201 protein-coding genes, 3 tRNA genes and 3 pseudogenes (2 of these 207 running past the window's edge) are annotated in these 228,745 nt (G+C 70.8%); 90 read left to right on the forward strand and 117 right to left on the reverse strand.

Features of this window, described 5'->3' with window-relative positions; translation table 11 throughout:
- Positions 1–52 carry the end of a bifunctional glycosyltransferase/CDP-glycerol:glycerophosphate glycerophosphotransferase gene (locus OG892_RS12250; protein ID WP_073739078.1) on the forward strand. Its footprint begins 2,180 nt before the window's first position, so the window shows 52 of its 2,232 coding nt (coding positions 2,181–2,232); its start codon lies beyond the left edge, outside the window; the stop codon is at positions 50–52.
- 75 nt (positions 53–127) lie between these two features.
- Here OG892_RS12250 and obgE read toward each other — a convergent pair whose 3' ends face one another.
- The 9 genes from obgE to OG892_RS12295 form a co-directional block, all read right to left on the reverse strand.
- The gene (gene obgE / locus OG892_RS12255; protein ID WP_073739046.1) at positions 128–1,567 is read right to left on the reverse strand and encodes a GTPase ObgE; all 1,440 of its coding nucleotides are present in this window, start codon (positions 1,565–1,567) and stop codon (positions 128–130) included.
- Positions 1,568–1,705: 138 nt separating this feature from the next.
- Positions 1,706–1,963, reverse strand: coding sequence for a 50S ribosomal protein L27 (gene rpmA, locus OG892_RS12260; RefSeq protein WP_018103204.1), 258 nt, complete (start codon positions 1,961–1,963; stop codon positions 1,706–1,708).
- 14 nt (positions 1,964–1,977) lie between these two features.
- Positions 1,978–2,298, reverse strand: coding sequence for a 50S ribosomal protein L21 (gene rplU / locus OG892_RS12265; RefSeq protein ID WP_024494442.1), 321 nt, complete (start codon positions 2,296–2,298; stop codon positions 1,978–1,980).
- A gap of 196 nt (positions 2,299–2,494) precedes the next feature.
- Complete coding sequence (locus OG892_RS12270; RefSeq protein WP_073739045.1) at positions 2,495–3,556, reverse strand: iron-containing alcohol dehydrogenase family protein; 1,062 nt, start codon at positions 3,554–3,556, stop codon at positions 2,495–2,497.
- Positions 3,544–4,296: a sugar phosphate nucleotidyltransferase gene (locus tag OG892_RS12275; RefSeq protein ID WP_371629126.1), complete on the reverse strand. Its 753-nt coding sequence runs from the start codon at positions 4,294–4,296 to the stop codon at positions 3,544–3,546. Before OG892_RS12275 ends, OG892_RS12270 begins: the two co-directional genes overlap by 13 nt.
- A 99-nt stretch (positions 4,297–4,395) precedes the next feature.
- Positions 4,396–5,286 carry a UTP--glucose-1-phosphate uridylyltransferase GalU gene (gene galU / locus OG892_RS12280; RefSeq protein ID WP_371629127.1) on the reverse strand — a complete coding sequence of 297 codons (891 nt, stop codon included), beginning with the start codon at positions 5,284–5,286 and terminating at the stop codon, positions 4,396–4,398.
- A gap of 119 nt (positions 5,287–5,405) precedes the next feature.
- A complete protein-coding gene (locus tag OG892_RS12285; protein WP_371629128.1) occupies positions 5,406–9,533 on the reverse strand; it encodes an Rne/Rng family ribonuclease in 4,128 nt (1,375 codons plus the stop codon).
- A gap of 231 nt (positions 9,534–9,764) precedes the next feature.
- A complete protein-coding gene (locus OG892_RS12290) occupies positions 9,765–10,547 on the reverse strand; it encodes a TIGR03936 family radical SAM-associated protein (protein WP_371629129.1) in 783 nt (260 codons plus the stop codon).
- A 122-nt stretch (positions 10,548–10,669) separates the two neighbouring features.
- Positions 10,670–11,860, reverse strand: coding sequence for a hypothetical protein (locus OG892_RS12295; protein ID WP_371629130.1), 1,191 nt, complete (start codon positions 11,858–11,860; stop codon positions 10,670–10,672).
- A gap of 134 nt (positions 11,861–11,994) precedes the next feature.
- Here OG892_RS12295 and OG892_RS12300 point away from each other — a divergent pair, with 134 nt between their 5' ends.
- On the forward strand, positions 11,995–13,647 hold the full coding sequence (locus OG892_RS12300) for an IS1182 family transposase (protein WP_371629131.1): 1,653 nt from the start codon (positions 11,995–11,997) through the stop codon (positions 13,645–13,647).
- Positions 13,648–13,768: 121 nt separating this feature from the next.
- On the opposite strand, the gene OG892_RS12305 is transcribed toward OG892_RS12300, so the two are convergent.
- The 12 genes from OG892_RS12305 to OG892_RS12360 all read right to left on the reverse strand — a co-directional run bounded on the left by OG892_RS12305 (position 13,769) and on the right by OG892_RS12360 (position 30,147).
- A complete protein-coding gene (locus OG892_RS12305) occupies positions 13,769–14,404 on the reverse strand; it encodes a LysE family translocator (RefSeq protein ID WP_371629132.1) in 636 nt (211 codons plus the stop codon).
- A 127-nt stretch (positions 14,405–14,531) separates the two neighbouring features.
- Positions 14,532–16,460, reverse strand: coding sequence for a TIGR03960 family B12-binding radical SAM protein (locus OG892_RS12310; protein WP_073739038.1), 1,929 nt, complete (start codon positions 16,458–16,460; stop codon positions 14,532–14,534).
- A 50-nt stretch (positions 16,461–16,510) separates the two neighbouring features.
- Positions 16,511–18,046, reverse strand: a complete 1,536-nt coding sequence (locus tag OG892_RS12315) for a CHAD domain-containing protein (RefSeq protein WP_371629133.1) — start codon at positions 18,044–18,046, stop codon at positions 16,511–16,513.
- Positions 18,047–18,261: 215 nt separating this feature from the next.
- Positions 18,262–19,452 carry a rod shape-determining protein RodA gene (rodA, locus tag OG892_RS12320; protein WP_371629134.1) on the reverse strand — a complete coding sequence of 397 codons (1,191 nt, stop codon included), beginning with the start codon at positions 19,450–19,452 and terminating at the stop codon, positions 18,262–18,264.
- The gene (mrdA, locus tag OG892_RS12325) at positions 19,452–21,617 is read right to left on the reverse strand and encodes a penicillin-binding protein 2 (protein ID WP_371629135.1); all 2,166 of its coding nucleotides are present in this window, start codon (positions 21,615–21,617) and stop codon (positions 19,452–19,454) included. The genes rodA and mrdA overlap by 1 nt, the downstream gene beginning before the upstream one ends.
- A 61-nt stretch (positions 21,618–21,678) precedes the next feature.
- Positions 21,679–22,344: a rod shape-determining protein MreD gene (mreD, locus tag OG892_RS12330; protein ID WP_073739034.1), complete on the reverse strand. Its 666-nt coding sequence runs from the start codon at positions 22,342–22,344 to the stop codon at positions 21,679–21,681.
- Positions 22,345–22,355: 11 nt separating this feature from the next.
- Positions 22,356–23,408 carry a rod shape-determining protein MreC gene (gene mreC / locus OG892_RS12335; RefSeq protein ID WP_371629136.1) on the reverse strand — a complete coding sequence of 351 codons (1,053 nt, stop codon included), beginning with the start codon at positions 23,406–23,408 and terminating at the stop codon, positions 22,356–22,358.
- Between the two features lie 98 nt (positions 23,409–23,506).
- Entirely contained in the window at positions 23,507–24,526 is a 1,020-nt protein-coding gene (locus tag OG892_RS12340; protein ID WP_024492993.1) for a rod shape-determining protein, read from the reverse strand.
- A gap of 293 nt (positions 24,527–24,819) precedes the next feature.
- On the reverse strand, positions 24,820–25,233 hold the full coding sequence (gene ndk / locus OG892_RS12345; protein WP_024492992.1) for a nucleoside-diphosphate kinase: 414 nt from the start codon (positions 25,231–25,233) through the stop codon (positions 24,820–24,822).
- Between the two features lie 291 nt (positions 25,234–25,524).
- Complete coding sequence (locus OG892_RS12350; RefSeq protein WP_073739032.1) at positions 25,525–25,881, reverse strand: DUF4233 domain-containing protein; 357 nt, start codon at positions 25,879–25,881, stop codon at positions 25,525–25,527.
- Positions 25,882–25,886: 5 nt separating this feature from the next.
- Positions 25,887–27,410: a folylpolyglutamate synthase/dihydrofolate synthase family protein gene (locus OG892_RS12355; RefSeq protein WP_371629137.1), complete on the reverse strand. Its 1,524-nt coding sequence runs from the start codon at positions 27,408–27,410 to the stop codon at positions 25,887–25,889.
- 115 nt (positions 27,411–27,525) lie between these two features.
- The gene (locus OG892_RS12360) at positions 27,526–30,147 is read right to left on the reverse strand and encodes a valine--tRNA ligase (RefSeq protein ID WP_371629138.1); all 2,622 of its coding nucleotides are present in this window, start codon (positions 30,145–30,147) and stop codon (positions 27,526–27,528) included.
- 150 nt (positions 30,148–30,297) lie between these two features.
- Here OG892_RS12360 and OG892_RS12365 point away from each other — a divergent pair, with 150 nt between their 5' ends.
- Entirely contained in the window at positions 30,298–31,296 is a 999-nt protein-coding gene (locus OG892_RS12365) for a hypothetical protein (protein ID WP_328696906.1), read from the forward strand.
- Positions 31,297–31,371: 75 nt separating this feature from the next.
- Here the strand turns inward: OG892_RS12365 and clpX are convergent, their stop codons facing one another.
- From clpX to OG892_RS12390, 5 genes are all read right to left on the reverse strand, one after another.
- Positions 31,372–32,670: an ATP-dependent Clp protease ATP-binding subunit ClpX gene (gene clpX / locus OG892_RS12370; RefSeq protein WP_024492987.1), complete on the reverse strand. Its 1,299-nt coding sequence runs from the start codon at positions 32,668–32,670 to the stop codon at positions 31,372–31,374.
- Positions 32,671–32,827: 157 nt separating this feature from the next.
- Positions 32,828–33,511, reverse strand: coding sequence for an ATP-dependent Clp protease proteolytic subunit (locus OG892_RS12375; protein ID WP_024492986.1), 684 nt, complete (start codon positions 33,509–33,511; stop codon positions 32,828–32,830).
- Between the two features lie 75 nt (positions 33,512–33,586).
- A complete protein-coding gene (locus OG892_RS12380; RefSeq protein ID WP_199884549.1) occupies positions 33,587–34,192 on the reverse strand; it encodes an ATP-dependent Clp protease proteolytic subunit in 606 nt (201 codons plus the stop codon).
- A gap of 264 nt (positions 34,193–34,456) precedes the next feature.
- Positions 34,457–35,854, reverse strand: a complete 1,398-nt coding sequence (tig, locus tag OG892_RS12385; RefSeq protein WP_073739027.1) for a trigger factor — start codon at positions 35,852–35,854, stop codon at positions 34,457–34,459.
- Positions 35,855–36,004: 150 nt separating this feature from the next.
- Positions 36,005–36,081, reverse strand: a tRNA-Pro gene (locus OG892_RS12390).
- A gap of 164 nt (positions 36,082–36,245) precedes the next feature.
- Between OG892_RS12390 and OG892_RS12395 the strand changes: the two genes are divergently transcribed.
- Positions 36,246–36,319 (forward strand) — tRNA-Gly (locus OG892_RS12395).
- Positions 36,320–36,383: 64 nt separating this feature from the next.
- On the opposite strand, the gene OG892_RS12400 is transcribed toward OG892_RS12395, so the two are convergent.
- The 11 genes from OG892_RS12400 to OG892_RS12450 form a co-directional block, all read right to left on the reverse strand.
- On the reverse strand, positions 36,384–37,499 hold the full coding sequence (locus OG892_RS12400) for a tyrosine-type recombinase/integrase (RefSeq protein WP_371629139.1): 1,116 nt from the start codon (positions 37,497–37,499) through the stop codon (positions 36,384–36,386).
- Between the two features lie 29 nt (positions 37,500–37,528).
- Complete coding sequence (locus tag OG892_RS12405; RefSeq protein ID WP_371629140.1) at positions 37,529–37,741, reverse strand: excisionase family DNA-binding protein; 213 nt, start codon at positions 37,739–37,741, stop codon at positions 37,529–37,531.
- A gap of 2 nt (positions 37,742–37,743) precedes the next feature.
- Complete coding sequence (gene repSA, locus OG892_RS12410; RefSeq protein WP_371629141.1) at positions 37,744–39,147, reverse strand: replication initiator protein RepSA; 1,404 nt, start codon at positions 39,145–39,147, stop codon at positions 37,744–37,746.
- Positions 39,147–39,344, reverse strand: coding sequence for a hypothetical protein (locus OG892_RS12415; protein WP_371629142.1), 198 nt, complete (start codon positions 39,342–39,344; stop codon positions 39,147–39,149). Before OG892_RS12415 ends, repSA begins: the two co-directional genes overlap by 1 nt.
- Before the next feature lie 5 nt (positions 39,345–39,349).
- Complete coding sequence (locus tag OG892_RS12420; RefSeq protein ID WP_371629143.1) at positions 39,350–39,532, reverse strand: hypothetical protein; 183 nt, start codon at positions 39,530–39,532, stop codon at positions 39,350–39,352.
- Positions 39,533–39,620: 88 nt separating this feature from the next.
- Positions 39,621–39,902: a hypothetical protein gene (locus tag OG892_RS12425; protein ID WP_371629144.1), complete on the reverse strand. Its 282-nt coding sequence runs from the start codon at positions 39,900–39,902 to the stop codon at positions 39,621–39,623.
- A 14-nt stretch (positions 39,903–39,916) separates the two neighbouring features.
- Positions 39,917–40,105, reverse strand: a complete 189-nt coding sequence (locus OG892_RS12430) for a mobile element transfer protein (protein WP_371629145.1) — start codon at positions 40,103–40,105, stop codon at positions 39,917–39,919.
- Positions 40,106–40,124: 19 nt separating this feature from the next.
- Positions 40,125–40,787, reverse strand: a complete 663-nt coding sequence (locus OG892_RS12435) for a DUF2637 domain-containing protein (RefSeq protein ID WP_371629146.1) — start codon at positions 40,785–40,787, stop codon at positions 40,125–40,127.
- 73 nt (positions 40,788–40,860) lie between these two features.
- A complete protein-coding gene (locus tag OG892_RS12440) occupies positions 40,861–41,043 on the reverse strand; it encodes a hypothetical protein (protein WP_371629147.1) in 183 nt (60 codons plus the stop codon).
- A gap of 83 nt (positions 41,044–41,126) precedes the next feature.
- Positions 41,127–42,476 carry an FtsK/SpoIIIE domain-containing protein gene (locus tag OG892_RS12445; RefSeq protein WP_371629148.1) on the reverse strand — a complete coding sequence of 450 codons (1,350 nt, stop codon included), beginning with the start codon at positions 42,474–42,476 and terminating at the stop codon, positions 41,127–41,129.
- Between the two features lie 2 nt (positions 42,477–42,478).
- Positions 42,479–42,808: a hypothetical protein gene (locus OG892_RS12450; protein ID WP_328898328.1), complete on the reverse strand. Its 330-nt coding sequence runs from the start codon at positions 42,806–42,808 to the stop codon at positions 42,479–42,481.
- Positions 42,809–42,964: 156 nt separating this feature from the next.
- On the opposite strand from OG892_RS12450, the gene OG892_RS12455 reads away from it, so the two are divergent.
- The 6 genes from OG892_RS12455 (at position 42,965) to OG892_RS12480 (ending at position 46,713) form a co-directional block, all read left to right on the forward strand.
- Positions 42,965–43,738 carry a GntR family transcriptional regulator gene (locus OG892_RS12455; protein WP_371629149.1) on the forward strand — a complete coding sequence of 258 codons (774 nt, stop codon included), beginning with the start codon at positions 42,965–42,967 and terminating at the stop codon, positions 43,736–43,738.
- Positions 43,735–44,298, forward strand: coding sequence for a GNAT family N-acetyltransferase (locus tag OG892_RS12460; protein ID WP_371629150.1), 564 nt, complete (start codon positions 43,735–43,737; stop codon positions 44,296–44,298). Before OG892_RS12455 ends, OG892_RS12460 begins: the two co-directional genes overlap by 4 nt.
- Positions 44,299–44,850: 552 nt before the next feature.
- A complete protein-coding gene (locus OG892_RS12465; RefSeq protein WP_371629151.1) occupies positions 44,851–45,114 on the forward strand; it encodes a hypothetical protein in 264 nt (87 codons plus the stop codon).
- 254 nt (positions 45,115–45,368) lie between these two features.
- Positions 45,369–45,539: a hypothetical protein gene (locus OG892_RS12470; RefSeq protein ID WP_371629152.1), complete on the forward strand. Its 171-nt coding sequence runs from the start codon at positions 45,369–45,371 to the stop codon at positions 45,537–45,539.
- Positions 45,540–45,853: 314 nt separating this feature from the next.
- Positions 45,854–46,060, forward strand: coding sequence for a hypothetical protein (locus OG892_RS12475; protein WP_371629153.1), 207 nt, complete (start codon positions 45,854–45,856; stop codon positions 46,058–46,060).
- 500 nt (positions 46,061–46,560) lie between these two features.
- Positions 46,561–46,713 carry a hypothetical protein gene (locus OG892_RS12480; RefSeq protein WP_371629154.1) on the forward strand — a complete coding sequence of 51 codons (153 nt, stop codon included), beginning with the start codon at positions 46,561–46,563 and terminating at the stop codon, positions 46,711–46,713.
- A 294-nt stretch (positions 46,714–47,007) separates the two neighbouring features.
- Here the strand turns inward: OG892_RS12480 and OG892_RS12485 are convergent, their stop codons facing one another.
- Positions 47,008–47,202, reverse strand: a complete 195-nt coding sequence (locus OG892_RS12485) for a hypothetical protein (protein WP_073739026.1) — start codon at positions 47,200–47,202, stop codon at positions 47,008–47,010.
- A gap of 478 nt (positions 47,203–47,680) precedes the next feature.
- Between OG892_RS12485 and OG892_RS12490 the strand changes: the two genes are divergently transcribed.
- Positions 47,681–48,838, forward strand: a complete 1,158-nt coding sequence (locus OG892_RS12490; RefSeq protein ID WP_073739025.1) for an acyltransferase family protein — start codon at positions 47,681–47,683, stop codon at positions 48,836–48,838.
- 64 nt (positions 48,839–48,902) lie between these two features.
- Here the strand turns inward: OG892_RS12490 and OG892_RS12495 are convergent, their stop codons facing one another.
- The 3 genes from OG892_RS12495 to OG892_RS12505 are packed head-to-tail and all read right to left on the reverse strand — an operon-like array spanning position 48,903 to position 52,765.
- On the reverse strand, positions 48,903–49,388 hold the full coding sequence (locus tag OG892_RS12495) for an HD domain-containing protein (protein ID WP_371629155.1): 486 nt from the start codon (positions 49,386–49,388) through the stop codon (positions 48,903–48,905).
- Between the two features lie 9 nt (positions 49,389–49,397).
- Entirely contained in the window at positions 49,398–51,911 is a 2,514-nt protein-coding gene (locus OG892_RS12500) for an FtsX-like permease family protein (RefSeq protein ID WP_371629156.1), read from the reverse strand.
- On the reverse strand, positions 51,911–52,765 hold the full coding sequence (locus OG892_RS12505) for an ABC transporter ATP-binding protein (protein WP_079193672.1): 855 nt from the start codon (positions 52,763–52,765) through the stop codon (positions 51,911–51,913). The genes OG892_RS12500 and OG892_RS12505 overlap by 1 nt, the downstream gene beginning before the upstream one ends.
- A gap of 284 nt (positions 52,766–53,049) precedes the next feature.
- On the opposite strand from OG892_RS12505, the gene OG892_RS12510 reads away from it, so the two are divergent.
- Complete coding sequence (locus OG892_RS12510) at positions 53,050–54,213, forward strand: cation:proton antiporter (RefSeq protein ID WP_328867087.1); 1,164 nt, start codon at positions 53,050–53,052, stop codon at positions 54,211–54,213.
- A gap of 50 nt (positions 54,214–54,263) precedes the next feature.
- Here OG892_RS12510 and OG892_RS12515 read toward each other — a convergent pair whose 3' ends face one another.
- The gene (locus tag OG892_RS12515) at positions 54,264–55,409 is read right to left on the reverse strand and encodes a PP2C family protein-serine/threonine phosphatase (protein WP_073739020.1); all 1,146 of its coding nucleotides are present in this window, start codon (positions 55,407–55,409) and stop codon (positions 54,264–54,266) included.
- Between the two features lie 105 nt (positions 55,410–55,514).
- On the opposite strand from OG892_RS12515, the gene OG892_RS12520 reads away from it, so the two are divergent.
- Complete coding sequence (locus OG892_RS12520; RefSeq protein WP_371629157.1) at positions 55,515–56,747, forward strand: GNAT family N-acetyltransferase; 1,233 nt, start codon at positions 55,515–55,517, stop codon at positions 56,745–56,747.
- Between the two features lie 330 nt (positions 56,748–57,077).
- Here OG892_RS12520 and OG892_RS12525 read toward each other — a convergent pair whose 3' ends face one another.
- Positions 57,078–57,887: an Fpg/Nei family DNA glycosylase gene (locus OG892_RS12525; RefSeq protein WP_371629158.1), complete on the reverse strand. Its 810-nt coding sequence runs from the start codon at positions 57,885–57,887 to the stop codon at positions 57,078–57,080.
- An 87-nt stretch (positions 57,888–57,974) separates the two neighbouring features.
- A complete protein-coding gene (locus OG892_RS12530) occupies positions 57,975–58,463 on the reverse strand; it encodes a ribose-5-phosphate isomerase (RefSeq protein ID WP_371629159.1) in 489 nt (162 codons plus the stop codon).
- Between the two features lie 228 nt (positions 58,464–58,691).
- On the opposite strand from OG892_RS12530, the gene OG892_RS12535 reads away from it, so the two are divergent.
- Complete coding sequence (locus OG892_RS12535; protein WP_073739016.1) at positions 58,692–60,143, forward strand: amino acid permease; 1,452 nt, start codon at positions 58,692–58,694, stop codon at positions 60,141–60,143.
- Positions 60,144–60,246: 103 nt separating this feature from the next.
- Positions 60,247–61,545 carry an FAD-binding oxidoreductase gene (locus tag OG892_RS12540; protein ID WP_371629160.1) on the forward strand — a complete coding sequence of 433 codons (1,299 nt, stop codon included), beginning with the start codon at positions 60,247–60,249 and terminating at the stop codon, positions 61,543–61,545.
- On the opposite strand, the gene OG892_RS12545 is transcribed toward OG892_RS12540, so the two are convergent.
- On the reverse strand, positions 61,526–62,122 hold the full coding sequence (locus tag OG892_RS12545; protein WP_073739014.1) for a biotin transporter BioY: 597 nt from the start codon (positions 62,120–62,122) through the stop codon (positions 61,526–61,528). The two genes, OG892_RS12540 and OG892_RS12545, sit on opposite strands and share 20 nt — an antisense overlap.
- A gap of 401 nt (positions 62,123–62,523) precedes the next feature.
- Here OG892_RS12545 and OG892_RS12550 point away from each other — a divergent pair, with 401 nt between their 5' ends.
- Positions 62,524–63,957 carry an amino acid permease gene (locus tag OG892_RS12550; RefSeq protein WP_073739013.1) on the forward strand — a complete coding sequence of 478 codons (1,434 nt, stop codon included), beginning with the start codon at positions 62,524–62,526 and terminating at the stop codon, positions 63,955–63,957.
- A 229-nt stretch (positions 63,958–64,186) separates the two neighbouring features.
- On the forward strand, positions 64,187–64,828 hold the full coding sequence (locus tag OG892_RS12555) for a superoxide dismutase (RefSeq protein ID WP_363029641.1): 642 nt from the start codon (positions 64,187–64,189) through the stop codon (positions 64,826–64,828).
- Positions 64,829–64,970: 142 nt separating this feature from the next.
- Here the strand turns inward: OG892_RS12555 and OG892_RS12560 are convergent, their stop codons facing one another.
- Entirely contained in the window at positions 64,971–65,639 is a 669-nt protein-coding gene (locus OG892_RS12560; protein WP_328867082.1) for an O-methyltransferase, read from the reverse strand.
- Positions 65,640–65,742: 103 nt separating this feature from the next.
- Here OG892_RS12560 and OG892_RS12565 point away from each other — a divergent pair, with 103 nt between their 5' ends.
- The 3 genes from OG892_RS12565 to OG892_RS12575 all read left to right on the forward strand — a co-directional run bounded on the left by OG892_RS12565 (position 65,743) and on the right by OG892_RS12575 (position 68,254).
- Positions 65,743–66,582 carry an MOSC N-terminal beta barrel domain-containing protein gene (locus OG892_RS12565; RefSeq protein ID WP_328867081.1) on the forward strand — a complete coding sequence of 280 codons (840 nt, stop codon included), beginning with the start codon at positions 65,743–65,745 and terminating at the stop codon, positions 66,580–66,582.
- A 142-nt stretch (positions 66,583–66,724) separates the two neighbouring features.
- On the forward strand, positions 66,725–67,690 hold the full coding sequence (locus OG892_RS12570) for an aldo/keto reductase (RefSeq protein WP_328868468.1): 966 nt from the start codon (positions 66,725–66,727) through the stop codon (positions 67,688–67,690).
- A 51-nt stretch (positions 67,691–67,741) separates the two neighbouring features.
- Entirely contained in the window at positions 67,742–68,254 is a 513-nt protein-coding gene (locus tag OG892_RS12575; protein WP_073739009.1) for an NUDIX hydrolase, read from the forward strand.
- Between the two features lie 11 nt (positions 68,255–68,265).
- Here OG892_RS12575 and OG892_RS12580 read toward each other — a convergent pair whose 3' ends face one another.
- Together OG892_RS12580 and OG892_RS12585 are read right to left on the reverse strand one after the other, a co-directional pair.
- Entirely contained in the window at positions 68,266–69,729 is a 1,464-nt protein-coding gene (locus OG892_RS12580) for an aminotransferase class V-fold PLP-dependent enzyme (RefSeq protein ID WP_073739008.1), read from the reverse strand.
- A gap of 73 nt (positions 69,730–69,802) precedes the next feature.
- Positions 69,803–70,261: a GNAT family N-acetyltransferase gene (locus tag OG892_RS12585; RefSeq protein WP_328867079.1), complete on the reverse strand. Its 459-nt coding sequence runs from the start codon at positions 70,259–70,261 to the stop codon at positions 69,803–69,805.
- 80 nt (positions 70,262–70,341) lie between these two features.
- Here OG892_RS12585 and OG892_RS12590 point away from each other — a divergent pair, with 80 nt between their 5' ends.
- On the forward strand, positions 70,342–70,875 hold the full coding sequence (locus OG892_RS12590; RefSeq protein ID WP_371629161.1) for a DUF4240 domain-containing protein: 534 nt from the start codon (positions 70,342–70,344) through the stop codon (positions 70,873–70,875).
- A 48-nt stretch (positions 70,876–70,923) separates the two neighbouring features.
- Here the strand turns inward: OG892_RS12590 and OG892_RS12595 are convergent, their stop codons facing one another.
- On the reverse strand, positions 70,924–71,574 hold the full coding sequence (locus OG892_RS12595) for a DsbA family protein (protein ID WP_073739005.1): 651 nt from the start codon (positions 71,572–71,574) through the stop codon (positions 70,924–70,926).
- A gap of 134 nt (positions 71,575–71,708) precedes the next feature.
- Here OG892_RS12595 and pepN (OG892_RS12600) point away from each other — a divergent pair, with 134 nt between their 5' ends.
- The 4 genes from pepN (OG892_RS12600) to OG892_RS12615 all read left to right on the forward strand — a co-directional run bounded on the left by pepN (OG892_RS12600) (position 71,709) and on the right by OG892_RS12615 (position 80,295).
- Positions 71,709–74,306, forward strand: a complete 2,598-nt coding sequence (gene pepN, locus OG892_RS12600) for an aminopeptidase N (RefSeq protein WP_371629162.1) — start codon at positions 71,709–71,711, stop codon at positions 74,304–74,306.
- Positions 74,307–74,509: 203 nt separating this feature from the next.
- Entirely contained in the window at positions 74,510–75,577 is a 1,068-nt protein-coding gene (locus tag OG892_RS12605; RefSeq protein ID WP_371629163.1) for a hypothetical protein, read from the forward strand.
- Positions 75,578–75,765: 188 nt separating this feature from the next.
- The gene (locus tag OG892_RS12610) at positions 75,766–79,077 is read left to right on the forward strand and encodes a S8 family serine peptidase (RefSeq protein WP_371629164.1); all 3,312 of its coding nucleotides are present in this window, start codon (positions 75,766–75,768) and stop codon (positions 79,075–79,077) included.
- Positions 79,078–79,266: 189 nt separating this feature from the next.
- The gene (locus OG892_RS12615) at positions 79,267–80,295 is read left to right on the forward strand and encodes an aspartate-semialdehyde dehydrogenase (RefSeq protein WP_371629165.1); all 1,029 of its coding nucleotides are present in this window, start codon (positions 79,267–79,269) and stop codon (positions 80,293–80,295) included.
- Between the two features lie 55 nt (positions 80,296–80,350).
- Here OG892_RS12615 and OG892_RS12620 read toward each other — a convergent pair whose 3' ends face one another.
- Entirely contained in the window at positions 80,351–80,872 is a 522-nt protein-coding gene (locus OG892_RS12620; protein ID WP_371629166.1) for a DUF1203 domain-containing protein, read from the reverse strand.
- A 113-nt stretch (positions 80,873–80,985) separates the two neighbouring features.
- Between OG892_RS12620 and pepN (OG892_RS12625) the strand changes: the two genes are divergently transcribed.
- Positions 80,986–83,565, forward strand: coding sequence for an aminopeptidase N (pepN, locus tag OG892_RS12625; protein ID WP_328867075.1), 2,580 nt, complete (start codon positions 80,986–80,988; stop codon positions 83,563–83,565).
- Between the two features lie 81 nt (positions 83,566–83,646).
- Here pepN (OG892_RS12625) and alc read toward each other — a convergent pair whose 3' ends face one another.
- The 6 genes from alc to OG892_RS12655 all read right to left on the reverse strand — a co-directional run bounded on the left by alc (position 83,647) and on the right by OG892_RS12655 (position 89,718).
- Positions 83,647–84,792 carry an allantoicase gene (gene alc / locus OG892_RS12630; protein ID WP_328696897.1) on the reverse strand — a complete coding sequence of 382 codons (1,146 nt, stop codon included), beginning with the start codon at positions 84,790–84,792 and terminating at the stop codon, positions 83,647–83,649.
- Between the two features lie 64 nt (positions 84,793–84,856).
- A complete protein-coding gene (locus tag OG892_RS12635) occupies positions 84,857–85,777 on the reverse strand; it encodes a LysR substrate-binding domain-containing protein (RefSeq protein ID WP_371629167.1) in 921 nt (306 codons plus the stop codon).
- A complete protein-coding gene (locus tag OG892_RS12640) occupies positions 85,774–86,724 on the reverse strand; it encodes a DMT family transporter (RefSeq protein WP_371629168.1) in 951 nt (316 codons plus the stop codon). The genes OG892_RS12635 and OG892_RS12640 overlap by 4 nt, the downstream gene beginning before the upstream one ends.
- A gap of 205 nt (positions 86,725–86,929) precedes the next feature.
- On the reverse strand, positions 86,930–87,145 hold the full coding sequence (locus OG892_RS12645) for a hypothetical protein (RefSeq protein ID WP_073738998.1): 216 nt from the start codon (positions 87,143–87,145) through the stop codon (positions 86,930–86,932).
- Between the two features lie 38 nt (positions 87,146–87,183).
- Positions 87,184–89,445, reverse strand: coding sequence for a 4-alpha-glucanotransferase (gene malQ, locus OG892_RS12650; protein WP_371629169.1), 2,262 nt, complete (start codon positions 89,443–89,445; stop codon positions 87,184–87,186).
- Positions 89,446–89,718, reverse strand: coding sequence for a hypothetical protein (locus OG892_RS12655; RefSeq protein ID WP_024492264.1), 273 nt, complete (start codon positions 89,716–89,718; stop codon positions 89,446–89,448).
- A gap of 311 nt (positions 89,719–90,029) precedes the next feature.
- Between OG892_RS12655 and OG892_RS12660 the strand changes: the two genes are divergently transcribed.
- The 4 genes from OG892_RS12660 to OG892_RS12675 all read left to right on the forward strand — a co-directional run bounded on the left by OG892_RS12660 (position 90,030) and on the right by OG892_RS12675 (position 95,763).
- A complete protein-coding gene (locus OG892_RS12660; protein ID WP_371629170.1) occupies positions 90,030–93,029 on the forward strand; it encodes a beta-N-acetylglucosaminidase domain-containing protein in 3,000 nt (999 codons plus the stop codon).
- 109 nt (positions 93,030–93,138) lie between these two features.
- The gene (locus OG892_RS12665; protein WP_073738995.1) at positions 93,139–93,696 is read left to right on the forward strand and encodes a PadR family transcriptional regulator; all 558 of its coding nucleotides are present in this window, start codon (positions 93,139–93,141) and stop codon (positions 93,694–93,696) included.
- Positions 93,693–94,430, forward strand: coding sequence for an ABC transporter ATP-binding protein (locus tag OG892_RS12670; RefSeq protein ID WP_371629171.1), 738 nt, complete (start codon positions 93,693–93,695; stop codon positions 94,428–94,430). The genes OG892_RS12665 and OG892_RS12670 overlap by 4 nt, the downstream gene beginning before the upstream one ends.
- Positions 94,420–95,763, forward strand: coding sequence for an FtsX-like permease family protein (locus tag OG892_RS12675; RefSeq protein WP_371629172.1), 1,344 nt, complete (start codon positions 94,420–94,422; stop codon positions 95,761–95,763). The genes OG892_RS12670 and OG892_RS12675 overlap by 11 nt, the downstream gene beginning before the upstream one ends.
- Before the next feature lie 15 nt (positions 95,764–95,778).
- Here the strand turns inward: OG892_RS12675 and OG892_RS12680 are convergent, their stop codons facing one another.
- On the reverse strand, positions 95,779–96,315 hold the full coding sequence (locus OG892_RS12680) for an HNH endonuclease (protein WP_371629173.1): 537 nt from the start codon (positions 96,313–96,315) through the stop codon (positions 95,779–95,781).
- A 355-nt stretch (positions 96,316–96,670) separates the two neighbouring features.
- On the opposite strand from OG892_RS12680, the gene OG892_RS12685 reads away from it, so the two are divergent.
- The 19 genes from OG892_RS12685 to OG892_RS12775 all read left to right on the forward strand — a co-directional run bounded on the left by OG892_RS12685 (position 96,671) and on the right by OG892_RS12775 (position 125,006).
- A complete protein-coding gene (locus tag OG892_RS12685) occupies positions 96,671–97,738 on the forward strand; it encodes a mechanosensitive ion channel family protein (RefSeq protein WP_073738991.1) in 1,068 nt (355 codons plus the stop codon).
- Between the two features lie 288 nt (positions 97,739–98,026).
- A complete protein-coding gene (locus OG892_RS12690; protein WP_371629174.1) occupies positions 98,027–99,187 on the forward strand; it encodes an ROK family transcriptional regulator in 1,161 nt (386 codons plus the stop codon).
- A gap of 130 nt (positions 99,188–99,317) precedes the next feature.
- Positions 99,318–100,658: an ABC transporter substrate-binding protein gene (locus tag OG892_RS12695; RefSeq protein WP_073738989.1), complete on the forward strand. Its 1,341-nt coding sequence runs from the start codon at positions 99,318–99,320 to the stop codon at positions 100,656–100,658.
- Positions 100,659–100,669: 11 nt separating this feature from the next.
- Positions 100,670–101,668, forward strand: a complete 999-nt coding sequence (locus tag OG892_RS12700; RefSeq protein WP_073738988.1) for a carbohydrate ABC transporter permease — start codon at positions 100,670–100,672, stop codon at positions 101,666–101,668.
- A 1-nt stretch (position 101,669) separates the two neighbouring features.
- On the forward strand, positions 101,670–102,572 hold the full coding sequence (locus OG892_RS12705; RefSeq protein WP_073738987.1) for a carbohydrate ABC transporter permease: 903 nt from the start codon (positions 101,670–101,672) through the stop codon (positions 102,570–102,572).
- 5 nt (positions 102,573–102,577) lie between these two features.
- Positions 102,578–103,843, forward strand: a complete 1,266-nt coding sequence (locus OG892_RS12710) for a 6-phospho-beta-glucosidase (RefSeq protein ID WP_073738986.1) — start codon at positions 102,578–102,580, stop codon at positions 103,841–103,843.
- On the forward strand, positions 103,834–104,808 hold the full coding sequence (locus OG892_RS12715) for an N-acetylglucosamine kinase (protein ID WP_371629175.1): 975 nt from the start codon (positions 103,834–103,836) through the stop codon (positions 104,806–104,808). Before OG892_RS12710 ends, OG892_RS12715 begins: the two co-directional genes overlap by 10 nt.
- 356 nt (positions 104,809–105,164) lie before the next feature.
- Positions 105,165–106,580, forward strand: coding sequence for a hypothetical protein (locus OG892_RS12720; protein ID WP_371629176.1), 1,416 nt, complete (start codon positions 105,165–105,167; stop codon positions 106,578–106,580).
- 11 nt (positions 106,581–106,591) lie between these two features.
- The gene (locus OG892_RS12725) at positions 106,592–107,644 is read left to right on the forward strand and encodes a glutamate ABC transporter substrate-binding protein (RefSeq protein WP_371629177.1); all 1,053 of its coding nucleotides are present in this window, start codon (positions 106,592–106,594) and stop codon (positions 107,642–107,644) included.
- A gap of 66 nt (positions 107,645–107,710) precedes the next feature.
- Positions 107,711–109,042: a hypothetical protein gene (locus OG892_RS12730; RefSeq protein ID WP_073738983.1), complete on the forward strand. Its 1,332-nt coding sequence runs from the start codon at positions 107,711–107,713 to the stop codon at positions 109,040–109,042.
- A 109-nt stretch (positions 109,043–109,151) separates the two neighbouring features.
- Positions 109,152–111,917 carry a serine/threonine-protein kinase gene (locus tag OG892_RS12735; protein WP_073738982.1) on the forward strand — a complete coding sequence of 922 codons (2,766 nt, stop codon included), beginning with the start codon at positions 109,152–109,154 and terminating at the stop codon, positions 111,915–111,917.
- Positions 111,914–113,152: a PP2C family serine/threonine-protein phosphatase gene (locus OG892_RS12740; RefSeq protein ID WP_371629178.1), complete on the forward strand. Its 1,239-nt coding sequence runs from the start codon at positions 111,914–111,916 to the stop codon at positions 113,150–113,152. Before OG892_RS12735 ends, OG892_RS12740 begins: the two co-directional genes overlap by 4 nt.
- 89 nt (positions 113,153–113,241) lie before the next feature.
- Positions 113,242–114,600, forward strand: a complete 1,359-nt coding sequence (locus OG892_RS12745; protein ID WP_073738981.1) for a VWA domain-containing protein — start codon at positions 113,242–113,244, stop codon at positions 114,598–114,600.
- A gap of 108 nt (positions 114,601–114,708) precedes the next feature.
- Complete coding sequence (locus OG892_RS12750; RefSeq protein WP_371629179.1) at positions 114,709–116,097, forward strand: FHA domain-containing protein; 1,389 nt, start codon at positions 114,709–114,711, stop codon at positions 116,095–116,097.
- 110 nt (positions 116,098–116,207) lie between these two features.
- The gene (locus tag OG892_RS12755) at positions 116,208–116,612 is read left to right on the forward strand and encodes a globin (RefSeq protein ID WP_073738979.1); all 405 of its coding nucleotides are present in this window, start codon (positions 116,208–116,210) and stop codon (positions 116,610–116,612) included.
- A 169-nt stretch (positions 116,613–116,781) separates the two neighbouring features.
- Complete coding sequence (locus OG892_RS12760) at positions 116,782–120,093, forward strand: FtsX-like permease family protein (protein ID WP_371629180.1); 3,312 nt, start codon at positions 116,782–116,784, stop codon at positions 120,091–120,093.
- A 1-nt stretch (position 120,094) separates the two neighbouring features.
- A complete protein-coding gene (locus tag OG892_RS12765; protein ID WP_371629181.1) occupies positions 120,095–122,908 on the forward strand; it encodes an ABC transporter permease in 2,814 nt (937 codons plus the stop codon).
- The gene (locus tag OG892_RS12770) at positions 122,905–123,867 is read left to right on the forward strand and encodes an ABC transporter ATP-binding protein (RefSeq protein ID WP_073738976.1); all 963 of its coding nucleotides are present in this window, start codon (positions 122,905–122,907) and stop codon (positions 123,865–123,867) included. Before OG892_RS12765 ends, OG892_RS12770 begins: the two co-directional genes overlap by 4 nt.
- Positions 123,868–123,956: 89 nt before the next feature.
- Positions 123,957–125,006: a DUF2804 domain-containing protein gene (locus OG892_RS12775; RefSeq protein WP_371629182.1), complete on the forward strand. Its 1,050-nt coding sequence runs from the start codon at positions 123,957–123,959 to the stop codon at positions 125,004–125,006.
- A 40-nt stretch (positions 125,007–125,046) separates the two neighbouring features.
- Here OG892_RS12775 and OG892_RS12780 read toward each other — a convergent pair whose 3' ends face one another.
- The 7 genes and pseudogenes from OG892_RS12780 to OG892_RS12810 all read right to left on the reverse strand — a co-directional run bounded on the left by OG892_RS12780 (position 125,047) and on the right by OG892_RS12810 (position 134,230).
- Positions 125,047–125,733, reverse strand: a complete 687-nt coding sequence (locus OG892_RS12780; protein WP_371629183.1) for a hypothetical protein — start codon at positions 125,731–125,733, stop codon at positions 125,047–125,049.
- Positions 125,730–126,152 carry an acyl-CoA thioesterase gene (locus OG892_RS12785; protein ID WP_371629184.1) on the reverse strand — a complete coding sequence of 141 codons (423 nt, stop codon included), beginning with the start codon at positions 126,150–126,152 and terminating at the stop codon, positions 125,730–125,732. Before OG892_RS12785 ends, OG892_RS12780 begins: the two co-directional genes overlap by 4 nt.
- Before the next feature lie 5 nt (positions 126,153–126,157).
- Complete coding sequence (gene ettA / locus OG892_RS12790; RefSeq protein ID WP_073738973.1) at positions 126,158–127,822, reverse strand: energy-dependent translational throttle protein EttA; 1,665 nt, start codon at positions 127,820–127,822, stop codon at positions 126,158–126,160.
- Between the two features lie 221 nt (positions 127,823–128,043).
- The gene (locus tag OG892_RS12795; protein WP_073738972.1) at positions 128,044–129,408 is read right to left on the reverse strand and encodes an LAETG motif-containing sortase-dependent surface protein; all 1,365 of its coding nucleotides are present in this window, start codon (positions 129,406–129,408) and stop codon (positions 128,044–128,046) included.
- Positions 129,409–129,990: 582 nt separating this feature from the next.
- Positions 129,991–130,398: pseudogene (locus OG892_RS12800) on the reverse strand (single-stranded DNA-binding protein); the annotation flags it as partial.
- Positions 130,399–130,502: 104 nt separating this feature from the next.
- Positions 130,503–132,581 (reverse strand): GTPase, encoded by a 2,079-nt coding sequence (locus OG892_RS12805; protein WP_328867060.1) that lies wholly within the window; start codon positions 132,579–132,581, stop codon positions 130,503–130,505.
- On the reverse strand, positions 132,578–134,230 hold the full coding sequence (locus OG892_RS12810) for a dynamin family protein (protein WP_371631626.1): 1,653 nt from the start codon (positions 134,228–134,230) through the stop codon (positions 132,578–132,580). Before OG892_RS12810 ends, OG892_RS12805 begins: the two co-directional genes overlap by 4 nt.
- Before the next feature lie 316 nt (positions 134,231–134,546).
- Here OG892_RS12810 and OG892_RS12815 point away from each other — a divergent pair.
- Positions 134,547–134,619: transfer RNA gene (locus OG892_RS12815), tRNA-Arg, on the forward strand.
- Between the two features lie 199 nt (positions 134,620–134,818).
- Here the strand turns inward: OG892_RS12815 and OG892_RS12820 are convergent.
- From OG892_RS12820 to OG892_RS12900, 17 genes are all read right to left on the reverse strand, one after another.
- Positions 134,819–136,207 carry a tyrosine-type recombinase/integrase gene (locus OG892_RS12820; protein ID WP_371629185.1) on the reverse strand — a complete coding sequence of 463 codons (1,389 nt, stop codon included), beginning with the start codon at positions 136,205–136,207 and terminating at the stop codon, positions 134,819–134,821.
- On the reverse strand, positions 136,207–136,404 hold the full coding sequence (locus OG892_RS12825; RefSeq protein ID WP_371629186.1) for a helix-turn-helix transcriptional regulator: 198 nt from the start codon (positions 136,402–136,404) through the stop codon (positions 136,207–136,209). Before OG892_RS12825 ends, OG892_RS12820 begins: the two co-directional genes overlap by 1 nt.
- A gap of 163 nt (positions 136,405–136,567) precedes the next feature.
- Positions 136,568–137,815 (reverse strand): DUF3631 domain-containing protein, encoded by a 1,248-nt coding sequence (locus tag OG892_RS12830; RefSeq protein WP_371629187.1) that lies wholly within the window; start codon positions 137,813–137,815, stop codon positions 136,568–136,570.
- The gene (locus tag OG892_RS12835) at positions 137,812–138,165 is read right to left on the reverse strand and encodes a hypothetical protein (RefSeq protein WP_371629188.1); all 354 of its coding nucleotides are present in this window, start codon (positions 138,163–138,165) and stop codon (positions 137,812–137,814) included. The genes OG892_RS12830 and OG892_RS12835 overlap by 4 nt, the downstream gene beginning before the upstream one ends.
- A complete protein-coding gene (locus OG892_RS12840) occupies positions 138,162–139,067 on the reverse strand; it encodes a bifunctional DNA primase/polymerase (protein WP_371629189.1) in 906 nt (301 codons plus the stop codon). Before OG892_RS12840 ends, OG892_RS12835 begins: the two co-directional genes overlap by 4 nt.
- 78 nt (positions 139,068–139,145) lie before the next feature.
- On the reverse strand, positions 139,146–139,319 hold the full coding sequence (locus tag OG892_RS12845; protein WP_371629190.1) for a hypothetical protein: 174 nt from the start codon (positions 139,317–139,319) through the stop codon (positions 139,146–139,148).
- Positions 139,320–139,333: 14 nt separating this feature from the next.
- Positions 139,334–139,849, reverse strand: a complete 516-nt coding sequence (locus OG892_RS12850) for a hypothetical protein (protein ID WP_371629191.1) — start codon at positions 139,847–139,849, stop codon at positions 139,334–139,336.
- Positions 139,850–140,070: 221 nt separating this feature from the next.
- A complete protein-coding gene (locus tag OG892_RS12855) occupies positions 140,071–142,167 on the reverse strand; it encodes a hypothetical protein (protein ID WP_371629192.1) in 2,097 nt (698 codons plus the stop codon).
- 2 nt (positions 142,168–142,169) lie between these two features.
- The gene (locus OG892_RS12860; protein ID WP_371629193.1) at positions 142,170–143,732 is read right to left on the reverse strand and encodes a hypothetical protein; all 1,563 of its coding nucleotides are present in this window, start codon (positions 143,730–143,732) and stop codon (positions 142,170–142,172) included.
- A 105-nt stretch (positions 143,733–143,837) separates the two neighbouring features.
- The gene (locus tag OG892_RS12865) at positions 143,838–144,236 is read right to left on the reverse strand and encodes a DUF3307 domain-containing protein (protein WP_371629194.1); all 399 of its coding nucleotides are present in this window, start codon (positions 144,234–144,236) and stop codon (positions 143,838–143,840) included.
- A 14-nt stretch (positions 144,237–144,250) separates the two neighbouring features.
- Positions 144,251–144,730, reverse strand: coding sequence for an NUDIX domain-containing protein (locus OG892_RS12870; RefSeq protein ID WP_371631627.1), 480 nt, complete (start codon positions 144,728–144,730; stop codon positions 144,251–144,253).
- Positions 144,731–144,864: 134 nt separating this feature from the next.
- Positions 144,865–145,212 (reverse strand): RRQRL motif-containing zinc-binding protein, encoded by a 348-nt coding sequence (locus tag OG892_RS12875; RefSeq protein WP_371629195.1) that lies wholly within the window; start codon positions 145,210–145,212, stop codon positions 144,865–144,867.
- A complete protein-coding gene (locus OG892_RS12880) occupies positions 145,209–145,718 on the reverse strand; it encodes a hypothetical protein (RefSeq protein ID WP_371629196.1) in 510 nt (169 codons plus the stop codon). Before OG892_RS12880 ends, OG892_RS12875 begins: the two co-directional genes overlap by 4 nt.
- The gene (locus OG892_RS12885; RefSeq protein ID WP_371629197.1) at positions 145,715–146,722 is read right to left on the reverse strand and encodes a DUF2637 domain-containing protein; all 1,008 of its coding nucleotides are present in this window, start codon (positions 146,720–146,722) and stop codon (positions 145,715–145,717) included. The genes OG892_RS12880 and OG892_RS12885 overlap by 4 nt, the downstream gene beginning before the upstream one ends.
- The gene (locus tag OG892_RS12890; RefSeq protein WP_371629198.1) at positions 146,719–147,006 is read right to left on the reverse strand and encodes a DUF6303 family protein; all 288 of its coding nucleotides are present in this window, start codon (positions 147,004–147,006) and stop codon (positions 146,719–146,721) included. The genes OG892_RS12885 and OG892_RS12890 overlap by 4 nt, the downstream gene beginning before the upstream one ends.
- The gene (locus OG892_RS12895; protein ID WP_371629199.1) at positions 147,003–147,311 is read right to left on the reverse strand and encodes a hypothetical protein; all 309 of its coding nucleotides are present in this window, start codon (positions 147,309–147,311) and stop codon (positions 147,003–147,005) included. The genes OG892_RS12890 and OG892_RS12895 overlap by 4 nt, the downstream gene beginning before the upstream one ends.
- A gap of 83 nt (positions 147,312–147,394) precedes the next feature.
- Positions 147,395–147,847, reverse strand: coding sequence for a protein kilB (locus OG892_RS12900; RefSeq protein ID WP_371629200.1), 453 nt, complete (start codon positions 147,845–147,847; stop codon positions 147,395–147,397).
- A gap of 594 nt (positions 147,848–148,441) precedes the next feature.
- On the opposite strand from OG892_RS12900, the gene OG892_RS12905 reads away from it, so the two are divergent.
- Both OG892_RS12905 and OG892_RS12910 read left to right on the forward strand, forming a co-directional pair.
- Positions 148,442–149,212, forward strand: a complete 771-nt coding sequence (locus tag OG892_RS12905; protein WP_371629201.1) for a helix-turn-helix domain-containing protein — start codon at positions 148,442–148,444, stop codon at positions 149,210–149,212.
- Entirely contained in the window at positions 149,209–149,682 is a 474-nt protein-coding gene (locus OG892_RS12910) for an NUDIX hydrolase (RefSeq protein WP_371629202.1), read from the forward strand. Before OG892_RS12905 ends, OG892_RS12910 begins: the two co-directional genes overlap by 4 nt.
- On the opposite strand, the gene OG892_RS12915 is transcribed toward OG892_RS12910, so the two are convergent.
- Positions 149,670–150,239, reverse strand: a complete 570-nt coding sequence (locus OG892_RS12915) for an HD domain-containing protein (RefSeq protein WP_371629203.1) — start codon at positions 150,237–150,239, stop codon at positions 149,670–149,672. The two genes, OG892_RS12910 and OG892_RS12915, sit on opposite strands and share 13 nt — an antisense overlap.
- Positions 150,240–150,250: 11 nt before the next feature.
- Positions 150,251–150,697, reverse strand: a complete 447-nt coding sequence (locus OG892_RS12920; protein ID WP_371629204.1) for a GntR family transcriptional regulator — start codon at positions 150,695–150,697, stop codon at positions 150,251–150,253.
- A 385-nt stretch (positions 150,698–151,082) separates the two neighbouring features.
- Between OG892_RS12920 and OG892_RS12925 the strand changes: the two are divergent.
- The 12 genes and pseudogenes from OG892_RS12925 to OG892_RS12980 form a co-directional block, all read left to right on the forward strand.
- A pseudogene (locus OG892_RS12925) lies at positions 151,083–151,484 on the forward strand (HNH endonuclease); the annotation flags it as partial.
- Positions 151,485–152,042 carry a hypothetical protein gene (locus OG892_RS12930; RefSeq protein WP_371631765.1) on the forward strand — a complete coding sequence of 186 codons (558 nt, stop codon included), beginning with the start codon at positions 151,485–151,487 and terminating at the stop codon, positions 152,040–152,042.
- 104 nt (positions 152,043–152,146) lie between these two features.
- Entirely contained in the window at positions 152,147–153,085 is a 939-nt protein-coding gene (locus tag OG892_RS12935) for a Shedu anti-phage system protein SduA domain-containing protein (RefSeq protein ID WP_371629205.1), read from the forward strand.
- A 1,331-nt stretch (positions 153,086–154,416) separates the two neighbouring features.
- Entirely contained in the window at positions 154,417–154,872 is a 456-nt protein-coding gene (locus tag OG892_RS12940) for a MarR family winged helix-turn-helix transcriptional regulator (RefSeq protein WP_073738970.1), read from the forward strand.
- Positions 154,869–155,729, forward strand: coding sequence for an ABC transporter ATP-binding protein (locus tag OG892_RS12945; RefSeq protein WP_371629206.1), 861 nt, complete (start codon positions 154,869–154,871; stop codon positions 155,727–155,729). The genes OG892_RS12940 and OG892_RS12945 overlap by 4 nt, the downstream gene beginning before the upstream one ends.
- Positions 155,689–156,543: an ABC transporter permease gene (locus OG892_RS12950; protein ID WP_371629207.1), complete on the forward strand. Its 855-nt coding sequence runs from the start codon at positions 155,689–155,691 to the stop codon at positions 156,541–156,543. Before OG892_RS12945 ends, OG892_RS12950 begins: the two co-directional genes overlap by 41 nt.
- Before the next feature lie 404 nt (positions 156,544–156,947).
- Entirely contained in the window at positions 156,948–158,489 is a 1,542-nt protein-coding gene (locus tag OG892_RS12955; protein WP_371629208.1) for a sugar ABC transporter ATP-binding protein, read from the forward strand.
- Entirely contained in the window at positions 158,486–159,541 is a 1,056-nt protein-coding gene (locus OG892_RS12960) for an ABC transporter permease (RefSeq protein WP_073738966.1), read from the forward strand. The genes OG892_RS12955 and OG892_RS12960 overlap by 4 nt, the downstream gene beginning before the upstream one ends.
- Complete coding sequence (locus OG892_RS12965; protein WP_328867057.1) at positions 159,525–160,577, forward strand: ABC transporter permease; 1,053 nt, start codon at positions 159,525–159,527, stop codon at positions 160,575–160,577. Before OG892_RS12960 ends, OG892_RS12965 begins: the two co-directional genes overlap by 17 nt.
- A 40-nt stretch (positions 160,578–160,617) precedes the next feature.
- Positions 160,618–161,703: a rhamnose ABC transporter substrate-binding protein gene (rhaS, locus tag OG892_RS12970; protein WP_371629209.1), complete on the forward strand. Its 1,086-nt coding sequence runs from the start codon at positions 160,618–160,620 to the stop codon at positions 161,701–161,703.
- A gap of 38 nt (positions 161,704–161,741) precedes the next feature.
- Positions 161,742–162,056 carry an L-rhamnose mutarotase gene (locus OG892_RS12975; RefSeq protein WP_073738963.1) on the forward strand — a complete coding sequence of 105 codons (315 nt, stop codon included), beginning with the start codon at positions 161,742–161,744 and terminating at the stop codon, positions 162,054–162,056.
- A 225-nt stretch (positions 162,057–162,281) separates the two neighbouring features.
- Positions 162,282–163,427, forward strand: coding sequence for a hypothetical protein (locus tag OG892_RS12980; protein ID WP_073738962.1), 1,146 nt, complete (start codon positions 162,282–162,284; stop codon positions 163,425–163,427).
- Between the two features lie 189 nt (positions 163,428–163,616).
- Here the strand turns inward: OG892_RS12980 and OG892_RS12985 are convergent, their stop codons facing one another.
- Complete coding sequence (locus tag OG892_RS12985) at positions 163,617–164,411, reverse strand: SDR family oxidoreductase (protein ID WP_371629210.1); 795 nt, start codon at positions 164,409–164,411, stop codon at positions 163,617–163,619.
- 183 nt (positions 164,412–164,594) lie between these two features.
- Here OG892_RS12985 and OG892_RS12990 point away from each other — a divergent pair, with 183 nt between their 5' ends.
- Positions 164,595–165,473 carry a helix-turn-helix transcriptional regulator gene (locus OG892_RS12990; RefSeq protein ID WP_328867054.1) on the forward strand — a complete coding sequence of 293 codons (879 nt, stop codon included), beginning with the start codon at positions 164,595–164,597 and terminating at the stop codon, positions 165,471–165,473.
- Here the strand turns inward: OG892_RS12990 and OG892_RS12995 are convergent.
- From OG892_RS12995 to OG892_RS13020, 6 genes are all read right to left on the reverse strand, one after another.
- Complete coding sequence (locus OG892_RS12995) at positions 165,457–165,987, reverse strand: DUF1772 domain-containing protein (RefSeq protein WP_371629211.1); 531 nt, start codon at positions 165,985–165,987, stop codon at positions 165,457–165,459. The genes OG892_RS12990 and OG892_RS12995 overlap by 17 nt on opposite strands.
- A gap of 126 nt (positions 165,988–166,113) precedes the next feature.
- Entirely contained in the window at positions 166,114–167,724 is a 1,611-nt protein-coding gene (locus tag OG892_RS13000; protein WP_371629212.1) for a von Willebrand factor type A domain-containing protein, read from the reverse strand.
- A 136-nt stretch (positions 167,725–167,860) separates the two neighbouring features.
- The gene (locus OG892_RS13005) at positions 167,861–168,739 is read right to left on the reverse strand and encodes an ABC transporter permease (protein WP_073739623.1); all 879 of its coding nucleotides are present in this window, start codon (positions 168,737–168,739) and stop codon (positions 167,861–167,863) included.
- Complete coding sequence (locus OG892_RS13010; protein ID WP_371629213.1) at positions 168,736–171,396, reverse strand: alpha/beta fold hydrolase; 2,661 nt, start codon at positions 171,394–171,396, stop codon at positions 168,736–168,738. Before OG892_RS13010 ends, OG892_RS13005 begins: the two co-directional genes overlap by 4 nt.
- A gap of 64 nt (positions 171,397–171,460) precedes the next feature.
- A complete protein-coding gene (locus tag OG892_RS13015; protein WP_371629214.1) occupies positions 171,461–172,270 on the reverse strand; it encodes an alpha/beta fold hydrolase in 810 nt (269 codons plus the stop codon).
- Between the two features lie 48 nt (positions 172,271–172,318).
- Entirely contained in the window at positions 172,319–172,924 is a 606-nt protein-coding gene (locus tag OG892_RS13020; protein WP_371629215.1) for a DUF4291 domain-containing protein, read from the reverse strand.
- Positions 172,925–173,144: 220 nt separating this feature from the next.
- Here OG892_RS13020 and OG892_RS13025 point away from each other — a divergent pair, with 220 nt between their 5' ends.
- Positions 173,145–173,861 (forward strand): VC0807 family protein, encoded by a 717-nt coding sequence (locus OG892_RS13025; protein WP_371629216.1) that lies wholly within the window; start codon positions 173,145–173,147, stop codon positions 173,859–173,861.
- A gap of 83 nt (positions 173,862–173,944) precedes the next feature.
- Here OG892_RS13025 and mmsA read toward each other — a convergent pair whose 3' ends face one another.
- The 5 genes from mmsA to iolC are packed head-to-tail and all read right to left on the reverse strand — an operon-like array spanning position 173,945 to position 180,310.
- Positions 173,945–175,444: a CoA-acylating methylmalonate-semialdehyde dehydrogenase gene (mmsA, locus tag OG892_RS13030; RefSeq protein WP_371629217.1), complete on the reverse strand. Its 1,500-nt coding sequence runs from the start codon at positions 175,442–175,444 to the stop codon at positions 173,945–173,947.
- A 12-nt stretch (positions 175,445–175,456) separates the two neighbouring features.
- On the reverse strand, positions 175,457–177,340 hold the full coding sequence (gene iolD, locus OG892_RS13035; protein ID WP_371629218.1) for a 3D-(3,5/4)-trihydroxycyclohexane-1,2-dione acylhydrolase (decyclizing): 1,884 nt from the start codon (positions 177,338–177,340) through the stop codon (positions 175,457–175,459).
- Entirely contained in the window at positions 177,337–178,218 is an 882-nt protein-coding gene (iolB, locus tag OG892_RS13040) for a 5-deoxy-glucuronate isomerase (protein ID WP_073739609.1), read from the reverse strand. Before iolB ends, iolD begins: the two co-directional genes overlap by 4 nt.
- Positions 178,215–179,144, reverse strand: a complete 930-nt coding sequence (locus tag OG892_RS13045) for a deoxyribose-phosphate aldolase (RefSeq protein ID WP_371629219.1) — start codon at positions 179,142–179,144, stop codon at positions 178,215–178,217. The genes iolB and OG892_RS13045 overlap by 4 nt, the downstream gene beginning before the upstream one ends.
- The gene (iolC, locus tag OG892_RS13050; protein ID WP_371629220.1) at positions 179,141–180,310 is read right to left on the reverse strand and encodes a 5-dehydro-2-deoxygluconokinase; all 1,170 of its coding nucleotides are present in this window, start codon (positions 180,308–180,310) and stop codon (positions 179,141–179,143) included. Before iolC ends, OG892_RS13045 begins: the two co-directional genes overlap by 4 nt.
- A 147-nt stretch (positions 180,311–180,457) precedes the next feature.
- Here iolC and OG892_RS13055 point away from each other — a divergent pair, with 147 nt between their 5' ends.
- A complete protein-coding gene (locus tag OG892_RS13055) occupies positions 180,458–181,393 on the forward strand; it encodes a sugar phosphate isomerase/epimerase (protein WP_328867045.1) in 936 nt (311 codons plus the stop codon).
- A 56-nt stretch (positions 181,394–181,449) separates the two neighbouring features.
- Here the strand turns inward: OG892_RS13055 and OG892_RS13060 are convergent, their stop codons facing one another.
- Positions 181,450–182,256: a DUF3626 domain-containing protein gene (locus tag OG892_RS13060; RefSeq protein ID WP_328868466.1), complete on the reverse strand. Its 807-nt coding sequence runs from the start codon at positions 182,254–182,256 to the stop codon at positions 181,450–181,452.
- 155 nt (positions 182,257–182,411) lie between these two features.
- Positions 182,412–182,822, reverse strand: a complete 411-nt coding sequence (locus tag OG892_RS13065; protein ID WP_328867044.1) for a hypothetical protein — start codon at positions 182,820–182,822, stop codon at positions 182,412–182,414.
- 312 nt (positions 182,823–183,134) lie between these two features.
- Between OG892_RS13065 and OG892_RS13070 the strand changes: the two genes are divergently transcribed.
- On the forward strand, positions 183,135–183,332 hold the full coding sequence (locus OG892_RS13070; protein WP_073739601.1) for an AlpA family transcriptional regulator: 198 nt from the start codon (positions 183,135–183,137) through the stop codon (positions 183,330–183,332).
- Between the two features lie 51 nt (positions 183,333–183,383).
- Here the strand turns inward: OG892_RS13070 and OG892_RS13075 are convergent, their stop codons facing one another.
- Entirely contained in the window at positions 183,384–185,609 is a 2,226-nt protein-coding gene (locus OG892_RS13075) for an MMPL family transporter (RefSeq protein WP_328867043.1), read from the reverse strand.
- A 183-nt stretch (positions 185,610–185,792) separates the two neighbouring features.
- On the opposite strand from OG892_RS13075, the gene OG892_RS13080 reads away from it, so the two are divergent.
- From OG892_RS13080 to OG892_RS13090, 3 genes are all read left to right on the forward strand, one after another.
- A complete protein-coding gene (locus tag OG892_RS13080; RefSeq protein ID WP_371629221.1) occupies positions 185,793–186,416 on the forward strand; it encodes a TetR family transcriptional regulator in 624 nt (207 codons plus the stop codon).
- A 212-nt stretch (positions 186,417–186,628) separates the two neighbouring features.
- The gene (locus tag OG892_RS13085) at positions 186,629–186,949 is read left to right on the forward strand and encodes a heavy-metal-associated domain-containing protein (RefSeq protein ID WP_073739595.1); all 321 of its coding nucleotides are present in this window, start codon (positions 186,629–186,631) and stop codon (positions 186,947–186,949) included.
- A 112-nt stretch (positions 186,950–187,061) separates the two neighbouring features.
- A complete protein-coding gene (locus OG892_RS13090; protein ID WP_371629222.1) occupies positions 187,062–189,509 on the forward strand; it encodes a heavy metal translocating P-type ATPase in 2,448 nt (815 codons plus the stop codon).
- A 517-nt stretch (positions 189,510–190,026) separates the two neighbouring features.
- Here the strand turns inward: OG892_RS13090 and OG892_RS13095 are convergent.
- Together OG892_RS13095 and OG892_RS13100 are read right to left on the reverse strand one after the other, a co-directional pair.
- A complete protein-coding gene (locus tag OG892_RS13095; RefSeq protein ID WP_073739591.1) occupies positions 190,027–191,316 on the reverse strand; it encodes a citrate synthase in 1,290 nt (429 codons plus the stop codon).
- Between the two features lie 129 nt (positions 191,317–191,445).
- Positions 191,446–193,767, reverse strand: a complete 2,322-nt coding sequence (locus tag OG892_RS13100) for an ATP-dependent RecD-like DNA helicase (RefSeq protein WP_371631628.1) — start codon at positions 193,765–193,767, stop codon at positions 191,446–191,448.
- A gap of 151 nt (positions 193,768–193,918) precedes the next feature.
- On the opposite strand from OG892_RS13100, the gene OG892_RS13105 reads away from it, so the two are divergent.
- From OG892_RS13105 to OG892_RS13120, 4 genes are all read left to right on the forward strand, one after another.
- Positions 193,919–194,509 carry a hypothetical protein gene (locus tag OG892_RS13105; RefSeq protein WP_371629223.1) on the forward strand — a complete coding sequence of 197 codons (591 nt, stop codon included), beginning with the start codon at positions 193,919–193,921 and terminating at the stop codon, positions 194,507–194,509.
- Between the two features lie 22 nt (positions 194,510–194,531).
- A complete protein-coding gene (locus OG892_RS13110) occupies positions 194,532–194,831 on the forward strand; it encodes a hypothetical protein (protein WP_371629224.1) in 300 nt (99 codons plus the stop codon).
- Positions 194,828–195,298 (forward strand): hypothetical protein, encoded by a 471-nt coding sequence (locus tag OG892_RS13115; protein ID WP_371629225.1) that lies wholly within the window; start codon positions 194,828–194,830, stop codon positions 195,296–195,298. Before OG892_RS13110 ends, OG892_RS13115 begins: the two co-directional genes overlap by 4 nt.
- Before the next feature lie 116 nt (positions 195,299–195,414).
- A complete protein-coding gene (locus tag OG892_RS13120; protein WP_371629226.1) occupies positions 195,415–196,245 on the forward strand; it encodes a tetratricopeptide repeat protein in 831 nt (276 codons plus the stop codon).
- 63 nt (positions 196,246–196,308) lie between these two features.
- Here OG892_RS13120 and OG892_RS13125 read toward each other — a convergent pair whose 3' ends face one another.
- The gene (locus tag OG892_RS13125) at positions 196,309–196,959 is read right to left on the reverse strand and encodes an NAD(P)-dependent oxidoreductase (RefSeq protein WP_371629227.1); all 651 of its coding nucleotides are present in this window, start codon (positions 196,957–196,959) and stop codon (positions 196,309–196,311) included.
- A 101-nt stretch (positions 196,960–197,060) separates the two neighbouring features.
- On the opposite strand from OG892_RS13125, the gene OG892_RS13130 reads away from it, so the two are divergent.
- Positions 197,061–197,471, forward strand: a complete 411-nt coding sequence (locus OG892_RS13130) for a winged helix-turn-helix transcriptional regulator (protein WP_371629228.1) — start codon at positions 197,061–197,063, stop codon at positions 197,469–197,471.
- On the opposite strand, the gene OG892_RS13135 is transcribed toward OG892_RS13130, so the two are convergent.
- Positions 197,424–197,747: a hypothetical protein gene (locus tag OG892_RS13135; RefSeq protein ID WP_371629229.1), complete on the reverse strand. Its 324-nt coding sequence runs from the start codon at positions 197,745–197,747 to the stop codon at positions 197,424–197,426. The genes OG892_RS13130 and OG892_RS13135 overlap by 48 nt on opposite strands.
- Positions 197,748–197,892: 145 nt before the next feature.
- Between OG892_RS13135 and OG892_RS13140 the strand changes: the two genes are divergently transcribed.
- The 4 genes from OG892_RS13140 (at position 197,893) to OG892_RS13155 (ending at position 200,191) form a co-directional block, all read left to right on the forward strand.
- Entirely contained in the window at positions 197,893–198,717 is an 825-nt protein-coding gene (locus OG892_RS13140) for a Scr1 family TA system antitoxin-like transcriptional regulator (protein ID WP_371629230.1), read from the forward strand.
- Positions 198,704–198,928, forward strand: a complete 225-nt coding sequence (locus tag OG892_RS13145) for a DUF397 domain-containing protein (protein WP_328867033.1) — start codon at positions 198,704–198,706, stop codon at positions 198,926–198,928. The genes OG892_RS13140 and OG892_RS13145 overlap by 14 nt, the downstream gene beginning before the upstream one ends.
- Before the next feature lie 42 nt (positions 198,929–198,970).
- A complete protein-coding gene (locus OG892_RS13150) occupies positions 198,971–199,180 on the forward strand; it encodes a DUF397 domain-containing protein (RefSeq protein WP_371629231.1) in 210 nt (69 codons plus the stop codon).
- Between the two features lie 246 nt (positions 199,181–199,426).
- Positions 199,427–200,191 (forward strand): class I SAM-dependent methyltransferase, encoded by a 765-nt coding sequence (locus OG892_RS13155; protein WP_371629232.1) that lies wholly within the window; start codon positions 199,427–199,429, stop codon positions 200,189–200,191.
- Positions 200,192–200,211: 20 nt separating this feature from the next.
- Here the strand turns inward: OG892_RS13155 and OG892_RS13160 are convergent, their stop codons facing one another.
- On the reverse strand, positions 200,212–200,610 hold the full coding sequence (locus tag OG892_RS13160) for a VOC family protein (RefSeq protein ID WP_371629233.1): 399 nt from the start codon (positions 200,608–200,610) through the stop codon (positions 200,212–200,214).
- A gap of 391 nt (positions 200,611–201,001) precedes the next feature.
- On the opposite strand from OG892_RS13160, the gene OG892_RS13165 reads away from it, so the two are divergent.
- On the forward strand, positions 201,002–202,075 hold the full coding sequence (locus OG892_RS13165; RefSeq protein WP_371629234.1) for a MarR family transcriptional regulator: 1,074 nt from the start codon (positions 201,002–201,004) through the stop codon (positions 202,073–202,075).
- A gap of 234 nt (positions 202,076–202,309) precedes the next feature.
- Positions 202,310–203,485, forward strand: coding sequence for a glycosyltransferase (locus tag OG892_RS13170; protein ID WP_371629235.1), 1,176 nt, complete (start codon positions 202,310–202,312; stop codon positions 203,483–203,485).
- An 8-nt stretch (positions 203,486–203,493) separates the two neighbouring features.
- On the opposite strand, the gene OG892_RS13175 is transcribed toward OG892_RS13170, so the two are convergent.
- Entirely contained in the window at positions 203,494–203,751 is a 258-nt protein-coding gene (locus tag OG892_RS13175) for a hypothetical protein (RefSeq protein ID WP_371631629.1), read from the reverse strand.
- Between the two features lie 89 nt (positions 203,752–203,840).
- Here OG892_RS13175 and OG892_RS13180 point away from each other — a divergent pair, with 89 nt between their 5' ends.
- Positions 203,841–204,191 carry a hypothetical protein gene (locus OG892_RS13180; protein ID WP_371629236.1) on the forward strand — a complete coding sequence of 117 codons (351 nt, stop codon included), beginning with the start codon at positions 203,841–203,843 and terminating at the stop codon, positions 204,189–204,191.
- A gap of 9 nt (positions 204,192–204,200) precedes the next feature.
- On the opposite strand, the pseudogene OG892_RS13185 reads toward OG892_RS13180, so the two are convergent.
- The 5 genes and pseudogenes from OG892_RS13185 to OG892_RS13205 form a co-directional block, all read right to left on the reverse strand.
- Positions 204,201–205,045: pseudogene (locus OG892_RS13185) on the reverse strand (IS5 family transposase).
- 50 nt (positions 205,046–205,095) lie between these two features.
- Positions 205,096–205,779 (reverse strand): hypothetical protein, encoded by a 684-nt coding sequence (locus OG892_RS13190; protein WP_371629237.1) that lies wholly within the window; start codon positions 205,777–205,779, stop codon positions 205,096–205,098.
- A 241-nt stretch (positions 205,780–206,020) separates the two neighbouring features.
- The gene (locus OG892_RS13195) at positions 206,021–206,848 is read right to left on the reverse strand and encodes a sugar phosphate isomerase/epimerase family protein (RefSeq protein WP_371629238.1); all 828 of its coding nucleotides are present in this window, start codon (positions 206,846–206,848) and stop codon (positions 206,021–206,023) included.
- Positions 206,845–207,990, reverse strand: coding sequence for a dihydrodipicolinate synthase family protein (locus OG892_RS13200; protein WP_371629239.1), 1,146 nt, complete (start codon positions 207,988–207,990; stop codon positions 206,845–206,847). The genes OG892_RS13195 and OG892_RS13200 overlap by 4 nt, the downstream gene beginning before the upstream one ends.
- 119 nt (positions 207,991–208,109) lie before the next feature.
- Positions 208,110–209,261: a Gfo/Idh/MocA family protein gene (locus OG892_RS13205; RefSeq protein ID WP_371629240.1), complete on the reverse strand. Its 1,152-nt coding sequence runs from the start codon at positions 209,259–209,261 to the stop codon at positions 208,110–208,112.
- Between the two features lie 129 nt (positions 209,262–209,390).
- Between OG892_RS13205 and OG892_RS13210 the strand changes: the two genes are divergently transcribed.
- Positions 209,391–210,503, forward strand: a complete 1,113-nt coding sequence (locus OG892_RS13210) for a LacI family DNA-binding transcriptional regulator (RefSeq protein WP_371629241.1) — start codon at positions 209,391–209,393, stop codon at positions 210,501–210,503.
- A gap of 217 nt (positions 210,504–210,720) precedes the next feature.
- Positions 210,721–211,509 (forward strand): sugar phosphate isomerase/epimerase, encoded by a 789-nt coding sequence (locus OG892_RS13215; protein ID WP_073739641.1) that lies wholly within the window; start codon positions 210,721–210,723, stop codon positions 211,507–211,509.
- Between the two features lie 25 nt (positions 211,510–211,534).
- On the opposite strand, the gene OG892_RS13220 is transcribed toward OG892_RS13215, so the two are convergent.
- Positions 211,535–212,437 carry an EamA family transporter gene (locus OG892_RS13220; RefSeq protein ID WP_371629242.1) on the reverse strand — a complete coding sequence of 301 codons (903 nt, stop codon included), beginning with the start codon at positions 212,435–212,437 and terminating at the stop codon, positions 211,535–211,537.
- 116 nt (positions 212,438–212,553) lie between these two features.
- Between OG892_RS13220 and OG892_RS13225 the strand changes: the two genes are divergently transcribed.
- Positions 212,554–213,462 carry a LysR family transcriptional regulator gene (locus OG892_RS13225; protein ID WP_371629243.1) on the forward strand — a complete coding sequence of 303 codons (909 nt, stop codon included), beginning with the start codon at positions 212,554–212,556 and terminating at the stop codon, positions 213,460–213,462.
- Between the two features lie 150 nt (positions 213,463–213,612).
- On the forward strand, positions 213,613–215,463 hold the full coding sequence (locus tag OG892_RS13230) for a glycoside hydrolase family 3 protein (RefSeq protein ID WP_371629244.1): 1,851 nt from the start codon (positions 213,613–213,615) through the stop codon (positions 215,461–215,463).
- A 55-nt stretch (positions 215,464–215,518) separates the two neighbouring features.
- Here OG892_RS13230 and OG892_RS13235 read toward each other — a convergent pair whose 3' ends face one another.
- Positions 215,519–216,994 carry a S28 family serine protease gene (locus OG892_RS13235; protein ID WP_073739560.1) on the reverse strand — a complete coding sequence of 492 codons (1,476 nt, stop codon included), beginning with the start codon at positions 216,992–216,994 and terminating at the stop codon, positions 215,519–215,521.
- A gap of 99 nt (positions 216,995–217,093) precedes the next feature.
- Positions 217,094–217,522 carry a hypothetical protein gene (locus tag OG892_RS13240; protein ID WP_073739639.1) on the reverse strand — a complete coding sequence of 143 codons (429 nt, stop codon included), beginning with the start codon at positions 217,520–217,522 and terminating at the stop codon, positions 217,094–217,096.
- Between the two features lie 175 nt (positions 217,523–217,697).
- On the opposite strand from OG892_RS13240, the gene OG892_RS13245 reads away from it, so the two are divergent.
- Positions 217,698–218,195, forward strand: coding sequence for a hypothetical protein (locus OG892_RS13245; RefSeq protein WP_371629245.1), 498 nt, complete (start codon positions 217,698–217,700; stop codon positions 218,193–218,195).
- 30 nt (positions 218,196–218,225) lie between these two features.
- On the opposite strand, the gene OG892_RS13250 is transcribed toward OG892_RS13245, so the two are convergent.
- The gene (locus OG892_RS13250) at positions 218,226–221,966 is read right to left on the reverse strand and encodes an ABC transporter ATP-binding protein (protein ID WP_371629246.1); all 3,741 of its coding nucleotides are present in this window, start codon (positions 221,964–221,966) and stop codon (positions 218,226–218,228) included.
- Positions 221,967–222,072: 106 nt separating this feature from the next.
- Complete coding sequence (locus OG892_RS13255) at positions 222,073–223,530, reverse strand: MFS transporter (RefSeq protein ID WP_073739554.1); 1,458 nt, start codon at positions 223,528–223,530, stop codon at positions 222,073–222,075.
- Positions 223,531–223,709: 179 nt separating this feature from the next.
- Between OG892_RS13255 and OG892_RS13260 the strand changes: the two genes are divergently transcribed.
- Complete coding sequence (locus tag OG892_RS13260; protein WP_073739637.1) at positions 223,710–224,363, forward strand: TetR/AcrR family transcriptional regulator; 654 nt, start codon at positions 223,710–223,712, stop codon at positions 224,361–224,363.
- Positions 224,364–224,388: 25 nt separating this feature from the next.
- Here the strand turns inward: OG892_RS13260 and OG892_RS13265 are convergent, their stop codons facing one another.
- The 3 genes from OG892_RS13265 to speB form a co-directional block, all read right to left on the reverse strand.
- Positions 224,389–225,282 carry a serine hydrolase gene (locus OG892_RS13265; RefSeq protein WP_371629247.1) on the reverse strand — a complete coding sequence of 298 codons (894 nt, stop codon included), beginning with the start codon at positions 225,280–225,282 and terminating at the stop codon, positions 224,389–224,391.
- 116 nt (positions 225,283–225,398) lie between these two features.
- Positions 225,399–227,084, reverse strand: coding sequence for a thiamine pyrophosphate-binding protein (locus OG892_RS13270; protein ID WP_371629248.1), 1,686 nt, complete (start codon positions 227,082–227,084; stop codon positions 225,399–225,401).
- Positions 227,081–228,049, reverse strand: coding sequence for an agmatinase (gene speB, locus OG892_RS13275; protein WP_328867015.1), 969 nt, complete (start codon positions 228,047–228,049; stop codon positions 227,081–227,083). Before speB ends, OG892_RS13270 begins: the two co-directional genes overlap by 4 nt.
- Before the next feature lie 319 nt (positions 228,050–228,368).
- Between speB and OG892_RS13280 the strand changes: the two genes are divergently transcribed.
- Positions 228,369–228,745, forward strand: the 5' portion of a protein-coding gene (locus OG892_RS13280) for a TMEM175 family protein (RefSeq protein WP_371629249.1). Its footprint extends 286 nt past the window's final position; only the first 377 of its 663 coding nucleotides appear in the window; the start codon lies at positions 228,369–228,371; the stop codon falls past the right edge of the window.

Below are 228,745 nucleotides of genomic sequence, written 5' to 3' on the forward strand. Positions count from 1 at the left end.
CACCCCGGCGCCCTCCCCCGCCGAGGCCCTGGAGCAGGCCGGCCGGTCCTGACGGCCCCGGCCTCCCGGAAAGCACGCGGTCCCGGCTCCCCAAGGGGAACCGGGACCTGCGGAGGCTTCTCGTCGCTTACGCGAACGGGTCGAACTCCTGGTACTCCTTGCTGACGTCGTCGCGCTCGTCCTCGCGGTCGCGACGGCGCTGCGCGGCCGGACGCGGCTCCTCCAGGCGGTGGTCCTCGCCTCGGCGGCCGAGCATCTCGGCGCCGGCCGTCACGGTCGGCTCCCAGTCGAAGACGACGGCGTTGTCCTCGGCGCCGATGGCCACTCCGTCGCCCGCGCGGGCGCCGGCCTTGCGGAGCGCGTCCTCGACACCGAGCCGGTTCAGCCGGTCCGCGAGGTAGCCGACGGCCTCGTCGTTGTTGAAGTCGGTCTGGCGCACCCAGCGCTCCGGCTTCTCGCCGCGCACCCGGTAGATGCCGTCGTCCTCCAGCTTCACGGTGAAACCGGCGTCGTCCACGGCCTTGGGCCGGATGACGATGCGGGTCGCCTCCTCCACCGGCTTCGCGGCGCGCGCCTCGGCGATGACGCCGGCCAGCGCGAAGGAGAGCTCCTTGAGCCCGGTGCGGGCGACGGCGGACACCTCGAAGACGCGGTAGCCGCGGGCCTCCAGATCCGGGCGGATCATCTCCGCGAGGTCCTGGCCGTCCGGGATGTCGATCTTGTTGAGGACGACGATGCGGGGCCGGTCCTCCAGACCGCCGTACAGCTTCAGCTCCTCCTCGATCATGTCGAGGTCGGAGAGCGGGTCACGGTCGGACTCCAGCGTCGCCGTGTCCAGTACGTGCACGAGGACCGAGCAGCGCTCGACGTGGCGCAGGAACTCCAGGCCGAGGCCCTTGCCCTGGCTGGCTCCCGGGATCAGGCCGGGGACGTCCGCGATGGTGTAGACGGTGGAGCCCGCGGTGACGACGCCGAGGTTCGGGACCAGCGTCGTGAACGGGTAGTCGGCGATCTTCGGCTTGGCGGCCGACAGGACCGAGATCAGCGAGGACTTGCCCGCGCTCGGGTAGCCCACCAGGGCCACGTCGGCGACGGTCTTGAGCTCCAGGACGATGTCCCGGCTCTCGCCGGGCTCACCGAGCAGCGCGAAGCCGGGGGCCTTGCGCCGGGCGGAGGCCAGCGCGCCGTTGCCGAGGCCGCCTCGGCCGCCCTGGCCGGCGACGAACATGGTGCCCTGGCCGACCAGGTCCGCGAGGACGTTGCCGTCCGTGTCGAGCACGACGGTGCCGTCCGGCACGGGCAGGATCAGGTCCTGGCCCTCCTTGCCGGTGCGGTTGTCACCGGCACCGGGCTGGCCGTTGGTGGCCTTGCGGTGGGGGTGGTGGTGGTAGTCGAGCAGCGTGGTGACGGCCTGGTCGACGATCAGGGTCACATCGCCGCCGCGGCCGCCGTTGCCGCCGTCCGGGCCGCCGAGCGGCTTGAACTTCTCACGGTGAACGGAGGCGCAGCCGTGGCCCCCGTTACCCGCGGCGGCATGCAGCTCGACGCGGTCCACGAAGGTGGTCATGGTTGGAACCTCCAGTTACATACGTGCAGAAAAGTCTCGCTCGTGCCCTCTCAGGGGCAACACGCGAAAGGCGGACCCACTTCCCGAACAGGAAGTGAGGTCCGCCTCCACGTCAAACCGCTCGACGAGCGCCGAAAATCAGCCGGCGATCGGAACGATGTTCACGACCTTGCGGCCACGGTGCGTGCCGAACTCGACCGCACCGGCGGCGAGGGCGAACAGCGTGTCGTCGCCGCCACGGCCGACGCCCGTGCCCGGGTGGAAGTGGGTGCCGCGCTGGCGGACCAGGATCTCACCGGCGTTGACGGCCTGACCGCCGAAGCGCTTCACGCCGAGCCGCTGAGCATTGGAATCGCGCCCGTTCCGAGTGGACGATGCGCCCTTCTTATGTGCCATGTCTCCTCAGTCCCTTACTTCGCAGCCGCGGGGATACCGGTGACCTTGATCGCCGTGTACTGCTGGCGGTGACCCTGGCGACGGCGGTAGCCGGTCTTGTTCTTGTAGCGAAGGATGTCGATCTTCGCGCCCTTGTGGTGGTCCACGATCTCGGCCTGGACCTTGATGCCGTCAAGCACCCACGGGTCGCTGGTCACGGCGTCGCCGTCGACAACGAGCAGGGTAGAGAGCTCTACCGTGTCGCCAACACTGGCGGTGGGAATCTTGTCAACCTCAACGATGTCGCCGACAGCAACCTTGTGCTGGCGACCACCGCTGCGCACGATGGCGTACACGCGGATCTCACTCTCACTCGAAGCGGAAACCCCTGAAGCCAGCCGCTCACACGGGTCCGGGGACCCGAGACGATCCGGATTGGACGAGCGGCCTCTCCCGTACGAGCGGGAGGTCAGTGCTCAGAGGTGTGGCGAAACAAACGCCGACGGTCAAGATTACGGGGCCCGGGACACCCCGGTCAAACCGGGCCCCGTTTCAGGCCCCGGCCGCTGCGACGTAGCCGGCGTAGGCCTCCCTGATCCCGTCCGGGGACAGGTTCAGGTGTTCCAGGATCGTGTACCGGCCCGGCCTGGTCCGGGGCGCGAACTCGACCACGGAGACGAACTCGTCCACGCTGAACCCGATCTCCTGCGCGGTGACCGGCAGGCCGTGGCGCCGCAGCGTCGCGGCCATCCGCGCGGACTCCTGGTGGGCGCCGCGCAGATACATGGCGAAAGCCGCGCCCAGTCCGCACTGCTCCCCGTGACTGGCCGCCCGCCGGGGGAACAGCAGGTCGAAGGCGTGGTTGATCTCGTGGCAGGCACCGGAGGCGGGCCGGCTGTCGCCCGCCACCGACATCGAGATCCCTGTGAGCACCAGCCCCTCCGCCAGCACCTGGAGGAACCGGTCCTCGTCCAGGGACCCGGGGTGGCGCAGCACGGCCTCGCCGGCCTGCCGGGCCATCGCCGCGGCCAGTCCGTCGATGTCCTCGCCGTTGACCCGGTGTGCGAGCTCCCAGTCCGCCACGGCGGAGATGTTCGAGAGCGCGTCCCCGATCCCGGACCGCACGAAGCGGACCGGGGCCTCACGGATGATGTCGAGGTCGATGACGACGGCGATCGGATTCGGGACCCCGTAGGAGCCCCGGCCCGCGTCGTTGTCCAGCGTGGCCACCGGGGAGCACAGACCGTCGTGGGACAGGTTCGTCGCCACGGCGACCAGCGGCAGCCCGATGCGCGCCGCGGCGAACTTGGCACAGTCGATGATCTTGCCGCCGCCGAGGCCGACCACGGCGTCGTACCGACCTGACTTCATCTGCTCCGCCAGCTTGACGGCATCGTTCAGCGTGCCGCCGCCGACCTCGAACCAGGAGGCGCCGGGCAGGCTGGCCGACAGCCGCTCCCGCAGCGCCAGGCCGGAGCCCCCGCTGATCGCTATCGCCAGCTTCCCGGAACCCGAGATCCGCTGATCGGCCAGGACACCCGCCAGATCCGCCAGCGCGCCGGCCCGGATGTCGACGACGACCGGCGCGGGGATCAGCCGGGTCAGTACTGGCACGCGATGGTCCTGCCCTTGGCCAGGTCCTCGTGGTTGTCGATCTCCACCCACTTGATGTCGCCGATCGGCTCCACGTCGACCTTGAAGCCGCGGTTGACGAGCTCCTGGTAGCCGTCCTCGTAGTAGAGGTCCGGGTCCCGCTCGAAGGTGGTCTTCAGCACGTCGGCCAGCTCCGCGGCCGCCTCGCCCTCGATGAGGGTGACACCGATGTACTCGCCGGTGGCCTCGGCCGGGTCCATCAGCTTGGTGATCCGCTGGACGCCCTTGCCCTCCTCGACGACGACCTTCATCTCCTCGTCGGCGAGCTTCTTCACCGTGTCGAGGGCGAGGATGATCTTCTTGCCGTCGCCGCGGGCGGCCAGCAGCGTCTTCTCCACGGAGACGGGGTGCACGGTGTCGCCGTTGGCGAGGATCACGCCGTCCTTGAGGGCGTCACGGCCGCACCAGAGGGAGTAGGCGTTGTTCCACTCCTCGGCCTTGTCGTTGTCGATCAGCGTGAGGGTGACGCCGTACTTGGCCTCCAGGGCGGCCTTGCGCTCGTACAGGGCCTCCTTGCGGTAGCCCACGATGATCGCGACCTCGGTCAGACCGACCTCGGCGAAGTTGCCCAGGGTCAGGTCGACGACGGTCAGGCTCTCCTCGTTCCCCTCGGGGCCGACCGGCACCAGGGCCTTGGGCAGCGTGTCGGTGTAGGGGCGCAGACGACGGCCTGCGCCGGCCGCGAGAATCATGCCGATCATGGGGGTTCTCCTTGTTCCTTGGTGGGCCTTGGTGGGCCTTGGTGCGGGTGTCCCGGGTGATGGGTCCGGGTGCTGTACGGGAACGGCCCCGACAGCCTCTCAGAGCTCGGCCGCCACGTAACCACGCAGCCAGCTACGGAAGTCGGGGCCCAGGTCCTCGCGCTCGCAGGCGAGTCTGACGATGGCCCGCAGATAGTCGCCCCGGTCGCCGGTGTCGTAGCGGCGGCCGCGGAAGACGACGCCGTGGACGGGGCCGCCGAGCCGCTCGTCGACGGCCAGTTGCTGGAGCGCGTCCGTCAGCTGGATCTCGCCGCCCCGGCCCGGCTCCGTCTCGCGCAGCACGCCGAAGACCGCGGGGTCCAGGACGTAGCGTCCGATGACGGCGAGGTTGCTGGGCGCCTCGCCCGGGTCCGGCTTCTCGACCAGGCCGGTGACCCGGACCACGTCGTCCTGCGCGGTGGCCTCGACCGCGGCGCAGCCGTACAGGTGGATCTGCTCGGGCGCCACCTCCATCAGCGCGACGACGCTGCCGCCCTCGCGCTCCTGGATCTCGGTCATCCGCGCCAGCAGCGGGTCGCGCGGGTCGATCAGGTCGTCGCCCAGGAGCACCGCGAACGGCTCGTCGCCCACATGGGGCTCCGCGCACAGGACGGCGTGGCCGAGGCCGCGCGGGTCGCCCTGGCGGACGTAGTGCATGGTCGCCAGGTCGCTGGACTCCTGGACCCGGACCAGCCGCTCGTCGTCGCCCTTGCGGGTCAGCGCCGACTCCAGCTCGTAGTTCCGGTCGAAGTGGTCCTCCAGGGCGCGCTTGTTGCGCCCGGTGATCATCAGCACGTCGCTCAGTCCCGCGGCGGCGGCCTCCTCCACGACGTACTGGATCGCCGGCTTGTCGACCACCGGCAGCATCTCCTTGGGAGTCGCCTTCGTCGCCGGCAGGAACCGGGTACCGAGCCCGGCGGCCGGTATGACTGCCTTCTGGATCTTGCGCATGTACTCAGACTTCCGTGTCCACGGGGCGGTTGTGGTGCGCCGGGGGCGGCAGTACGCAGCCGGGCCGGTTCCTGTGGGGAACCGGTCCGGCTGCGTACGGGCACACGGTGCGAGGCCGGTCAGACCTCGTCCGCCGAAGCGGTGACGGAGGACGGCGCCTGCTGCTCCGCCGCCACCGTCTTCTTCGCTGCCGCCTTCTTGGCCGTCGTCTTCTTCGCGGCGGTCTTCTTGGCGGCCGTCTTCGTGGTGGTCGCCTTCTTCGTGGCCGCCTTCTTGGCCGTGGCCTTCTTGGCGGTCTTGCGGGCCGCCTTCTTGGCCGGTGCGGCGTCGGACTCGGCGTCGGCGTCGCCCGCGGGCGCCGCCTCGGCCTCGGGCTCGGCCTTGGGCTCGGCCTCGGTGGAGGCCGTCACCACGACGGTCGCGGCCTCTTCGGTGCCTGCCGGAGAGCCTGCGGGCGCGGTGGCCTTGCGGGTCGCCCGGCGACGGGCCCGCGGCGGTGCGGCCGGCTCCTCTGCCGGGACCTCCACGTGCGGAGCCTCGGCGACCGGGTCCTCCGCGGCGACCGGGTCGGCGTCGGAGACCGGCGCCTGGACGGCCGCGGCCGGCTCGGCCACCGGCTCCGCCGGAGCAGGCGAACCCGCCGGGGCGGTCGCCTTGCGGGTCGCACGACGGCGCGTGCGGCCCTGGGGCGCCTCGGCGGCCGGGGCCTCCTCGGCAACCGGCTCCGGGACGGCCTCTGGCTGCGGCTCGGGCGCCACGACGGGCTCCGGCTCCGCGACCGGCTCGGCCGCCTGAGCGGGCGCGGACGCCTGCTTCGGTGCACCGGCAGGGGCGGTCGCCTTGCGGGTCGCCCGGCGACGGCCACGGCCGCGCCCTGCTGCCGCCTCGGCCTCTGCCGGACTGCTGTACAGCTCCTCGTCCGCGACGAACTCCGGCTCGGGCAGCGCCAGCGGGGCGGCGACCTCGGCCGCCACCTCGGCCTCGGTCTCGGTCTCGTCGTCGTGATCCTGCTCGTGCTCGTGGCCGTGCTCGTGCTCGTGGTCCTGGCCGGAACCGCCCCGGCGCTTCTTGGACCGCTTGCCGTTGCCGCCGCCACCGCCCACCGAGGTGGGCTGCTCCATGTGCACGATCACGCCGCGCCCGTTGCAGTGGACGCAGGTCTCGGAGAAGGACTCCAGCAGACCCTGTCCGACCCGCTTACGGGTCATCTGGACCAGGCCCAGCGAGGTGACCTCCGCGACCTGGTGCTTCGTACGGTCGCGTCCCAGGCACTCCAGGAGGCGCCGCAGCACCAGGTCCCGGTTGGACTCCAGCACCATGTCGATGAAGTCGACGACGACGATGCCGCCGAGGTCGCGCAGCCGCAGCTGGCGCACGATCTCCTCGGCCGCCTCCAGGTTGTTCTTGGTGACGGTCTCCTCGAGGTTGCCGCCCTGACCGGTGAACTTGCCGGTGTTGACGTCGACGACGACCATCGCCTCGGTCTTGTCGATCACCAGCGAGCCACCGCTCGGCAGGTAGACCTTGCGGTCCAGCGCCTTCATGAGCTGCTCGTCGATCCGGTAGGTCGCGAAGATGTCGACCTCTGAGGTCCACCGCGACAGCCGGTCCGTCAGGTCGGGCGCCACGTGCGAGACGTAGCCGTGGATGGTGTCCCACGCCTCGTTGCCGCTGACGATGACCTTGGAGAAGTCCTCGTTGAAGATGTCGCGGACGACCCGGACGGTCATGTCCGGCTCGCCGTAGAGCAGCGTCGGCGCGTTGGAGCTGCCGCTGCTCTTCGACTTCTTCTGGATGTCCTCCCACTGTCCCTGGAGCCGCTCGACGTCGCGGCGCAGCTCGTCCTCGCTGGCGCCCTCCGCGGCGGTGCGGACGATGACGCCCGCGTCCTCGGGGACGATCTTCTTGAGGATGGTCTTGAGCCGGGCGCGCTCGGTGTCGGGCAGCTTGCGGCTGATCCCGGTCATCGAGCCCTCGGGCACGTAGACCAGGTAACGGCCGGGCAGCGAGACCTGGCTGGTGAGGCGGGCGCCCTTGTGGCCGATCGGGTCCTTCGTCACCTGGACGAGGACGGACTGGCCGGACTTGAGCGCGGTCTCGATGCGGCGCGGCCCGTGGGCCATGCCGAGCGCCTCGAAGTTGACCTCACCGGCGTACAGGACGGCGTTGCGGCCCTTGCCGATGTCGACGAAGGCGGCCTCCATGGACGGCAGGACGTTCTGGACCTTGCCCAGGTAGACGTTGCCGACGTAGCTGGTGGCCTGCTCCTTGTTGACGTAGTGCTCGACGAGCACGTTGTCCTCGAGGACGCCGATCTGGGTGCGCTCGCCGCTCTGGCGGACGACCATGACGCGCTCGACGGCCTCGCGGCGGGCCAGGAACTCGGCCTCCGTGATGATCGGGACCCGGCGGCGGCCCTGCTCGCGGCCCTCGCGGCGGCGCTGCTTCTTGGCCTCCATACGCGTCGAGCCCTTGATGGACTGGACCTCGTCGAAGCCGGTGCCGGGCTCGCGCTCGGCTTCCTTCTTACGGGGCTCGCGGACCTTGACGACCGTGCGCTCCGGGTCGTCCGTGCCGTTCTCGGCGTCGGACGAGGAGTCACCGCTGCGACGGCGACGGCGACGGCGGCGACGGCTGCTGCTCGAACCGGCGGCGCCGGAGTCGTTGTCGTCGTCGTGGTCGTGGTCGTCGTGGTCGCCCTCGTCCTCGGACTCGTGGGCGCGCTCCTGCTCGTCCTCCGAGCGGTCCGAACGGTGGTCCGAGGTGAAGGTGTCTTCGGTGGGCTGCTGCTGCTCCGTGCTCTCGTCCTCCGCGGACTCACCGCGACGGCGGCGACGGCCACCGCGACGGCGGCGGCGCGAGGGCCGGTCACCGTACTCGTCGGTGTCCTCGCCGTCGTGCTCCGCGTCGTGCTCGCCCGAAGGCTCGTCCTCCTGCGCGGCCTGCTCCTCCACCGGGGCGGCGGCCGGAGCGGGTGCGGCGGCGGGCTCGGCCTCCGCGGCCTCACCGCGACGGCGGCGACGGCGGCGCGAACCGCCCTGCGGGGCCTCCACGGGGGCGGCTGCCTCGGCGACCGGGGTCTGCTCCTCGGTCGTCCCGATCTCTTCCTCGGGCTCCTCTTCGTGCGTGCCGGTCCCAGCGGCGGCGGCCGCGGCAGCGGTCTCCGGGGTCTGGAACATCGGCTCGGAGAAGACCGGGGCCTGGAACACGGCGACGGCGGGGCGGGCGGCGCCGCGGCTCCTGCGCACGGGCTCCTCGACCTTGCCGGTGAACTCGGGGCGGCCCGCGGCGGCGGTGGCGCGGCGGCGCTGGCGGCCGCGCGGGGCGGCCTCCTCGACCTCCGCGGTCTCGGCTGCCAGCTCCTCGACGGCGGTCTCGGGCAGGCTCTCGCCGGTCTGGACCTCGGTGCGCTCCTCCGCGGCCTGCGGGGCACCGGCCGGGGAGGTGGCCTTGCGGACGGCACGGCGCCGGCCGCGCGGGGCCTCGGCCGGCTCGGCCGGTTCGGCAGCCGGGGCGGCCTCCTCCGGCTCGGCAGCGGCGACGGGCTCGGCGGTCTCGGTACGGGTGGCCTGCGGCGCACCGGCCGGGGCGGAGGCCCTGCGGCGGGCACGGCCGCGCGGCGCCTCCGCGACGGGCTCGGGGCTCGCCTCCGCGGCGGGCTCCTCGACGATCTCCACAGCCTCAGCAGCCTGCGGAGCACCCGCCGGGGCGGTGGCCTTACGGGACGCACGACGACGCGCACGCGGCGCCTCGACCGGCTCAGCCGCGACGGGCTCTGCGGCCACGGCGGCGGGCTCCTCGACGATCTCCACAGCCTCAGCGGCCTGCGGAGCACCCGCCGGAGCGGTCGCCTTACGGGACGCACGACGACGCGCACGCGGCGCCTCGACCGGCTCGGCCGGCTCAGCCGCGACCGGCTCAGCGGCCACAGCGGGCTCCTCGACGATCTCCACAGCCTCAGCGGCCTGCGGAGCACCCGCCGGAGCGGTCGCCTTGCGGACCGCGCGGCGGCGGGCCCGGACGGGCGGGGCTGCCTCGGTCTCGGTCGCGTTCTCGGTGCTGGGGTCCGACTCTCCGGCGTCAACGGCCGGTATGGCCGACGCGCCGGCCACACCCGGTGCGCCGCCCGAGGGCGGGCCGGCCGGGCGGGACGCCGCACGGCGCCTGCGGCGCGGCGGCAGCTTGTCCCCGGGGGTGTTGCTGTCTTCTGCGTTCCCGGTCGTGCCGGGTTCGGTGGGCTCTTGCATGCGGGCGGTTCTCCCGTCGCGCTCCCGGGCGCCGCGTCTGATTCCGGTCCGGCACGGTCCGCATGTGTAAGCGGTACCGCCGTCCGGGGCGCGGGCGCCGCACGGGGGCTGAATGTCTGGCTCGCCGGTTCCGTACACGGTGTGCGCACGGCCTGGCGAAAGTCTTATGGGTCTGCGCGCGGCCCGGACCAGGTGGCTACCCAGTCCGAGGGCTGCGCTACAACGACCGCCTTACGCGGTGCCCGCACCTTCCGGCGCCGTCGCGACGGCGGTCCCGGTGGCCGTGGGTAGCACGGCCGGGGCTGCCTCGCGGTCAGGCGCGAGCGGGTCGGTCACCGTGCCGGACTCCTCGTCGAAGAGCCCCTGCGCCAGCCTGGTCACCGCAGCGGGGACAGGCGGCGCCAGGTCGGCCACAACGCGGAGACCGGACAGGACGTCGTCAGGCCGTACGGCAGGTGTCACGTGCCGAACAACCAGCCGCAGTATCGCACAGGCCTTGACCTCGGGCCTATCAGCCTGTTGATCAAGGGCCCGCAGCTCCACCACGGCGGAACGGGCGTCGAAGCTGCGCACGCCGTTCTTCGTACGGCGCTGGACCTCGACGGTCTCGGCCCCGTTGAAGGCGGCCACGGCCTTCTCGGCCTCCTCGTGGGAGACCCCGTCCAGCCGCATCTCCCAGACGGAGGCGGTCAGCCGGTCGGCGAGGCCCGAGGTGCGGGCCTCCACGGCGTCCGTGATGTCGAGCCCGTCCGGCAGCGAGTCGTTCAGCAGTTCGCGCAGGATATCTGGGTCACGCGCCTCTGTGAGGGCGATCTCCAGGAACTCGGCCTCACTACCCGTGCCGGTGGGGGCGGCATTGGCGTAGGACACCTTGGGATGCGGGGTGAAGCCCGCCGAGTAGGCCATGGGCACCTCTGAGCGGCGCAACGCCCGCTCGAAGGCACGCTGGAAGTCACGGTGACTGGTGAACCGGAGGCGGCCGCGCTTGGTGTAGCGCAGACGAACGCGCTGCACTGCCGGTGCGGGCGGCGGGCCTTCGGGCTGTCGCTTGCCCAGTGGTTCTTCTCCTCGGTGCGGGGCGGACGCGGTGGCGCACCGCCCTCGAGATACGGGTGGCCCGGGGTGTCCGCTCCGGCTCACCCCCGCTGGGCGGCTTTCCCGCCGTGCAGGGAGATCTCTGGTTCGGGCGCCGCGCTGGGCACAGTCGTTGTACTACCCAGAGTACGCGCAACACGCCTGTCCGGTTCCCGGGGCTCGTGCACGGGCTGCCCGCCGACCAGTGCCCGCCACGCGTCGCGGCGCGCCTGGCGCACGGTTTCGCGGGCGGTGCGCAGCGTGTCCCGGGCCGTCCGGCCCGCCGCGACGGCTGCCCGCCGGACCGGGACCCACACGGCTCGCCGCACGAGATGCCCGACGGGGGCGCACACCGTGCGGTAGGCCCAGGCCACCGGCGCCCCGACCAGGTACCACGCCAGCCGGGCCAGTGCCCGGCCGACGGCCCGCGAGACGAATCCGGCGGCGCGCCAGGCGAACCGGAACGCGGCCACGACCTCCCGGCCCACGGGGGCGAGCACCCGTTGGTACCCCCAGACCAGCGGGGTGACGAGAGGCACCAGCACCAGGAGCCGGAGACCGGCCCACACCCCCCGGAATCCGGCGGCGACGCCACGGGCCAGCAGATCGAGGAGCCAGGCGGTGCCGTGGCCCAGCGGGGTGAGCAGTTCGCGGTACACCCACCGGGCGGGCACGACGACCAGGTGGCGGACCATCCAGGCGGCGGCCAGCCCGAGGGGCACCAGGACGTATCGCCACGCGCCCACGGCCGGCAGGACGAGGACGGCCCTGAGCAGCCATCCGATCCCCGTGAGGACGCCGCGCCCGGCGGGAGCGAGCAGCGCCAGGCACACCCAGCGCAGCCCGTGTCCGAGCGGGGTGAGGACCGCCGCGTAGAGCCAACCGAGCGGGACGACGATCCCGTACCGCACCCCGGGCACCACGACGTACCGCCAGAGCGCGGTCCACGGCCACACGAACACCGCCCAGGCCAGCCACCGGAGCCCGTGGCCCAGTGGCGTCAGCACCCACGCCCACAGCCATCCGGCCGGAACGGCCACCAGGACGTGGAACAGCCAGGACAGCGCCCGCCCCAGCGGCCGGAGCAGCGCCCGCTCCGCGGCGCGGGCGCAGGCGACGAGCGCGTCCCACACCATCCGGACCGGCAGGACGAGCACGAGGACCACGATCCGCACCGGAATCCGGACGAGGGTGGTCAGACAGCCGTCGCCGCTCTCGTACCGCGCGGGGGCCTGGTGCTCTCCGTAGTCCATGCACCCCATGACGCGAAGGCCCGGCCCCGGGGTTTCCCGACGCTGTTGGTTAATTCGGGCCTGTGCGTGACGTCGGCCCTCAAGACCCGGTTGTGGTCTTGAGGGCCGACGTTGTCGTAATGGGGTGGGTACGGGTGTCGATGCAGCCGAAGGAGCCGGGGGAGATCCCGCCGGAGACGGTGCGGGTCGCGCGGGCCGCGTTCCCGAGGGGGAGTCTGGCGATCCGGGTCCGGGACGAGCTGGGGCCGTTGTTCACCGACGAGCAGTTCGCGGATTTGTTCCCGGCGCGGGGAAGGGCGGCCTGGTCGCCGGGGCGGCTGGCGTTGGTGGTGCTCTTGCAGTTCGCCGAGGGCCTGACCGACCGGCAGGCCGCGGAGGCGGTGCGGGCCCGTATTGACTGGAAGTTCGCGCTGGGGCTGGAGCTAACTGATCCGGGCTTCGACTTCTCCGTGCTGTCGGAGTTCAGAGACCGCCTGGTCGGCGCGGATGGCGGTCGGTCGGTGTTGGACGGGATCTTGACCGCTGCCCAGAAGAAGGGACTGCTCAGCAAGGGTGGCAAGGCCCGGACGGACTCCACGCATGTGTTGTCCGCGGCGCGTGAGCTGAACTGGCTGGAGCTGGTTGGCGAGAGTCTGCGGGCGGCGCTGAACGCGGTGGCCCGCGCCGAACCGGACTGGCTGTGCGCGCATGTGCTGCCGGACTGGTTCACGCACTACGCGACCCGGATCGAGGACTCGCGTTTCCCTAAGTCCCAGGCCAAGCGGGTCGAGGTGGGGCGCCGGATCGGCGCGGACGGCATGCGTCTGCTGGAGATGGTCTGGACGGACAGCACACCCTTGACGCTTCGGGCATTGCCGGAGGTGGATTTCCTGCGGCACCTGTGGGTCCAGCACTTCCACCTGGTGGAGGGCGAGGTGGAACGGCGGGACCCAAAAGACCGGCCGCCGGGCGCGAAACGCCTGGTCACCCCCTATGACCCCGAGGCCAGGGGCAGTGTGAAGCGTGACACTTTCTGGGACGGCTTCAAGGTCCATCTCACCGAGACGTGCGAGCCGGAGACGGTGCACCTGATCACGAACGTGGCCACCACCGTCGCCACGGTCCCCGACGACCGGATGGCCGCTGTGGTCCATGCCGGCCTCGCGGAGCGGGATCTGCTGCCCGACGAACACTGGGTCGACACCGGCTATGCCAACGGCGGCGCGCTGGTCGCCGCCCGCCGTGAATACCGGGTCGCGCTGCACGGTCCGCTGAAGTCCGTGACCGTTCCGCACGCCCGTGGCGAGGCCACCTTCGGGCAGGACGCGTTCACCATCGACTGGGACAACCAGCATGTGACCTGCCCGAACGGCATCACCAGCACCCAGTGGCACCAACGCCGTTCGGAAACCCGGCTGCCCACCATTCGGGTCCGGTTCTCCCCCGCGGACTGCCGCACATGTCCCCAACTGCGGCAATGCGTCAACTCCCCGAACGCCCAGCGCCGCGAGATCAACCTCAGGCCCCACGACGAATACGAAGCACTTCAGCAGGCCCGGAGACTCCAGGAAACCGACGAGTGGAAGGACCGCTACAAGATCCGTGCCGGAGTCGAAGGGACCATCTCCCAAGCAGTGCAAGCCTGCGGCCTGCGCCGATCCCGCTACCGCGGCCTACCGAAGACCAGCCTCCAGCACCAGCTGACCGGCGCCGCGGTCAACCTCATCCGCATCAATGCATGGCTCACCGGCACACCCCACGCACGCACCCGCACCAGCCCCCTGGCAGCACTTCGCCCCGCCGCATAACGACGGGGCGAAGTGCTGCCAGGCCCGAATTAACCAACAGCGTCCGGGGTTTCCCGGGCCGGGCCTTCGTCATCGAGCTGTCACCCGGCCGGAGCCGGACGGTGTCACTCCCGTCTCCTCGTCAGGTGCTCTCCACAGCCAGGCCCGCAGCGAATCCGAGCAGCGCGAGGCCGCTCGCCTGTTCCGTACGGCGCCGGAAGGACGGCCTCCGGAGCCGCTCGCCCAGCGCGGCGGCTGCGCCGCTGACCACCCAGTACCACACGGCCAGTTCCATGACGTCGATCGCGGTGAACAGCAGCGTGGAGCCGAACACGGGTGACCCGTGCGGAAGGAACTGGGGGACGAGGCTCATATAGAAGACCCCGGCCTTGGGGTTGAGCAGGTTCGTCCCGAGGCCGGAGCGGAAGGCGGCCATCCGCCCGTCCGGGATCTCGTCCGGGGCCGTGCTGTCCCCGTCCCCGTCACAGGGGCGGCGTCTGGTCCGCCACAATGCCGAGGCGCCCAGCCAGGCCAAGTAGCAGGCACCGGCAATCCGCACTCCGTCGTAGGCGATGTGGGACGCGGTCAGCAGGGCCGTCAGCCCGACTGCGGCAGCCAGACCCCACACGAGGCACCCCAGCAGGATGCCCAGCGCGGCGGCGCGTCCCGCCTTCCGGCCGTGCGCGAGGGAGGCCCGCAGCACCAACAACGTGTCGAGACCGGGGGTGATGTTGACGAGGGCGGCGACACCGGCGAACACAAGGACGGCAGTGAGCATGGGGGGAGGCTGGAGGAAGCTGCTCACGCTCCTCGGCCCCGAGCCCGGCGAAGGATCTCGGCACGCTCGGCGTCGGTCGTGCCGACGGACGCCTCAGGCGTCCGCCGGATGTCGTCTCCCCTGGTCGCTAGGGCTTCTTGACCGTCAGCGGGAGGAGCTTCTTGCCCGTCGGGCCGATCTGGATGTCGAGGTCCAGCTGCGGGCACACGCCGCAGTCGAAGCACGGGGTCCAGCGGCAGTCCTCGACCTCGGTCTCGTCGAGCGAGTCCTGCCAGTCCTCCCACAGCCAGTCCTTGTCGAGGCCGGAGTCCAGGTGGTCCCAGGGCAGGACCTCCTCGTACGTCCGCTCGCGGGTGGTGTACCAGTCGACGTCGACACCGAAGCCGGGCAGCGTCTTCTGCGCGCTCTTCATCCACAGGTCGTAGCTGAAGTGCTCGCGCCATCCGTCGAAGCGGCCGCCCGCCTCGTAGACGGCGCGGATGACGGAACCGACCCGGCGGTCGCCGCGGGAGAGCAGGCCCTCGACGATGCCGGGCTTGCCGTCGTGGTACCGGAAGCCGATCGAGCGGCCGTACTTCTTGTCGCCGCGGATCTTGTCCCGGAGCTTGGCCAGCCGGGCGTCGGTCTCCTCGACGCCGAGCTGCGGGGCCCACTGGAACGGGGTGTGCGGCTTGGGTACGAAACCGCCGATGGAGACGGTGCAGCGGATGTCGTTCTGCCCGGAGACCTCGCGGCCCTTGGCGATGACGTTGACCGCCATGTCGCCGATCTGCAGGACGTCCTCGTCGGTCTCGGTGGGCAGACCGCACATGAAGTACAGCTTCACCTGCCGCCAGCCGTTGCCGTACGCGGTGGAGACGGTCCGGATCAGGTCCTCCTCCGAGACCATCTTGTTGATGACCTTGCGCATCCGCTCGGAGCCGCCCTCGGGGGCGAAGGTGAGACCGGAGCGGCGGCCGTTGCGGGTCAGCTCGTTGGCCAGGTCCACGTTGAACGCGTCGACGCGGGTGGAGGGCAGCGAGAGCCCGATCTTGTCGTCCGTGTAGCGGTCGGCCAGGCCCTTGGCGATGTCACCGATCTCGCTGTGGTCCGCGGAGGAGAGCGAGAGCAGGCCGACCTCCTCGAAACCGGTCGCCTTGAGGCCCTTCTCCACCATCTCGCCGATGCCGGTGATGCTTCGCTCCCGCACGGGGCGCGTGATCATGCCGGCCTGGCAGAAACGGCAGCCGCGGGTGCAGCCGCGGAAGATCTCCACGGACATCCGCTCGTGGACGGTCTCGGCGAGCGGGACGAGCGGCTGCTTGGGGTAGGGCCACTCGTCGAGGTCCATGACCGTGTGCTTCGAAACGCGCCACGGCACGCCCGACTTGTTCGGCACGACGCGGCCGATGCGGCCGTCCGGGAGGTACTCCACGTCGTAGAAGCCGGGGACGTACACGCCGCCGGTCTTCGCGAGGCGGAAGAGCACCTCCTCGCGGCCGCCGGGGCGGCCCTCGGCCTTCCAGGCGCGGACGATCTCGGTGATCTCCAGGACGGCCTGCTCGCCGTCGCCGATGACCGCGCAGTCGATGAACTCCGCGATCGGCTCGGGGTTGAACGCGGCGTGGCCGCCCGCGAGCACGATCGGGTCGTCGAGGCCGCGGTCCTTGGCGGCCAGCGGAATGCCGGCCAGGTCCAGGGCGGTGAGCATGTTGGTGTAGCCGAGCTCGGTGGAGAAGCTCAGCCCGAAGACGTCGAACGCCTTGACCGGGCGGTGTCCGTCCACCGTGAACTGGGGCACCTTGTGCTCGCGCATCAGCTCCTCAAGGTCCGGCCAGACGCTGTAGGTGCGCTCCGCGAGGACGCCCTGGCGCTCGTTGAGCACCTCGTAGAGGATCATGACGCCCTGGTTGGGGAGTCCGACCTCGTACGCGTCCGGGTACATCAGCGCCCAGCGGACGTCGCACTCGTCCCACGGCTTGACGGTGGAGTTGAGCTCACCGCCGACGTACTGGATGGGCTTCTGCACATGCGGGAGCAGAGCTTCGAGCTGTGGGAAGACCGAATCGACAGACATCGCGAACTTTCGAGAGCCGGCAAGGATGACCATCCAGCGTACCGCGACGCTCAGCTTTCCCGTGCCGCCCGGATCTCCGCCCCGGCTGCCGCGGCCCAGACCCCGGGCAGCTCCCGTTCGCGTGCCGCCGCCGTCCGCTCCTCCTGCCCGTACAGCAGCCCCCAGGTGAACGAGGGCTCGCCGGACAGCTGTGCCTGGACGGCGAGGGCGCGCAGGGCCTCGCGGGCCACCACGCTGTCCTGGTGGTCGCCCAGGACACCCTGGACGGCCTTCAGCCGCTTGGCGGACTTCCGGGCAGGTTTCCCGAGCGCGGGGCGGGCGGCCTCGGCCGCGTAGCGCGCGCGTTTCGCCGCCTTGCGCGCCTCGTGCAGGGCGACATCGCGCTCCGGTCCCGGTGGCAGCTCCAGGGCGTGGGCGATGCGGTGCGCGAGGCGCCGGTGGTCCTTGTGCAGGGCGCGCGGCAGCGCCTTGCCGGGCGGCTTCGCCGCGGCGGGCAGCAGGGGCGGGTCCGCCAGGAGCGCGTCCAGGGTCTCCAGCAACGTCAGGTAGCGGCTGCCGTCGAGTACGGCGACGGTGCGGCGGCGGGAGCCGGTGCGGCGGGCCACCGACCAGATCCGCAGCCGTCCCCGGACCGGTCCGAGGACCAGGGTGCGGGGCAGCCCGTCGAGCCGGGTGCGCAGCCGTTCGTCCAGGACCTCCTGGTCGCGGTCGATGCCGAGCTCCGCCGCGAGCCACTTCAGCTCGTCGGCCACCGGGCCGGTGACGGTGCGGTCGAGGATCTTCCGGTACGTCCTGAAGGCGCTGCGCAGTCTGCGGGTGGCGACCCGCATCCGGTGCACCGAGTCGGGCAGCCCGCGGCGCACGGCCGGGTCGAGGGCGACGATCGCGGTGATCTGGTGCCGTACGTAGGCGAGGACGTGGTCGCCCGCGGTGTGCGGCCGGGACCTTCTGCCGGCCGGTTTCCGCTTCGGGCCGGTCTCGGCCAGTGCCCGCGCCAGTTTGGACGGCGACGCGGAGGGCCGCACCCCGGCCTTGCGGAGCCGCCGTTCGACGGCGTCGAGGAACGCCGGGTCGCCGTCGTCGGCGAGTTCGGCCTCGATCTCGGTCCAGGCGGTGCGGGCGGCGCGAGCGGTGCGGGCCCCGCCGCCGTGCAGCCGCTCGGCCCGGACCCGGTCCACGCTGACCTCGGCGAGCAGCACGCCATCAGGGCCGGTCAGGTGGTGGACGTCGCGCGCGGAGCGGAGCCGGACGACGGGGACGACCGGGGCGTTACGGACCCGGGAGCGGATCAGTGCGGCGAGTTCGGGCGGCAGGGTGTCGGAGAGCGGGGCCCTGATCTCGTCGCGGATGCCGGTGGCGACCGGGAGTTTGAGGTGCCAGCCGGGGTCTCCCCCACCGGTGCGGCGGCGCAGGGTGAGGGAGTCCGCCGCGAGCCGCAGGTCCTCGGTGTCGTAGTAGACGGCGTCGAGTTCGCTGACGCCCAGGTGGTCGACGGCCGAGACGCCGGCCACCCGGCTCAGGTCGGGCAGCCGGGTGGCCTCTGTGGCTTCGTACTTCCGCTCGATCTCGCGCTTCGAGTCCGCCATGAGTCGAATCTAGAGGGTCTTTCGTTTGGATCAGGCTGGATCAGGGAGCGGGGCCTGGTGCCGTGCATCGCAAGGCGGAGGATTGAGGCAACGCGGAGCGTTGTTGATTGACGACAACGCCGCGAGGTGCGGTGCCAGGGCACGCGAGCCCAGCCTGATCCAAACGAGAGGCCCTAAACGCGATGTCCGTACTTGGGCAGGGGACCCGTAACGGCTCAGGCCGTTATCGGCCGTTGCACCCTGATCGACTGGAGCAGTCCGATGGCCACCCAGATGGCGAACATCGAGGACCCTCCGTAGGAGACGAACGGCAGTGGCAGTCCGGCGACCGGCATGATGCCGAGCGTCATGCCGATGTTCTCGAAGGCCTGGAAGGCGAACCAGGCGATGATTCCGGCGGCGACGATCGTGCCGTACAGCTCGGTGGTCTCCCGGGCGATGCGGCAGGCGCGCCACAGGATGACGCCGAGCAGGACCAGGATCAGTCCGGCGCCGAGGAAGCCGAGCTCCTCGCCCGCGACGGTGAAGACGAAGTCGGTCTGCTGCTCGGGGACGAACTGGCCGGTGGTCTGGGTGCCCTGGAAGAGGCCGGTGCCGGAGAGTCCGCCGGAGCCGATCGCGATGCGGGCCTGGTTGGTGTTGTAGCCCACGCCGGCCGGGTCGAGCGCCGGGTTGGCGAAGGCCGCGAACCGGGCGATCTGGTAGTCGTCGAGGAGCCCGAGCTGCCAGATGGCGACGGCGCCCGCGGTGCCCGCGCCGAGGAGTCCGAAGATCCAGCGGTTGGACGCCCCGGAGGCGAGCAGCACGCCGAGCACGATCACGACCATGACCATCACGGAACCGAGGTCCGGCATGCCCATGACGACGATCATCGGGAGCGCCGCCAGGCCGAGGGCCTTGGCGACGGTCCGGTGGTCGGGGTGCGGCTGGTCGCCCGCGTCGACCCGGGCGGCGAGCAGCATCGCCATGCCGAGGATGATCGTGATCTTGGTGAACTCGGAGGGCTGGAGCGAGAAGCCGCCGGGCAGCAGGATCCAGGCGTGGGCGCCGTTGACGGTGGCGCCGAGCGGGGTGAGGACCGCCATCACGAGGAGTACGGACAGGCCGTACAGGACCGGCACCGCGCCGCGCAGGGTGCGGTGGCCGAGCCAGATCGTGCCGACCATCAGGGCGAAGCCGATGCCGGTGTTGAGGGCGTGCCGGAAGAGGAAGTAGTACGGGTCGCCGTGGGTGAGCGAATCCCGCCCCCTGGTGGCCGAGTAGACCAGTATCGAGCCGATGAGCGAGAGCGCGACCGCGGACCCGAGCAGCGGCCAGTCGAGCCGGCGGACCACGGAGTCCCGGGCGGTGAACCGGCCCCAGGCCGAGCGCTCGGGGGCGTACCGCTGGACGGAGAAACCGGCCATCAGTCGCGCCTCCCGACGATCGCGGCGAGCGTCTGCTCGGCCGGCGGCTTGCCGGAGTTCGGGTCGTACGGCTTGATCTTCGGGGTCTCGATGGTGCCGTCCTGCTGGATCTTCGGCAGGGACTTCTGCGGGGCCGGCAGCAGGGCCTTCTTGAGGTCCTGCTTGCCCGTGGCGTCGAGGCCGTAGATCGCGTTGTAGATGTTGCGCACGGCGGGCCCGGAGGCGCCGGAGCCCGTACCGCCCTGGGAGATCGTCATGACGACCGTGTAGTCCTTGGTGTAGGTGGCGAACCACGAGGTCGTCTGCTTGCCGTAGACCTCGGCCGTACCCGTCTTGGCGTGCATCGGGATCTTGTCCTGCGGCCAGCCGCCGAACCGCCAGGCGGCGGAGCCGCGGGTCGCGACACCCGCGAGGGCTCCGTCGATCTCGTTGCGGGTCTTCTGGGTGAAGGGCAGCTTGCCGTGCGACTTGGGCTCGATCTCCTGGACGCTCTTGCCGTCGCCGCTGACGATCGCCTTGCCGACGGTGGGGTTGTAGAGGGTGCCGCCGTTGGAGATCGCGGAGTAGATGGTCGCCATCTGTATCGGGGTGACGAGGGTGTCGCCCTGGCCGATCGAGTAGTTGACGGAGTCACCGGCACGCATCTTGTCGCCTTCGAGGCAGTTCTCGTAGGCGATCTTCTCGACGTACGTGCCGTCCTTCTTGCCCTGCTTGCACCAGGAGTCGTGGTTGGCCTTGGCGAAGTTCTTCTTCCACTCGCGGTCCGGGACCCGGCCGCTGACCTCGTTGGGGAGGTCGATGCCGGTCTCCTTGCCGAGGCCGAACTGGTGGGCGGTCTTGTAGAACCAGTCGTTGGGCTTCTTCTTCGGGTTGTTCCCGCCGTCCTTCTGCCACTCCTTGTGCGCGATGCCGTAGTACACGGTGTCGCAGGAGACCTCCAGGGCGCGGCCGATGGTGATGTCGCCGTAGCCCTGGGACTCGAAGTTCTTGAAGGTCTGGCCACCGATGGAGTACGAGCTGGGGCAGGGGTAGTTGCCGTCGAAGGGGTATCCGGCGTTGACCGCGGCGGTCGAGGAGATCACCTTGAAGATCGAGCCGGGGGCGGCCTGGCCCTGGATGGCCCGGTTCAGCAGCGGGAAGTTGGAGCTCTTGCCGGTGAGCTTGGCGTAGTCCTTGCCGGAGATGCCGCCGACCCAGGCGTTGGGGTCGTAGTTGGGCAGCGAGGCCATCGAGACGACGCGGCCGGTCTTGGCCTCCATGACGACGACGGCGCCGGAGTCGGCCTTGTAGTTCTCGCCGGTGTTGGTGTCGAACTCGGTGCGGGCCGTCTTCATGGCCTGGTTCAGCTCGTACTCCGCGACGGCCTGGACCCGGGCGTCGATCGAGGTGACGACAGTGGAGCCGGCCTCCGCCTTGTCGTTCTTCGCCTGGCCGATGACCCGGCCGAGGTTGTCGACCTCGTAGCGGGTGACGCCCGCCTTGCCGCGCAGCTCCTTGTCGTACGTGCGCTCCAGGCCGGAGCGGCCGACCTGGTCGGAACGCAGGTAGGGCGAGTCGCTGTCCTGGGCCTTGGTGATCTCCCCGTCCGTGACGGGCGAGAGGTAGCCGAGGACCTGCGCGGTGTTGGCCTTGCCGGGTGCGGCGTAGCGCCGTACGGCGGTGGGCTCCGCGGTGATGCCGGGGAAGTCCTCGGCGCGCTCGCGGATCGTCAGGGCCTGCTGGGTGGTGGCCTCGTCGGTGACCGGGATCGGCTGGTAGGGCGAACCGTTCCAGCAGGGCTGCGGGGTCTTCGCGTCGCAGAGCCGGACCTTGTCGATGACGTCCTTGGGCTTCATGTCCAGGACGCCGGCCAGCCGGGTCAGCACGCCCTTGCCGTCGTCGTCCGTCTTCAGCAGCTCGGTGCGGCTGGCAGAGACGACGAGCCGGGTCTCGTTGTCGGCCAGCGGCACGCCGCGGGCGTCGAGGATGGAGCCGCGGGCGGCGGGCTGGACGACCTGCTGTACGTGGTTGTTCTTCGCCTCGTCCGAGTACTCCTGGCCGTTGCGGATCTGGAGGTACCAGAGGCGGCCGCCGAGGGTGAGCAGCAGGGAGAAGACGAGGACCTGGATGACGACGAGGCGGATCTGGACCCGCTGGGTCCGGCCCGTCTCCGGGATGTTGGTCACGGGGCGCCCCCGGTGGTGGTCGGGCGGGGGGCGCGGTGGGCGGTCCCCGGGGATTGCGGGCTCACAGTCGCTTGACTCCCTTGATCCGTCCGGCGCGCGCCGCCCGGTTCCGGGCTGCCTTGACGCGCAGTCCGCCGCGCTGGCTGCCGATGCGCAGGCCGGTGCCCGCGGCGAGCCAGCCCGCCGTGGCGTCCTTGCCGCCGGAGGAGGACTCGGTGAGCGGGTCGTTCACCGTGCGTCTGGCCATCGCCATGATCAGGGGCACGGTGAACGGCGCGAGCAGCAGGTCGTAGACGGCCGCGGTGAACAGCAGGCTGCCGAGCCCCACATGGCGGGCCGCCGTGTCCCCGACGAGCGCGCCGACACCGGCGTACAGCAGGGTCGATCCGATCGCCGCCGCGACGACCACGGCCATCGGCATCACGGCCGACTTGAGCTGCCCGTTCTCCGGCTTGACCAGTCCGGCGAGGTAGCCGATGACGCAGAGGACCAGGGCGTACCGGCCGGCCGCGTGGTCGGCCGGGGGCGCCAGGTCGGCGAGCAGCCCCGCACCGAAGCCGATGAGGGCGCCGCTGACGTGGCCGTAGACGAAGGCCAGTCCGAGAACGACCATGAGGAGCAGATCGGGCACCGCGCCGGGCAGTTGGAGCCGGGCGAGTACGGAGACCTGGACGACGAGCGCGAGCACGACCAGGGCGATGGAGAGCAGAGTCCGGTTGACGTGCATGGGGATCAGCTCTACCTCTGTTCGTTTACCGCGTTGTCGGCGTTCGGGGTGGCGTTCCCGCTGGGGCTGGGGTCCGGGTTGCCGCTGGGGTCCGCGCTCTCGTGGATGTTCCCGACGACGTTGCCGCCGGTGTCCACGATGTCGCCGTTGGGCGAGATGGTGACGGTGACGGTCGGGGTGGGCTTCGGCTTGGCGGGCTTGGCCGGCTTCTTCGGCAGGACCGCGTCGCGGGGGTCCTCGCGCGGGGCCTGGACGACGATGCCGACGATGTCGAGCTTGGTGAATCCGACGTACGGGCGGACGTAGACCGTGCGGGTCAGGTCGCCGCCGGACGGGTCGACCCGGACGACCTCGCCGACGGGTACACCGGGCACGAACGGCTTGTCCTTGCTGGACCCGAACGTGACGAGCCGGTCGCCCTTCCTGACCTTCGCCTTGCCGTTCAGGAACTGGACGGCCATCGGGCGCGAGCCCTGGCCGGTGGCGAAGCCGAGTTCGTCGGTGGCCTCCATCCGGGTGCCGACGGTGAAGTCGGGGTCGTTGGCGAGGAGCACCGTCGCGGTGTCCGGGCCGACGGTGGTGACCCTGCCGACGAGTCCGTCGCCGTTGAGGACGGTCATGTCGCGCTTGAGACCGTCCTTGGAGCCGGCGTCGATGGTGACCGTCCAGGAGAAGCCCTGGGCCGCTCCTATGGCGATGACCTCTGCGGCCTTGATGCCGTACTGTCCGGCGCCCGACTTCTTGAGCATCTTGTCGAGTTCACGGACCCTGCTGCGGTTCTGGTCGTCGCTGCCGAGCTTGGCCTTCAGCGCGGCGTTCTGCTGCTCCAGTGCGGAGATCTTGTCGTGCCGTGCGCCGGAGGCGCGTACCGCCCCTATGGCGTTGCCCACGGGGTCGACGGCTGCCGCGACCCCGTTCTCGACCGGTCCGAAGACCGTGGAGGCGGCCTGCCGGGCGCCGTCCACCGGCGACGCCTCGCCACCGCGGATGTCCACCGTGATCAGTGCGAACGCGATGGCGATCAGCAGCACCAGGAGCAGCCGGCTCTCTCGTGTGTCCCTCACGTGCGGCGGCCGTGCCTTCCTCGTAGGAATGTTCGTGCCTGTATATCAACGATCCTCCGCGCGGAGCGGCAGCGTCCGCGCGGAGGTTCGTGTGAGTTCTACCGTCGGGGCTGGGCGTCCAGCACCTGCTGGAGCGCCTCGAACTCCTCGACGCACTTGCCGGATCCGAGCGCGACGGAGTCCAGCGGGTCTTCCGCGATGTGGATCGGCATGCCCGTCTCGTGCCGGAGCCGCTCGTCGAGGCCGCGCAGCAGCGCGCCGCCGCCGGTGAGGACGATGCCCCGGTCCATGACGTCGCCGGAGAGCTCCGGCGGGCACTTGTCGAGCGTCGTCTTGACCGCGTCGACGATCGCGTTGACCGGCTCCTCAATCGCCTTGCGGACCTCGGTCGCGGAGATGACCACGGTCTTGGGCAGGCCGGAGACGAGGTCACGGCCGCGGATCTCAGTGTGCTCGTCCTTCTCCAGCTCGAACGCGGAGCCGATGGTGATCTTGATCTGTTCGGCGGTGCGCTCACCGAGGAGGAGCGAGTACTCCTTCTTGATGTGCTGGATGATCGCGTTGTCCAGCTCGTCACCGGCGACCCGGATCGACTGGGCGGTGACGATCCCGCCGAGCGAGATGACCGCGACCTCCGTGGTGCCGCCACCGATGTCGACGACCATGTTGCCGGTGGCCTCGTGGACCGGCAGGCCGGAGCCGATGGCCGCCGCCATGGGCTCCTCGATGATGTGCACCTGGCGGGCGCCGGCCTGCGTCGACGCTTCGATGACGGCGCGTCGCTCGACCCCTGTGATGCCGGAGGGCACGCAGACGACGACCCGCGGGCGGGCCAGGTAGCGGCGCTTGTGGATCTTCAGGATGAAGTAGCGGAGCATCCGCTCCGTGATCTCGAAGTCGGCGATCACGCCGTCCTTCAGTGGCCGTACGGCAACGATGTTGCCCGGTGTACGGCCGATCATCTTCTTTGCCTCGGCGCCGACCGCCAGGATGCCGCCGGTGTTGGTGTTGATGGCCACGACGGACGGCTCGTTCAGAACGATGCCGCGCCCCCTGACGTACACCAGCGTGTTGGCAGTCCCGAGGTCGATAGCCATGTCACGGCCGATGAACGACATTGAGTTCCCCTTGTTCCCCATGAGGATGCGTCGGGCCTTCCCAAGTGAAAGCGATGATGGCTTGTTTTGGTAGGCGAGATGAGCGCTGCGGGCGTGGAAGCTTCCATCGTAGTGCCGGATACACCGACACAGCGCGAGGGTCCTTCGCCTTGTTGAGCAGAACGGGTGGCCGTCCCACTCATGGTGACGTTACGTCGGAGGGATGCGTTCCCGCGATCGGTGACCCTAAGCCGAAGGGCGACCGAATTACTTCGGTCGCCCCAGGTCATGAGCGCTGTTTGGCGGAGCGAAGGTCAGGAAAGTCCCGGAAAGAACAGCTTCATTTCTCGCTCTGCGGACTCCTCGGAGTCCGAGGCGTGGATGAGGTTCTCCCGGGTGATCGTGCCGAAGTCGCCACGGATCGATCCGGGCGCGGCGGCGATCGGGTCGGTCGGACCGGCCAGCGCGCGGACGCCCTCGATCACCCGCTCGCCTTCGGCCACCAGAGCGACGACGGGGCCGGACTGCATGAACTCGACGAGCGGCTCGTAGAACGGGCGGCCGACGTGTTCGGCGTAGTGCTGCTCCAGCGTGGCCCGGTCGAGGGTACGCAGCTCCAGCGCGGTGATCTTCCAGCCGGCCTTGCGCTCGATGCGGCCGACGATCTCGCCGACCAGACCGCGACGGACGGCGTCGGGCTTCAGAAGAACGAGGGTGCGCTGGGTCATGTGCGGCTCCTTGCAGAAATCCGGGTCAGGCGTACGGGTGAGGCATACGGGTGCGGTGAGGCGAGATTACAGGGGCACGGTCAAGACCCCGCGGCCGGGTTTGACCGCGGGGCGACAGCCGCTCGGCTCAGAGGCTGTCGGGTGACCTCCGGTCGGAAAGCGGACGCGGTCCGGTGCGTGCGATTCCAAGGCGGAGGAAGGAGTCAACGCGGAGCGTTGGTGACCGACGACAACGCCGGAAGCGCGCGTGCCGGGGCGTGGCCGCCCGGCCGGAGGTCACCCGACAGCCTCTCAGGTGCCGGCCGGGGCCTGCGCCGCCTCCTGCGCGGCCCAGCGCGCCTTCACCTCGTCGATCTTGCGGCCGTAGTGCACCGAGGCCCACCACAGGCCGCCGAAGACCACTCCGAGGATGAACATCATCGGCACCACGAAGCCGCTGGCGACCAGCGCGATCTGGAGCGCCCAGCCGAGCTGCACGCCACCGGGACGGGTGATCACCCCGCAGAGCAGCACGGAGAGCAGCATGCCGATACCGCAGACCGTCCACACCGTCGTGGACGACAGGTCGTCGGACTTCATCGCGACGAGTCCCGCGAAGCCGATCACGAAGAACTCACCGAGCAGCGTCGATGCACAGAGCGTACGCACGTGGGTCAGTGCCTTCCCAGAAGCAGCCGGGCCTCGCCGACCGTGATCACGGATCCGGTCACCAGCACCCCGGCGCCCGCGTACTCGTCCTCTTCCTCGGCGAGGGTGATCGCCGCCTCCAGCGCGTCGTCGAGGCGGGGTTCGACCTGGACCCGCTCGTTGCCGAAGACCTCGACGGCGATACCGGCCAGCTCGTCGGCGTCCATCGCCCGGCCGCTGGAGTTCTGGGTGATGACGACCTCGGCGAAGATCGGCTCGAAGGCCTCCAGGAGCCCCCGGACGTCCTTGTCGCCGCTGGCTCCGACCACCCCGATCAGCCGGGAGAAGCCGAACGCCTCGGAGATCCCCGCCGCGGTGGCGAGGGCGCCGGCCGGGTTGTGGGCGGCGTCCAGGATGACGGTCGGGCTGGAGCGCACGACTTCGAGACGGCCGGGCGAGATCACCGCGGCGAAGGCCTTGCGGACGATGTCGGCGTCGAGCGATCCGGCCTGCTCCGCGCCGATCCCGAAGAACGCCTCGACGGCGCAGAGCGCCACCACGGCGTTGTGCGCCTGGTGGGCGCCGTACAGCGGAAGGAAGATGTTGTCGTACTCGCCGCCCAGGCCGCGCAGCGTCAGCAGCTGTCCGCCGACCGCGACCTCCCGGGAGACGACGCCGAACTCCATGCCCTCGCGGGCCACCGTGGCGTCGGCCGCGACGGCCTTCTTCAGCATCACCTGGGCCGCGTCGACCGGCTGCTGGGCCAGGATGACCGTCGCACCCTGCTTGATGATCCCGGACTTCTCCACCGCGATCTCGCCGGGCGTGGAGCCCAGCCGGTCGGTGTGGTCCAGGGAGATCGGGGTGACGACCGCGACGGTGGAGTCGATCACGTTGGTCGCGTCCCAGCTGCCGCCCATGCCGACCTCGACGACGGCGACATCGACCGGCGCGTCGGCGAACGCCGCGTACGCCATGCCGGTGAGCACCTCGAAGAAGGACAGCCGGTAGGGCTGCTGGGCGTCGACCATCTCGACGTACGGCTTGATGTCCTGGTACGCCTCGACGAACCGCTCGGCGTCCATCGGGGCGCCGTCCAGGCTGATCCGTTCGGTGATCGACTGGACGTGCGGCGAGGTGTAGCGGCCGGTGCGCAGCTCGAAGGCGCCGAGGAGGCCCTCGATCATGCGGGCCGTGCTCGTCTTGCCGTTGGTACCGGTGATGTGGATGGAGGGGTACGCGCGCTGCGGGTCACCGAGCGTGTCCATCAGCGCGGCGATGCGCGCCACGGAGGGCTCCAGCTTGGTCTCGCCCCAGCGCCCGGCGAGCTCCTGCTCCACCGCGCGCAGCGCCCTGTCCACCTCCGGATCGGTGGGGCGGGCGGGGACCTCATCGCCCTGTGGCGGGCCGGAGGCGGCGCGCAGCGTCCGGCTCCCGGCCTCGATCACCGCCAGGTCGGGGTCGCGCTGGGTCGCTTCGTCGACGATCTCCGCGAAGGTGTCGTCGGAGTCGGACGCGTCGTGCCGGTCGGAAGGGCGGGGCTCACTCACAGGACCAGTCTACGGATGGGCACGGACATCGCGCGCAGCGCCCGGCGGCGCGGGGACGGCGGAGCCCCCGCGCTCCCGGGCGGGCCGGGTTCGCGGGGGCTCCGTACGCGAGCCGTCAGCCGGTGGGCAGGGTCGCGAGCTGGCCGGCGATCCGCTCGATGTCGGCCTCGGCCTTGCTGAGCCGGCCGCGGATCTTGTCGACCACGTTGTCCGGGGCCTTGGCCAGGAACGCCTCGTTGCCGAGCTTCCCGGTGGCCTGTGCCTTCTCCTTCCGGGCCGCCTCCAGGTCCTTCGTCAGCCGCTTGCGCTCGGCCTCGACGTCGATCGTGCCGGACAGGTCGAGCGCGACGGTCGCGCCCGCGACGGGCAGCGACGCGGTGGCCTGGAAGCCGTCCCCGGCGGGCTGGAGGCGCAGCAGCTGCCGGATGGCCGCCTCGTGCGCGGCGAGCGGGGTGCCGGTGAGGTTCAGGTCGGCCGGGACCTTCTGGCCGGGCTGGAGACCCTGGTCGGAGCGGAAGCGGCGGACCTCGGTGACGACCTGCTGGACGAGCTCGATCTCCTTCTCCGCGGCGTCGTCCCGGAAGCCGCTGTCCCCGGGCCAGTCCGCGATGACGACGGACTCGCGGCCGGTGAGCGCGGTCCAGAGCGTCTCCGTGACGAAGGGGACGACCGGGTGAAGGAGGCGCAGCATCACATCGAGGACCTCGCCCAGGACCCGGCCGGAGACCTCGGCCGCCCGGCCGCCGCCGAAGAACGTGGTCTTGGACAGCTCGACGTACCAGTCGAAGACCTCGTCCCAGGCGAAGTGCCGGAGCGCCTCGCTGAGCTTGGAGAACTGGAAGTCGTCGTAGTACGCGTCGACTTCCGCGACGGTCTTGTTGAGGCGGGACAGGATCCAGCGGTCGGTCACCGACATCTCGGCGGCGTCCGGCAGCTCGCCCTCGATGGTGGCGCCGTTCATCAGGGCGAAGCGGGTGGCGTTCCAGATCTTGTTGGAGAACTTGGCGGAACCCTGGACCCACTCCTCACCGATCGGGACGTCGGTGCCGGGGTTGGCGCCGCGCGCCAGCGTGAAACGGAGCGCGTCGGAGCCGTACTTGTCCATCCAGTCCAGCGGGTTGACCACGTTGCCGAAGGACTTCGACATCTTCTTGCCGTGCTCGTCGCGGACCATGCCGTGCAGCACGATCGTCCCGAACGGCGGGACGCCGTCGTTGACGTACAGGCCGAACATCATCATCCGGGCGACCCAGAAGAAGAGGATGTCGTAGCCGGTGACCAGGACGGAGTTCGGGTAGAACTTCGCGAGGCTGTCGGTCTGTTCGGGCCAGCCGAGCGTGGAGAAGGGCCACAGGCCGGAGGAGAACCAGGTGTCCAGGACATCGCTGTCCTGCGTCCAGCCCTCGCCCGTCGGGGCCTCGTCGTCCGGTCCGACGCAGACGACCTCGCCGTTCGGGCCGTACCAGACGGGGATGCGGTGGCCCCACCAGAGCTGACGCGAGATCGTCCAGTCGTGGAGGTTGTCGACCCAGTCGAAGTACCGCTTCTCCATCTCCTGCGGGTGGATCTTGACCTTGCCGTCGCGGACGGCGTCACCGGCCGCCTTGGCGAGCGGTTCGACCTTGACCCACCACTGGAGGGACAGCCGCGGCTCGATGGTCGTCTTGCAGCGCGAGCAGTGCCCGACGGAGTGGACGTAGGGGCGCTTCTCGGCCACGATCCGGCCCTCGGCGCGCAGGGCGGCGACGATGGCGGAGCGGGCCTCCAGCCGGTCCAGGCCCTGGAACGGGCCGGGGACGGTGATGACGGCGCGCTCGTCCAGGACGGTGAGGAAGGGCAGGTCGTGGCGCTTGCCGATCTCGAAGTCGTTCGGGTCGTGCGCCGGGGTCACCTTGACGGCGCCGGTGCCGAACTCCGGGTCGACGTGGTGGTCGGCGACGACCGGGATCGTACGGTCGGTCAGCGGCAGCTTGATCTGCCGGCCGACCAGGTGCCTGTAGCGCTCGTCGTCGGGGTGGACGGCGACGGCGGTGTCACCGAGCATCGTCTCGGCGCGGGTGGTGGCGACGACGATGGTCTCGTCGCCCTCGCCGTACTTCATGGAGACGAGCTCGCCGTCGTCCTCCTGGTACTCGACCTCGATGTCCGAGATCGCGGTGAGACAGCGCGGGCACCAGTTGATGATGCGCTCGGCCCGGTAGATCAGCCCGTCGTCGTACATCTTCTTGAAGACGGTCTGGACGGCCTTCGACAGGCCCTCGTCCATGGTGAACCGCTCACGGGACCAGGCGACGCCCTCGCCCAGGCGGCGCATCTGGCCGGAGATCTGGCCACCGGACTCGTTCTTCCACTTCCAGACGCGCTCGACGAACGCCTCGCGGCCCAGGTCGTGGCGGGACTTGCCCTCCTTGGCGAGCTCGCGCTCGACGACGTTCTGGGTGGCGATGCCCGCGTGGTCCATACCGGGCTGGTAGAGCGCCTCGAAGCCCTGCATCCGCTTGCGGCGGACGAGCGCGTCGATCAGCGTGTGCTCGAAGGCGTGCCCCAGGTGCAGGGAGCCGGTGACGTTGGGCGGCGGGATGACGATGGAGTACGGCGGCTTCTCGCTGTGCTCGTCGGCCTCGAAGTAGCCGCGCTCCACCCAGCGCTCGTACAGCTTCCCCTCTACCTCGGCCGGCGTGTACTGGGTCGGCAGTTCGGGGTGGCTGGCTGGCTGCTGCGCTGCGTTCTCGGTCACGCGACACAGTTTAGGGCCGTCACAGTCATGCGCCGAAACCGGTTTGTTCGGTAACGGTGTGCCTCCCGGTGCCCCACGTACGTGGTACGTCCGTCAGGATGTTCGGAACGCATAAGAACGCATGAGCTTCACGAACAGGGGAATCCGCAGATGAGCTTCAACCAGCCGGGCCCGTACGACGGACAGCAGCCCCAGGGCCAGCCCGGACCGTACGGCCAGCAGCCTGGCCCCTACGGCGGCCCGCCGCCGCAGGGCCAGCCGCAGGGGCAGCCCGGTTACGGGTACCCGCAGCAGGCCCCCCAGGGCGTGCCGCCGCAGCAGCAGCCCCCGCAGCCGGGCTACGGCTACCCGCAGGCCCAGCAGCCCGGCCCGTACGGCCAGCAGCCCCCCACTCCCCCGTACGGCGGCCAGCCGGTCTACGGCCAGCAGCCCGGATTCCCCCCGGCCCAGCAGCCGAAGAAGAAGACCGGCCTGATCATCGGCGGCGTGATCGTGGCGCTCGCGGTCATCGGCGGCGGCGTGTACTTCCTGACGTCGGGCGGCGGCGGTAACAGCGATGTCGCCGACTCCACCAAGGGGTACAAGCTGACACTGCCCGCCTCGGTGGACGACTACAAGAAGGGCGTCAAAGACTCGTCCTCGGACGAGATGTCGGCAGAGGACAAGTCCGAAGCCAAGGACCTGGGCATCAAGGATGCCCACAAGGCCCAGGCCCAGTACACGAGCGGCGACCTTGAGAAGAACCCGCTCACGTCCAAGCTGCTCATGGTGTACGGCAACTGGGGTGAGGTGTCCGACCCGGCGAAGGCCCTCGACGGCATGTTCGCGCAGGCCCAGAAAGGGATGGCCGAGGACGAGGAGGGCAAGGCCTCTCTCGTCGGCAGCCCCGAGACCGTCACACCGGCAGGCTTCAAGGGCGCACTGATGAAGTGCCAGAACATGAAGATTCCCAATGACAAGGCCGACGGCACCGCAGCGGGCGGCCCGAAGGAAATGATCATGCCCGCCTGCATCTGGGCCGACTACAGCACTGTCGGTGCGGTCGTCGGTTTCGACGTCGGTGGGGCCATGACCAACAAGCCCATGTCTCAGGACGAGGTGGCTGGCCTCGCCGCCAAGCTCTACAACACCTCCCGCACCAAGGTCTGATCCCGGCAACGCGAAGGGGCGCCCAGCCGGTTTGATCCGGCCGGGCGCCCCTTCGCGTACGTGTCTACGCCACGGCTACGCCGACTTCTCGTGCCTGCCGTCGTCGTTCTTCCCGATCGTCCGCGGCTCGCGCGGGACCAGGGTCGGGTTGACGTTGTTGCGGACCACGTCCGACGTGATGACGACCCGGGCGACGTCCTTGCGGGACGGCACCTCGTACATCACCGACTGGAGGACCTCCTCCATGATCGCGCGCAGGCCTCGGGCGCCGGTCTGGCGCAGGATCGCCTGGTCCGCGATGGCCTCCAGGGCCTCGCGCTCGAAGTCCAGCTCCACGCCGTCGAGTTCGAACAGCCGCTGGTACTGCTTCACCAGGGCGTTGCGCGGCTCGATGAGGATCTGGAGCAGGGCCTCGCGGTCCAGGTTGTGGACCGAGGTCAGGACCGGGAGGCGGCCGATGAACTCGGGGATCATCCCGAACTTCACCAGGTCCTCCGGCATGACCTCCTGGAACTGGTCGCTCGCCTGGATCTCCAGCTTGGAGCGGATCGTGGCGCCGAAGCCGATGCCCTTGGCGCCGGCCCGGGACTCGATGATCTTCTCCAGACCGGAGAACGCGCCGCCCACGATGAACAGCACGTTCGTCGTGTCGATCTGGATGAACTCCTGGTGCGGGTGCTTCCGGCCGCCCTGCGGCGGTACGGAGGCGGTGGTGCCCTCCAGGATCTTCAGCAGGGCCTGCTGGACGCCCTCGCCGGAGACATCGCGGGTGATCGACGGGTTCTCGCTCTTGCGGGCGACCTTGTCGATCTCGTCGATGTAGATGATCCCGGTCTCGGCCTTCTTGACGTCGTAGTCGGCCGCCTGGATCAGCTTCAGCAGGATGTTCTCGACGTCCTCACCGACATAGCCGGCCTCCGTCAGCGCCGTCGCGTCCGCGATGGCGAACGGGACGTTGAGCATCCGGGCCAGTGTCTGCGCGAGGAGGGTCTTGCCCGAGCCCGTGGGGCCCAGCAGCAGGATGTTGGACTTGGCGAGCTCGATCGCGTCGTCACGGCTCGCCCCGCCGCCGTTCTCGCCCGCCTGGACCCGCTTGTAGTGGTTGTACACAGCGACCGAGAGAGCCTTCTTCGCGGGCTCCTGGCCTACGACGTACCCCTCGAGGAACTCGTAGATCTCGCGCGGCTTGGGAAGTTCCTCCCACCGCACCTCGGAGGTCTCCGCGAGCTCCTCCTCGATGATCTCGTTGCAGAGATCAATGCACTCGTCGCAGATGTACACACCGGGTCCCGCGATGAGCTTCTTCACCTGCTTCTGGCTCTTTCCGCAGAACGAGCACTTGAGCAGGTCGCCGCCATCACCGATGCGTGCCACGAGGTGCTTCCCCTTCGCCTGGGAGACGCCTGGTTCAGCGCCTCCTGGTGCCTCTATCCGACGGTACCTTGCCTGGCCCCCCGTTCGGGCCCCCCTTGGCACGGTTCACACGGCCGGGGCCGGGTGACCCTGCCGTACCAAGGGGTAAAGGCCGACGTCAGGCGGCCGCTCCGGCCGCGCTCTTGCGGGTCGCGACGATCTGGTCGACCAGGCCGTAGGCCAGGGCGTCATCGGCGGTCAGGATCTTGTCCCGCTCGATGTCGTCACGGATCTTCTCGATCGGCGTGGTGGAGTGCTTGGCCAGCAGCTCCTCCAGCTGGGTCCGCATCCGCAGGATCTCGTTGGCCGCGATCTCCAGGTCGGAGAGCTGCTCGCGGCCGGTCTGCGAGGACGGCTGGTGGATCAGGATACGCGCGTTCGGCAGCGCCAGGCGCTTGCCCGGGGTACCGGCGGCGAGCAGCACGGCCGCGGCGGAGGCCGCCTGGCCCATGCAGACCGTCTGGATGTCCGGCTTCACGAACTGCATCGTGTCGTAGATCGCGGTGAGCGCGGTGAACGAGCCGCCGGGGCTGTTGATGTAGATCGAGATGTCCCGGTCCGGGTCCATCGACTCCAGGCACAGCAGCTGCGCCATGACGTCGTTGGCGGAGGCGTCGTCGATCTGTACCCCGAGGAAGATCACGCGCTCCTCGAAGAGCTTCGCGTACGGGTCGTACTCACGCACGCCCTGCGAGGTGCGCTCCACGAAGCGCGGGACGATGTAGCGGTTGTCCACCTGCGGGCCGGTGTAGAGGCCGCTCGCGGAGGCGCCGGAGAAGTTGTTCATGTGGGTGTTCACCATCCTGGTGGCGTTCTGTGGGCTGGGTGTCTCGGCGTACGAGAGATGCGGTGCGGTGGCGCGATCCGGGGAACCGGATCAGGCGCCGGTGCCGCCGCCGCCCGGAACGCCCGACGCGATCGTGATGATCTCGTCGATGAGGCCGTAGTCCTTGGCCTCCTCCGCGGTGTACCAGCGGTCGCGGTCGCCGTCGCGGATGATCGTCTCCACGGTCTGGCCCGAGTGGCGGGCGGTGATCTCCGCCATCCGCTGCTTGGTGCGCAGCAGGTACTGGGCCTGGATCTTGATGTCCGAGGCCGTACCGCCGATACCGGCCGAACCCTGGTGCATGAGGATGTCGGTGTTCGGGAGCGCGAAGCGCTTGCCGGCGGTGCCGCCGGTGAGCAGGAACTGGCCCATTGAGGCCGCCATGCCCATGCCGATGGTGACCACGTCGTTGGGGATGTACTGAATGGTGTCGTACACCGCCATGCCGGCCGTCACCGAACCGCCGGGGCTGTTGATGTAGAGGTAGATGTCCTTGTCCGGGTCTGCGGCAAGGAGGAGCAGCTGCGCGGTGATCTTGTTGGCGATGTCATCGTCGACCTGCTGACCGAGGAAGATGATGCGCTCGCCGAGCAGTCGGCTGTAGACCTGGTCACCGAGGCCTCCACCGAGGGACGGCTCTCCGGCGGCGTAGGGCATCAGATTCGTCACGTATCCACCTGCTCGTCTCTGACGGCTCCGGCCGTCTCAGCGTCTTCGTACCGGGTGGGCCGGGACTCCCCGACCCTTCCTATTCATGGACCCTAACGCGCAGGTGGGACAACGCCATCCCGCTTCCGCAACTGTTCGCTGGGAGCGCAAGGTCCGCAGTCCGCACACGGGTTGTGGGGAACGTCCACCGGTACGACGACGGGCTCCGGACGCGATTGCGTCCGGAGCCCGTCTGCGGGTTCAGCGCGAGGCTCAGGCCTCGGTCTTCTCCTCGGCCGGGGCGTCGGCGGTGCCCTCGGCGGCCTCGACCGCCTCGGTGGCCTCCTCCGCCTCGTCCTCGTCGTCCTCGAGCTCGACGGGCTCACCGTTGGTGTCGACGACCTTGGCGGCCTCGACGACCACGGCCAGCGCCTTGCCGCGGGCGACCTCGCCGACGAGCATCGGCACCTGGCCACCCTCGACGACGGCCTGGGCGAACTGGTCGGGGCTCATGCCGGAGGACTGCGCGCGCCGCATGAGGTGCTCGGTGAGCTCCTCCTGGTTGACGTTCAGCTTCTCCTTGTTGACGAGCTCGTCAAGGATGAACTGGGTCTTGATGCCCTTGACGGCCTGCTCGGACGTCTCGGCCTCGAACTCCTCGAGGGTCTTGCCCTGGATCTCCAGGTACTTCTCGAGGTCGAGACCCATCTGGCCGAGCTGGTGGTGCTCCAGGTTGTGCTTGCGGGTCTGGACCTCGTCCGCGAGCAGCTTCTCGGGGATCGGGACCTCGGCGAGCTTCAGGAGCTCCTCCAGGACCCGCTCCTGGGCCTGGGTGGCCTGGTCGTACTGCTTGGTGCTCTCCAGCCGCTTGCGGCTGTCGGCCTTGAGCTCGTCGAGCGTGTCGAACTCGCTCGCCATCTGGGCGAACTCGTCGTCCAGCTCGGGAAGCTCACGGGCGGCGACCGCGGTGACCTTGACGGTGACCTCGGCCTCCTTGCCCTCGGCGGAGCCGCCCTTCAGCTCGGAGGCGAAGGTGGCCTCGCCACCCGCCTCCAGGCCGGTCACGGCGTCGTCGATGCCTTCGAGGAGCTCGCCGGAACCGATGGTGTACGAGACACCCTCGGCCACGCCGTCCTCCAGGACCTCGCCCTCGACCTTGGCGGTCAGGTCGATGGTCACGACGTCGCCGTCGGCGGCGGCGCGCTCGACCGGGCTGGTCGAGGCGAAGCGCTCACGGAGCTGCTCCACGGCCTTCTCGACGTCCTCGTCGCTGACCTCAAGGGCGTCGACGGTGACCTCGATGCCGGAGTAGTCCGGAATCTCGATCTCGGGGCGTACGTCAACCTCGGCGGTGAAGGCCAGCAGTTCGCCGTCCTTCAGCTCCGTGATGTCGACCTCCGGCTGGCCGAGGACGTTGAGCTCTCCCTCGTTGACGGCCTCGGTGTAGAACTTCGGGAGGGCGTCGTTGACGGCCTCCTCCAGCACAGCACCACGGCCGAACCGCTGGTCGATGACCCGGTTGGGGATCTTGCCCTTGCGGAACCCCTTCACCGTGACCTGCTGGTTGATCTTCTTGTACGCCGCGTCGAGGCTGTCCTTGAGCTCCTCGAAGGGCACCTCAATGCTGAGCCGAACCCGGGTCGGGTTCAGGGTCTCCACGGCGCTCTTCACGGTTCGGTCTCCTTGTGGCTGACTTCTTGGGGTTCTGCTCCACCGCACACGAGGCGGCTTCGCGGACCGAGCCCGGTACATCAGACACACGGGCACGCATTTTGCATAGTAACGGCAAGGTGGAGAACTCCCACAATGCGATCTTGCCGGTGGTCGGGGTGGCCGGATTCGAACCGACGACCTTCCGCTCCCAAAGCGGACGCGCTACCAAGCTGCGCCACACCCCGTCGGTGCGACACGTAGGGTACATGCAGACCGGCAGTGCATCGGCCGCTTTTCCGGAAGCGTCGCCCGACGCGACACCGGTGCGGGATCGGGTGTGCGGGCAGCGCCCGCGACCCGCTACGATGCTTCTCGTGCCGCGGTCCCGGTGACCTGCGGTGCGGTGCATGCGGGCGTAGCTCAATGGTAGAGCCCTAGTCTTCCAAACTAGCTACGCGGGTTCGATTCCCGTCGCCCGCTCCAATCACTCAGGGCCAGGTCAGAGGATCATCCTCCGGCCTGGCCCTGATGTGTTTCTGATCTTCGTTCAGTCCCGCGTGCCCGCTGCGTGCCCGTTTGGGTCTGGATCTTGCTTTCGGGCCTGCTCGACGGCAGCGCTCACGGCGTTGCCGATCAGCCGTTCCCGTTCAGCCGTGGCGTGCTGGTAGATCAGCGCGGCACGGGCCGTACTGTGGCCCATTCTCGTCATCAGCTCACGGGTACTGGCGCCGGTCGCCGCGGCCAGCGTGTTGCCGGTGTGCCGAAGATCATGAAAGTGCAGGCCCTTGATCCCGGTCTGTCCGCACGCCTTGCGCCACAGCCGGTTGAAGTGGTTCCGGCGAGGGGTCGCGCCCTTGGCCCCGACGAAGACGCGGCCATCCGCTCCGTGCTCGGAGTACACCGCGAGGTGAGTGGCCAGTTCGTCATGGATCACGGCAGGGATCGCCACGGTGCGCTTGCCGGCCGCACTCTTGGGCTCCTTCACCAGGCGCTCCCCGCTGTGGAGTTCAGCGATGTTCCGGCGAACGCGCAAGGTGCCGGCCGTCAGGTCGAGGTCCCGCCGACGGAGGCCGACCAGCTCGCCCCAGCGAAGGCCGGAGAAGGCCGCCAGGAGGACGAGCGCGCGGTATCGGGGCTGGATTGCCCCAGCGAGCGCGTAGACCTCCTGAACGGTCGCTGTAGGCCGCTCAGGGGTGGGGGCCGTACTCGCGCCCTTGACCCGGCAGGGATTGCGGCGGATCAGCCGGTCGTCCACGGCCGTCATGAGCACTGCCCGCAGGAGTGCGTACGACTTCGCCACGGTTGACGGGCCGACGCCGTTCTCCAGTCGGGCGACTCGCCAGGCGCGGACCATGGCCGAGGTGATGTCGGCTACGGCGACCTTGCCGAAGGTGGGGTCCAGGTGGTTGCGCAGGAGCGAGCGGTAGAGGTCTGCGGTGGACGCGCCGATGCCGCGCTCAGCGATCCAAGTGGCCGCGTACGAGCCGAACTCGACCTGCCCCGCGTCGGGATCGGACCAGTCCCCGGACCGGAGTTCCGCTTGCCGCTCAGCCAGCCAGTCATCCGCGTCCCGCTTGGTTCGGAACGTCTCGGGGGCAGGGCGATCGATGCCATCAGCCCCCAGGTAGCGAGCCTGATACCGGCCGGAAGGGAGCTTCCGCACGCGCCCGAATGTTCGCTTCTTGCTCGCCATCAGGCGGCCCTCCTCAGCATGCCGCGCCGAACGGCCACAGGCTCCACCGTGTGGGCTGCGACGAAGCCGGAGACCGCACTTTCGGGGATGCGGACGTGGCGGCCGACCTTGACGAAGGTGATGCGCCGTTCCTCGATGAGCCGCCGCGGGAAGCGCACGGTCGTGCCCAGACGCTCAGCGACTTGTTCCACGGTCAGCAGGCGGTCGGCCATGCTCACCACTCCCCTTCGGTGGTTGCTTCGAGTTCGGCACGTGCTTCACGGGCGGTGTCGCGGTTGTGCTGGATGTCGCGGTGGATGTTGGCGGCGAGCCAGGATTCGCCGGGGGTGTGGCCGTGGCCGGCGTAGGTCCAGTGCGCGAGCGTGAGCGTCGTTGCCTCGGGGTGGTCGTCCGGATCCGGGAGGCCGAGCGCGGTGCGTTGTTGGGCGGCGCGGTAGTCGGCGCGTACCTGACGCAGAGCTCCAAGGGTGGTGGAGTACATGCGCGACTTCGTGGAGAAGTGGCCGCGGAAGCCGAGCATGTGAGCCCAGTCCCGAAGCTTGCGGTCCGGGTAGGCATGGTGGAGGTCGAGGCACGCTTCGATGAGCCGGCGGGGGTGCTCGGGGACGTCGAGGAGGATCAGCGCTTCCTTGTTGCCCACGCGGTGGTCCACGGTGCCGGTCGTCTCCGCCGCCTTGGTGGCGTACTTGGCGACGTAGGAGGCCACCGCCTGCTCTGTGAGGTCTTCGCCGTTCCCGAACGCGCCGATGGGCTGGACGTCGAGCTGCGTGCCCCAGCGCAGCACCCAGGCCGTGGGGAAGCCAGCCTCCTCGTTCGGGGGCACGACGACTTCCACGCGAGCCGCCGCGGCACGGATGGCGCCGTCGAGCAGGTCGAGGGTCGCCCAGGCCGGCGGGGGTGAGTCCGGGCCGTCGGGTCCGTCGAAGCGGATCACGGCGTGGAAGTGGACCGCTCCGCGCTTCTGGTACTCCGCGACCTTCCCGAAGGACAGCCGGGACTGTTCGCGGGCAGCCTTCTGGGTGAGGCCGGCGCGACGGGCGATTTCGCGGCGGAGGTAGATCGTGAAGTAGCGCCAGAGGTCGGATGCGTGGTTGTTCCAGAGCACGGCCCCGGCGTAGTCGTACGTCGCGGGGTTGATGGGGGTGCCGAGTTCGGTGGCGTTGTCGGGGTGGTGGGTGCCGCAGCGGCAGGGCCGGTTCCCGGGCCGGTTGTGGACCGCACCGAACGACGGAGCGGTGAGGGTCGCGAAGACCCGCGGGTGGTCGCGGATGGTGTGCGGGGTGCCCTTGTCCGGGTCGCCGGTGAGGCCGGCGCGGATGAGGTGGTAGGTGTCGCCGGCGTAGGTCCAGGCGCAGGCGGGGCAGCGGGAGGCGCGGCGGTTGCCGCAGGCGATGCGTAACCGGCCGCCGGGCTCGGTGTCGGTCGTGTAGTGGTGCAGGAGGGTGCCGGTTGCTCGGTCGGTGGTCTTGGTGGCGCCGGTGAGGTGGATGGGTTGGGCGCATCCTCCGGTGCGGCGGATCTGTTCTTCCCAGCGGTCGAAGCCGGTGGACCCGGCCACCCTCAGCACGTCGGCGAGGGTGGCCGGGTCCAGGCCCGCCGCGGTGGCGGTCGTATTCATCAGCCACGTTCCTTGCGGTTGTGAGCGGGTCCGTGGTTGGCGGTGTAGCCCTCCACCAGGGCCCGGACCTGTGCGTCACCAGTCGCGGTGGCCGAGGCCCCGCAGTGGCACACGGCCGATCCGGTGGCGGGGGTGTTGGGGGACGGCTTGCTGACGTGCAGGCCCGGGCGGTCCGCGGTCGGGGTCAGGTCAGACATGGCAGTCACCTCCCGGCGCGGGCGTAGGCGCGGACGGGGGTGGTGTGGCCGGTGCCGCGGCAGGCGGGGCAGTGCGCGGTGATGGTGTGCCGGTCGCCGGTCGGGGTCGTCTGGCCGGTGGTGACGGCGACCTGAGGGAAGCCGTCGCAGTGGCCGCAGATCGGCCGGGGCAGGGTGTTCTCGGGCATGATGGGATCTCCCTTTCGGGTCCTTGGATCTGGAATGGGTTGGGCGCCCGGGGCGGCGGAAACTTGGCGGTTGAGGCCGCCCCGGGGGCTACTTGGTGCGGGTGGAGCGCTTGATCGTGAGGCTCACGCCGCCGGTGGCGGAGAGAACGGCGACCGCCGCGGCAGCGGCAACGTGGAGGGTCACGGCGATCATCAGGATGATCAGGGCGATTCCGCCGGTGATCGTGATGGCCAGCACGACGGGGCCGGTGTAGTTGCGGGGCGCGGCCCGGACGATGACGATCTGCTTCGGGTCGGTGCCGTGCGGGAGCTGCCGGAGCAGGTCAGCCGGGATGTGACCGGCGTTGTACTGGTCCTCGGGGTAGCGCATGAGGTCACCTCCTCTCAGGCCGTGCAGCGGTGGGTTTTGGCGGCGAGTTCGGCGGCGGCACGGCCGTGGTAGTCGGCGGAGAAGTTGCAACCGGGGGCGGTGCAGGCGGCGGTGTGCTTGGTCCGGCCGCGGCCGTCGTAGTGGGTGCCGATCTGGACGGGGCCGATGCGGATCACGTTGGTGAAGCGGTTCGGACGCGGCATGACGTGGGCTTCCTTCCTGTCAGGCGAGTTGGGCCGTGATGGCGTCAGCCAGCGGGGCGGGGACACCGAGGCGAGCGCGGAGGGTCGCCGTGTCGATGCGGGAGCCGGTCGTGGCGTGGTGGGTGTCGGCGACCTTCCGGGCGTGATCGAGCAGCGCCGGAGGAACAGCGACAGCCGGGGTTGGGGCAGGGGCCGGCGGGAGTTCGGGCGCAGGGTCCGGGGCCGGTTCGGGAGCCCGCTGGACCGTGACGTCCGGGGCCGGGTCGGGGTCCGGGGCGGTCAGCGGTGCAGTGGATGGGGCCGGTTCGGTCTCGGCGGGTGCCGTGGGGGTGTGGGCGAGGAGTGTTCCGCCGAGGAAGGCGAGGGCGGGCCAGCCGGCGACGAGGATGCGGAGCCAGGGCGGGACGTCGCCGAGGTCGAGCATTCCGGCGGTCGCGATGTTCGCGCCGAGGGATGCGGTCAGGGCGATGACGAACCAGACCCAGGCCGGGCGGTTGTCGGCGTGGGTGCGCATCCGGCGCCAGGCGGCGACCAGGAGCAGGTCCACGCTGATCGGGTAGGCCCAGGCCTTCCAGCCGTCCTGTCCAGCCGCTTCGGCCAGGTCATGAAGGTGCGAGAACGACAGCGCACCGGCGATCACGGCCTGCACCAGCACGGCATCCAGTCGGATGGTTCGGGACATCAGGGTTCACCTCCAATCTGTGGTGGTGCCGGGGCCGGGCGGGATTCGGTGGTCACCGCCCAGCACCCGGAGGTCAGGAGTCGGGGTCAGTGCCGGTGCCGAAGCAGTTCAGGCAGAAGCCGTCCTGCTTGCCGACCGGGCGATGCTTGCGACCGACCCGCACTGTGATCGCGACGCATCCGGTCCCGTTGCACGGCTTGCAGGGCGCCGGCTCGGCCGGGGGCTTGGGCTTGGTGGTCCGTTTCGTGGTGGCCATGGCGGTGGTTCCTTTCGGTTCCGGGCATGGGCGGGGTAGGGACCTGGCGCGAGAGGTCGCGCCAACCGGGGAAGGTGCGGGTGTTACTCGGTGACCGGGCGGGGCTTGGCCAGCGGCGCAGCCGGGGCCGGGGTGGCGCGGACGATCGGGCGGAACGGGGCCAGCGCGGCGATGTCCGGGGTCATGTGCGCGTACTCGCGGCAGATCGCGACCGCTTCCGTAGCGGTCATTTCCGGAGTGCGGATGCGGGACCAGCCCCCGGAGGAGTCGCCGGCCACCGCCACACCGGGGCGGTCCGGGGCAATGGTCGTGGCGGCGAAGACCGCGTCCGGGGCGATGTCGGCCAGGCCCATTTCGGCGGTCTGCTTGTCGTTGACGCGGTGCACCACACGGCCGGTGAGCTGGGCCCGGAGCATGGTGGCGCCCTTGCCGAGATCGGAGCCGAAGCGCTGCCCGCAGACCTCCAGGTAGATGCCGATCGCGCGGGCCATCTGGGCGAGGCGGACCAGGCGCATCACCATCCGGTCTCTGCGTTCCTCGTCCTTCTTCACCGCGGTCAGGAAGAGTTCCGCGACTTCGTCGACCAGGACGATCAGGGGTACGGGACGGACCTTGGCGGGCAGGTCCCACAGGTCGGAGACTCCGTGGGCGCTCAGGATGTCGAAGCGCTCCTCCATCTCCCGCACGAGGACTTCCAGCAGGCTGTCGGCTTCGTCCGGGGTGGTGGCGAGGGCGGAGAGCCGGGGTGCGAACCCACGCTGTTCCACCCCGCGTTTGCAGTCGATGCCGATCAATCCGACCGGGAGTTTCGCGAGACCGGTGATCAGGTTGCGCTGATACATCGACTTGCCCGACTGATTCGCACCCACCGTCAGGCCGTGCGGGACCTTCTTGTAGTCCCGGACGAACGCCGTACCGTCCTCCCGCAGAGCGACAGGCACCACGAGCGGGCCGGCCAGTTTGCGGGGCAGTCGGCGCGGCATCTTCACCCGGCGCAGGACGTCGTACCCGGTCATGCGCAGTTCGACGAAGCCGGGCTTGACCTCCACAACGTGCACGGAATGGACGCCCCAGGCGTGCCGCAACCGTTCCGAGGCCGCAGCCACGTCCGCAGGCTCCAAGCCGGCCGGAAGGCGGAGTATCGCCCGCATCCCGGTCGAGGAAGCGCGGACCCGGCGGACACTCGGGGGAACCGGCTGTACGTCCTGGCGGCGGGCCACGTTGCGGACCATGAACGCCCGCAGCCTGGACGGCTGAACCGTCAGCCCACACACATCCATCGTCGAGCGATACGTGGCCGCGAACCGGACCCGGGCAATCGGCAGACCCACCAGCGACCAGAACACCCGCGGTGCGCGAGCCTTCGCGTAACCGAGGCCGCCGGCAGCCGATAAGACCCCGGCCGCCTCGATCATCAGGGTCAGGTCCGGCATGATCAGGCACCCGCCGTGATCGCTACCGCGCGGAAGCTGATCCCGTGCCGGGTCTGGCCATTGAAGGTGTTCTCCCAGTCGCGGGCCTTGAGGCCGATCACCGTGACCGGCGTACCCGGAGTCAGGCTCTCCGGAACACCCGTGCTCGGGACCGTCACCTGGTAGAGGTTCCCCTCCCCGTCGTCCGAGATCAGCAGGCCCACGGTCGCGAGCGGGGCACCGGTCTCCCGGTCCATCGCGATCTCACCGGTCTGCTTACTCACGAGCTTCGGAGTCGGAGGCGTCGCAACGAACACGACAGCGGTCGAAACATCGATCTTGAACGACGGCATAGCTGTCTCCTCGGTCGTACGGCCCAAGCCTCTTGAACCGCTTGCTCAACTTGTTGGTACAAGCTGATACCTAGAGATTGCATCACCGAGGGTGAGGCGTCAAGCACTTCGGAGCACATGTACCAACAAGTTGACCGAGTGCGTCATGATGGGGTCATGAGCAAGCAGCCGAAGTACCGACAGGTGGCCGACGCACTGCGTCGTGAGATCGACAGCGGCGCCTACGGTCCCGGCGCGCGGCTCCCTTCAGAGAGCGAACTTTCGACACGGTTCGACGCGTCGAGAAACACTGTCCGATCGGGCCTGAGTCTGCTGGTCAGCGAGGGTTTGATCACGTCAAGCCAAGGGCTTGGCTACGAGGTCCGTGAGCACGAGCTCTTTGAGCTCAACGCTTCCCGCTTCGAGAACCTGAGCTTCCCGCAGACTGGCGACGCCTACTCGACGGACGTGACGAACGCCGGCCGCAGGCCGCACCAAACGTTTCGTGTCGAGCTCACCACCGCCCCCGAGTACGTGGCCCAGCGTCTGCAAGTCGACGCCGGATCCCGAGCCGTCCTCAGGTTCTGCCATCGGTTCGTTGACGATGTCCCATGGTCCACCCAGGCCACTCACTACCCCGATTGGCTGGTAGAGGCAGCCCCCCGGCTGACTGAACCGGGGGATATCGCCGAAGGAACGACCCGCTACCTCACGGGTCTCGGCATCGAGCAGGTCGGATACGCCGACGAGATCGCCACCCGGATGCCGACGCCAGAGGAGGCCCGACTTCTGGACATAGGAGCGGGAATCCCGGTCCTGCTCTGGACCCGAACCGGCTACTCCCCTGAGCGGCCCATTCGCTGCACGATCACGACGTTCCGCGGCGACCTGAACCGGATGAACTACGAGATCGGCGACCTGTCCGCCCGAAACGAGAACGACCCCCAGTGAAGATCACAACCGCAGTACCGGGCGACTTGGACCAGCTTCTGGCGTTCCGGGAAGAAGCCGCATCCTGGATCAGCGAACTGGGCAGCGACCAGTGGAGCCGGCCATACCCTGCCGATCGCCTGTTGCTGACCATCGAGGCTGGCACAGTCTTCATGCTCCGCGACGGCAGCCGGACCGCTGGGACCATCACTCTCACGCCAGAGGCGGAAGAGGGGTTGTGGACGCCCGAGGAGTTGGGGGAGGCATCCATCTTCGTCAACAAGCTGACAGTGTCCCGCGATTACGCGGGGAAGGATCTTGGAGGCAGGCTCCTCGATTGGGCGGGAGATCGCGCCTACCAATCGTCGGCCAAGTGGCTCCGCCTTGACGCATGGACCAACAACGCCGCACTTCAGCGCTACTACCTACAGCATGGCTTCGAGCACGTTCGGACTGTCCGGGAAGGCGGCGCCATCAACGGCGGCCCACGCGTCTCAGGCTGGCTTGCCCAGCGCCCTGCTTCCCCCGCCCAGCACGGGTTCGAGGACCAGACGCCTGGCCCCAAGCCCTTTGGCACCTGAGCTGTTACAGGTTTCTCTACCTCATCAAGGCACCCGGCTGCGCTCCGCTCCGCCGGGCGCGCTTCCCGGCTCTGGCCGCTCCCGCGCTCCTGCCTTCGGCCCGCTCGTCGCTGCCGCCGCCGACGCGCGCCCGCAGTGGATAGGCCCGAGGGCATGAGTCGAGACCGATCCGCGGGCCAAAGACATGCCTCCGGCGGGGGCGCTCAGACTCCGGGATGGGAGGGGCGCCGTTCGCGGCTGCCGGCGAATTCGTGGTGAGCGTCGTGGAGCTCCCATCCCGACCACCTTCGACCCAGGCAAAGCCGAGCAGTCGCGGCCCAGGGCGTCAAGGTCGTTCGTACAGTGGCGCGCTCCACCTTGACGCCCTGAACCACGCCCGCTCCACGGAGTGTGGGTCGAAGGCGGACGGGATGGGAGCTGGGGTAGGTGGTGGGTTGAGGTGGGGCCTAGGCTCTCCGGAATCGGTGAGCAGGGGGGACTTTGGTGGAGCAGCAGTGGCCGGAAGGGCCGAACGCAGACCCTGATGCGGCGAGAGAGCGCTACAGAACGGACATGAACGCATCACGAGCCGCGATGTGGGAGTTGTTCCGGGTGGAACTCTCCGTCGCACACATGGGCCTGGCGCTCGTCGTGATGGCGAGCGTCTTGGTATCCGTAGTCTGGTCCCCGCCCGCGGGTGCACTCATCGCTGGAGGCTTCGCAGCGCTGTTCGTTGTCGCCTTGGTCGTATTCCTGCTCCTGGGCAGGCGACGATGGGGCGCCGTGCGCGCCGCGTACAAGTTCGTGTTTGGCTGGGCGAATTGGGTCACGCCCTAGAGGTCTGGCGGGGTGTTCTGTCAAGCGGCACCCGGAGATCTGACATCAGTCTCTGACACCAACGGCCACGTACATGCGCGATCAACGGCGGATCTCGCCGGACGGACAACGCAGGTCCATCTCAGGGGATCCCACGTCGTGAAGTTGGTGTGGTCGACCTGATAAGGATGAGGCCACAGGCTGACTCCTGCCTTGCCGAGCAGCAGAGCCCCACCTGATCCCTCGCTGAGTACAGTGACCGGCAAGGGGGCATCATGTCTGATCAGGGTTGGAACGACGAAACCGACTACACCAGGGCTCAAGGTTGGGCCCGGTTCGTGACCGTGATCGCATTGGTCTGCTCGCTGGGAGTCATCGCACTTGGAGTCGTCGCCGTCTTCGGCCTGAAGTTCTTCCTCTACGTCATGGAAGCGCTCAGCGGATAGCCCGCTGCCGACTGCTCTGGCTAGAGCTACGGAGCAGAAGTGTCCGTGGTGAGCGTCTAACTGCGTGACAACGGCGACGTACAACAGCAGACAAGCGTGGACGCCCGCGGACGATGAGCGCAGGTGAGAGCCACAACAGTGCGAGGCTACTCCCCCGCCCAAGTTACTTCGGGACGATGCGGTCGCGGGCTCCAACCACACCGGACTCTGCTCCCTCAGGCTCGCCGCAGAGCGGCCTTCATCCCCTCAATCAGGGTCATGCGGGTCTCACGAGCAAGCCGCCAAGCATGGAGGTACTCAACGGAGTCCGACTCATGGCCGGCGACCACCGCATCATGGAAATCGAGCACACTCAGAGTGGCGCGGCCGGCCAGTTCGACAACCGGCCTCTGGGCTACCAACTCCAGTTGTTGCTGCGCTGCGTAGACTCCGTGCTCGCCGATCGCAACGTGCCCCTTGCCAATCCGTTCCGGGGAAGGCTCGCCCCGAGAGAACGCATCCCGGGCCTGAGCAAGTGCTGAAAGATACTCCATGAACGCTGAGCGGAGCGCGTCTCGATCCCGCTCTGACGTGTCACGTCGCCACCGGATGCGATCAGCGACAAGAGTGCTGCCGACGCCAAGAACCGTGCCCACTGCTGTCGCTACGATCGCCGACCACTGCATTCGCCCCCCATGGCTTGATGTTGCTCAGCAACGTCGGCCCCAATGGCAGGCGTGCGGTCGCATCTTGATGCCCTGAACCACGACCGCTCCACGACGTGTGGGGCGAAGGCGGACGGGATGGGAGCTGGGCGAGTGGTGGGTTGAAGTGTGTCCAGCACCGCCAACGCGCGACCGTATCGCGGAGTGCCCGCCGCTCGGGACCCAAGTGCGTTAATGTTTAGCCTGCTTGAACGACAAGCAGCCGTGCGGCATCTCCGGCAAGAGATTCAATGCCCCACGGCTTCAAGTGACAAGGACTCCAGATGAACCCCGAAGGTCAGTCACCCATAACCCATTGTCTACACAATGGGTTATGGGTGGGACGCTACACGCAAGGAACGTCTCGAATCAACCCCTGCGCCACAAACAAGGCCAGCCGGCGTCAAGTCGTCACCGACATCATCAAGCTGGTCACCTCACTAGCCAGCGCGATTGCGGCCGTTGCCCCGCTGATGACCAAGCTGCTGTAGGCGTGCCCGCTGCGTGCCCGACACAGGGGGAAGCAGCGGGGAACCACAGGAGCAGACAGGACCTTGCCGACTCGACCGCAGGTCAGAGTATGCGCAGGTCAGACCCCATCCGCATACGGGGTCTTCCAAACTAGCTACGCGGGTTCGATTCCCGTCGCCCGCTCCATGGCTCGGGCCCGGTCCGGCGTCATCCTCTCGGATGGCTGCCGGACCGGGCCCTTCGCGTTTCCCCGCGCTGCGCGTGCCCCCGCGCGCGTCCCGGGGCCGGGGTACGGCCCGGGACGCGGTCCGGGGTCAGAAGTTGATCTGGTTGATGCTCTGCGCTATCGAGTCCATGAACTTCTGGATCGACGGCGCCATGCCGGTCGATGCCAGGAAGAAGCCGAAGAGCACCGCGACGACCGCGGGTCCGGCCTTGATGGAGCCGCCTCGGATCAGGACCACCAGGATGATCGCCAAAAGAAGCACCACAGACAGTGAAATGGCCACGACTGATCACACCCTCGGTCGGTCCGCCTTGCCGGCCCGGAAGCGTGCGGCCGTGCACACCTCCGTTTGCGTCCATCGTGCCACCAACTCCCCTGTGGTCGCTGCCGCCTGACGAAGCGACCAGTCGGTATCACGCCATCTTGCGCCGGTCGCGGACCTGTTCGCAGCGTCAGCGCGGTGCCGCCGGCCCAGTGGCGGCAAGGCGGGTGCGGTCGGTGCGCGCGGTAATGATCCGATGAACGGAAATGATCTGCAACGGTGATCGTTTCCTTACCCACACACTTCATCCACATGCAATTCCCGAAGTCGGGTGCGACGTAATTCACTGCCCCAACTGCCTGATGATATGCACCATTTAAGGAGGATTAACCAGCCCATACCGGGCAAAAAACAGGGGTTTGCCTTTTGGTCGGCCGGGCACACGCGATATCCGATGGCGGTTTTACGAAATGCAATCGAGACGTCTAGGGTGCTTGAGATGTTCCACGCTCCGAACGTATTCCAGAGGGCACCGCTCCCCCCAGCGACCCGGGAGTCGGAGCCCAGACCCCAAGCGCCGGGCCGGGCACCGGACGCCCCCTCCGCGGTGGCCGTGGCGGAACGGCCCGTGCAGGCCCCGCCCGCGAAGAAGCGTGACGCCTACTTCGACAACGCCAAGTACCTCGCCATCGTGCTGGTCGCGGTGGCGCACTCATGGGTGCCGGTCATGGAGGGCAGCAGGGCGGCCCGCGCGGCGTACATGGTCACGTACACCTTCCACATGCCGGCCTTCATCATCATCTCCGGCTATTTCTCACGTTCGTTCAGCCTGACCCCCGCCAAGGTGAAGCGCCTGGTGACGGGGGTCGCCGTGCCGTACATCGTGTTCGAGACGGCCTACTCGCTGTTCCGGCGGTACGCGAGCGGCTCCTCCGACGGGGCGATCAGCCTGCTGGAGCCCTGGTACCTCACCTGGTTCCTGGCCGCGCTGTTCATCTGGCGGCTCACCACGCCGATCTGGCAGAACCTGCGCCACCCGCTGGCGGTGTCGCTCGTGATCGCGGTCCTCGCCTCGCTCGCCCCCAGCATCGGCGACGACCTCGACCTGCCGCGCGTCCTGCAGTTCCTGCCGTTCTTCGTGCTCGGTCTCCAGCTCAAGCCCGAGCACTTCCGGCTGGTCAAGCGCCGCGAGGTGCGGCTGCTGGCCCTGCCGCTGTTCGCCGGTGCGCTGGTCTTCGCCTACTGGGCGGCGCCCCGGATGCAGCTGGGCTGGTTCCTGCGCGACTCCAGCGCCCAGGAGATGGACGCCCCGTGGTGGTCGGGCGCGGTGATGACCCTCGCCCTGTTCGGCTGCGCGACGCTGCTCACCGTCGGGTTCCTCGCGTGGGTGCCGCGCCGCCACATGTGGTTCACGGTGCTGGGCGCCGGCACGATCTGCGGCTATCTGCTGCACGGGTTCCTGGTGAAGGGCGCCGACTACTCGGGCCTCTTCGACCACAACGACTGGCTGATCTCGCCCACCGGGCTGGTGCTCGTCACCGTGGCCGCCTCGGTCGGGGTGACGCTGCTGTGCACGCCGCCGGTGCGACGGGTCATGCGCTGTGTGACCGAACCGGACATGAACTGGGCGTTCCGGCGGGACGCCGCCAAGATCTGAGACTTCGGGATTGAGCCAACACGGCGGAGCCGGACCCGGTCGGGTCCGGCTCCGCCGTGTTGGCTCAATCCCGACGGTCGGTGGGTGATTCCGGGGCGGTGAGTCCGAGCAGGCTCCGCACCTGCGCATACTTCGCGGCCAGCCGGGTACGGGTCGCCGGGTCCAGGACCGCGAGGCGGACCGGGTCCGCGTTGTGCGCGAGGTCGGACTCCTTGATCAGCAGTGCGCCCGGAGTGGCCAGGATGCGGCGGGCGTACGCCGGCAGCTCCTCGCCCTCCCGCTTGCTGACGGCCAGGACCATGTCCTTGACCCGCTGCGGCAGCGCGGCCCCGGCCAGCCAGCGCTCCGACAGCGCGTCGTCCTCGACCGCGTCGTGCAGCCAGGCGGCTGCGATCTGCTCGTCGCTGCCGCCCCTGGCCCGTACGCCCTCCGCGACGGCCGCGAGGTGTTCGGCGTACGGGCGTCCCGCCTTGTCCCGCTGACCCTCGTGGGCCGCACGGGCGATGCGCTCGACTTCGGCCGGGGTCAGGTGTATGCGGGGTGCCGTCATGGCCCGACTCTACGGTCGGCCCGCGGCCCGGCCCAGGGCGGCGTGGGCCGGCACCAGTGCGGCGGCGAGGCCGAGGCCCACCGTGGCGGCCAGGAACGATCCGTACAACGCGGGCGGGATGTACGGGGATTCGCCGGTCAGGCCCCGCATCATCGGGATGAGCGTGGCCAGCGCGATGGCCGTGCCGAGCGCGGCCCCGGCCACGGTGACCAGCAGGGCCTCCCAGCGGATCATGCCCATGACCTGGCGGCGGGTGGAGCCGACGAGCCGGAGCATGGTCAGTTCCCCGCGGCGGTCCAGGACGGTCATCACCAGTGTGTTGACCGCCGCGACGGCTGCGAATCCGCCGAGGACCGAGGCCATGACGGTGTTGGCCCACGCGTTCAGCTCGCGGTCCCGGCTCTGCGCGGTGGCGTAGCCGGAGGGGTCTGTGACGGTGCCGAGTGCGGCGAGCCGCTCCGCGCCCGCCGGGGTCGCCCGTACGAGTACGTCGGAGGCGTACGGCGAGGTGACGTGGGTCAGCAGGTCGGCGGAAGGGAGGGTGACGAGGGCGGTGCCCAGGCCTCTTCCGTAGACCGCGACGATCTTCGGCGACGCCTTGGTGCCGTCCGGCAGGCGCAGCGCGAGGCGGTCGCCGGTGTGCACCTTCGCCGAACCGGCGAGCGTGGTGTCGATGGCGACGGTGCCGGGGGCCAGCGCGTCGAGTGATCCGGTGCGGACGTCGAGGTCCTGGACGGCGGCGAGTTCACGGCTGGAGCCGATGACTCCCTGCGCCGGGGCGTTCTCCAGCCAGGTGTCGCCGCCCGATCCGGCGGGGACCAGCACGGAGGTGCGGAGCAGTCCGACGGCGGTGGAGACGCCGGGGGTCGTGGCGGCGCGTTCGGTGGCGTCGGAGGCGAGGCCGTCCGGTGCGGAGACGATGCGGTCCGCGGTGACGGCGGCACGCTGCTGGTGCTCGATCGCCCGGTCCTCGCTGGTGTGCATGAAGACGAGCGTCGAGGAGAAGGCCATGGCGAGCACGATCGGCGTGATCGCGGAGGCCATCCGCCGGGAGTTGGCGCGGGAGTTGGCCGCGGCCAGCGAGGCGGAGGGGCCGCCGGCCCGCAGCGGGAGGCCGAGGACGGAGGCGCAGATGCGGGCGATCAGCGGGCCGAGCAGTCCGACCGCGAGCATGAAGAGCATGACCACACCGAGTGCGGCGTTGGCCGCGTCGTCGCCGGTCTGCGAGGCGGCGACGCCCGCGAGGACGCCGCCACCGGCCAGCGCGGCGATACCCAGGGGTGTGCGGATCCAGCCGAACGGCGGGCGTTCCACGGCGGACTGGGCGAGCGCGAGGCCCGGCTTCGTCTTCGACGGACGGCGCGCGGCGGCGTAGCCGGCGCCCAGCGCGGTGAGCATCGTGGCGGCGACGGCGATCGTCAGTGGCAGCCAGGAGATCCGCAGCCCGACGGCGTCCGGGATGGCCCCCTTCGCCTTGAGCTGCCCGAACCACCAGGCGGCCAGGGCGATTCCGGGCAGGCAGCCGAGTGCGCCGGCGAGCGGGGCGACGAGCAGGGCCTCGGTGGCGATGCTGCGGCGCAGCTGGCGCGGGGTCGCCCCGATCGCACGCAGCAGGGCGAATTCGCGGCTGCGCTGGCCGACGGAGAGGGCGACCGTACCGGCGGCGGTGAAGACGGCGACCATGGTGGCGACGCCGCCGAAGGAGCCGCCGAGCCCGGTGAGGAGTTCCCTGGCGTCCGCGAGGCCCGGGTCCTCGACCGCGCCGCGGTCGTCGCCGGTGCTGACCCTGACGCCCGAGGTGTGGCCGAGGGCGTCGGATACCTGGCGGGCGAGGGCGGACGGGTCGGCGCCGTCGGCGGCGAGTACGGCGATGGCGTCGACCCGGCCGGGGTGGCCGGAGAGCGCCACGGCCTCGCGGTCGGTGAACCAGACGGTGGCGTCGGCGTCGGTGGTGCCGGAGACCCGGAACTCCTTCGGGCCCGCCGGGGTGTCCAGCGTGACGCGGTCACCGGTCCGGGCCCCGCCGTGGCCGGCCGGGACGACGACCTCGCCGGTGCGCGGCGCGTCGCCGGACGCGAGCCGGGTGCCGGTGAGCGCGGCGGAGCCCCAGCCGTGCGCGGTGAGGGGCGCGGAGTCCTGGTGCGCCGGGGAGCCGACGCCGTCGGTCGCGGCTACCCGGTGCACCGGGTAGCCGACGTCGCCGATCGCGGCCGTGGCGCCGGGGGCGGAGGCGGCCCTGGCGACCAGGGCGTCGGACAGCCGGGCGGTGTCCGGGAGCGCGCTGGACTCCTCGTGCCGGTCGTCCCCGCTGCCGACGGTCAGCCGGGCCTGCTGGTCCGCGGCGACGATCACCGGCGCCTTCGCGTAGCGGTCGGGCGGTACGGACGCGCGCACGCCGGTCTCCAGCAGGATGCCGCAGGCGGAGACGATGGCCGCGGCCAGCAGGAGTGCGACGAAGGTGCCCGCGAACGACGCGGGTTTGAAGCGTACGGCCGCGCGGGCCAGGCCGTTCGGGGTGAACATCAGGCGGCGGCCCTTGCGTGCTCGGGGGCGGTCAGCGCGGTCATCCGTGCGGCGATCCGGTCGGCGCCCGCGCGGGGCAGCCGGTCCGCGATCTCGCCGTCGGCGAGGAAGAGCACGTGGTCCGCGTAGGCGGCGGCCACCGGGTCGTGCGTGACCATCACGACGGTCGCGCCGAGGGTGTCGACCGCGTGGCGGAGCAGCTGGAGGATCTCGGCGGCGGTGGTGGTGTCGAGGGCGCCGGTCGGCTCGTCGGCGAAGATCACGTCGGGCCGGGTGACCAGGGCGCGGGCGACGGCGACGCGCTGCTGCTGGCCGCCGGAGAGCTGGCCTGGGCGCCGGTTCCCCTTGTCGCCGAGGCCGACCCGGGCGAGCATCTCGGCTGCCTCGCGGCGGCTGCGGGCGGAGCCGGTGCGCTGTCCGGCCAGGCGCATGGGCAGGACGACGTTCTGCTCGACCGTGAGGGACGGGAGCAGGTTGAACGCCTGGAAGACGAAGCCGAGCCGGCTGCGGCGCAGTTCGGTGAGCTTGTTCTCGCTCATGCCGGTGATCTCCGTGCCGCCGAGGCTGACCGATCCCGCGGTGGGGCGGTCGAGTCCGGCCGCGCACTGGAGGAACGTCGACTTGCCGGAGCCGGAGGGGCCCATCACCGCGGTGAAGCTGCCCCTCGGCAGGGCGAGGTCGATGCCGCGCAGGGCGTGGACGGCCGATCCGCCCCGGCCGTACTGCCTGCGGACACCGCGCAGTTCGACGGCCGGGTCCGCGAGGACGGGCCCCGCGTGGTCGTGCGCCGTACGGGCCTCACGTACTGCCCGCACGCTCTCCCGCGCTCCCTGCCTGGTGCGCCGAAGCCCCATGGTGTCCGCCTTCCGTAGCCATCCGTGATCGGTCCTTCGAACGTACGGATCCGTCCTGGTCCGGGGCCATGACGGCGGCTGGCGGATCGGGGGTGGGGAAAACCCCAGGGAGACCCGTCGGGAGACCGGGTTGGAGGCCCGGTTGGAGGCCCGTCGGAGGCCCGGTCGGGGTGGTGATACTTGCAACGTCAATCATTCGGTAAACTAATTACTGACGATTCCTTGACGCTCTCTTGACCAAACGAAGGACTGGGCTCATCGGACACGCAGAGACGCTCATCGCCATGGGCGGCGCCTTCCTGGCCGCCGCCGTTCTCGCCCGCGTCGGCAGCCGCATCGGACTGCCGACCATCCCCCTGTTCATCCTGGCCGGGATCCTGCTCGGCCCGCACACCCCCGGCATCGTCCTCGTCGCGGACCCGCACGACCTGGAGATGCTCTCCGCGCTCGGCCTGGTGCTGCTGCTCTTCTACCTCGGCCTGGAGTTCCACCTCGACGACCTCAAGGCGGGCGGGCGCAGGATGGCGCTCGCCGGCGGCGCCTATCTCGTCCTGAACGTCGGCGCCGGGCTCGGCTTCGGCTTCGCGCTGGGCTGGGGCACCTCGGAGGCGCTGGTGCTGGCCGGGGTGCTCGGCATCTCGTCGTCGGCCATCGTCACCAAGGTCCTGGTCGACCTGGGCCGGATCGGCAATCCGGAGACCAAGCCGATCCTCGGCATCATCGTCGTCGAGGACGTGTTCCTCGCGCTGTACCTGGCCGCCCTCCAGCCCATCCTCTCGGGCGCCGACAGCCTCGCGGCGGCGGCGGTCGACGGCGGAAAGGCCTTCGGCTTCCTGCTGGCGCTGGCCCTCGCCGCCCGCTTCGGCACCAGGCTCATCAGCAAGCTGATCAACACCAAGGACGACGAGCTCCTCGTCATCTCCTTCCTCGGCGCGGCGGTCCTGGTGGCCGGCATCTCGGAGTGGTTCGGGGTCGCGGACGCCATCGGCGCCTTCATGGTGGGCCTGATGCTCGGCAGCACCTCCTCCGGCGAGCGCATCCTCAAACTGGTCCACCCGCTGCGGGACGCCTTCGGCGCGATCTTCTTCTTCGCCTTCGGCCTCTCCATCAACCCCGGTGATCTGCCGGTCGTGCTGTGGGCGGTACTGGCCGCCGTCGCCGTGACCCTCGCCATGAACGTCCTCGCGGGAATCGCCACCGCCAAGCTGTACGGGTTCGGCCCGCAGGCCACGGCGAACATCTCCACCACCCTGGTGGCGCGCGGCGAGTTCGCGCTGATCCTCGCCACGATGGCGGCGGGCGCCGGACTCGACGAGCGGCTCGCGCCGTTCATCGCCGGATACGTGCTCGTCCTCGCGGTCCTGGCCCCGCTGGTGGCCGGACGCTCGCACTGGCTGGCCAGAATCCTTCCGGGCGGACGCGATACCGCGCTCACCCCGATCCGGTGACGGACCGCAAGCCGTTGACGTACGCCCGGTTCGGGCCGGTTACGTACGGTTCAGGATTTGCGTGACAGCAGGAGCAGTGCCCGGTCGTCATTGACGTCCTTGGCACACGCCTCGATGAGGTGCCAGGCAGCACCCTCGAAGCCCGTCGAGACATAGCGGTCGGCCTCGCCGGTCAGCCGGTCGATGCCCTCCGCCATGTCCCGTTCGGATGTCTCCACCAGTCCGTCGGTGAACAGCATCAGTACGTCCCCCGGGGCCAGCGAGCCCTTCACGGCGTCGAACTGCGCCCCGTCGTACACCCCGAGCAGGGGGCCTTCCGCTGCCATCTCCTCCCACCGGCCGCTGCCGGCGTGCAGTTGGAGGGCGGGGGGATGGCCGGCCGAGAGGAGTTCGTAGTCGCCGGATTCGAGGTCCAGGACCAGATGGATCGAGGTCGCGAAGCCCTCGTCCCAGTCCTGGCGCAGCAGGTAGCCGTTGGCCGCGGGCAGGAAGCCGTGCGGCGGCAGCGATCCGAGGAGCCCGCCGAACGCGCCGGACAGCAGCAGCGCGCGGGAGCCCGCGTCCATGCCCTTGCCGGAGACGTCGGTGAGTACGGCCTCCAGGGTGCGGCCGCCATTGGTCCGGGCCGCGACGACGAAGTCGCCGGAGAAGGACTGCCCGCCCGCCGGGCGCAGCGACATCTCCCGGTGCCAGCCCTGCGGGAGCCGGGGCAGCGCGCTCTGCACCCGGATGCGTTCGCGCAGGTCGAAGAGCATGGTGCCGCCGCGCCGCCACGGCACGCCGACCCTGGCCCGGAACTGGGCGAGCACCAGCCCGAAGAAGCCGCAGGCCGCCACCGTCAGCACGGTTCCGGGGGTGACCCCGACCGTGCCGTCCTTGAACGGGCCGAGCCGCACCGACTCGACGATCAGGGCAGCGGCGGCGGCCGCGTACAGACCGAGCAGGCTGGCGGGCCGCAGCACCAGGCCGCCCGCGACGATCGGCAGGACGAGCGCGGTCGGTGAACACCACACCGGGTTCAGCAGGGTGCCGCAGGTGATGGCCGGGATGATCAGCAACAGGGCGGCCAGGGCGATCCAGTCGGAGCCGTCGCCGCGGAAGTAGTCGACGCCGGATCTGCGCAGCGTGCTGCGTACCCGGTGCGCCGATTTCCGCAATCGGGCCGGGTAGGTCTCTGCTCCTGCGCGTCGGGCCATTGCGGGGACTTTATCCACCCGACGGCCTCCGGTGCAGGGGGACCCCTGTGACAATGCGTTCGAAATCGGGTCGCCTGTCCGCCGAGCCCCTGGTAGGCATGCCATATGACTACAGAGCTCCGCGTGTTGCAGCCGTCCGAATGGAACGAATGGTTCGAGTGCCTGGAGCTCGCCTTCGGAGGCGTGGCCGAACCGCCCGAGCAACGCGAGCTGGACGAGTCACTGACCGAGCACGAGCGCTCGCTCGGGATCTGGGACGGCCCCGATGTCGTCGCCACATCAGGGGCGTTCAGCTTCCGGCTGGCCGTTCCGGGCGGCGCGCTGGTGCCGGCCGCGGGCGTGACGATGGTCAGCGTCGCGGCCACCCACCGCAGGCGCGGGCTGCTGACCTCGATGATGCGCCGGCAGCTCGACGACGTGCGGGCACTGGGTGAACCGGTCGCCGTGCTCACCGCGTCGGAGCCGGCGATCTACGGCCGGTACGGGTACGGGGCGGCGAGCCGCCAGATGTCCCTGACGATCGACACGGACCGGGTGCGGCTGACCGTCCCCGAGGGCACGGACGGGGTCCGGCTGCGGCACGCGAAGAAGGACGAGGCGGTCGCGGCCTGCGAGAGTGTGTACGCGCGCCTGGTGCCGGGCCGCCCCGGCACCCCGGCCCACGCTCCGGGCTGGGAGCGCAAGTCGCTCGTCGATCCGGTGAGTTCACGGGAGGGCGGCTCCGCGTTGCAGTGTGTCCTGGCCGAGCGGGACGGCGAAGTGCTGGGTTACACCACGTACCACATCAAACCGGACTGGGACACGGGTGGGCCCAAGGGCCGGGTCGTCGTGAGCGATCTGGCGGCGCTGGATCCGGCGGCGTACGCGGCGCTGTGGCGGTTCCTCTTCGGGATCGACCTGACGTCGACCGTCGAGGCACGGAACCGGCCGGTGGACGACGCGGTGCTGCACCTGGTCTCTGACGTGCGGCGGTGCGGGATCCAGGTCCGGGACTCGCTCCATGTGCGGCTGGTGGACGTGGGCGCGGCACTGGAGGCACGGAGCTACCGGGCGCCGGTGGATGTGGTGTTCGAGGTCGAGGACGCGTTCTGCCCCTGGAACGCGGGGCGTTGGCGGCTGACGGCCGACGTGAAGGGCGGCGCGTCGTGCAAGCGCACGCAGGACGCGGCGGATCTGGCGCTCTCGGTGCGGGAGTTGGGGACGGCGTACCTGGGCGGCGAATCGCTGGGCGCGTTGGCCCTGGCCGGGCGGGTACGGGAGGTGCGGGCGGGGGCGTTGGCGGAGGCGTCGTCGGCGTTCCTGTCCGACGTGGCGCCGTGGCTGCCCCGGGGGTTCTAGCCTGCCGGGTGCGTCCGGCGCCCCGCTCTGTCCTCAATCGCCGGACGGGCTTGATTTGCCCTGGTGCGCGCGTTTCCGCCGAGCGCCGCGGGCTGCCGCGCAGCGCCCTCCGGGCGTCTTGTCCTCAATCGCCGGACGGGCTTGATTTGGCCGGACGGGCTTGAATTGGCCGGGCGGGCTGGCTTTGCCCGGGTGGGCTGGATTGTCGCGGACAGGCGTGACAATCAAGCCCGCCCGGCGATTGAGGGCAATCAAGCCTGTCCGGCGTTTGAGGACAAACCGAGCCCGTCCGGCGATTGAGGACAACCGGGCGGCCTGTGCGGCCCGCGCTCAGCGGGACTGGCAGGTCGGGCACCAGAACAGGTTCCGGGCCGACAGCTCCGCCGCCCGGAGCTCCGTGCCGCAGACGTGGCAGGACTGGCGCGCGCGCCGGTAGACGTACACCTCGCCGCCGTGGTCGTCCACCCGCGGCGCGCGGCCCATCGCCTCCGGCAGGTGCTCGGGGCGGACCGTGTCGATGCGGTTGTTGCGCACGCCCTCGCGCATCAGCTCGCCCAGGTCCGTCCAGATCGCGTCCCACTCACGGCGGGTGAGGTCGCGGCCGGCCCGGTAGGGGTCGATGCCGTGCCGGAACAGCACCTCCGCGCGGTAGACGTTGCCGACGCCCGCGATGACCTTCTGGTCCATCAGCAGGGCGGCCACGGTGATCCGGCTCCGGGAGATCCGAAGCCAGGCGCGCTCGCCGTCCTCGTCGGAGCGCAGCGGGTCGGGGCCGAGCCGGTCGTGTATCGCCTGCTTCTCGGCGTCGGTGATCAGCGCACACGTGGTGGGGCCGCGCAGGTCCGCGTGGTGCTCGTCGTTCAGGAGGCGCAGCCGGACGGTGTCCGTGGGCGGCGGGGCCGGCGCCGTACCGAATCCGAGCTTGCCGAACAGGCCGAGGTGGATGTGGACCCAGCCGGTTCCCTCGAAGCCGAGGAAGAGGTGTTTGCCGTGCGCGTCCGCGCCTTCGAGCACCCGGCCGTCGAGCAGCGCGGCGCTGTCGGAGAACTTGCCCTGCGGGCTGCTCACCCGCACCGGGAGGCCGGCGAACCTGTCCCGGTGGTCGTCCGCGAGGCGGTGGATCGTGTGGCCCTCGGGCACGGCGGCGGCGCTCCTGGGTGAGGCGGTGGTGCGGACATGGCTGTGCCGCCGGGGGCTCCGGCGGCACAGCGGGAGGCGGTGGGGCGGTCAGCCCCGCTGCGGGTGGTGGGCCGGGACCGGGGGGAGCTCGCCGGTGTTCTCGTACGCCGTGAGCATCGCGATGCGGCGGCTGTGCCGCTCCTCGCCCGAGTACGGAGTGGCGAGGAAGATCTCGACGAACTTCGTGCACTCCTCCTCGGTGTGCATCCGGCCGCCGATGGAGATCACGTTGGCGTCGTTGTGCTCGCGGCCCAGCGCGGCGGTCTGCTCGCTCCAGGCGAGCGCGGCGCGGACGCCCTTGACCTTGTTCGCGGCCATCTGCTCGCCGTTGCCGGAGCCGCCGATGACGATCCCGAGGCTGTCGGGGTCGGCGGCCGTCTTCTCGGCGGCACGCAGGCAGAACGGCGGATAGTCGTCCTGGGCGTCGTAGATGTGGGGACCGCAGTCGACGGCCTCGTGGCCCTGGGCCTTGAGCCACTCGACGAGGTGGTTCTTGAGTTCGTAACCGGCATGGTCGGATCCGAGGTACACGCGCATGGGAGGAGTGTGGCACGAGCTTCGCCGGGTAACCGACGACGGGGTGCGGTGTGGCTCTGATGTGCGGACCCTGTGCGTGCGAAGCCGCTGAAGCGATGATCGTGTCAACGATGCGGATGCGGGGGTTCCGATTTCGGGGTTCACCGGGCTTCAATGCAACGCTCGCCGCTCACCACCGTGCCGCGGCGCGCACGCACCGAGTGATCCGAAAACGTGAGGATTCGATCCATGACGTCGCAGACGACTCTGGCCGGACCGGGCCAACAGCCCGAGGGGCCGGGCCGGACGGGCCCCGGGGACGGGCTCCAGGCCGGTCTCAAGAACCGTCACCTCTCGATGATCGCCATCGGCGGCGTGATCGGCGCCGGCCTCTTCGTGGGGTCCAGCGCGGGCATCGCAGCCGCCGGACCGGCCATCCTGCTGTCGTACGCGCTGGTCGGCCTGATGGTCGTCTTCGTGATGCGGATGCTCGGGGAGATGGCCGCCGCCCGTCCGGCGTCGGGCTCCTTCTCCGCCTACGCCGACCAGGCGCTGGGCCGCTGGGCCGGTTTCTCGATCGGCTGGCTCTACTGGTTCTTCTGGGTCGTGGTGCTCGCCGTCGAGGCCACGGCGGGTGCCAAGATCCTGGAGAACTGGGTGCCGGGGGTCCCGCAGTGGGCCTGGGCGCTGATCGTGATGCTGGTGCTGACCGCGACGAACCTGGTATCGGTCGGCTCGTACGGAGAGTTCGAGTTCTGGTTCGCCGGGATCAAGGTCGTCGCGATCGGCGCCTTCGTGATCGTCGGACTGCTCGCCGTCTTCGGCGTACTGCCGGGCTCGGACAACGCCGGCTCGGGGCTGGCCCACCTCACCGACACCGGCGGCTTCTTCCCCAAGGGCCCCGGCGCCATCCTCACCGGGGTGCTGATGGTGGTCTTCTCCTTCATGGGAAGCGAGATCGTGACGCTGGCGGCCGGTGAGTCGGAGAATCCGCAGCGTGCCGTCCAGAAGGCCACCAACAGCGTGATCTGGCGGATCGCGGTCTTCTACCTGGGCTCGATCTTCGTCGTGCTGACCCTGCTGCCGTGGAACGACGCCTCGATCATGGAGAAGGGCAGCTACGTCGCCGCGCTCGACTCGATCGGCATCCCGCACGCCGGACAGGTGATGGACGTCATCGTGCTGACGGCCGTGCTGTCCTGCCTCAACTCCGGCCTCTACACGGCCTCCCGGATGGCCTTCTCGCTCGGCGGCCGAGGTGACGCCCCGAAGGCGTTCGCCCGGACCAACAAGCGGGGCGTGCCGCAGGCGGCCATCCTGTCCTCCGTCGTCTTCGGCTTCGTCGCCGTCTTCTTCAACTACCAGTGGCCGGACACCGTCTTCGCGTTCCTGCTGAACTCCTCCGGCGCGGTCGCCCTGTTCGTCTGGCTGGTCATCTGCTTCACCCAGCTGCGGATGCGCGGCATCATCCTGCGCGAGTCGCCCGAGAAGCTGGTCGTACGGATGTGGCTCTTCCCGTATCTGACCTGGGCGACCATCGCGATGATCTCGTTCGTGCTGGTCTACATGCTGACCGATGACGCGGGACGCGAGCAAGTGCTGCTCTCGCTGCTGGTCGCGGTCCTGGTGGTGGCCGTCTCGCTGGTGCGCGAGGCGCGCGGGCGCCGCAACGGCACCCCGGCCGGGAAGTCCACCGAATGAGTGTCCATACCTGACGGAAACTGTCAGGTATAGCGGGGAGGCTCTCCTTCGTAAGCCCATCGAGTGCGCAAGCGATCGAGCGAGCGAGTGGAGAGCCTCCGCCATGACTGCCGTCCCGTCCGGTTTCCAGACCGGTTTCCCCGTCCGTCCGGACCTCGTCGTCGAGGCCGCCGGGGCGGATGACGTACGCGACGCCGTGGCAGGCGCCGCGTCCGGCGGCCTCCGGGTCGCCGTCCACGCCACCGGGCACGGGCTGGCGGGCCCGGTGGAGGGCGGGGTCCTGATCGACACCCGCCGGATGGACTCCGTACGGATCGACCCGGTGCGCCGCACCGCCGCCGTCGGGGCGGGCACCACCTGGGGGCAGGTGGTCGAGGCGGCCGCGCCGCACGGGCTGGCCCCGCTGAACGGCTCCGCGCCCGGCGTGGGCGCCGTCTCCTACACGCTGGGCGGCGGGCTGGGCATCCTGGGCCGGGAGTTCGGGTACGCCGCCGACCAGGTGCGCTCGCTCGACGTGGTGACGGGCGACGGGGTGCTCCGTCATGTCACCGCGGAGGACGAGCCGGAGCTGTTCTGGGGGCTGCGCGGCGGCGGGCACCGGCTGGGCGTGGTGACGGGCCTGGAGACCGGGCTCGTCCCGGTGGACCGGCTGTACGGCGGCTCGATCGCCTTCGACGGGGACGGCGGGGCGGGCGCCGAGGTGCTCCGGCGCTATCAGGAGTGGACCCGGCCCCTGCCCGACGCGCTGACGTCGTCGGTGGCCGCACTCGTGTACCCCGATCTGCCACAGATGCCGGAGGCGCTGCGGGGCCGGTACGTCGTCTCCGTACGCGTGGCGTACACCGGGAGCGCGGCCGGGGGTGAGCGCCTCGTCGCGCCACTGCGGGCGATCGGGCCCGTGCTCGCGGACTCGCTGCGGGAGATGCCGTACGCGGAGAGCCCGAGCATTCACAACGATCCGCCGTTCCCGCACGCGTACTACGGGGACGGGCTGATGCTGAGCGGACTGGATCCGGAGCGCGCGGTGCGGGTGCTGGAGCTGACCGGCCGCGGGGCCCCGATGATGACCGTGGTCCAGCTCAACCACCTGGGCGGCGCCCTGGCCACCGCCCCCGCGGCGGGGAACGCGGTGCCGTACCGGGGGGCCGGGTTCCTGCTCCGGCTGCTGTCGCCGCTGGACGGTACGGACGTGGCCGCCGTCCGGGCCCTGTACGAGGAGGTGGCCGGGGTCCTCGCACCGCTCGTCGTGGGCCGTTCGCTGAACTTCTCCTTCGGCGGCGGGGACCGTACGGACGGGTTCCACGACCCCCGGACACGCGAGAGGCTCGCCGGTCTGGTGTCGCGTTACGACCCGGCGAGCCTCTTCGGTGGTGCTTACGGCGTCAGCCGCGACGGCCGATGAGCTTCCAGGACGCGGGCAGCGCGCCCATCGCGAGCGCCGCCTTCAGCGCGTCGCCGAGCAGGAACGGCGTCAGGCCGGCCGCGATCGCGGCGCTCGCCGACATGCCGGTGGACAGCGCCAGGTAGGGCACGCCGACCGAGTAGATGATGGCCGAGCCGAGCACCATGGTGCCCGCCGTGCGGAGCACCGAGCGGTCGCCGCCGCGGCGGGCCAGGCCGCCCACCACGGTCGCGGCGAGCAGCATGCCGAGCACGTAGCCGAACGAGGCGCCGCCAGGGCCGGAGCTGCCGGCCGAGAACCACGGCATGCCGGCCATGCCGACGAGCGCGTACACGGCGAGGGCGAGGAAGCCGCGGCGGGCCCCGAGCGCGGTGCCGACCAGGAGCGCGGCGAAGGTCTGGCCGGTGACCGGGACCGGCGAGCCGGGGACCGGCACGGCGATCTGCGCGGCTATGCCGGTGAGCGCGGCGCCGCCGAGCACCAGGGCGGTGTCCACGGCGTAGCGGTGCCGGGCGGCGGGCAGCAGGTCGGCGAGGACCGCTCCGGTACGGACGGGGGCGGCGGCAGCAGTACTCATCAGGACTCCGCGTGGTGAGGGCAGGTGGGTGGAGGGCTGAGCCTGACGCTATCCGACGGAGCAACGCTCGATCACCATCAGCGGCCCACAAAGCGGCGGTTGGGGCGTTGGTGGGATTCACACAAAGCGCGGCACACAATCATCCCTGGACGTGATGCTCATCACGGAGGTCGGAGCGGATCAACTGCTCGTCGGCGGGGAGGTGCGACGGGAGCCGACTGTCGACTCCCTCTAAACAGCGGACCCGTGACGCAAGCTCGGCAGCGGGCCGCTCCACGCTGTGCGGTGCGCGCCCTGTGTGAGCATGGTGACCGTATAGCGGACATCCGTTCCGCCTGGGCGGGGCACGCGTCCAGACTGGTTGCCCGTCCCCCGTCTCACCGACCGAACAGAGTTCGTCCATGCCCCGGACCACCGTGCCTCCCCCCACCGGCACCCCGGCCGCCTCTTCCGGCCACGGAACCGACTCGGCCCTCACCCACGGGCTCAAGCAGCGACATCTGTCGATGATCGCCCTCGGCGGCGTCATCGGCGCCGGGCTGTTCGTCGGCTCCGGCGCGGGTATCGCCGCGGCCGGCCCCTCGATCGTCATCGCCTACGCCTGCTCCGGGCTGCTGGTCATGCTCGTGATGCGGATGCTCGGCGAGATGTCGGCGGCCAATCCGGCGTCCGGCTCCTTCTCCGTGCACGCCGAGCGGGCGATCGGCCCGTGGGCGGGGTTCACGGCGGGCTGGGCGTTCTGGGTGCTGCTCTGCGTCGCCGTCGGCCTCGAAGGAATCGGTGCGGCGAAGATCGTCACCGGCTGGCTGCCCGGAACGCCGGAGTGGGCGTGGGTGGCGCTGTTCATGGTGGTGTTCCTGGGGACGAACCTGGCCTCTGTGACGAAGTTCGGCGAGTTCGAGTTCTGGTTCGCCGCGCTCAAGGTCGTCGCGATCACGCTGTTCCTGGTGCTCGGCGTGCTGGCGATCCTGGGCGTGCTTCCGGACACGGACGCGCCGGGCACGGCCAACCTCAGCGGCGAGGGCGGCTTCCTGCCGAACGGCTCAGAGGGGCTGGTCATCGGGCTGCTCGCCTCCGTCTTCGCGTACGGCGGTCTGGAGACCGTCACCATCGCCGCGGCCGAGTCGGAGAACCCGGTGCGGGGCGTCGCGAAGGCCGTGCGGACGGCGATGTGGCGGATCGCGCTCTTCTACGTCGGCTCGATGGCGGTCATCGTCACGCTGGTCCCGTGGGACGATCCGAAGGTCGTCTCGGTCGGCCCCTTCTACGCGGCCCTGGACCACCTCGGCATCAGCGGTGCGGCGGAGATCATGAACGTGGTCATCCTGGTGGCGCTGCTCTCCGCGATGAACGCGAACATCTACGGCGCCTCGCGCATGGCCTGCTCACTGGTGGCCCGGGGTCAGGGCCCGAAGCGGCTCGGCCGGATCTCGTCCGGTGTGCCGCGCCGCGCGGTGCTGGTCTCCTCGGTGTTCGGCTTCCTGTGCGTGCTGCTGAGCTACTGGCGGCCCGACGACGTCTTCCCCTGGCTGCTCAACATGACCGGGGCGGTGATCCTGGTCGTCTGGATCTTCATCGCCGCCTCCCAGCTGATCCTGCGCGCCCGGCTGGAGCGCGAGGAGCCGCAGAAGCTGGTGGTCCGGATGTGGCTGTTCCCCGGCCTCACCATCGCGGCCCTGCTCGCCATGGCCGGCATCTTCGTCCTGATGCTCCGCCAGCCCGACACCCGCGACCAGCTGCTGGCGACGGGCGCGCTGACGGCGGTCCTGATCGTCATCGGCGTCGTACGCCAGCGCCGCTCGGCGGCGTCGCCCCCGGCGGCGACGGACGCGTAACCCGGGCACGTAAACCGTACGCGAAGCCCAGGCACGGAACCCGGTACACGAAGCGCCGGGCGGGCCGGATCACTCCGGCCCGCCCGGCGCTTCCGTATGCCCGGAAGGGTCCTCGGGCGACCGGAGTCCTACGCCGAAGGGCTGATCCACCCTCAGCCACTCCTGCTGTTAGCCTGCTCTTGCATATAGGTTGCAATAACAACAGGACAGCAGCTGGAGGGTTCGCACCATGGCCACGTACACGCTCCCGGAACTCCCGTACGACTACGCGGCGCTCGAACCGGTCATCAATCCGCAGATCATCGAGCTCCACCACGACAAGCACCACGCCGCGTACGTGAAGGGCGCCAACGACACCCTGGAGCAGCTGGAGGAGGCGCGCGACAAGGAGGCCTGGGGAGCGATCAACGGGCTCCAGAAGAACCTCGCGTTCCACCTCTCCGGCCACATCCTGCACTCGATCTACTGGCACAACATGACCGGTGACGGCGGCGGCGAGCCCCTCGCGGCGGACGGTGTCGGCGGCCTCGCGGACGCGATCACCGAGTCCTTCGGCTCCTTCGCGGGCTTCAAGTCCCAGCTGACGAAGGCCGCGGCCACCACGCAGGGCTCCGGCTGGGGCGTCCTCGCGTACGAGCCGGTCAGCGGCAAGCTGATCGTCGAGCAGGTCTACGACCACCAGGGCAACGTGGGCCAGGGCTCGGTCCCCGTCCTCGTCTTCGACGCCTGGGAGCACGCCTTCTACCTGCAGTACAAGAACCAGAAGGTCGACTTCATCGAGGCGATGTGGCGCGTCGTCAACTGGCAGGACGTGGCGAAGCGGTACGCGGCCGCCAAGGAGCGCGCGAACGTCCTGCTGCTCGCCCCCTGACCCACGACGAGGCGCACCCCCGACGTCCTGCCTCGTGATCGTCTTCTCAACCTTCACCCGGCAGGCGGATGAACGAAGGGCCCCCGCGAGGACATGACTCGCGGGGGCCCTTCCATGTCCGCGTGACAACCCAATACAGGCCTTAGTCGGTCACCAGAGCCATCAGCAGCCCGTCGTACCCCTTGGTGCCGACGGTCTGGAGCGCGGTCGCGGTCAGGGTCGGCTCGGCCGCGACGAGTTCGGTGAACCGGCGCACGCCCCGCACCTTCGGGTCCTCGCTCCCGGCGTCGGCCACCTCCCCGTCGCGCACGACGTTGTCGGCGACGATCAGGCTGCCGGGCCGGGTCAGCTTCAGCGACCAGGCCAGGTAGTCGGGGTTGCTCGGCTTGTCGGCGTCGATGAACACGACGTCGAACGGCCCGTACCCCTGCTCCGCGAGGAGCGGCAGCGTGTCGAGGGCCGGGCCCACCCGGACCTCCACGACATCCGCCAGACCGGCGCGCTCGATGTTGCGGCGTGCCACCTCGGCGCACTCCGGATCGGCTTCGAGTGTGACGACGCTGCCGCCCTCGGGGAGCGCACGCGCCAGCCAGATGGTGCTGTACCCGCCCAGGGTGCCGATCTCCAGCACCGTGCGCGCCCCCTGGAGCCGGGCCAGCAGGTTCAGCAGCTTGCCCTGGTTGGCCGCGACCTGGATCGCCGGCAGCCCGGCCTTCTCGCTGGCCTCGACGGCCGCGTCCAGCGCCTCGTCCGGGCCGAGCAGCAGAGCGTTGAAGTATTCGTCGACCTCGGCCCAGCGCGCCTGCGTCATGGCATGTTCCCCTCTCGGCACCACTTAAGTTCCCAAAAGGAACTTACATCATGCCGGGTGAATGGGATGATGGTGGCCTCAGCGTTTCCCCGGAGAGGACGACATGACGATCACCGTGCGCGAGCTGGTGCACTACCCGGTCAAGGGCTGCGCGGGGACGTCCACCGACTCCGCGCAGGTCGTCGGGACGGGCCTCGAACACGACCGGACCTTCATGGTGGTGGACGCGGACGAGGGCGCCTTCCGCAGCCAGCGCACGCACCCGGCGATGGCCGCGATCAAGGTCACCGTCCTGCGGTCCGGGGCGGCGCTGGCGCTCTCCGCAGAAGGCCTCGAACCGCTGCTGCTGGAGGTCGACCGGGACGGCCCGCGCCGCGACGTCAGCATGTTCGACCACCCCCTCGGCGCCGCCGTCGACCAGGGCGACACGGTCGCGGAGTGGTTCTCCGAGGTGCTGGGAGCCAAGTCGCGCCTGGTGCGGGCGGCCCCCGGCTTCGACCGGGACGGCTGGGGCGAGACGCCCGGCAAGCTCAACTTCGCGGACGCGCACGCGGTACTGGTCACCTCGACCGCCTCGCTGGACGACCTGAACGCCCGGATCGCCGCACGGGGCGACGCCGACGCCGTGCCGATGGACCGGTTCCGCCCCAACATCGTCCTGACCGGCAAGGACGAACCGCACTTCGAGGACCGGGTGCGCCGGATGACCCTGGGCTCCGTCGAGCTCGCCCACTCGGTACGGGCGACGCGCTGCAGCGTCCCGCTCGTCGACCAGATCACCGGCCTGCGCAAGGGCCCCGAACCGGTCCGGACCCTGGCGACGTACCGGCGCGAGGCGCAGTACGGGAACCGGGTCAGCTTCGGCGTGAAGAACGCGGTGGTCTGCGAGGGCCTGGTGAGCGTGGGCGACCAGGTCACCGTCCACAGCCTGGTCACCCCGTAACCTCCGGGCCCCGCTCCCCCGCCCCGCGCACCGAAAACCACCTGACCCGGCCGCGCGGGTCACCTATCGTCAGCGTCATTTGCCGGTACGGAGCCACGGCCCCGTACCGGCCCCCCCCGGACGGATCACGTGGAGGATGACGGTGCGCTACCGCGAACTGGGACGCAGTGGAATGCGGATATCCGAGATCGGCTACGGCGCGTGGGGCATCGGTGAGTCCAGCTGGGTGGGCGCGACGGAGAACGAGTCCGTCCGCGCCCTCCACCGGGCCGTCGAGCTCGGCGTGAACTTCATCGACACCGCGCGCGGCTACGGCGAGAGCGAGCGCATCGTCGGACAGGTGGTGCGGGAGCGGGCCGGGGACGAGGTACTGGTCGCGACCAAGGTGCCCCCGGAGAACGGGGTATGGCCCCCGGCCGACGGCACGGACCCGGCGCAGGCGTTCTCGGGCAGGCACATCCGCGCGACCCTGGAGACGAGCCTGCGCGCCTCGGGGCTGGACCACTTCGACGTCCTCCAGTTCCACGTCTGGCACGACGAGTGGGTGGGGCGCGGCGACTGGCTGGAGACGGTCACCGAACTGAAGCGCGAGGGGAAGATCCGGCTGTTCGGGGTCTCCGTCAACGACCACCGGCCCGGGAGCGCGCTCGCGCTGGTCCGCAGCGGTGCGGTGGACAGCGTGCAGGTCATCTACAACGTGTTCGACCAGTCACCGGCCGACGAGCTGCTGCCCGCCTGCCTGGAGCACGGTGTCGGGGTCATCGTCCGGGTGGCCCTGGACGAGGGCGGGCTGACCGGCCGGATCACCGCGGGCACGACGTTCCCCGAGGGCGACTGGCGCAACCGCTACTTCCGGGACGACCGCCCGGCCCAGGTCGAGCGCCGGGTGGCGGCGATCGTCGCGGACCTGGGCATCGAGCCGGACGCCGTCGCGGAGCACGCGCTGCGGTTCGTGCTGAGTTCGCCCGCGGTCTCCACCGTCATCCCCGGGATGCGCAGCGTGCGCAACGTGGAGCGCAACACCGCGCTGAGCGACGGGCGCCCGCTCACCGAGGACCAGCTCGCCGTGCTGGCCGAGCACCGCTGGCAGCGCGACTTCTACGCCTGAGCCGCGCCGGGCGCGGAGGCGTCCCGGTGGCCCTGGGTAGGGTCCGGGACCATGGCGATACGGAAGCGGTGCACGTCCCGGGTCCTGCTGACCGACGAACGCGACCGGCTGCTGTTGCTGTGCGGCCGTGATCCACGCCGTGCGGGGGCGCGTTGGTGGTTCACGGTCGGCGGCGGGGTGGAGGCCGGTGAGGACTACGTGGCGGCGGCGCTGCGCGAGGTCCGCGAGGAGACCGCGCTGGAACTGGCCGCCGCCCGGCTGGGCCCGGTCGTCTGGACCCGGCAGATCCTGTTCGGGGTGGACGGGCGGCACTACGACCAGTACGAGGAGTACCGCCCGGTCCGGGTCACGGCCGCCGAGGTGTCGGGGATGCGGGTGGCGACCGACGAGGGCTCGTACGGCCATCACTGGTGGACCGTGGACGAGCTCCGCAGCACCTCGGAGACCGTCCATCCGACCGGGATGGGCGGTCTGCTCCCCCCGGTGCTGACCGGGGCCGTCCTCCCCCACCCGCCGGTGCACCTGGGTGACTTCGACGTGGACGAGGAGCGCGACGGCGGCTGAGGCGGGCCCGCTCAGATCCGGAACACCGAACCCACGAACTCCGCGAGCAGCCGTTCCTTCAGCGGTCCCGGCAGGGCGTCCAGCAGGACCAGGACCGGGGCCATCCGGGTGGGCAGGCCGCCTTCCCCGGTGAGGCCCGCGAAGGCCAGGACCGCGTCGATCTCGTCCGGGCCGAGCGTGGCCGGGTCGAGCCCCGCGGCCAGTTCGGCCAGGCCCGGGTCCACCGCCACCGGGGGCAGGGCGCGGGCCGCGTCCAGGGCCGCGGCGAGGTCGGTGAGCAGGGCGTCGACCTGGCCGACCGTGGCCGGGGTCAGGGTGAGGTGGAGGTTGGGCGGCAGCCCGTCGAAGGACAGCTGCGGCTGGAGGTACCAGCCGCGCTCGCGCATCTCGTCCGCCAGGTGCAGCAGGAGGCTCAGGCTCGGGGCGCCGTCCGCCGGGTCCACGACCGTGAAGGCGACGAGCCCCGCGGCGGGGGCGCCGAGCACCCGTACGTCCGCCGTCGCGCGCAGCCCCGCCAGCAGCCGGCCGGAGGCCTCTGCCACCCGGGCGGCCAGTGCGGTGTAGCCGTCCTCGCCGACGTACCGCAGGACCGCCCACGCCTGGGCCAGCAGCCCCGCCGACTTGGTGCCCTGGACGGTCGGGTTGACGACCGGGTAGCCGGGCCAGCCCGCGTGGGCGAAGTACTGGTGGCGGCGGAGCTCCGCGTCCCGGTAGAGGACGACAGAGGCGCCCTTGTCCGCGTAGCCGTACTTGTGCAGGTCCACGGAGAGGGAGGTGACGCCGGGCACGGAGAGGTCGAAGGGCGGTATCCGCTGTCCCGCGCGCCGCAGATGGGGCAGCAGCCAGCCGCCGATGCAGGCGTCCACGTGGCACAGGACGTCCCGTTCCGCCGCCGCCGCGGCGATCTCGGGGACCGGGTCGACGACCCCGTGGGCGTACGAGGGCGCCGAGGCGACGACGAGGGCGGTGCGCGGGGTGATCGCGGCGGCCGTGGCGGCGGCGTCGGCCCGGTACGTCGACCGGTCCACGGGCACCACGACCGGTTCCAGGCCCAGGTAGGCGGCCGCCTTGTGGAAGGCCGCGTGGGCGGTGGAGGGCAGCAGCAACTGGGGCTCGGTCACTCCGCGTTCGGCCTTCGCGTGGTCGCGGGCGGTCTTCACCGCCAGCAGGATCGACTCCGTGCCGCCGCTGGTGAACGTGCCCTGCGCGCCGGGCGCGCCCAGCAGCGCCGCCGCCGCGCCCACCACGTCGTTCTCCAGCCGGGCCACGCTCGGGAAGACCGTGGGGTCCAGGCCGTTGACGGTCGCGTACGCGGTGTACGCGGCGGCCGCCAGCTCGTCGAGGCCCGCCAGCCCCGCGTCGTAGACGTAGGCGAAGGTCCGGCCGCCCCGGGTGGGGGCGTCGGCGCCGCGCAGGGCGGCGAGTTCGGCGAGTACGGCGGCAGCGGGGACGGCGGGTGCGGGGTCAGTCGGCATGGGCGCGCTCTTCCTGCATGCCGCCGATCATGAACGAGAGTTCGAGCCCGCGGCAAGAGGTCAGCGCAAGAGGTCAGCGTGACGTGAGGGTGAACTCCAGCAGCGGCAGCTCGCGGCCCGGGATCGATCCGGAGGGCGTCGCGCCGATGCGTACCGCGCCCATGGCCCGGTAGAACGGCTCGGCGTTCGGATCCGCGTCGATCATGAAGCGGGCGAACCCGAGCCTGCGGGCCTCCGTGACGACGTGCCCGAAGAGCAGCCGGCCCACTCCGCGTCCGACCGCGTCGGGCTCGGCGAACATCATGCCGAGCACTCCGGTGGGTGGCGCTTCTTCCAGGGTGGTGAAGCCGAGGACCCGGCCGTCCTCCTCCGCGACCGCGGTCCGGCGGGGGCCGATCCCGTCGGGTTCCATGGTGAGTTCGGCCCGGCAGGCGGCGAGGAACTCCGCGTCGTATCCCCAGTACGCCTTGGAGCGCAGGGCGAGTTCGGTCAGCTCCGCGGCCTCGTAGGGGTGTGCGGGCCGTACCTTCATCCGGATCTCCGTTTCGCTCGGTGGCCTGTCACCACAGCCTCCGGATCAGGATGTCAGTCCTGTCCGCCATGCTTCATCCCATGGACTCCAAGGACTTCTGGAAGCTGATCGACGACGCCCGCACCCTGGTCACGGACCCGGCGGACGCACAGGACGTGGCCGACCGGATCTCGGATCTGCTCTCCGAGCGGCCGGCGCACGAGATCGTCGCGGCGCAGCAGTTGCTGTGGGACCTGATGGCGGCCTCCTACCGGGCGCCGCTCTGGGCGGCCGCGTACACGGTGAACGGCGGCTGCTCGGACGACGGGTTCGACTACTTCCGGGGCTGGCTCATAGGGCAGGGCCGTGATGTGTTCGAGCGGGTGGTCGCGGATCCGGACGCGCTGGCGGAGCTGCCGGTGATCAAGGAGGCCGCGGCAGAGGACGAGGAGGTGGAGTGCGAGCGGATGCTCGGGGTCGCGTGGGACGCCTACCGCCGGGTGGCGGGCGGGCAGCTGCCCCGCGGCTCGTTCACGGTCGATCTCCCCGCCCTGGATCCCGAGTGGGACTTCGACTTCGACGACGAGGACGAGATGGCGCGGCGGCTGCCGAAGCTGGACGCGCTGTACGGGTGAGACGGCCGGGTGCGGGCCCCGTGGCGCACGGGGCCCGCACCCTCGCGGTCAGGAGAAGTCGGGCCCGGCGGTCCGGGTCCGCTTGATCTCGTAGAAGCCGGGGATCGACGCGACGAGCAGCGTGCCGTCCCACAGCTTCGCCGCGTCCTCGCCCTTGGGTGCGGGGGTGACGACCGGGCCGAAGAAGGCGACCTGCTCGCCGTCCGCGCCGGGCACGGCGATGACGGGCGTGCCGACGTCCTGGCCGACCTTGTCGATGCCCTCCTGGTGGGAGGCGCGCAGCTCGGTGTCGTACGCGTCGGAGTCGGCGTACTCCGCGAGCTCGGCCGGCAGGCCGACGTCTTCGAGCGCTCCCACGATCGCCTCGCGGGTGGGGCCCTCGCCCTGGTTGTGGAAGCGGGTGCCGAGCGCGGTGTAGAGGGGGCCGACGATGTCGTCGCCGTGCTTCTGCTGGGCGGCGATCACCACGCGGACGGGGCCCCAGGCCTTGTTCTCCAGGAGGTCGCGGTACTCCTCGGGCAGCTCGTCCAGCCGGGGCTCGTTGAGTACGGCGAGGCTCATCACGTGCCAGCGGACCTCGACGTCGCGGACCTTCTCCACCTCGAGCATCCAGCGGGAGGTCATCCAGGCCCAGGGGCAGAGCGGGTCGAACCAGAAATCGGCGGGGATCTTGCGGGTTGCCGTGCTGTTCTCAGACATGTCTCTCCTCAGGCGGACCGATCTCCATCTGTGCGCGAGAACACCGAGGGACGCCCCGGCCATTCCCGCATGCCCGGCCGGGAAGCGGCATGGGAGGATCAAAGTATTCGAACGTGACACAAAGGAGTGTGCCCGTGCCCGGTGAAAACCTGTCCCGCGACGAGGCCCGCGAGCGGGCCGAGCTGCTGACCGTCGACGGTTACGACGTCGAGCTCGACGTCCGGTCCGCCCTCGGTGAGCCCGACGGGGACGGCGGCCCGGAGTCCGGTCCGCGGACGTTCCGCTCGGTGACCACGATCCGGTTCCGCGCGGCGCGCGGCGGCGCGTCGACCTTCGCGGACCTGATCGCGCCGTCCGTGACCTCGGTGACGCTGGACGGCACGGCGCTGGACCCGGCGGCCGTCTTCGACGGGACGCGGGTGGCGCTGGCGGACCTGGCGGAGGGCGAGCACGTCCTGGTGGTGGACGCGCAGTGCGCGTACAGCCGCACCGGTGAGGGCATGCACCGCTTCGTCGACCCGGAGGACGGCGAGGTCTACCTCTACACGCAGTACGAGCCGGCGGACGCGCGGCGCGTCTTCGCCAACTTCGAGCAGCCCGATCTGAAGGCCCCCTACCGCTTCCGGGTGACGGCCCCCGAGGCGTGGACGGTGTGGAGCAACGGCGCAGAGGAGTCCCGCGAGGGCGGGGTGTGGCGGTTCGCGGAGACCGAGCCGATCTCGACGTACATCACGGCGGTCGTGGCCGGTCCGTACCACTACGTGACCGACTCCTACAGCCGGACGTTCGAGGACGGCACGAAGCTGGAGATCCCACTCGGCGCGCTGTGCCGCAAGGGGCTCGCCCGGCACTTCGACGCCGACGACATCTTCCTGATCACCAAGCAGGGCCTGGACTTCTTCCACGACAACTTCGACTACCCGTACCCGTTCGGGAAGTACGACCAGGCGTTCGTGCCCGAGTACAACCTCGGCGCGATGGAGAACCCGGGCTGTGTCACGTTCCGCGAGGAGTACATCTTCCGGGGGAAGGTGACGAAGGCGTCGTACGAGGGCCGGGCCAACGTCATCCTGCACGAGATGGCGCACATGTGGTTCGGTGACCTCGTCACCATGCAGTGGTGGGACGACCTGTGGCTCAAGGAGTCGTTCGCGGACTTCATGGGCGTGTTCGCGATGGTGGAGTCGACCCGGTTCGAGGACGGCTGGATCACCTTCGCCAACAACCGCAAGTCCTGGGCCTACCGCGCCGACCAGCTGCCGTCCACCCACCCGATCACGGCCGACATCCGTGACCTGGAGGACGCCAAGCTCAACTTCGACGGCATCACCTACGCCAAGGGCGCCTCCGTGCTCAAGCAGCTGGTGGCGTACGTGGGACGGGACGCGTTCCTGGAGGGCGCCCGGCGCTACTTCAAGAAGCACGCGTACGGCAACACCCGGCTGGGCGACCTGCTCTCTGTGCTGGCCGAGACGTCCGGCCGTGACATGACCGGCTGGTCGCGCTCCTGGCTCCAGACGGCGGGCGTCAACTCGCTGACCCCGCTGGTGACGTACGACGCCTCGGACCGGATCACCGAACTGGCGGTCCTCCAGGAGGCCGCCGAATCGCACCCGGAGCTGCGGCCCCACCGGGTCGCGGTCGGCCTGTACCGGCGCGACACCGAGGGCGGCCTGGTGCGTTACGCACGGGCAGAGGCGGATGTGGCGGGGCCGCGCACGGTGATCACGGAGCTGGCCGGGGCCGAGCGGCCCGAGCTGATCCTGGTCAACGACGACGACCTGACCTACTGCAAGGTCCGCTTCGACGAGGTGTCGCTGACCACCCTGCGCTCGCACCTCGGTGACATCACGGACCCGCTCGCGCGGGCGCTGTGCTGGTCCGCGCTGTGGAACATGACCCGGGACGGGCTGATGCCGGCCCGCGACTTCGTCTCGCTGGTGCTGGACTTCTCCGGCCGGGAGACGGACATCGGGGTGCTGCAGATGCTGCACGCCTGGACCCGGACCGCGCTGGTGCACTATGCGGCGCCCGACTGGCGCGAGGAGGGCGGCCGGGCGCTGTCCGAGGGCGCGCTGCGCGAGCTGCGGCTCGCGGCGCCGGGCAGTGAGCACCAGCTGGCCTGGGCCCGGTTCTTCGCGGCGGTCGCCTCCTCCGAGCCGGACTTCCAGCTGCTGTCGGGGCTGCTCGACGGCACGGCCCGGATCGACGGACTCGACGTCGACCAGGAGCTGCGGTGGGCGTTCCTGTCCCCGCTGGCCTCGCACGGACTGGCCGACGAGTCGGTGATCGGTGCCGAGCTGGCCCGCGACGACACCGCGTCCGGCAAGCGCCACCAGGTGCGCTGCCTGGCCTCGCGCCCTTCGGCCGCCGTCAAGGCGCAGGCCTGGGCGGGCGTCGTGGAGTCGGACGCGCTGTCCAACGCGCTGGTGGAGGCCACCATCCTGGGCTTCGCGCAGTCGTCGCAGCGGGAGTTGCTGGCGCCGTACGCGGGCAAGTACTTCGAGGTCATCGAGCGGGTGTGGGCCGAGCGGTCGATCCAGATCGGGATGGCCGTCGTGAAGGGCCTGTTCCCGGCGCTCCAGGGCGACGCCTCCACGCTGGCGGCGGCGGACGCGTGGCTCTCCGCGCACCCGGACGCGGCGCCCGCGCTGCGGCGGCTGGTGCTGGAGGCCCGCGACGACCTCGACCGGGGTCTGCGCGCGCAGGCGTGTGACGGCGGAGCCGCCTGACGGTCTCCGGTACGAAGCCCTCGCCGGGATGCCGCTGACCCCGGCGAGGGTTCCGTCCTCAAACACCGGACGGGCCGGGATTCGCCGGGTACGGGCCATTTCGGTTTGTCGAACGTCCGTACTTTAGGACGGCGTTGTCCTGGAATGTCGACGGACCTGTAACAGGGGTTACGGGCCCGGCGGCGCGCGGGATACCCCGGAGCATGACCCAGAACACCCCGCTCCCTCCCTGCCACCTCCGCATCACCACCGATGTACGGCAACGCGTGCTGTCCGCGGCCCAGTTGAAGGCACGGGGCGTCTCCGCCGCGCAGGCCGCCGGACACTGCCGGACCGGTGGTCCCTGGCAGCAGCCGCTGCCAGGTGTCTATGTGCTGCACCCGGGGCCGCTCAGCGGCCGGGAGCGGCTGCGGTCCGCCCTGCTGCACGCGGGACGCCCGCCGGTCTCCGGCCGGAGGGCCGCGCCGGTGCGGACCGGCGGCACCGACCCCGCGTACGGCGAGGCGATGGTCACCGGGCTCGCCGCGCTGTCGCTGCACGGCTTCGCCGCCGCGCCGCCCGCCGTCTCGCTGGACCGGATCGACGTGCTGGTGCCCCGGGCCCGGCGGCTGCGCTCCGTGCGGTACGCGCATCTCGTGCGGACGCCGGAACTGCCGGAGCCCGAGGTGCTGGACGGGCTGCCGGTGGCGCCGGTGGCCCGCGCGCTGGCCGACGCCGTCGCCGGGATCGGCGACGCCTTCACGGTGCGCCGGCTGCTCACGGAGGCGGTCCGCGACGGTCACTGCGAACCGGCCGTCGTCGTCGGTGAGCTGAACGGGGCCAAGGTCCTCGGCCGCCCCCAGGTGGTGGACGCGGTGGACTCGCTGCTCGCGGAGGGCCGGGCACTGGCGGAGGACCGGCTGTACGGCCTGGTGCGCGGGTACGAGCTGCCGGAGCCCCTGTGGAACGTGGACCTGCGACTGCCCGGCGGGCCGCATCTGGGCGGGGTCGACGCCTACTGGCCGGAGGAGGCGGTCGCGCTCGAACTGGACACCAGAGCCCCTCGGTACGGCCGGCTCGACGACGACCGCCGGCAGGAGGAGCACGAGGCGGAGTGGTCCGCGTACGCCGCCCGGCGCGAGCACCTGGAGCGGCTGGGGGTCACCGTCGTCCACCTCTCCCCCCGGAAGCTGCGCGAGGCGCCGGAGCAGCAGGCGGTCGTGGTGCGGACGGCGCTGATGGCGGCGGCCGCGCGGGAGCCGGCCGCGTACCTGGTGATCCTGCCCCGGTGAGACTCCCGGCGGGCTTCCCGGTGGCCACGTATCCACCTTTTCGTCCCACGTGACGCTTCGGCACCAGTGGCGGGATTCCGCCATGTACACAACTCGCCTACGCCAAGTCTCCACAAACCCCTGTCATTTACGAAAGGGTGAGCGGTCATCCGGTACCGATTTCCGGACTCTCTCTTTCACATACAGGGATGCTGATGACCTCCGAATCCCCCGGTTACATACCCGGAGCGAGACGCGTGGCCCGAGTCGCGGCCGCCGCCGGTCTGGTGGCCGCACTGGCCGCCACCGGCGTCGCCCCCGTCTTCGCCGCCGACGACCCGGCCACCGCCCCCGTCAAGGCCGCCACCGGCGACGCCTCCGCGGACAAGCTCGGCACGGCCGACGCCGATGTGCTCGCCAAGGCGCGGGCCAAGGGCGAGAAGAACATCACGATGATGGTCGCCACCGCACCCGGTGCGACCGAGCAGGTCAGCAAGCAGCTGGGCGCCGTCAAGGGCTCCGTGCTGGGGCGTGCGTACGACAAGCTCGGCTACGTACGGGCGACCGTGCCGACCGCGAGCGCAGAGGCCACCATCAAGGCGGCCTCGAAGCTGACCTCCGTCCACGGCATCGATCTCAAGCAGGAGATCATGCTGGACGACCCGACCCCCGCGGCCGACCGGGCGACCGGCAGCAAGGCCAGGGCGAAGTCGACGGGCAGTTACGCGGCGCCGAACAAGAAGACCCCGGCGAAGAACCCGTACAACCCGTCGTTCGAGACGGGTGCGGTCGACTTCGTCAAGCAGAACCCGAAGGCCGACGGCCGCGGCATCACCATCGGTGTGCTGGACGCGGGCGTCGACCTCGGTCACCCCGCGCTCCAGAAGACCAGCACCGGCGAGCGCAAGATCACCGACTGGGTGACGGCCACCGACCCGGTCAGTGACGGCGACGGCACCTGGCTGCGGATGACGGACGCCGTGTCCGGCCCGACGTTCACCTACAAGGGCCGCACCTACTCGGCACCCAAGGGCAAGTACCGGATCAGCCTGTTCGCGGAGGCCGCCACCAAGGGCGGCGACATGGCGGGCGACCTGAACCGCGACGGCGACACCACCGACGTGTGGGCCGTGCTGTACGACCCGGTCACCGGCACCACCCGGGTGGACCTGAACAACAACGCGGACTTCCGCGACGACACCGTCATGAAGCCGTACAAGGAGAAGCACCAGGTCTCCTACTTCGGCAAGGACAACCCGCGCACCGATGTCGTCGAGCGCATCCCGTTCGTCGTGGAGAACCGCAAGGGCGTCGTCTACAACGCCGCCGGCGACACCTCCGACTACGTGTCCATCGGGGTCATCGAGTCCGAGCACGGCACGCACGTCGCGGGCATCACCGCGGCGAACGGCCTGTTCGGCGGCAAGATGAACGGTGCCGCGCCCGGCGCGAAGATCGTCTCCTCGCGTGCCTGCACCTGGGACGGCGGCTGCACCAACATCGCGCTCACCGAGGGCATGATCGACCTCGTCGTGAACCGCGGTGTCGATGTCGTCAACATGTCGATCGGCGGCCTGCCGCCGCTGAACGACGGCAACAACGCCCGCTCCGAGCTGTACAAGCGGCTCGTCGACAACTACGGCGTCCAGCTGGTCATCTCGGCCGGCAACGACGGTCCGGGCGTCAACACCATCGGTGACCCGGGCCTGGCCGACCACGTCATCTCGGTCGGCGCGTCCATCTCCAAGGAGACCTGGGCCGCGAACTACGGCTCGGCCGTCACCAAGAAGTACGACATGCTGCCGTTCTCCTCGCGCGGACCGCGTGAGGACGGCGGCTTCACGCCGACGCTGACGGCGCCCGGCGCGTCGATCAACTCGACGCAGACCTGGCTGCCGGGCTCCCCGGTCGCAGAGGCGGGCTACTCCCTGCCGGCCGGTTACTCCATGCTCCAGGGCACCTCGATGGCCTCGCCGCAGGCCGCCGGCGCCACCGCGCTGCTGCTGTCCGCCGCGAAGCAGAAGCACATCGAGCTGCCTCCGGCCGATCTGCGCACCGCGCTGACCAGCACCGCCACCCAGATCAAGGGAGTGCCCGCGCACGCCCAGGGTGCCGGTCTGATCGACATCATCGATGCCTGGAAGCAGATCAAGAAGCAGGGCGCCCCGGCGCACGAGTACACGGTCAGGGCACCGGTCGACACCGCGATCGACTTCGCGCTGAAGGACCCGGGCTTCGGCACCGGCCTGTACGACCGCGAGGGCGGCCTCAAGGCCGGCCAGCAGAAGTCGTACGACGTCACGGTCACCCGCACCACGGGCCCGGACAAGAAGGTCGAGCACAAGCTGTCCTGGAAGTACAACGACGGCACCTTCTCGCTGACCGGCTCCAAGAAGGTCTCGCTGCCGCTCGGCAAGCCGGTGACGGTCAAGGTCCAGGCGAAGCCGGGCAGCGCGGGCGTACACAGCGCGATCCTCCAGGTCGACGACGCGAAGACCTCCGGCGTCGACCAGCAGATCCTGGCCACCGTCGTCGTCTCCAAGAAGCTGACGAAGCCGGGCTACGCGTACAAGGCGTCCGGCTCGGTGCAGCGCAACGGCACCACGTCGTACTTCGTGACCGTGCCGGAGGGCGCCAAGACCCTTGAGGTCGCGATGAGCGCCCTGCGCTCGGGCAGCCAGACCCGCTTCATCTCCATCCACCCGTACGGGGTCGCGGTGGAGGACAGCGGGACGCCGTTCTGCTACCCGAACTACGACAACCCGGCCAACACCTGCCGCCCCGACGTGCGCTCGTACCCGGACCCGCAGGCCGGCGTCTGGGAGATCGAGGTCGAGGCCCGTCGTACGTCGCCGCTCCTGGACAACCCGTACAAGCTGGATGTCTCGCTGCTCGGCGCCTCCTTCGACCCGGCGGTGCAGACCATCCCCGAGGCGAAGATCGGCACCCCGGCCACGGTGGACTGGACGGTCACCAACAACGCGGGCGCCCTGGAGGGCAAGCTCAAGGGCGGCTCGCTGGGCTCGGCCAAGGTGGACCGCCCGTCGATCTCCACGGGCGACGAGAAGACCACCACGGTCACCATCGGTGAAGGTGTCGAGAAGCTCGACATCGCCATCGGTAACACCGCGGACGCCAACGCCGACCTCGACCTGTACGTCTACCGGGGCTCGGCCCAGGTGGGCGCCTCCACCACGGCCGGCTCCGAGGAGTCGGTCAGCCTGGTGAAGCCGGCCGCCGGCACGTACACGGTCGTCGTCGACGGCTACGACGTCCCGGCCGGCACCACCGAGTACGACTACCGCGACGTGTACTACTCGCCGTCGCTCGGCACCCTCTCCGTGGACGAGTCGAAGGCCGTGAACCTGGCCGCCGGCGCGTCGGCGCAGGTCAGCGCCGAGGTCGCGGTCGCCGGAGCGGCCCCCGAGGGCCGACAGTTCTTCGGTGAGGTCCAGCTGGTGAACGCCCGGGGCACCGCGGCGGGCACCGGCAGCGTCGTGATCGAGAAGGTCACGCCGTAACCGCGTCACCGTAGGCATGCCGTAGGCATGTGATCCGTACGACAGTGGGGCGGGCGCTCAACGGGCGCCCGCCCCACCGCGCTGTGCGCACCCTGTCCGCTCCCCGGACAATGGATTGGACAAGGACGCCGTGGACATACGCATCATGGAGCGGCAACCGTGCCCGTTCGTACGCTTGAAGGAGTTCCTGTGAAGGTCGGAATCGTCGGCGCCACCGGTCAGGTCGGCACAGTCATGCGCAGGATCCTGGCCGAGCGGAAGTTCCCGGCCGACGAGCTGCGGCTGTTCGCCTCCGCGCGCTCCGCGGGCTCCACGATCGAGTGGCAGGGCCGGAGCATCACCGTCGAGGACGCCTCCACCGCCGACTACACCGGCCTGGACATCGTGCTGTTCTCGGCCGGCGGCGCGACGTCGAAGGCGCTCGCCGAGAAGGTCGCCGCCCAGGGTGCCGTCGTGATCGACAACTCCTCCGCCTGGCGCAAGGACCCGCAGGTCCCGCTGGTCGTCTCCGAGGTCAACCCGCACGCGATCGCGGACCGCCCCAAGGGCATCATCGCCAACCCGAACTGCACCACGATGGCCGCCATGCCGGTGCTGCGCCCGCTGCACGACGAGGCCGGCCTGGAGGCGCTGACCGTCGCCACGTACCAGGCGGTGTCCGGCTCCGGGCTTGCCGGCGTGGCCGAGCTGCACGGACAGGTCTCCAAGGTCGTCGCGGAGGCCGACAAGCTCACCCACGACGGCGGCGCCGTCGACTTCCCCGAGCCGGACATCTACAAGCGTCCGATCGCCTTCAACGTGCTGCCGCTGGCCGGAGCCATCGTCGACGACGGCTCCTTCGAGACGGACGAGGAGCAGAAGCTCCGCAACGAGTCCCGCAAGATCCTGGAGATCCCCGGGCTGAAGGTGTCCGGCACCTGTGTCCGGGTCCCGGTCTTCTCCGGCCACTCGCTCCAGGTCAACGCCCGGTTCGCGCGGCCGATCGGCGTGGAGCGCGCGTACGAGCTGCTCGCGGCCGCCCCGGGCGTCGAGGTCTCGGAGATCCCCACGCCGCTGCAGGCCGCCGGGCAGGACGCGTCGTTCGTCGGGCGCATCCGGGCCGACGAGACCGTGGAGCACGGTCTCGCGCTCTTCGTCTCCAACGACAACCTGCGCAAGGGCGCGGCGCTGAACGCGATCCAGATCGCGGAGCTGGTCGCGGCGGAGCTGACGGGCTGACCAGGGTCAGCCCGTCCGCGGGGGTTCGGGGGCTCCGCCCCCGGACCCCCGCTCCTCAATCGCCGGAGGGGCTTGAATCCGGCCGCCGTACCTCGAAGTGCCAGCAGCCGTACTCCACCGCCCTGACGTGCACCAACGCCACCTCAGGATCCGCGAACGCCTCCGCGAAGGCCTCGTCGAAGCCCCGCTCCTCGTCCGCCGGGATCTGGAGCAGCCGGCCGCCCACGATGTGCCCGTCCCCGTCGTAGCGCCGCACCGTCCGCAGCGCCCCCGCCCGTGAGAACGGGTAGCCGGTGCGGCCGGGCGCCGGGCCCCCGCACTCCTCGGCGTGGATGAAGACGGGGCCCTGCTCGTCGTAAGCCCCCGGCTTCGCCCAGGCCGCGGCCGCCCAGCGGCGCAGCGGGGCATAGGAGACGAGGGCGATCCTCTCCCCCGCCTGGTTGCCCCGCAGGCAGCACCGCAGCGGGCTGCCCGTGTCCGTGGCGGCGTACGGGACGCAGGGGCGGCCCGCGTCGTCGGTCCCCCGGAGTTCCTTGAGCGCGGCCTCGTCGATCGCGCGTGCCTCGTAACTGGTCATACGGAGAGAGTGGCCCGCCCCACCGGTACGGTCCGGCGGAAAACGGACATCGCCTTGGACGCGGGTCACGTGGAAGGATGACCGGAAACATCACACATCAAGGAGATGACCGCGTGCCTGGCACGAATCTGACCCGCGAAGAGGCACAGGAGCGGGCGCGCCTGCTGACCGTGGACGCGTACGAGATCGATCTCGACCTCTCCGGAGCGCAGGAGGGTGGGACCTACCGGTCCGTCACCACCGTGCGCTTCGACTCCGCAGAAGCGGGGGCGCAGACCTTCATCGACCTGGTCGCCCCGGCCGTCCACGAGGTCGAGCTGAACGGCAAGCCCCTGGACGTCGCGGCCGTGTTCCGCGATTCGCGCATCACCCTGGCGCATCTGGCGGCGGGCTCCAACGAGCTGAAGGTCGTCGCCGACTGCTCGTACACGAACACGGGCGAGGGCCTGCACCGGTTCGTCGACCCGGTCGACCAGCAGGCTTACCTCTACACCCAGTTCGAGGTGCCGGACGCGCGCCGCGTCTTCGCGAGCTTCGAGCAGCCCGACCTGAAGGCGACCTTCCGGTTCACCGTGAAGGCCCCGTCCGGCTGGACCGTGATCTCGAACTCCCCGACGCCGGAGCCCACGGACGACGTCTGGTCGTTCGAGCCGACGCCGCGCATCTCCACGTACATCACCGCGCTGATCGCCGGCCCGTACCACTCGGTGCACAGCAGTTACGAGAAGGACGGGCAGAGCGTCCCGCTCGGCATCTACTGCCGCCCGTCGCTCGCGGAGTACCTCGACGCGGACGCGATCTTCGACGTGACCCGGCTGGGCTTCGACTGGTTCCAGGAGAAGTTCGACTACGCGTACCCCTTCGCCAAGTACGACCAGCTGTTCGTCCCGGAGTTCAACGCGGGCGCGATGGAGAACGCGGGCGCGGTCACCATCCGCGACCAGTACGTGTTCCGCTCCAAGGTGACGGACGCGGCGTACGAGACGCGGGCCGAGACGATCCTGCACGAGCTGGCCCACATGTGGTTCGGCGACCTCGTGACCATGGAGTGGTGGAACGACCTGTGGCTGAACGAGTCGTTCGCCACCTACACCTCGATCGCCTGCCTGTCGTACGCGGAGGGCTCGCAGTGGCCGCACTCCTGGACCACGTTCGCCAACTCGATGAAGACCTGGGCGTACCGGCAGGACCAGCTGCCCTCGACGCACCCGATCATGGCCGACATCCGTGACCTGGACGACGTCCTGGTCAACTTCGACGGCATCACGTACGCCAAGGGCGCCTCGGTCCTGAAGCAGCTGGTGGCGTACGTCGGCATGGACGAGTTCTTCAAGGGTGTGCAGGCCTACTTCAAGGCGCACGCCTTCGGCAACACCCGGCTCTCCGACCTGCTGGGCGCGCTGGAGAAGACCTCCGGACGCGATCTGAAGACCTGGTCGAAGGCGTGGCTGGAGACGGCCGGCATCAACATCCTGCGCCCGGAGATCGAGACGGACGCCGACGGCAACGTCACCTCGTTCGCCGTGCTCCAGGAGGCGCCCGCGCTGCCCGCGGGGGCGAAGGGCGAGCCGACGCTGCGGCCGCACCGGATCGCCATCGGCTGCTACGAGCTCGACGAGTCCGGGAAGCTGGTCCGCACCGACCGGATCGAGCTGGACGTCGACGGTGAGCGCACCGCCGTGCCGTTCCCGGCCGACACCAGGCGCCCGGCCGTGGTGCTGCTCAACGACGACGACCTCTCGTACGCGAAGGTCCGGCTCGACGAGGAGTCGCTGCGGGTCGTCACGGAGCACCTGGGCGACTTCACCGAGTCGCTGCCGCGCGCCCTGTGCTGGGCCTCCGCCTGGGACATGACGCGGGACGGCGAGCTGGCGACCCGGGACTACCTGTCGCTCGTCCTGTCCGGGGTCGGCAAGGAGTCGGACATCGGCGTCGTCCAGTCGCTGCACCGCCAGGTGAAGATGGCGCTGGACCTGTACTCGGCGCCTCAGTGGCGCGAGGCGGGGCTGACGCAGTGGACCGAGGCGACGCTCGCGCACCTGCGCGCGGCGGAGCCGGGCAGTGACCACCAGCTGGCCTGGGCGCGTGCCTTCGCGGCCACGGCCCGCAACCCGCAGCAGCTGGACCTGCTCCAGTCGCTGCTCGACGGCACGGAGGTGATCGAGGGCCTGGCCGTCGACACCGAGCTGCGCTGGGCGTTCGTGCAGCGGCTGGCCGCGACGGGGCTGCTGGACGAGGACGAGATCGCCGCGGAGTACGAGCGCGACCGGACGGCGGCGGGCGAGCGCCACGCGGCGTCGGCGCGTGCGGCGCGTCCCTCCGAGGAGGCGAAGGCGGAGGCGTGGGCCTCGGTCGTCGAGTCCGACAAGCTGCCGAACTCCCTCCAGGAGGCGGTCATCGGCGGGTTCGTCCAGACCGACCAGCACGAGCTGCTGGCGCCGTACACGGAGCGGTTCTTCGCCGCGGTGAAGGACGTCTGGGACTCGCGCAGCCACGAGATGGCCCAGCAGGTCGCCATCGGTCTGTACCCGGCTCTCCAGGTCTCGCAGGAGACCCTGGACGCCACGGACGCCTGGCTGGCCTCCGCCGAGCCGAGCGCGGCCCTGCGCCGGCTGATGTCGGAGTCGCGCTCCGGTGTGGAGCGGGCGCTGAAGGCGCGTGCGGCGGACGACGCTGCGGCGGCGACCGCGTAGCACGGTCCGGATGTGGAAACCGCCCGGCGGGCAGGCGCTGAAGCGCAGCCGTCCGCCGGGCGGGAGTCTTTACGGGCAGTCTCAGGCGCCCGACTCCTCGTAGCGGGCGGCCAGGGCCGCCGCGCCGGACTCGGTCAGCGAGCCGTGCAGGCGCATCCGGGCCACCCCGCCGTCGGGGAAGGCGTCCAGGCGGACGTGGGTGACCACGGCCTGGGCGCGGAGCGGGAAGCGGTGCAGGGTGTCGGGCTGGAGGCGGGTGCGGGGGATGATCTCGAACCACTCGCCCGTCTCGCCGTTGCGGCCCTGGAGGGCGATCCAGCCGGCCGCGTTCCCCTTGAGGTAGGCGGTGTCGATCTCGACCGCGCGGACGGCGCCCTGGGCGGGCAGCCGGAAGCGCACCCAGTCGTTGGTGTCGCGGACCCGGCGGCGGCGGTTCTCCCAGCCGTCGTCCATCTTGCGGGAGGTGCCGGGCAGGATGATCTGGGTCGGCGAGGAGTAGAAGCGGTCGGAGGCGTCCTCGTAGCTTCCGCCGTTCAGGACCGAGATCAGGTCGAAGGTGCCGAGCGCCGCGAGCCAGGACGGGTCGGGGACGACCTCGCCGTGCACGCGCAGGCGGGCGATGCCGCCGTCGGGGTGCTGGCAGAGGCGGATGTGGGTGTAGCGGCGGTCGCCGGTGATCTCGAAGCCGTTGGCGGCGTGGCCGCGTACGGGGGTCGGCGGGACGATCTCGTCCCACTTGACGTCGTCCGCGAGGAGCGCCTCTGGGCTGGGTGAGCCCGGGACCGAGGTCGCCTGGACCGATACGCGCTGCGGGTAGTTGCCGCGGAAGTGGGCGGTGTCGACGACGAGCCCGCGGATGATGCCGGGGGCGCCGAGGCGGATCAGGGCCCAGTCGTGCTCGTCGGGGGCGGGGAAGGGGTGGGCGGCGTCCGCGCCGCGGCGGCGGCGGGTCTCCCAGCCGTCCATGATCTTGCCCTTGTGGCCGAAGTGCTCGGGGTCGAAGACCGCGCGCTCCCTGAGCAGGAGGTTCTCACGCTGGGCGAAGAACTCGTCGTTGGCGGCGATCACGCCCGCGCCGAGGCGCCGGTCCGCGAGGTCGACCAGCTCGGTGAAGGGGAGCTCTGTGGTGCGGTAGTCGGCGTACGGGTCGCCGCCGCCGTACGGGGCCGCGTCATTGGCGTGGGGGTCGTTGTCCAGGGCGGGGGTCTCGCTCGCGTCGAAGGTCATGTGCCCACTGTCGTACAGACCCATCAATCAGGTCCATCGAAAGTTTTCGCACATTTCGTTCAGCTCAGCTGAACGATGCCTCGCGCGCGGCGCTGACCTCCTTGAGCGCGGCCAGCACCCGGGCCACCGCGGGGCCGGTCTCGGCCCCCTGCCGCACCGCCGCCACCACATGGCGCCGGGGCAGATCGGCGCCGAGCACCCGTAGCGCCACGCCCTTGCGGCGTTCCGCGGAGGCCATCCGGGGGATCAGCGCGACACCCATGCCCGCCTCCACCATCGCCAGGATCGCGGTCCACCCGGAGGCGCTGTGGGCCTGCTCGGGGACGAACCCGGCGGCCTCGCAGGCGGCGGTGGTGATCTCCGACCACGGGCCGGAGCCGCCGAAGATCCACGGCTCCGCAGCGAGGTCGGCCAGCCGGAGGCCGGGGGCCTCGGCGAGCCTGTGTCCGACGGGGAGGGCGACGTCGAGCGGGTCCGCGAGCAGCGGCAGCAGGGCGAACCGGGTGTCGCGCGCCGTCGGGGCGTGCGCCGCGAGCGAGAGCGCGAGGTCGACGTCACCGGCCGCGAGGAGCTCGTACGCCTCCGCGGCCTCCGCCTCCCGCACCCGTACCCCGGGTCCCGGCCGGCCGTCGGCCCGCAGCAGCTGGACCGCGGGGACGACGAGGGCGGGCACCGCGGTCGAGAACGCGCCGACCCGCACCTCCCCCGCCTCGCCCCGCAGGTAGCCGGTCAGCTCGGCCTCCGCGCGCTCCAGCTGGGCGAACACCACTTCGGCGTGGCGGAGTACGAGGTGGGCGGCGTCGGTGAGCCTGACCCGCCTGCCCTGCGCCTCCAGCAGCGGCACGCCGAGCTGCTTGCCGAGGTTCGACAGCTGCTGGGACACCGCGGAGGGGGTCATCATGAGCGCCTCCGCCGTCGCCGTGACGGTCCCGCGCTCGCTGAGCACCCGCAGGATCCGGAGCTTCTTGATGTCCCACTCGGTCATGTCCGCACATTAGCCGCCGTCCGGTCCCGGACCCGGCCCGCCCCCAGCGCCACTCCGCCGAGGATCAGGGCCAGCCAGAGGAGCTGGGCGGGCCCGGTCGGCTCGCCCAGCAGGACGAAGGAGAGCCCGGCCACACAGACGGGCTGGAGGTAGTAGACGATCCCGGTGCGCGCCGCGCCGATCAGCGCGACGGCCCGGTTCCAGGCGAAGAACGCGAGGGCCGAGGAGAACACGCCGACGTACAGCAGTGGTCCGACGGTGCCGGCCGTCGGCTCGAACCCGCCCTGGACGGCGACGCTGACCGCGAAGGCGGGTGCCAGCATCAGCGCGCCCAGCACGAAGGTGGCGAGGAGGAAGGCCGGTTGGCCGATCTCCGGGGGGCGGCGGCGCAGCAGCGCGCTGTAGGAGGCGAAGCTGAGCATGGCGGCGAACATCCACAGGTCACCGGGGGCGAAGTGCAGTGCGAGGGAGCCGTCGCCGACCAGCAGCAGAACTCCGGTGCAGGCGATGGCCATTCCGGCGATGCGGCGCCCGCCGAGCCGTTGGCCGCCGAGGCGTTCGTACAGCGCCATCACCACCGGTGAGGCGGCCATGATCATGCCCATCTGGCCGGCCGAGGTGGACAGGCCCGCCTGGTTGACCAGGGTGTTGTAGACGGTGATCCCGAGCAGTGCGGCGAGGGTGAGGAAGCCCAGGTGGCGGCGGATCAGCGCGCGTTGCCGCCAGGTCTCCCGCGCCGCGAGGGGGGCGACCGCCGCGACGGCGACGATCCAGCGCCAGAAGGCGGCCTGGACGGGCGGGACGGTGTCGTGCAGGGCGCGCGCGGCGACGAAGCTGCCGGACCAGACGACCGTCGCGACGAGGGCGAGCAGGAGGCCCTTCCCCGAGGTCCGCCGGGCTCCTGCCGCTCGTACCGCTTTCGGGGAAGCCTCTTTGACGTCGGTCACGGGGCCACCGTCACACCGGCAGAGCATTCAGGTCCATCGAATACTTTCGATGAATTTCTGAAGCAGAACTTAACGAATCAGCTGACGACGAGCGAGGTGAACGGCTCGCCGGCGCACAACAGGGCGTCCCGGCGCGCTCGCGCACGTCGGGACGCCCTGGGACGTTATGGGTGTCGCGCAGCTCTGTGTGCCGCGCGGCCGGGTGTCAGGCCTGCTGCTTCTTGGACTTGTCGAGGACCATGACCAGTCCGGCGATGACCCCGAACAGCACCAGGGGGGCCACGACGAACAGGCCGATCGTGTCGATCACGCTCAGGCCGGGACCCGGGTCGTCGCCGTCGTCGCGGGTGAGCGCGAGCGCGGGGGACGTCATGAGCAGCATCATCAGCGTCGTTCCGGCGGCGACCGCGCCGGCGCGCATAGCGTTCTTCTTGTCCACGGTACAAACGTAGCGAACGGCTACGAGGGCCGCGCGCCCGGGGGTGCCGTACGGGTCCTTCCGGGCTCCTGGCGGGGGTTGAGGACTTCCATCAGCCGGTACAGCCGGGGGGAGGCGGCCAGCTCCTCCAGGGTGACCGGCCTGCCCTCCGCATCGGCGATGGGCAGCCGCCAGTTGGGGTACTCGTCCCAGGTGCCCGGCAGGTTCTGCGGGCGGCGGTCACCGATCGTGTCGGGCAGCCAGACCCCGGTCATCCGGGCCGGGGTGCGCAGCAGGAAGCGGTGGACGGCGCGGACGGCCGCCTCCTCGTCACCACCGCCCTCGGGGAGCAGGCCGAGCCGGGAGAGCAGGCCGAGCCACTCGGCGGTGTCGGCGCCGTCCTCCGTCCGCTCCTGGTCCAGCGGGCGGGTGAGCAGGCCGAGGCGGTGGCGCAGCGTCACATGGTCGCCGGTCAGCCGGGCGGCGGTGGAGGGCAGATCGTGGGTGGTGGCGGTGGCCAGGCAGTCCGTGCGCCACTCCTCGGGGGCCAACGGGCGGCCGGTACCCGCCCAGTCCCGCTCGAACCAGAGCACGGAGGTGCCGAGGACGCCGCGGCGGGCGAGCGCCTCGCGGACGCCGGGTTCGACGGTGCCGAGGTCCTCCCCCACGACGACGGTGCCCGCCCGGTGGGCCTCCAGGACGAGGACGGCGAGCATCGCCTCCGCGTCCTGGCTGACGTAGGTGCCCTCGGTCGGCGGACGCCCCTCCGGCACCCACCAGAGCCGGAACAGGCCCATCACGTGGTCGATGCGCAGGGCGCCGGCCCGGCCGAGGATCCCGCGCAGCAGACCCCGGAACGGGGCGTAGCCGGAGGCGGCCAGCGCGTCGGGGCGCCAGGGCGGCAGGCCCCAGTCCTGGCCGCGCGCGTTGAAGGCGTCCGGGGGCGCGCCGATGGACATGCCGTGCGCGAAGGCGTCCTGCTGGGCCCAGGTGTCGGCGCCGCCGGGGTGTACGCCGACCGCGAGGTCGTGGACGATCCCGACGGCCATCCCGGCGTCCCGGGCGGCGCGCTGGGCGTCGGCCAGCTGAGTGTCGGTCAGCCAGGCGAGCCGGCAGTGGAAGTCGACCCGGTCGAGCAGTTCGCCCCGGGCGCGGGCGGTCTCCCGGGAGCGGGGGTCGCGCAGCCCGGCCGGCCAGCTGTGCCAGTCGGAGCCGTGCACCTCGGCCAGGGCGCACCACAGGGCGTGGTCCTCCAGGGCCGGTCCCTGCCGGGCGAGGAAGTCGCAGTACTCGGCGCGGCGGCCGGGCGTGAGGGGGACGGCGGCGAGGATGGCGAGGGCCTGCCGCTTGAGCTCCCAGACGGCGTCGCGGTCGATCAGGGCGCCCTTGTTCAGGACGCCGTCGCTGAGCTCCGCGGCACGGCGGCGCAGATCGTCGAGCGCGGCCCGGTCGGACGCGTGCCCGTACTCCGGGACGGACTCGACGCGCAGGTGCACCGGGTCGGGGAAGCGCCGCGAGGACGGGCGGTAGGGGGACGGGTCGGTGGGGCTGCCCAGGACCGCCGCGTGCAGCGGGTTCACCTGGACGAAGGAGGCCCCGAGGCACCGTCCGGACCAGGACGCGAGGTCGGCGAGGTCACCGAGGTCGCCCATGCCCCAGGAGCGGGCGGAGAGCAGGGAGTAGAGCTGTACGAGGAAGCCGTGGCTGCGGGACGGCGGCTGCGGGACGCGGGCCGGGGCGACGATCAGCGTGCAGGACTCCGCGGGCTGCTCTGGCGCGCGGGCGGTCAGCCGGTGCACACCGAGCGGGGGTTCGGTCCACCAGCCGGGCGCGGACGCACCGCTCACCGCGCCGGACGCTTGGCCGGGTGCTTGGCCGGAAACGGTCACCGCGCCGGGTGCTTGGCCGGAAGCGCTCACCACGGCAGGCGGCTGGCCGGAAACGGCCGGAGCCGCGTCCCTGGAGGGCGTCCGCATCCGGGCCGGCCGGACGGGGCCGGGCTCCTCCGGGCGGATGGCCTCCTCCGGGCGGACGGTCAGCTCCGTGCCGGGGGGCAGTGCGGTCAGCGCCGGGGGCAGCGGCTCCCCGGTCCACACCACGAGCGTGGGCGGGAGCAGCCGGGAGCCGGCCGCGGACTCGGCGGCGGCGAGCGCCTCCTGAACCGCCTCCGGCGTGGCGGCGTCGACACCGAGCGCGGCGAGCACCGCGACGACCGTGCCGTCGGGGACGGACACCGTGACGTCGGCGGACGGGGAGTACGAGGTGGCGACGCCGTGCAGTGCGGCGAGCCGGGGCAGGCCCATTCAGACTCCTGGGGACTCCATGCCCCAAGCGCTGCCGGAGGAAGCCGGCTCGCTCGTCAGCGGGGCGAGGACGGCGAGCGGAGGCTCGCTGGTCAGGGGCGTGGCGTCAGCGAGCGGGGGCTCGCTGGTCAGCGGTATGGCGTCGGCCAGCGGCGCCTCGCTGGTGAGCGGTCCGGGGCCGGGGGCGGTGGCGGGGCACGCACTGATCAGCGGGGCGGGTCCCGGCACCTGTTTGGTCAGGGCGGAGAGCAGGAGCTGCGCGGCAGCGGGCATGGTGGCCTCCTGGCCGTGGAGAGCAGGACACAGCAGACCTACCCAGCGGACGCGTCCGCAGACGTAGGCGTTATGACAACGAGTTCAACGTGCTCTGGGTCACAATCCGTTCCCGAGGGGCGGATTCCCCGTAAGACGTCCGTCGTTTTCGGCCATTCGGCGCCATCTTTCGCGTGACGCCGCGTCAGCCACACCCGTCCCACCCCATCCGCCACAACGGGCATTTGCACCACAACGACCACGCGCATTGACACCCTCGCGCGCGGGTGGTGGGCTCGGAGCCCACCAGTGGGAACGAGGGGAGAACGGGCATGCGGCTCAGGCGCAGGAAGCAGGCGGCGGCGGTCGCCGTGGCCGTGCTCGGCGGGCTCCTCTCCACCGGAGCCCCGGCCGCCTTCGCCGCACCCGCGCCGCCCGGAACGCCCGTCACCAGTACCCCCGACCGCACGGACGACGGCGCGCTGCCCACCGTGTGGCCCCGGCCGCAGAGCATCAAGGCGTCCGGCTCCTCCGTCCCCCTGACCGGCGAGGTCACCCTGGTGGCCGACGCGCAGGCCGACCCGTACGCCGTCGCCGCGCTCCGCGAGGTGCTGCGCGACGCGGGCGTGCGGACCGTCCACGAATCCCTGCCGGGGCGCGGCCCCGTCATCCGGTTCGGCGGCAACGGCGCCCTGGACGCGCTGCGCACCCTGCGCGCCCCGGAGCGCGGCGATCTGCCCGCCGGCGGCTACCGGATCGCGGCCGGCCACGTCGCGGGCCGGGACACCGTCGCCGTGGACGGCCTGGGAGACGACGGGCTGTTCCACGCGGTGCAGACCCTGCGTCAGCTGATCCGGGGCGGCAGCGTCGCCGGGGCCACCGTCCGGGACTGGCCCTCCAGTGCCGTGCGCGGGATGACCGAGGGCTTCTACGGGCAGCCGTGGACCCAGACCGAACGCCTCTCCCAGCTCGGCTTCATGGGGCGTACCAAGCAGAACCGGTACCTCTACGCGGCGGGCGACGACCCCTACCGGCAGGCCCGCTGGCGCGACCCGTACCCCGCGGACCGGCGCGCCGACTTCCGCGCGCTCGCGGAGCGGGCCGCCGCCGAACACGTGACGCTCGGCTGGGCCGTGGCACCCGGCCAGTCGATGTGCCTGTCCTCCGACCGTGACGTGAAGGCGCTGACGAAGAAGATCGACGCGATGTGGGCGCTCGGGGTGCGGGCCTTCCAGGTGCAGTTCCAGGACGTCAGCTACAGCGAATGGCACTGCTCGGCCGACGCCGACGCCTTCGGTGACGGACCGCGGGCGGCGGCCAGGGCGCAGGCCCGCGTCGTGAGCGCGGTGGCCCAGCACCTCGCGGACCGCCATCCGGACGCGCAGCCGCTGTCGATGATGCCGACGGAGTTCTACCAGGACGGGGCGACCGACTACCGCACCGAACTCGCCAAGGAGCTCGACGACCGGGTGCAGGTCGCCTGGACCGGGGTCGGGGTGGTGCCGAAGACCATCACCGGCGGCGAGCTGGCCGGTGCCCGTGCCACGTTCCGCCATCCGTTGGTCACGATGGACAACTACCCGGTCAACGACTACGCGCAGGACCGGATCTTCCTCGGTCCGTACACCGGCCGCGACCCGGCGGTCGCCATCGGGTCCGCCGCGCTGCTGGCCAATGCGATGGAGCAGCCGTCCGCCTCCCGGATCCCGCTGTTCACCGCCGCCGACTTCGCCTGGAACCCGAAGGGGTACCAGCCGCAGGAGTCCTGGCAGGCGGCCATCGACGACCTCGCGGGCACGGACCCCGGCAGCCGGGACGCGCTGCGCGCCCTGGCCGGGAACAGCGCGGCCTCCGTGCTGGGCGGCAACGAATCGGCGTACCTGAAGCCGTTGCTCGCCGCGTTCTGGAAGACCCATGGCGGGACGGACGCCGGGGCGCGCGACAAGGCGGCGGCCCGGCTGCGTTCCGCGTTCACCGTGATGCGCGAGACCCCGCAGCGGCTGGCCGGGCTCGCGGACGGGCGGCTCGACGGCGAGGTGCGGCCGTGGACCGAGCAGTTGTCCCGGTACGGCAGGGCGGGCGAGCTGGCCGTCGATCTGCTCCAGGCCCAGGCACGCGGCGACGGGGCGGCCGCCTGGCAGGCGTCGCTGGCCCTGGAGCCGGTGAGCAGGTCCGTGAAGGGGAGCGGCGCGACGGTCGGCAAGGGGGTGCTCGGCCCGTTCCTGGACCGGGCGCGCAAGGAGGCCGACGCCTGGACCGGGGCGGACCGCGACAACGGCACGGTGACCGAGGCGCAGGGCAGCTACACGGTGCGCCTGGGCCGGGCCCGTCCGCTGGCGGCCGTCACCGCGACGGCCGTGCCGGGCGGCGGCGGCACCCCGGCGGACGCGACGGTCCAGGCCCATGTGCCCGGCGAGGGCTGGCACAGCCTCGGCGCGCTCTCGTCGAGCGGCTGGACCCAGACCGGGGGCCAGGGCCTGCGGGCCGACGCGGTCCGGATCAGCTGGCCGACCGCCACCCCGTCGGTCACCGGCGCACCGCCGCTGATCATCCCGCCGCTCGCGGGCGCGGCCCCGTCGGCGGGAACGGCGCCCCGGGTGCGCTCGCTGGTGCCGTGGTTCGGCGACGAGCCGGCGGCCCGGCTCGACCTCGCGCACGGCGCGACGGACGCGGAGATCGGCGGCAAGCCGCAGCGGGTCGAGGCGCGGCTCTCGCCCGGCCGTCCGGCCGAGGTGAAGGGCGCGCTCACCGCGAAGGCCCCCAAGGGCATCAAGGTGCGGCTGCCAGAGCAGACGACCGTCCAGCGCGGTTCCCGTACGGCCGTGCCCGTGGAGATCACCGTGCCCGCGGACACCCCGGCGGGCGAGTACGAGGTGCCGTTCTCCTTCGGCGCGGAGGAGACCACCCTGACCGTCCGGGCCTTCCCGCGCACCGCGGGCCCCGATCTGCTGCGCACGGCCACCGCCTCCTCCTCCGCCGACGAGACGGCAGACTTCCCCGCGTCCGCCGCGTCGGACGGCGACCCGGAGACCCGCTGGTCCTCCCCCGCCGAGGACGGCGCCTGGTGGCAGGCCGAACTGCCCGCCCCGGCCCGGCTCGGGCAGGTGGTGCTGGACTGGCAGGACGCCTACGCCTCCCGCTACCGCGTACAGGTCTCCGCGGACGGCCGCACCTGGCGCACCGCGGCCACCGTCCGGGAGGGAAAGGGCGGCCACGAGTCGGTCCGGATGGACGCGAAGGACACCCGGTTCATCAGGATCCAGGGCGACGGGCGGGCCACCGAGTACGGCTACTCGCTCTGGTCGGTCCAGGCGTACGCCGTCGCGGAGTAGCGAAATCAACACCCCCTGAACCAGGCGGCGTTCTCTCCTTCAGCGCCTGCCGGGTTTTTTCGCGCCGCACTATTCACTCAGTACATATACCGAGTATATAGTCACGGCCATGAGCATCCGCCACGTCCTCCTCGGACTGCTTGCCGGGGGTTCCAACCATGGGTACGAGCTGAAGCGGCGGTACGACGAACTCTTCCCGCAGGCCCGCCCCCTGGCGTACGGCCAGGTCTACACAACGCTGCAACGCCTGGTGCGGGACGGACTGGCCTCGGTCGAGGGGACCGATTCCGACGGCGGTCCCGAGCGCACCCTCTACCGGTCCACGGACGAGGGCGCGCGCGAGCTCGCCCACTGGGCCGGCGAGACCGCGCCGCCCGCGCCCTTCGTGACGAACGAGATCTTCGCCAAGGTCGTCACCTCGATCCTCGTCGCGGCCGCCGCCGGCGGTGACCGCACCGCGGACGCGGCCGCCTACCTCCAGGCCCAGCGCGCCGCGCACATGGCGCGGATGCACGAACTGACCCAGCTCAAGACCACGCCCGGGGCCGGCCTCAGCACGGTCCTCTCGGCCGACTACGCCCTGAACCATCTGGACGCCGACGTCCGGTGGATGGCCACCACGGCGACCCGCCTCGCCACCCTGACCACGGAGGTCCAGCCGACATGAGCAGCAGAGCCGACCGGCCCACGGCACCGGCGCCACTGATCACCGCCACCGGACTGACGAAACGGTACGGACGGACGGAGGCGCTGCGCGGCGCCTCGGTCGAACTCCGCGCCGGCGAGATCCTCGCCGTCACCGGTGCCAGCGGCAGCGGGAAGTCCACGCTGCTGCACTGCCTCGCGGGCATCGTCCGCCCCGACGAGGGCACGGTCGGCTACGGGGACGAGCAGCTCGGCCTGGTGCCGGAGGCGCGCCTCAGCGAGCTGCGGCGTACCGACTTCGGCGTGGTGTTCCAGTTCGGGCAGCTGATCCCCGAGCTCACCGCGCTCGACAACGTGGCGCTGCCCCTCCTGCTCGCGGGAACCGGCCGCGCCGAGGCGCACCGGAACGCGGACTCCTGGCTGGAGCGCTTCGGCGTGCGCGGGCAGGCGGAGCTGCGGCCCGGCGAGCTGAGCGGCGGCCAGAGCCAGCGGGTCGCGCTGGCACGGGCCCTGATCACCGGCCCGAAGGCCGTCTTCGCGGACGAGCCGACCGGCGCCCTGGACTCCCTCGCCGGCGAACAGGTGATGACCGCTCTGGTGCACGCCACCCGCGAGTCCGGCACCGCGGTGCTGCTCATCACCCACGACGCGCAGATCGCCGCGTACGCGGACCGGGAGGTGTGGCTGCGCGACGGGGCCGTCCACTCCGGCGCGACCCGGTTCACCGTCCGGGAGGCGGCCCGCCATGAGGACTGACGCACGCATCGCCTGGACCCTGGTCCTCGGTTCCGACCGCCGCGAGTGGTGGCGGATCGCGCTCACCTCGGCCGGCGCGCTGCTCGCCACCGGCCTGGCCCTCGCGGCGGTCACGGTCTCCTCGGTCTCCGGGCAGGCGTCCATCGCGTTCGGACACGGCCTGCTGAACCAGCCCGGCCAGCGCACGGGTGTGGTGGCGACCCTGGTGCTCCTGCTCGTCCCGGTGTTCGGCTTCCTGGGCCAGTGCGCCCGGATCGGCGCCGTCCACCGGGACCGGCGGACGGCCGCGCTGCGGCTCGCCGGGGCGTCACCCCGGCAGGTGCGGCGTATCGCCGCTCTGGAGTCCGGGCCGGCGTGCCTGGTGGGCGCGCTCGCCTCCTGCGCCGTGTTCGCCGCGGTACTCGCCGGCTCCGGCCGTACGCCGCCGCCCTCGGCCTGGGCCGGCTACGTGGTGGTCGTGCTCGGCGTGCCGGTGGTCGCCGCGCTGGTGAGCGGGTTCGCGCTGCGCAAGGTGATCGCGGCACCGCTGGGCCGACTGCGCCGGGCACAGGCGGAGCCCGGCCGGCGGACGGCGCTCGCGCTCCTGCTTCCGGGGGTCGTGCTCGCCGCGGCGGCCCTTCTCCTCTTCGCCGCGGACGGCCGTTCCGACGTCGGCCCACTGCTGCCGCTGGTGGTCTCCCTGGTGCTCCTCTCGTCCGCGGGCGCGCTCTGGACGGCCGGGGCCTCGGCCGCCTTCATGGGCCGCCGTCTGACGGCCGGCGCGAGGAGCCCCGCGGCACTGATCGCCGCCGGCCGGCTGCGTCAGGACCCGTGGGCCGCCGCGCGCACCCACGCCGCGCTGCTGCTGGTGACCGTCGTCGGCACGGGCTTCGTGGGAGTACGGGAGGTCATGCTCGCCGCTCTGCGCGAGCGGGGCGGCTACACGCAAGTGGATCTGGACTTCTACACCACCGGCCTCGACCTCACCGGGGCAGCCGTTCTGGTGGCCCTCTTCGTCGGGCTCTGCGGTCTGGCCGTGGGCGCCGCGGAGTCCCTCGCCACCCGCCGCCGGGGGCTCGCCGCGCAGGCCGCGGCCGGGGTGCTGCGAGCGGTGCTGACCAGGGCGCTGCTCCTGGAGACCGCGCTGCCGCTGGCCCCGGCGACGCTGCTGGCGGGCATCGGCGGCATGACGGTGTACCTCTCGTACGCCACCCTCGTCGCCCCGGGCAGCTTCCCGTCGATGCTCCCGCTCCTGGTGCCCGTGACGGTGTACGCCGCCTGCCTGCTGGCCGCCGCGACGTCACTGCCGCTGCTGCGGCGCATGGCGCGCCCCGCGGAGCTGCGGTTCACCTAGGGCGCTTCGTTCGGATCAGGCGGAGATTCCGTCGATCCGGGCCATCGCGTCGTCCGCTCCGAACGGCTGCAGATAGGGCAGCCAGCGGGGGTCGCGGTGGCCCGTGCCGATGATCCGCCAGGCGAGTCCGGTCGGCGGGGCGGGCGGCTGGTGGAGCCGCCAGCCGAGCTCGGGCAGATGACGGTCGGCCTTGACGTGGTTGCAGCGGCGGCAGGCCGCCACCACGTTCTCCCAGGCGTGCTGCCCGCCCCGGCTGCGCGGAATGACGTGGTCGACGCTGGTCGCGGCGGCGCCGCAGTACATGCAGCGCCCGCCGTCCCTGGCGAAGAGCGCCCGGCGGGTCAGCGGAACGGGGCCCCGGTAGGGGACGCGCACGAACCGCTTCAGGCGGACGACGCTGGGGGCCGGAACGGCACGGGTGGCACTGTGCATGAGGGCGCCGGTCTCCTCGAGGCAGATGGCCTTGCTCTCCAGGACGAGGACGAGCGCGCGGCGGAGCGGTACGACGCCGAGCGGCTCGTACGACGCGTTGAGAACCAGGACGTGCGGCACGGTTGATGCCTCCTTGTACGCCGGCGGCGCGTGGCTCGCGCCGGGACGATCCGATCTCAGTCTCCCCTCAGGCCTGGTCAAAGCGCCACCACGTCCGGGTAACGGGCCGGAAGGATTTTTCTTCCGCCCACGGCGTCCCAGCGGCGCAAAGGCACCGGAACAGGCGCTTCGGGGGCCCTGCCACCGGCTGCCGCGCCCGATGTGCGATCGGCCACACGCGGCGCCGCCGACCGGGTTCCTTACCTATTCCATATCCCCGGGTGAGACGCGTCTCTCCCCCGGATCACGGCAACGGAGCACGCCCGATGCCCCGTTAGTGTGGTTGGTCAGCGCTCGCCCAACTGGAGGTTTCGCCGTGTCCCTGTCCGCCCTGTTGGCCGCAGCCCAGTCACCCGAGCCGGGTGGCTCGCTGGACGAAGCCGCCAAGCAGGCAGGCAACGCCGCGGGCTGGGTGGAGCAGAACTGGTCCACCTGGCTGAACACCGGTCTGCGGATCGTGCTCATCGCCGCCATCGCGATCGTGTTGCGCATCGCGATCCGCCGTGCCCTGACCAAGCTCATCGAACGCATGAACCGCAGCGCCCAGGCGGTGGAGGGCACCGCGCTGGGCGGTCTGCTGGTCAACGCGGAGCGCCGCCGCCAGCGCTCGGAGGCGATCGGCTCCGTACTCCGTTCGGTGGCCTCGTTCCTGATCCTCGGCACCGCCGCCCTGATGATCCTGGGCGCGTTCCAGATCAACCTGGCCCCGCTGCTGGCCTCCGCCGGGGTCGCCGGGGTCGCGCTCGGCTTCGGTGCCCGCAACCTGGTCACCGACTTCCTCTCCGGCGTCTTCATGATCCTGGAGGACCAGTACGGCGTCGGCGACACCATCGACGCGGGCGTCGCCTCCGGAGAGGTCATCGAGGTCGGCCTGCGGGTCACCAAGCTGCGCGGCGAGAACGGTGCGATCTGGTACGTCCGCAACGGCGAGGTGAAGCGGATCGGCAACCTCAGCCAGGGCTGGTCCACCGCGGGCATCGATGTGCAGGTGCGCCCCACGGAGGACCTCGACCAGGTCCGTACGGTGATCACGGAGGCCGCCCAGCTGATGGCCAAGGACGACCCGTGGACCGAGCGCCTGTGGGGTCCGGTGGAGATCCTGGGCCTGGACACGGTGCTGCTGGACTCGATGACGGTCCGGGTGACCGCCAAGACGATGCCGGGCCAGGCCGTGGGCGTGGAGCGCGAGCTGCGCTGGCGGATCAAGCGCGCCTTCGACGAGGCGGGCATCCGGATGATCGGCGGCATCCCGGCCCAGCCCGACGAGGCCGCGGCGGCCGACCCCACGGCCGGTATGGCGGCCCCGTCCGCGTACGCCTCGGCCACCTCCCCGCAGTCCCTGGCGGCGACTCCGATAGTCCAGCCCCCGAACATCTCCAAGTAACGCTCGTCCGTTCGAATGAGGGGTGCCCCGCCAAGGCCTGCGGGGTGCCCCTCACTCGTATCTCCAGCGGCCACCGCTGGACGCCCTGCCGTCAACTCGGTTCGGGCGGCGCTCCGTTGGGAATGCCCCATCACGCACCCCCCGACGGGCACAGATCCGCACCGCCCACCGTCCAGGTAACGCTTTGGTTGCCACAGCGCTGCAGCCCATTGACGCCCCGGTGACGCGCGCCCTACGGTCCTCACACCGAATAGGAAAGTTTCCTAACAGAGGGCAGGTGCAGTGGTCATGGGCGGAACCACACCGGGAACCCCCCGCGTTCTGCGGGCCATGAACGACCGGGCCGCCCTCGACCTCCTGGTCACCCAGGGGCCCCTCACCCGGACCCGGATCGGCGAGCTGACCGGGCTCTCCAAGCCCACCGCGTCCCAGCTGCTGACCCGGCTGGAGGCCGCGGGGCTGGTCCGTTCGACCGGCAGCCAGGGCGGGCGCCCCGGCCCGAATGCCGTGCTGTACGAGATCGACCCGTCCACCGCCCATGTGGCCGCGCTCTCCGTCGGGCCCACCGGCATCGACGCGGTCGTCGCCGACATCACCGGCACCGTGGTCGGCTCGTGCCGTGTGGAGGCCGAGGCGGTCGAGGAGGAAGTACGCCACCGCACCGCCCAGCTCGTCGCGGAAGCGGTGGACAGCGCCCTCGGCCGGGCCGGTCTCGGCCATGACGATCTGCGGAGCGTGGTGATCGGCACGCCGGGCGCGATCGACCGGCACACCGGCCAGCTGCGCTACGCCCCGCACCTGCCCGGCTGGCACTCGCGCACCCTGCTCGCCGACCTCGCCGAGGTGGTCGGCAGGCCCGTCACCATCGAGAACGACGTGAACCTCGCCGCCATCGCCGAACAGTACGAGGGCGCCGCGCAGGACCACGACGACTTCGTGCTCGCCTGGCTCGACGAAGGCGTCGGCGCCGCCATCGTGCTGGGCGGGAGCCTGTTGCGCGGGGCCACCGGCGGCGCCGGGGAGATCGGCTACATGCCGCTGCCCGGTGCCCCGCTCGCCCGCGGCAACGCGGCCGACTGGGCGAGGCCGGACGCGGGCGGCGGTTTCCAGAGCCTGGTCTCCTCCCCCGCCGTACAGGACCTCGCGGGTGGCAGACCGCCGGCCGAGGCCCTGGCGGACGGGGCCGTCCTCGACGAGGTCGCCCGCAGGCTGGCCACCGGCCTCGCCGCCATAGTGGCCGTCGTCGACCCCGAACTGGTCGTCCTGTCCGGTGTCGTGGCCCAGGCCGGCGGAGAGGCACTCCGCGAGCGGGTCGAGGCCGAGCTGACCGGCCTCGCGCTGCCGAGACCGCTGCTGCGCATCAGCGACATCGAGGGCGACCCGATCCTGACCGGCGCGCTGCGCACCGCTCTCGCCCAGGCGCGCGACACCACCTTCGACACCGCCTGAGCGACGCGCCGCCCCTGCCACCGTCCCCGGCCCGGCAAGCCGCACGGCACCCCCATGCCCGCACACCCCCGCTCCCCGTCCCCCCGACTGGGTTCCCACGCCCTTCCCTCCCCCGTAAAGGAAGTCCGACATGGCGCGATGGCACATACGCACCCGTGTGCCCGTGGCGTTCGGCGCAGCCGCTCTGCTGCTGGCCGGCTGCGCCAACCCGAGCACCGGCAGTAATACCGACGATCCGACGAAGCCCGTCACGCTGAAGTTCTGGCACGGCTGGTCGGCCCCCAGCGAGGCCAAGGCGATCAACGAGAACATCGCCCGCTTCGAGAAGCTCCATCCGAACATCCACGTCGTCTCCACCGGCAACGTGAGCGACGAGACGATCAACCAGGCGCTGCGCGCGGGCGGCGGCGACGCACCCGACGTCGTCACCTCGTTCACCACCAACAACGTGGGCCAGTACTGCTCCTCCGGCATGTGGGCGGATCTCGACCCCTTCCTGAAGAAGAGCGGCATCGACAAGACGAAGGTCTTCCCGAAGACCCTGCTGGACTACACCCAGTACGAGGGCGTCCAGTGCGCGACGCCCCTGCTCGCCGACGCGTTCGGCATGTACTACAACAAGGACGCCTTCAAGGAGGCCGGGATCGCCCGGCCCCCGCACACCATGTCCGAGATGAAGGCCGACGCGGTCAAGCTGACGCGGAAGAACAAGAACGGCTCGCTGGAGCGCGCCGGGTTCATGCCGAACTTCCAGCTCTACCAGAACGCCCCCGACCGGATGTTCGCCCAGTGGGGCCCGCAGTACTTCGACGGGCAGGGCAAGGCGAGGCTCGCCGACGAGCCCAAGACCGAGCAGTTCTTCTCCACCATGCGCGGTCTGTCCGACGCGCAGGGCGGCTACCAGGCCATGGAGCGGCTCCGGGCCACCTTCGGCGACGAGATGTCGTCCCAGAACGGCTTCCTGACCGGCAAGCTCGCCATGCATCTGGACGGTGAGTGGCGCGGGCTGATGCTCAAGGAGGCCAAGGCGAAGTTCGACTGGGGCGTCGCCCCGCTGCCGGTCCCGGACGACCAGGCCGACACCTACGGGCGTGGCTACCTGACGGGAACCGTCGCCGGCATCGCGCACAGCAGCCGGCACCAGAACGCGGCGTGGGAGCTGGTGAAGTACCTGACGATCGACACCCAGCCGGTCGTCCACTTCGCCAACGCGATCCACAACGTGCCGTCCACGTTCGACGCGCTCAAGTCGCCCGACCTGGACGCCGACCCGGCCTTCCGCGCCTTCATCAAGATCGCGCAGAACCCGCACAGCCAGGCCGTCCCGCCCTCGAACAACGGCGGGCAGTACATCAACTCGTTCGGTGACTTCTCGCAGTCGGTCGAGGCCGGCAGGACCAAGGACCTGCACAGCGCGCTGAAGAAACTCGACGACCAGATCGACGCCGACAACGTCCAGTCGGAAAACTGAGGAGCCGAGTCATGGCACTTTCCCTCTCCACCTCGGCGAAGCCCGCCGGGCGGGTGACCGAACCGGCCCCCCGCAACTCCCCCCTGCGACGCAAGAAGAACCGCGAGCGGCTGCGCACCCTGGGATTCCTCTCCCCCTGGCTGGTCGGCTTCACCGTCTTCTTCGGCTACCCGCTGATCGCGACCGTCTACTTCTCGTTCATGCACTACAACCAGATCAAGGCCCCCACCTTCGTCGGGCTGCGGAACTGGAAGTACGTGCTGGACCAGATGCCGTTGTTCGGCCCGGCGCTGTGGAACACGCTGTGGCTGGTCGTCGTGATGGTCGCGCTGCGCGTGGTGTTCGGTCTCGGCATCGGCCTGCTGATCACGAAGATCAAGTCGGGCGTGGGGCTGTTCCGTACGGCCTTCTACATCCCCTACCTGGCCCCGCCGGTCGCGGCCACCGTCTCCTTCGTCTTCCTGCTCAACCCGTCCACCGGACCGGTCAACGAGATGCTCTCGTGGATCGGGGTCAGCGGCCCCAGCTGGTTCAACGACCCCAACTGGTCCAAGCCCTCGCTGGTGCTGCTCTCCCTCTGGGGCATCGGCGACCTGATGGTCATCTTCATGGCCTCGCTGCTGGACGTGCCCAAGGAGCAGTACGAGGCCGCCGAGCTGGACGGCGCGGGCGCCTGGACGAAGTTCCGTTACGTCACCTGGCCCGCGATCACCCCGATCGTGCTGTTCGCCGTCGTGACCGGCGTCGTGCAGACGATGCAGTACTACACGCAGGCCCTCGTCGCGGGGAAGCTCGCCTCCGGCGTCTCCATCGGTCCCGGCACGGTGATCCAGCCCGGCTATCCGGACCACTCCACCCTGACCGTGCCCCAGCTCGTCTACTCGATGGGCTTCCAGAACTTCAACACCGGTGCCGCGTGCGTTCTCTCGCTCGTGCTCTTCGCCATTGCCATGGCCGTCACCCTTCTGCTGATGCGCAAGAGCGTCGGCCTCATTCCGGCGGAGGACTGAGATGACCACCACCAGCCTGACCAGGCCGCAGACCGTCACGGCGAGCCGCGGAGACGGCCGCGACGCGGCCAGACACCGCCGCAAGCGCATCCTGAACTGGATCGCGGTCCACTCCGTGGCCCTCGCGCTCGCCCTCTTCTTCGTCCTGCCGTTCGTCTTCGTCTTCCTCACCTCGGTGATGAGCGACGGGCAGGCGATGAGCGGCGACCTGTGGCCGGACTCCTGGCACTGGTCGAACTACTCGGCCGTCTTCCACACCCCGGGATTCCTCGACTGGTGGCGCAACTCGCTGATGTACGCCGTGGTGGGCACCGTGTTCACGGTCTGCTCCTCGGTGCCGGTCGCCTACGCGCTGGCCAAGTTCCGCTTCCGCGGCCGGCGCACCGCGATGATCCTCGTCATCTCCACGATGATGCTGCCGCCGCAGGTCATCATCATCCCGATGTACCTGGTGTGGGCGCAGCAGTTCCACCTCTCGGGCTCGCTGTGGCCGCTGATCATCCCGATGGCGTTCGGCGACGCGTACTCGATCTTCCTGCTGCGGCAGTTCCTGCTCACCATCCCGCAGGAGTACATCGAGTCGGCGAAGGTCGACGGCTGCGGTGAGCTGCGCACCCTGCTCAAGATCGTCGTACCGATGGCCAAGCCCGGGATCGCGGCCGTGGCGCTCTTCCAGTTCTTCTACTGCTGGAACGACTACTTCGGCCCGCAGATCTACGCCGCGCAGAACCCCGGCGCCTGGACCCTGAGCTACGGCCTGGAGTCCTTCAAGAGCGCCCACGCGGTCAACTGGAACATGACCATGGCCGCGACGCTGCTCGTCATGGCGCCGGTCATCATCGTGTTCTTCTTCGCACAGAAGGCCTTCGTAGAAGGCGTCACCCTCACCGGAGTAAAGGGCTGAGAACCATGAAGCTCGCAGTAGTTGGTGGCGGGTCCACCTACACACCTGAACTGATCGACGGATTCGCACGGCTGCGGGACACCCTGCCGGTCGAGGAGCTGGTGCTCGTCGACCCGGCGGCCGACCGGCTCGAACTCGTCGGGGGCCTCGCGCGGCGGATCTTCGCCAAGCAGGGCCACCCCGGCCGGATCGTCACCACCACCGACATCGACGCGGGGGTGGCCGACGCGGACGCGGTACTGCTCCAGCTCCGGGTGGGCGGCCAGGCCGCCCGTGCCAAGGACGAGGCGTGGCCGCTGGAGTGCGGCTGCGTCGGGCAGGAGACCACCGGCGCCGGCGGCCTCGCCAAGGCCATGCGCACCGTCCCGGTCGTCCTGGACATCGCGGAGCGCGTCCGGCGCACCAACCCGAACGCGTGGATCATCGACTTCACCAACCCCGTCGGCATCGTGACCCGGGCGCTGCTCCAGGCCGGTCACAAGACCGTCGGCCTGTGCAACGTGGCGATCGGCTTCCAGCGCAAGTTCGCGGCGCTGCTCGACGTGACCCCGGGTGAGGTGCACCTCGACCACGTCGGGCTGAACCACCTGACCTGGGAGACCGGGGTGCGCCTCGGCGGCCCCGGGGGTGAGAACGTGCTGCCCCGGCTGATCGCGGAGCACGGCGACGCGATCGCGGACGACCTGCACATGCCGCGGGCGATCGTGGACCGTCTCGGCGTCGTCCCCTCGTACTACCTGCGCTACTTCTACGCGCACGACGAGGTCGTGCGGGAGCTGGGCACCAAGCCCTCGCGGGCCGTCGAGGTCGCCGCGATGGAGAAGGAACTGCTCGCCATGTACGGCGACCCGGCGCTGGACGAGAAGCCCGCGCTGCTCGCCAAGCGCGGCGGCGCCTTCTACTCGGAGGCGGCCGTGGACCTGGCCGCCTCGCTGCTGGGCGACGGCGGTTCCACCCACCAGGTGGTCAACACGTACAACAACGGGACGCTGCCGTTCCTGCCGGACGACGCGGTGATCGAGGTACAGGCCTCGGTGGACCGGACGGGTGCGACGCCGCTCGCCGTGGCGCCGCTCGACCCGCTCTACGCCGGGCTCATCGGCAATGTGACGGCGTACGAGGACCTCGCGCTGGAGGCCGCGCTGCGCGGGGGCCGCGACCGGGTGTTCAAGGCCCTGCTCGCGCACCCCCTGATCGGCCAGTTCGAGTACGCGGAAGCGCTCACGGACAAGCTGATCGCGCACAACCGGGAGCACCTCCCGTGGGCGTGAACGGATCGGTCCTCGCGATCGACGCGGGGAACAGCAAGACCGATGTGGCACTGATCGGTGCGGACGGCACGGTGCTGTCCACGGCCCGCGGCGGCGGCTTCCAGCCGCCCGTGGTCGGCATCGGCACGGCCGTGGACGCGCTCGGCGCCGCGGTGGAGCGGGCGCTGGCCTCGGCCGGCGTGGGTACGGAGAGCGTCGCGCACGTGTCGGCCTGCCTCGCCAACGCCGACCTGCCGGTCGAGGAGGAGCAGCTGACCGAGGCCCTGGGCGAACGGAGCTGGGGCCGCACCGTGGAGGTGCGCAACGACACCTTCGCGATCCTGCGGGCCGGGGTGGACGAGCCGCGCGGCGTGGCGGTGGTGTGCGGCGCGGGGATCAACTGCGTCGGCATGGTGCCGGACGGGCGCACCGCGCGCTTCCCCGCCATCGGCCGGATATCCGGTGACTGGGGCGGGGGTTCGGGTCTGGCGGAGGAGGCGCTGTGGTTCGCCTCGCGGGCGGAGGACGGCCGGGGTGAGCCGACCGAGCTGGCCCGTACGCTGCCCGCTCACTTCGGGCTCGGTTCGATGTACGCGCTGATAGAGGCGCTGCATCTGGGCCGGATCGCGTTCGAGCGGCGGCACGAGCTGACGCCGGTGCTCTTCGCGACCTGCGCGGCCGGTGACCCGGTGGCGCGCGGCCTCGTGGACCGGCTGGCGGAGGAGGTCGTGGCGATGGCCTCGGTCGCCCTCGCCCGGCTCGGTCTGCTGGACGAGCGGGCCCCGGTGGTACTGGGCGGCAGCGTGCTGGCCGCGCGCCATCCGCTGCTGGACGGCCGGATATCCGAGCTCCTCGCGGTGCGGGCCCCGAAGGCGGTGGTCCGGGTGGTCGAGGAGTCCCCGGTGCTGGGCGCGGGGCTGCTGGGCCTGGACCACACGGGTGCGGTGCCCGAGGTGCACGAGAGGCTGCGGGCGCAGTACGCCTGACGCGGTGTGACCTCGCAGGGCAACAGGGGCGTCCCGTAGCATTCGTGCTTCGGGGCGCCCCTTCCGCAAGGGAACCGATCAGCCGCCCCGAACGTGTTCCTTGTTGGGGAGATCGGTACGACTTCGGATCGGTACCACTTCGGGGGATTGCGACGTCGATCGTCTTGATCGGCGGCGTCGGCCTTGATCGAATGCTGTTGGCCGCGGCTGCCTGCGGGGGTCTGCGTTCATGGACCGGTGCAGGATCCGGGCGTTCGCTGTGTGGACGTCGTTGCCTGCGGCCATACTTCTGGCCGGGTACCAGTCCCCCGATCGGCCGGGGGGCGGCCGCCGTCAGTGACCGAGGGGGAGGTCGAGTGACACACCCGCCGAATGTGCGGCCCGCGCCGCCGCGACGCGCGCCGGAGCAGGCGCCCGCGCCGGTGCCCGCAGCCGTGCCGCCGCAGCGCAGTGGCCGCGCGGTGGTCACGGACCGGCTGCGCGCCGCTGCGACGACCGAACCGGGCCGGCTCCAGATCATCGGGGCGGTACTGGCCCTGCTCGTCGTCGCGTTCGGGGCCGTGACGGCGTTCGAGGTCTCCGGCCGGGCGGCCTCCGCCGACGACGTGGTGACGCACAGTCAGCCGCTCAGCGCGGACGCCGCCGACATCTACAGCTCGCTGGCCGACGCCGACGCCGCGGCGGCGAGCGGCTTCCTGGCCGGGCCGCAGGAGCCGGCCAAGGTCCACGACAAGTACGTGGCGGACATCGACGAGGCCGCCCGGCTGCTGGTGAAGGCCGCGGCCAACACGGACTCCTCGACGAAGTCCGGCCACGAGATCACCACCCTCAACAAGGAACTCCCGCGCTACACCGGGCTGATCGAGCGGGCCCGCGCGAGCAACCGGCAGGGGCTGCCGCTGGGCGGCGCCTATCTCCGGTACGCGAACCAGAAGATGGCCAACGACATGCTGCCGGCCGCCGAGCGGCTGTACGCGGCGGAGACCGGCCGGCTCGGCCAGGACTACGACTCCGCCCGCACCTGGCCGTTCTTCTCGCTCGGCATCGGTGTGATCGCGCTGATCGTGCTGCTCTGGGCCCAGCGGCGCAACTTCCACCGGACGAACCGGGTGCTCAACCACGGCCTGCTGGCCGCGACCGCGGCTTCGCTGGTGGTCCTGCTGTGGCTGGCGGTGGGGCATTCGGTGGCCCGCTCCGACCTGTCCGACGCCAACACCCGCGGGCAGCAGTCCCTGGACGTGCTCAACCGGGCGCGCATCGACTCGCTGAAGGCGCGCGCCAACGAGACCCTCACCGTGGTCGCCCGGGGTGCGGTGCTCACCGCGGACGGGAAGAACGACAAGTACGAGACCGACTACGGCACGGGCATGAAGGCACTCGTCGAGGAGCTGGACAAGGCCGCGAAGCTCGCCGAGGACACCCACGACACCGTGGGCGGCGAACCGGTGGCGAAGGCCATCACGGGTGTCACCGAGTGGCAGAGCCGCCACCGGACCGCCCGCAAGACCGACGACAGCGGCGACTACGACACCGCACTGACCCAGATCATCGGGACGGCGGACTCGACCAAGGGCTCGACCGGTGAGTCGTTCAGCCGGGTGGACGACGCGCTGAAGCGGGCGCTCGCCCATGAGCAGGAAGAGTTCACCCAGGCCGCGCGGGACGGGCGCGGTGCGCTGGGCGGGCTGCCGATAGGCGCGGCGGCCCTCGCCGTGCTGGGCGCGGTCGCCGCGATCGTCGGAGTCAACCGCAGGCTCTCGGAGTTCCGGTGACAGGGGGAGCGATGACAGGGAAGGACGAGCCCACGACGGGGCCCGCGGGCCCGCTGCGCAGGCTGCGCGGCTGGGGCGGTGTGACCGCCATGGCCGTGGCCTGCGCGATGACGGCGGCACTGACCCTGCTGCCGCTCTCCCACCGCGGCGGCGCCGCCTTCGACGAGGGGCTCTCGGGACCGGGCACGGCACGGGCCGTGCAGGCGCGGGCCGACGACTGCACCGACCCGGACGCCAGCCTGCCGCCGTCCGTCTCCGGCGGCGACACCATCGACCGCATCAAGGCGCGCGGGAAGCTGATCGCGGGCGTCGACCAGAACAGCTTCCAGTGGGGGTACCGCAATCCGGAGTCCCGGGATCTCGAAGGCTTCGACATCGATCTGGTGCGGGCCATCGCCAAGGACATCCTGGGCGACCCCGACGACGTGATCTTCCGGGCGATCCCCACCAACCAGCGCATCGCCGCCCTGGAGAACGACAAGGTCGACGTCGTCGTCCGGACGATGACGATCAACTGCGCCCGGCTCGACCAGGTCTCGTTCTCCACCGCCTACTTCCAGGCCGGGCAGCAGGTCCTGGCGCCCAAGGAATCCACGATCACCGGTTACAACTCCTCGCTGGCCGGCAAGCGGGTCTGTACCGCGGAGGGGTCCACGGCGTACGAGGCCCTGGAGAAGCGGTCGTTCGGCTCGGTGTTCAAGGACAAGCACGACGGCACCGACGCCGACGAGGACCTGCTCACCGTCCCCAACCAGCTGGACTGCCTGGTGCGGCTCCAGATGGGCGAGGTCGACGCGATCGTCACGGACAACGCCCTGGCGGCCGGCCAGGCCGCCCAGGACCCGGCCGTGGAGCTCAAGGGCGACAAGCCCTTCACCACCGAGTACTACGGCGTGGCCACGAAGAAGGGTGCGGACGACCTGGTGGCCCGGGTCAACCAGGTGCTGGTCGACTACCGGGCCGGCGGCAAGAACAGCCCCTGGATGCGGTCCTACCGCAACTGGCTGCAGGACGGTCTGCCCGGAATCACGGCACCGCCGGTGCCCAAGTACCGCAGCAACTAGGGCCTGGTCCTCGGATCAGGCGGAACCTGCCGGGCCCGTCCGGCAGGGAGAGCGGAGAGGTGATCGATGGGCGTCGCGGGCCCCTTCCCCAGCTACGCGGCCCGGCCCCCCGGCCCGGTCATGGACCGGGACGAGGCGGACCGTGCGCTGGCCCGGCTCGGCGCGGAGCACGAGGCGATCGAGACCTCGCTGCTCGCCCTGCAGGACCACGCCGGACGCCGGCTCCTGGAGGGCGCGGAGCTGACCGGTGTCACCAGGGAGCGCTGGAGCGTCACCGAGCAGTCGATCACGCTGCTGTGGAGCTATTTCGACGCCTACGCGGGGGTGCTGCACCAGGCCCGCGAGGTGCGGGCCCGGCGGCGCCACCCGAACCGGGACGATCTGACGGCCCTGACCGAACTGCTGCGCGGCGACGGCGTCACGGTGGCGCATGCCGCCGCCCGGCCCGATCCGTCGATCACCGGCCCGGCCCGGCTCTCCGAGCGGTTCACGCTGGCGGAGCTGGTCAACCGGATGAACGAGCTGTACGCCCGCTCGCTGGACATGGTCGTCGCCTCCGACTCCGTGTGGTCGGCGATGCCCGCCCGGATAGATCTGCTCGCCGCCGAACTGCGCCGCACCAGCTCGCTGGCCCACTCGGTCGGGGTGCGGCCGGGCGAGCACCCGTCGGGGGACGATCTGGAGTCGATCACCCAGGAGCTGACCACGCTGCGGGTGCAGGTGATCTCCGATCCGCTGGCGTTCTGGCTGCCGGGTCCCGGCAGTTCGGCGCCCGGCGGCGGACGCCCCGACACCACGCGCTACGACCGCGCGGCCCGCGCGCTGGACGAGGTCCGGCGGGAGATCGAGGCGGTGCTCGCGGTCCGGCAGGACGCGGAGCAGCGGCTGGTCCAGCTGCGCGACGTGCTCTCCCGGGCGGACCGGACGCTGGCCGAGGCCCGCTCCGCGCGCGGCGAGGTGCTGGCCAAGATCGCCGCGTCCGAGGTGCCCGCGGTCAACGGCCCGCCCACCGCGCTCCAGGAGCGTCTCGCCGCTGCCTCCGAGTACCGCAGGCATGCGCAGTGGCACCGGCTCTCGCCGCTCCTGGAGACCCTGGAGCGGCAGGCGGAGGAGGAGTTGCTGCGGGCCAGGGAGCAGCTGACCGCGGTCACCGCCCCGCTGGCCGTGCGGGCGGAGCTGCGTGGCCGGCTGGACGCGTACAAGGCGAAGGTGGCCCGGCACGGTCTGGCGGAGGACCCGGTGCTGATCGAGCGGTACGACGCGGCGCGCCGGATGCTGTGGAGCGCGCCCTGCGATCTGCGGGTCGCCGCCCAGGCGGTGCAGCGTTATCAGGACGCGGCGCTGGAACTGCTGGGGCAGCGGCGCGCGTCGGGACCAGAAGACCGGCGGGGCCAGTGAGGATGCTGGTGCCCGAGGGGCATCCGCCGGGCCGGCCGGGCCGTGGCGGGACAGGCGGTATCGGAGCGACGTGGCCGCTGCGGCGGCGGGGCGAACAGGGGGAATGACCATGAGTACGCAGTGCCAGCGCCCCGCGTGCGAGGGCAGTTACGAGGACATGGGCGGCGGTGAGCTGTACTGCGACACCTGCGGTCTGGCTCCGGTCGTCTCCCCGACGGGGATGGTGAGCTCGCCGCCCACCGGGATCGCGGGCGGCGGGCGGGGCAGCTCCAGCTCCTCCGCGCGCGGCAGTTCGCGGGCGTCGTCGAGGGCGTCCTCACGTTCGTCGACGTCGCGGCGGTCGGTGTCGGGGCGGCTCTCGCGCGCGGTGTCGGCGGGCGGGTCCTCGCGTTCGGTCTCGGTGCGCTCCTCCGGTTCCTCGGCCGGTGTCTCCGGGCGGAACCGGCTGGGTGCCGGGCTGGTGCTCGTACCGGATGTGCCGCGTCCCGATCCGCGTACCGCCGTGATGGAGAACCCGGAGGTGCCCGAGCGCAAGCGGTTCTGTTCGCGTTCGGACTGCGGGGCGCCGGTGGGCCGGGCCAGGGGCTCGCAGCCGGGGCGTACGGAGGGGTTCTGCACCAAGTGCGGCCACCCGTACTCGTTCACGCCCAAGCTCCAGGACGGCGACGTCGTGCACGGCCAGTACGAGGTCGCGGGCTGTCTGGCGCACGGCGGGCTCGGCTGGGTCTACCTCGCGGTGGACCGGGCGGTCTCCGACCGCTGGGTGGTGCTCAAGGGCCTGCTCGACACCGGTGACCAGGACGCCATGGCGGCGGCCATCTCCGAGCGCCGGTTCCTCGCGGAGATCGAGCACTCCAACATCGTCCGCATCTACAACTTCGTCGAGCACCTGGACCAGCGCACCGGTTCGCTGGACGGCTACATAGTCATGGAGTACGTGGGCGGCAAGGCGCTCAAGGAGATCGCCAACGAGCGGCGCACCCCGGCCGGGAAGCGGGATCCGCTGCCGGTCGAGCAGGCGTGCGCGTTCGGCATCGAGGCGCTGGAGGCGCTGGGCCACCTGCACAGCCGCAACCTCCTGTACTGCGACTTCAAGGTCGACAACGCGATCCAGACCGAGGACCAGCTGAAGCTGATCGACATGGGCGCGGTCCGCCGGATGGACGACGACGAGTCGGCGATCTACGGCACGGTGGGGTACCAGGCGCCGGAGGTCGCGGAGGTCGGCCCGTCGGTCGCCTCCGACCTGTACACGGTGGCGCGGACGCTCGCGGTGCTCACCTTCGACTTCCAGGGCTACACGAACGTCTTCGTGGACTCGCTGCCGGACCCGGACAACATCGAGGTGTTCCGGTCCTACGAGTCGTTCTACCGGCTGCTGGTCCGGGCCACCGACCCCGATCCGGCCCGGCGGTTCGCCTCCGCCTCCGAGATGGCGGAGCAGCTGATGGGCGTGTTGCGGGAGGTGGTGTCGCTCCAGACGGGGCGCCCGCGTCCGGCGCTGTCGACGCTCTTCGGTGCGGAGATGAGGGTCACCGACACGGAGCTGTTCACCCGCATGACGGGCGAGGTGTCCCGCCTCGGGGCGCGGAGTGCGGCGACGCGCGGGTCCGGGCGCTTCGGCCGGCGCAAGGGCGCCGGTGCGCTCCCGCCGGCGCCGGGCGCGCCGACACCGGCCGCGGTGGCGCCGCCGGGCGGTGTCCCGGGCGCACTGCCCGCCGGACCGCCTCCCGGGTACGCGGCGGGCGCCGGTCCGGTGTCCGCGCCCGCCACCCACGTCAGCGGCGCCGGGTACGCCGTCGCGCCCGCCCACCCGCAGCCGGCGGCGGCCACTGTTCCGGCCCCCAGGTCCCCGGCCGCGAACGCCGGTGCCCAGCCGGGGGCGTTCGGCCCGTACGGCACGGGCGGGCCCCGGCCGGCCGTGCTCGACGTACGGGGCACGTCGCTGGCGCTGCCGGTCCCCCGGGTCGACGCGAACGACCCCAACGCGGGGTTCCTCGCCGGGATGATGGCGTCGGCGCCCGCCGAGCTGATCGCCGCGCTGCAGGCCGTACCGGCCGCCTCGTTGGAGACCAGGCTGCGCGAGCTGCGCGCCTCCCTGGAGATGAACGACCTGGGTGCCGCGCTGGAGACACTGGACACCCTTGAGCTGAAGCACCCGGACGACTGGCGGGTGGTCTGGTGCCGGGGCATCACCTCCCTGGTGACCGGTGACAACGAGAACGCGGCGCTGTCCTTCGACGCGGTCTACGACGCGTTTCCCGGGGAGCCGGCGCCGAAGCTGGCCCTGGGCGTCTGCGCGGAGGTCCTGGGCCAGTTGGACAACGCCGCCGAGTACTACCGGCTGGTGTGGGCCACCGACCCGAGCTTCGTGAGCGCCGCGTTCGGCCTGGCCCGGGTGCAGATCGCCGCCGGGGACCGGGACGCGGCCGTCAGATCGCTGGAGTCCGTGCCGGAGGCGTCGATCCACTACACGGCGGCCCGGGTCGCGGCGGTACGGGCCCGGCTGCGCGACCGGGCCCCGCAGGAGCCGCTGATCACGGACCTGATGGCGGCCTCCGCCCAGGTCTCCGGGCTGGCCGGTCTCGGCCTGGACGCGGTGCGCCGGGAGCAGTTGTCGACCGAGGTGCTGGGTACGGCGCTCGACTGGGTACTCTCCGGAAGTCCCGCGGCCCGTCCCCCGGCACCGCAGTCACCCGCGAGCGGCGGGGCGCAGGGGCCAGGGACGCTGCTCGGGAGTGAGTTGAACGAGCGCGGCCTGCGGTTCGGGCTCGAACGTTCGTACCGGATGCTCGCCCGGCTTGCGGAGCCCGGTGCCGAGAGGATCGAACTGGTGGAGCGGGCCAACCGTTTCCGCCCCCGAACGTGGGTGTGAAGATGTCGCAGAACGACCAGGAGACCGCCTTGTCGAGGTGTCCCGGCTGCCAGGAACCGCTGGAGCCGGGGGATCTGTTCTGCGGTGCGTGCGGGTACGACCTGTCGGCCGTGCCCGAGCCGCCGCAGGACCACCCGACGATCGCCATGGGCACCGCGGTGGCCGCCCCCGCGGAGCCCGGTCGCGTCGCCGCGCCGGCCGCTTCCGGCGATTTCGAGCTGGCGGCGCCGGGGGCGGCCGCCGGGGGTGCGGCGCCCGATCCCCGTGCCGTCGCGGAGCCCGCCCCGACGCCACCGGCAGGCACCAAGCTGTGCGTGGCCTGCCGGGCGGGCCATGTCGACCTCGACGGCTACTGCGAGAACTGCGGCCATGCCCAGCCCCGCGAGCGCGATCACATGGAGCAGGAGCTCGGCTCCGTCGCCGCGGTCACCGACCGCGGGCTGCGCCACCACCGCAACGAGGACTCGTTCGCGATCTCGACGACCGCGCTGCCCGACGGCACCCCGGCCGTGGTGGCGATCGTCTGCGACGGGGTGTCCTCCGCCAGCCGGCCCGACGAGGCGTCGGCCGCCGCGACGACCGCCGCCAACGAGTCGCTGCTTGAGTCGCTGCCGCGCGGGACGCATCCGCAGCAGGCGATGCACGGGGCGATCGTGGCGGCCGCCGAATCGGTCAACCGGCTGGCCCAGGAGCCGGGCAAGGCCGCGGAGCGCGATCCGCACCGCCAGCAGAACGCCCCGGCGTGCACCCTGGTCGGCGCGATCATGGCCAACGGGCTGCTGATCGTCGGCTGGGTCGGTGACAGCCGGGTGTACTGGGTGCCGGAGGACCGGAGCAGTCCGCCGGCCCGGCTCACCGAGGACGATTCCTGGGCGGCGCAGATGGCCGCGGCGGGCCTGATGAGCGAGGCGGAGGCGTACGCGGACGAGCGGGCCCACGCCATCACCGGCTGGCTGGGCGCCGACTCCTACGAACTGGAGCCGCACACCGCCTCGTTCAAGCCGGACCGGCCGGGCGTGGCGGTGATCTGCACGGACGGCCTGTGGAACTACGCGGAGTCCGCGGCCGAGATGTCCGCCGCGCTGCCCGCGGACGCGTACGAACGGCCGCTGCACGGCGCCCAGGTGCTGGTGGGTCACGCGCTCGACGGCGGGGGCCACGACAACGTAACAGTGGCACTGCTGCCGTTCGCCGTACCGGAGCAAGGGGCAGGATCCGCCCGGAGCGACGGTTGAGTCCTGTTCCGTCCGCCCCTTGCCCCTCCGATGTCTTTGTCCGTAAATCTGTCTTCATCTGACACGTGGAGCCTCAAGGAGCCGATCAGATGGCCAACTTCTCCAAGTCGAACGTGCCGCAGTTCTCCGTCGAGGTGTACCAGAACGAATTCCTGCCCGAGGGCGGCCGCGAGGTCAACGGCATCATCACCGTCACCTCGACCGGCGGTGGCACCACGGGCGGGGTTCCGCTGACGGGCGCCGCCCACGCGTCCTCGCACCTGCCGGGACAGCCGCCGAACGCCGCCGTGGTGATCATGGTGGACTGCTCGGGTTCGATGGACTACCCGCCCACGAAGATGCGCAACGCCCGTGACGCGACGGCGGCGGCGATCGACACCCTGCGCGACGGCACCTCCTTCGCCGTGATCGACGGTACGCACGTCGCCAGGGAGGTCTACCCGGGCGGCGGACGGCTCGCCACGGCAGGTCCGCAGACCAGGGCCCAGGCGAAGGAGGCGCTGCGCCGGCTCAGCGCCGGCGGCGGTACGGCGATCGGGACGTGGCTGCGGCTGGCCGACCGGCTGCTGGGCGCCGCGGAGGTGAGCATCCGGCACGGCATCCTGCTGACCGACGGACGCAACGAGCACGAGGCACCGGAGGATCTGCGGGCCGCGCTCGACGCGTGTGCGGGCCGGTTCACCTGTGACGCCCGCGGGGTCGGCACCGACTGGGAAGTGAAAGAGGTCACAGCGATCGCCTCCGCGCTGCTCGGCACCGCCGACATCGTCGCCGATCCGGCGGGACTGGCCGCGGACTTCACGCAGATGATGGAGAACGCGATGGGCAAGGAGGTCGCGGACGTCGCGCTGCGGCTCTGGACACCGGTCGGCGTGGAGATCAAGTTCGTCAAGCAGGTCGCCCCGACGGTCGCCGAGCTGACCGACCGCCGCACGGAGGCGGGCCCGCGCGCGGGCGACTACCCCACCGGCTCCTGGGGCGACGAGTCCCGCGACTACCACGTGTGCGTCCAGGTACCGGAGGCCGGTATCGGGCAGGAGATGCTGGCGGCCAGGGTCTCGCTGATCCTTCCGGACCCGTCGGGCGGCGCGCCCCAGACCCTTTCGCAGGGGCTGGTACGGGCGGTGTGGACGGACGACATGGTGGCCTCGACGTCGATCAATCCGCAGGTCGCGCACTACACGGGCCAGGCGGAACTGGCACAAGTCATCCAGCAGGGGCTCGATGCCCGCAAATCGGGAGACTTCGACGGCGCGACGGCCAAACTGGGCCGCGCGGTGCAGCTGGCGTCGGCGTCCGGGAACGCGGACACTGCGAAACTGCTTTCGAAGGTGGTAGACGTCGTCGACGCGGCGACAGGTACTGTGCGACTGAAGGCGAAGGTCGCGGAAGCGGACGAGATGACACTCGAAACGCGCTCCACGAAGACCGTCCGCGTCAAGAAGTAACCACATATCCGCACTGATGAGCCGCCCGGCCGGATGCGTCCGCCGGGCGGCGAAGCAAGAAAAAATGACGGCCCCCTGGGCCGGACGAGGAGAGGGGGAAGCGCCGACATGCCGACCTGCCCGAACGGACACCAGTCGGGTTCCGAGGACTGGTGCGAGGTCTGCGGCCATCGCGTGGCCGGGGCCGCTGTCCCCCCGCCGCCTCCTCCGCCGCCCGCGCCCGGCTACGGATACCCGCCGAGCCCCGGCCCGGACGCGACCGCCCAGGCCGACATCTGCCCGCAGTGCCGCACCCCGAGGGAGGCGATGGCGCCGTTCTGCGAGGAGTGCCGCTGGAACTTCCTCACGAACACCGCGACCTCGTACACCCCGCTGGCCCCGCAGCACGGCGGACCGAGCGGACCGCCCGGTCCCGGCGGCCCCGGCCCCGGGATCGGCCCGCCTCAGGGCTTCCCGGGCCAGCAGCCGCCCGGACCGCCGCAGCCCCGCGACCCGTTCGAGTACCAGGGTTCGCGCCCCTCGCAGGTGAACCGGCCGGCCGAGCCGCTCTCCTCCGGTCCCGGTCAACCCGGTCCCGGTCAGCCGCCGTTCCCGGGACAGCACGGGCAGCAGGGCCCGCCGCCTCCGCCGCCGTTCCAGCAGGGCCCGGGTCAGCACGGCCCGCAGGGACAGCACGGCCAGCAGAACCAACAGGGCTTCCCCCCGGAGCAACAGGGCTTCCCGCCGGAGCGGCAGGGCTTCCCGCAGGGGCAGCAGGGGTTCCCGCAGGGGCAGCAGCACGCCCAGCAGCAGGGCTCTTCGCAGGGCTCGCCCCCGCCGCCCTCGTTCCAGCAGAGTGCCGCGCCCGCGTTCCAGCAGACGGCTCCCCCGGTCTTCGACCCTCCCGCCCCGCCGCCCCCGCCGCAGGCCGAGCGGCCCGGCAACGACGACTGGATGCTGTCGCCGCCGGCGCAGCCACAGGCCCCGCAGCCGCCGATGCAGCAGCAGCCCTACCCCGGGCAGAACCAGGGCCCCGGCATGGGCCAGGACCAGGGACCGGGGCAGGTACCGGGCCAGGGCCAAGGGCCGGGGCAGGTACCGGGTCAGGCGTCCACGAGCTGGGCGGCTGTCGTCGCTCCGGACCGTGACTACTTCCTGGCGATGATGCAGCGCAGCGGCCCCGAGGCCACCGGGCTCAACCTGCCCGCGTACTCCCCGGAGCAGCACCTTCCGCTGACCGGCAGCCAGATCACCATCGGCCGCCGCCGGCACAGCACGGGCGAGTCACCCGACATCGACCTGTCCGTGCCCCCGGAGGACCCGGGTGTCTCGCACCAGCACGCGGTGCTGGTGCAGCAGCCGGACAGCAGTTGGGCCGTGGTCGACCAGAACTCCACCAACGGCACCACGCTCAACGGCGCGGAGGACCCGATCCAGCCCTACGTCCCCGTTCCGCTCCAGGACGGCGACCAGGTGCACGTCGGGGCGTGGACGACGATCACGATCCGCCGGGGCTGACGCCTCGCGCACGACGCACGGCCGGTGGGGGACGCCCTCGCCGGCCGTCGTGATCACCGGGATCCACCCGGGGCCCTGTCCCCCGCCTCGGCGTCTGCGACGATGGACAGGTGACTGAGAACCCGCGCGACACGGTGCAGGAGCTGACCTTCTACGAGCTGGTCGGCGGCGAGGAGACCTTCCGGCGCCTGGTCCACCGCTTCTACGAGGGCGTGGCCGGGGACCCGCTGCTGCGGCCGATGTACCCGGAGGAGGACCTGGGCCCGGCGGAGGAGCGGTTCACGCTGTTCCTGATCCAGTACTGGGGCGGCCCGCGCACCTACAGTGACCAGCGCGGACACCCCCGGCTGCGGATGCGGCACGTACCGTTCCGGGTGGACCGGGCCGCGCACGACGCCTGGCTGAGCCATATGCGGGTGGCGCTCGACGAGCTCGGGCTGGCCCCGGAGCACGAGCGGCAGCTGTGGGACTACCTCACCTACGCCGCCGCCTCGATGGTGAACACCGAGGGCTGAGTCCCGGCCGGGACGCACCGGGACGTGTGCGGAATCCGGTACTCCACCGCCGGATAACGGTCACGATCCCATCAAGGTGTGGCCATGGGCTGTATACCGCGACAGGTCCGCTCTGAAAGCATCCATGCAACGCCGGGGGGGCGTGTTCATGAGATGAGGGTGGGGCAGGGTGACGGGGTTCGTTCTACTGCGGGTGAGGGCGCACCGGCTCCTCCTCGCCGCGGCCGTGCTGGCCGTGCTGCTCACCACCTCCGTCCTGGCCGCGCTCACCGCCTTCTCCGGCTCCATCGGCGACGCCGCACTGCGCCACACCCTCACCCACCGGTCCGCCGCCGACGCGTCCCTCGTCATATCGGCGCAGGTCGCGCCCGAGCAGCGGGACGCCCTCGACGCCTCGGCGCGCAAGGCCGCCCGCACCACGTTCGACGGCCTTCCGGTGACCGTACGGAAGCTGGAGGCGTCGGGCCCGTACGCGCTGCCGCGCGGTCTGCAGACCCCGGCCGCCCGCCGCGGCGACCCCGACCTCACCCACTTCGCCTCGCTCGACCTCAGCCGTGTCCGGCTCACCGGGGGCCGGATGCCCGCGGCCGGGGCGGGGAAGCCCGGAGAGCCGGTCCAGGTCGCGCTGCCGGGCACCGCCGCAGAGGCTCTCGGGCTGAAGCCGGGCGCCCGGCTGACGCTCACCGACCGGATCGGCGGCAAGCGGCAGCAGATCCTCGTCACCGGTCTCTACGAGGCTTCGGACCAGGCCGATCCGTACTGGCAGCTGGACGCGGCCGGCGGGCGCGGCGTCCGCCGGGTCGTCTTCACGACGTACGGGCCGCTGCTCACAGACCCCGCGGTGCTCGGCTCGGGCCGGACCAGTTCCGGCGAGGTCTCCTATCTGGCGTCGGCCGACTTCCGTACCCTCACCACGGACCGGATGACCGCGCTGCGTGACGCGGCGACCGAGGGTCCCAAGCAGCTGCTCGCCGCACCCGAGCTCAAGAACGGGGCGAGCGCCCGGACCCAGTTGCCCACCGTTCTCGACCAGATCGACCGGGGGCTGCTCGTCTCCCGCTCGACGCTGATGATCGTGGCCGTGCAGCTGGTGCTGCTGGCCGGTTACACGCTGCTGCTGGTGGCCCGGCTGCTGAGCAGCGAGCGCGGCGGCGAGACGGAACTGCTGCGGGCGCGCGGCGGATCGCGCGCCCGGATCACCTCGTTCGCCGCGATCGAGGCGCTGCTGCTCGCGCTGCCCGCCGCCGTCGTCGCCCCGCTGCTCAGCGATCCGCTGACCCGGCTGCTGGCCGACCGGGGTGAGCTGTCCCGGATCGGGCTGCGGCTGGGCGGGACCCCCACCGGCACCGTCTGGCTGGTGGCCGGCGTGACCGCGCTGGCCTGCGCGCTCGCCGTGGTGGCGCCCGCGCTCGCCGCGAGCGCCGGCGGACGCCGTTCCACCCGCGCCGCCGCGCTGCCCGCGCCGGTGCGCGCGGGGGCGGACGTCGGGCTGCTGGCGGTCGCGGGGGTGGCGTACTGGCAGCTCGACCGGCAGACCGGGGGCGCGGGCAGCGGTGCGCTCAGCGACGACCGCGCGGGCGGCCTCGGCATCGATCCGCTGCTGGTCGTGGCGCCCGCCCTGGCCCTGCTCGCGGGCACCGTGGTGACGTTGCGGCTGCTGCCGCCCGCGGCCAGGCTCGCGGAGCGGTGGGCGGCCGGCGGCCGGGGGCTCGTCACGGCGCTGGCCGGCTGGCAGTTCAGCCGCCGGCCGCTGCGCGGTGCGGGTCCGGTGCTGCTGCTGGTGCTGTCGGTCGCGATGGGCATGCTGGCGATCGGCCAGAGCGCCTCGTGGGACCGTTCGCAGCGGGACCAGGCGGACTTCAGGTCCGGCGCCCCGGTCCGGATGCTGGGCGGCGTCAACGCGGACCCGGCGCGCTCCGGCGCGTACGCGCGGCTGCCGGGGGTACGGGAGGCGGCGCCCGCGTTCCGTACGACGGCGGAGCTCTCCGGCGGCCGCACGGCCGAGGTGCTGGCCCTGGACACCGCGCACGCCGACGAGCGCATGCTGATGCGCGACGACCTCGCCGACGGGTCCGCGGACCGCCTGTTCGGCTCCCTCGCACCGCCCCGCACCACACGTGCGGGACTGCTGCTGCCGCCCGGCAGCACCCGGCTCCGCCTCGATCTGCGCATATCGTCCGGGCCGAAGGCCGGGCACACCCCGCGGTCCGGCGCGAGTCCGGTGGTCACCGTGCTGCTGGAGGACCGCTACGGCATCCCGTACCGGGTGGTCGCCGGTTCCGTGCCGGTGGACGGGAAGGCGCATCCGCTCTCGCTGAAGGTGGACCCGGCCGGTGAGCTGTCGGTGACGGGGTTCGAGCTGGACAGCGCGCAGCCGGTCGGGCGGGACGAGTCGCACCGGCTCACCGTGAGCGGGCTGCGGACCGTGACCGGGGGCGGCGCCGAACGGCCGGTCCCGGTGCCCGGCGGATTCCGCTGGCGGGCTGCCCTGAGCACCGACGCGCTCGGGGAGGTCCAGCCGGGCCCCGCGCTGCATCCGGCCGGTTCGGCCGCGCAGCCGCTCACCCTCGACTACCCGACCGGTTCCGTCACGGCCGAGGACGCGGTGCCGGCCCTCAACGTGCGGATCACCGCGGCGCGCCCCCGGGCGGCCACGCTGAACGGTGTGGCCACGGACGCCTATCTCAAGGCCTCCGGTGCCAGGACCGGCCAGAGCGTGGACGTGACGCTGGCCGGTGAGACGGTCCGGGTGAAGATCGTGCGGACCGTCCACGCGCTCCCGACGACCGGTCCGGGCTCCACCGCCTCCCTGTCCTCCGGGCAGACCCGGGCGGACCGGGACGGCGGCGCGCTGCTCCTCGACCTCAGGGCCGTCAGCCAGGTCTTCGCGGAGCGCCCGAACGCCGTGCTCACCGCCACCGAGTGGTGGCTCAGCACCGCTCCCGGCCGCGGTGGCGAGGTGGCGGCCGCGCTCCGCGCCCGGCCCGACACCGATCCGGCGCAGGTCCAGGTACGGGACGAGGTAGCGGACGAGCTGGTGAGCGATCCGCTGGGGGCGGGCCCGCAGTCCGCGCTGCTGGCCGTGGCGGTCGTGGCGGCGGCACTGGCCGGGGTCGGCTTCGCGGTGACGGCGGTCGGCTCGCGGCGTGAACGCTCCGCGGAGTTCGCGGTCCTGCGGGCGCTGGGGGCGCCACGACGGCGGCTGGCCCGCATGATCGCCGCCGAACAGGGCGTGCTGATCGCCATCGGGCTGCTGGTGGGGGCGGTCCTCGGAGCCCTGCTGACCCGGGCGGTGGTGCCGCTCGTCGTGCTGACCGGCCAGGCCGCCCGGCCCGTACCGGACGTATCTGTGCACCTGCCCGCCGGACAGGTCGCGGTGCTGCTCGCCGCCTTCGCCGCCCTGCCGCTGCTGATCGTCGCGGTCCTCGCGCTCCGGCGGACAGAGCCGGCGGTCTCGCTGCGCCACCAGGGGGACAACTGACATGAGCCCGCGTCCGATGTTCTCCCGTACAGCAGCCGCCTGCGCGCCATGGGTACGGACCCGGCTGCGCACCGCCCCGGGAGCGGCCTGCGCGCTCGGACTGCTGGTGCTGCTGACGGCGTTCCTGGCCGCCGCGTACCCGCGGGCCGTCGACCGGTACGAGGGCGAGGGGCTGCGCCACGACCTCAACGCCGCCTCCCCCAGGCGCAGCATCCTGGAGGTCAGCAGTCCGCCGCCGGGGCTCGAGCTGCCGGAGGCGGCGCGCGAGCAGGCGGTGCGGGACGAGTCGCTGGGCTCCGTGCACCGGACGCTGCTGGGAGGGCTGCCCGGTCCGCTGCGGGCCGACAGCGGCCAGTCCGCGTACGGGCTCCGGACGACGAAACCGATCCCCGCCACCGAGCCCTGGTTCCCCCGCCCCTACGGCATCGACCCGGAGCTGACGTACACGACGCAGTCGGCGCTGCCCGAACACGCCACCCTGCGCGCGGGCAAGTGGCCGGCCGTGCGCGGCAAGGTCACCGCGGGCACCCCGGAGGTCCAGGCGGCGGTCACCGAGGAGACCGCGAAGGCGCTGCGCATCAAGGTCGGCTCTGCCGTCTCCGTACCGGTCGCCAGGGGCGGGCGGTTCACGGTACGGATCACCGCCATCGTCACCCCGCTGCGCCCGGAGGCCGCCTACTGGTCGGCCGAACAGCTGCTGCGCACCCCCTCGCTGGTGGCCAAACCGGCGAAGACCGAGCCGCGCTACTACTGGACGGCGGCGCTGCTGCTGCCTCCGGACGCCGCGCCGGCGCTGCTCGCGACCACCGGGCAGCCCGAGGCCTACTGGCGGATCATGCCGGACTCCTCGCGGCTGACCACCCTCGACATGGACCGGCTCCGCTCGTCCGTGGCCTCCCTGGAGGGCGGCCCCGGGCTGCTGAAGGTGCGCGCGTCCGCCGGTGCGACCGCGACGGTGACGACCGACCTGGACGAGATCGTGAGCGCGTACGACGGGACGCGGCAGGCGATCCGCCCCGTCGTCACCGTCGCCGCCGTCGGCATCGGGGCCGTCGCCGCCATCGTGCTGCTGATGACGGGCGGGCTGATCGCCGGCCGGCGCCACGACGAACTCGCCCTGCTCCGGGCCCGGGGCGGCTCCCTGCGGTCCATCGGGGGCCGGCTGCTCGCCGAGACCGCGGTGACGGCCGTGCCCGCCGCCGCGCTGGGCCTGCTGCTCGCGGTGCTGGTGACCGGCGGGGGCCGGCTGTGGCCCTCGGTCGCGGGGGCGGCGGCGGTCGGTGCGCTGGTCTGCGCCGCGCTTCCGCTCCGTACCGTGCTGCCGCACCGCAGACCACGGCTGCACGGCGGCCGTGACGACCTGGTGAGCGTGCGGCCGTCCCGGCGGCGCACCGTCGCCGAGCTGACCCTGCTGGTGCTGGCCGTCGGCGCGGTCGTCGCCCTGCGCCGGCGCGGCACCGGCGGTGAGGGGGGCACCGACCTCCTGGTCAGCGCCGCCCCCGTGCTGGTCGCGCTGATCGCGGCGCTGGTGCTCGTCCGGCTCTACCCGCTGCCGCTGCGGCTCGCGCTGCGCTCCGTGGCACGGCTGCGCGGCGCCATCGGCTTCCTGGCGCTGGCCCGCGCCGGACGCTCCTCGGCCGCCGGCACGCTGCCGCTGCTGGCACTGCTGGTCGCGCTGACGACGGCGGCGTTCGGCGGCTCGGTCCTGGCGGGGGTCACGGCCGCCCGGGACACCGCGGCGGTCCTCGCGACCGGCGCGGACGCCCGGATCAGCGGCGAGGCCGACTCCGCGCCGTTGCCGGACAGCCTGGTCCGGACGGTGTCCGGGGCGGACGGCGTACGGGAGGTGGCGCCCGTGCAGATCGAGTACGGCGTCTCGCTGCCGCCGCCCGAGCACGGATTCGAGGACGCGCAGGGCACCACCCTGATCGGCGTCGACCCGGTCAGCTACGCCCGGCTGGCCCGGTCCACCGGCGTCGGTTCCTTCACCGCGGAGCGGCTTAAGTACACCGGCCCGCCGCCGCCGAAGGGCACGATGCCCGCCAAGGACCGGGTGCTGCCGGTCCTCGCCTCGCCGTCCGTCGCCCAGCGGCTCGGGGACCGGCCGCGCGATCTCCAGTCGATGGCCGGGGACTTCAAGGTCCGAGTGGCGGGCACGGTGACGCACACGCCCGCCGTCACCGACACCTCCTTCATGGTCGTCGACGCCTCGGCCCTCACCCACCGGCAGACCACCACCCTGCTGCTCACCGGCGACCGGCTCGACGCCAGGACACTGCGCACGGCGGCCCACCACGCGGGCAAGGGCTTCACCGTGCGGCTGCGCTCCGAGGCGCGCGCGGCCTACGTGGACACCCCCATGCAGGTCGGCGCGGAGCGGATCTACGCGGCGGCGATCGCGGCCGGCGCGGGCTACGCCCTGCTCGCCGTGCTCCTCTCACTGCTGCGGACCGCACCGGAGCGCACCACGCTGCTGGCCCGGCTGCGCACCATGGGCATCGGCACCCGGCAGGGCGGACGCCTGCTGGGCTACGAGGCCATGCCCCAGGCGCTGCTCGCGGCCGTGGGCGGCCTGCTCGTCGGCCGGGCCACCATCGCGCTGCTGGCACCGGGCGTCGATCTGGTGCACCTCGCGCTCGCGACCGGGACGGGCTCCGGTCTGCTCTACGACGCACCGCTGCGGGCGGATCCGTGGTCCATGGTCCTGCCGGCACTCGGCGTGGTCGTCCTCACCGCCGCGGTGGCCGGTGTACAGGCCTGGTGGACCGGCCGCCGCGGCTCGATCACCGAACTCAGGGCAGGAGACTCCCGATGACGACTCCGTCGACCGATTCCACACTGGCGGAGCTCGAACAGCGGGCCGCCGCACGCCGCGACCGGCCCTCCTACGGGCACGACGCGCTGATCTCCTGCGACCGGCTGGTGCGCATCTTCACCACGGACGGGGTGGAGGTGCAGGCCCTCCAGGGTCTCGATCTGCTGGTCGCCGAGGGCGAGTTGCTGGCCCTGGTCGGCGCGTCCGGCAGCGGCAAGTCGACGCTGATGAACATCCTGGCGGGCCTCGACGTGCCCACGGCGGGCGCGGCGAAGGTGGCGGGCTGCGATCTGCTGTCGATGGGGCAGAAGGAGCGGCTCCGCTACCGCCGTGACGTCGTCGGGTTCGTCTGGCAGCAGACCGCCCGCAACCTCCTGCCCTATCTGACGGCGATCCAGAACGTCACGCTGCCGATGCAGCTGCGCGGCGGCGGACGCAACCGTGAACGGGCCGCGCGCGCGGAGTCGTTGCTCGCGATGCTGGAGGTGGCGGACTGCCGTGACCGGCGCCCGAGGCAGATGTCGGGCGGTCAGCAGCAGCGGGTGGCGATCGCGGTCTCGCTGGCCAACTCCCCCTCGGTGCTGCTCGCGGACGAGCCGACCGGGGAGTTGGACTCGGCCACCGGCGAACAGGTCTTCGCAGCCTTCCGCCGCGCCAACGAGGAGCTAGGCACCACGATCGTGATCGTCACCCATGACCAGGCGGTCGCGAACGAGGTCCGCCGCACGGTCGCCATCCGGGACGGCCGCACCTCCTTCGAGGTGCTGCGCCGCACCGAGATCGACGCGGCGACGGGCCAGGAGTCCCAGGTGGCCCGCGAGTACGCGATGCTCGACCGGGCGGGCAGGCTGCAACTGCCCGCGGACTACACGGAGTCGCTGGGCATGGAGCACCGCGTGCTGCTGGAGCTGGAGCAGGACCACATCGGAGTGTGGCCGGACGCCCCCGCGCCGGAGTGAGCGATCCTGCCCGGAGGCGTACCGCGGCTCGGAGGCGTACCGCGGACTGCGGCCCGGGTGCGTCCCACGGCCCGCTGTAGGCTCCGCGCATGGCGACGCACGAGCACGAGATCACCGAGCCCGTCGATCTCTGTCTGCCCGACGGCCGTCTCGATCCGGCGGCGGTCGGCTGGTCCAGGGTGCCGCTGCACCGCGCCAATCTGCGCGGCTGGGGCCGGACGAAGCGATGGGAGTACTGGTGCGTGACGACGCCCACCCATCTGGTGGCGCTGACCGTCAGTGACCTCGACTTCCTCGCCCTGAACACGGTCTACCTGCTCGAATACGCCCCGGGCGGGCTGGAGTCGGAGCGCACCGCGATCGTCCCCGGCGGCTTCGGCACCGGGCTCCCCGACACCGTGGCCGGCGCCCCCGGCTCGGCGGACGTGGTGGTCGGACCCGCGCGTCCGTCCGGCGGCAAGGTGCGGATCGAGATCCGCGACGAGAGCACCGGCACCCGGCTGAGGGCCCGTTGCCTGACCGCGGACCGGGTGCCACTGGAGGTGGACCTGCTGGTCGCCCGGGAGCCTGGGCACGAATCGCTCTCCGTCGTGGTGCCGTGGAGCGACCGGCGCTTCCAGTACACCTCCAAGCACACCGCGCTCCCCGCGTCCGGCCGGGTCAGGATCGGTACGGAGTTCCTGGAGTTCGACGGGGACGACACCTGGGCCGTCCTGGACCACGGCCGGGGCCGCTGGCCGCGCACGGTCGACTGGAACTGGGGCGCCGCCTCCGGACGAACCGGCGGGCACACGGTGGGCCTCCAGTTCGGCGGACGCTGGACGGTGGGCACCGGCTCCACCGAGAACGGGCTCTGTGTGGACGGCCGGCTGACCAAGATCGGCGAGGAGCTGGACTGGCGGTGGTCGACGGCCGACCTCCTCGCCCCCTGGACCATCCGTACGCCCTCGTCCGGCCAGGTAGACCTGACGTTCACCCCGTTCCACAACCGGTCGGCACACACGGAGACCGGGCTGATCGCCAACCGCACCGACCAGTGCTTCGGCCATTACGACGGCCGCGTCCGCACCGACGACCGCGAAGAGATCGTGGTGGAACGGCTGCTGGGCTGGGCCGAGGACGTCCACATGCGCTGGTGAACCGGCTGCCTGATCCGCCCCTGGTCAGGAACGACAGGCCCTAACCGACCGAGAAGCCGAGCGGGCCCAGCCCGGCACCGGCCCGGCGCAGGGCGATCGCGCCGAACGGGGTGCGCAGCCGCAGCCACGCCCCCGCCGAGAGCAGCGCGACGGGGAAGTCGGGCGCGGACCGGAGGAAACCGAGGGCCTGCGCCGCGTGCACGGCGCGCAGCGGGAGCTCCGTGCCGCCGACGGACCGGGACCAGATGTCGCGTCCGATGAGTTCCCGCTCGGCCCGCGTACGCCGGTCCTCCGGCAGTGCCTCGTCGCGCGCCCGGAACTCCTGCACGGCGGCGCTGAGTGCCGCACCCAGGGCGACGGGGCCGGGCAGCGCCGGACGGCACTCCTGCCAGCCGCCGCGCGGGGGCAGCACGCCCGTCCACGGCGGTCCGGTCACCGGCTGGGGCAGCGCCCCGGCACCGGCGTCCGGTCCCTCGACGTCCAGCGATTCGAGGAGTTCGCCGGCCGACACCGTGACGTCGAAGTCATGCGTGTCCGCGAGGCGCACCGCCCGGATCGCCAGGACCTCGAACGACGGCGGCCGGCCGAACACGGCGAGCGCCCCGCCGCCCGCCTGGAGGCGTACGGCGGCGGCCCGGTCGTAGTGGAGCAGCCGGCCGAGGAAGGCCGCGAGATCCGCGGCCTCCCTCGCGTCGGCGAACATCAGCGACTGCACGGGCACGCTCATGCCGCGGCGGGCTCCTCGGCCAGGTACTTCTGGAGGAAGAGCCTCTCCTCGGCGGAGATCCGCCGCGGGCGTTCCTCGGCCAGGTCGTACGGCACGACGATGGTCGAGGCCCGGACGTAGACCTGCTCGGGGTCCTTGATCTCGTAGGCGATCGTCAGCGACGCGGCGCCGATCTTCGTGACCCAGGACTCGACGGTGACCGGCGTGTGCCGGTGGACCAGCGGCCGGACGTAGTCGATCTCGTGCCGGGCCACGACGGAGCCGCCCGCGAACGACGGCGAGCCGTCGCCCGGCGCCAGCCGGAACATGAAGTCGATGCGCGCCTCCTCCAGGTAGCGGAGGAAGACCACGTTGTTGACGTGGCCGAAGGCATCCATGTCCGACCAGCGCAGCGGGCAGCTGTAGATGTGACGTGCCAAGACGATCAGCCTCGCGTGAGCTTCTTGTACGTGGCACGGTGCGGACGGGCCGCGTCCGCACCGAGGCGCTCGACCTTGTTCTTCTCGTACGACTCGAAGTTGCCCTCGAACCAGTACCACTTGGAGTCGCCCTCGTACGCCAGGATGTGCGTGGCGACGCGGTCCAGGAACCAGCGGTCGTGGGAGATGACCACGGCCGCGCCCGGGAACTCCAGGAGTGCGTTCTCCAGCGAGGAGAGGGTCTCGACGTCGAGGTCGTTGGTGGGCTCGTCGAGGAGCAGCAGGTTGCCGCCCTCCTTGAGCGTCAGTGCCAGGTTGAGGCGGTTGCGCTCACCACCGGAGAGGACACCGGCCGGCTTCTGCTGGTCCGGGCCCTTGAAGCCGAACGCGGAGACGTACGCCCGCGAAGGCATCTCGACCTGGCCGACGTTGATGTAGTCCAGCTCGTCGGAGACGACGGCCCAGAGGGTCTTCTTGGGGTCGATGTTGGAGCGGGACTGGTCGACGTAGGAGATCTTGACCGTGTCGCCGACCTTGATGGCGCCTGAGTCCGGCGTCTCCAGGCCCTGGATCATCTTGAACAGCGTGGTCTTGCCCGCGCCGTTCGGGCCGATGATGCCGACGATGCCGTTGCGCGGCAGCGTGAACGACAGGTCGTCGATGAGGACCTTGTCACCGAAGGCCTTGGAGAGGTTCTCGACCTCGACGACGATGGAACCGAGCCGCGGGCCCGGCGGGATCTGGATCTCCTCGAAGTCCAGCTTCCGCATCTTGTCCGCCTCGGCCGCCATCTCCTCGTACCGGGCGAGACGTGCCTTGGACTTGGTCTGGCGGCCCTTGGCGTTGGAGCGGACCCACTCCAGCTCTTCCTTGAGCCGCTTCTGGCGCTTCTCGTCCTTGCGGCCCTCGACCTTGAGGCGGGTGGACTTCTTCTCCAGGTACGTGGAGTAGTTGCCCTCGTAGGGGATGGCGCGGCCGCGGTCGAGTTCGAGGATCCACTCGGCGACGTTGTTCAGGAAGTACCGGTCGTGGGTCACGGCCACCACGGCGCCCGCGTACTTCGAGAGGTGCTGCTCCAGCCAGTTCACCGACTCGGCGTCCAGGTGGTTGGTGGGCTCGTCGAGCAGCAGCAGGTCCGGCGCCTCGATGAGCAGCTTGCAGAGCGCCACGCGGCGCTTCTCGCCACCGGAGAGCGTGGTGACCGGCCAGTCGCCGGGCGGGCAGCCCAGGGCGTCCATGGCCTGCTCCAGCTGAGCGTCCAGGTCCCACGCGTTGGCGTGGTCCAGGTCCTCCTGGAGCTTGCCCATCTCGTCCATGAGCGCGTCGGTGTAGTCGGTCGCCATTTCCTCGGCGACCTCGTTGAACCGCTTCAGCTTGCCCATGATCTCGGCGGCGCCGTCCTGGACGTTCTCCAGCACGGACTTCGACTCGTCGAGCTTGGGCTCCTGCATGAGGATGCCGACGCTGAACCCGGGCGACAGGAAGGCGTCACCGTTGGACGGCTGCTCCAGGCCCGCCATGATCTTCAGCACCGTGGACTTACCGGCACCGTTGGGACCCACCACACCGATCTTCGCGCCGGGCAGGAAGCTCAGCGTGACGTCGTCAAGGATGACCTTGTCGCCGTGCGCCTTGCGTGTCTTGCGCATCGTGTAGATGTACTCAGCCAAGAGAAACCGTCCGGCAATCGATGAGTGGGCAGATACACCCCATCTTGCCTGACGGCCACCCCCGGATGGAAACCAGTACTGCCTGCGGTACTCGCCTTCGCGCTCCCTGGAAGGGCCCGGCCCGGACCTCGGGTACGCGACAGCCCCGGGACGCGGTCGCGTCCCGGGGCTGTCATCAGCACATCGTCACCGTGTGCCTACGGCTCATCACTGAACTGTCATCACTGGCCGGAGGTCTGGCCCTTGCGCCGGCGGAGGAAGAAGACCGCACCGCCGCCGATGACGACGAGGGCGATCGCGACCCCCGCGATGATCGGGGTGGCGTTGGAGCCTCCGGTCTCGGCGAGGTCGCCCTCGGCGCCCGTGGAGCTGCCGCCCGCGGTGGCGGTGGTCGTGCTGGGCTGGTCGGCGGTCTGGGTGTCGAGGCCGCCGGTGGTGGTGGCGGGGGCGCTGGTCTTGCAGTCCAGCACGCCGCTGAACGTCTTCGTGAACCCGCCAGGACCGGTGACCGTGAAGTCGTACGCCTGGTCCTCGGCGACCGGCACGGTCACGGTCGCGGTCTTGCCGGCCTCGACGGTGTGCTTCGCCCCGGCCAGCTCGAAGGTGAACGGCTCGTCGCCCTTGTTGCTCGCGGTGACGTCCACACCGCCCTTGGCGCAGTTCTTCTTGGCGGAGAGCGCGGGCATCGCGCCCTTCTTGGCCCAGTTCGCCGTGGCGCTCGCGGCGACCGTGGACTCGCTGGAGCCGGCCAGGATCTGGGTCTGACTCTTGGTCACACCCGCGAAGGCCCGGCCGACCGGTACCGAGGTGGTGGCCTGGACGGTCAGCGACGCCGAACCGTCGGCGGCGGCGGACGGAACGTTGAAGTAGAGCTCGGTGCCGTTGGCCGCCGTGGTGACGGCCTTGCCCTCCTTGTCGGTCACCTTGATACCGCTGGCGGAGTCGGCGGGCGGTGCCACCGAGACCTGACCGGCGTTGGTGCGGACGGTGACCGGGCCCAGCAGCTCGCCGGACCGGCCGGACACGGCGGCGTTGTCCAGGGAGAGGGACGCCTTGGGCTCCGCCGTGTCGGTGGCGGACTTCTGCAGCCAGTCGGCGAGCTTCTCCGCCTGGCCGTCGGACGCGTCGACGTCGGCGTTGTCCGAGAAGCGCCAGATGGCCACCTGGGTGCCCGCGGCGGCGGTCTTCTCGGTGAGCGGCCCGGTGCCCGCCGCCTCGGCGAGTGCCGTGAGGTCGTCGACCTGCGGGTAGGAGTGCTCAAGGATCCAGCGGATCCGGCCGGCGTTCTTGTTGCCGCCCAGCGAGGTCTGGGACCAGGGGGTCTCCAGGTACTTCGCCTGGTCCTGGGTGGGGTTGTGGATGTCGATGCAGTAGGTCTTGAGCTTGCCGCCGCCGTCGACGGTCATCTCGAAGAGCCCGGCCGGCAGCCGCTGGTCCTTGCCGTCCGCGTGCAGCACCGCGACGTCGTACGTCTTCAACCCGTCCAGTACCGCGCTCGCGCCGCCCTGGTGCTGCGGCGCCTCGTCGGCGGCCGCGCCGCCCGCACCGGCGAGGGTGCCGGCGATGACCAGACCGGATGCCACCACCGACGCCGCCAGGCGGGATATGCCCTGGATCCGTCGGGAATTGACCGTCGCCCTGGATGACGAAACGGTCGCTGAAGAAGCAAAAAACACAGAATTCCCCTCCGGGCGAGACCCTCGCGCCTGGTGCGCGTGTGGGGAATGTCCCGCCTGCCGACTCAAGTGCCCTGTGAGTACTGGGGAATCCTAAGTACGAAGCGAAGCACAGTCCCCCGTCATACCTTCGGATAACCATTCCGACTCAGAATCGTTATCCTCGCTAACGCCTGGGCCGACGGTGGTTGGTGCGGCCGGTCAGGGTGCCGACACGAGCTCGGGCCCGCTCTTCCGGCGAACCACCCGGCGCCTGGCCGCCGGACGTTCCACCCCGTCCGGCCGACCGGCCCGCCCTCCCCGCCGATCCTCCTGGACCGCCTGGCCCACCTGGTCTGTCTGCTCCGGCTGATGCGGCTGATCCAGTTGCTCCCTCGGGCTCAGCTGCTCCATTTGCTCCAGTTGCTCCGGCTGCTCCGGCTGTTCGCTCCGCTCCCGCGGTGGCGTCGCCGGCCGGTCCCGCCCGGACACCTCGCGCACCGCCCACCGGTCCGGCTCGGCCGCGACCGCACCACTGGTGCGCGACACCAGCCCCGGGTCTGCCCTGACCACCCGCCGGAACGCCGACGTCCCCCTGGTCAGATCGTGGCCCACCGCCATCGCCTCGATGTCCACGAACGTCCGTCGCTGCCCCTCCCGTTCCTCCTCGCGCACCTTCAGCCTGCCGTGCACCACCAGGGGTTCCCCGACAGAGACGGAACCCGTCAGATTGGACGCCAGGGTGCGCCACGCCCACACGGTGTAGAAGCTGGTGTGTCCGTCCGCCCAGAGCTGTTTCTCCCGGTCCCACCGTCGCGGCGTCACCGCGAACCGGAATCGCGCCATTCCCCCGCTCTGGGTCTCCCGGAACTCCACACCGGTGGCCGCATTGCCCACCAGCGTCACCAAGGTCTCGTTCATGACTCCGCCTCCCCTTCGCACTGGATTCAGTGACCCGCGCCCTTGCGGGCCGGTCGCTGATCCCATGCTGAGGGGGAGGCGGATTTCCTGCTGGCGCCTGTGGACTAACGGCCCGTTGTGGAAAACTCCGTCACCGCCACAAAGCGTTCCCGCACCTCGCGATAGCGCACCAGTTCCGCCGCCACCGGATCGAGCACCCGGGCGCGTCCGCAGGCGGCCGACGCCTCGCGCAGTCTGCGTTCGGCCTCCTGGCCGTACCGCCGTGCGGGGCCCCGGGCCGCCGCCGCGCACGACCACTCCACCAGCGGGCCGCCGACGATCCCCGCCAGCATCACCAGAGCGGGCGTCAGCAGCCCCGGTTCGAGCACGCCGATGATCTGGCCGATCAGCCACAGGCCGCCGAAGATCTGCAACAGCGTCATCGCCACCTGGGCCAGTACGGCCGCGGGCCACCAGGCCGGGCGCGGGGGCCTGGTGCCGGCCCGCCCCCGGTGCGCTCCGGTCCGCGCGCCGGGTTCCGCCGGCTCACCGGCGTCGTTGTCCGCGCCCCGCCCCGGCGCCGCGCCGGCGCGCTCGGCCAGTTCGTCGAGCGCCTCCGGCAGCCCCTGCGCCCCGTGCACCGCGGCCTCGCGCACCGCTTGCGCCCACGGTCCGGGCAGCCCGTCGACGGCGTCGTCCGCGACCGTGCGTACCGCCTGCTCGACCCGCTGACGTGCGGTGAGCTGCTCCTCCGGCGGGGCGGTGAGTGCGGTCCGGTCCAGCAGCCGAGGCTGCCGGGTGGACTCGTACCAGCGCCACAGGCGCAGCCACGGCGTCCCGCACGCCCGGCCCGCGTTGCGGCGCCATTCGCGCTCCGCCGCCTGACCGGCCGCGGCGGCGCCGACGGCCTCCGCGAGCCGGCCGGCGAACTCCTCCCGGGCCCGCTCCCCCAGCCCGGTCCGCCCCTCGGCCACGTACACCGGGCGGAGCCGGGCGGCGGCGGCGTCGACATCGGCGGAGAGCCGGCGCGTCGCGGCCGTGCGCTCCTGGACGAACCGGCCCAGGAGTTCGCGCAGTTCGCCCACCCCGTCGCCGGTGAGCGCGGACAGGGACAGGACGGTGGCGCCCGGTTCGCCGTGCTCGCCGAGGGCCATGCCGTCCTCGTCGAGCAGTCGGCGCAGGTCGTCCAGGACCTGGTCGGCGGCCTCGCCGGGCAGCCGGTCGATCTGGTTGAGGACGACGAAGGTGACCTCCGCGTGCCCGGCGAGCGGCCGAAGATAGCGCTCGTGCAGTGCGGCGTCCGCGTACTTCTCCGGGTCCACGACCCAGACCACCGCGTCGACCAGCGCCAGCACCCGGTCCACCTGTTCACGGTGCCCGGCCGCCGCCGAGTCGTGGTCCGGCAGGTCGACCAGCACGAGCCCCTGGAGCGCCTCGTCGGCCGCCGCTCCGCCCGGCTGCGGCCGACGCCTGAGCCGGCCCGGAATCGCCAGCCGGTCCAGCAGCCCCGCGGCGCCGTCCGTCCACGAGCAGGCGATGGGCGAGGCGGTGGTCGGCCTGCGCAGCCCGGCCTCGGAGATCTGCGCGCCCGCCAGGGAGTTGAAGAGCGTCGACTTGCCGCTGCCGCTCGCTCCGGCGATGGCGACGACGGTGTGCCGGGAGGAGAGCCGCTGGCGGGCGGCGGCCTCGTCGAGCACCCGGCCCGCCTCCGCGAGGTCGGTCCGGTCGAGCCGGGCCCTGGAGAGCCCGACGAGCTCACGCAGCGCGTCCAGGCGGGGGCCGAGCGGGCTGCCGGAGGGGACGTACGCCTCGACCTGGGGGCGGGTGTCGTCCTCCGGGACGGCCGCCGGCGCCTCCTGGGGAACGGCCCCGGCGGCGGCGCGGCGGGCGATGAGACCGTCGTCCCAGCCACTGCCCGTCCCGCCCGGGTCCGTCCCCCTGCCCTTCGCCCGGCCTCGCGTCCCGTCCCCGGCCCCGTCCTCCGCCGGTCCCTTCTCCAGGCTCTGCGCCCCGTCCTCGGCCAGGTCCCTCGCCCGGCCTTGCTCCCCGTCCTCCGCCAGGCCCTCCACCAGGCCCTGCGACCGGTCCTTGGGGCGGTCCTCGCCGGGGGCGGAACCCACGTCCGGGCCGCGTCCCGGTTCGGGCCGCGGCTCGGGCCGCGGTCCTTGTCCCCGGCCCGGACCCTCGTCAGTGACGGCAGTCATCGCTGCCACCTCTCCTTCTGCAGTACGGACAGCGCGGCGATCAGTTCTGCTTGCGGCTCCGGTGCCACGTCAAGTGCGTCCAGCGGGGCGAGACGCCGGTCGCGTTCGCCCCCGAGCACCTGGTCGAGATAGCTGGTGAGCAGTGCCCCGCCCTTGTCACGCAGCCTCAGGGCGCCCTGCGCGCCGATGCGTTCGGCCAGCTGTTCGCCGGCCGTACGGGCCCGTCGGCCGCCGAGCAGGGCGGCGGCCAGCAGGGCTGCGACCGTCTCCGCGTCGGGCGCCGCGTTGCGTTCCATGAGGCGCACCTCTTCCTCGGCCAGCTCCTCCAGGACCCTGCGCCAGCGCCGTACGGTCATGGCGATCCGGCCCCGGATGTCCTCGGCCGGCCCCCATCCGCCCTTTTCCCGGCCCACCTCCTCGAAGCCGAAGACCGCGGCCGCCGGCTCCCGCCGCCAGTTCGTCCGGATCTGTTCGTCGGCGGCCGCCACCGCGCACTCCAGGAGTGCGGCGAGGCTCTCCACCAGGGCTTCGAGGACTTCCTCCGTGGTGCTGTACAGCGGGTATCCGCGCCACCTGGTGCGGGCGTCGCCGGCGAGCGCGCCGCCGTTCTGCAGCCGCCGCCGCACCCGTGCGCCCTCCTTCCGGTACGCGTCCTCGACCACGCCGGTCAGCCGTACGGCGGCCGCGTACTGGGCCGCGACGGCTCCGGCGAGCGCGGGCAGCCGGACATCGAGCGAGTCGATGACCCCGGCGGCCGTCCGCCCGACCGCCTGCTGACGGGCCGCCGGGTCCTGCGCGCGGTGGGTGAGCCAGGCGCGCAGCGGGGCGACCGCCGTGGTGGGCAGCAGTCCGCTGCCGCCGCCCGCCGACTCGGGCAGTTCGGGGATGGTGAAGCGGGGCACCTCGCCGAGACCGGCCTTGGTGAGGAGCGCCCCGTACTGCCGCGAGACCTCGGCGATCACCTGGTGCGGCACCCGGTCCAGGACGGTGACGAGCGAGGCGTCGTACTCCTTGGCGGTGCGCAGCAGGTGCCACGGCACGGCGTCGGCGTACCGGGCGGCGGTGGTCACCATCACCCAGATGTCCGCCGCGCAGACGAGTTCGGCGGCCAGCACCCGGTTGCGCACGACGAGCGAGTCGATGTCGGGGGCGTCCAGCAGGGCGAGCCCGCGCGGCAGCCCGGCGGCGGTCTCGACGCGGAGCGCGGTCCCCTCCTCCGCGGCCTTCCCGCCGGCCCCGTCGAGGTGGTCGCACTGGCCGGGGTTCGCGGACTCCTCGGGCGACAGCCAGACCCGGGTCAGCTGCGGGAGCACCCGGATGTCGGCGAACCAGTGATGATCCTCCGGATGGCAGACCAGCACCGGGGTGCGCGTGGTGGGCCGCAGCACCCCGGCCTCGCTGACCCGGCGCCCCACCAGGGAGTTGACGAGCGTCGACTTGCCCGCACCGGTGGACCCTCCGATGACCGCGAGCAGGGGTGCCTCTGGGTCCTTGAGGCGGGGCAGCAGGTAGTCGTCGAGCTGGGCGAGCAGCTCGATCCTGGTCTGCCTGGCGCGTGGAGCGCCCGGCAGCGGGAGTGGAAGACGCACGGCAGCGACACGGTCGCGCAGGGCGGAGAGTGCGTCGATGAGCTGAGGCCGTACGTCCAAGGTCACCACATGCGAAGAATGCCCAATTTTGGCGCCTTTTTGAAGCGTATAGCCCCCTCTGCGCGGCGGTTCCTGCTCAGGACAGAGGGGACGAGTGGGGCGCAGGCATAACGAGTGCACAACGCCCGGGGCGTGAGGCGCCAAAAGCTATGCATGAATCGCACCTACCTGCGATTATCGTTTCGCTTCACCGAACCTCCACATCGTGCCACGCAGGTGAAGCAACCGGGTCCAGGCGTTCGGAGCCCTATCCTTGTCCCGGCAGGTCGCGGACCGCCCGGGTCCCAGGGCTCCAGGTCACCGAGTCCACCACCCGGCCCCCGTAGCTCAGTGGATAGAGCAGGCGCCTTCTAAGCGCTTGGCCGCAGGTTCGAGTCCTGCCGGGGGCGCACAGCGCACACCACCTTGAGGCCCTCCACTCCGGAGGGCCTTTTCGCTGGTCAGACGCACACTAGACAGTGGCCCGTAGAGGGTGCGTAAGCGCCGGACCGGCCTCGGGTAGCTGTCAGGACGGCCGGCGCTGTCCGGCTGTCACCGGGTTTCTACGGCTGGCCACGGAGAATGTACGGAGAAGTTCTCCGCCTCCCGTCAGCCCACGTCAGGCAGCTCGGGGAGGTCTTCCCCCGCTTCCATCCGCTTCTTCAGTTCGGAGAGCTGACCGGACACGCAGCGGGCGTAGATGGCCAGCAGGATCGGCACGCTGTTCCCCGCCCACTCCGCGACCTGTGCCGGCGGAATGCCGTCGTTGAGCCACTTGGTCAGCCGCGTGTGCCGCAGGTCGTACACCCGTTTACCCAAGGGTGAGGCGAACTCGTCAGGGGTGAGGACCTCCACACGAGCGGATCGCCAGGCCCGGCGAATGACGGAACCCGCGAGCAGCTCGCCCTTCTCCCCCTGGAACAGCAGATCGTTCGGCTTCAATTCCTCGACCTTGATGTGCTCGCGCAGGATCCTCGTCAGGGAGGGGTGCCCAGGGACCACGCGGGTGTCATCTGCGGCTCTCCCCTTCAATCCGCGCTCCTCGTGGATGGCCCCGTTGTCAGTCCAGTTCTTGCCCACCTCCGGCTGAGCGGTATGGAACAACAGCTCGCACCACTGGTCTGCAACGTCCGGGGCCGGCAGCCGGATGTCCCGCACCCGCATCGCCACTGCTTCTTCGGGGCGCGGGCCCGCGTAGTAGAGCAGCGCGAAGAATGCGTGCAGTCGGGGGCCGCCGCGGGAACGGCCGCGCACCCAGCCCAGCAGCCGGGCCGCCTGGCCCGTATTCAGGATCGCCCGCTTGTCCACCGCTGATGACGTCTTCGGCGCGGTCCCCCTGCCCTTCGGCAGGGGGTTCGTCCGCAGGACCTTGCGCTTCACGGCATGCTCCATGGCAACGTTGAGGACGCGCCGATTGCGCTTTACGGAGCTGGCGGCGGCTCGTGTGCCGTCCAGCCGAACGTCGAACGCTCGCAGAACTCCGTCCACCTTGGCCGGGTCCTCCCAGGCCGCCATGGACAGCGTGTTCCGTTCCACCCAACGGAGGATGACCGACACGTCCGGCGGTGCTTCCTCGCGCCGCTTGGTGTTGAAGGCGAACTCTCGGAGCGCCGTGCGCACGTCGACGGGCCGGAAGCCTGTCGGCGGCGTCCGCAGCAGAGCAACAGTGGTGGCCGTGAGAGCCTTGGATGTGTTCTTCCGGCTGTTGCCGGCCGTCCGATCCCATTGGAGGTCGGTGAACTGGACAGCGAACTGGTACCAGTTCACGGCGGTAGCACCCGTCTGATGGGAGACGGGCCGCCCCGTGCTGAGGCTGAACGCCTCACCACGCCTGGTCGCACTGACCAGCTCGGATCGGAAGGCATCTGCGAGTGCTCGTGTCGCGAACGGGGCCCGCTGCTCGTTGCCGTCCAAAGTCCACCGCACGGTGTACGTGGTGCCGCGCGCTCCCTTGTACGTTGCGATCTTCCAGACCTTGACGTTGTACGTCGTTTCCATCAAGCGGCGTCCTCGTGGTCGTTGAGCCAGTTGTCCAATTCATCCCGCCGCACGCGCAGATCGCCGTTCGGGAGCTTGATACAGCGGGGAGCGCGGCCCTTCTGGCGCCAGTCGTAGAAGGTGGATCGCGAGACATCCAGCTCTTCGCAGACTTCCGGCAGGGTCAGCATCTTGGGGTTTCCGGTCTTGCTGGGCATGGGGCGTGCCTCCTCGGCCGTGCCTCTTGTCCTCGGGGGATCCGCCACGTCCGCCACGCCGCCACATCGCAGGTCAGGGGCCCGTGTTTGTGGCGGATAGCGGTTCCGTGGCGGATTGGCGCCGCCACACCCGAGGTGCGGCGGCGCCTGACGGCGCTGGGGCTCAGCCCGCGACCGGGAAGAGCGGTGTGGCGGTTTCCGCGGACATGTGGCGGATGGCTGGGGCGGTATCCGCCACGGATTCACCCTCGCTGACCTGCGGTGTGGCGGACGTGGCGGACGTGGCGGATTGCTCCGGGGTGGGAGGGCAGTACCGGGTCCAGGCGTCCGTCAGGTCTTCCGCGTAGTAGCCCTTGGGGAAGCCTGAGGGGGTGCGAATTCCGCGCGGTTTGATGGGCTTGTTGGCGGGGGTGACGTACTGGGCAAGTAGCCGGGCGAGGGTCCGGGAGCTGATCGGCTTGTCGTCCAGGTCCCCCCACGGGCCGTCGTCCATTGACAGGAGGCATTCGAGGATGACGGCGGTGGGCATACGGTCCGCACCGCAGAAGACCCGATCCCGCAGATCGGTGAGCAGCCGGACCCCGAGGGATGCTTCGTCGTTGTCGTGCGCGGCGTTGATCAGCTCCAAGCACGCGGTACGGGCGCGGGCGGGCCAGTCGCCCCCGGCGGCATCAGCGACGGCGAGCAGCGGCTCCCATACGTCTGCCGGCCGGTCGGTGACTCCCTCGGGCATCTCGGGCCACGCGTCCGCGACCTGGTCGCGGACGGTGTCGGCCCAGACGGCGAGCCGTTCGCGCAGTTCGTGGCCCTGCTTCTCGTGAATGCGCTGTCGGTAGGGCTCCACCTTCTCGTTCGGGGCGCGCTTGCGCATGCGGACGATGATCGAGCGGGTCAGCACCGTGTCCGGCAGCGAGCCGAGCCCTGCCATGGCGACCGCGCAGTATGAGCCGAAGACCTGGGCGTTCTGGTTGGAGCCCTCTCCCACACAGCGCAAGGCGCCGCCGATGCGGCGATATCCGGCGTTCAGGAAGCCGCGTAGCGCTTCGTCCGCGCCTGCCTTCGGGCCGAAGATGGTGTCCACCTCGTCAAAAAGCACGGTGGGCAGCCCGGCGGCTGAGTCGACCAGTCGGTACAGGGCATTCGCGGATGCCGAGACGGTGCTGACGGGGCGAGGGGTAAGGAGTTCCACGATCTCCAGCGCCCGGGACTTTCCCGACCCCGGTTCCGGAGACAGGAACGCGATACGGGGAGTGGTCTCGAAGCACTCCACCAGGTGCGCGTGTGTATCCCACAAGGTGACAGCCACGTAGGCGGACTCGGTCGGAAAGACGTTGAACCGACGGTGGAAGGTCTCAACTTCGTCGAGGAGAGCAGCACCGTCGATGGACGTGGCAGTTGATGCGGCGTTCATGCGGCAGCGCCTTCCTGGTTGGTGCGGAGCGGGCAGCGGGTTCGGTGGTCGGTGTGGTCTTCGATCAGGGCCAGCGCCTTGCGGTGGCCGGCGGCGAAGAGGTTGCGGCCGCATTCGCAGACGCTGGTCGCGGTGGGGACCGCGCCGCGGGGCGCGCTGATGGTGAGCCAGGCGATGGGGAAGCGGCCGTCTCCGGACTGCTGGTCAGGGCGAGCAGCAGGAGGGACGGCCTGTCGGCCGACGACCTTCGGCGCGCCACCGCCGGATGAGGCCGGGGCCGATTCGGCGGGGCCGGGGCCGGTAGCGGTGGCAGGGAGGCTTTTCAGGTGCCGGCGTTGCTGGGGGCTCATGAGGCGGTCTCCCTCGGCCGGCAGGTCCGGATGGACCAGTTGAGGGCGCTGCGCACGGTGGAGCGGCACTCGGCAGCCGGGAGTCCCGCCGACTCGCCCGCGACCTGAAAAGCCTGCTCCACCTCATGGCGGGGGAGGTCGCCCCATGCGACGAACCGCCCCACCGCGCGGGCGCTCCTGAGCAGCTGCGCGTTGCGGTCACCCGCCGGCGCGGTCGCAGCGGCCACGGTCTCGCGTTCCAGGGCGACTTCGGCGGCCCGGTTCCCGCAGCGGGGCACGTGGATGCGTACCGGCCGTACGGGCTGCGGAGCGGGTGCGAGGGCGGTCAGCAGCCATGCGGGGAGGTTGGCAACGGGAGCGGGGTCGGTGATCTCGTACGCCTGGCCGTTGATGGTGCTGCCGGGGGCGACGACGTTGCCGCCCCAGGCCCGGGTGTCGATCCGCTTGGCCAGCTTCCCCTTGCTGCTGGGGATCCGGAGCGTGGTGGGGGCGGTGAAGTACAGGTGCTGTCCACCGCTGGGAGTCCGCACCCGGTAGGTGGTGGGGACGGCCTGTCCGGCGCGCTCGCAGAGCGCTGTGAAGGAATCCACACCGGAAGGTGTGTCCGCAGCGTCTTCGGGCTTGGGCAGGTCGAGGTCGACGACGACCAGCCCCGACGGGCCGGGCGCGATCCCGACGTTGAACTCCCGTACCGCCCACGCACCCCGAATACGGTCGGGGTCCAGGGTGGCGCGCTGCTCCCACTTCTGGTGACCGGCAGAGCAGGTGCCGGTTCGGGTGCAGGCGTCCTCTCCGTGCAGCGCGGGGGCCTTGCCGCCCGGTCGCAGCGGGTGGACGTACCAACCGCGGGCAGCGGCTCGTAACGCTGCATCGAGCAGCGCGGTGTTGCGGTCATGGGTCATGCTGGGTGTCTCCAGTTCTCTGGATTGGTGGATGAAGGCGGCCCCGGACTTTGGCGAGACGGGGGCCGCCTTCGGCGTTCAGCTGTGGAATCGGTTGGTGTGGGGGTGTTGGTCGCACCAGTCCTCGGCGCACACCTTGTGGACCGGTTCGCGGTCGTGGCTGCGCATGGGGGTGGGCTTGCCGCACAGCACGCACGGCAGGTTCCGGGTGGCGTCGAAGTGGCGGGCGGCCCGCCAGTCCAGGAGCGGCATGACCAGCCCCCGGTTTAGCGGTGGTTGATGGTGCCGTTGGCCCGGCCGAACATGCCGGAAGCGGTGATGTTCTGCGTGATGTGCGTGCTGCCCCGGCCGGTGCCGGTCGTGGCCCGGCCGAGCCGGAGCAGGACCGGCACCCCAATGGCTGCGGCGGCGATGAGGGCGACGGCGGCCCAGAGTGCGTCGGTCATGGCGATCAGTCCTGGGGCTGCGTAGGAGAGTCCGATGCCGGCGGCGGCGACGCCTCCGCCGATGGTCGGGGTGAGGAGTGCGGTGGTCTTGGCCCACGTCGGGATCGGCTGCGCGACCGCGACGGGTGGTGCGGGCGGGGCCTGCTGTGCGGTGTAGGCCAGGGCCCGGATGCCGCCGGGCAGGGTGACCATCTGGACACCGGGCGGGATCTCGGATGGCAGCATCACCGGCCCCTCGGGCACGGAGAGGTAGGCGGGGTAACCGGCTCCGGAGGGGCCCGGGTAGACGGTCGGGGCGGGGGTCTGGGTGGTGATCTCGTACGCGGTGTCATGCACGACGTGGCTCCTTCAGCAGCGCCGGGGACCACACCTGAACGTCAAGGTGTGGTCCCCGGCGGCTTGTCGTGTCGCTTGTCGTCTGGCTTGTCGTGCGCCTTGTCGCTTGTCTTGTCTTGTCGCTTGTCGCCTTGCAGGTCGCAAGCCGTTTTCGGCTCGCACAGGCCCGTGTGGAGGGCCTCTCGGGCGCGGCGGGTGACAGGCGACAAGCCGCGAGCGGATCAGGTGCAGCGGCGGTGGACGTAACGGGTTTTTGTGCCCTCTCCGACACGGACCGCCTCACCGCTCTCGGCCCACTCCTTGAGCCAGCCGGCAACCGTCTGCCGAGTGGTCCCATGCTCCTCGGCCAGGGCCCGCGAGATCGCGGAGGCACCGGTCCCCTCGGCCCCGGCGCCCATCAGGATCTGGAGCGCCGCCTGTCGCGCGGCGTTGTTCTCGGGCCGCAGCGCGGACAGGTTCAGCCCCGGCCCGGCCGGACGCTCCGAGACGGGCTGAGGGTCGGGGGCGGTGCCGAACTGGGCGTCGATCTGCTCCATGAACGCCCGCACGGTGGCGTCCTCGTCGGCGGCGGGTGCGGGTTGCTGGTCGCGGAGTGCGGAGAGGTTCAGCCCGCCACCGCTGGGAGCAGCGGACTGTGAGGCCGGGCCGGCGGAACCGGTCGTGAGGGTGTGGTCGCGCATCCACTGGGTGCGGGTGGGGTCCCACCGGGTGGCGTACGGGGTGCCGGCGGCCTTGGCGGACGGGCCGTCGAGGGTGGGGTGGATGCCGGCGGTCGCGTTGACGATGTCGCGGATCTGGTCGGGGAGGATTCGCCACGACTTGAACAGGGCCGCTTCGCTCTCGGGGGTGCCCATGAATCCGGAGCCCTTGTAGGGGGCCTGCTCGGGGCGCAGTCCGCGGGAGCCGGGGAACTGCTTGCCCAGGTCCATGCCCTCCTTCTCCCCACCGGTCAGCGCGACGCGGATCTTGGCTTCCCGTCGGAGCATGAGGTTGCCGAGCACGCTGCTGGTCGCGCCCAAGGCGGTGAGGACGGTGCGGATGCCCATGGCGCGGGCGATCCGGATGACTTCCAGGATCAGGGCGGCGATCTTCTTCAACTGGTGGTCGGTGCTGGACAGGATCTCCGCGCCCTCGTCGACGACCAGCATGATCTGCGGGATCTGCGCGCTGATCGGCAGAAGATCGGTGTTGGCCTGCGTCATCAGGTCCTGGTAGGCGGTCTTGCGGTGCTTCGCGATCCTCACCAGGGCGTTCAGCATCAGCAGCGCCTCTTCGTGCGAGGCGGCCAGCCAGTCGATGCCGGGCCGCACTCCGTCCAGCGGGGCGCCGTTGGCGTCGAATGCGGGACGGACCCAGGGCAGGCCGGCTGATCCTGCGTTGAGGTCGATGACGCAGGTGAGTACGTCCTCGGCGCGGGCGAACCCGGCCAGGATCGTGTGGACCATGTTCGTCTTGCCCGACCCGGTCGGTCCGACGACCAGGGCGCACTGCTCGCGCAGGTACGCGCGGATCTCGTCGGCGTTGGTGCGCAGGCCCCAGGGGATGCCGGTGTGGATGGACAGTCGGCTGTAGTCGGAGGGGTAGACCACTTCCTGCTCCAGGACGTTCTTGGTGGTGACGTCGATGAGGACGCGGCCTTGGTCGATGCCGGGGCCGGCGGTGGCGGTGCAGCCGTGCGGGAGCCGGGCATCGGCGCTGAGCTTGGCCGCTTCCTGTGCGATCCGCCCGTACGTCGTGCCACCGGGCGGGAGTTCGGCGTCGATGGTGTAGCCGGTTCCGGTCGGCCACATCTCCACCGCTAGCACCCGCAGCGTGATCCCGCAGACCCGTTGGATGCGGTCGACCCATTCCGCGGCGATCGTGCGGCGCTCGGCAGAGAGTTCGGCCGCCACCTGCCGGTCCGCCGCTTCCAGGGCTTCCAGCTCGCGGGCTTCTTCGTGGAGGAGGGTGGTGTGGGCGGTGGTGCCGATCCCGACGCCGATCACGGCCAGCGAGCCGAGCGCGGTCCAGGTCAGGGGCCCGGTGGTCATGGCCCATGTCGTCCATCCGGCACCGACCAGCCACGTTGCGGAGCGCAGCGCGATGGTGCGGGCGGACAGCCGGTCGCGCAGGGAGCGGACGGTGTGGCCGATCGCGCCGGCCGCGCCCGCGGTCAGAACCCAGCCCGGCGGCATCCCCGTGGCGGCGCCCGTGGCGGCAAGGGCGAACGCTCCGGTGGTGGCGGACAGGGCGCCGGTCACGGGTCCGTGACCAGCAGCCCAGTCCCACACCGGACCACCCGCATCCTTCTTGTTTTTGGTGGTGGTGTTGGTGGTCATGATCAGACGTTCCAGCCCTTCTCGGCCTGGGGACCGTTGCGGGGGTCCTCGTGACGGGCGATGTCGTGCGCGTGGACCTGACGGAACAGCTGCCCCAGGTCGGCGGACGTGTCGACGGCCCGCATCAGCGCCCCGTAGATCTCGTCGAAGGCGCCGGCGATGTCCTTCTCCAGCGGGAACTCGCTGTCGGAGCGCTCCGCGAGGATGCGGAAGGTGTTCGCGACCGAGGTCAGGGCGTAGGGGAGGTTCTCGACCATGGAGAGGATCTCCATGCTGTTCTCGGGCTCGTAGTTGCGGGCCGCGTTCTCCATCTCGGCCGCGGCCTCTTCAAAGCGGAATCCGGACATGCTGACAACCTCCACAGGCGTGGTGTCGGGCTGTGCGGGGAGCAGGTGGGCGGGGCGCTGGGCCGTGTCACCGATCTCCGGGGCATCACCGGAGGCGTCGTCGAGGGCCTTCTCCTCGGCGGCCAGACGCTCGCGTATGGCGGCGTCCCGGTGGGCTTTGCGTTCCTCGGCGGTGCGCATCATGTGCCGGTAGAAGCGGCGTCCGGGGTGCTGCAGCCAGGCCCAGCCGAGTTTCCGGCCGAGCGGTGTGGTCAGCATCCCGAGCACACCGAGCGGGCCGGCGAGCAGCGCGGCGAGCACGCGGCGGCCCTGTTTGCGCAGTGCCGAGCGGCGCAGTGCCTGGCGGGCGGCCTTGCGGACACGGGCCTTGCGGATTCGGTCGCGGCTGGACTCCAGCCGGCGGGCCGTCCGCGCATCCCGCCCGGCCCGCGCCTTGCGGACTGCGGCATCACGCAGGGCACGGGCCTTGCCCGCAGCCGCCTTCCCGGCCCGGCTGATCAGCCCCGCCCGGCCCCTGCCGGTGGTGCCGGCGGCATGGGCGCCGCGGCGGGCATCAGCCACCGAGCGCCGCGCCTGAGCCGTGCCCGTGCGGGCCGCGTGACGGGTCGGAGACTGGCGACGGGCTGCATCCCGCAGGCCCCTGACATGCCCGACACGACCGCCGGCCGAAGCGCCGCCCGCACTTGCGCCACCCTGGCGACCGGACGAACCACCCTTCCCCAGCGACGGCTTGGCGCCCTTGGCGCCGCTCAGGGGGCGTGATGCTGCTCCGGTGGAGCGCGACGCCGTGGCGCGGCCCTGCGACGGGACACTCCGGCGAGAGCTGCCCCCGCGGCCGATGCCGCCGTTGCGCAGCCCGCCGAAGCCCCGGTGGCCGCCGGACTTGCCGATGCCTGCCGAGTGGTGCGTGCGACGGGTCTTGGTGCGGATTTTCCTGCGGTGTCGTACGGCGGCCGCGGTGCCGATGGCGGCGGCGCCGGCAGCGGCCACGGCCACACCGACCGGACCGCCGGCCAGCGCGGACGCGGCGACCACCGAGACGGTGGAGTTGACCCCGGTCACCGCGAGCGGGACCACCGGCCACCCACCCGCGGTGTGCCGCACACCCGCCTCGGCGGTCGGGGCCGGTGTGGTGGTGGGCGATGTGCCGGTGGGCGGGGGCTTTTCGGGCGGGGCAGCAGCGGGGGCTACTACCGGTTCTGTACTGACGTCCGTCATGCTGAGCGCACTCCCTTGCGGAGTAGGAGGGCCCGGCCGGATCTGTCCAGGAGCGGGCCGGGCCCTGCGTTGATGTGCAGCACGTACGTGGAACGGGTCCCCGGGTCAGGCCGCGGCGAGTGCGAGGGCGGCGAGGACCAGGGCCAGGATGTGCGCGGTCTGATCGACGTGCGCGGCACCCCCGTTGGCGGCCCAGGAGGCTTGGCCGGTGCGGGTCATCCACCACTGCACCGGCCACCGCCGGTCGATGAACGCGTGGCTACCGCCGATCCACCCCAATGCCACCAGGACGACCGGGAGGGAGCGGATCACGTCGTCCAGGACGGCCGCGCCCAGGGCGAGCGCGGCTCCGCAGGTGGCGATGTGGGTGGCAGCGTGGGTGAGGTTGGCGGCCCAGCCGGTCGCGCACCGGTCGGCCTTGTGGGCGGCCTGGTGGTCGGTCTGCAACGGGTAGTCCGCCAGCAGATGACCGAGGTAGAGCAGGACGAACAGCGAAGCGAACACAACAGCCCCCGGCGTCAGGCGCGGTAGGCGTTGCTGATGGCCCCGCCGCAGGGGAGGTGCACCCATCGTGCGGTGGCCACGATCTGCCCGTGGTCGAACGCCAGCGGCCCCGGGGCGTCCAGAGGAACCCACCGGACGGCGGCGGCGTCGTCACCGGCTCGGGCGGTCGTCTCGTCGGGGACGGTGACCACGTAGGCGGCGGTGATGTACCGGCCGCGGGGATCGCGGTCCGGGGCGTCCCACACCCCGACCAGCATCAGGTCTGCGGCATCGACCTGAACGCCGGTCTCCTCCAGCAGTTCGCGGGCGGCAGCGGTACGGGAGGTCTCGCCGGGATCAACATGACCACCAGGCAGAGCGAGCATGCCCTTGTGCGGGTCCCAGCCCCGCTCGATGACCAGCACGTCGCCACCACGGACGCAGACCACGTCGGCGGTGTAGCGGACGGTCTCGAAGCTCTCCGTGTGGTCCGGCCCGGTCTGCGCGTCGGCCAGCTCGGAGGCCGCGGCGGCGATGGCGAGCTGGGCAAGGATCTCGGCCCTGCGAAAGTCGTCGGGCCGGATGGCCCCGTAGGTGATCCGGTCCTTCATGACGATCGCTTCGGCGGCGGCGCGGTACTCGGCGGCGTTCATGAGGTGGTGTCCTCTCGGTTCAGCGGAAGGTCGTGGCAGGTCACACACATGCCGAGCGAGACCGGGATGCAGTACCCGGCGTCCAGGCGGCAGGCGGGGCAGATCCGGCGGGCCCGCATCGCTGCGGCGAGCGCGGCACGGCGGCCCGGTGTCATCGGGCGGACCGGGCGGGCGCGGTCGACGCGGTAGAGGTAGGCGACCAGCGGCTCTCGCCGGCGGCGCGGCCGGTGGAGTTCGGCAACGACGTCCTGACCGCCCGGCCGCAGCCCCAGCGCTCGGAGCTGACGGCGGGTGGCCAGCCCGTCCGGGGCGAGTCGCCACCGGTAGGTGGGCAGGCCGCTCATGCTGTCGCGGTGCTGAAGGGCAGCGGCTGAACCCGCCAGGTGACTTCACAGGCCGGGGGCATGGCGGCCCCCGGGGTGTGGGTGGTCCAGCCGGAGCGCGGGGCGCCCTCGGCCTCAGCGGCGGTCTCCGCCGCTTCCACGGTCGGGTGGATGCTGTGGAGACGGCCGTGGTGGAACAGGACGTAGACCCGCTCGGCCCGGCTGTTCTGCTTGCGGGTGACGCGCAGCAGGGTGCGCAGGGCCTGGCGGTCCTCGGTGTCCAGCAGGGACTGTGCTCGCAGGGCATGCAGCTCGCCTTCGAGCCGGGCCGCATCCGTGGTGGCGCGGGTGAGCGCGGCCCGCAGTTCCTCCACCGTGGTCCCGGCTCGGATCGCCGCGTCAGTGGCGAGGTCCCGTTCCAGCTCGTACTGCTCGCCCTTCGCACGGGCGGCCCTGGCGTCCGCTTCAATCCTGGAGGCCTCGGTGCGCAGGGCGTCGAGGGTGCGGGTGCGGATCAGGGTGATCATGCGGAAGCTCCCTCAAGGTCCGGGACGGTGGCGGTGGTGTCGCGGTGTTCCTGGTAGCGGGCGGTCACCCAGCCGGTGGACCAGCCACACAGTTCGGCGGCCTGCCGGATGGGCAGCCCGGCATCGCACGCGGCCCGGACTGTGGCCCGCGCCAACGGCTCCTCCTGCCTCTTCTCGGCAGGCCCCGCGGACAGCAGCGCCTGGCGTTCATGCTCGGCCTGCTGCTGTTCACGCTCACGCTCGCGGCGTTCACGAGCCTCCCGTTCCCGGGCTTCCAGCTCGCGGCGCTGGGCGGCTTCGCGTTCAAGGCGTTCACGCTCGGCCTGCTGCTGTTCACGCTCACGTTCACGGCGTTCACGGGCGTCCCGCTCGGACCGCTCCCGGTCCTCGGCCCGCTCACGCTCCTCGCGCCGCTCGGCCTCTTCCCGGACGGTCTGTTCACGGGACAACCGGGCTTCGTGCTCGCGCTGTTCACGGGCCTCGGTGGTCGCGTGCTCGCGGGCCTCGCGCTCCCGCTGCTCGGCCGCCTCCCGCTTCCTTGCCGCGGCCTCTTCCTGCTCCTGTTGCTCGGCCTTCTGCCGGGCCTGATGAGCGTTCTGCGCGGCAGCGATGGCGCGGCGGTAGGCGAGTCCGGTCTCTGCGGTGACGATCAGCAGCAGCGGTGCGACCGCGTGGACAGCGGCCCCGACCAGGTCCTTCTTCAGCGCGGAGTCCGCGATGTTGAGGGCGAGAGTCATGCAGCCGGTCATCCACCGCAGGACGACCGGCCACCTGCCGCCGTGCCCGCCCAGGCGAGCGAGGACGGAGTCGAGGCGGACCACGATGACGACCGCCGCATCCACCACCAGAGGAAGGATGGGAGCGGTCCAGTCCCACCGGTCCGCCGTGTGCTTGGCCATCAGCGGGGTCACGGTCAGGATTGAGTAGAGCATCGCCCCGCCCACGATCAGCCACGTCCCGGTCGACAAGGCGCGCTCTGCTGAACGGATCTGAACACCGTTCACGGCTGACCCCCGTCCCGTGAACACACCTGGATCGTGGCCAGCAGCCGGACCGGCGACGTGTCATCTTCGTGGGTCTCGCTGTACTCGATCCACTCCCACTCGGCACCGTCGGTGACCACGAAGCCGAGCGCGGTGAGCGCCCGTGAACGCTCCTCCACCGTCGGGACTGTGGGGCCGGGGCCGAAGTCGTGCTCAGGCCACTGGAAGACCAGACCGCCCAGCAGCACCACATACAGGCGCCACCGCCCGGCCCAGTTGGACATCTGCGCGGTGTACTCCTTCACGCGGCCACCGCCGAACCGGCCGCGTAGCCGTTCACCGGGCGGCGGACCGTGCGGCGCGGGCGCCGGCTGGACGGGCGCGGCTGCTTCAGCGGCAGCGTCCGCATCAGGGACTCGGCATACGCGGCGGTCTCCGGGTCGCTCTCGCGGAGCTCCGCGAGGACCTCGTGAGCGACGTCCAGCCGGGCCGCCCGCTCCATCTGCGACTCGGTCGGCGTGCCGGTGAACAGCTCCAGGTCGATGCCCAGGGCCAGCTCGATGAACTCGGTCGCGGTAACGGGCTCGCGACCAGCAACGATGTTCTTCATGGGTCGTTTTCTCCTTGAACGGTGGGGCGGCCCGAAGCACCCCCGGAGCGCCTACTCCGGGGGTGCGGCCGTTGTGGGGTGGATCAGGGGCGGGACAGGACGCCGGCCGTTGCGGCGGTCAGGGCCTCGGCCGCGGATACGGCCGACTCCCGGAACGACGCCAACGCCCGCTCGTTCACAGCGCCCCGCATGGCGTACGCGGCACGAACCGCCGCTTCGATCTCGATGCGGAGCGTCGGCAGGAGCACCGTCAGGGCGATCTGCGGGGCGGTGACGGCGGACCGGGTGACGTGGCTGGCCTCGCGGGCGGCAGCGACATCGGCCGGCGCCGCACCGGACAGGCGCAGATCCTCGCGCACCCACATCGCTCGGCGGTGATCCGCGAGCGCGGTACTCAGCTCGGACAAGGCGGTCAGGGCTCGGTCGCGCAGCGCCTGGCGACGCTGGGACCGGGCTACGTAGTACTGCTGGACACCGACGACACCGGCACCCAGCAAGGTGCCGATGACCGCGACAACCGCGGCAGCGATCTCCATAACTCCCCCTTCTGTGGCCGGACTCTCCGGCTCCCCTCAGCCCCGCCCGTACAGCGCCGCAGGAAGCGGTCTGGACGGGCGGAGGAGGCAACCGGCCGCGTGAGCGGCAGATCAGGCGATGACGCGAGGGGCTTACCGGTCCGGCCGGTCCAGCACGGACGGCGCCCACATACTTCGCTGGCTCACGGGTGTTCCTCTCGGGTGTTCGGATCAGAGCAATCACTGCAAGGGGGATCTCGTCCCCACTCGCCGGCCGTTGCTCGCGGTCGCCGGGCCACCTCGCCAGTCGGGCCGAAGCCCATTGCGTCCTACCTGGCCTTTAGCGGGATTGCAGCGTCCCCGCCCTCTGCACATGCAGCACCTCTCGCCGGACCGAAATCCGATGAGGTACATGTAGCACCTGTTCCTCATCATGCGGAGAAGGGTTCGCGGCGTCAAGCCCATTCACTCTTCGGGGTTGCCGCGCCTGTCCGTCGATGTGCCTTCAGCTTGGCCGCTGCGGTCGAGACGTTGGACTCCGTACCTGTACGGCTGGTGCACGACTTGGCTACGGTGAAGTCGTCCCAAGTCGTCCCACCGAGGGGAGAGCGCGGCATGGCGAACGAGCGGCTGCGCGGCGCGATCACCAAGAGCGGCTTATCGCTCGATCAAGTCGCAGAACAGCTAGGCGTGTCGGCCAAGACGGTCGAACGCTGGGTCAATGAGCCGAGACGGCAGCCGTACCACCGCTTCAAGTACGCGGCAGCCTCGCTACTGCGGTGCGAGATGTCCTACCTGTGGCCGGACGAGCGCACATCAGCGCAGGTAACAGAGGCTGGGAATGCTGAGCTGATCAAGCTCTACCCCCACCGTTCCGTGGTACCGAACCGCCTGTGGCGGCAGCTCTACGCCCGAGCCTCACGGCACTTCGACCTACTCGTCTACTCGGGCTTCTGGCTCACCGAGGACGCGGCATTCCACCAGATCGTCAAGGAAAAGTCGGCTGCTGGCGCCCGCATCCGGTTCATGCTCGGGGACCCCGAGTCCGCGGCCGTCGCTGTGCGCGGCGAGGATGAGGGAATCGGGGGTGCGATGGGCAGCAAGATTCGCAACGCGCTGGTCAACTACGCCTCGCTGTTCCAGCTCCCAGGGGTGGAGTTCCGACTCCACTCCACCACGCTCTACAACTCGATCTACCGAGCCGATGCCGAGATGCTCGCCAACGGCCACCTGTACGGCGTAGGCGCGTACATGGCGCCGGTGTTGCACATCCAACGCGTGCCCGGGGGTGAGCTGTTCGACTCGTACGCCGAAAGCGTTGAACGGGTCTGGGAGACTGCGCGGCCCATCTCCTCGCCCACTGACCTAGGAGCTCCAGACACATGAGCCGAGTCGACTACTTCCGTGACCCCAACTCCCCTGCGGCCAACTCAGTGGTGCCCTCAGTCACGGCCGCCGTGCTCGATGCCGCGGGCAGGCTGCTGGTCATTCACAAGACAGACAACGATCTGTGGGCATTGCCCGGGGGCGGCCACGACATCGGCGAGCGCATCGCTGACACGGCCGTGCGCGAGGTCGACGAGGAGACCGGAATCAAGGTCGAGGTAGACGGCATTGTCGGGCTGTACACCGACCCGGAGCACGTGCTCGCGTACACCGATGGCGAGGTGCGGCAGCAGTTCTCTATCTGCTTCCGGGCCCACCCAGTAGGCGGAGACCTCCGCACGAGCAGTGAATCCAGGGAGGTCCGCTGGGTGGACCCGGCGGACCTCGCTGAACTCAACATCCACCCATCTATGCGCCTGCGGATCCAGCACGCCCTGGACGAGTCACGCAATGAGCCCTACATCGGCTGAGTGCCGGCCGAGACAAGGGCCATCCGGCCTTCCACCCGCTCCGTGGCGGCGTAGATCTCCGGCGCCGCCCGCTGGATGAAGCGACCAACGACCGTGTCCGGCCCGTACCGCTGCACGATCTCTTCCAGTCGGGCCGCCGGCGTCGTGTGCCCGCCATCCGGGGTAGTGGTCATGTCCGACACGATGAGTGCATCGACCAGCTCGGGCTGCTCCAGGTCGAATTCGGTCTCCAGCTCATGTCTCAGCCCCCGCTCCTCAGCCTCCAGTAGCGCGCAGGAGTGATGCGCCACGAGCCGGACGACCCGCTCGTCGGCTCCCTCCTGGTCTCGGAGGAACCGGGCCCCGTCGAGCGGGTGGAAGCCAGTGGTGGCAATGGAGGGGGAGTAGCCGACATCGTGCAGAACGGCGGCGGCTTCCAGCAGCTCAGCGTCACTACCGAGGATCGGGCTCAAGGCACGCGCCCGCTTGGCAACACCGAGGGAGTGCTTCCAGCGCCGCGGCAGAGGTTCGGCCAGCATTGATTCCGAGAGCGAGTACGCCCAATCAGTGAGCCCCATGGATGGCAAGGCTATGACTCCTCTTCGGTGGTTGGAAGGGCGAGCACAGTGCGCCCCCTGCCGTGCACGGTGGCAAGCAGGCCGGCGCCAGCCATCTGCGCCAGGGCGTGGCGTACGGCAGTCCGGGACACGCCGAAGCGCTCACAGAGATCTGCCTCTGACGGGTAACTGTCACCCACAGCGAGGGAGTCAGCCGTGATGAGGGAGGTCAAAAGCTCCACAAGCGGCGGGATGGGAGCCCGGGACACGCGCCAGCCCGCCCCCGGCACGGACGCGATCAGCCTCTCGGACTCCAGCGTCTTGAGCGCGCGACGGATGGTGTTACGGGAGACGTCGTGAGCCTGCATCAGAGCGGCCTCTGACGGGAGGGTGCCGCCGTTGAGCTTCCCCTGCTCGATCTCCTTCCGCAGCGCATCAGCGATGAGCAGATAGGTTCCGCGCGGACTGGCCTCGTGCACGGCACCTCCTTCCACGAACTTCGGTTGCTGCCAGGGTCGCACGCGAGCGCGCGAGACCGAGTGCTAGGTGTACGGATCTGAGCTGGCTCTGTGTAGGTGCTTGTGGGCCCCGTACGGGCCAGTGTTCGTGTAGAGAGCCCTGCGTTGAAGAGGAGAGCGGGTCAGGCGGAAATGACTGCCAGATATCGAACGCTTCTCAAGCCGTCACGCTACCGGCGCGGTGCACTTCCTCCGCTTCGTCAAGGCGCCGCGCGGCGCGCTCCGCGGGGCGGCCTCTGCCGCCGCCCAACTGCCCTCGGCCAGGCGGCGGCACACCGAGCGGGACACAAGATCCAGGGAGACGGCCGGCACGGAATGGGTATGTCCGACGGCTCAGACACGCCGGATGACTACTGTGGCCAGCCAGGCGCCACTAGAGACCAACGCTCGAAGGGCACGGCTCCATAGCGACTCCCGCACAGAGTCGATCCGCCCACCCCAGCCGCTGGGGTTGGGACTAATTTTCGCGATCAGTCCCCCCAGAGAAGCGAGCGAAGCTAATCTTCTAACCGTGACGATCTCCATCCTTAGTAGGCGAATCCTATGGTGCAACAGTGGCGGGCGTTGCGCTATCTGCCGTTCAGAGTTGGTTATACCTAGCAATTCAGGAAAAGACGATCCAGCCGTCGTCGCAGAGGAAGCGCACATTGTAGCCCAGTCCCCTCTAGGACCACGGGGGGATCGCGATTACACAGGCGATCTAGATCACCACGGAAATCTAGTCCTGCTCTGTCGAATTCATCACAAGATGATCGACGATCAGGTTAACGAATGGACTGTGAGTAAGCTCAAGACAACGAAAAGGGAGCATGAAGCCTGGGTGGCGGCGCGACTACGTGAGTCACCCGAGAGGGTCAAGCTAATCCCAGACCCCGACGCCCCGAACCCGTCCGACATTCGCTACGATTTGATCCTTTCAGGTAGCGACCTATGGAGAATTCTACAGAATGCAAGCTCATGGCGATTTAGTTACTCCGAAGAGGGACCGGAGGAAGAAGTTGACGAAATCGTCGAAATACTCGACGCCCTAAGCGACTGGGCCGACATTTCCTCTGAAATAACGAGCCTTAAGCACCAGCGTTCTACAGCTCAAACCATCGGGGAACTGATCAACAGAGCGGCAGAGCTAGGGTACGTGATATACGCTCGAGAACTTCGCCTTTTGCTTACAGGCGGAATACGCCCTGATCCTTCACAGTGGACGCAAGCCGAAGTATTTGTTCCCCGAGCCACTTTGCTGTTCGACCAGCTTGCAGAGCACCTGCCACACGGCTCCGACTCAGAGAATGACCCTCTGAATGAGTGACTGATGCGCAATATTTTCGACAAGCCATCGATGAGCGGATTCTTTGAAGTTGTTAGGACCGCTGGATTGAGCTCCCATATTTGCCAGAAATGAGACCTACCCCTGTGAATGATCCTCAGTCACTCGCGAGACCTATCCGGAGCACAGCTACCCCGGATAAGGATCCAGCCCGCCCGCTCCCCCTGGCATGGGAAACATACTCGGACAAGGCCCTTTCTGACTGGTACAGCCTTCTGAGTACAGAACCAGAAGAGGAGGAGGTTCAGCGCTTTCTTGAGCTGCATCCTTCGATGATTCCTGGCGGTAGCGGCGATATAGGCCCGGGCGGACACCATGGTTCGGACATGGGGGCGGTGTTCCGAAGGCCAAGGCTGATCGGTAGCGGTCGAATGTTTGAGCCTGACTTCATGTGGATCACAAGGTCCTCTGGCCTCGTCACACCAATCCTTATCGAGATCGAGAAGCCTCTAAAGCGGTGGTTTAAGAAGGATGGCAGACCGACCAGCGATTTCACGGAAGCCCGCGATCAACTTAATGATTGGCGTTCATGGTTTGCCCGCGAAGGCAACCAAGCAAGCTTTCGCGAGACGTTTTTGTTCCTCAACGACAAATATAAGAATCGACCACTGGAGCCGCAATACGTATTGATTTACGGTCGCGAGTCAGAATTCGACCCCGGACATGGGCACGCGTACCCAGACGAGTTGCGTTACAAGCGAGACCAGCAACGCGCCAGAGATGAAACGTTCATGACGTTCGACTCGCTACGCCCACGCTACGATCACCGCAATTCGATGACGCTGACCATGACGTCCTACGGACCCAAGATTCACGCGTTTTCTCCAATGTACGGGACAAGTTCTTTTGTTGGAGAAGGAGCACTTATCCTGGATGACCCGCTACCCGCCCTCTCTCGATCAGTCATGATGCCAGACGAACGGCGCGCATACCTGGCCAAGCGATGGGATTACTGGAAGGAAGAGGAACGCAAAAATAATGCCGACCCTAACGGCATGCATTTCCGCCAGTCAGGGATCGAGTGAGTGCGCGGCGCCGTAGTGACTTCACCTGAAGATTCACAAATTGGAGATAGGATGCCCATCAGTGTGCGCACTTTCGCAAGCGGGAGACCGCATGTCTACTACTCAGCAAATCCCGGAAAAAAGTCCTTGGAGGTGATGCTTCCCTACTCAAAATCGAATAGAAGTTACCTTCAATATCTTCGTAACCCTGATCGCATAACACGCGTTGATTACGACCGGAACACGCAACGATGGACCCTGCCTGTTTCGCAATATGCTTTGCTCCGATCAGAGCTGCTTCGGAAGTACGGCACGGTCGACGTAACGATATCGGGAGCTACTCTCGAGAAATGCACTCCGATGTGCGCGAACGCCAACCCAGGCACATCTGACAAGTGCGAGTGCGTATGTTTGGGGACCAACCACGGCCAGTCGGAGGCTGGCTATAAGTCAGTAGCCGACTACTTGTTGGTTAGTTCCACGAGATTTTCCCAAACTGTCAGATTGACGCTACAAGGCGCTGGTTAGTAAACGTGTCCGACAGTGTGAAGCGTAAGGGGGCTTGAGCGCGCTCTGCGGGCCACAGAATGGCTGCGTGGCAAGCCCCAGGCCAACAGAGAGGAGGCGAGCAGATCCCGACTGCTTCCTCGGCCGAACTCCTCAAGCGAATGTTGCCTCGTCTGGCCCATGACCGAGTCAGAAGGCCGCGCCGGGAGCGAGGGAGACAGCCAAACGGTTGGCGTCATAGGCCACTTGAGTCTGCGATCGCATCCCGAAGGAAGAGGTGGTGACGGAACTTCTGACGGCAACGTTCGTGGACCAGATGTCATCCGGCCCGAGCCGGCCGCTGCGCGAGGGCTATTGCGGTGCTCAAAGCGGATGACGACCCCTGGGGCAGTTGGGGTACGGCTATGGGCGAGCGCTACCGCGCGGGACAGCCCTTAGGCCGACTGCCTCAGCAGCGGCCAGATCGGCGAGAAGGCGGAATGAGGCCTTCCGGTGAATACGCGGGGACGAAGGGGGCTCGCAACCCACAATCCAGCATCGTTGCGCTGGTCAGAGCCCCAAACTCGGCGGAGAGAAGCACTCTCTTCTAAGCGCTTGGCCGCAGGTTCGAGTCCTGCCGGGGGCGCATCTCAGCCCAGCCGATGTCGGGCCCTCCCTCGGGAGGGCCTTTTTGCTGGCCGAAGGGACGCTAGCGAGCCCGGCGTAGTGACGGCGTAAGGCTGTTCGCGAGGCCGGGCGCGCGACTGACGCACGGATTCGGCGTCCGGGTGGGGTCGCGGGCGCGAGCACTGACAGCGGGGTCGCGAGCACTGACATTAGTTCGTATGCAGAGCTAAAATGGAGCGGTGAAGGCGAGTGAACTCTCCGACGAGCTCGCCGGACTCCTGCCTCGTATCCAGCGGCTCGCCCGGCGCAGACTGTGGAGCGGCGTGTCCGCTCCCCGGATGCGCGGGGCGCACGCCGAGCTGTTGCGGCTGGTGGTCACCGAGCCCGGCGTGCGCGTCTCGTCGGCCGCACGGAGCCTCTCCCTGGCGGCCAACTCGGTGAGCACGCTGGTGAACCACCTGGCCGCGGAGGGGCTGCTGCGGCGGGAGAAGGACCCCGGGGACGGGCGCGTGGCGCTGCTGTACCCCACGCCCGCCGGGGTGGAGAAGCTGTATGAGTGGCACGCCCGCCGGGCGGCGCTCTTCCGCCGGCACCTGGCCGGGCTCGACGCCGACGACCGCGCGGCACTCGCCGCCGCCCTTCCGGCCCTGCACAGACTCGCCGCGTCCATGCGTGAGGGGGATGAGACCGCGTGACCACACACACCGCGCCCGCTGTCCGCTGCACCGGCCTGACCTACAGTTTCGGCAGCTCGAAGGCCGTCGACGGACTGGACCTGCTGGTCCGGCCCGGAGAGGTGTTCGGGCTCCTCGGGCCGAACGGCGCGGGCAAGACCACCACCATGCGCGCCATCACCACCCTGCTGCCCGTCCCGGCCGGGGCCGTCGAGGTGTTCGGCCATGACGCCGCCCGGGAGCAGATGGCGGTGCGACGCCTGCTCGGCTACGTACCGCAGCAGTTGTCGGCCGACGCCGGGCTCACCGGCCTGGAGAACGTCCAGCTCTTCGCCAGGGTGTACGACGTGCCCCGCCGCGAGCGCGCGGCCCGGGTCGCCCAGGCGCTGGACGCCGTCGGCCTCGGCGATGTCGCGGGGCGGCTCGCCGCCACGTACTCCGGCGGCATGGTGCGCCGCCTCGAACTGGCCCAGGCCCTGGTCAGCGCCCCCCGCCTGCTGATCCTGGACGAGCCGACGATCGGCCTGGACCCGATCGCCCGGGACAGCGTCTGGGACCGGATCAACGAGATCCGGACCGGCACCGGGATGACCGTACTGGTGACCACGCACTCCATGGACGAGGCCGACCGCCGCTGCGACCGGCTCGCCCTGATGCACCTCGGCAGGCTCCGCGCGCTCGGCACCCCCGTCGAGCTGAAGGGCGAACTGGTCGCCCACCGCCGGGAATCCGGCGAACCCGCCACCCCGCCGCCGTCCCTGGAGGACGTCTTCCGGTACCACTCCGGAAGCGGACTGGACGACCCCGGGTCCGAGGCGGAGAAGGGAGCGTTCAACGATGTCCGCCGTACCCGCCGCACCGCGACCCGGCGCGGCTGAGCCCGATCCGCGCTTCGCCCTGCTGCTCACCCCGCCACCGCCGCGCACCGGCTGGCGGGTCGTACCGGCCCGGGTCGGCGCGATGTGCGCCGTCGAACTGCAGAAGCTGATGCACGACCGGACGGAGATCTACACCCGTGCCGTCCAGCCCGCGCTGTGGCTGCTGATCTTCGGTACGACGTTCTCCCGCATCCACGCCATCCCCACCGGTGGCGTCCCCTATCTCGACTTCCTCGCGCCCGGGATCATCGCCCAGTCGGCCATGTTCATCGCGATCTTCTACGGCATCATGATCATCTGGGAGCGCGACTCCGGCGTCCTCACCAAACTCATGGTCACGCCGACCCCCCGGTCGGCCCTCGTGACCGGCAAGGCGTTCGCCGCCGGGGTGAAGGCCGTGATCCAGGCCGTCGTCGTCATCGTGATCGCCGCCCTGCTCGGCGTCGGTATGAGCTGGAACCCGCTGCACCTGCTCGGCGTGGCCGTGGTCGTCGTACTCGCCTCGGCGTTCTTCTCCTGTCTGTCGATGACGATCGCCGGGATCGTGCTCACCCGTGACCGGCTGATGGGCATCGGCCAGGCCATCACGATGCCGCTGTTCTTCGCCTCCAACGCGCTCTACCCCGTCGCCCTGATGCCCGGCTGGCTCCAGGCGGTCAGCAAGGTGAACCCGCTGAGCTACCAGGTCGACGCCCTGCGCGGCCTGCTCATCGGCACGCCGTCCCATCTCGGCCTGGACTTCGGGGTGCTGGCCTTCGCCGCCGCGGTCGGCATCGTGGCCGCCGGTTCCCTGCTCGGCCGACTCGCCCGCTGACGCCACCCCCGCTCCCGCCCCCCGGCCGCCGCACGCCCCGTGTCTCAAATCCCCGCATCCCGCACAGAGGCCGCGCCAGAGCCGGTGCGGGAGCGCGTGTTCACCCCGCATCAGTCACACAGCGGACGCGCATCGGTCCACACGTCAGCCGCGCATGTGAATCGATTCACCAAGACGGCGACCAACCGCCTCACCCAAGCGCCGCAGCGCATCCGCGACTAGGTGAACCACCGGCATCCACTTCCCCTCAACACCTCTCCCCAACCCCAGGAAATTACCGCTGCCCACCCATTGACTACGCCCGCGCACCCCGTCTAGCTTCCGAGGAGCCCGATTGAAACCTTTCACGCCGTGTGGGTCCTTACGGCCTCCCGCCGGTTCGGTCCACCGCTCAGGAGCCCCTCATGAACAAGTCCGCCAAGGGCCCGGACTCGGCCCCCGAGCCGGCCCCGGTGCTGGCGCTGAAGGGCGTGAGTAAATCCTTCGGTGCCGTACGGGCCCTGCAAGACGTGTCGCTCGAACTCTTTCCCGGTGAGGCGCACGCACTCGCCGGGGAGAACGGCGCGGGAAAGTCCACCCTGATCAAGACGCTCGCCGGGGTGCACCGCCCTGACAACGGTGTCGTACTGCTCGACGGGAAGCCCGTCGTCTTCCACGGCCCCGCCGCCGCCCGTGACGCCGGTATCGCCGTCATCTACCAGGAGCCGACGCTCTTCCCCGATCTGTCGATCGCGGAGAACATCTTCATGGGCCGCCAGCCCCGGCGTTCCCTCGGCCGGATCGACCGCAGAGCCGTGCGCGACACGACCGCGGGACTGATGCGCAGGCTCGGTGTCGATCTGGACCCCGAGCGGCCGGCCCGCGGACTGTCGATCGCCGACCAGCAGATCGTCGAGATCGCCAAGGCGCTCTCCTTCGAGGCCCGCGTCCTGATCATGGACGAGCCGACCGCCGCGCTCACCGGCAGCGAGACCGCCCGGCTGTTCTCCGTCGTACGGGCGCTGCGCGCCGAGGGTGCGGCCGTGCTGTTCATCTCGCACCGGCTGGACGAGATATTCGAGCTGTGCCAGCGCGTCACCACCCTCCGGGACGGCCGGTGGATATCGACGGAGCCGCTGGAGGGGCTCACCCAGGACGGGCTCGTCCGGCTCATGGTCGGCCGCGATCTCGAAGAGCTCTACCCGAAGCAGCACGCCGCCGTGGGGGAAGTCGCCCTCTCCGTGCGACGCCTGACCCGGGAGGGCGTCTTCCACGACGTGTCGTTCGAGGTGCGCCGGGGCGAGATCGTCGCACTCGCCGGGCTCGTCGGGGCCGGCCGTACCGAGGTGGCGCAGGCCGTCTTCGGCGTCGACCGCGCCGACGCGGGCGAGGTACGGGTGAACGGCACCGTGCTGCGCGCCGGTTCGCCCACCGCCGCGATGGCCGCCGGGCTCGCCCTCGTCCCCGAGGACCGCCGGCAGCGCGGGCTCGTCATGGAGATGTCGATCGAGCGCAACATCGGCCTCACCGGGCTCGGCCGGGTCCGCCGCCGCGGGCTGGTCAGCAGGGCCCTGGAGCACGACCGGGCCGCCGACTGGGCGCTGCGCCTCCAGCTCAAGTACAACCGGCTGGCCGACTCCGCCGGAGTCCTGTCCGGCGGCAACCAGCAGAAGGTCGTGCTGGCCAAGTGGCTGGCGACAGAACCCTGCGTACTCATCGTCGACGAGCCGACCCGGGGCATCGACGTCGGCACCAAGGCCGAGGTCCACCGGCTGCTGTCCGCACTGGCGGCCGACGGGCTCGCGGTGCTGATGATCTCCTCCGATCTGCCCGAGGTGATCGGCATGGCCGACCGGGTGCTCGTCATGCACGAGGGCCGGCTCGCAGCCGAACTCCCGCGCGCGGATGCCACCGAGGAGACCGTCATGGCGGCGGCGACCGGACTCGGCGAAAGGAACGCGGCATGACCACCACCGTCGCAAGCCCGCCGGACAGCGGCCCCAAGGCGCCGGCCCGCAGCGCGGCCTCGCTCGTGGACACCGTCTTCCGGGCCCGCGAGATCTCCATCGCCGGGGCGCTGATCCTGCTCATCCTCGGTACCTACCTGGCCAATCCGCGCTTCCTGTCCGACCAGGGCATCAAGGACCTGCTGCTCAACTCCTCCATCCTGGTGCTGCTCGCGGTCGGCCAGTCGGCCGTCGTGATCACCCGCAACATCGACCTGTCGGTCGGCTCCGTCGTCGGGCTCTCGGCCTTCGCCTGCGGCAAGTTCGTCGCCGGTACGGATCACGGTGTGCTCACCGTGATGCTGCTGGGCATCGCCATCGGGGTGGTCTGCGGACTGGTCTCCGGCGCGCTCGTCAGCTTCGGCAAGGTGCCCGCGCTCGTCGTGACGCTCGGCATGCTCTACATCATCCAGGGCGTCGACTACTGGTGGGCGCAGGGCGACCAGATCGGCGCCGCCGAGGTCCCCGACCAGATCCTCGGCCTCGGCAGCGGATCCCTGCTGGGCGTGCCGTACCTGCCGCTGATCACCGTGGTGCTGCTCGCCGCGACCGCGTACTTCCTGCGCTCCTACCGCTCGGGGCGCGAGCTCTACGCGATCGGGTCGAGCCCGGAGGCCGCGGTGCTCGCCGGGGTGCCGATCCGGCGCCGGATCCTGGCCGCGTACGCCTTCTCGGGGGCCGTCGCCGGTTTCGCCGGAACGCTGTGGCTGGCCAGGTTCGGCACGGTCGTCGCGGACAACGCGCACGGCTGGGAGCTGACCGTCGTGAGCGCCGTCGTCGTCGGCGGCGTCGCCATCACCGGCGGCACGGGCACGGTCTGGGGCGCGGCGCTGGGCGCCCTGCTGCTCACCACCATCGGCAGCGTGCTGGTGGTCCTGAAGGTCGACTCGTTCTGGCAGGGCGCCATCACCGGCGCACTGCTGCTCCTGGCCATCAGCATCGACCGAATCGTGAACCTGCGGATGACCGCCGCACTGAGGAAGAGGAGCGCCCGGCATGGCAATGGCGCCTGAGACCGAGAAGGCGGTGCCCGCCGCCCCGAAGGGGTCCGCCAGGACGAAGGGTTCGCTGCGTGGACTGGCGCTGCGCTGGGACACCGCGGTCGGGGCGCTCCTGGTGGCGGTCGTCGTCGCCGGGCTCTCCACCACCGACGGCTTCGGCTCCGGCGAGAACCTCGCGTTCGCGTTCAACGACATCGTCGAGGTCGCCCTCATCGCACTGCCGATGACCCTTCTGGTGGTCGCCGGGCAGGTCGACCTGTCGGTCGCCTCGATGCTGGGCCTGGGCAGCGCGCTGACCGGTGCGCTGTGGAACGCGGGGTGGGCGTTCGAGACGATCGTCCCGGTGGTGCTGCTGGTGGGCGTCGCCGGAGGGCTGCTCAACGGCTGGCTGGTCACCAAGGTCGGGCTGCCCTCGCTGGCCGTCACGATCGGCACGCTCGCGCTCTACCGGGGTCTGGCCTCCGTGGCGCTCGGCAGCGACGCGGTGACGGACTTCCCGCAGACGTACGCGGACTGGGCCGTCGACACCACCACGGTGCCCGGCACCTTCCTCACGTACCCCGTCCTGCTGTTCATCGTGCTCGCCGTGGTCACCGCGATCGTGCTGCACGCGACCGGACTGGGGCGTTCGCTGTTCGCGATCGGGGCGCAGGAGGAGGCCGCGTACTTCGCGGGCATCCGGGTCAAGCGGATCAAGCTGCTGCTCTTCGTCGTCACCGGGCTGTTCTCCGCCTTCGCGGGGATCGTCTTCACGCTCCGCTACGGAAGTGCCCGCGCCGACAACGGACTCGGCTTCGAGATGCTCGTCATCGCCTCCGTGCTGCTCGGCGGCATCGACTTCGACGGCGGAAAGGGCACGCTGTTCGGCGCGGTCGCCGGGGTGCTGCTCATCGGTGTCCTGAAGAACCTGCTGACCCTCAACGACATCGCCAACGAGGTGCAGGTCATCGTGACCGGTCTGCTGCTCGTGGCGTCCGTCCTCACCCCACGCGTCATCGCGGCCGTGGTCGAACGACGCCACCGGCGCGCCGCCGGTGCCCGCCCGTAACCCTTCCCGTCCCACCCTCCTCGAAAGGCACACCGCCGCCATGATGCTCCGCACCGCCGCCGGTCGTCGCGCCGTCGCCACCGCCACCGGCGCGCTCTCGCTCGCCCTCGCCCTCAGCGCCTGTTCCGGTACCACGAAGGACAGTTCCGACAAGGAGTCCACGAAGGCCGGGGCCACCGCGAAGGCCGATCCCGGCGCGGCGCTGAAGAAGGGGCTGAAGCTCGCCTTCCTGCCCAAGCAGATCAACAACCCGTACGAGAAGATCGTCGACGACGCGGGGATCGAGGCGGCCAAGGAGTTCGGCGGCACGGGCAAGGAGGTCGGCCCGTCCGACGCCAGCGCCTCCTCGCAGGTCAGCTACATCAACACGCTGATCCAGCAGCGCCAGGACGCGATCCTGGTCGCCGCCAACGACCCGAACGCGGTGTGCGGCCCGCTGAAGCAGGCCATGAAGAAGAACATCAAGGTCGTGGCGTACGACTCCGACACCGCGAAGGAGTGCCGCCAGCTCTTCATCAACCAGGCCAGCTCCGAGGAGATCGGCCGCAGCCTGGTGCAGCACCTCGGTGAGCAGATCGGCTACAAGGGCAAGATCGCGATCCTCTCGGCCACCCAGAACGCGACCAACCAGAACACCTGGATCGAGTTCATGAAGGACGAGCTGAAGCTGCCCAAGTACAAGGACATGAAGCTGGTGAAGGTGGCGTACGGGGACGACGCGGACCAGAAGTCGTTCCAGCAGACCCAGGGCCTGATGCAGGCCTACCCCGACCTGAAGGGCATCATCTCGCCGACCACGGTCGGCATCGCGGCCGCCGCCCGCTACCTGAGCGACTCCTCGTACAAGGGCAAGGTCGTGCTGAACGGCCTGGGCACGCCGAACCAGATGCGCAAGTACGTCAAGGACGACACCGTCGAGCAGTTCTCGCTGTGGAACCCGGAGGAGCTCGGCTACCTCGGCTCGTACGCCGCCGCGGCGCTGTCGTCCGGTCAGATCACCGGCGCGGAGGGCGAGAAGTTCAAGGCGGGCACGCTCGGTGAGTACACGGTCGGCAAGGACGGCGAGGTCATCCTCGGCAAGCCGACCGTCTTCGACAAGAAGAACATCGACAAGTTCAACTTCTGAGCTCCCGCCGCCACTTCACCCACCGGAGAACCTGAACCATGCAGCGTGTCTGCTTCCTGTTGAACGTACGCGAGGACCGGATCGACGCGTACCGCGAGCGCCACACCACGGTCTGGCCCGACATGCTCGCCGCGCTGTCCGCGGCGGGCTGGCACAACTACTCGCTCTTCCTGCGCGAGGACGGGCTGCTCGTCGGCTATCTGGAGACGGAGGACTTCGACGCGGCGCGCGAGGCCATGGCCGCCACCGAGGTGAACGAGCGGTGGCAGCGGGACATGGCGGACTTCTTCGTGCAGCCGGAGTCGGCGGACGACGCGATGGTGCCGCTCGTCGAGGTCTTCCACCTGGCGTGAGGCGATGCGGCGGGCCCGGATTCCCCAGGGGGTCCGGGCCCGCTGTCCGTCCGGACAAACCCGAACACCGATGTCCGTACATTCACCCCTCAGAACTTTGTTCGCCCATGCCGGAAACCGGCGTAGAATCCGGGCGAATTAATCGGGGGAGCGCCGCGGCGGGGCGGCACGCGTTACCGGGCCGAGAGGCCCGAAGGGGGAACGGTGGCACACGGAGACAAGAGGGTGCGGCTGAGACGAGCGACCTGGTGGTGCCGCGTCACCGGCACCGCGGCGCTGGTGACAGGGACCGTCACCGCGCTGAACCTGCTCTTCCCGGCCCAGGACGGCCCGCTGCTGGGCGACAGTTCGGTCCTCTACGCGGTCCTGACGGCCCTGCTGAGCGTCCTGTGGTGGGCCGGTGCGCTGCTCGCCCCGCCCCTGACCGCCCCGCCCCTGACCGCCCCGTCGCCGCCGCACGGCACCGGCTTCGTCCCGGTCCCCGCGCGGCTGCCCGGCCGCCGGATGACCCGGGCGACTCTCATGCCCTCGCTGTTCATGGCCGTGCTGCCACTCGTCGTGGTGCGCACGGCCGGTGCCCACGCCGGGCCGCTGAAGCCGGTGATGCCGCTGCTCATCGCCGTCGCCGCCCTGATCTCGCTGTTCCTGCTGCGCGGTTGGCTGAGCGGCCTCGTCGGCGGCTCCGCCCACTCCGGGCCGGCCGAGCTGCGCAGGGACGCCGCCGCCGGGGAGGTCGCGGCCCGCCGGGTGCGGGTGGGACCGGCCGTGTGGGTCGGTGAGGGTGACGGACGCTGGAGTGCGTCGCGCCGGCTGATGGTGGTGGCGCAGGACCGGCAGATCGCGCTGCGGACCGCGCAGGAGGAGAGCGCGTACTTCCCGTGGCTGGACCTGGAGTCGGCCGCTGTCCTGGAGGGCCGGGAGGGCTGGCTGTGCTGGGCGGCGGCCGGTGGCTCCTGGGGCGATCCGGTGGAGCAGATGGGCGCCGCGCTGGTCACCGATGACGGCTACGTGGTCTGGGGGTCCACCGACCGCCACGTCGCGGAAGCGGCGTACGCGCCGGAGCACTCCCACCCCACGGCACCCCGAAGCGTGCGCCGTGCTCCGCGCGCCTCCCTCTACCGCCCCGACGTGCACGGGTACGCGCTGGCCATGGCCGGGGCGACCCTCCTCGCCCTCGTCCTGGCCGAACGCGGGCTGGGGCCGGACGCGTTGTCCTGGTGCCTGGCCCTGGTCGGCGGCTTCACCGGCGTCCGCGGGGTGTACGGCTACACCCAGCGGCTCGCCGACCGCCCGGGTCCGGGCTGGGCGCCCCCGGAGTCCGGTGGGCGGCGCGGACGCCGGGGCCCCAACCTCCATGGGCAGAACACCTAAGGGCTGTCCCGTAACCCCTGGCGGGCGCGCGACGACAGCTGCGGCACCTCGCCGCGTTGCCGAAACGCCCGAATCGCTCCGCGATGAGGGCGCTCCGGCGCCTTGCGATGCACCACATCTGACGCCGCGCGCTGATCCACCAGGGATTACGGGACAGCCCTTAGGGCCTTTCGTTTGGATCGTGCGACACTACGCGGTTGTGGCGATGCCGCCGTCGACGGGGATCACGGTGCCCGTAAGGTACGCGCCTGCCCGGCCGGCGAGGAACACGGCGACACCTGCCATGTCGTCGTCGCGGCCGATCCGGCGCAGTGGGGCCGACGCCGCGATCGCCTCGCCGAGCTCATCGAGGGTCGCCGCCATCATCGTCGACGGAAACGGTCCCGGCGCCACGGCGTTCACGCTGACGTGCTGCGGTCCCAGCTCCTTGGCGAGCACTCTGGTGAGTTGATGCAGTGCGGCCTTGCTGCTGGAGTACGAGTAGTTGGGCCGCTGGGGGATGTGGATGGCGGCGATGCTGCCGATGTTGATGATCCGTGCGGGATCGTCGGCGGTGCCCGCCCTGCGAAGTGCGGGCAGCAGCGCCTGGACCAGCCAGAACGGCGACTTCAGGTTGAGGTCGACGACCGTGTCCCAGGCCGCGTCCGGGAACGTCTCCAGCGGCTCGTCCCACATCGCGCCCGCGTTGTTGACGAGGATGTCGAGACGTTCCGAGTCGGCGGCGACGAGGTCGGACAGTCGCCGGCACTCGTCGTGGCGGGACAGGTCGGCGGGGATGGCCCGCACTTCACCGAATTCGGACAGCCGTTCCTGCGCCTGAGCGCACGCTTCCGCGTTCCGTGAGCTGATGACCACGCGGACGCCCGCCTGGAGAAGGCCACGCGCGATCATCATCCCGATGCCTCTGGTGCCACCGGTGACGAGCGCGCGCTTTCCGCTCAGATCGAAGAGTTCCGCGTGCGTTGAGAATTGGTTGTCTACCACTTGACGCCTTACTGGTCGGTCGTACGGGATGGCGCGCCGGGGTGTTCAGCAACTCGACGTGAGGCTGCTCCGGCTTGCTGTGTCACCGCATGGAACCCGTCTTCGTGCGCGGGTGGGAGTCACTGCTCTTCCGGGTAACGGCAGTACCTCCCAGCACACCGCCGCACGACCTACGGTGGTGATGTGACCGACAGCAAGAGGCATGAGCAGGGCAACGAAGTGCGGGAGTTCCTCAGTACCCGTCGCGCCCGCATCACGCCCCAGCGGGCAGGGCTGCCCGTCTTCGGTGGCAATCGACGTGTGACCGGGTTGCGCCGGGAGGAGGTGGCACTGCTGGCCGGGATGAGCGTCGACTACTACATCCGTCTCGAGCGCGGGAACTTGCGGGGCGCCTCGGACTCGGTACTGGACTCCTTGTCCCACGCACTTCAGCTCGACGATGCCGAGCGGGCCCACCTCTACGACCTGGCACGCGCCACCGCGTCAGAGCGTCGGCCCCCCACTGCGACGGGGCGGATCCGACCGGTGGTGCTGCGGGTGCTCGACGCGATGACCGACCAGCCGGCCTACATTCGCAACGGGCGGTTCGACATCCTCGCCGCCAACCCTCTCGGCCAGGCTCTGTATGCCCCGGTCTACGATTCTCCGTTGTTCGCGCAGCGTGGTCCGGTCAACACCGCGCGGTTTCTGTTCCTCGATCCTGGTTCTGCCGATTTCTGGCCCGAGCGGGAGAAGGCCGCCAACGACTCGGTCGCCCTGCTGCGCACCGAGACCGGCCGCTCGCCGCAGGACAAGGGCCTGATGGACCTGATCGGCGAACTCTCCACGAAGAGCGACGAGTTCGCCCGGCGTTGGGCTCGGCACGACGTGAGGTTCCACCACTCCGGCGTGAAGCAACTCCGCCACCCGCTCGTCGGGGACCTGGCCCTGCCCTACGAAGCCCTCGACCTGCCCGCTGACCCCGGTCTCCGTATCACCGTCTACTCGCCCGAGCCCGACTCACCCGAACGCCAGGCACTCGATCTCCTGGCCAGCTGGATTCGCACTAGTCGGCGGCAATGATCAGCAGGACGAACGCGGCGAGCGAGAGCGCTGTCCGGGCCTGGTGAAGGATGTTCCAGCGAGCCTCGAACGCGGTACGGGCCACGCTGTCGGCCTTCTCGCCGCCCTCGCCGACCCCGCCCGGTGCCGCTGCGGCCGATACCGGCACCGAGGCGGGCGCGGGCACCGGTTCGGACACCGGTCTCGCTGCGGCGAGGGCCTTGTTGAGCGGGATGTTGCCCGCGATCGTGACCACGTGGGAGACGACGGAGCAGGCCAGCGCCCCGGCCACCAGCGGCCATTTCCAGTGGTCGGTCCCGGCGACGAGTGTGATGGCGGGAAAGACGATCACGCCGAGGAAGACAATCACGAACCCGGGTCCGGGGACCTTCTCGTTGATGCGACGCATCGCGGCCGTGAATCCGTCGTCCGGCAGGGCCGCGAGGCCGGGCATGACGACGACCAGGAACGTCAGCAGGAATCCCGCGTACAGGCCGGTCGTGGTCACGGCGAGGGCGAGGAACAAGGAGGCCATGGGCTCATCATGGCTCAGCGGCCCCCGCCGCACAGCTGGAATTCGCATGCCCGTGCGACCGCAGGCCCTCCGTCAGGACCGGGACCGGTGAGGGCCGGGCCCGGGTGAGGGCCGGCCCGGTCCGCGTCAGCCCATCTCCCCCTCTCCGGTGTCCGCCGTCGTGTCGCCCCGGCCGCCCCCGAGCGCGTCCGCGCCGCTGATCGCGGAGGCCAGTCTCGACACGGCGTCGTCCTCCGTCTGCGAGGCCAGCGTCTTTGCCCTGGCGGCGAGTTCAGCGAGACCGGGCGCGCCCGGGAGCTCGCCGCCGCGCAGGGTCTCGGCGAAGTAGGCCGCGACCGCGGTCACTTGGAGCCGGGTGCTGCGGCCGCCCCAGAGCCGTCCCCCGATCGCCCCGGTCTCCACCTCGCCCGTCTCCTCGTGCGCGGCCCGGCTCCTGGGGTCCAGCCAGCGGACCGTGGCGGTGGCCACATGGCCCGAGGCACCGTCCCGCAGGCGCACGGCGTAGAGCGCCGTCACCGTGTGCCCCGGGCCGACCTCGCCGCCGTCCACCCGGTCGTCGCGGAAGTCCTCGTCGGCCACCTCGCGGTCCTCGTAGCCGATCAGCTTGAACTTCTGGACGGTCTTCGGGTCGAAGGCCACCTGTGCCTTGGCGTCGCGCGCCGTCAGTTCGAGGTGCGCGGGCAGCTGGTCGACGAAGACCTTGCGGGCCTGCTCCTCGTCGGCGATGTACGTGGTGTGGCCGTCGCCCTTGTCGGTGAGCCGCTCCATCAGCGCGTCGCCGTAGTCGCTGCCGACCCCGACCCCGAAGAGGGTGATGCCGTACTCGCGGCGGGCGGAGCCGATGCGTTCGAGGATCGCGTCGGCGTCGGTCTCGCCGGTGTTGGCCAGCGCGTCGGAGAGCAGGACGACCCGGTTGTTGGCGCCCTTGCGGTGACCGTCCACCGCCTCCTCGTATCCGCGCCCGACGCCGGCCTCCACGTTGGTGGAGTCGGTGGCCTCCATGGAGTCGACCGCGTCGTGGATCTTCCCCCGGTGGTCGCGCAGCCGGGTCATCGGCAGCACGGTCCTCGCCTCGTCGCTGAAGGTGACCAGGGAGACGGAATCGTCGTCGCGCAGTTCGTCGGTGAGGGTGGAGAGCGAGCTCTTCACCAGGCCGAGCCGGTCGGCGGCGGCCATCGAGCCGGAGATGTCGACGACGAAGGTGAGGGCGGCGGGCGGCCGTTCGGCGGCGGGCGGCGCGGCTCTGGTCGCCAGGCCGACCCGGACCAGCGACCAGTCGCCGCCCTCGGCACCGGCCCGCGCCCCATCCACGGAGACGGTGAATCCGTTCCCCTTCGGGCGCGGGTAGCCCTGCCGGAAGCTGTTGACGAACTCCTCCGGACGGACGGTCCCGGGATCGGGCAGCCTGCCGTCCTCGAGCGTGCGGCGCGCGTATCCGTAGGAAGCGGTGTCCACGTCCAGGGCGAAGGTGGACAGGTAGTCGGGCGCCACGGACCTCTCCGGCCCGTCCGCCTTCCTCTCCCCGTCCGGCGCCTGCGCGCCGCTCTCCGCCCCGCCGCCCTTCGCGCCGTTCCCGGTGGCGGCCGGGGCGGGCGCTCCACGGCGGTCAGCGGTGGAGCTCTTGGCCCCGCTCCCCTCCCCCGAGCAGCCCGTGAGCAGCACCCCGCCCGCCAGGAGCAGCCCCAGTGCCCCTCGGTACATCCGTTCCCTGCCGTGTACGCGTGTCCGGCGATCCATCCCCGTACCCCCCTCTGCTTCGTCGCGTCCCCATGCGTGGATGTGACGTGCGAGCGGGGTACGGGGAGCCGGTGGGCAGGTTGCGGATGAGTCTCGATGCGGCAACGGTGAGGGGGAGTTCAGCGGGGTCCCGGGTTCAGGACACGATGTCCTTGCGGCTGAACCCCCGGAAGGCGAGCGCGAACAGGATCAGGGCGTACGCCACCGAGACGGAGGCGCCCTTCACCATGCCGCCCCACTCCAGCTCGGGCTGGAGCGCGTCCGCCCAGGCGAACTGCCAGTGCGCGGGCAGGAAGTCGCGCCAGGAGCCGAGCGCGGTGACCGCGTCCAGCACGTTGCCGACGATGGTCAGCCCGACCGCGCCGCCGACCGCGCCCAGCGGGGCGTCCGTCCTGGTCGACAGCCAGAACGCCAGTCCGGCGGTGACGAGTTGGGAGACGAAGATGAACGCGACGACCAGCGCGAGCCGGGGCACGGTGTCCCCGGTCGCGAGCGCGCCCCCGGTGGGCAGTTCGAGCGGCCCCCAGCCGTACGCGGCGGCTCCGGCGGCCAGCGCGACGAGCGGCAGCAGCACCATCGCGGCCAGGCTGAAGCCGAGCGCCACGACGAGCTTGCTCCACAGCAGCCGGGCCCGGGGCACCGGCGCCGCCAGCAGATAGCGCAGCGAGGACCAGCCGGCCTCAGAGGCGACGGTGTCACCGCAGAACAGCGCGACCGGGACCACGAGCAGGAAGCCGGCCGAGACGAACAGGGTGGTCGCGGCGAAGTTCGCGGCGGACTGGGTCGCGGTGTCCATCAGGGTGAGCCGGCCGCCGCCCCCGGGCCCGCCGTCCGGGGTGCCGCCGATCGCGAACGCGATGATCAGGATGAACGGCAGGGCGGCCAGCACTCCGCCCATCAGGAGGGTGCGCCGCCTGCGCAGCTGCCGGGCGGCCTCCACCCGCAGCGGGAGGGTGTGCCGGGCGCGGTATCCGGGCGCTTCCGGTGCTTCGGTGACTTCGGCTGCGGTACTCATGCGGAGCCTCCGGAGATCAGGGTGAGGAACGCGTCCTCCAGGCGGCGGTGCGGTCCGACGCCGGTCAACGGGACGTCGAGGCGGACCAGTTCCGCGATCAGCTGCGAGGACGTCGCCCCGTCGAGCCGGACCAGGAGCCCGTGTCCGTCGTCCGTGCGGACGGCGGAGCCGAGGCCCGGGAGTGCGGCGATCTTCTCCACCAGGGGTTCGGTGAGCCGGTCCGCCGTGCTGACGAGCAGCATGTCGCCGGAGCCGGTGATCTCGGCGACCGGGCCCGCCTGGACGAGCCGGCCCCGGTCCATGACCACCAGGTGGGTGCAGGACTGTTCGACCTCGGACAGGAGGTGGCTGGAGACGATGACGGTCCGGCCGCCGGCCGCGTACCGGATCATCACGTCCCGCATCTCGCGGATCTGGGGCGGGTCGAGGCCGTTGGTCGGCTCGTCGAGGATGAGGAGGTCCGGCATGCCCAGCATGGCCTGGGCGATGGCGAGCCGCTGCCGCATGCCCTGCGAGTACGTGCGGACCGCGCGGGCCAGTGCGTCACCGAGCCCGGCGATCTCCAGGGCCTCTTCGATGCGGGAGTCGGCGGCGGGCCGTCCGGTGGCCTGCCAGTACAGCTCCAGGTTGGCGCGCCCGGACAGGTGCGGCAGGAATCCGGCCCCCTCGACGAAGGACCCGACCCGGGACAGGACGGGCGCCCCGGGCCGGATGGCCCGCCCGAAGACCCGGATCTCTCCCTCGTCGGGGGTGATGAGCCCCATCAGCATGCGCAGCGTGGTGGTCTTGCCCGCGCCGTTGGGGCCGAGGAGCCCGAGCACCTGGCCCTTCTCGACGCGGAAGGACAGCTCGCGGACGGCATACCTGTCGGCGGACCTGGCGTACTTCTTCGACAGGCCGGTGATCTGGAGCGGTACGTCGGTGAGCGCGGGGTCCGGGGCGGGGGTGGTGGTCCGGCGCCGCGTGGTGAGCAGCAGGGCGGCGGCGATCAGGGCGGCGACGGCCGGCAGCGCCCAGGTCCACCGGGGCAGCCCGGCGGCGGCGGTCGTGAGGCCGGGCACGGTGGGGATGGTGAGCGGGCTGTCGAGGGAGACGGTGTACGTGGTCGGCGCGGCCGGGGAGGCGTAGCCGAGGTCGGTGGCGGCCAGTACGAGCCGCAGCCGGTGTCCGGAGTCGAATTCGTGGTCGACGGCGGGCAGGTTCAGCGTGAGGGGCTTGCCCTGCTGGTCCGGGGTGATCCGGTAGGGGGTGACGAGCTGGGAGGGCAGGGACTGCTGCTTGCCGTCCGGCGATACGTCGTACACCTTGCCGAACAGCACCGCGTCGCCCTTGCCCGCCTTGACGTTCACGCGGACGGTCGGTGAGCCGGTGACGCGGCGCGCGGTCTTCAGCGGGGCGGATTCGAAGCGGGCGTTCTGTCCGGGGAAGTCGACGGAGAGCCCCCCGCCGAAGTTGGACAGCTGGGCGAGGCCGCCGCCGAGGCCGGGAACGGCGGAGATGGCGGGCGGTCCCGCTCCGGCGGGGTTGTTGAACGTCTGGGCCCCGCCGCGCAGTTCCACCGGTTCGCCGCCGCTGTGCAGTCCGGGGTAGCTGTCGCCGCTCGCGCCCCGGGTGAGGGCGGCCCCGTCGGTGGAGTCGATGCCTCCGGTCCGGGTGACGCGGAAGGCCGGTCCGGTGTCGGTGCCCTCGTCGTCCTTGAGGTAGCGGTCGAACCAGCTGGTGACCCGTTGCCGTACCCGGTGGGACTCCTTGTCGCCGCCGTCGTGTCCGCCGGCGACCCAGTCGACGGAGACCGGCGCGCCGTTCGCCTTGATGGCCTTCGCCATGGCGTCGGCCTCGCCGAGCGGGAAGAGCGAGTCGGCCTGTCCCTGCATGATCAGTGCGGGCACCTTGATGCGGTCGGCCACGGCGCTCGGTGACCGCTCGGTGAGCAGGGCGCGGGCGGCGGCGTCCGGCTTCCCGCTGACGGCGACCCGCTGGTACATCTCGCAGAGCTGCTTCTCCAGGTTGTCGCAGCCGCCGCCGGTGGTCAGGAAGATCCCGGCCCAGAGCTTCTTGAAGACCCCGTCGGGGAACAGCGCGTCCGCGAGGTTCCAGTACGTCATCTCCGGGGCGATGGCGTCGACGCGCCGGTCGTACCCGGCGGCCAGCAGCGAGATCGCCCCGCCGTAGGAGGCGCCCGTGACCCCGACCCTGGGATCGCCCGAGGCGTCGAGCCGCACCTCGGGCTGCCGGGCCAGCCAGTCGATCAGCCGGGAGACGTCCTTCACCTCGGCGTCGGGTGCGTTGAGGGAGGTCTTCCCGCCGGACTTGCCGAAGCCCCGGGCGGACCAGGTCAGCACGGCGTATCCGTCGCGGGCCAGCTGCTGCGCCTGGGACCGGGAGTTGTCCTTGGTGCGGCCGTAGCCGTGGCCGATGAGCACGGCGGGCCTGCGCTCCGAGCCTCCGGTGGTGAAGTACGAGGTGTCGATGGACACCCCGTCGATGCGCATCATCCGGTCCTGGCGGTGCACGGCCGGCGCGCTGTCGTCGGCCACGGCGGTCCAGGTGCCCGCACCGGCCAGCACCACGAACGCGGCGATGCCGGCCGCCCACCGGCCTCGGGCGCGGGGCAGCAGGCGTCGCCACCGGGACGTACGGGCGTGAGGGGTCTCCATGCGTCGAGCCTATGCGGGCCGCCACGGCGTCCGGGCAGCCGCCAGGGGGAGGTGCCCGGCCTCCTCAGGGCGTACGGCGTTGCCCCGGTGTACTGCGCTCGCGGTACGGGGGTGCCGCCAGCGCCTCCGCGGTGGCGCTCGCGAAGGCCTCCGGGTTGTCGAGCATGATGTTGTGTCCGCAGTCCGGGATCGCGACCACGGACACCCCGGCAGCGGTGAGGGCGTCGGCGCCCGGCAGCCGGTCGCCCTGCGGCAGCAGGAAGGTGCGGGGAATCGTCAGCCTCACCAGGAGCTCACGCATCGTGGGGACCGTGCCCCCGGCGAGGTGGACGGCGCTGCGGTACAGGGCCTCGCGGCCGGCCAGGCGCATCGTGGACCACCAGTGGGCTCCGGCCCGGTCGCGGATCTCCTCCCATCCGCCCGCCATGAACTCCTGCTCGGAGTAGGAGGCGATGTCACCGCTGCCTCCGGAGAGGCGGGTGGGCGGGATCGGGTCGAGATTGGCATCGACCAGGACCAGCCGGGAGACCAGCCGCGGGTGCCGGACGGCCAGAACGATGGCCACGGAGCCGCCCATGCTGTGCGCGATCAGCTCCGCGCCGGTGACACCCGCGCCGGTCAGCGCCTCGGCGAGCGCGTCGGCGTGTGATTCCAGGGTGTAGCCGAAGCCGGTCGGCCGGTCGCTGATGCCGTGGCCGAGCAGGTCGATCAGCAGGGAACGGCGGCCGGCCAGCAGCGGATGGACGGCGGTCTCCGTGAAGTAGGCGGGGGAGCTGGCACCCAGCCCGTGCACATAGACGCGGGCCGGTTCCTGCCCCGGCAGCTCGACCCAGCGGATCCGGTCACCTTCGGGTGTCACAACGGCGTTGCGCACACTGCCCCCATTCGCATCGAGATCATCGGCTGGACTGGATCCGAGCAGTCACCGTAGCCGGGGCACGCGCCCGGCAGCGGTGTACGGCGTCTCCTCCGGCAGGAGCCGGGCCGCCGCGTCGTCCGCACCCTCCCGGACCAGCTCATGGATCCGACGGGCCACCGGGGTGACATCGCGGACGGACACCGTCCACTCGTCCGCGTATCGCCGCGCCGCCTCACCGGAGAGGCCGAGCTGGAGGGAGCGGTACGGGAGCCGGTTCAGGTGCAGATCGCGCTCCGGGTCCCACTGGACGCGTGCCGGTGCGCCGCGCAGGGTGCGCTGCCAGCTCGCGTGGTCGGGGTGCACGCCCCGCTCGTAGTGCGAGAGTTCGGCGTTCGCGAGCGCCCAGTCGAAGCCCTCACGGGTGATCTCCACGGCCAGGACGGTCTCCTGACTCTCCTTCAGGGCCCAGCCGCAGCGGTACATCATCCACAGGAAGCTGGGCTTTATCCACGTCATGCGATCGCGTTTCCAGGCCGGCGGGAAGCGTCCGTCGCGGGCGGCGGGGAGGCCGAGGGAGGGGGCGTACGCCTGGTAGACGGTGAGGGTGGTGTCGGTGTGGAGCGCGCGTATCTCGTGCTGCTGCGGGGTCGGTTCGGCCGGTCGGGTCATGCGGACATCCCAGCACGGTGGTGCGTGCGGGGCGAACGGGTTTCCGGTGACGGGGAGCGGCGCCGGACCGTGTGCCCGCGTCCGTGTCATCCACGGACACTGACATTCGTCATACGGAGGTCAGTACTCCCGGCTCTGCCGCGCACCCGGGCCCGGACGCCAGTCTGTACGTATCGGAAGCGGAGGCCGCGAGGGCGCCGCCGATACGGGAGGAACCCCCATGAGCAGCCCGGCCGTCACTGTCGCCGCACCCGCTGCCGACACCCGGTCCGGCGCCGTCGCGTTCTCGCCGCGCAAGGCGATGCTGGAGAGCCTGGCGCCGCTGGTCGTGGATGTGGCGGTGCCGCTCGTCTCGTACTACGTGCTGAAGGCGGCGGGCCTGGGCACGTTCGGGGCGCTGGCCTGGAGCAGTGTGGTGCCGGCGGTGCGGACCGTGTGGGGGGTGGCGCGGGAGCGGCGCCTCAACGCTCTCGCCGCGCTGATGGTGGCGGTCAACGCGGTCGGGCTGCTGCTGAGCCTGGTGGCGGGTGACCCCCGGCTGATGCTGCTCAAGGACAGCGGGGTGAGCAGCACGATCGGTCTGGTGGTTCTGGTGTCCGCGCTGCGGGGGCGGCCGATGATGTCGGCCGGGCTGCGGCCGTGGCTGACCCGGGGCGAGGCGGCCAAGTCCGCTGCCTGGCAGCGGCTTTCCACCGGTTCGGACGACGCGTTCCGGCGGGCGGAGGCGCGGTTCTCCGTGGTGTGGGGTGTGGCGCTGCTGGGTGAGTGCGCGGTGCGGGCCGTGGGCGCGTACACCGTTCCGGTCGAGACGATGGTGTGGGGCGGCCAGGTGGCCCTGATCGCCGCGATGCTTATCGCGTTCGTCGTCTCGGGGCGGACGGCGGTCGTTCCGATGGAGCGGATGATCGAGGAAGCGGTCGCCGGACAGCAGCGCTGACAAGCGCTCAGGAACCACCGCAGGGCCGCCTCCCGGGGGAGCGGCCCTGCGGTTGCGTGCGGGTGCGGTTCAGGTGCGTGGTGTCAGTGGTTGCTGGGGAAGCCCAGGTCTACGCCGGCCGGGGCGTCGGCCGGGTCCGGCCAGCGGGTGGTGGTGACCTTGCCCCGGGTGTAGAAGTGCACGCCGTCGTTGCCGTAGATGTGGTGGTCGCCGAAGAGCGAGTCCTTCCAGCCACCGAAGGAGTGGTAGCCCACCGGGACCGGGATCGGGACGTTGATGCCGACCATGCCGGCTTCGATCTCCAGCTGGAAGCGGCGGGCGGCGCCGCCGTCGCGGGTGAAGATCGCGGTGCCGTTGCCGAACGGCGAGGCGTTCATCAGCGCGACGCCCTCCTCGTACGTGTCGACGCGCAGCACGCACAGGACCGGGCCGAAGATCTCGTCCTTGTACGCGTCCGAGTCGGTGGAGACGTTGTCGAGGAGGGAGAGGCCGATCCAGTGGCCGTCCTCGAAGCCCTCGACCGTGTGGCCGGTGCCGTCCAGGACGACATCGGCGCCCTGGGCGGCGGCGCCGGTCATGTAGGAGGCGACCTTGTCGCGGTGGGCGGCGGTGATCAGCGGGCCCATCTCGGACGCCGGGTCGTTGCCGGGACCGATCTTGATCTTCTCGGCGCGGTCCTTGATCCGGGCGACGAGGCCGTCCGCGATCGCGCCCACGGCGACGACCGCGGAGATCGCCATGCAGCGCTCACCGGCGGAGCCGTACGCGGCGGAGACGGCTGCGTCGGCGGCGGCGTCGAGGTCCGCGTCGGGCAGCACCAGCATGTGGTTCTTCGCGCCGCCGAGCGCCTGGACGCGCTTGCCGCCGGCCGTGGCGGTGGCGTGGATGTAACGGGCGATCGGGGTGGACCCGACGAACGAGACGACGGAGACGTCCGGGTGGTTCAGCAGTCCGTCGACAGCGACCTTGTCACCGTGCAGGACGTTCAGGACGCCGTCCGGCAGACCTGCCTCCGAAGCCAGCTCGGCAAGGAGGTTGGCGGCCGACGGGTCCTTCTCGCTGGGCTTGAGCACGAACGTGTTGCCGCAGGCGATGGCGATCGGGAACATCCACATCGGCACCATGGCCGGGAAGTTGAACGGCGTGATGCCGGCGACGACACCGATCGACTGGCGGATCGAGGAGACGTCGACCTTGGTCGAGACCTGGGTCGACAGCTCGCCCTTGAGCTGCGTGGTGATGCCGCAGGCCAGCTCGACGATCTCCAGTCCGCGGGCCACCTCGCCCAGCGCGTCGGAGTGCACCTTGCCGTGCTCCGCGGTGATCAGCGCGGCGATCTCGTCCCGGTGGGCGTCCAGCAGCGCGCGGTAGCGGAACAGGATCGCGGTGCGGGCGGACAGCGAGGACGTGCCCCACGTCGCGTACGCGTCCTTCGCGGCGGCCACCGCTGCGTCGACCTCGCCCGGGGAGGCCAGCGCGACCTGGGTGGTGACGGCCCCGGTGGCCGGGTCGGTGACCGGGCCGTAGTTGCCCGACGCGCCCTCGACGGTCTTGCCACCGATCCAGTGGTTGACGGTCTTCATTCTGTGACTCCTTCAGAGGTGGCTGCGTCGGTCGGTGACGTGACGTTCGTACTCTTCCCGGGCTCTTGCCGCCGACGGGCGAGTGGCCGTCTCGGCCACGGGAACATCCCACCACGCCTGTGCCGGAGGGGGCCCCGACACTGTGTCTGCCGTTTCGGTCTCGACGTAGACACAAGTGGGACGGTCCTCCGCCCGCGCCACCGCGAGGGCTTCCCGCAGCTCACGGACGGTGTCGGCCCGCAGCACCCGCATCCCGAGCGAGGCCGCGTTCGCCGCGAGATCGACGGGGAGCGGCGGGCCGGTGAAGCCGCCGTCGGCGGCACGGTGGCGGTAGGCCGTGCCGAAGCGTTCGCCGCCGACGGACTCGGAGAGGCCGCCGATCGACGCGTAGCCGTGGTTCTGCAGGACGATCAGCTTGACGGGCAGGCCCTGCTGGACGGCGGTGACGATCTCGGTGGGGTTCATGAGGTACGTGCCGTCGCCGACGAGCGCCCAGACCGGGGAGCCGGGGGCCGCCAGCTGGACGCCGATCGCCGCGGGGATCTCGTATCCCATGCAGGAGTAGCCGTACTCGACGTGGTACTGGTGCGGTGACCGGGTCCGCCACAGTTTGTGCAGGTCACCGGGGAGCGAGCCGGCCGCGTTGATCAGGATGTCGTCGTCGGTGACCAGTTCGTCGAGGAGGCCGAGGACCTGGGCCTGGGTGGGGCGGGCGGCCGGGTCCGGGGTGGCGTAGGCGGCGTCGACGCGCTTTTCCCAGGCCGCCTTGGCTTCGGTGTACTCGCTCTCGTAACCGGCGTCCGCGCGGTGGCCTTCCCCGCCGGCCAGGGCCGCGGTCAGGGCTTCGAGTGCGGTGCGGGCGTCGGCGACGAGCGGGAGCGCGCCGAGCTTGTGGGCGTCGAATCCGGTGATGTTGAGGTTGAGGAAGCGCACGTCCGGGTTGGCGAAGAGGGTGGCGGACGCGGTGGTGAAGTCGGAGTAGCGGGTGCCGACCCCGATCACCAGGTCGGCGGTGCGCGCCAGTTCGTCGGCGGTCGCGGTGCCGGTGTGGCCGATGCCGCCGACGTCGGCGGGGTGGTCGTGGCGCAGGGAGCCCTTGCCCGCCTGGGTGGTGGCGACGGGGATCGCGGTGGCGGCGGCGAACGCGGCCAGGGCCTCCTCCGCGGCGCTGTGGTGGACCCCGCCGCCCGCCACGACCAGCGGCCGGCGGGCCGCGCGCACGGCCGCTGCCGCCCGGTCGAGCTCCTGCGGCTCTGGGACCGGCCTGCGTACGTGCCAGACGCGGGCGGCGAAGAACTCCTCGGGCCAGTCGTACGCCTCGGCCTGGACGTCCTGCGGCAGCGCGAGGGTGACGGCACCGGTCTCCGCCGGGTCGGTGAGGACCCGCACGGCCCGCAGCGCGGCCGGGATCAGCGCCTCTGGGCGGTTGATCCGGTCGAAGTAGCGGGAAACGGGGCGCAGGCAGTCGTTGACCGAGACGTCGCCCTGGCCGGGGACCTCCAGCTGCTGGAGCACGGGCTCCGCGGGGCGGGTCGCGAAGGTGTCGCCGGGCAGCAGCAGGACCGGGAGGTGGTTGATGGTGGCGAGGGCCGCCCCGGTGACGAGGTTGGTGGCGCCCGGACCGATGGAGGTGGTGACGGCGTGCGCGGAGAGCCGGCCGGAGCGGCGGGCGTATCCGACGGCGGCGTGCACCATGGCCTGCTCGTTGCGGCCCTGGAGGTAGGGCATGTCGTCCCCGGCCTCCAGGAGCGCCTGGCCGACGCCCGCGACGTTGCCGTGACCGAAGATGCCCCAGGTGGCGCCGATCAGCCGGTGGTGTGCGCCGTCGCGTTCGGTGTACTGGGCGGCGAGGAAGTCCACCAGCGCCTGGGCGGTGGTGAGGCGGCGGGTACTCACGTGTGATCCTCCGGTCCGTAGAACGGGAGCCTGGGGTCCATGGACCCGGACGGCCAGGTGTCGCGGATCCAGCCGTGCTCGGGGTGGTCGCGGATCAGCCACTGCCGCTCGTCGCCGGGGCCCGCCATCACGTTGAGGTAGTACAGCGTGCGGCCGGGCGCGGCGATGGACGGGCCGTGCCAGCCGTCCGGGATCAGGACCGCGTCGCCGCTGCGGACCTCGGCCAGGACGTCCGTACCGCCGGGGCGGGACGGGGACACCCGGTGGTAGCCGAGGCCGTCGTCCGCCACCTCGAAGTAGTAGATCTCTTCGAGCACGCACTCCTCGCCGGGGTGGTCCTCGTCGTGCTTGTGCGGCGGGTAGGAGGACCAGTTGCCGCCCGGGGTGAGGACCTCGACCGCGATCAGCCGGTCGCAGTCGAAGGTGTCGGCGGCGGCGAAGTTGTTGACCTGCCGGGAGCAGGTGCCGGAGCCGCGCAGCTCGACGGGTACCTCCGGCGCGGGGCCGTAGCGAGCGGGGAGTCGTCGCTCGCACTTCGCTCCTGCCAGGGCGAAGCGGCCCCCTGCGCCGGAGGCGATCTGTGCGTGGGCGTCACGCGGTACGTACGCGAAGTCGGATACCCCGCTGAACACGCTTTTCCGGCCCAGCAGTTCAAAGATCTCATCTGAGACGTGCACCGTACAGGCACCCGTCAACGGCAGCACGATCCACTCGCTCTCTCCGGTGACAAGTGTGTGAACACCTCCCGGTTCGAGCTCCAGCACACGCAGTCCCGACCGCTCCCAGCCGGCCTGTTCCGGACCGATGTCGAGGGCGTAGGGACCGCGCGCCGCGCTGCCGGCGGTCACGTGGTACCTCGGTTCTCCGTGCATGGTCATTCCTCTTCCCTACCCGTTTCCCCACCCGTCGCGCCCGGTTCGAGCAGCGATACGGCCGTGTCGACCGCGGCGCCCACGTCACCGTCGGACGGGTAGAGCAGCGACCGCCCCACGACAAGCCCCCGGACGGTCGGCAGTCGCAGCGCGGTACGCCACCTCTCGTACGCGCCGTCCTGGTCCTCGCCCACCTCACCGCCGAGCAGCACGGCGGGCAGCGTGGAGCTCTCCATGACCTGCGCCATGTCCTCGGGCTTCTCGGTGACGGGGACCTTGAGCCAGGTGTACGCGGAGGTGCCGGCGAGCCCGGAGGCGATGGCGATGGAGGTGCTCACCGCGGCGGCGCTCAGGTCGTTGCGGACCTTTCCGCCGGAGCGGCGGCAGAGGAACGGTTCGACGAAGACCGGCAGCCGGTACGCGGCCATGGCGTCGATCGCGCGGGCGGTGGTGTGCATCGTGTCGAGGGAGCCGGGGTCGTCGTAGTCGATCCGCAGCAGCAGCTTGCCCGCGTCGAAGCCGAGCCGGGCGAGATCTTCTGGGCGGTGTCCGGTGAACCGGTCGTCCAGCTCGAAGGCGGCGCCGGCCAGGCCGCCCCGGTTCATCGATCCGATGACGACCTTGTCCTCCAGCGCGCCCAGGAGCAGCAGGTCGTCGAGGATGTCGGCGGTGGCCAGGACTCCGTCGACGCCGGGTCTGGAGAGCGCCAGGCAGAGCCGGTCCAGCAGTTCGAACCGGTTGGCCATGGCGAGCTCCCGCTCCCCGACGGCGAGCGAGCCACGGGCCGGATGGTCCGCGGCGATGATCATCAGCCGCCCGCCGCTGCCGACGAGCGGCCGCCTGCGCCGCCGCGCGGCGGCCTCCGCGACGGCTTCCGGGTGGCGCATGCGCAGGTGGACGAGGTCGGAGACGGAAGCAGCCGGGGCGGTCATGACGCCGCTCCGGATCCGGTGGGGGCGGTTGCGGTGGTGGGCGCGGTTGCGGTGGTGGGCGCGGCGGGTGGGTCCGTCGCGGTCGCTTCCGTCGCGGTCGCGTCCGTTGCGGTCTCGTCCGTCGTCACGCGGCCTGCGGCGAGGGCCGCCTCGACCTCGTGCGGGAACGGCATCGCGGAGGAGCAGGCGAGCCTGGAGGCGACGATGGCGCCCGCCGCGTTGGCGTACCGCATGATGCGGGCAGTGTCCCAGCCGGCGAGCAGGCCGTGGCAGAGCGCGCCGCCGAACGCGTCCCCGGCGCCCAGGCCGTTGACCACCTCGACCGGAAGCGGCGGGACATCGGCCACCGTGCCGTCCCGGTGGACCGCGAGGACACCGCCGGGCCCCTGCTTCACGACGGCCAGCTCGGCCCCGGCGGCCAGCAGGGCGCGTGCCGCGGCGTACGGTTCGCGCTCGCCGGTCGCGATCTCGCACTCGTCGAGGTTGCCCACGGCGACGGTGGCGTGGGCGAGGGCCTCGCGGTAGCGGGCGGAGGCGGCGGGGTGGGGCGAGCCGCTGGGCGGCGCGCTTCCCACGGTGTCCGGCGGGGCGTCTGCCGCGGGGGCCTGCGGGGCGTCTGCCGTGGCGTCCTGCGGGGTGTCCCAGAACATGGGGCGCCAGTCGAGGTCGAAGACCGTGATGCCCGAACGGTTCCTGGCCCGCAGCGCGGCGAGCGTCGCGGAGCAGCTGGGTTCGGCGCAGAGCCCGGTGCCGGTCATCCAGAAGACCCGGGCGGACGCGACGGCCTCCAGGTCCAGTTCCGAGGGGTGGATCTCCAGGTCCGGGGCCTTGGGCATCCGGTAGAAGTAGAGCGGGAAGTCGTCGGGCGGGAAAATCTCGCAGAAGGTGACCGGGGTCGGGTACGCATCGACGGCCGTCACCCATCGGTCGTCCACCCCGAAGTCCCTGAGCTGCTGGTGGAGGTACTCCCCGAACGCGTCCTGCCCCGTCCGGGTCACCACCGCACTGCGCCTGCCCAGGCGCGCCGCCGCGACGGCGACGTTGGTGGGCGAACCGCCGAGGAACTTCCCGAAGGCGTCCACCCGGGCCAGCGGCAGACCCGTCTGCAGGGGGTAGAGATCCACTCCGATCCGGCCCATCGTGATCACGTCGTACGGCTCAGGCATCTGTGTCCCTTCGACGACCCGTGCGGCAGCTGGCGGACGCAACTGTCGTCCCCGGTCTAACTCCTCCCCCGAATGCTGTCAATGATTGGTCCGGACATACGGACTAATGCTTGACACCCGTCTCCCCGGGCGCGGAGGCTGGAGCGCATGACCACCTCCGTACCCCCTCCGGCCCGCATCCGCATCGGCTCCGCGCCCGACTCCTGGGGGGTGTGGTTCCCCGACGATCCGCAGCAGGTGCCCTGGCGGCGCTTCCTCGACGAGGTCTCCACCGCCGGCTACGAGTGGATCGAGCTGGGCCCGTACGGCTACCTCCCGACCGATCCGGCCCGGCTCACCGACGAGACCCGCAGCCGCGGGCTCAGCGTTTCCGCAGGCACCGTTTTCACCGGATTGCACCACGGTCCGGGCGTCTGGGAACGGACCTGGGCGCATGTCGCGGACATCGCGGAGCTCACCCGGGCGATGGGCGCCGACCATCTCGTGGTCATCCCGTCGTTCTGGCGCGACGACAAGACGGGCGAGGTGCTGGAGGACCGCACCCTCACCGCGGAGCAGTGGAGGGACCTCACCACCCAGACGGAGCGGCTGGGGCGCGAGGTGCGGGACCGTTTCGGTCTGCGCATCGTCGTCCACCCGCACGCCGACACCCATATCGACAGCGAGGAGAACGTCAGCCGCTTCCTCGACGCCACCGACCCCTCGCTGGTCTCGCTCTGCCTCGACACCGGGCACTACGCGTACTGCGGCGGCGACAGCGTCAAGCTGATCGAGACCTACGGTGAACGGATCGGCTATCTGCACCTGAAGCAGGTCGACCCGGAGATCCTGGCCGAAGTGGTGGCGAACGAGGTGCCGTTCGGGCCGGCCGTGGCGCGCGGGGTGATGTGCGAGCCGCCGGGCGGGGTGCCCGCCCTGGCGCCGGTGCTGGACGCCGCCCGCCGACTGGACGTGGACCTGTTCGCGATCGTCGAGCAGGACATGTACCCGTGCCCGCCCGACGCGCCGTTCCCGATCGCCCGCCGCACCCGGGAGTTCCTGCGCTCCTGCGGCGGCCCGGGGCAGGCCGCCCGACCCGCCTGACGGCGCGCTTCGGGCTCAGGCGGTCAGGCGGTCAGGCGGTCAGGCCGATTCGGCGGTCAGGCCGATTCGGTGCGGGCCGGGGCGCCGAAACGGGCCAGGCAGTGCCAGACCTTCTTCAGCGACTGTGCCGCGTAGCGGCCGGTGCGGTCGGCCTCCCCGATGATCCGGGGATCGAGCAGTCCGCCCCGGGAGATCTCCACGCCGAGGTCGACGAACTCCTGCCCCCGGTAGTCCGCGTGGCGGCGCAGCTCCGCCACGGTCAGGCGGAACCCGCCGTGCCATTCCGTACGGCAGGGCAGCCGTCGCGCGGCCTCCTCGACGGCGGTGCCCCGGAAGCTCGGGTCGAGGACCAGCGCCTCCGGATGGCGGTCGAGCAGGACCGGGCCGTGCACCTGCGCCTCGATGTAGTCGTCGAGCGCGTCCCGGCTGTCGGACTCCGCGCGTTCGATGAGGTTCATCCGGCCGGCGACGCCGAAGTCCGAGGGCTCGGCGGCGCTGTCCGGGTAGCAGAAGGTGGCCCGCTCAAGCGCCTGCGCGGTCAGCCTGAAGTGCGCCGACCCGAACCGTGGCGCCGCCCCGGTCTCCTGACGCCGGAAGTTCAACGCCCCGTACACCGGCCGCTGCTCGCCGGGCACGCCGTCGTACGCGCCGCCGAAGATCCGGCTCTCCCAGCGCCACCGGTCGCCGCCCGGATGGGCGGTCAGCCCGCCGTTGCTGGTGCCGGTGACGAACTGCGAACGGTAGACGCCGTCCTGGGCGAGCGCGGCCAGGATCGGGCGGCCGCCCGCCATCCGGTCCGGGTGGAAGTTCAGCGTGAGCGGTACGGAGCGGTCCAGCGGCTGCCCGGAGGAGAGGGAGGCCACATGGCTCAGGGCACGCGCCTGCGCCGAGCCCGGCGGACAGGAGCCGAGGGAATGCGGAGAGGAGCCGAGGGAGAAGGAGGGTATGGGGTACGGGGGCGGGGAGTCGACGGTCACGGGCGCAGTCTCGCGCAACGCGGCCCGCCCCTGCCTCCGGTTTACGAGGCGTCCGGCTCCGCAGGCCGACCGTCCTGGGTGCCCTGCGCGTCCTGGGCGTCCTGTCCGCCCTGGGTGTTCTGCCCGTCCAGCGCGACGGCCTCCGCGTCCTTCGACAGGTTCACCGCCTGGAGCAGGCTCAGGCTCCGCTCTGCCGTGCGCAGCGCCTTGACCGCGGCCACGGCACGGGGCGGGCCCTCGTACCCTGCCGATGCCATCCTGCGCAGCGCCCAGCGGCCGCGCAGCTCCGCGTCCGGAACAGCACCGGCCTCCGCGGTGAGGGCCATGGCCCTTTCCAGGCCGGGGCGTTCCTCGGCGGGTGCGGTGTCCAGAGCCTGCCGGAGCACGGTGGTGATGTCGTCCGCCTCGCGCAGCACGAGAACGGCCATGTTCTGCTTCCCAAAACCAGTCATGGAATGATCGTGCCCGGAGTCGGTCTCGGTATCACCGCAGTTGAGGCACATCTGAGGTGCAGATTCCGGAACACGCGGTCCCGCAGGCGCGGAGGGTGGTTTTGCACCAGTGCACTCCTTTCGTCACAGAGATCACTCCCTCGTCACACATATCTCCATTACGCGGGTCTTTCGTCACAGGCACTCGACAGCCCCTCCCCGCCTCTCATCCCGCTCGTTCACCCGGACACAGGCTGAGTGATCGTCGGCGTCGATGCCGCAGTTCCCCCGACGGCTCCCAGGCTGCCGCTGCGGCAGAGAGAGGTGTCACCCATGACGGACAGAAGGCTCTGGTCCTACAAGGACATTGCCGCTCACATCCGGGTGCAGCCGGACACCGTCCGCTCCTACCGGAAACACGGTCTCCTTCCGCCACCGGATCACGTGGAGGGCGGCAAGCCGTACTGGTACGCGGACACCATCCGCACCTGGGTCACCACCCGCCCCGGCAACCGGGGCCGCCGTGACTGACCCGCCCCGGCGCCGTCCCTACCCGGCGCCGCCCGGTTCTCCCGTCGGCGGCTACGTCCCGCTGGTCACTCTGTCCCGCCCGGCGGCGGGCTGCGGTATCTCCTCGGCCGCCGGCTGTGCGGGCTCTCCTTCGCTCAGGCCGAATCGGCGGTGGAACGCCCGCAGTGGTGCCGGGGCCCACCAGGTGACCCGGCCCATCAGCTTCATCACGGACGGGACCAGCAGGCTGCGCACGACCATGGCGTCCATCAGCACGGCCAGTGCGATGCCCAGGCCCAGCATCTTGGTGTTGGTCACCCGTGAGGTGCCGATCGCGACCATCACCACCGCGAGGATCACGGCCGCCGCGGTGATCAGACCGCCGGTGTGCCGCAGTCCGAACGCGACCGAGTGCTCGTGGTCGCCGGTCCTGTCGTACTCCTCCTTGATCCGGGAGAGCAGGAACACCCCGTAGTCCATGGAGAGTCCGAAGGCGACGCAGAACATCAGCACCGGCAGTGTCGTCTCTATGTCCCCGGTGCTGGTGAAGGCGAGCGGCCCGGACAGATGCCCGTCCTGGAACACCCAGACGACGGCTCCGAACATCGCCGTGAGGCTCAGGGCGTTGAGCACGACGGCCTGGAGGGGGATCAGCACGCTTCCGGTGAGCAGGAAGACCAGCAGCAGGGTCACCACCACGATGATGCCCACCGCCCAGGGCAGCCGGTCCGCGATGGCGGCCTTCGAATCGACCAGTACGGCGGCGGTACCGGTCACCGAGGTGTCGAAGGGGGCGGGCTCGGCCCGGAGATCCTTCACGAGCGCCTGCGACTCCTCCCCCACCGACGCCTCCTTCGGCAGCACGTTGAAGTAGGCAGAACGTCCCTCGACGACCGGCCCTTCGACCCGCAGGGCGCCCGGGAGTGCCGCGATCCGGCTGCGGTACTCGGCGTACTGGGCCGGTGTCGCGGCCCCTTCCGCGAGGACTTCGAGGCCTCCCCCTGGACTGCCGGGGAACCCGTCCCTGATGTGTTCCTGGACCACGCGCGACTCGGCGGAGGCCGGCAGCTGGCGGTCGTCCGCGGTACCGAACCTCACCCCCAGGAAAGGCAGTCCGAGCAGCACGAGCCCCACGCTCGTAGCCACGGCGAAGAGCGGCGCCCGGCGCATCACGAGTGCGGCGAACCGTCCCCATCCCCTGCCCGGCCCAGTCGCGGCGGACGGCTCCGCACGCCCCCGGCGCAGCATCTTCCGCAGGTCCAGGGAGTTGACCCGGGGGCCGAGCAGCATCAGCGCGGCCGGCAGGAGGATCAGCGCGGCAGCCGCGGCCAGCACCACCACCGCGATGCCCGCATAGGCGAACGAACGCAGGAAGTACTGCGGGAAGACCAGCATCGCCGCGAGCGAGACCGCGACGGTCAGCGCGGAGAACAGGACGGTCCGCCCCGCCGTGCGCAAGGTCGTACCCACCGCCTCGCGCGTCTGCGCACCGGCCGCGAGCTCCTCGCGGAACCGGCGCACGATGAACAGGGCGTAGTCGATGGCCAGCCCCAGGCCGAGTGCGGTGGTGAGGTTCTGGGCGAAGACCGAGACATCGGTGAGTTCGGTGATGCCGCGCAGCACGGCGTTGGTGCCCAGGATCGCGACGATGCCGACCCCCAGCGGCAGCAGAGCGGCGATCGCGCTGCCGAAGACCATGACGAGCAGTACGAGCGTGACCGGCAGGGCGATCATCTCGGCCCGCAGCAGATCGTCCTGGATGATCGTCTGCATCTCGTGGCGTACCGCGACGGGCCCACCGACCGAGACCTCCACCGGTCCGTGCGCACCGCGGTACTTCGGGGCCAGCCGGTCCAGGACCTCCCCCGCCGCCTTCTCGTCGCCCTCGATCCGGGCCGCGATCAGCGCCTCCCGCCCGTCCTCCGCACGCAGGGCGGGCGTCTTGCTCTGCCAGTAGGAGCCGACGCCCGTGACGTCCTTCTCGCCTGCCAGCCGCTCGGTGAGGCGCGCCGCCTCCGCGGCGACGGCCGGATCGTCGACGGAGACGCCGCCGCTGTCGAGGAGCAGCAGCAGATTCGGCTGGGACGCCGGGAACTCGCGCTCCAGGGCCTTGGTCGTATAGGTCGATTCGGCGTTCGGGGACTCCCAGCCGCCGCTGCCCATCCGGTCCGCGACCCCGCTGCCGGCGAAGACCGCGAGCGCCGTGATCACGAGGGCCGCCAGCAGCGCGAGCCGTGGCCGCGCGGTGACGAAGCGGGTCCAGCCCCCGATGCGCTCCGAGCCGTTGACGTGAGGCATGGTGCCGTGTCCCCTTTTCCCCCGGATCCAGGCACCCGGGCGGCAGCGCGAGGCGGCTGCGCAGGGCAGCATGGATCAGTCGTTGCCACATACACTGGCAAACACGAGCCATCGCTCGCGTTCCACAAGAATGCGAGCGGCCACTCGTGTTTGTCAACCGCACACGAAAGCTGGGGATACACCGTGTCGGAGTCCGGACCCGCCGCCGCCCGCCCACGCCGCCGCCAGGCCCGCGGCGAGGCCCGCATCGCCCAGCTCCTCAGGGCCGCCTCCAGCGTGTTCTGCGCGAGCGGCTACACCGCGGCGAGCACCAACGCCATCGCCCGGGAGGCCGGGGTCTCGCCGGGCACGCTCTACCAGTTCTTCCCCAACAAGGAGGCCATCGCGGTCGAGCTGGGCGACCGGCTCCTGAGCCGCTGGCAGGAGACGTACGGAGCCGCGTTCCTCCCGAACCACTTCGAACTCCCGCTGGACCGGTTGCTCGACGCCATCCTCGACCCGCTCATCGAGTTCAACTGCGAGAACCCGGCCTTCACGGTCCTGATGCACGGCTCCGAGATCCCCGGCACGATCACGCAGGACCACGACGCCATCCACACGGCGATGCTGACCCGGGTCGAGACGATCCTCGCCGGCTACCTCCCGAGCGCCCCTTCCGCCGACCTCACCCGCGTCGCCGCGATGCTCTTCGCCCTCTTCAAGGCGGGGCTGGACGTGATCATGGCGCACGAGGGCGAGGAGCGGGCGGCGTACACCAAGGAGCTCAAGACGGCCCTCTTCCGCTACCTCGAACCGATGGTCTGCTAGACCGGCCCCACCAGCACACCCACCGCCGCACCCATCACCGGGCCCATCGCCGCGCCCCCGCCTCCCCTAATGGCCGCCGGCGGCTCGCGCCGCTCGCATTCATACCCCCTAGGGGTATAGTGTGGTGGGTGTGGAGGCGCACCGGCCTTCCCGGAACCCTCCCGGGCGCCAGCCTCCACACCCACCATGTGCCCGTCGAAGAGGAGAAAACGATGACCGCCGAGACCCAGCTCCCCCAGGCGAACGGCCAGGCGACCGGCTCCTGCTGCTCCCCCAGCGGCTCCTGCCACGACGGCGCGAGCGCCGACGCGAAGCAGGGCGGCGTGACCACGGTCTACCAGGTCACCGGCATGACCTGCGGACACTGCGAGGGCGCCGTTTCCGAGGAGATCTCCGGAATCGAGGGCGTCACCTCGGTGAAGGCGGTGGCGTCCACCGGCCAGGTGACGGTGACCTCCCAGGCACCGCTGGACGAGGACGCCGTACGCGCCGCCGTCGACGAGGCCGGTTACGAGCTCGCCGGCCGGGCCTGACCGCCAAAAGCCCCACGCTCCACTCCACCCGCATCACCCCTTCGCCGCCGGGCCGGACCGACCAGCAGATACTGGTGGAGTACGGCCCGGTCGGCGTTTCAGGAGTTCGGACATGCACAGCGCGACAGAGACCGAAGCCCCGGCAGCGGAGAGCTCGGAGGCCGAGTTCATGATCGGCGGGATGACCTGCGCCTCCTGCGCGGCCCGCGTCGAGAAGAAGCTGAACCGGATGGACGGGGTCACCGCCACCGTCAACTACGCCACCGAGAAGGCCCGGGTCCGCTACGGCCCGGAGACCGGCGTCGCGGATCTGATCGCGACCGTCCGGAAGACGGGCTACACGGCGGAACCGGTCCACCGCCCCGCACCGACCCCGACCCCGACCCCAACCAAAGCACCGACCACGGCCCCGGCCCCGAGCCAAGAGACACCGCGGACGCCCGAGACAGCCAAGACACCTGAGACGCCTGAGACGCCTGAGACGCCCACGCCCCCGGACCCTGCAGACGTCCCCGACAACTCCACCGCCTCCGACCCCGACACCACCCCCGGCCCCGGCCCCGGCCCCGATCACGATCCCAGCCCCGACACCGCCCTCGCCTCGCTGCGTCAGCGGCTCGTCGTGTCGGCCGTCCTCGCCGTCCCCGTCGTCCTGCTCGCGATGATCCCGGCCCTCCAGTTCGACAACTGGCAGTGGCTCTCGCTCACCCTGGCCGCCCCCGTCGTCGTCTGGGGCGGGCTGCCCTTCCACCGGGCCACCTGGACGAACCTCCGGCACGGCGCGGCCACCATGGACACCCTCGTCTCGGTGGGCACCCTCGCGGCCTTCGGCTGGTCGCTCTGGGCGCTGTTCCTCGGTGACGCCGGAATGCCCGGCATGCGGCACGGCTTCGACTTCACGGTCTCGCGCACGGAAGGCTCCTCCACGATCTACCTGGAGGTGGCCGCCGGAGTCATCACGTTCATCCTGCTGGGCCGCTACCTGGAGGCGAGGTCTAAGCGGAAGGCCGGTTCCGCCCTGCGGGCCCTGATGCACCTGGGCGCCAGGGACGTCGCGGTGCTGCGCGACGGCACCGAGGTACGCGTCCCGGTCGCCCGGCTCGCGGTCGGTGACCGCTTCGTGGTCCGGCCCGGCGAGAAGGTCGCCACCGACGGCACGGTCGTCGAGGGCGCCTCCGCGGTGGACGCGTCCATGCTCACCGGCGAATCCGTCCCGGTGGACGTGGTGGCCGGGGACTCCGTCACCGGCGCCACCGTGAACGTCTCCGGCCGGCTCGTCGTCGAGGCCACCAAGGTCGGCGCCGACACCCAGCTGGCCCGGATGGCCCGGCTCGTCGAGGACGCGCAGAACGGCAAGGCCGAGGTGCAGCGGCTCGCGGACCGGATCTCGGCGGTGTTCGTCCCCGTGGTCATGCTGATCGCCCTGGTCACCCTGATCGCCTGGCTGCTGGCCACGGACGACGTGACGGCCGCTTTCACCGCCGCCGTCGCCGTACTGATCATCGCCTGCCCCTGCGCCCTCGGCCTGGCGACCCCCACCGCCCTCATGGTCGGCACCGGACGCGGCGCCCAGCTCGGCATCCTCATCAAGGGCCCCGAAGTCCTGGAGACCACCCGCCGCGTCGACACCATCGTCCTCGACAAGACCGGCACCGTCACCACCGGCAAAATGACCCTCCAGACCGTCCACACCACCCCCGGCACCACAGAAACCGACATCCTGCGCCTCGCCGGAGCACTGGAACACGCCTCCGAACACCCCATCGCCCAAGCCGTCGCCACCGGAGCCACCGAACGCACCACCACCCCCCTCCCCACCCCCGAGGACTTCAGCAACATCCCCGGCCTCGGCGTCCAGGGCGCCATCGAGGGGTACAAGGTGCTCGTCGGCCGCCCGCGGCTGCTCACCGAAGCCGGAATCGGCCTTCCGGATGTGCTGACCGCGGCTCTGACCGAAGCGGCCGCGCAGGGACGTACGGCAGTTGCCGTCGCCTGGGACGGTGAGGCGCGGGGCGTCCTCGAAGTCGCCGACGCGGTCAAGGAATCCAGCGCGGCGGCCGTCGCGGACCTCCGCGCACTCGGCCTGACACCGGTCCTGCTGACCGGCGACAACCGCGCGGTGGCTGAGTCCGTGGCCCGCGCGGTCGGGATCAACGAGGTACGGGCCGAGGTGCTTCCCGAGGAAAAGGCGCACGTCATCGAGGGGTTGCAGGCCGAGGGACGTGTGGTCGCGATGGTCGGGGACGGGGTCAATGACGCCGCCGCACTGGCCACCGCCGATCTCGGTCTGGCGATGGGAACCGGCACGGACGCGGCGATCGAGGCGAGCGATCTGACGCTGGTTCGTGGAGATCTCAAGGTGGCCGCCGATGCCATCCGGCTCTCACGGCGTACTCTGGCCACCATCAGGGGCAACCTTTTCTGGGCATTCGGTTACAACGTTGCTGCTCTACCCCTTGCGGCATTTGGCCTGCTCAACCCTATGATTGCAGGAGCGGCGATGGCGTTGTCATCAGTCTTCGTCGTAACGAACAGCCTGCGCTTGCGGTCCTTCACGTAACGTCCACAAAGAGATCTAGATCACACCGATTCAGGGGTAACCATTCGGTGGGTTCGCGAGTCTAAGAGTGCGATGCCAAAGGATGTCTTGGGGGACGTCCGACGGAGGGTCTTGGGGGACGCTCCGGGCAAGCGTTGGCCGGGGCACGTGCACCGGGGAGCTTTGAGCGGCCCTCCCGTCGGTACGTACCCCGGCAGACCGCCGGCAGGCAGGCTGTACAAGAGGTAAGCGCAGGACACGCAGTACCCGAGGAACCCAGGAGCTTCGGCTCCCACTGAACGCCCGGCCGGATCCCGTGGGGGGAATCCGCTCCGGGATATGGGAAGCGCCTCGCTGTCGGCCCGTGGGGGGATCGACGGCGGGGCGCTTCTCGCATGTACGGCCGGGCCCGCACGCCGTCCCGCCCAGCCCGGAAAAGCAGATCGCCCCGGACACCGCGCTCTGTGCGAAAGCGCGGCAGTCGGGGCGAAGGCAACCGGCCGGGAGGGCCGGGGGTGAGGCAGGGGTGGTCCGGGGCTCAGCGGCCCTCGACCGGGACGAAGTCGCGCAGGACCTCTCCGGTGTAGATCTGGCGCGGGCGGCCGATGCGGGAACCCGGCTCCTTGATCATCTCGTGCCACTGGGCGATCCAGCCCGGAAGCCGGCCGATCGCGAAGAGCACGGTGAACATCTCGCTCGGGAAGCCCATGGCCCGGTAGATGAGACCGGTGTAGAAGTCCACGTTGGGGTAGAGGTTGCGCGAGACGAAGTACTCGTCGGAGAGCGCGTGCTCCTCCAGCTTGAGCGCGATGTCGAGCAGCTCGTCGGACTTGCCGAGCGAGGAGAGCACATCGTGGGCCGCGGCCTTGATGATCTTGGCGCGCGGGTCGAAGGACTTGTACACCCGGTGGCCGAAGCCCATCAGGCGGACGCCGTCCTCCTTGTTCTTCACCTTGCTGATGAAGGAGTCGACGTCGCCGCCGTTGGCCTGGATGCCCTCGAGCATCTCCAGCACCGACTGGTTGGCGCCACCGTGCAGGGGGCCCCACAGCGCCGAGATACCGGCGGAGATCGAGGCGAACATGTTCGCCTGCGAGGAGCCGACCAGACGCACGGTGGAGGTCGAACAGTTCTGCTCGTGGTCCGCGTGCAGGATGAGCAGCTTCTCCAGCGCCGAGACGACGACCGGGTCCGGCACGTACTCCTGGGCCGGGACCGAGAAGGTCATGCGCAGGAAGTTCTCGACGTAACCGAGGTCGTTGCGCGGGTAGACGAACGGGTGACCGATCGACTTCTTGTACGCGTACGCCGCGATGGTCGGCAGCTTGGCCAGCAGCCGGATCGTCGAGAGGTGACGCTGCTCCTCGTCGAACGGGTTGTGGCTGTCCTGGTAGAACGTGGACAGCGCGCTGACGACCGAGGACAGCATGGCCATCGGGTGGGCGTCGCGCGGGAAGCCGTCGAAGAACCGCTTGACGTCCTCGTGCAGCAGCGTGTGCTGAGTGATCTCGTTCTTGAAGGTCGACAGCTCGTCGACCTTCGGAAGCTCACCGTTGATGAGCGTGTACGCGACTTCGAGGAACGTCGATTGCTCGGCGAGCTGCTCGATCGGGAAGCCGCGGTACCGCAGGATGCCCTGCTCGCCATCGAGGTAGGTGATGGCGGATTTATAAGCAGCGGTGTTGCCGTATCCGCTGTCCAGCGTCACCAGGCCGGTGTTCGCCCGGAGCTTCCCGATGTCGAAGCCCTTGTCGCCGACGGTGCTGTCGATCACCGGGTAGGTGTACTCGTCATCGCCGTACCGCAGTACTACAGAGTTGTCGCTCACGTCATCCCTCACCGACGTAGTGCCTCTTCTTCGAGGTTCCCTGACTGTCTCTACCCTCCCCCATTTGGCTCAGGAGAGTGCACTCGGGGTCGTCCATTGGACCTACTCGCGGCACTGAGTGCCGCGAACTTATTCATCCTGCCCCCTTGACTGCGGTTCCGGAAGACCTCCGTGATGTTTCCCACCGATTTGATCGATCATTTTTTCGGCAGATCCTCCTTCCACACCTCCCCGCAGCCGGTAATCCAGCGCTGTGCAACGCCTGCCTGCGGAAACCGTGCGGACCGCCTGCCCGATCGCCTGCCGCGAGCCGACCAGGACGACGAGCTTCTTCGCCCTCGTCACGGCCGTGTAGAGCAGGTTGCGCTGGAGCATCATCCAGGCGCTCTTCGTCACGGGGATGACGACGGCCGGGTACTCGCTGCCCTGGGAACGGTGGATCGTCATGGCGTACGCGTGGGACAGCTCGTCCAGCTCGTCGAAGTCGTAACCGATCTCCTCGTCCTCGTCCGTGAGGACGGTCAGCCTCTGCTCGTCGGCGTCGAGGGCGGTGACCACGCCGACGGTGCCGTTGAAGACACCGTTCTCGCCCTTGTCGTAGTTGTTGCGGATCTGGGTGACCTTGTCGCCCACCCGGAACACCCGGCCGCCGAACCGCTTCTCGGGCAGATCGGGGCGGGCGGGCGTGATGGCCTGCTGGAGCAGACCGTTGAGATGGCCCGCACCGGCCGGGCCGCGGTGCATCGGGGCGAGTACCTGCACGTCACGGCGGGGGTTCAGACCGAACTTCGCTGGGATGCGGCGGGCCGCGACATCGACCGCGAGCACCCCCGCGTCCTGGGTCTCGTCCTCCACGAAGAGGAAGAAATCGCTGAGCCCCTGGGTGAGCGGCGGGAGTCCGGAGTTGATCCGGTGGGCGTTGGTGACGACGCCGGACTGCTGGGCCTGGCGGAAGATGGTGGTCAGCCGGACCGCCGGGACGGGCCCGCCGTCGGCCAGCAGATCCCGCAGCACCTCCCCCGCGCCGACCGACGGCAGCTGGTCCACGTCCCCGACGAGCAGCAGATGGGCACCGGGTGCCACCGCCTTGACGAGCTTGTTGGCGAGCAGCAGATCGAGCATCGACGCCTCGTCCACGACGACCAGATCGGCGTCCAGCGGCCGGTCCCGGTCGTACGCCGCGTCGCCGCCCGGTTTCAGTTCGAGCAGCCGGTGCACGGTGGAGGCCTCGGCCCCCGTCAGCTCGGAGAGCCGCTTCGCCGCCCGCCCGGTCGGCGCGGCCAGCACCACCTTGGCCTTCTTGGCGCGCGCCAGCTCCACGATGGACCGGACGGTGAACGACTTCCCGCAGCCGGGCCCGCCCGTCAGCACCGCGACCTTCCGGCTGAGCGCGAGGCGCACCGCCGCCTCCTGCTCGGGCGCCAGAGTCGCGCCGGTACGGCCCGCGAGCCACTTCAGCGCCTTGTCCCAGTCCACGCCCCCGAAGGCCGGCATCCGCTCCTCCGGCGTCCGCAGCAGCCGCCGCACCTGGGCGGCGAGCGCGATCTCGGCCCGGTGGAAGGGCACCAGGTAGACGGCGGTGACCGGCTCGCCGCCCTCGGGCGAGGGCACCTTCTCCCGTACGACGCCCTCCGGGTCCTCGGCCAGTTCGGCGAGGCACTCGATGACAAGGCCGGTGTCCACCTGGAGCAGCTTCACCGCGTCCGCGATCAGCCGTTCCTCGGGCAGGAAGCAGTGGCCCTGGTCGGTGGACTGCGACAGCGCGTACTGGAGCCCGGCCTTGACCCGTTCCGGGCTGTCGTGCGGGATGCCGACCGCCTGGGCGATCTTGTCGGCGGTGAGGAAGCCGATGCCCCACACGTCGGCGGCCAGCCGGTAGGGCTCGTTCCGCACGACGGAGATCGAGGCGTCCTCGTACTTCTTGTAGATGCGGACGGCGATGGACGTCGAGACGCCGACGCCCTGGAGGAAGACCATGACCTCCTTGATCGCCTTCTGCTCCTCCCAGGCGGCGGCGATCATCTTCGTCCGCTTCGGTCCGAGCCCCGGCACCTCCACGAGCCGTTTCGGCTGCTGCTCGATGATGTCGAGGGTGTCGACGCCGAAGTGGGTGGTGATCCGGTCGGCCATGACGGGGCCGATGCCCTTGATGAGACCGGAGCCGAGGTAGCGGCGGATGCCCTGGATGGTGGCGGGGAGGATCGTCGTGTAGTTCTCGACGGTGAACTGCTTGCCGTACTGCGAGTGCGAGCCCCAACGCCCCTCCATCCGCAGCGACTCGCCGGGCTGCGCCCCGAGCAGCGACCCGACGACGGTGAGCAGGTCGTTGCTCCCCCGCCCGGTGTCGACGCGCGCGACCGTGTACCCGTTCTCCTCGTTGGCGTACGTGATGCGCTCGAGTACGCCTTCCAGGACGGCCATGTTGGGCGTGGACGATGTCGTGGAGGACATGGTGGACATGTCCGTGACGGTACCGGGCGGGGCTGACATCACGCGGTCCGGTAGCCGGCCGAAAGCCCTTCCGGGGAACCGGCGGTGCACGCCCTGCCGTCGGAGAGGGCAACGGAGTGGACCACGACGACGAAGTAGTGGGGGCTACGGCATGGGTACGGGGGACGACGACGGCGAGGGCGACGCGAGCCTGGAGGAGAGTGCGCAGGAACTCCCGGAGGCGCCGATGAAACGGCCGACCGTCCAGGAGTTGCTGGTGATCTTCGGGACTCCCCTTGCGATCTGCGCTGTCGTGGCGCTGCCCTTCCGCTCGGCCCTGTACGTGCTCTTCGCGGGGAGGTCCGCGACGCTCGCCTCCGCATGGAGCTGCAGCGCGGGAACCGGTGTGACGGCGCCGGCCCCGTCCTGCGAAGCGTCGTGGGAGTTCCCCGACGGCAGCACCGGTGCCGGGACGGTCCACTCCGCGTCGGCCGGCTCCGGCGACACCGTGCTCGCGGCCGGCGACGGGGCCTACACCTCACTCGCCTCGGTGTGGAACTCCGCGTGGTTCTACTTCTTCCTCGTGGCGGTGTCGGTGGTGGCGACAGCGATCACCTGGATCAGCCACTACCGGCAGGACCAGCGGGAGCGGACGCGCCGGCTGCGGGAACCGTTCGAGTACGTCCCCGGATACCGGGCCTTCGCCGACGATCCGGACGAGACTCCGGAGGGCCGTGGGACGGAGAGCCACGACGGCCCGTAACACTTGGTGTTACGGTGATGGCATGGCAACCGAGCGCTTTTCGATCAGCATGTCGGCCGAGGTCCGCGACCGGATCAGAGAGCACGCCGCGGACGTCGGCCTCGATGTCTCCACCTTCCTCACGATCGCCGCACAAGCACAAATGGACCAGCAGGACCGCGTCAGGAGGATCTTCAAGCCGTTCGAGGACGCCCGCGCGGAGGCCGAGGAACAAGCGGGCACAGGTACCTGGGCGGGTGACGAGATCGAGTTGACCAAGGAAGAGCGGGCGGAGATCGCCGCTGTTCTCGGCCGGTCCGCCCACGATGAAGCCGCCGCGTGAAGGTCGTCGTCTACGACACCGGCATGCTGATGGCGCTGGTGAGTCAGGATCGTCGGGCACACACCTTGCACAAGGGTTTTGTCGCAGCCGGCGGACACCAGCCGATCGTCCCCGGCCCCGCCCTGTCGCAGGCATGGCGAACCAGCCCCAAGACCGCCTACGCGTGGAAGCGTCTTCTCGCCGACGTCGTCGTGTATCCCGGAGCCAGGACCCGCGTCACCACGGATCAGGTGCCTCGCTGCCTCCCTTGTGCGGGGGGAATGACCATCGAGGGCTGGAAGACCGTCGGGGACATGATCGGCACGGCCGCGCTCCCTCCCAAGAAGCGTCCTGATCCAGTGAATGCCCTGGCCGTCTTCGTCGCGGCAGCCCACGGCGGAGGCTCCGTGCTGACCTCGGACGCCGACGACATCGAGGCGTATGCCGCCACGCTAAGCGGAGTTGATGTGGCCGCCGTGCGCATCTGACGCGCAAGTCCGTCCGCGACCACCCGCCCCGCTCGCCCCGATACCGCACTGACCACGACACCTGCCTCAGGATCGCCGAGGAGTTCGGGGCGCAAGGCATCCGTATGCTCCCGGCCATGAGATTCTTCCGGCCGCGCGGCCGAAGCGACGCCGAACGCATGGTGGGAACGCCTGTGGGCGAGGCCCAGGCCCTGTACGAAGCAGGGCGTTACGCCGAGGCGGAGGCCGCTTCCCTCGCCGTGGCCCGGTCGCGGCCGCGCGACGACGAGTACGCGGCGGTGGCGCTGAACTTCGCCGCGCTCGCGGCGGGCGCCCAAGGTCGCCACGCCGAGTCACTCGCCACTTACGACGAAGCCCTGGCCGCTTTCAGCCGGGCGTTCGGAGCCGACCACTGGCTGACCCTGAAGCTGCGCTCGGACCGCGCCCAGCAAAGGATCTCGCTCGGACAGCACGCCGAATGCGAGGCAGAATGCAGGGCCATCGTCGAGGCCGCGAGCCGCGGTACCGGCCCGGAATGGTCAGTGCTGGCAGCGGCGGCCCGCAATGGGCTGATCTTCGCCCTCAACGCACAGGGACGTCACCAGGAGGCCGAGGCGCTCGCCCGCGAGTCCCTGGCCGACTATCCCGAACGTAACCGGGCGGCTCTCGTCCTGCGACTCGGCCTGGCTCGCAGCCTCAATGGCCAAGCCCGCCACGAAGAGGCCCTCACCGAGGCACGCCGTTCCGGCAAGCTGTACCGCTCTCTGCCCGAACACCAGCGCACCCCGGATGTGGGTGCCGTTGAACTGGTCTCTGCTACAGCCCTGTTGGGATTGCTCCGTACTACCGACGCCCGGCGTCAGGCCACAGCCGCTCACGACGCCTGCCTGGCCTCGTTCGGCCCGGACCACCGCCGCACCGTCGAAGCCCGAACGCTGCTCGAACATATAGACGACACTCGGCCATAGGCGAACGCTGTTGATGGCCGGACTCGACCACGCCGGACCGGGAGCGGTGCCCCAGCCCGGCGGTCAGCCCGCCACCGCGGTGAGGGAGCGGTGGTGCTTCGGGGTCTCGATCTCGTCGATCAGCGCGACCGCGAGGTCCGCGTAGGAGAAGGACGGGGCGGCGTCGGCCATCACCTGCTCGCCGCCCGTCCGGTACCGACCGATGCGGGGGGCCTCGTCGTCGAGCAGCACGGGCGGCGGGGCGATGACGAGCCAGTCGATGCCGGTCTCGGCGGCGCGGAGCACGTCGAGTTCGGCGGAGTGCCCGAGGGAGAAGGCCCGCGCCTCCTCGGGGAAGCCGGGAGCGTCGTGGACGGCCACGCCGGGCGCGGTCTCCAGGACGGACCCGATGCCGATGAGCACCAGCCGGCCGACGCCCGCCCGCGCCAGCCCGTCCAGCAGGGCGTGCGCCGCGCTCACGTAGAAGTCCCGCGACGGCACGTCCATCCGGCCGGCCGCGCTGATCGCGGCGTCGTGCCCCGCCGCGGCCTCCGCGACACCGTCCGCCCGCGTGACATCACCGGCGACGACGCTGACGCCGTCACCGGCCGGCCCCGTGTACGCGGCCACGTCCCGCACGACGGCCGTGACCTGATGCCCACGGGCGACGGCCTCCGCAACGGCCCGCCGCCCGGCCCGTCCACCGGCTCCGAAGACAATGATCCTGCTGCTCATGGAGATCCCCTCACCAAGGCCCGCGGACCGCCGGCCGATGGGGCGGACGCTAGCCCCGCACCCCGTGGTTTCCGCAACGATAGTTACGTACGCTCGCCAGGGTGAGCCAACCACTTGATCCCGAAATGTTCACCGGCTGCTCCCACACCACGTCGCCGTTCCGGATCGGCGGCAAATGGACCCCGAAGATCATCCGGTGCCTGGAGTCCGGCCCGCGGCGCTTCTCCGAACTGGAGGTCCCGCTGCGCGGCATCACGCCGAAGGTGCTGACGGAGACCCTGCGCTCGATGGAACGGGACGGCCTGATCACCCGCACCGTCGGAGCCGGGGTACCGCCCCGGGTGGACTACGAACTGAGCCCGCTCGGCCGTACGTTGCTCGACCCGATGGCCGCCTGCTGCGCGTGGGCGGCAGAGCATCTGCCGACACTCCTCGACGCGCGGGACGCCCACGGCTCCGCCGGCTCACCAGCCGTCGATGTCGAGGCCGGCCCCCGTCAGGCCCAGCCGTGATCCCCGGCTCTCCGCGACCCGCATGGCAGTCCGGAGCGACTCGGTCAACCGGCTGGCGAGGAAGTGCAGTTCCACTCCGGTGGCCTTCCGGTCCGCCAGGAGCTCGGTCGCGTGCCCGATCAGATCACCCGCCATAGCGAGCTGGATGTTCTCGAAGCCGTCCGCCATCCGCGACACGTACCCGGTGCCGTCCCCGATGACGTAACACGGCTTGTCGTCCTGCCCCGTCCAGGGCAGCTGCCTGATCCCGGCGGCCTCGCGCCCGTTGTGCTTCATGTCGACCTTCTTCTCCCGATTCCGATCCCGATGACGAGTTCAATGCTTTGTGTAGCGAACCCATCACAGAGTGGGGTCACGGATCGCTACGCTGCCAGGGGGTCGGGGATGACAGCGCGTCCGTCAAGACGGGGAGTCGGATCACGTGGGAACGAAGCGAAGGCCGCGTACGCCTCGGGAGAAGTACGGCGAGGAGCTGAAGCTGCGGCGTATCGCGGCGGGGCTGACGCAGGAGGCGCTGGGCGAGATGGTGGTGTGCTCGCCCACGCTGATCAGTCACTACGAGGCCGGGCGACGGCTGCCGAGCCCGGAGGACGCGCAGCGGATCGACCGCGCACTGGACACGGACGGGTTCTTTGCCCGGTGGCTGGAGGACCTGGACTCGAAGTACGCCGACCACTTCGCGTCCGTGGCCGACCTGGAAAAGCAGGCGACGCTCATCCAGCAGTTCGCGCTCTCACTCGTGCCGGGGCTGCTCCAGACGGAGGGCTATGCGCGAGCGCTGTTCCAGGCGGTCAGTCCGAACTACCGCCCGGAAGACGTTGACAAGGACGTTGTCATTCGAACGGCCCGTGCCCGCATCCTCGACGGACCGCTGGCCCCCACCCTGTGGACGATGCTGGACGAAGCGGTACTACGACGGCAGGTCGGCGGCCCCAAGGTCATGGCAGAGCAGCTGGACAAGATCGCAGACATGGCCGAGACCGGACGACTCCGGCTTCATGTGCTTCCGTTCGGGACGGGAGCACACTCTCTGCAAGAGGGCCTGGCATCCCTGATGAGCTTCGCGGACGCGCAACCAGTGGCCTACGTCGAGGGCTACTTGACGGGCAATCTGATGGACGATCCACTGATGGTGAAGGCATGCCGTACGGTCTACGATCTTGCCCTGAGCGATGCGATGTCGCATCAGGAATCACTTGCCCTTGTGCGAGCGGCAGCAGAGGATCACGAACATGGCCAGCAGTAAGCGGAGTGTCGCGAACTCATCCACTCTCTCTGGATGGTTCAAGTCCAGTTACAGCGGCGGAAGCCAGGGAGACTGCCTGGAGGTCGCCGCCGGCCATGCCGCCGTCCCCGTCCGCGACAGCAAGTCCCCCGCAGGCCCCGCCATTGTCTTCGCCACAGCAGGCTGGGCCTCCTTCGTCATCGCCGTCAAGAGAGGCGAGCTGGCGGTCTGACACGTCGAGGGCTCCGGCGGCACATCTCGGAGGAACACGAACATGCACAACGCTGAGCACAGGTTCACCGGCTGGTACAAGTCCAGCTATAGCGGGGGCTCCAACGGCGAGTGCCTTGAGGTCGCGGGCGGCTACGCCTCCGTCCCCGTACGCGACAGCAAGGCGGGCCCGGCCGGGCCCGCTGTCGTCTTCTCCACGGACGGCTGGGCGTCGTTCGTCGCCGCGGTCAAGCACGGGCAGCTGACCGCCTGATACTTCGCGGGCCCCGGCGCTGCGTCGGGCGGCAGCCGGAAAACATCCCCCGGCGGCGTCCACGACACCCCCGTAAAGGCCCTCCGGGGCCCGTGGAGCGGCCCGCGTGCCGGATGCGGAACGAGGGTGTCGGGCCGCTCCTCCCGCCGCGCCGCAGGCTCTGCGAGGCACCCCGCACGCATAGGCTGACCTGGCCTTACGCCGGTAACCCTCCTAAACTTCCCTCATCGGGAAGGGGGGTTCCGGATGGACCGGAATGTGCGCTCGGTCGAGGACGTTCTGCGGCTCATGGACGACCTGTTCGCACCCGAGGCGGACCGGTGGACGGAGAAGGCCGGGAACTGGTGGGACGGGTTCTACGAGGACCGGTCGAAGCCCGTGCCGTTCTTCGTGGCGAAGCCCGACGAGACGCTCGTCTCCTACGTGGAACGTGGCCTGGTCACCCCGGGGCGCGCGCTCGACCTGGGCTGCGGCCCCGGACGCAACGCCCTGTACCTCGCCTCGCTCGGCTTCGAGGTGGACGCGGTCGATCTGTCGCCCGGGGCCGTCGCCTGGGCCGGGGAACGCGCCGGGGAGGCGGGTGCGGACATCCGGTTCCACTGCGGGGACGCCTTCGCCGAGGGTGCACCGCAGGGACCGTACGACCTGATCCACGACTCCGGGTGCTTCCACCATCTGCCGCCGCACCGCCGGATCACGTATCTCGCGTACGTGGACCGGGTCCTGGCGCCCGGCGGGCAGCTGTCGCTCGGCGCCTTCGCCTCCGGGGAGATGGGCTCGGAACTGCCCGACGTCGAGCTCTACCGGACGGCGCGCCTGCACGGCGGTCTGGCGTACACCGCGGAGTCGCTGCGCTGGATCTTCACGGGCCCGGAAGGGGTGACGGGAGGCCTGGAGGAGGTCGAGCTGCGCCGGATGCGAGACGAGCCGGCCGAATCTCCGTGGTTCGGGGAGGAGTTCATGTGGGGAGCGCTGTTCCGGAGGCCCGGGGAGGACCGCGCCGGGCGCTGACCGCCGGGGCACCGGGACTGTCAGGACGTCTGCTTGTCGCCACCGCTGGGTGCGTGGCTCAGGTCCACGACACAGAAGATGTTGTCGTCCGGGTCGGCGAGCACAACGAAGTCGGGATCGGGAGGGTAGTGGTCCCAGTCGACGGTTCGCGCGCCAAGACCGACCAGCCGCTGGACCTCCGTCCGTTGTTCCTCGGCCGTGTCCGTGAAGAGGTCCAGGTGGACACGGGGATGCTGTTCGGCCGGAGAGCCGCTGCGCATCAGGCCGAGGGCCCGGCCGGAGCCGTCGGCGTACATGAGCGTCCGCCACGTCTCGGTCTTCCACTCCTCGGCGGCGACCAGGTTCAACGCCTCGGTCCAGAAGGCCACTGCGCGGGGGATGTCCGTTACACCGATGACGGTGATTCCTAGTCTCAGCATGGGCGCGAGCCTAATGGCTGCCCCGTACGGATCTCGGATCTCGAATCTCGAATCTCGAATCTCGAATCTCTCCAGCTTCGAACAAAGCGCGGGCCTGCTCACTCTTTCGTGGGTACGGGAAAGGGGGCGGGCCCGACGCTTGAGCTCCGAGATTCGAGGGTCGAGACGCGAGCTTCGAGATTCGAGCGGTGCCGTTATCCGGAAGGAAAAGAAGGGGTTTGGGTAAACCCTCCCCACCTCCCCGACCCGTAACGCTCAGCAAGTGTGACTATTCGTGATCAGGTTGCGGCGTACTGTCACAGCTGCATACGTTGCCCTCACCAAAACGACCCCGACGCGGTGTTCTTCGCACCGGCCGGGGTCTCACCCCAAGATCGAACGGACCGACCTCGTGGCTATCGAGAACCTTAGCCCTGCCCCGCGCACAGCCGCAGCTTCGCGCCCGTACGCCAAAGCCGCCCCCGCCTACGGAAAGCGCACGGCACCCGACCAACGTCCGCACAGCGCGCATGACTTCGCGCTGCTGCCGGAACGGGAGCGGTACGTCGCCGGATATGTCGACCGGCTTCCCGACGGAAGCGCCATGGACGTCAAGTCGCTGGCCAAAGCACTCCCCCTGTACGGCCAGATGGCCGTCGGCAGCGCCCTCCGGGCCCTGAGCGCGGCCGGTCACCTGCGCCGCGTGCGATGTCAGGTCGTCGACGCGGAGAGCCAGAGCCGCTGGGTCACCCGCACCTTCTGGTCCCGTACCGCACGAGACAGCGAGTGGTGGGCCGCCTTCGCTCACGCCGGGGACCAGCGGACCATTCCGCTGCCCGAGACGGAACCCGCCGCGCCCCCACCGCTCTGGGCGGCCACGCGACCCGAGGAGCCCGTGGCCGCCGAGGCCCGGACGGTTCAAGCCGAGCCGGTGCGGCCGTCCGAGCCCTCCCAGCCCCCTCCCGCGCCTGTGGTGCCACTCGTCCCCCCGCAGCGGCACGCCGGTGAGGGCAGCCCGGCCGTCCCCTCGCCCGCATACCTCGCCCTGGCCCAACTAGGCTGCGAGGAACCTCGCCTGGCTCTCTCCGCCGCCGATTGCGCTGTCCTCGAAGAGCTGGCTTCCGCCTGGCTGGACCGGGGCGTGAACGCGGGCTACCTCACCCGGGCCCTCACCGCTGGACTTCCCGCGCAGGTCGACTCCCCCGTCGGCTTCGTACGCAGTCGGCTCATCGCCAAGCTCCCGCCCAGCCTGCCCGTCGCGGCGTCGCGTCCCGCACCCGCCGGCCCTGTCCGCCGCATCATGATGGAGTGCACCGAATGCGGCGTGCCCGGCCCACCCGAGGCACTGCCCGACGGCCTCTGCCGAGCCTGCCGCGCGCCTGCCCAGGTCACCGGCGGCGCCCCGGGGCCCACCGCTTCGGAGCCCGCCGGACGCGACATCAACGCGCTGGTCGGCGATCTCCGCAATCTGATGCGGACGCCCTGACCCCCGGTGGTGGAGCGCCGCTGCTTGAGATCCCCGGCCACGAGATCCGCCTCGTACGCGATCTTGTTACGGCGGGCGGTGATGCTCGTGAACTGCGCCTTCAGCGTCTTGTCCGTGTACACGGTCCGGCCGCCGAACCAGGCGTTGATCTGTAGCCTGCGCGAAGGAACACATCGGCACTGAATCGGCTTGAAGTGGCAGTCCCAGGCAGGACCGGCCAGTACCGTGCGCCGAATGAACAGTGCTTCCCCCACGTCTCCCGCCTTCCGTCTGATCGTCACAGGCGGTGGCACCGGCGGCCACACTTATCCCGCCCTGACCGCGATCCGTGCGTTGCAAGAACGGCTGGCCGGTGAGGGCCGGACGCTCGATGTGCTGTGGATCGGGACACCTGAGGGGCTGGAGGCCCGAATTGCCCCGGCGGAAGGCATCGCCTTCACCACGGTCGCGACCGGCAAAATCCGACGCTCCAGCAATCCGTTGAAGATGCTGAGCCTTGCCAACGCGAAGGACATGGCGCGCGTGCCGCTCGGCGTGGTCCAAGCCCGCAGGATCATCTCGAAGTTCCGGCCCGACGTCGTACTCGCTACGGGCGGCTACGTGGCCGTTCCCGCTGGGCTCGGTGCCCGACTGTGCCGGCGACCGCTGGTCCTCCATGAGCAGACCGTGCGCCTGGGGCTCGCGAACCGAAAGCTGGCTGGCTCGGCGACAAGGATCGCGGTCTCGTCGGAGTCGACAGTGCCGCTGCTTCCGGAGGCGGTCCGGGGCGCTGCGGTCGTCACGGGTAATCCCGTGCGCCCTGAGGTGTTGTCGGGGCACCCGGACAAAGCGGTGGAAGCCCTCGGCCTGACGGCGTTCGACCGGCGGCTCCCCACTGTGTACGTCACTGGCGGTGCGCAGGGGTCGCAGCAGATCAACGAAGTCGTACGGGGAGCCCTGCCCTGGCTGCTGGGGCGGGCGAACGTGATCCACCAGTGCGGACCCGCCAACGTGGAGGAGTTGCGGCATCACGCCGCGGGCCTCCCCGTGGAACTAGTGGGCCGCTACCACCTTGCCGGGTTCATGGGCCCGGAGCTCCCTGATGTACTGGCGCTCGCCGACGTAGTGGTCTCCCGCAGCGGCGCCGGCACGCTTGCCGAGCTCACAGCGCTGGGCAAACCGGCCGTGTTCATCCCACTCGCCTCCTCGGCCGGGAACGAGCAGGCCCACAACGCCCGGCACCTGGCGGAGTCCGGCGCCGCTGTCGCGCTGCTGGGTGAGGTGACAGCGGCGGGCCTCACCGACGCGGTGGGCCCGCTCCTCACGGACCCCGGCCGTCGGGACGCGATGGCGGAGCGGGCCCGGGCGCACGGGAGGCCGGATGCAGCGGCCAGGCTCGTGGATGTGATCCTGGCAGCTGCATCCGGCTGAGGCAGGTGTTACAAGTGGCCGAGGTGCAGTGCCGTGCCTGCCTCGATCAGCACGGCACAGTCGTTGAACACCTCGTCGCTCTGGCCCATCGGGTCGGGGACATCGCGGTCGCCGAGGTAGAGGCCGAGCTTCGGGGAGTTGTCCTCGGTACAGGTCGCGCGCAGCGTTCCGAGGACCGCGGCGTCCATCGTCAGCACAATGTCTGCCCAGTCCAGCATTTCCAGCGTGATCTGCTGGGCTCGGTGGGCGCTGAGGTCGTAGGACAGACCTAGGGGGTCTCTTACGGATCACTGGTGGAGGTTCGATCGCAGGGCCTGCTGGCGTCGGCAGAACTGCTGCCTGCGACGATGCGCCTGTGAGCTATGACCTTGCTGTGTGGGACGGCGACCGTCCACTCGACAACCACCAAGCTGGCTCGACCTACGACGAGCTCTACGAGCGCTACCTGGAGTCGGACGATGTCGTCGTGCCTCCGGCGCCGCGCATCACGGCGTACGTGGAAGCACTCGTCGCGCGATACCCGGACGACATCGACCTCAGTGTCGTATGGGCGTCGCCACCGGTCATCGATGAGGCATCGGGGCCGATCGTGTACCTGCTCATGTCATACGGCAAGGCTGAGGAGGTGTCCGAGTACGCAGCTTCGCTGGCTCGCGACCATGGGCTCATCTGCTTCGATCCACAGGGAGAGTGCCTCCGGCCGTAAGCGATCATTTCAGCAGGCGGACCAGAGGAAGATGGCCGCGACGAGGAGGCCGGCACGGTAGACCGTGGCGGTTTTCTCGTAGCGGGTGGCCAGACCGCGCCATTGCTTGATTCGATTGATGCAGCGTTCGACGGTGTTGCGTTGCTTGTATGCCTCGCGGTCGAATCCGGGTGGGCGCCCACCGCTGCGGCCTCTGCGCTTGCGGTTGGCGATCTGGTCGGCAGGTTGCGGGATCACGGCCCGTACTCCGCGTCGTCGCAGGTGGTCCCGGATGGCTCTTGATGAGTACGCCTTGTCCGCCAGCACCATGAAGGGCCTGGTCCTGGGCCTGCCAACTCGGCGAGGGATCCGAATGGCAGCCATCACGTGATCGAACGCCGGCGCGTCTCCGGCCTGGCCGGGCGTGAGTACGAAGCCCGACGGGCGACAGCGGCTGTCAGCAGCGAGATGGATCTTCGTGGTCAAGCCACCACGAGACCGTCCAATCGCGTGGTCTTCGGGTTCGTCAGCCGGAGCCCCTTTTTGCGGGCGCCGGCGCCGTTTTGGTGCACGCGCACGATCGTGGAGTCCACCGCCACTACCCAGTCCACGTCGCCTTCGGCATCGGCCTGGGCGAGAAGCGCGGTGAAGACCCGTTCCCATGTGCCATCGATGGCCCAGTTCCGCAGCCGCGTATAGACGCCCTTCCACGAGCCGTACTCGGCCGGGAGGTGCACCCACTGCGACCCGGTCTGGAACTTCCAGGCGATGGCATCGATCATCTGCCGGTGATCACGCCACCGCCCGCCTCATCTTGGCGTTCGATCAGGCAACAACGGCTCTATCCGCGCCCACTGGGCGTCAGCCAACGGCACGACTAAACCAACGATCCGATGATCGGAAAGAAACGCCCTGGACAGAACACCTAGGGCCGGCTCCAGTCGCCCAGTACGGTCGGGTGCGCCCAGTGCAACATCGTCACGGCATGAACGAGGCGGGCGTCCGGCCAGCCGCTCACCGCCCGGTAACTGCCCTCGTCGAAGTGCATCACCTCCTGGCCGTCACACCCCCACCGGGTCGTCAACGGCATCCGCGGGAACTCGCCCCCGAGAGGAATCAACACCAGCATCACCGCCCACACCGGCGAGAACAGCCACCACAGGAACCAGCCGGCCAAGTGCCCCTTGCGGCCGAGCAGCACCGGGCCACCGCTCACCTCCACCCGCCACGACGTACGGGCGAAGCGGAAGATGCTCCCCCGCCGGCGCGTCACTCGCGCCAACAACTCACCCTGGGAGCCGAGCACGCGGTACACAGCCGTGCCGGACTCCGCCGACTCGGTGTCGATCACCATCACCCAGGCCTGCCGATGCGGGTCTCCCCACAGCGTCAGATGCCGCCAGTCCCTGTCCTGCGTCCTCTTGTCCCGCTTGACGTCCTCGACGAACAACTCGTACCTGGGCACCTGCGCAGACGCGTCCCCACCAGGTCCCCACGCCAGCACCGGACCCGGCCACGTCCCGGGCGGCTGCTTCTTCAGCTCGCGCTCGCCCAGTTGCATCCTGACATTGATCCTGGTCCCGGCTGCCACACCCGTCACGTATGTCATCCCGCCCCCGTCCGATCGGCCGAGCCGGCCAAGCTCCCCCCGATACAGCGAAACGGGGCCCGGTCTTTCGACCGGACCCCTCCCGCTCTCCCCCAATGTCAGGGCTTCCCCATCCCCCCGGATACACCCCCCGGAAGCTCCCGACTACAGATATGACCCGGCAGAGCCCCGGAGGGTTGCACGGTCGGGCAATCTTTTTTGCCCGAGAGGTCACCTCCGCCGATACCGCCCGGTCACGGGGTCAGCAGGCGTGCTCCGCATACCGGGCGGCGACCTCGGCCAGCACCTCCGAGCCGTCGCGGGCCCACAGCTCCTCGTTGAAGATCTCCACCTCGATCGGGCCGTCGAAGCCCGTCGCCTCGACCGCCGTCCGGAAGGCGCGGAAGTCCACGCAGCCGTCGCCCAGTTGGCCCCGGCCGACCAGCACGCCCGCCGGCAGCGGGGTGATCCAGTCGGCGAGCTGGAAGGAGTGGATCCGGCCGCCCGCGCCCGCGCGGGCGATCTGCGCCGGCGCCTGGTCGTCCCACCACAGGTGGTAGGTGTCGACGACGACCCCGACCTGGTCCGCCGGGAAGCGTTCCGCGAGGTCCAGGGCCTGGGACAGCGTGGAGACCACGCAGCGGTCGGAGGCGAACATCGGGTGCAGCGGTTCGATCGCCAGGCGCACGCCGCGCTCCGCCGCGTACGGGGCCAGTTGCCCCAGGGCGTCCGCGATGCGCTCGCGGGCGCCGTACAGGTCCTTGGATCCGGCCGGGAGGCCGCCCGAGACCAGCACCAGGGTGTCCGTGGACAGGCCCGCCGCCTCATCGAGCGCCGCGCGGTTGTCGTCCAGGGCGCGGGCCCGCCCGGCCGGGTCGAGGGCGGTGAGGAAGCCGCCCCGGCAGAGGCTGGTGACGGACAGGCCCGCGTCGGAGAGGAGACGGGCTGTCGCCTCTACGCCGTACTCCTGGACGGGGGCCCGCCACAGGCCCACCTTGTCGATGCCCGCCTTCACGCAGCCCTCGGTCAGCTCCGGCAGCGACCACTGCTTGATGGTCTCCTGGTTGATGGAGAGACGGCCGTCGTTCATCGGGTGCCTCCGTTGACCGTGAGGAGCGCGCGCATCCGGGACTCGGCCAGTTCCGGGTCGGGGAACAGGCCCAGCCGGTCGGCCAGTTCGTACGCCTTCGCCAGATGCGGCAGCGAGCGGGCCGACTGGAGGCCGCCCACCATCGTGAAGTGGTCCTGGTGGCCGGCCAGCCAGGCGAGGAACACCACGCCCGTCTTGTAGTAGCGGGTCGGCGACCGGAAGAGGTGACGGGACAACTCGACCGTCGGGTCCAGGAGTTCGCGGAAGCCCTTGGTGTCGCCGGTGTCCAGGACCCGGACCGCGTGGGCGGCCAGCGGGCCGAGCGGGTCGAAGATGCCGAGCAGGGCGTGGCTGAAGCCCCGGTCGTCGCCCGCGATCAGCTCGGGGTAGTTGAAGTCGTCGCCCGTGTAGCAGCGCACCCCGCTGGGCAGCCGGCGCCGGACGTCGATCTCGCGCTCCGCGTCGAGGAGGGAGATCTTGATGCCGTCGACCTTGTCCGGGTGCTCCGCGATGACCTGGAGGAAGGTGTCGGTGGCCGCGTCGAGGTCCGCGGAGCCCCAGTAGCCGTCCAGCGCCGGGTCGAACATCGGGCCGAGCCAGTGCAGCACGACCGGCTCGGTGGCCTGGCGCAGCAGGTGCGCGTACGTCTCCAGGTAGTCCTGCGGGCCGTTCGCCGCGGCGGCGAGTGCGCGGGAGGCCATCAGGATGGCCTGCGCACCGCTCCCCTCGACCAGGGCGAGCTGCTCCTCGTACGCGGACCGGACCTCTGCCAGCGAGGCGGGGCCGGGCGGGAGCTGGTCGGTGCCGACGCCGCAGGCGATCGCGCCGCCGACGGACCTGGCCTCCGCCGCCGAGCGGCGGATCAGCTCGGCGGCGCCGGCCCAGTCCAGGCCCATGCCGCGCTGGGCGGTGTCCATGGCCTCCGCGACCCCGAGGCCGTGCGACCAGAGGTGGCGGCGGAAGGCGAGGGTGGCGTCCCAGTCGACGGCGGCCGGGGAGTCGGGGCTGACGTCGGCGTACGGGTCGGCCACGACGTGGGCGGCCGAGAAGACCGTACGGGAGGCCAGGGGCGCCCCGCCGGGGGCGAGGTCGAGGGGGGTGGTGCGGGGCTCGTACGGCCCCTGCGGGAGGTGGATGGTCACGAGATCAACTCCGGTGCGCCCTGCGGGAGGTGGGTGGTCACTGGATCAACTCCGGTGCGCCCTGTGGGAGGTGGGTGGTCACTGGATCAACTCCGGTGCGCCCTGCGGGAGGTGGATGGTCACAGGCTGAGCTCCGGGACGTCGAAGCGGCGGCCGTCCGCGGAGGACTTGAGGCCTAGCTCCGCGAGCTGGACGCCGCGCGCGCCCGCCATCAGGTCCCAGGTGTAGGGCTCGTCCAGCACGATGTGGCGCAGGAACAGCTCCCACTGGGCCTTGAAGCCGTTGTCGAAGACGGTGTTGTCGGGGACTTCCTGCCACTGGTCGCGGAAGGACTCGGTGGCCGGGAGGTCGGGGTTCCAGACCGGCTTGGGGGTGGCCGAGCGGTGCTGGACGCGGCAGTTGCGCAGCCCCGCGACGGCGGAACCGTGGGTGCCGTCGACCTGGAACTCGACCAGCTCGTCGCGGTTGACCCGCACCGTCCAGGAGGAGTTGATCTGCGCGACGGCGCCGCTCTCCAGCTGGAAGATGCCGTACGCGGCGTCGTCGGCGGTCGCGGCGTACGGCTTGCCGTACTCGTCCCAGCGCTCCGGGATGTGCGTCTGGACGTGCGCCTGGACGGTGGTGACCCGGCCGAACAGCTCGTGGAGCACGTACTCCCAGTGCGGGAACATGTCGACGACGATGCCGCCGCCGTCCTGCGAGCGGTAGTTCCAGGAGGGGCGCTGGGCCTCCTGCCAGTCGCCCTCGAAGACCCAGTAGCCGAACTCGCCGCGCACGGAGAGGATCTCCCCGAAGAAACCGCCGTCGATGAGGCGCTTCAGCTTCAGCAGGCCCGGCAGGAAGATCTTGTCCTGGACGACGCCGTGCTTGATGCCGGCGTCCCGGGCGAGCCGGGCCAGCTCCAGGGCGCCTTCGACGTCGGTGGCGGTGGGCTTCTCGGTGTAGATGTGCTTGCCCGCCGCGATGGCCTTCTTGATCGCGTCGACGCGCGCCGAGGTGACCTGGGCGTCGAAGTAGATGTCGATGGTCTCGTCCGCGAGCACCGCGTCGAGGTCGGTCGACCACTCGGTGAGGCCGTGCTGCTCGGCAAGCGCCTCCAGGGCGTGGGCCCGGCGGCCGACGAGGACCGGCTCGGGCCAGAGCACGTCGCCGTTGCCGAGGTCGAGGCCGCCCTGCTCCCTGATCGCGAGGACCGAGCGCACCAGGTGCTGCCGGTATCCCATGCGACCCGTGACGCCGTTCATGGCGATGCGCACTGTCCTGCGTGTCACGAAAGTTCCTCCATACAGTCGTAGCAAGCGCTTTCTATCGGGGATGACGCTAGCCTGCCGACAGCGGCCCGGACAAGAGGGGCCCACCGATTGGACCTCTCCCCCCATCACTCCCCCGGAGGAATCTCGATGACAGTCACCCTGGCGGACGTGGCGGCTCGCGCCCGGGTGTCCCCGGCCACGGTGTCCCGTGTGCTGAACGGCAACTACCCGGTGGCCGCGTCCACTCGGGAGCGGGTCCTGCGTGCGGTGGACGATCTGGACTACGTGCTGAACGGGCCCGCCAGCTCACTCGCGGCGGCCACCTCCGACCTGATCGGCATCCTGGTCAACGACATCGCGGACCCGTTCTTCGGGATCATGGCGGGCGCCGCGCAGTCGGAGATCGGCGGTCCGGGCGACGGTTCCGGCCGGGCGGGCGGCGAGAAGCTCGCGATCGTCTGCAACACCGGCGGCACCCCGGAACGCGAGCTCACCTACCTGACCCTGCTCCAGCGCCAGCGCGCCGCCGCCGTCGTCCTCACCGGCGGCGCGGTGGAGGACCCGGCGCACCAGGCCGCGATGTCCGCGAAGCTGGCGAAGCTCGCGGACGCCGGGACCAGAGTGGTCCTGTGCGGGCGGCCCCCGCTGCCGGACAGCGCATCGGTCCTGGCCGCGCTCGCCTTCGACAACCGGGGCGGCGGCCGGCGGCTGACCGAGCACCTGATCTCGCTGGGCCACCGCAGCATCGGCTACGCGGCGGGACCGCTGGAGCGGACCACGACCCGCCACCGGCTGGAGGGCCACCACGAAGCGATGAGGGCGGCGGGGCTGTACGGGGACGGAGACGGGGGCGGTGCTGCCGCAGCCAAGGACGGGGGCTCCCGTACCGAGGAGCGCCTCACCGTGCACGGCTCCTACGACCGCAGCTCCGGCTACGACGCCACGGTCGAACTCCTGCGCCGCGAACCGGGGATCACGGCCGTCGTCGCCGCGAACGACACGGTGGCCCTGGGCGCCGCCGCGGCGATCCGCGACCGCGGTCTGCGCATCCCCGAGGACGTCTCGGTGGCCGGCTTCGACGATCTGCCGTTCTCGGTGGACGTGGTCCCGGCGCTGACGACCGTACGGCTGCCGCTCTTCGAGGCGGGGGCGCGGGCGGGCCGGCTGGCGATGGGCAAGGAGACCCCGCCGCCGGGCGGCATCGCGACGATCCCGGCGGAGCTGATGGTGCGCGGCTCGACGGCGGCGCCCCGGGGGTGACCCCGCTTCCGGTGACCGGGTCCGCGGGGGACTTGATTCCCCGTGACCGGATCCGCAGGGAGATGACTTCGTTCCCCGTGACCGGATCCGCCGGGCGGGTACTTGCTTCCCCGTACCCGGGGCATCCGTAGTTCAGGCCGCAAGCCGATGAAGTGCCGGCCACCGACCGGGCCGTACGGTGCGGTGGCAGGGCAGGTACCGATGGAAGGACATGCACGTGAAGCTCGCTTTCTCCACCCTCGGGGTGCCGGGGCTGCCGATATCCGAGGTCGTCCGGCTGGCCGCCGAGCACGGCTACCAGGGGGTGGAGCTGCGCGCCCACCCGGAGGAGCCGGTGCACCCCGGGCTCTCGATGCTCGAACGCGCCGACGTGGTCGAGGAGTTCAAGCGGGGCGGGATCGAGATCCTGACCGTGGCCGGTTATGTCAGGGCCGCGGCGGAGGGCGAGGACCAGCCGGTGCTCGACGAGCTCGCCGGCCTGGTGGAGCTGGCCCGGGACCTGGGCGCACGCAATGTCCGGGTCTTCCCCGGCGGCGGCGACCAGGACCCCGAGACCGCCGACGCGACCGCCGCCCGCAGGCTGGCCGCCGCCGCTCCGTACGCCGCGGACATGGGCGTACGCATCCTGCTGGAGACCCACGACTCGCACCGCGCGGGAGCCGCCGTGGCGCGGGTGGTGGGGACGGTGGGGCACGGGAGCATCGGTGCGCTGTGGGACATCATGCACACCTGGCTGGCCGGTGAGGAACCGGTCGCGAGCCATGCGGTGCTGGCCCCGCACCTGGGCTACGTCCAGGTGAAGGACATCGCCTCCGCCGAGGAGACCGAGCCCCTCGCCCTGGGCGCCGGGGTGCTGCCGCTGCGGGCCTGCCTGGACACCCTGGACGCGGACAGCTGGGTCTGCTGGGAGTACGAGAAGCGCTGGCACCCGGGGGCGGCGGAGCTGCCGGGGCTGCTGAGCGCGGGGCGCGAGCACCTGCTGCGGCTGGGCGCGCCGAAGCAGTAGGGCCGCCGCCCGCCGGAGCCGGCCCTCAGACGGGGGCCGGCTCCGGGCTCTTCGGCGTCACGCCCCTGGGCCGCCGCGCCCCCGCCAGCGAGGTCAGCGCCACCCCGCCGACCAGCAGCGCCGCCGCGCACCACCGCAGCGGGCTCACCGACTCGTCGAGCAGCAGGGCGGCGGACGACATCCCGAAGACCGGCACCAGCAGGGTGAACGGGGCCACAGAGGACGCCGGGTACCGGCTCAGCAGGAAGCCCCAGGCCCCGAAGCCGAACACCGTGGTGATCCAGGCGACGTAGACGATGATTCCGGCGGCGCTCCAGTCGAGCGCGGCCAGTGCCCGCGTATCACGGTCCCAGCCCTCGAAGAGGAGCGAGAGCCCGAGCAGCGGCAGCACCGGGACGGTGGAGACCCAGACCATGAAGTTGAGGGCGTCGGGCGGGGCGGCCTTGCGGGTCAGCACGTTGGACACGCCCCAGCAGGCCGCCGCCGCGATCACCAGGACGAAGGCGAGGACCGGCCCGCTCGCCCCTTCGTCGACCGCCGCGACCCCGATGCCGGCGAGGGCCACGCCCATCCCCAGCACCCTTACCCGCCCCGGCCGTTCGCCCAGCGCGAGCGCCGCGAACAGGGCGGTGAAGACGGCCTGGACCTGGAGGACCAGGGAGGAGAGTCCGGCGCCCATCCCCCGGTCCATGCCGATGAACAGCAGCCCGAACTTGGCCATCCCGAGGACAAGACCCACCCCCACGATCCACTTCCACGCGACCTTCGGGCGGCCGACGAAGAAGACCGCGGGCAGCGCCGCGACCAGGAAGCGCAGGGCGGAGAAGAGCAGCGGTGGGAAGTGGGCGAGGCCCAGCTCGATGACGACGAAATTGACACCCCAGACGGCTGCCACCAGGGCGGCCAGGGCGATGTGGAGGGGACGCATGTCCCGAGGATCACCCGCATCGACCGTTTAGCACCAGCGCGGATTTCTTCATGGTGAAATTGAGTGTTGCTAACGAATTGAATGTGCCGACACATTGATGGTTCCAGGAGGCCCCGGTGCTCGATCTCTCCCGGCTGCGCGCGCTGCACGCCATCTCCGTCCACGGTTCCGTCGCGGGCGCCGCCGCCGCGCTCGGCTACACCCCGTCGGCGGTCTCGCAGCAGATCACCAAGCTGGAGCGGGAGACCCGTACGACGCTGCTGGAGCGTCGCGGACGCGGGGTCGCGCTCACCGAGGAGGCGCTCCATCTGGCCGCCACCGCCCAGCAGTTGCTGGCGATCGTGGAGCAGGCGGAGACGACGCTGGAGGAGCGCAGGGGGCTGCCGACGGGGCGGCTGTCGATCGGCGCGTTCGCCTCGGCGGCGCGCGGGCTGCTGCCCGGGGTGCTGGCGGAGCTGGACCGCGAGCACCCGGCCCTGGACGTCCGGATGACCGAGGTCGATCCGCACCTCTCGGTCGACCTGGTGGCCAAGGGCGTGATCGACCTGGCCGTCGCGCACGACTGGGACATCGCGCCGCTGCCCGCCCCGGAGGGCGTGGCGCAGGCGGTGATCGGGGAGGACCGCTGCGATCTGCTGGTGCCCGCGGGTCACCGGCTGGCGGGCCGGGACGGGGTGCGGCGCGAGGAGTTGGCGCGGGAGCGGTGGATCTGCCAGCCACCCGGGACGGTCTGCCACGACTGGCTCGTACGGACGCTGCGCACGGCGGGCTACGAGCCGGACATCCGGCACCAGGCCGAGGAGAATCACACCCAACTGGCCCTGCTCGCCGCCGGTCTCGGGGTCGCGATGATGCCCCGGCTGGGGCGCGGACCGCTGCCGGACGGGGTGGTGGCGGTGCGGATCGAGCCGGTTCCGGTGCGCCGGCTGTACGCGCTGTGGCGTACGGAGGCGGCCCGCCGCCCCGCGATCACGGCGGCCGTCTCGGCGCTCCAGGCGCACGGCGCGGACGTGGGGCTGCGGTAGCGGCGGCCGGTTCCGGGGCGCGGCGCTCTCCGGCGGGGACGCGCTCAAACGGTCCGCACCCTTGACCGGAAGTTATTTTCTGGATATCCGTGATCCTTGGAAGTTTCTTTCACCATCATCTCGTCACCGAGTACGGCCGAAGGAGCTCACGTGCACCACCGCCCCTCCAGACGCACCCTCCTCACCGCCACCGCCGCCACCGCAGTCGTCGCGGCGACGGGCACGGCGGTCGCCCCCGGCGCCGTCGCCGCCCCGAACTCCTCGGGCAGCAGCCACAACTCCGCAGCCACCACCCGGCGGCTGAAGCGGATCGTCTCCCGGATGAGCCTGGAGGAGAAGGTCGGCCAGCTGTTCGTCATGCGGGTCTACGGGCACTCCGCCACCGAGCCCGACCAGGCCGACATCGACGCCAACCTCGCCGAGATCGGCGTGCGCACCGCGGCGGAGATGATCGCCAAGTACCACGTCGGCGGCATCATCTACTTCACCTGGGCGCACAACACCCGTGACCCGCACCAGATCGCGGATCTCTCCAACGGCATCCAGCGCGCCGGTCTGGCGGGTCCCAGCTCCCTGCCGCTCCTCATCTCCACCGACCAGGAGCACGGCATCGTCTGCCGGGTCGGTGAGCCCGCCACGCTGATGCCGGGCGCGATGGCGCTGGGCGCGGGCCGTTCGCGCTCCGACGCCCGTGAGGCGGGACGCATCGCGGGCGCAGAGCTGGCCGCGATCGGCATCTGCCAGAACTACGCCCCGGACGCGGACGTCAACGTCAACCCGGCGAACCCGGTGATCGGGGTGCGCTCCTTCGGCTCGGACCCGCAGTCGGTGGCCGGGATGGTCGCGGCCCAGGTGAAGGGGTACCAGAGCGCCGGGATCGCCTCCACGGCCAAGCACTTCCCCGGTCACGGCGACACCAGCACCGACAGCCACACCGGACTGCCGGTCATCACCCACACCCGCGAGCAGTGGGCCGAGCTGGACAGGCCGCCGTTCCGGGCCGCGATCGCCGCCGGTATCGACTCGATCATGACCGCGCACATCGTGGTGCCCGCGCTCGACCCGGCCGAGGACCCCGCGACCCTGTCCCGGCCCATCCTCACCGGAATCCTGCGCGAGGAGCTGGGGTACGACGGCGTCGTGGTCACCGACTCGCTCGGCATGGAGGGCGTGCGGACCAAGTACGGCGACGCGCGCGTGCCGGTGCTCGCCGTACAGGCGGGCGTCGACCAGCTGCTCAACCCGCCGGACCTCGACGTCTCCTGGAACGCCCTGCTGGCGGCCGTGAAGAGCGGCGAGGTCAGTGAGGCCCGGATCGACGAATCGATCCTGCGCATCCTGCGGCTGAAGACGAAGCTGGGGCTGTTCGAGGACCCGTTCGTCAGCCGCCGGGGCGTGGACCGTACGGTCGGCACCCGGTCGCACCTGGCCGCCGCCGACCGGATCGCGGAGCACACCACCACGCTGCTGGCCAACGAGGGCGCGCTGCTGCCGCTGTCGCGCCGCTCGCACCGGAAGCTGCTGGTGGTGGGGGCCGATCCGGCCTCCCCGTCCGGTACGACGGGACCGCCGACCGCCACCCTGGCCGCGGAGTTCAAGGAGCTGGGGTACGCGGCCACCGCCCTGTCCACCGGCACCGCGCCCGCCCAGGCGGACATCGACGCGGCGGTGGCGGCCGCGCGGGGCAAGGACGCGGTGGTGGTGGGCACGTACAACGTCACGGCGACCAGCTCGCAGCGGACCCTGGTGAGCGCGCTGGCCGCGACCGGCGTGCCGGTGATCACGCTCGCGATCCGCAATCCGTACGACATCGCCCAGCTGGACGGTACGGGGCACGCGGCGAGCCTCGCCGCGTACTCCTGGACGGATGTCGAACTGCGGGCGGCGGCCCGGGTGATCGCGGGCCGCGCCGAACCTCGTGGCACCCTGCCGGTGCCGGTCCAGCGCGCGGACGACCCGTCGCGGGTGCTGTACCCGGTGGGCTACGGGCTGTCGTACTGAAGCCCTGAAGCGATCCGTGCCGGCGGCCGCTGCGGCCGCCGGCACGGTGCAGGCGCTACGGGCGCCGGTGGCCGAGCCGGTGCTCGGTCGTCAGGTCCCGCTTGTCGAGCACCGCGTCGAACTCGGCGAGCGGCTTCGCCTTCGCCGGGTCCGCCTGGACGGCGGCCGGGGAGACGCCCGCCCAGCGCAGGATGGCGGCGGTGGCCGTGGCGTTCTCGGCCGGGACGAGACCGGCGACGGTCGCCCCGTGGTTGCCGCCGGGCACGGTGAAGACGTGACTGTCACGGGCTCCGCGGCCGAGCCGGAAGCGCTCCGCGCCGTAGGGGTCGTTCTCCCCGTACACGTACAGCATGTGGTCGGCGTGGTGCTGCACCCAGTTGTCGATGTCACGCATCGCCCCGGGCCGGAACTTCATCGGGATGGAGCGCGGCACGAAGGTGCGCGGCGGCTGGTAGCCGTAGCGGCTCAGCTTGCCGAGCCAGGGCTGCTTGATGTCGGGCGAGCCGAGCTGGGTGCCCGCCTGGTAGTAGTACGGCGTGTACGTCTCCAGGCCCTGGTCGGCGTAGGCGGAGAAGCCGGAGATCGAGTCGACGGAGTCCCAGATCGCCTGGTCCGTGGCGGACTTGGCGTCGGCCGGGAGGGAGTCGCAGTCGGCGAGCAGGCTGTACTGCCAGAACGCCCAGACGTAGTCCATGACGACGGCTTCGTACGCCTTGTCGAGCGAGCCGACGGTGTTGAAGGTGTAGCCGTTGTCTGCGGCGTACTGCCGGTACTTCTTCTCCAGCGGCTCCCGGCGGACGAGCGCCTGGCGCTGTACGCCGTTCAGCTTGTCGCGGCACTCCTTGGTCCCGACGTTCGCCAGGAACCGGTCGTACGTCGAGTCCTCCTTGTCGACCACGTCGTTGGGCGCGACGTAAGCGACGACACCGTCCATGTCCTTCGGGTAGTAGCGCTCGTAGTACGTGGCCGTCATGCCGCCCTTGGAACCGCCGGTGGTCAGCCAGTTCTTCGAGTAGATCTTCTTCAGCGCGGTGAAGACCCGGTGCTGGTCGCTGGCGGCCTGCCAGATGTCGAGCTTGGACCAGTCGGCGGGCGACGGGCGCGACGGGGTGAAGAACCGGTACTCCAGCGAGACCTGGTTGCCGTCCACGATCCGGGTCGGCTCGGAGCGGCTCGGGTTGGTGGAGACGTTGTATCCGCTGGTGAAGAACACCGTCGGGCGGGAGGTGTCCTTGTGCAGCAGGGTGATCCGCTGCTTGAACGTTCCCTTGGACGGGTGCCGGTGGTCGACCGGCTGGGTGTAGTCGAGGACGAAGTAGCGGTAGCCCGGGTAGGGCTTCTCCTCGATCAGGCTCATTCCCGGGATGGCCAGGATGCGGTCCTTGATGTCCGTACTCGTACCGGTGTCACCGACGGCGGAACGGAGCGCGGCCGGTTCTGCGGCGGTGGCCGCCCCGGCGGAGGCACCCGTCGCACTCACTGTGCCGATGAGCATCGCGAGCGACAGGACACCTCTGAGAGCCTTGCGCATTCTCACCCTCCCCTTGATTCACAACAGACCACGTGAACCTAGCGGGGCAACACCGGTGCCGCCAGACCCCCTTGCCGTGCGCCCGGCCACGTCACCCGGTCAGCACAGGATCCAGCCCGTGGTGCCCGTCTTCCCCGAGATCGTGCCGGACACCCGGACGCACCGGTTCAGCGCGTGGACCGTCACCGGACCGGCCTGCTGCGTGAAGTTGCCCTTGTCGACGACGGGGTGGCCGCCGCGCGGCTGGATCTGTACGGACATCTTGCGGCGCGCACCGGGCTTGACGGCGACCGCGAGGGCGCAGGCGTAGGAGCGGGTCCGGTAGACGCGCAGCTCGCCGGTGCCGAACTTCAGGGTCTTCGCGGGGCGTCCGGCGCAGACCGACGCGGCGTTCGCACCGGTCGCCCCGATGCCGCCGGCGAGCACCCCGAGGGCGGTGGCCAGGGCGAGTACCAGCAGCCGCGCGGAGCCCCCGCGCCCCGTGCGCCCGTCCGGCACCCCGGCCCGTCCGTTCGTCGCTCTTGTCACCAGCCACCCCATCGCATCGTCGAACACATGCGCCTCTTTCCGACGCATGCGCATATCTGCGTACGACGCCGGAGGCCATCCGGAGGTTGCACCGGGCGTGCTCCACATTCCGGGCAACCAAATCGCCACACGATGGCTCCAACAGGACAGAGCCATACGAAAGGAAGGCACCCTCATGACCCGACTCAGCACCACCCGGCACCCCCGCGGCCGCCGCGTCATCGGCCGCACCCTGCTCGCGGCCACGCTCCTGACCGCGGTCGCCGCCGTCCCGGCCGCCGCTGCCGTCGCACCCCAGCGGACGACCACCGCCGCGGCCCGCGACGACGTCTCAGAGGCGGAGGCCCAGCAGGTCTCCCACTTCTACGCCTCGTACCTCGACGCCGTCGCCGCGGAGGACGGCGGCAACCTCGCCACCGCGCTCCGCGGCTTCTACCTCACGCCCGAGCTGCGCCAGGAGCTGCGCGCCTGGGAGAAGACCAACCACGCCGACGGCGTGCTGCGCGCCCAGGACGTCCCGGCCGCCTTCCGCGTCACCGCGGGCGACAGCGGCGCCGGCCACGCCTGGACGCACGTCCGGCTCACCTGGGGTTCGGTCGCCCACCCGACGTACACGAACCTGACCGTGCAGTCGGAGCTGGGCACCGGGAAGATCTCCGGCATCCGCGGATAGCCCCGGACGGGCCCCGCGACTGCTCCCCGCTCAGACCCCGGCGGGCTCGTCCTCCCCTATGAAGGTGCGCCACAGCACGGCGTACTTCCCGTCCAGGGCGAGGAGTTCGTCGTGCGTGCCGTCCTCGACGACCCGGCCGTGGTCCATCACCACGACCCGGTCGGCGCGGGCGGCGGTGGTCAGCCGGTGGGCGACGACCAGGGTGGTGCGCCGGCCGGCCAGCCGGTCCGTCGCCTGGTTCACCAGCGCCTCGCTGGCCAGGTCGAGGGAGGCGGTGGCCTCGTCGAGCAGCAGGATGTCCGGATCGACGAGTTCGGCGCGGGCGAGTGCGATCAGCTGCCGCTGTCCGGCGGAGAGGTTGCGGCCCCGCTCCGCGACCTCGTGGAGGTAGCCGCCGTCCAGGGTGGCGATCATGTCGTGCGCGCCGACCGCCCTGGACGCCGCCTCCACCTGCGCGTCGGTGGCCTCCGGCCGCCCGTACGCGATGGCGTCGCGGACCGTGCCCGCGAAGAGGTACGCCTCCTGCGGGACGACTCCGAGCCGGTGCCGGTACGCGGTGAGGCCGAGGTGGCGCAGATCGGTGCCGTCCGCCGTGACCCGGCCGGCCGTCGGGTCGTAGAACCGGGCGACGAGCTTGACCAGGGTGGACTTGCCCGCGCCGGTCTCGCCGACGAACGCGACCGTCTGGCCGGCCGGGATCCGCAGGTCGACCCCGGTGAGCGCGGCCTCCTCCCCGGTGTACGCGAACGACACGTCCTCGAACGCGATCTCGCCGCGCAGCGACAGCACGTCCAGCGGTTCGTCCCGGTCGGCGGTGGACGTCGGCTCCTGGAGGAGCTCCTGGATCCGGCCGAGCGAGACGGTGGCCTGCTGGTAGCCGTCGAAGACCTGGGACAGCTGCTGCACGGGGGCGAAGAACAGATCGATGTAGAGCAGGTAGGCGACGAGAGCGCCCGTGGTGAGCGTGCCGTTGTCGACCCGTCCCGCGCCGACGATCAGCACCGCCGCCGCGGCCACCGAAGACAGGAGCTGGACGAACGGGAAGTAGACCGAGATCAGCCACTGGCCGCGGACCCGGGCCTCGCGGTAGTAGTCGCTGCGCCCGGCGAACCGCGCGGCCCCGTCCCGCTCGCGGCGGAAGGCCTGCACGATCCGGAGCCCGGAGACGGACTCCTGGAGGTCGGCGTTGACGGCGCTGATGCGCTCACGGGCCAGCTCGTACGCCTTGACGCTGCTGCGGCGGAAGAAGACCGTGCCGATGATCAGCACGGGCAGGGTCGCGAAGACCACCAGGGCCAGTTCGACGTCCAGGACCAGCAGCGCGACCATGATCCCGAAGAAGGTGACGACGGAGACGAAGGCCGTGACCAGTCCGGTCTGCAGGAACGTGGACAGCGCGTCCACGTCCGTCGTCATCCGGGTCATGATCCGGCCGGTCAGCTCGCGCTCGTAGTAGTCGAGGCCGAGGCGCTGGAGCTGCGCGAAGATCTTCAGCCGCAGTGAGTAGAGCACCCGCTCGCCGGTGCGGCCCGTCATCCGGGTCTCACCGATCTGGGCCGCCCACTGCACCAGCACGACGGCGAGGCCGAGGGCGGATGCCGCCCAGACCGCGCCGAGTGCCAGCTGGGTGACGCCCTCGTCGATGCCGTTCCTGATCAGCACCGGCAGGAGGAGACCCGCCCCGGCGTCCACGGCCACCAGCGCGAGGCTGACCAGCAGCGGAAGCCCGAAGCCGCGCAGCAGCCGGCGGAGCCCGTACGACTCCTCCGCGTGTACGGCGCGGGCCTCGTCGACGTCCGGGGTGTCGGTCGCCGGGGGCAGGGCGTCGACCTGGGCGAGGAGCTCGGGGGTGGCGGGGGTGCCGGCCGCGTCGGCCTCACGGGCCTGCTCCTTGCGGACCCACAGCTGGGGGGTGATGCCGCGCTCGGCGTCGAATTCGGCGTCCAGCTCGTCCTGGAGCGCGCGGTCGTCGGCGGGGTCCGCGGCGGGGGCGGCAGGGCGGTGGCCGGGCGAGGTGGAGCCCAGTTCGTCCGGGTCGGTGAGCAGCCGCCGGTAGAGCGGGGAGCGGCGCTCCAGCTCCTCGTGCGTGCCGATGTCCGCGAGCCGGCCGTTCTCCAGGACGGCGATCCGGTCCGCGAGGTTGAGGGTGGAGCGGCGGTGGGCGATCAGCAGCGTCGTACGGCCCGCCATCACGCCTCGCAGCGCCTCGTGGATCTCGTGCTCGACCCGGGCGTCGACGGCGGAGGTGGCGTCGTCCAGGAGGAGGAGCCGGGGGTCGGTGAGGATGGCGCGGGCGAGCGCGACGCGCTGGCGCTGGCCGCCGGAGAGGGTCAGCCCCTGCTCGCCGACCTCGGTCCCGTACCCCTTGGGCAGTTCGGCGATGAAGCGGTGGGCCTGGGCGGCGCGGGCGGCCCGTTCGATCTGCTCGTCGGTGGCGTCCGGGAGCCCGTAGGCGATGTTGGCGCGGATGGTGTCGGAGAACAGGAAGCTGTCCTCCGGTACGAGGCCGATGGCGGCCCGCAGCGAGTCGAGGGTGAGCTCGCGGACGTCGTGGCCGCCGACCAGGACCGCGCCGTGCGTCACGTCGTAGAAGCGCGGCAGGAGCATCGAGACGGTGGACTTGCCGCTGCCGGACGCGCCGACGACGGCGACGGTCTCGCCGGGTTCGATGGTGAGCGAGAAGCCGTCGAGGACGGGGCGGTCATCGTCATAGCCGAACCGGACGTCGTCGAACTCGACGCTGGCCCTGGCGTCGGTGGGGAGCTGCTTGGTGCCGTCCCGCATCGACGGCTCGGTGTCGATGAGTTCGAGTACGCGTTCCACTCCGGCGCGGGCCTGCTGTCCCACGGTGAGGACCATGGCGAGCATCCGGACCGGGCCGACGAGCTGGGCGAGGTAGGTGGAGAACGCGACGAACGTGCCGAGGGTGATCTCGCCCCGGGTGGCGAGCCAGCCGCCGAGGGCCAGCATGGCGACCTGGCCGAGCGCGGGGACGGCCTGGAGGGCGGGGGTGTAGCGGGAGTTCAGCCGGATGGTGCGCAGCCGCCCGGCGAAGAGCCGGCGTCCTACCTCGCGCAGCTTGCCGGTCTCCTGGTCCTCCTGCCCGAACCCCTTGACGACGCGGACGCCGGAGACGGCCCCGTCGACGACTCCGGCCACGGCCGCGGCCTGCGACTGGGCGTACCAGGTGGCGGGGAAGAGCCGGGTGCGGGAGCGGCGGGCGATGTACCAGAGCGCGGGGGCGACGGCCACGGCGACGAGGGTCAGCAGCGGCGAGAGCGACGCCATGATCACCAGGGAGAGCAGGAAGAGCAGCACGTTCCCGATGGTCATCGGGAGCATGAACAGCAGCCCCTGGATCAGCTGGAGGTCGCTGGTGGCGCGCCCGACGACCTGTCCGGTGGAGAGCTCGTCCTGCCGCTTGCCGTCGAGGCGGGTGATCGTCCCGTAGATCTCGGTCCGCAGGTCGTGCTGGACGTCCAGGGCGAGCCGGCCGCCGTAGTAGCGGCGGATGTACGTGGAGACGTACACGAGCGCGGCGGCCCCGACCAGCAGTCCGGTCCAGACGGCCAGGGAACGGGTGTGGTTGCCGACCACGTCGTCGATGATCACCTTGGTGATCAGCGGGACCAGGGCCATCACCGCCATTCCGGCGAGCGACGAGCCGAGCGACAGGAGCACGTTGCGCCGGTACCGCCAGGCGTAACCGATCAGCCTGCGCGCCCAGCCACGGGGCTGCCGCCCGTCGTCTGTCTCCCCTGCGTCCGACACCCGATGCCTCCCGTTCGACCTGCGCTTCCGGAAGGCACCAACAGGGCGGGGGGCGGATTTCATCCCTCCGCAACAAATACCCGCCCTTGGGCCTAGGCCTGTCGTCTCAGTGTGCTTCCTCGGTGGCGCGGGAGTCGGTGAGGGAGAGTGCGCCTCCGGCCGCGATCAGGCCGACGACGACCGCGAGTATCGCGTAGGTGATCCGCTCGCCGTGGAAGAACGACGCCACCAGGGCGTCGCTCCAGGTGCCCGCGGGCAGCTGGGTGGTGACCAGTACGGCGATCAGGGTGCCGACCACGGCGGTGCCGATGCTGCTGCCGACCTCCTGGGCGGTGTCGTTGAGCGCCGTTCCGATCGAGGTGCGGTTGGACGGCATCGCGTCGACGAGTGCGATGGCGCAGATCGTCATGACGGTGCGCAGCCCGATGGTCATCACGACCATGCAGAGCGCTATGACGCCGTACCCGTGGTCGACGCCCCAGGACAGTCCGGCCAGGGAGCCGGCCAGGCAGGCGGCGCCGACCAGGCAGGCGACGCGGTGGCCGAACCGTGCCGCGAGCCATTCGGACAGGGGGGTCGCGAGGATCATGGTCACGATGAGCGGCAGGTTCGCCAGTCCGGCCCGTACGGGGCTCCATCCGTAGGCGTACTGGAAGTGGAGGATCAGGCCGAACATCACGGCGGCCATCGCGATGGCCGTGCCGATCTGTGCGATGGCGGCGCCCCGGACGGTGCCGTTGGAGAAGAGGCGCAGGTCCAGCATCGGCGCGGCGCTGCGGCGCTCGTGCCACACGAAGGCCAGACCCGCGACGAGGGCGCCGAGGAGCGAGGCGAGGGTGGCCGCGGAGAGCCAGCCGTGCTCGACGCCGCTGGTCAGCGAGTAGCAGGCGAGGCCGATGGTGGCGACGCTCAGGACGGCGCCCGGCAGGTCGAGCTTGTCGCGGGTCAGGTCCTGCGGCCGGTCGGCCGGGACGCCGAGGCGGACGCCGATGGCCGCGATCAGCGCGATCGGGGCGTTGACGAGCAGCAGCCACTGCCACCGCACGTGGGCCAGGGCGGTGCCTCCCAGCAGCGGGCCCAGGACGAAGCCGGACATGCCGACGATGATCATCAGCGTCATGGCGCGCATCCGCAGCGCCTTGTCGTCGAAGAGCCGGAAGACCAGCGAGTTGGTGATGGGGGCCATCGCCGCGGCGGCGATACCGAGGCCGGCCCGCAGGGTGATGAGCTGCCCCGCGGTGGAGACCGCGGCGACGCCCAGGCTGAGCAGGCCGAACACCGCGAGGCCGACCAGCAGCACGCGTCGGCGGCCGAGCCGGTCGGCCATGGAGCCCGCCGTCAGCAGCAGGCCGCCGAACGTCAGCGAGTAGGCGCCGGTGACCCACTGCAGCGCGGTCGTGCCGCTGCCGAGGTCCCGGCCGATCGTGGGCAGGGCGATCGAGAGCAGGGTGTTGTCGACCATCTCGACGAAGAAGGCCAGACAGAGCGCGGCCAGCGGGATCCATGCGGCGCGCAGGGACGGATAGGTGCGTTGCGCGGCGGGCGCGGTGGCGGTGGTGGTCATGACGGGCCTCCTTCCGGAACGTCTCCGGGTATCGAACGATGTTCTAGAATAGAACGTGGTTCGACCATAGAACGTAGTTCGATAAATGCGCAAGCTGTGATTGGATGGGAGACATGACAGGCCCGCGACCACGACCCGCCGATCGCCCTTCCCGAGGACGTCAGCGTGGATCGCACTCCATCGAGGCCGTTCTCTCGGCGGCCGTGGCCCTGCTCGACGAGGCCGGCGAGCCGGCACTGACCCTCCGCGCCCTCGCCGCCCGGCTCGGCACGGGCGTCGGCAGCATCTACTGGTACGTCTCCGGCAAGGACGAACTGCTCGACCGCGCCATCGACCATGTGCTCGGCGGGGTGCTGACCACCGTCGAGCGGCAGAGCAGCAGCGGCGACCCGATCGACGACCTGCGCGTGATGGCCGTGACCCTGTTCGACGCGGTCGTGGACCGGCCGTGGCTGGGTGCGCACTTCATGCGGAACATCGACGTCGAGGGCAATGCCTTGCGGCTCTACGAGGAGCTGGGGCAGAAGACGCTCCGGCTCGGCCTCACGCCCCGGCAGCGGTTCCACGCCGTGACGGCGATCGTGGGCGTCGTGGTCGCCAACGCCGCCGACATGGGGCAGGAACCGCCCCAGGAGGTGGTCGAGGGCCTCGTGGGCCGCGAGGAGTTCCTCGGCCGCTACGCCGCGACGTGGCGCAAGCTCGACGCCGGGACGTATCCGTTCCTGCACGACATCGTCGACGAGTTCGACGGGCACGACGACAAGGACCAGTTCCTCGCCGGGCTGGAGCTGACGCTGTCGGGACTCCGCCTCCAGGCCCAGGCCGGGGCCTGACACATCCCGGTCCCCCGGCCCGCGCTCAGCGGCTCGGCACGGCGGCGTCCAGGTGGCTCGCGTAGCGCGCGTTCAGGTCCTTGTGCACGGCCCGCGCCACCGCCTGGATGGTGTGGACGCCGTCGTTCATCGTCCTGTTGTCCTGGGTGAGCACCGAGAGCGCGTAGTCGTGGCCCCGGCCCGTGAAGGCGCCGATGCTGTGCACCCGCCAGCCGTGGGTGGACCGCCGCAGCCAGCCGTTCTTGAGCTGGACGGTGGCCGAGGCCGGGGCCCCGGCCGGTGTCCCCCAGCGCTGCGAGGGGACGACCTTGCCCATCAGCCCAAGCTCGTAGGCGCGGGCCCTGTCGCTGAGCACCGGGTTCGCCGCCGTGAGCAGGGCCAGCAGCCGCTGCTCGTCCTGGGCGGTGATCCGGGTGAGCCCCCAGTAGCCGCCGGACCCGGGTGTCGTGTGCGTCATCCCGGCCGTCTTGAGGAAGGCCTTGATCCTGGTGGCGCCGAGCTGCTTCCACAGGCTGGTGGTGGCGTTGTTGTCGGACTTGGTGATCATGGCGGTGCTGAGGTCGGTCTCGCGCCGCGTGAGGTGGCGGTGGTGCGTGGCGCTGTCCCGGAGCAGCGCGGCCAGCACGGTCGCCTTCACGACGCTGGCGGAGTCGTACGCCGATGTGGACCGCAGCGTGCACGTGGTGCCGGTGGTCCGGTCGTGGAGCGCCAGCGCGGTGGTCGACCCGCGCCCGCCGAGCGCCGCGGTGATGTCCTTCGACAGCCGGGCGGCGAGCCCGGACCTGCCGGAGGCGCAGCTCACCGCCGGCGTCGCGGCTGCGGCGGGCGCCGCGCCGAGCGCCACGGCCGCGAGCACGGTGACGGCCAGCGCGGCGGCGGGTGCGGGCCCGGCACGGCGGGATACGTGGGATGCGGTCATAGTGTGCCGGGATCAACGCGACGCGCCCGGAGCCGTTACGGTTCCGGGCGCGTCGCGTTCGACCACCTCAGAGGTGCGGGTTCCTCAGAGGTGCGTTTCTCAGAAGTGCGTCTTTCTCAGAGGTGCGTCGGCTCGAACATCCTGAGCAGCGCGGGGAGCACCACGACCGAGGGGCCGGGCTGCGCGAAGGACTTGGCCAGGTCGGCGGCGAGCGTCTGCGGGCTCGTACGGACCGCGGGGACGCCGAAGGACTCGGCCAGGGCCACGAAGTCCGGTCGGGACAGCTCCGTGCCGGTGGTCTCGCCGAAGGCGTCGGTCATGTACTCGCGCAGGATGCCGTAGCCGCCGTCGTCCACGATCAGCCAGGTGACCGGGAGGTCGTACTGGCGGGCGGTGGCCAGTTCCGCGAGGGAGTACATCGCGCCGCCGTCGCCGGAGACCGCGAGGACGGGCTTCGTGCGGTCGGCCGCCGCCGCGCCGATCGCCGCCGGGAATCCGTAGCCGAGGCCGCCCGCGCCCTGGGCGGAGTGCATGGTGTTGGGGTGCCGGGCGTCGAAGGCGGACCAGGCCCAGTAGGCGAGGATCGTCATGTCCCAGAAGCTGGGGGACGTGTCGGGCAGGGCCGCCCGGATCTCGCCGAGGAGGTGCTGCTCCAGGGTGCGTTCCTGGGCGTCGATCCTGTCCCGTACCCGGCCGAGCACCTCCCGGACGCGCTCGGCGGCGGTCGGGTCCTCGCGCGGGGTGACGGCTTCGAGGAGGTCTGCCAGGGCGTCCCTGGCGTCGGCGTGGATGCCGAGCGCCGGATGGTTGGACTCCAGCTTCCCGGCGTCGGCCTCGATCTGGACGACCCGGCCGCGCGGGGCGAACGTGTAGTAGTTCGAGGAGAGTTCACCCAGTCCGGAGCCGACGACCAGCAGGACGTCGGCGTCCTCCAGGAAGTCCGTCGTGTGCCGGTCCTCCAGCCAGGACTGGAGCGAGAGCGGGTGCTCCCACGGGAAGGCGCCCTTGCCCCCGAAGGTGGTGACGACCGGGGCACTGGTCTTCTCCGCGAGCGCGCGCAGCTTGCCGGATGCGTCGGAGCGCACGACCCCGCCGCCCGCGATGATCGCGGGCCGCTCGGCGTTCGACAGCAGATGGGCCGCCACCGCGATGAGTTCGGGACGGGCGTGCAGTTCGCGCGGGGTGGCGTCCATCGCCGTGACGACGGGCAGCGTCGTCTCGGCCAGCAGCACGTCCTGCGGGATCTCGACCCAGACCGGGCCGTGCGGGGCCGTCAGCGCGGACTCCCAGGCGGCGGCGATCGCGGACGGGATCTGCGAGGCTGTACGCACCGTGTGGACGGACTTCACGATGTCCCGGAACGACGCCTTCTGGTCGCGCAGTTCGTGCAGATAGCCGTGGCGGCCGCCGCCGAGTCCCGCCGCCGGGATCTGGCTGGAGATCGCGAGCACAGGGGCGGAGGCCGCGGCCGCCTCCTGGAGCGCGGCGAGCGAGGTGAGCGCGCCGGGGCCGGTGGACAGCAGGAGCGGGGCGACCTCGCCGGTGACGCGGCCGTAGGCGTCGGCGGCGAAGCCCGCGTTGTTCTCGACGCGCAGGCCGACGTAGCCGAGGGACGAGCGGCGCAGCGCGTCGAACATGCCGAGCGCGTGCTGTCCGGGCAGCCCGAAGACGGTGGTCGCGCCGAGCCCCTGGAGGGTCTCGACGACGAGGTCGCCGCCGTTGCGTCCTGGCGGGGGGGCCAGCGCGGCGGCGATCTGCTCGGGGGTGAGCTCGGGCCGCTCGTCGTGGTGGTCGTGGCTCACTTCGTCCGGGCCTCTGCAATCTGGCGGGTCATGATCGTCGTCAGCTCGTACGCCGTGTGGGAGGCGGCGACGGAGGTGATCTCGGCGTGATCGTACGCGGGGGCGACCTCGACCAGGTCGGCGGAGACCAGGTTGCAGGAGGACAGCCCGCGCACGATTTCGAGCAGCTCGCGGGAGGTGAGGCCGCCGGCCTCCGGGGTGCCGGTGCCGGGGGCGTGCGCCGGGTCCAGGACGTCGATGTCGATGGAGATGTAGAGCGGCCGGTCACCGATGCGCTGCCGGAGCTGGTCGGCGATCTCGTCGACGCCGCGCCGCATGACGTCGGCGGAGGTCACGATCCCGAAGCCCATCTTGGCGTCGTCGGTGAGGTCCTGCTTGCCGTACAGCGGGCCGCGGGTGCCGACGTGGGAGAGCGCGGAGGTGTCGAGGATGCCCTCCTCGACGGCCCGGCGGAACGGGGTGCCGTGGGTGTACTCGGCGCCGAAGTAGGTGTCCCAGGTGTCCAGGTGCGCGTCGAAGTGGAGCAGCGCGACGGGGCCGTGCTTCTTGGCGACGGAGCGCAGCAGCGGCAGCGCGATGGTGTGGTCGCCGCCGAGCGTCATCAGCCGGGCGCCGGTGGAGAGCAGATCGTCGGCCGCGGCCTCGATCGTCTCGACGGCCTCGTTGATGTCGAACGGGTTGGCCGCGATGTCTCCGGCGTCCGCGACCTGCGCGAGGGCGAACGGGGAGGCGTCCTGTGCCGGGTTGTACGGGCGCAGCAGCCGCGAGGCCTCCCGGATCGCGTTGCCGCCGAAGCGGGCGCCGGGCCGGTAGGAGACCCCGGTGTCGAAGGGCACGCCGACCACGGCGACGTCCGTCGTCCCGACCTCGTCGAGGCGGGGCAGCCGGGCGAACGTCGCGGGCCCGGCGTACCGGGGGACGCGGGAGGAGTCGACGGGGCCGCGCGGCGTCTCTGTGCTGCTCATGGGGTGGGTGGCCTTTCCTTCGATTCCTGTGATTCCAGTGATTCCTGCGGCAACGCGCTGCTTCTTCGGTCTGCCGGATCTCCCGGAGCGGCCCGGAAGCACGCGCACGGGTCCATGGACGACGGTAAGCGGCCGGGAAGCCGGCCTGAAGTGTGCGTTTCATCCATTCTCATCGATCGGAAGGGATGAAATATCCACACCTGAGCTCCTGGCTGCCGACATTCGGCTTGTGCTGGGGGCGGACTCCCGGCGAGCTCAGGAACGCACGGCCCGGCGCTCCCTAGGATCGGGGCCACGATCATGACCACCGGGAGTTCGGATGAGCGAGAACGCACGGCCGGAGCCCGGTCACTCGCCCCAGAGACTGACCTTCTTCACGGACTCGATCTTCGCGATCGCCATGACGCTGCTGGCCGTGGAGCTGAAGCGGCCGGACCAGGAGCAGCTGGAGTCGTCCGCTGCGCTGGGCCGCTTTCTGGTGGACCAGCGGAGCTCCTTCCTGGCGTTCGCGCTGGCGTTCGTCCTCCTCTGGTCGGTGTGGCGCCGTCACCACCAGCTGATGGACCGGATCCACGTGCTGTCGAACACCTTCACGTTCTGGCACGCGCCGTTCCTGCTGCTGGTCGCGTTCCTGCCGTTCCCGACGGCCGTCATCGGGGCGACGATCACCAATCCCATGGCGCAGACCCTCTTCGC

The sequence above is a fragment of the Streptomyces sp. NBC_00341 genome, assembly GCF_041435055.1.
Taxonomy (GTDB): Bacteria; Actinomycetota; Actinomycetes; order Streptomycetales; family Streptomycetaceae; genus Streptomyces.

What these genes read in the sequence shown, in the direction of transcription:
- OG892_RS13025 (WP_371629216.1), top strand. Translation starts at nt 173,145, where the DNA reads ATGAGCAGCCCGGCCGTCACTGTCGCCGCACCCGCTGCCGACACCCGG.
- OG892_RS12645 (WP_073738998.1), bottom strand. Translation starts at nt 87,145, where the DNA reads ATGCGCGCCGGCGCGGTCGCCGCCGGAACGACGCTGATGATGCTGCTC.
- OG892_RS13265 (WP_371629247.1), bottom strand. Translation starts at nt 225,282, where the DNA reads ATGACCGCATCCCACGTATCCCGCCGTGCCGGGCCCGCACCCGCCGCC.
- OG892_RS12875 (WP_371629195.1), bottom strand. Translation starts at nt 145,212, where the DNA reads ATGAGCGGCCTGCCCACCTACCGGTGGCGACTCGCCCCGGACGGGCTG.
- OG892_RS12690 (WP_371629174.1), top strand. Translation starts at nt 98,027, where the DNA reads ATGGGCGGAACCACACCGGGAACCCCCCGCGTTCTGCGGGCCATGAAC.
- OG892_RS12910 (WP_371629202.1), top strand. Translation starts at nt 149,209, where the DNA reads ATGAGCCGAGTCGACTACTTCCGTGACCCCAACTCCCCTGCGGCCAAC.
- OG892_RS12575 (WP_073739009.1), top strand. Translation starts at nt 67,742, where the DNA reads ATGGCGATACGGAAGCGGTGCACGTCCCGGGTCCTGCTGACCGACGAA.
- OG892_RS13090 (WP_371629222.1), top strand. Translation starts at nt 187,062, where the DNA reads ATGCACAGCGCGACAGAGACCGAAGCCCCGGCAGCGGAGAGCTCGGAG.
- obgE (WP_073739046.1), bottom strand. Translation starts at nt 1,567, where the DNA reads ATGACCACCTTCGTGGACCGCGTCGAGCTGCATGCCGCCGCGGGTAAC.
- OG892_RS12710 (WP_073738986.1), top strand. Translation starts at nt 102,578, where the DNA reads ATGAAGCTCGCAGTAGTTGGTGGCGGGTCCACCTACACACCTGAACTG.
- OG892_RS12635 (WP_371629167.1), bottom strand. Translation starts at nt 85,777, where the DNA reads ATGACCGAGTGGGACATCAAGAAGCTCCGGATCCTGCGGGTGCTCAGC.
- alc (WP_328696897.1), bottom strand. Translation starts at nt 84,792, where the DNA reads ATGACCTTCGACGCGAGCGAGACCCCCGCCCTGGACAACGACCCCCAC.
- mreD (WP_073739034.1), bottom strand. Translation starts at nt 22,344, where the DNA reads ATGCACGTCAACCGGACTCTGCTCTCCATCGCCCTGGTCGTGCTCGCG.
- OG892_RS12725 (WP_371629177.1), top strand. Translation starts at nt 106,592, where the DNA reads ATGACAGGGAAGGACGAGCCCACGACGGGGCCCGCGGGCCCGCTGCGC.
- OG892_RS12490 (WP_073739025.1), top strand. Translation starts at nt 47,681, where the DNA reads ATGTTCCACGCTCCGAACGTATTCCAGAGGGCACCGCTCCCCCCAGCG.
- OG892_RS12620 (WP_371629166.1), bottom strand. Translation starts at nt 80,872, where the DNA reads ATGACCAGTTACGAGGCACGCGCGATCGACGAGGCCGCGCTCAAGGAA.
- OG892_RS12500 (WP_371629156.1), bottom strand. Translation starts at nt 51,911, where the DNA reads ATGTTCACCCCGAACGGCCTGGCCCGCGCGGCCGTACGCTTCAAACCC.
- OG892_RS12405 (WP_371629140.1), bottom strand. Translation starts at nt 37,741, where the DNA reads ATGGCCGACCGCCTGCTGACCGTGGAACAAGTCGCTGAGCGTCTGGGC.
- OG892_RS12845 (WP_371629190.1), bottom strand. Translation starts at nt 139,319, where the DNA reads ATGCCGCTCCTGGACTGGCGGGCCGCCCGCCACTTCGACGCCACCCGG.
- OG892_RS12475 (WP_371629153.1), top strand. Translation starts at nt 45,854, where the DNA reads ATGGCCGGCGACCACCGCATCATGGAAATCGAGCACACTCAGAGTGGC.
- OG892_RS12835 (WP_371629188.1), bottom strand. Translation starts at nt 138,165, where the DNA reads ATGAGCCCCCAGCAACGCCGGCACCTGAAAAGCCTCCCTGCCACCGCT.
- OG892_RS13150 (WP_371629231.1), top strand. Translation starts at nt 198,971, where the DNA reads ATGCACAACGCTGAGCACAGGTTCACCGGCTGGTACAAGTCCAGCTAT.
- OG892_RS12700 (WP_073738988.1), top strand. Translation starts at nt 100,670, where the DNA reads ATGGCACTTTCCCTCTCCACCTCGGCGAAGCCCGCCGGGCGGGTGACC.
- OG892_RS12765 (WP_371629181.1), top strand. Translation starts at nt 120,095, where the DNA reads ATGAGCCCGCGTCCGATGTTCTCCCGTACAGCAGCCGCCTGCGCGCCA.
- OG892_RS12905 (WP_371629201.1), top strand. Translation starts at nt 148,442, where the DNA reads ATGGCGAACGAGCGGCTGCGCGGCGCGATCACCAAGAGCGGCTTATCG.
- OG892_RS12665 (WP_073738995.1), top strand. Translation starts at nt 93,139, where the DNA reads ATGAGCATCCGCCACGTCCTCCTCGGACTGCTTGCCGGGGGTTCCAAC.
- OG892_RS12880 (WP_371629196.1), bottom strand. Translation starts at nt 145,718, where the DNA reads ATGATCACCCTGATCCGCACCCGCACCCTCGACGCCCTGCGCACCGAG.
- OG892_RS12930 (WP_371631765.1), top strand. Translation starts at nt 151,485, where the DNA reads ATGATCGACGATCAGGTTAACGAATGGACTGTGAGTAAGCTCAAGACA.
- OG892_RS12440 (WP_371629147.1), bottom strand. Translation starts at nt 41,043, where the DNA reads ATGGCCACCACGAAACGGACCACCAAGCCCAAGCCCCCGGCCGAGCCG.
- OG892_RS12780 (WP_371629183.1), bottom strand. Translation starts at nt 125,733, where the DNA reads ATGAGCGTGCCCGTGCAGTCGCTGATGTTCGCCGACGCGAGGGAGGCC.
- OG892_RS13010 (WP_371629213.1), bottom strand. Translation starts at nt 171,396, where the DNA reads ATGGAGACCCCTCACGCCCGTACGTCCCGGTGGCGACGCCTGCTGCCC.
- OG892_RS13100 (WP_371631628.1), bottom strand. Translation starts at nt 193,767, where the DNA reads ATGTCCTCCACGACATCGTCCACGCCCAACATGGCCGTCCTGGAAGGC.
- OG892_RS12295 (WP_371629130.1), bottom strand. Translation starts at nt 11,860, where the DNA reads ATGGACTACGGAGAGCACCAGGCCCCCGCGCGGTACGAGAGCGGCGAC.
- OG892_RS13070 (WP_073739601.1), top strand. Translation starts at nt 183,135, where the DNA reads ATGACGGACAGAAGGCTCTGGTCCTACAAGGACATTGCCGCTCACATC.
- OG892_RS12610 (WP_371629164.1), top strand. Translation starts at nt 75,766, where the DNA reads ATGCTGATGACCTCCGAATCCCCCGGTTACATACCCGGAGCGAGACGC.
- OG892_RS12605 (WP_371629163.1), top strand. Translation starts at nt 74,510, where the DNA reads ATGACCCAGAACACCCCGCTCCCTCCCTGCCACCTCCGCATCACCACC.
- OG892_RS12840 (WP_371629189.1), bottom strand. Translation starts at nt 139,067, where the DNA reads ATGACCCATGACCGCAACACCGCGCTGCTCGATGCAGCGTTACGAGCC.
- OG892_RS12285 (WP_371629128.1), bottom strand. Translation starts at nt 9,533, where the DNA reads ATGCAAGAGCCCACCGAACCCGGCACGACCGGGAACGCAGAAGACAGC.
- OG892_RS12455 (WP_371629149.1), top strand. Translation starts at nt 42,965, where the DNA reads ATGAGCAAGCAGCCGAAGTACCGACAGGTGGCCGACGCACTGCGTCGT.
- OG892_RS12415 (WP_371629142.1), bottom strand. Translation starts at nt 39,344, where the DNA reads ATGTCTGACCTGACCCCGACCGCGGACCGCCCGGGCCTGCACGTCAGC.
- OG892_RS12595 (WP_073739005.1), bottom strand. Translation starts at nt 71,574, where the DNA reads ATGTCTGAGAACAGCACGGCAACCCGCAAGATCCCCGCCGATTTCTGG.
- OG892_RS13135 (WP_371629229.1), bottom strand. Translation starts at nt 197,747, where the DNA reads ATGAAGCACAACGGGCGCGAGGCCGCCGGGATCAGGCAGCTGCCCTGG.
- OG892_RS13055 (WP_328867045.1), top strand. Translation starts at nt 180,458, where the DNA reads ATGACCACCTCCGTACCCCCTCCGGCCCGCATCCGCATCGGCTCCGCG.
- OG892_RS13210 (WP_371629241.1), top strand. Translation starts at nt 209,391, where the DNA reads ATGACAGTCACCCTGGCGGACGTGGCGGCTCGCGCCCGGGTGTCCCCG.
- OG892_RS12770 (WP_073738976.1), top strand. Translation starts at nt 122,905, where the DNA reads ATGACGACTCCGTCGACCGATTCCACACTGGCGGAGCTCGAACAGCGG.
- OG892_RS12545 (WP_073739014.1), bottom strand. Translation starts at nt 62,122, where the DNA reads ATGAGTACTGCTGCCGCCGCCCCCGTCCGTACCGGAGCGGTCCTCGCC.
- OG892_RS12830 (WP_371629187.1), bottom strand. Translation starts at nt 137,815, where the DNA reads ATGAACGCCGCATCAACTGCCACGTCCATCGACGGTGCTGCTCTCCTC.
- OG892_RS12860 (WP_371629193.1), bottom strand. Translation starts at nt 143,732, where the DNA reads ATGACGGACGTCAGTACAGAACCGGTAGTAGCCCCCGCTGCTGCCCCG.
- OG892_RS12585 (WP_328867079.1), bottom strand. Translation starts at nt 70,261, where the DNA reads ATGAAGGTACGGCCCGCACACCCCTACGAGGCCGCGGAGCTGACCGAA.
- rhaS (WP_371629209.1), top strand. Translation starts at nt 160,618, where the DNA reads ATGATGCTCCGCACCGCCGCCGGTCGTCGCGCCGTCGCCACCGCCACC.
- OG892_RS13235 (WP_073739560.1), bottom strand. Translation starts at nt 216,994, where the DNA reads ATGCGCAAGGCTCTCAGAGGTGTCCTGTCGCTCGCGATGCTCATCGGC.
- OG892_RS12745 (WP_073738981.1), top strand. Translation starts at nt 113,242, where the DNA reads ATGGCCAACTTCTCCAAGTCGAACGTGCCGCAGTTCTCCGTCGAGGTG.
- OG892_RS12995 (WP_371629211.1), bottom strand. Translation starts at nt 165,987, where the DNA reads ATGGCCTCCTTGTTCCTCGCCCTCGCCGTGACCACGACCGGCCTGTAC.
- OG892_RS13125 (WP_371629227.1), bottom strand. Translation starts at nt 196,959, where the DNA reads ATGAGCAGCAGGATCATTGTCTTCGGAGCCGGTGGACGGGCCGGGCGG.
- OG892_RS13220 (WP_371629242.1), bottom strand. Translation starts at nt 212,437, where the DNA reads ATGCGTCCCCTCCACATCGCCCTGGCCGCCCTGGTGGCAGCCGTCTGG.
- OG892_RS12580 (WP_073739008.1), bottom strand. Translation starts at nt 69,729, where the DNA reads ATGCCGACTGACCCCGCACCCGCCGTCCCCGCTGCCGCCGTACTCGCC.
- OG892_RS12520 (WP_371629157.1), top strand. Translation starts at nt 55,515, where the DNA reads ATGACTACAGAGCTCCGCGTGTTGCAGCCGTCCGAATGGAACGAATGG.
- OG892_RS12375 (WP_024492986.1), bottom strand. Translation starts at nt 33,511, where the DNA reads ATGGTGAACACCCACATGAACAACTTCTCCGGCGCCTCCGCGAGCGGC.
- OG892_RS12900 (WP_371629200.1), bottom strand. Translation starts at nt 147,847, where the DNA reads ATGGAGATCGCTGCCGCGGTTGTCGCGGTCATCGGCACCTTGCTGGGT.
- OG892_RS12470 (WP_371629152.1), top strand. Translation starts at nt 45,369, where the DNA reads ATGTCTGATCAGGGTTGGAACGACGAAACCGACTACACCAGGGCTCAA.
- iolB (WP_073739609.1), bottom strand. Translation starts at nt 178,218, where the DNA reads ATGACCATGCACGGAGAACCGAGGTACCACGTGACCGCCGGCAGCGCG.
- OG892_RS13170 (WP_371629235.1), top strand. Translation starts at nt 202,310, where the DNA reads ATGAACAGTGCTTCCCCCACGTCTCCCGCCTTCCGTCTGATCGTCACA.
- OG892_RS13105 (WP_371629223.1), top strand. Translation starts at nt 193,919, where the DNA reads ATGGGTACGGGGGACGACGACGGCGAGGGCGACGCGAGCCTGGAGGAG.
- OG892_RS12705 (WP_073738987.1), top strand. Translation starts at nt 101,670, where the DNA reads ATGACCACCACCAGCCTGACCAGGCCGCAGACCGTCACGGCGAGCCGC.
- OG892_RS12950 (WP_371629207.1), top strand. Translation starts at nt 155,689, where the DNA reads ATGTCCGCCGTACCCGCCGCACCGCGACCCGGCGCGGCTGAGCCCGAT.
- OG892_RS13160 (WP_371629233.1), bottom strand. Translation starts at nt 200,610, where the DNA reads ATGCTGAGACTAGGAATCACCGTCATCGGTGTAACGGACATCCCCCGC.
- OG892_RS13190 (WP_371629237.1), bottom strand. Translation starts at nt 205,779, where the DNA reads ATGACATACGTGACGGGTGTGGCAGCCGGGACCAGGATCAATGTCAGG.
- OG892_RS12305 (WP_371629132.1), bottom strand. Translation starts at nt 14,404, where the DNA reads ATGCTCACTGCCGTCCTTGTGTTCGCCGGTGTCGCCGCCCTCGTCAAC.
- OG892_RS12670 (WP_371629171.1), top strand. Translation starts at nt 93,693, where the DNA reads ATGAGCAGCAGAGCCGACCGGCCCACGGCACCGGCGCCACTGATCACC.
- rodA (WP_371629134.1), bottom strand. Translation starts at nt 19,452, where the DNA reads ATGGCCGGTTTCTCCGTCCAGCGGTACGCCCCCGAGCGCTCGGCCTGG.
- OG892_RS12315 (WP_371629133.1), bottom strand. Translation starts at nt 18,046, where the DNA reads ATGGCGGACTCGAAGCGCGAGATCGAGCGGAAGTACGAAGCCACAGAG.
- ndk (WP_024492992.1), bottom strand. Translation starts at nt 25,233, where the DNA reads ATGACCCAGCGCACCCTCGTTCTTCTGAAGCCCGACGCCGTCCGTCGC.
- malQ (WP_371629169.1), bottom strand. Translation starts at nt 89,445, where the DNA reads ATGGGCCTGCCCCGGCTCGCCGCACTGCACGGCGTCGCCACCTCGTAC.
- iolC (WP_371629220.1), bottom strand. Translation starts at nt 180,310, where the DNA reads ATGCCTGAGCCGTACGACGTGATCACGATGGGCCGGATCGGAGTGGAT.
- OG892_RS13020 (WP_371629215.1), bottom strand. Translation starts at nt 172,924, where the DNA reads ATGACCCGACCGGCCGAACCGACCCCGCAGCAGCACGAGATACGCGCG.
- OG892_RS12675 (WP_371629172.1), top strand. Translation starts at nt 94,420, where the DNA reads ATGAGGACTGACGCACGCATCGCCTGGACCCTGGTCCTCGGTTCCGAC.
- OG892_RS12695 (WP_073738989.1), top strand. Translation starts at nt 99,318, where the DNA reads ATGGCGCGATGGCACATACGCACCCGTGTGCCCGTGGCGTTCGGCGCA.
- OG892_RS12365 (WP_328696906.1), top strand. Translation starts at nt 30,298, where the DNA reads ATGAGCTTCAACCAGCCGGGCCCGTACGACGGACAGCAGCCCCAGGGC.
- OG892_RS12515 (WP_073739020.1), bottom strand. Translation starts at nt 55,409, where the DNA reads ATGGCCCGACGCGCAGGAGCAGAGACCTACCCGGCCCGATTGCGGAAA.
- mmsA (WP_371629217.1), bottom strand. Translation starts at nt 175,444, where the DNA reads ATGAAGACCGTCAACCACTGGATCGGTGGCAAGACCGTCGAGGGCGCG.
- OG892_RS12380 (WP_199884549.1), bottom strand. Translation starts at nt 34,192, where the DNA reads ATGCCCTACGCCGCCGGAGAGCCGTCCCTCGGTGGAGGCCTCGGTGAC.
- OG892_RS12955 (WP_371629208.1), top strand. Translation starts at nt 156,948, where the DNA reads ATGAACAAGTCCGCCAAGGGCCCGGACTCGGCCCCCGAGCCGGCCCCG.
- OG892_RS13155 (WP_371629232.1), top strand. Translation starts at nt 199,427, where the DNA reads ATGGACCGGAATGTGCGCTCGGTCGAGGACGTTCTGCGGCTCATGGAC.
- OG892_RS13145 (WP_328867033.1), top strand. Translation starts at nt 198,704, where the DNA reads ATGGCCAGCAGTAAGCGGAGTGTCGCGAACTCATCCACTCTCTCTGGA.
- OG892_RS13195 (WP_371629238.1), bottom strand. Translation starts at nt 206,848, where the DNA reads ATGAACGACGGCCGTCTCTCCATCAACCAGGAGACCATCAAGCAGTGG.
- OG892_RS12655 (WP_024492264.1), bottom strand. Translation starts at nt 89,718, where the DNA reads ATGCCCGCTGCCGCGCAGCTCCTGCTCTCCGCCCTGACCAAACAGGTG.
- OG892_RS13075 (WP_328867043.1), bottom strand. Translation starts at nt 185,609, where the DNA reads ATGCCTCACGTCAACGGCTCGGAGCGCATCGGGGGCTGGACCCGCTTC.
- OG892_RS13085 (WP_073739595.1), top strand. Translation starts at nt 186,629, where the DNA reads ATGACCGCCGAGACCCAGCTCCCCCAGGCGAACGGCCAGGCGACCGGC.
- OG892_RS13110 (WP_371629224.1), top strand. Translation starts at nt 194,532, where the DNA reads ATGGCAACCGAGCGCTTTTCGATCAGCATGTCGGCCGAGGTCCGCGAC.
- OG892_RS13255 (WP_073739554.1), bottom strand. Translation starts at nt 223,530, where the DNA reads ATGACCACCACCGCCACCGCGCCCGCCGCGCAACGCACCTATCCGTCC.
- OG892_RS12960 (WP_073738966.1), top strand. Translation starts at nt 158,486, where the DNA reads ATGACCACCACCGTCGCAAGCCCGCCGGACAGCGGCCCCAAGGCGCCG.
- OG892_RS12565 (WP_328867081.1), top strand. Translation starts at nt 65,743, where the DNA reads ATGACGATCACCGTGCGCGAGCTGGTGCACTACCCGGTCAAGGGCTGC.
- OG892_RS12340 (WP_024492993.1), bottom strand. Translation starts at nt 24,526, where the DNA reads ATGTCGTTCATCGGCCGTGACATGGCTATCGACCTCGGGACTGCCAAC.
- OG892_RS12535 (WP_073739016.1), top strand. Translation starts at nt 58,692, where the DNA reads ATGACGTCGCAGACGACTCTGGCCGGACCGGGCCAACAGCCCGAGGGG.
- OG892_RS12435 (WP_371629146.1), bottom strand. Translation starts at nt 40,787, where the DNA reads ATGTCCCGAACCATCCGACTGGATGCCGTGCTGGTGCAGGCCGTGATC.
- OG892_RS12465 (WP_371629151.1), top strand. Translation starts at nt 44,851, where the DNA reads ATGAACGCATCACGAGCCGCGATGTGGGAGTTGTTCCGGGTGGAACTC.
- OG892_RS12820 (WP_371629185.1), bottom strand. Translation starts at nt 136,207, where the DNA reads ATGGAAACGACGTACAACGTCAAGGTCTGGAAGATCGCAACGTACAAG.
- OG892_RS12550 (WP_073739013.1), top strand. Translation starts at nt 62,524, where the DNA reads ATGCCCCGGACCACCGTGCCTCCCCCCACCGGCACCCCGGCCGCCTCT.
- OG892_RS12530 (WP_371629159.1), bottom strand. Translation starts at nt 58,463, where the DNA reads ATGCGCGTGTACCTCGGATCCGACCATGCCGGTTACGAACTCAAGAAC.
- OG892_RS12505 (WP_079193672.1), bottom strand. Translation starts at nt 52,765, where the DNA reads ATGGGGCTTCGGCGCACCAGGCAGGGAGCGCGGGAGAGCGTGCGGGCA.
- OG892_RS12775 (WP_371629182.1), top strand. Translation starts at nt 123,957, where the DNA reads ATGGCGACGCACGAGCACGAGATCACCGAGCCCGTCGATCTCTGTCTG.
- OG892_RS12975 (WP_073738963.1), top strand. Translation starts at nt 161,742, where the DNA reads ATGCAGCGTGTCTGCTTCCTGTTGAACGTACGCGAGGACCGGATCGAC.
- OG892_RS12895 (WP_371629199.1), bottom strand. Translation starts at nt 147,311, where the DNA reads ATGAAGAACATCGTTGCTGGTCGCGAGCCCGTTACCGCGACCGAGTTC.
- OG892_RS12420 (WP_371629143.1), bottom strand. Translation starts at nt 39,532, where the DNA reads ATGCCCGAGAACACCCTGCCCCGGCCGATCTGCGGCCACTGCGACGGC.
- OG892_RS13065 (WP_328867044.1), bottom strand. Translation starts at nt 182,822, where the DNA reads ATGACTGGTTTTGGGAAGCAGAACATGGCCGTTCTCGTGCTGCGCGAG.
- OG892_RS12965 (WP_328867057.1), top strand. Translation starts at nt 159,525, where the DNA reads ATGGCAATGGCGCCTGAGACCGAGAAGGCGGTGCCCGCCGCCCCGAAG.
- OG892_RS12445 (WP_371629148.1), bottom strand. Translation starts at nt 42,476, where the DNA reads ATGCCGGACCTGACCCTGATGATCGAGGCGGCCGGGGTCTTATCGGCT.
- galU (WP_371629127.1), bottom strand. Translation starts at nt 5,286, where the DNA reads ATGCGCAAGATCCAGAAGGCAGTCATACCGGCCGCCGGGCTCGGTACC.
- repSA (WP_371629141.1), bottom strand. Translation starts at nt 39,147, where the DNA reads ATGAATACGACCGCCACCGCGGCGGGCCTGGACCCGGCCACCCTCGCC.
- speB (WP_328867015.1), bottom strand. Translation starts at nt 228,049, where the DNA reads ATGAGCAGCACAGAGACGCCGCGCGGCCCCGTCGACTCCTCCCGCGTC.
- OG892_RS12425 (WP_371629144.1), bottom strand. Translation starts at nt 39,902, where the DNA reads ATGCGCTACCCCGAGGACCAGTACAACGCCGGTCACATCCCGGCTGAC.
- OG892_RS13120 (WP_371629226.1), top strand. Translation starts at nt 195,415, where the DNA reads ATGAGATTCTTCCGGCCGCGCGGCCGAAGCGACGCCGAACGCATGGTG.
- OG892_RS12805 (WP_328867060.1), bottom strand. Translation starts at nt 132,581, where the DNA reads ATGACTGCCGTCACTGACGAGGGTCCGGGCCGGGGACAAGGACCGCGG.
- OG892_RS12275 (WP_371629126.1), bottom strand. Translation starts at nt 4,296, where the DNA reads ATGATCGGCATGATTCTCGCGGCCGGCGCAGGCCGTCGTCTGCGCCCC.
- OG892_RS12430 (WP_371629145.1), bottom strand. Translation starts at nt 40,105, where the DNA reads ATGCCGCGTCCGAACCGCTTCACCAACGTGATCCGCATCGGCCCCGTC.
- OG892_RS12750 (WP_371629179.1), top strand. Translation starts at nt 114,709, where the DNA reads ATGCCGACCTGCCCGAACGGACACCAGTCGGGTTCCGAGGACTGGTGC.
- OG892_RS12590 (WP_371629161.1), top strand. Translation starts at nt 70,342, where the DNA reads ATGGACTCCAAGGACTTCTGGAAGCTGATCGACGACGCCCGCACCCTG.
- OG892_RS12560 (WP_328867082.1), bottom strand. Translation starts at nt 65,639, where the DNA reads ATGACGCAGGCGCGCTGGGCCGAGGTCGACGAATACTTCAACGCTCTG.
- OG892_RS12915 (WP_371629203.1), bottom strand. Translation starts at nt 150,239, where the DNA reads ATGGGGCTCACTGATTGGGCGTACTCGCTCTCGGAATCAATGCTGGCC.
- OG892_RS12540 (WP_371629160.1), top strand. Translation starts at nt 60,247, where the DNA reads ATGACTGCCGTCCCGTCCGGTTTCCAGACCGGTTTCCCCGTCCGTCCG.
- OG892_RS12660 (WP_371629170.1), top strand. Translation starts at nt 90,030, where the DNA reads ATGCGGCTCAGGCGCAGGAAGCAGGCGGCGGCGGTCGCCGTGGCCGTG.
- OG892_RS12730 (WP_073738983.1), top strand. Translation starts at nt 107,711, where the DNA reads ATGGGCGTCGCGGGCCCCTTCCCCAGCTACGCGGCCCGGCCCCCCGGC.
- OG892_RS12310 (WP_073739038.1), bottom strand. Translation starts at nt 16,460, where the DNA reads ATGTCTGTCGATTCGGTCTTCCCACAGCTCGAAGCTCTGCTCCCGCAT.
- OG892_RS13000 (WP_371629212.1), bottom strand. Translation starts at nt 167,724, where the DNA reads ATGGATCGCCGGACACGCGTACACGGCAGGGAACGGATGTACCGAGGG.
- OG892_RS12450 (WP_328898328.1), bottom strand. Translation starts at nt 42,808, where the DNA reads ATGCCGTCGTTCAAGATCGATGTTTCGACCGCTGTCGTGTTCGTTGCG.
- rpmA (WP_018103204.1), bottom strand. Translation starts at nt 1,963, where the DNA reads ATGGCACATAAGAAGGGCGCATCGTCCACTCGGAACGGGCGCGATTCC.
- OG892_RS12735 (WP_073738982.1), top strand. Translation starts at nt 109,152, where the DNA reads ATGAGTACGCAGTGCCAGCGCCCCGCGTGCGAGGGCAGTTACGAGGAC.
- OG892_RS12510 (WP_328867087.1), top strand. Translation starts at nt 53,050, where the DNA reads ATGGGCGGCGCCTTCCTGGCCGCCGCCGTTCTCGCCCGCGTCGGCAGC.
- OG892_RS13005 (WP_073739623.1), bottom strand. Translation starts at nt 168,739, where the DNA reads ATGAGTACCGCAGCCGAAGTCACCGAAGCACCGGAAGCGCCCGGATAC.
- OG892_RS12495 (WP_371629155.1), bottom strand. Translation starts at nt 49,388, where the DNA reads ATGACGGCACCCCGCATACACCTGACCCCGGCCGAAGTCGAGCGCATC.
- OG892_RS12825 (WP_371629186.1), bottom strand. Translation starts at nt 136,404, where the DNA reads ATGCCCAGCAAGACCGGAAACCCCAAGATGCTGACCCTGCCGGAAGTC.
- OG892_RS13045 (WP_371629219.1), bottom strand. Translation starts at nt 179,144, where the DNA reads ATGACCGCCCCGGCTGCTTCCGTCTCCGACCTCGTCCACCTGCGCATG.
- OG892_RS13245 (WP_371629245.1), top strand. Translation starts at nt 217,698, where the DNA reads ATGACCCGACTCAGCACCACCCGGCACCCCCGCGGCCGCCGCGTCATC.
- OG892_RS12855 (WP_371629192.1), bottom strand. Translation starts at nt 142,167, where the DNA reads ATGACCACCAACACCACCACCAAAAACAAGAAGGATGCGGGTGGTCCG.
- OG892_RS12555 (WP_363029641.1), top strand. Translation starts at nt 64,187, where the DNA reads ATGGCCACGTACACGCTCCCGGAACTCCCGTACGACTACGCGGCGCTC.